At 69.8% G+C, this 226,472-nt stretch carries 203 protein-coding genes, 15 tRNA genes, 1 other RNA gene and 1 riboswitch (1 of these 220 only partly in view); of the genes, 104 read left to right on the forward strand and 115 right to left on the reverse strand.

The genetic code is table 11. The annotated features are described in order from the left end of the window. The 6 genes from gyrB to dnaA all read right to left on the reverse strand — a co-directional run. Positions 1-1,656, reverse strand: the 5' portion of a protein-coding gene (gyrB, locus tag ACIBCK_RS30945) for a DNA topoisomerase (ATP-hydrolyzing) subunit B (RefSeq protein WP_399395604.1). It extends 414 nt beyond the left edge of the window; 1,656 of the gene's 2,070 nt are visible here — the first part of the coding sequence; its start codon is at positions 1,654-1,656; its stop codon lies beyond the left edge, outside the window. A 265-nt stretch (positions 1,657-1,921) separates the two neighbouring features. Next, the gene (locus ACIBCK_RS30950; protein WP_399395606.1) at positions 1,922-2,485 is read right to left on the reverse strand and encodes a DUF721 domain-containing protein; all 564 of its coding nucleotides are present in this window, start codon (positions 2,483-2,485) and stop codon (positions 1,922-1,924) included. Positions 2,486-2,507: 22 nt separating this feature from the next. Beyond that, entirely contained in the window at positions 2,508-3,629 is a 1,122-nt protein-coding gene (gene recF, locus ACIBCK_RS30955; RefSeq protein ID WP_399395607.1) for a DNA replication/repair protein RecF, read from the reverse strand. An 82-nt stretch (positions 3,630-3,711) separates the two neighbouring features. Continuing rightward, on the reverse strand, positions 3,712-4,596 hold the full coding sequence (gene gnd, locus ACIBCK_RS30960; protein WP_399395608.1) for a phosphogluconate dehydrogenase (NAD(+)-dependent, decarboxylating): 885 nt from the start codon (positions 4,594-4,596) through the stop codon (positions 3,712-3,714). Positions 4,597-4,685: 89 nt separating this feature from the next. Next, positions 4,686-5,816, reverse strand: a complete 1,131-nt coding sequence (gene dnaN / locus ACIBCK_RS30965; protein WP_399395609.1) for a DNA polymerase III subunit beta — start codon at positions 5,814-5,816, stop codon at positions 4,686-4,688. A gap of 816 nt (positions 5,817-6,632) precedes the next feature. Then, complete coding sequence (gene dnaA / locus ACIBCK_RS30970) at positions 6,633-8,552, reverse strand: chromosomal replication initiator protein DnaA (protein ID WP_399395611.1); 1,920 nt, start codon at positions 8,550-8,552, stop codon at positions 6,633-6,635. Positions 8,553-8,919: 367 nt separating this feature from the next. Between dnaA and rpmH the strand changes: the two genes are divergently transcribed. The 9 genes from rpmH (at position 8,920) to ACIBCK_RS31015 (ending at position 15,852) form a co-directional block, all read left to right on the forward strand. Then, complete coding sequence (rpmH, locus tag ACIBCK_RS30975) at positions 8,920-9,057, forward strand: 50S ribosomal protein L34 (RefSeq protein WP_006381191.1); 138 nt, start codon at positions 8,920-8,922, stop codon at positions 9,055-9,057. 21 nt (positions 9,058-9,078) lie between these two features. Continuing rightward, entirely contained in the window at positions 9,079-9,450 is a 372-nt protein-coding gene (rnpA, locus tag ACIBCK_RS30980) for a ribonuclease P protein component (RefSeq protein ID WP_361193810.1), read from the forward strand. Further along, on the forward strand, positions 9,447-9,806 hold the full coding sequence (gene yidD, locus ACIBCK_RS30985; protein ID WP_367043712.1) for a membrane protein insertion efficiency factor YidD: 360 nt from the start codon (positions 9,447-9,449) through the stop codon (positions 9,804-9,806). Before rnpA ends, yidD begins: the two co-directional genes overlap by 4 nt. Positions 9,807-9,809: 3 nt before the next feature. Further along, positions 9,810-11,108 carry a membrane protein insertase YidC gene (gene yidC / locus ACIBCK_RS30990; protein WP_399395613.1) on the forward strand — a complete coding sequence of 433 codons (1,299 nt, stop codon included), beginning with the start codon at positions 9,810-9,812 and terminating at the stop codon, positions 11,106-11,108. A 14-nt stretch (positions 11,109-11,122) separates the two neighbouring features. After that, the gene (locus tag ACIBCK_RS30995; protein WP_399395615.1) at positions 11,123-11,653 is read left to right on the forward strand and encodes a protein jag; all 531 of its coding nucleotides are present in this window, start codon (positions 11,123-11,125) and stop codon (positions 11,651-11,653) included. Between the two features lie 99 nt (positions 11,654-11,752). Further along, on the forward strand, positions 11,753-12,469 hold the full coding sequence (rsmG, locus tag ACIBCK_RS31000) for a 16S rRNA (guanine(527)-N(7))-methyltransferase RsmG (RefSeq protein ID WP_367043709.1): 717 nt from the start codon (positions 11,753-11,755) through the stop codon (positions 12,467-12,469). A gap of 262 nt (positions 12,470-12,731) precedes the next feature. Continuing rightward, positions 12,732-13,808, forward strand: coding sequence for a ParA family protein (locus ACIBCK_RS31005; protein WP_399395617.1), 1,077 nt, complete (start codon positions 12,732-12,734; stop codon positions 13,806-13,808). Next, positions 13,805-14,926, forward strand: a complete 1,122-nt coding sequence (locus ACIBCK_RS31010; RefSeq protein WP_399395619.1) for a ParB/RepB/Spo0J family partition protein — start codon at positions 13,805-13,807, stop codon at positions 14,924-14,926. The genes ACIBCK_RS31005 and ACIBCK_RS31010 overlap by 4 nt, the downstream gene beginning before the upstream one ends. 308 nt (positions 14,927-15,234) lie before the next feature. Then, entirely contained in the window at positions 15,235-15,852 is a 618-nt protein-coding gene (locus ACIBCK_RS31015) for a GNAT family N-acetyltransferase (protein WP_399395622.1), read from the forward strand. A gap of 104 nt (positions 15,853-15,956) precedes the next feature. Here the strand turns inward: ACIBCK_RS31015 and trxA are convergent, their stop codons facing one another. From trxA to ACIBCK_RS31050, 7 genes are all read right to left on the reverse strand, one after another. Further along, a complete protein-coding gene (gene trxA, locus ACIBCK_RS31020) occupies positions 15,957-16,289 on the reverse strand; it encodes a thioredoxin (protein ID WP_363210328.1) in 333 nt (110 codons plus the stop codon). 43 nt (positions 16,290-16,332) lie between these two features. Continuing rightward, positions 16,333-17,292, reverse strand: a complete 960-nt coding sequence (gene trxB, locus ACIBCK_RS31025) for a thioredoxin-disulfide reductase (protein WP_399395624.1) — start codon at positions 17,290-17,292, stop codon at positions 16,333-16,335. A gap of 180 nt (positions 17,293-17,472) precedes the next feature. Next, positions 17,473-18,405: an anti-sigma factor family protein gene (locus ACIBCK_RS31030; RefSeq protein ID WP_399395626.1), complete on the reverse strand. Its 933-nt coding sequence runs from the start codon at positions 18,403-18,405 to the stop codon at positions 17,473-17,475. After that, positions 18,402-19,112, reverse strand: coding sequence for an RNA polymerase sigma factor SigM (sigM, locus tag ACIBCK_RS31035; protein ID WP_399395952.1), 711 nt, complete (start codon positions 19,110-19,112; stop codon positions 18,402-18,404). The genes ACIBCK_RS31030 and sigM overlap by 4 nt, the downstream gene beginning before the upstream one ends. 57 nt (positions 19,113-19,169) lie before the next feature. Further along, a complete protein-coding gene (locus tag ACIBCK_RS31040) occupies positions 19,170-20,882 on the reverse strand; it encodes a protein kinase family protein (protein ID WP_399395628.1) in 1,713 nt (570 codons plus the stop codon). A 118-nt stretch (positions 20,883-21,000) separates the two neighbouring features. Continuing rightward, the gene (murJ, locus tag ACIBCK_RS31045) at positions 21,001-23,277 is read right to left on the reverse strand and encodes a murein biosynthesis integral membrane protein MurJ (protein ID WP_399395629.1); all 2,277 of its coding nucleotides are present in this window, start codon (positions 23,275-23,277) and stop codon (positions 21,001-21,003) included. Between the two features lie 47 nt (positions 23,278-23,324). Beyond that, entirely contained in the window at positions 23,325-25,670 is a 2,346-nt protein-coding gene (locus tag ACIBCK_RS31050) for a DUF6049 family protein (protein WP_399395954.1), read from the reverse strand. A 193-nt stretch (positions 25,671-25,863) separates the two neighbouring features. Here ACIBCK_RS31050 and ACIBCK_RS31055 point away from each other — a divergent pair, with 193 nt between their 5' ends. Continuing rightward, positions 25,864-27,330 carry a CCA tRNA nucleotidyltransferase gene (locus ACIBCK_RS31055; protein ID WP_399395631.1) on the forward strand — a complete coding sequence of 489 codons (1,467 nt, stop codon included), beginning with the start codon at positions 25,864-25,866 and terminating at the stop codon, positions 27,328-27,330. Between the two features lie 110 nt (positions 27,331-27,440). On the opposite strand, the gene ACIBCK_RS31060 is transcribed toward ACIBCK_RS31055, so the two are convergent. The 4 genes from ACIBCK_RS31060 to ACIBCK_RS31075 form a co-directional block, all read right to left on the reverse strand. Next, a complete protein-coding gene (locus ACIBCK_RS31060; RefSeq protein WP_399395632.1) occupies positions 27,441-27,914 on the reverse strand; it encodes a hypothetical protein in 474 nt (157 codons plus the stop codon). 113 nt (positions 27,915-28,027) lie between these two features. Next, the gene (locus tag ACIBCK_RS31065; RefSeq protein ID WP_399395634.1) at positions 28,028-29,284 is read right to left on the reverse strand and encodes an MFS transporter; all 1,257 of its coding nucleotides are present in this window, start codon (positions 29,282-29,284) and stop codon (positions 28,028-28,030) included. A 78-nt stretch (positions 29,285-29,362) separates the two neighbouring features. Beyond that, positions 29,363-30,445 (reverse strand): inositol-3-phosphate synthase, encoded by a 1,083-nt coding sequence (locus ACIBCK_RS31070; protein WP_399395636.1) that lies wholly within the window; start codon positions 30,443-30,445, stop codon positions 29,363-29,365. A gap of 59 nt (positions 30,446-30,504) precedes the next feature. Further along, entirely contained in the window at positions 30,505-31,191 is a 687-nt protein-coding gene (locus ACIBCK_RS31075; protein WP_367043696.1) for a PadR family transcriptional regulator, read from the reverse strand. 373 nt (positions 31,192-31,564) lie between these two features. Between ACIBCK_RS31075 and ACIBCK_RS31080 the strand changes: the two genes are divergently transcribed. Together ACIBCK_RS31080 and ACIBCK_RS31085 are read left to right on the forward strand one after the other, a co-directional pair. Next, positions 31,565-34,309, forward strand: a complete 2,745-nt coding sequence (locus tag ACIBCK_RS31080; protein ID WP_399395638.1) for a transglycosylase domain-containing protein — start codon at positions 31,565-31,567, stop codon at positions 34,307-34,309. Positions 34,310-34,443: 134 nt separating this feature from the next. After that, a complete protein-coding gene (locus tag ACIBCK_RS31085; RefSeq protein ID WP_399395640.1) occupies positions 34,444-35,997 on the forward strand; it encodes a glycosyltransferase family 87 protein in 1,554 nt (517 codons plus the stop codon). 94 nt (positions 35,998-36,091) lie between these two features. Here ACIBCK_RS31085 and ACIBCK_RS31090 read toward each other — a convergent pair whose 3' ends face one another. The 3 genes from ACIBCK_RS31090 to ACIBCK_RS31100 all read right to left on the reverse strand — a co-directional run bounded on the left by ACIBCK_RS31090 (position 36,092) and on the right by ACIBCK_RS31100 (position 38,793). Then, entirely contained in the window at positions 36,092-37,123 is a 1,032-nt protein-coding gene (locus ACIBCK_RS31090) for an alanine racemase (protein ID WP_160506093.1), read from the reverse strand. 90 nt (positions 37,124-37,213) lie between these two features. Continuing rightward, complete coding sequence (locus tag ACIBCK_RS31095; RefSeq protein WP_361828908.1) at positions 37,214-38,335, reverse strand: peptidoglycan bridge formation glycyltransferase FemA/FemB family protein; 1,122 nt, start codon at positions 38,333-38,335, stop codon at positions 37,214-37,216. Between the two features lie 146 nt (positions 38,336-38,481). Then, entirely contained in the window at positions 38,482-38,793 is a 312-nt protein-coding gene (locus ACIBCK_RS31100; RefSeq protein WP_399395643.1) for a hypothetical protein, read from the reverse strand. A 276-nt stretch (positions 38,794-39,069) separates the two neighbouring features. Between ACIBCK_RS31100 and rpsF the strand changes: the two genes are divergently transcribed. From rpsF to rplI, 4 genes are all read left to right on the forward strand, one after another. Beyond that, on the forward strand, positions 39,070-39,360 hold the full coding sequence (gene rpsF, locus ACIBCK_RS31105) for a 30S ribosomal protein S6 (protein WP_006604399.1): 291 nt from the start codon (positions 39,070-39,072) through the stop codon (positions 39,358-39,360). Between the two features lie 80 nt (positions 39,361-39,440). Next, complete coding sequence (locus ACIBCK_RS31110; protein ID WP_399395645.1) at positions 39,441-40,049, forward strand: single-stranded DNA-binding protein; 609 nt, start codon at positions 39,441-39,443, stop codon at positions 40,047-40,049. 57 nt (positions 40,050-40,106) lie between these two features. Further along, on the forward strand, positions 40,107-40,343 hold the full coding sequence (gene rpsR, locus ACIBCK_RS31115; protein WP_003949403.1) for a 30S ribosomal protein S18: 237 nt from the start codon (positions 40,107-40,109) through the stop codon (positions 40,341-40,343). Positions 40,344-40,361: 18 nt separating this feature from the next. Next, on the forward strand, positions 40,362-40,808 hold the full coding sequence (rplI, locus tag ACIBCK_RS31120; protein WP_190082966.1) for a 50S ribosomal protein L9: 447 nt from the start codon (positions 40,362-40,364) through the stop codon (positions 40,806-40,808). Positions 40,809-40,943: 135 nt separating this feature from the next. On the opposite strand, the gene ACIBCK_RS31125 is transcribed toward rplI, so the two are convergent. Further along, positions 40,944-42,281, reverse strand: a complete 1,338-nt coding sequence (locus ACIBCK_RS31125) for an MATE family efflux transporter (protein ID WP_399395647.1) — start codon at positions 42,279-42,281, stop codon at positions 40,944-40,946. A gap of 461 nt (positions 42,282-42,742) precedes the next feature. Here ACIBCK_RS31125 and dnaB point away from each other — a divergent pair, with 461 nt between their 5' ends. Then, positions 42,743-44,224, forward strand: a complete 1,482-nt coding sequence (dnaB, locus tag ACIBCK_RS31130) for a replicative DNA helicase (RefSeq protein ID WP_399395649.1) — start codon at positions 42,743-42,745, stop codon at positions 44,222-44,224. A gap of 23 nt (positions 44,225-44,247) precedes the next feature. Here dnaB and ACIBCK_RS31135 read toward each other — a convergent pair whose 3' ends face one another. Next, the gene (locus ACIBCK_RS31135; protein ID WP_399395651.1) at positions 44,248-45,801 is read right to left on the reverse strand and encodes a PLP-dependent aminotransferase family protein; all 1,554 of its coding nucleotides are present in this window, start codon (positions 45,799-45,801) and stop codon (positions 44,248-44,250) included. 28 nt (positions 45,802-45,829) lie between these two features. On the opposite strand from ACIBCK_RS31135, the gene ACIBCK_RS31140 reads away from it, so the two are divergent. Further along, positions 45,830-46,702 (forward strand): methyltransferase domain-containing protein, encoded by an 873-nt coding sequence (locus tag ACIBCK_RS31140; protein WP_399395653.1) that lies wholly within the window; start codon positions 45,830-45,832, stop codon positions 46,700-46,702. A gap of 54 nt (positions 46,703-46,756) precedes the next feature. Next, complete coding sequence (locus ACIBCK_RS31145) at positions 46,757-48,139, forward strand: serine hydrolase domain-containing protein (RefSeq protein ID WP_399395655.1); 1,383 nt, start codon at positions 46,757-46,759, stop codon at positions 48,137-48,139. A gap of 98 nt (positions 48,140-48,237) precedes the next feature. On the opposite strand, the gene ACIBCK_RS31150 is transcribed toward ACIBCK_RS31145, so the two are convergent. Beyond that, complete coding sequence (locus ACIBCK_RS31150; protein ID WP_399395657.1) at positions 48,238-48,690, reverse strand: GNAT family N-acetyltransferase; 453 nt, start codon at positions 48,688-48,690, stop codon at positions 48,238-48,240. 63 nt (positions 48,691-48,753) lie between these two features. Then, entirely contained in the window at positions 48,754-49,212 is a 459-nt protein-coding gene (locus ACIBCK_RS31155; protein ID WP_399395658.1) for a MarR family winged helix-turn-helix transcriptional regulator, read from the reverse strand. Between the two features lie 141 nt (positions 49,213-49,353). Between ACIBCK_RS31155 and ACIBCK_RS31160 the strand changes: the two genes are divergently transcribed. Together ACIBCK_RS31160 and ACIBCK_RS31165 are read left to right on the forward strand one after the other, a co-directional pair. Continuing rightward, positions 49,354-50,562: an MFS transporter gene (locus ACIBCK_RS31160; protein ID WP_399395660.1), complete on the forward strand. Its 1,209-nt coding sequence runs from the start codon at positions 49,354-49,356 to the stop codon at positions 50,560-50,562. A 66-nt stretch (positions 50,563-50,628) separates the two neighbouring features. Then, positions 50,629-51,054: a heme-binding protein gene (locus ACIBCK_RS31165; RefSeq protein ID WP_399395663.1), complete on the forward strand. Its 426-nt coding sequence runs from the start codon at positions 50,629-50,631 to the stop codon at positions 51,052-51,054. A gap of 114 nt (positions 51,055-51,168) precedes the next feature. Here the strand turns inward: ACIBCK_RS31165 and ACIBCK_RS31170 are convergent, their stop codons facing one another. Together ACIBCK_RS31170 and ACIBCK_RS31175 are read right to left on the reverse strand one after the other, a co-directional pair. Next, complete coding sequence (locus ACIBCK_RS31170) at positions 51,169-52,038, reverse strand: GNAT family N-acetyltransferase (RefSeq protein WP_399395665.1); 870 nt, start codon at positions 52,036-52,038, stop codon at positions 51,169-51,171. 5 nt (positions 52,039-52,043) lie between these two features. After that, a complete protein-coding gene (locus ACIBCK_RS31175; RefSeq protein ID WP_399395667.1) occupies positions 52,044-52,595 on the reverse strand; it encodes a DUF2269 domain-containing protein in 552 nt (183 codons plus the stop codon). 76 nt (positions 52,596-52,671) lie between these two features. On the opposite strand from ACIBCK_RS31175, the gene ACIBCK_RS31180 reads away from it, so the two are divergent. Beyond that, positions 52,672-53,304 (forward strand): HAD family hydrolase, encoded by a 633-nt coding sequence (locus tag ACIBCK_RS31180; protein ID WP_399395669.1) that lies wholly within the window; start codon positions 52,672-52,674, stop codon positions 53,302-53,304. A gap of 394 nt (positions 53,305-53,698) precedes the next feature. Next, positions 53,699-55,297: a globin domain-containing protein gene (locus tag ACIBCK_RS31185; RefSeq protein WP_399395671.1), complete on the forward strand. Its 1,599-nt coding sequence runs from the start codon at positions 53,699-53,701 to the stop codon at positions 55,295-55,297. A 65-nt stretch (positions 55,298-55,362) separates the two neighbouring features. On the opposite strand, the gene ACIBCK_RS31190 is transcribed toward ACIBCK_RS31185, so the two are convergent. The 5 genes from ACIBCK_RS31190 to ACIBCK_RS31210 all read right to left on the reverse strand — a co-directional run bounded on the left by ACIBCK_RS31190 (position 55,363) and on the right by ACIBCK_RS31210 (position 59,127). Then, positions 55,363-55,845 (reverse strand): NUDIX hydrolase, encoded by a 483-nt coding sequence (locus ACIBCK_RS31190; protein ID WP_367043678.1) that lies wholly within the window; start codon positions 55,843-55,845, stop codon positions 55,363-55,365. A gap of 59 nt (positions 55,846-55,904) precedes the next feature. Further along, entirely contained in the window at positions 55,905-56,810 is a 906-nt protein-coding gene (locus ACIBCK_RS31195; RefSeq protein WP_399395673.1) for a LysR family transcriptional regulator, read from the reverse strand. Between the two features lie 227 nt (positions 56,811-57,037). Further along, positions 57,038-58,231, reverse strand: a complete 1,194-nt coding sequence (locus ACIBCK_RS31200; RefSeq protein WP_399395675.1) for a cystathionine gamma-lyase — start codon at positions 58,229-58,231, stop codon at positions 57,038-57,040. Next, complete coding sequence (locus ACIBCK_RS31205) at positions 58,228-58,737, reverse strand: low molecular weight protein-tyrosine-phosphatase (protein ID WP_399395677.1); 510 nt, start codon at positions 58,735-58,737, stop codon at positions 58,228-58,230. Before ACIBCK_RS31205 ends, ACIBCK_RS31200 begins: the two co-directional genes overlap by 4 nt. Before the next feature lie 9 nt (positions 58,738-58,746). Next, positions 58,747-59,127 (reverse strand): phage holin family protein, encoded by a 381-nt coding sequence (locus tag ACIBCK_RS31210; protein ID WP_399395678.1) that lies wholly within the window; start codon positions 59,125-59,127, stop codon positions 58,747-58,749. Positions 59,128-59,198: 71 nt separating this feature from the next. Between ACIBCK_RS31210 and ACIBCK_RS31215 the strand changes: the two genes are divergently transcribed. From ACIBCK_RS31215 to ACIBCK_RS31230, 4 genes are all read left to right on the forward strand, one after another. Beyond that, positions 59,199-59,516, forward strand: a complete 318-nt coding sequence (locus ACIBCK_RS31215; protein WP_160506069.1) for a cupin domain-containing protein — start codon at positions 59,199-59,201, stop codon at positions 59,514-59,516. A gap of 208 nt (positions 59,517-59,724) precedes the next feature. Then, the gene (locus tag ACIBCK_RS31220) at positions 59,725-59,946 is read left to right on the forward strand and encodes a DUF5326 family protein (protein WP_367043673.1); all 222 of its coding nucleotides are present in this window, start codon (positions 59,725-59,727) and stop codon (positions 59,944-59,946) included. Between the two features lie 302 nt (positions 59,947-60,248). Then, positions 60,249-60,962: an IclR family transcriptional regulator gene (locus tag ACIBCK_RS31225; protein ID WP_399395956.1), complete on the forward strand. Its 714-nt coding sequence runs from the start codon at positions 60,249-60,251 to the stop codon at positions 60,960-60,962. Positions 60,963-61,066: 104 nt separating this feature from the next. Continuing rightward, positions 61,067-61,504 (forward strand): SsgA family sporulation/cell division regulator, encoded by a 438-nt coding sequence (locus ACIBCK_RS31230; protein WP_399395681.1) that lies wholly within the window; start codon positions 61,067-61,069, stop codon positions 61,502-61,504. A gap of 63 nt (positions 61,505-61,567) precedes the next feature. Here the strand turns inward: ACIBCK_RS31230 and ACIBCK_RS31235 are convergent, their stop codons facing one another. Next, the gene (locus tag ACIBCK_RS31235) at positions 61,568-62,983 is read right to left on the reverse strand and encodes a YibE/F family protein (protein WP_399395683.1); all 1,416 of its coding nucleotides are present in this window, start codon (positions 62,981-62,983) and stop codon (positions 61,568-61,570) included. 71 nt (positions 62,984-63,054) lie between these two features. Continuing rightward, positions 63,055-63,209: riboswitch (TPP riboswitch) on the forward strand. Between ACIBCK_RS31235 and thiC the strand changes: the two genes are divergently transcribed. Continuing rightward, positions 63,202-64,998 carry a phosphomethylpyrimidine synthase ThiC gene (thiC, locus tag ACIBCK_RS31240; RefSeq protein WP_399395684.1) on the forward strand — a complete coding sequence of 599 codons (1,797 nt, stop codon included), beginning with the start codon at positions 63,202-63,204 and terminating at the stop codon, positions 64,996-64,998. (Overlaps the previous riboswitch by 8 nt.) Positions 64,999-65,060: 62 nt before the next feature. On the opposite strand, the gene ACIBCK_RS31245 is transcribed toward thiC, so the two are convergent. The 3 genes from ACIBCK_RS31245 to ACIBCK_RS31255 form a co-directional block, all read right to left on the reverse strand. Next, positions 65,061-65,933 (reverse strand): hypothetical protein, encoded by an 873-nt coding sequence (locus tag ACIBCK_RS31245; RefSeq protein WP_399395686.1) that lies wholly within the window; start codon positions 65,931-65,933, stop codon positions 65,061-65,063. 181 nt (positions 65,934-66,114) lie between these two features. Next, the gene (locus ACIBCK_RS31250; protein ID WP_399395958.1) at positions 66,115-67,215 is read right to left on the reverse strand and encodes a metallophosphoesterase; all 1,101 of its coding nucleotides are present in this window, start codon (positions 67,213-67,215) and stop codon (positions 66,115-66,117) included. A gap of 294 nt (positions 67,216-67,509) precedes the next feature. Then, positions 67,510-68,631 (reverse strand): LacI family DNA-binding transcriptional regulator, encoded by a 1,122-nt coding sequence (locus ACIBCK_RS31255; protein WP_367043667.1) that lies wholly within the window; start codon positions 68,629-68,631, stop codon positions 67,510-67,512. A gap of 385 nt (positions 68,632-69,016) precedes the next feature. Here ACIBCK_RS31255 and hisC point away from each other — a divergent pair, with 385 nt between their 5' ends. The 6 genes from hisC to ACIBCK_RS31285 all read left to right on the forward strand — a co-directional run bounded on the left by hisC (position 69,017) and on the right by ACIBCK_RS31285 (position 79,471). After that, entirely contained in the window at positions 69,017-70,096 is a 1,080-nt protein-coding gene (hisC, locus tag ACIBCK_RS31260; protein ID WP_399395688.1) for a histidinol-phosphate transaminase, read from the forward strand. A gap of 234 nt (positions 70,097-70,330) precedes the next feature. Beyond that, positions 70,331-71,869 carry a cytochrome ubiquinol oxidase subunit I gene (locus tag ACIBCK_RS31265; RefSeq protein ID WP_399395689.1) on the forward strand — a complete coding sequence of 513 codons (1,539 nt, stop codon included), beginning with the start codon at positions 70,331-70,333 and terminating at the stop codon, positions 71,867-71,869. 14 nt (positions 71,870-71,883) lie between these two features. After that, positions 71,884-72,888, forward strand: a complete 1,005-nt coding sequence (gene cydB / locus ACIBCK_RS31270; protein WP_399395692.1) for a cytochrome d ubiquinol oxidase subunit II — start codon at positions 71,884-71,886, stop codon at positions 72,886-72,888. A gap of 55 nt (positions 72,889-72,943) precedes the next feature. Next, complete coding sequence (gene cydD / locus ACIBCK_RS31275; protein ID WP_399395694.1) at positions 72,944-76,480, forward strand: thiol reductant ABC exporter subunit CydD; 3,537 nt, start codon at positions 72,944-72,946, stop codon at positions 76,478-76,480. 76 nt (positions 76,481-76,556) lie between these two features. After that, entirely contained in the window at positions 76,557-78,293 is a 1,737-nt protein-coding gene (locus tag ACIBCK_RS31280; protein ID WP_399395696.1) for a GAF domain-containing sensor histidine kinase, read from the forward strand. Between the two features lie 113 nt (positions 78,294-78,406). Continuing rightward, positions 78,407-79,471 (forward strand): M23 family metallopeptidase, encoded by a 1,065-nt coding sequence (locus tag ACIBCK_RS31285; protein WP_399395698.1) that lies wholly within the window; start codon positions 78,407-78,409, stop codon positions 79,469-79,471. 18 nt (positions 79,472-79,489) lie between these two features. Here the strand turns inward: ACIBCK_RS31285 and ACIBCK_RS31290 are convergent, their stop codons facing one another. From ACIBCK_RS31290 to ACIBCK_RS31320, 7 genes are all read right to left on the reverse strand, one after another. Then, positions 79,490-80,377 carry a Cof-type HAD-IIB family hydrolase gene (locus ACIBCK_RS31290; protein WP_399395700.1) on the reverse strand — a complete coding sequence of 296 codons (888 nt, stop codon included), beginning with the start codon at positions 80,375-80,377 and terminating at the stop codon, positions 79,490-79,492. 61 nt (positions 80,378-80,438) lie between these two features. Beyond that, positions 80,439-81,362 carry an LLM class flavin-dependent oxidoreductase gene (locus ACIBCK_RS31295; RefSeq protein WP_399395701.1) on the reverse strand — a complete coding sequence of 308 codons (924 nt, stop codon included), beginning with the start codon at positions 81,360-81,362 and terminating at the stop codon, positions 80,439-80,441. A 53-nt stretch (positions 81,363-81,415) separates the two neighbouring features. Then, the gene (locus ACIBCK_RS31300) at positions 81,416-81,994 is read right to left on the reverse strand and encodes an RNA 2'-phosphotransferase (protein WP_399395703.1); all 579 of its coding nucleotides are present in this window, start codon (positions 81,992-81,994) and stop codon (positions 81,416-81,418) included. A gap of 150 nt (positions 81,995-82,144) precedes the next feature. Beyond that, positions 82,145-83,098, reverse strand: a complete 954-nt coding sequence (locus ACIBCK_RS31305) for a MerR family transcriptional regulator (protein ID WP_399395960.1) — start codon at positions 83,096-83,098, stop codon at positions 82,145-82,147. A gap of 90 nt (positions 83,099-83,188) precedes the next feature. Further along, a complete protein-coding gene (locus ACIBCK_RS31310) occupies positions 83,189-84,136 on the reverse strand; it encodes a metal-dependent hydrolase (protein ID WP_399395705.1) in 948 nt (315 codons plus the stop codon). Then, entirely contained in the window at positions 84,133-85,914 is a 1,782-nt protein-coding gene (locus tag ACIBCK_RS31315) for an SDR family oxidoreductase (RefSeq protein WP_399395707.1), read from the reverse strand. The genes ACIBCK_RS31310 and ACIBCK_RS31315 overlap by 4 nt, the downstream gene beginning before the upstream one ends. Then, positions 85,911-86,762, reverse strand: coding sequence for a M24 family metallopeptidase (locus ACIBCK_RS31320; RefSeq protein WP_399395709.1), 852 nt, complete (start codon positions 86,760-86,762; stop codon positions 85,911-85,913). The genes ACIBCK_RS31315 and ACIBCK_RS31320 overlap by 4 nt, the downstream gene beginning before the upstream one ends. 274 nt (positions 86,763-87,036) lie before the next feature. Between ACIBCK_RS31320 and ACIBCK_RS31325 the strand changes: the two genes are divergently transcribed. Genes ACIBCK_RS31325 through ACIBCK_RS31340 form a run of 4 tightly spaced genes read left to right on the forward strand, consistent with a single transcriptional unit; the run spans position 87,037 to position 90,581 of the window. Further along, positions 87,037-88,047 (forward strand): ABC transporter ATP-binding protein, encoded by a 1,011-nt coding sequence (locus ACIBCK_RS31325; RefSeq protein ID WP_399395962.1) that lies wholly within the window; start codon positions 87,037-87,039, stop codon positions 88,045-88,047. After that, positions 88,037-88,942: an ABC transporter permease gene (locus ACIBCK_RS31330; protein WP_399395711.1), complete on the forward strand. Its 906-nt coding sequence runs from the start codon at positions 88,037-88,039 to the stop codon at positions 88,940-88,942. The genes ACIBCK_RS31325 and ACIBCK_RS31330 overlap by 11 nt, the downstream gene beginning before the upstream one ends. Beyond that, a complete protein-coding gene (locus ACIBCK_RS31335; RefSeq protein WP_399395713.1) occupies positions 88,939-89,850 on the forward strand; it encodes an ABC transporter ATP-binding protein in 912 nt (303 codons plus the stop codon). Before ACIBCK_RS31330 ends, ACIBCK_RS31335 begins: the two co-directional genes overlap by 4 nt. 11 nt (positions 89,851-89,861) lie before the next feature. Further along, positions 89,862-90,581 carry an ABC transporter permease gene (locus ACIBCK_RS31340; protein ID WP_399395715.1) on the forward strand — a complete coding sequence of 240 codons (720 nt, stop codon included), beginning with the start codon at positions 89,862-89,864 and terminating at the stop codon, positions 90,579-90,581. Between the two features lie 322 nt (positions 90,582-90,903). On the opposite strand, the gene ACIBCK_RS31345 is transcribed toward ACIBCK_RS31340, so the two are convergent. The 9 genes from ACIBCK_RS31345 to ACIBCK_RS31385 all read right to left on the reverse strand — a co-directional run bounded on the left by ACIBCK_RS31345 (position 90,904) and on the right by ACIBCK_RS31385 (position 100,895). Next, positions 90,904-91,728 carry an HAD family hydrolase gene (locus ACIBCK_RS31345; RefSeq protein ID WP_399395717.1) on the reverse strand — a complete coding sequence of 275 codons (825 nt, stop codon included), beginning with the start codon at positions 91,726-91,728 and terminating at the stop codon, positions 90,904-90,906. Further along, entirely contained in the window at positions 91,725-93,014 is a 1,290-nt protein-coding gene (gene serS, locus ACIBCK_RS31350; protein WP_399395719.1) for a serine--tRNA ligase, read from the reverse strand. Before serS ends, ACIBCK_RS31345 begins: the two co-directional genes overlap by 4 nt. A 572-nt stretch (positions 93,015-93,586) precedes the next feature. Further along, positions 93,587-94,522 (reverse strand): prephenate dehydratase, encoded by a 936-nt coding sequence (gene pheA, locus ACIBCK_RS31355; protein WP_399395721.1) that lies wholly within the window; start codon positions 94,520-94,522, stop codon positions 93,587-93,589. A gap of 115 nt (positions 94,523-94,637) precedes the next feature. Further along, on the reverse strand, positions 94,638-95,870 hold the full coding sequence (efeB, locus tag ACIBCK_RS31360) for an iron uptake transporter deferrochelatase/peroxidase subunit (protein ID WP_399395722.1): 1,233 nt from the start codon (positions 95,868-95,870) through the stop codon (positions 94,638-94,640). Positions 95,871-95,881: 11 nt separating this feature from the next. Continuing rightward, positions 95,882-97,897: a copper resistance CopC/CopD family protein gene (locus ACIBCK_RS31365; protein ID WP_399395724.1), complete on the reverse strand. Its 2,016-nt coding sequence runs from the start codon at positions 97,895-97,897 to the stop codon at positions 95,882-95,884. A gap of 14 nt (positions 97,898-97,911) precedes the next feature. Continuing rightward, a complete protein-coding gene (locus tag ACIBCK_RS31370) occupies positions 97,912-98,400 on the reverse strand; it encodes a copper chaperone PCu(A)C (RefSeq protein WP_399395725.1) in 489 nt (162 codons plus the stop codon). After that, positions 98,397-99,047 (reverse strand): SCO family protein, encoded by a 651-nt coding sequence (locus ACIBCK_RS31375; protein WP_399395727.1) that lies wholly within the window; start codon positions 99,045-99,047, stop codon positions 98,397-98,399. Before ACIBCK_RS31375 ends, ACIBCK_RS31370 begins: the two co-directional genes overlap by 4 nt. 79 nt (positions 99,048-99,126) lie before the next feature. Further along, a complete protein-coding gene (locus tag ACIBCK_RS31380; RefSeq protein WP_399395963.1) occupies positions 99,127-99,858 on the reverse strand; it encodes a YcnI family protein in 732 nt (243 codons plus the stop codon). A 206-nt stretch (positions 99,859-100,064) separates the two neighbouring features. Further along, on the reverse strand, positions 100,065-100,895 hold the full coding sequence (locus tag ACIBCK_RS31385; protein ID WP_399395729.1) for a hypothetical protein: 831 nt from the start codon (positions 100,893-100,895) through the stop codon (positions 100,065-100,067). Positions 100,896-101,164: 269 nt separating this feature from the next. On the opposite strand from ACIBCK_RS31385, the gene ACIBCK_RS31390 reads away from it, so the two are divergent. Beyond that, entirely contained in the window at positions 101,165-101,611 is a 447-nt protein-coding gene (locus tag ACIBCK_RS31390) for an ATP-binding protein (RefSeq protein WP_367043644.1), read from the forward strand. 53 nt (positions 101,612-101,664) lie between these two features. Here ACIBCK_RS31390 and ACIBCK_RS31395 read toward each other — a convergent pair whose 3' ends face one another. Next, a complete protein-coding gene (locus tag ACIBCK_RS31395; RefSeq protein WP_399395731.1) occupies positions 101,665-103,101 on the reverse strand; it encodes a PLP-dependent aminotransferase family protein in 1,437 nt (478 codons plus the stop codon). A gap of 47 nt (positions 103,102-103,148) precedes the next feature. Between ACIBCK_RS31395 and ACIBCK_RS31400 the strand changes: the two genes are divergently transcribed. Further along, positions 103,149-103,658 carry a carboxymuconolactone decarboxylase family protein gene (locus tag ACIBCK_RS31400; RefSeq protein ID WP_399395733.1) on the forward strand — a complete coding sequence of 170 codons (510 nt, stop codon included), beginning with the start codon at positions 103,149-103,151 and terminating at the stop codon, positions 103,656-103,658. A 74-nt stretch (positions 103,659-103,732) separates the two neighbouring features. Here ACIBCK_RS31400 and ACIBCK_RS31405 read toward each other — a convergent pair whose 3' ends face one another. Further along, a complete protein-coding gene (locus ACIBCK_RS31405) occupies positions 103,733-105,229 on the reverse strand; it encodes an aminopeptidase P family protein (protein ID WP_399395735.1) in 1,497 nt (498 codons plus the stop codon). 99 nt (positions 105,230-105,328) lie between these two features. Next, a complete protein-coding gene (locus ACIBCK_RS31410) occupies positions 105,329-106,759 on the reverse strand; it encodes a PP2C family protein-serine/threonine phosphatase (RefSeq protein ID WP_399395736.1) in 1,431 nt (476 codons plus the stop codon). A gap of 538 nt (positions 106,760-107,297) precedes the next feature. Between ACIBCK_RS31410 and ACIBCK_RS31415 the strand changes: the two genes are divergently transcribed. Together ACIBCK_RS31415 and ACIBCK_RS31420 are read left to right on the forward strand one after the other, a co-directional pair. After that, complete coding sequence (locus ACIBCK_RS31415) at positions 107,298-107,975, forward strand: bifunctional DNA primase/polymerase (protein ID WP_399395738.1); 678 nt, start codon at positions 107,298-107,300, stop codon at positions 107,973-107,975. A 57-nt stretch (positions 107,976-108,032) separates the two neighbouring features. Continuing rightward, a complete protein-coding gene (locus tag ACIBCK_RS31420) occupies positions 108,033-108,692 on the forward strand; it encodes a hypothetical protein (protein WP_399395740.1) in 660 nt (219 codons plus the stop codon). Between the two features lie 205 nt (positions 108,693-108,897). Here ACIBCK_RS31420 and ACIBCK_RS31425 read toward each other — a convergent pair whose 3' ends face one another. From ACIBCK_RS31425 to ACIBCK_RS31435, 3 genes are all read right to left on the reverse strand, one after another. Continuing rightward, positions 108,898-109,863, reverse strand: coding sequence for a DUF5926 family protein (locus ACIBCK_RS31425; RefSeq protein ID WP_399395742.1), 966 nt, complete (start codon positions 109,861-109,863; stop codon positions 108,898-108,900). A gap of 197 nt (positions 109,864-110,060) precedes the next feature. Next, positions 110,061-110,678 (reverse strand): ATP-binding protein, encoded by a 618-nt coding sequence (locus ACIBCK_RS31430; RefSeq protein WP_399395743.1) that lies wholly within the window; start codon positions 110,676-110,678, stop codon positions 110,061-110,063. Between the two features lie 62 nt (positions 110,679-110,740). After that, the gene (locus tag ACIBCK_RS31435) at positions 110,741-111,553 is read right to left on the reverse strand and encodes a glycerophosphodiester phosphodiesterase (RefSeq protein ID WP_399395745.1); all 813 of its coding nucleotides are present in this window, start codon (positions 111,551-111,553) and stop codon (positions 110,741-110,743) included. A gap of 184 nt (positions 111,554-111,737) precedes the next feature. Between ACIBCK_RS31435 and ACIBCK_RS31440 the strand changes: the two genes are divergently transcribed. Beyond that, positions 111,738-113,213 carry a S1C family serine protease gene (locus tag ACIBCK_RS31440; protein ID WP_399395746.1) on the forward strand — a complete coding sequence of 492 codons (1,476 nt, stop codon included), beginning with the start codon at positions 111,738-111,740 and terminating at the stop codon, positions 113,211-113,213. Between the two features lie 42 nt (positions 113,214-113,255). Beyond that, positions 113,256-113,340, forward strand: a tRNA-Ser gene (locus ACIBCK_RS31445). Positions 113,341-113,645: 305 nt separating this feature from the next. On the opposite strand, the gene ACIBCK_RS31450 is transcribed toward ACIBCK_RS31445, so the two are convergent. Continuing rightward, the gene (locus ACIBCK_RS31450) at positions 113,646-113,792 is read right to left on the reverse strand and encodes a hypothetical protein (RefSeq protein ID WP_399395749.1); all 147 of its coding nucleotides are present in this window, start codon (positions 113,790-113,792) and stop codon (positions 113,646-113,648) included. A gap of 341 nt (positions 113,793-114,133) precedes the next feature. Further along, complete coding sequence (locus ACIBCK_RS31455) at positions 114,134-114,823, reverse strand: hypothetical protein (protein ID WP_399395751.1); 690 nt, start codon at positions 114,821-114,823, stop codon at positions 114,134-114,136. Between the two features lie 302 nt (positions 114,824-115,125). Here ACIBCK_RS31455 and ACIBCK_RS31460 point away from each other — a divergent pair, with 302 nt between their 5' ends. After that, positions 115,126-115,404 (forward strand): hypothetical protein, encoded by a 279-nt coding sequence (locus tag ACIBCK_RS31460; RefSeq protein WP_399395753.1) that lies wholly within the window; start codon positions 115,126-115,128, stop codon positions 115,402-115,404. 191 nt (positions 115,405-115,595) lie between these two features. Continuing rightward, positions 115,596-116,303, forward strand: a complete 708-nt coding sequence (locus tag ACIBCK_RS31465) for a sensor domain-containing protein (RefSeq protein ID WP_399395755.1) — start codon at positions 115,596-115,598, stop codon at positions 116,301-116,303. A gap of 100 nt (positions 116,304-116,403) precedes the next feature. On the opposite strand, the gene ACIBCK_RS31470 is transcribed toward ACIBCK_RS31465, so the two are convergent. After that, positions 116,404-117,276 carry a bifunctional DNA primase/polymerase gene (locus tag ACIBCK_RS31470; RefSeq protein WP_399395757.1) on the reverse strand — a complete coding sequence of 291 codons (873 nt, stop codon included), beginning with the start codon at positions 117,274-117,276 and terminating at the stop codon, positions 116,404-116,406. Positions 117,277-117,647: 371 nt separating this feature from the next. Here ACIBCK_RS31470 and ACIBCK_RS31475 point away from each other — a divergent pair, with 371 nt between their 5' ends. From ACIBCK_RS31475 to ACIBCK_RS31515, 9 genes are all read left to right on the forward strand, one after another. Beyond that, on the forward strand, positions 117,648-117,959 hold the full coding sequence (locus ACIBCK_RS31475; protein WP_160506015.1) for a hypothetical protein: 312 nt from the start codon (positions 117,648-117,650) through the stop codon (positions 117,957-117,959). A gap of 242 nt (positions 117,960-118,201) precedes the next feature. Then, positions 118,202-119,473 (forward strand): acyl-CoA dehydrogenase family protein, encoded by a 1,272-nt coding sequence (locus tag ACIBCK_RS31480; protein WP_399395760.1) that lies wholly within the window; start codon positions 118,202-118,204, stop codon positions 119,471-119,473. After that, the gene (locus tag ACIBCK_RS31485) at positions 119,470-120,378 is read left to right on the forward strand and encodes a bifunctional MaoC family dehydratase N-terminal/OB-fold nucleic acid binding domain-containing protein (protein WP_399395762.1); all 909 of its coding nucleotides are present in this window, start codon (positions 119,470-119,472) and stop codon (positions 120,376-120,378) included. Before ACIBCK_RS31480 ends, ACIBCK_RS31485 begins: the two co-directional genes overlap by 4 nt. 1 nt (position 120,379) lies before the next feature. Continuing rightward, positions 120,380-121,459: an acyl-CoA dehydrogenase family protein gene (locus tag ACIBCK_RS31490; protein ID WP_399395764.1), complete on the forward strand. Its 1,080-nt coding sequence runs from the start codon at positions 120,380-120,382 to the stop codon at positions 121,457-121,459. Positions 121,460-121,527: 68 nt separating this feature from the next. Beyond that, positions 121,528-121,950, forward strand: coding sequence for a MaoC family dehydratase (locus ACIBCK_RS31495; protein ID WP_399395766.1), 423 nt, complete (start codon positions 121,528-121,530; stop codon positions 121,948-121,950). Further along, positions 121,947-123,113 carry a lipid-transfer protein gene (locus tag ACIBCK_RS31500; protein ID WP_399395768.1) on the forward strand — a complete coding sequence of 389 codons (1,167 nt, stop codon included), beginning with the start codon at positions 121,947-121,949 and terminating at the stop codon, positions 123,111-123,113. The genes ACIBCK_RS31495 and ACIBCK_RS31500 overlap by 4 nt, the downstream gene beginning before the upstream one ends. Positions 123,114-123,165: 52 nt before the next feature. Next, positions 123,166-124,041: a DUF1906 domain-containing protein gene (locus ACIBCK_RS31505; RefSeq protein WP_399395770.1), complete on the forward strand. Its 876-nt coding sequence runs from the start codon at positions 123,166-123,168 to the stop codon at positions 124,039-124,041. A 217-nt stretch (positions 124,042-124,258) separates the two neighbouring features. Further along, positions 124,259-124,822 carry a SigE family RNA polymerase sigma factor gene (locus tag ACIBCK_RS31510; protein ID WP_399395772.1) on the forward strand — a complete coding sequence of 188 codons (564 nt, stop codon included), beginning with the start codon at positions 124,259-124,261 and terminating at the stop codon, positions 124,820-124,822. Between the two features lie 176 nt (positions 124,823-124,998). Next, on the forward strand, positions 124,999-126,648 hold the full coding sequence (locus tag ACIBCK_RS31515) for a long-chain fatty acid--CoA ligase (RefSeq protein WP_399395773.1): 1,650 nt from the start codon (positions 124,999-125,001) through the stop codon (positions 126,646-126,648). A gap of 60 nt (positions 126,649-126,708) precedes the next feature. Here the strand turns inward: ACIBCK_RS31515 and ACIBCK_RS31520 are convergent, their stop codons facing one another. Then, a complete protein-coding gene (locus ACIBCK_RS31520) occupies positions 126,709-131,421 on the reverse strand; it encodes a PAS domain-containing protein (protein ID WP_399395775.1) in 4,713 nt (1,570 codons plus the stop codon). Between the two features lie 409 nt (positions 131,422-131,830). Beyond that, positions 131,831-132,274 (reverse strand): SSI family serine proteinase inhibitor, encoded by a 444-nt coding sequence (locus tag ACIBCK_RS31525; RefSeq protein ID WP_399395777.1) that lies wholly within the window; start codon positions 132,272-132,274, stop codon positions 131,831-131,833. 229 nt (positions 132,275-132,503) lie between these two features. Between ACIBCK_RS31525 and ACIBCK_RS31530 the strand changes: the two genes are divergently transcribed. From ACIBCK_RS31530 to ACIBCK_RS31545, 4 genes are all read left to right on the forward strand, one after another. Next, positions 132,504-132,594, forward strand: a tRNA-Ser gene (locus ACIBCK_RS31530). Between the two features lie 192 nt (positions 132,595-132,786). Continuing rightward, positions 132,787-132,859, forward strand: a tRNA-Arg gene (locus tag ACIBCK_RS31535). A gap of 233 nt (positions 132,860-133,092) precedes the next feature. Further along, positions 133,093-133,791, forward strand: a complete 699-nt coding sequence (locus ACIBCK_RS31540; RefSeq protein ID WP_399395779.1) for an ANTAR domain-containing protein — start codon at positions 133,093-133,095, stop codon at positions 133,789-133,791. Positions 133,792-133,846: 55 nt separating this feature from the next. Further along, positions 133,847-134,638 (forward strand): ANTAR domain-containing protein, encoded by a 792-nt coding sequence (locus ACIBCK_RS31545; RefSeq protein ID WP_399395780.1) that lies wholly within the window; start codon positions 133,847-133,849, stop codon positions 134,636-134,638. A 57-nt stretch (positions 134,639-134,695) separates the two neighbouring features. On the opposite strand, the gene ACIBCK_RS31550 is transcribed toward ACIBCK_RS31545, so the two are convergent. Further along, complete coding sequence (locus ACIBCK_RS31550; protein WP_399395782.1) at positions 134,696-135,931, reverse strand: NAD(P)/FAD-dependent oxidoreductase; 1,236 nt, start codon at positions 135,929-135,931, stop codon at positions 134,696-134,698. A gap of 125 nt (positions 135,932-136,056) precedes the next feature. Beyond that, the gene (gene sigJ, locus ACIBCK_RS31555; RefSeq protein ID WP_399395784.1) at positions 136,057-137,001 is read right to left on the reverse strand and encodes an RNA polymerase sigma factor SigJ; all 945 of its coding nucleotides are present in this window, start codon (positions 136,999-137,001) and stop codon (positions 136,057-136,059) included. Positions 137,002-137,478: 477 nt separating this feature from the next. On the opposite strand from sigJ, the gene ACIBCK_RS31560 reads away from it, so the two are divergent. Next, positions 137,479-138,336, forward strand: a complete 858-nt coding sequence (locus ACIBCK_RS31560; protein WP_399395786.1) for a DUF2797 domain-containing protein — start codon at positions 137,479-137,481, stop codon at positions 138,334-138,336. Between the two features lie 242 nt (positions 138,337-138,578). Here the strand turns inward: ACIBCK_RS31560 and ACIBCK_RS31565 are convergent, their stop codons facing one another. The 3 genes from ACIBCK_RS31565 to ACIBCK_RS31575 all read right to left on the reverse strand — a co-directional run bounded on the left by ACIBCK_RS31565 (position 138,579) and on the right by ACIBCK_RS31575 (position 139,559). Then, positions 138,579-138,866 carry a hypothetical protein gene (locus ACIBCK_RS31565; protein WP_399395787.1) on the reverse strand — a complete coding sequence of 96 codons (288 nt, stop codon included), beginning with the start codon at positions 138,864-138,866 and terminating at the stop codon, positions 138,579-138,581. Positions 138,867-138,981: 115 nt separating this feature from the next. Continuing rightward, on the reverse strand, positions 138,982-139,266 hold the full coding sequence (locus ACIBCK_RS31570; protein WP_399395789.1) for a hypothetical protein: 285 nt from the start codon (positions 139,264-139,266) through the stop codon (positions 138,982-138,984). Further along, on the reverse strand, positions 139,266-139,559 hold the full coding sequence (locus ACIBCK_RS31575; protein WP_399395790.1) for a hypothetical protein: 294 nt from the start codon (positions 139,557-139,559) through the stop codon (positions 139,266-139,268). The genes ACIBCK_RS31570 and ACIBCK_RS31575 overlap by 1 nt, the downstream gene beginning before the upstream one ends. Positions 139,560-139,725: 166 nt before the next feature. Here ACIBCK_RS31575 and ACIBCK_RS31580 point away from each other — a divergent pair, with 166 nt between their 5' ends. From ACIBCK_RS31580 to ACIBCK_RS31610, 7 genes are all read left to right on the forward strand, one after another. Beyond that, positions 139,726-140,205, forward strand: coding sequence for a GntR family transcriptional regulator (locus ACIBCK_RS31580; protein ID WP_399395965.1), 480 nt, complete (start codon positions 139,726-139,728; stop codon positions 140,203-140,205). 729 nt (positions 140,206-140,934) lie between these two features. Then, positions 140,935-141,696 (forward strand): response regulator transcription factor, encoded by a 762-nt coding sequence (locus ACIBCK_RS31585; protein ID WP_399395792.1) that lies wholly within the window; start codon positions 140,935-140,937, stop codon positions 141,694-141,696. Positions 141,697-141,716: 20 nt separating this feature from the next. After that, positions 141,717-143,327, forward strand: coding sequence for a sensor histidine kinase (locus tag ACIBCK_RS31590; RefSeq protein WP_399395794.1), 1,611 nt, complete (start codon positions 141,717-141,719; stop codon positions 143,325-143,327). Positions 143,328-143,353: 26 nt separating this feature from the next. Next, positions 143,354-144,685 (forward strand): glycosyltransferase, encoded by a 1,332-nt coding sequence (locus tag ACIBCK_RS31595; protein WP_399395796.1) that lies wholly within the window; start codon positions 143,354-143,356, stop codon positions 144,683-144,685. Beyond that, positions 144,682-146,919: an ArnT family glycosyltransferase gene (locus ACIBCK_RS31600; RefSeq protein WP_399395798.1), complete on the forward strand. Its 2,238-nt coding sequence runs from the start codon at positions 144,682-144,684 to the stop codon at positions 146,917-146,919. The genes ACIBCK_RS31595 and ACIBCK_RS31600 overlap by 4 nt, the downstream gene beginning before the upstream one ends. Before the next feature lie 188 nt (positions 146,920-147,107). Continuing rightward, positions 147,108-148,625, forward strand: a complete 1,518-nt coding sequence (locus ACIBCK_RS31605) for an MFS transporter (protein WP_399395800.1) — start codon at positions 147,108-147,110, stop codon at positions 148,623-148,625. A gap of 111 nt (positions 148,626-148,736) precedes the next feature. Next, positions 148,737-149,519, forward strand: a complete 783-nt coding sequence (locus ACIBCK_RS31610; protein WP_399395802.1) for a TetR/AcrR family transcriptional regulator — start codon at positions 148,737-148,739, stop codon at positions 149,517-149,519. On the opposite strand, the gene ACIBCK_RS31615 is transcribed toward ACIBCK_RS31610, so the two are convergent. From ACIBCK_RS31615 to ACIBCK_RS31630, 4 genes are all read right to left on the reverse strand, one after another. Further along, a complete protein-coding gene (locus ACIBCK_RS31615) occupies positions 149,516-149,977 on the reverse strand; it encodes a PPOX class F420-dependent oxidoreductase (RefSeq protein WP_399395803.1) in 462 nt (153 codons plus the stop codon). The two genes, ACIBCK_RS31610 and ACIBCK_RS31615, sit on opposite strands and share 4 nt — an antisense overlap. A gap of 101 nt (positions 149,978-150,078) precedes the next feature. Continuing rightward, positions 150,079-150,897, reverse strand: coding sequence for a YceI family protein (locus ACIBCK_RS31620; protein WP_399395806.1), 819 nt, complete (start codon positions 150,895-150,897; stop codon positions 150,079-150,081). A 175-nt stretch (positions 150,898-151,072) separates the two neighbouring features. Further along, entirely contained in the window at positions 151,073-153,601 is a 2,529-nt protein-coding gene (locus ACIBCK_RS31625) for an MFS transporter (protein ID WP_399395808.1), read from the reverse strand. Between the two features lie 14 nt (positions 153,602-153,615). Beyond that, complete coding sequence (locus tag ACIBCK_RS31630; RefSeq protein WP_367043595.1) at positions 153,616-154,095, reverse strand: MarR family transcriptional regulator; 480 nt, start codon at positions 154,093-154,095, stop codon at positions 153,616-153,618. Between the two features lie 172 nt (positions 154,096-154,267). Here ACIBCK_RS31630 and ACIBCK_RS31635 point away from each other — a divergent pair, with 172 nt between their 5' ends. Next, positions 154,268-154,474, forward strand: coding sequence for a hypothetical protein (locus ACIBCK_RS31635; protein ID WP_399395811.1), 207 nt, complete (start codon positions 154,268-154,270; stop codon positions 154,472-154,474). A 94-nt stretch (positions 154,475-154,568) separates the two neighbouring features. Here ACIBCK_RS31635 and ACIBCK_RS31640 read toward each other — a convergent pair whose 3' ends face one another. The 9 genes from ACIBCK_RS31640 to ACIBCK_RS31680 all read right to left on the reverse strand — a co-directional run bounded on the left by ACIBCK_RS31640 (position 154,569) and on the right by ACIBCK_RS31680 (position 160,360). Continuing rightward, on the reverse strand, positions 154,569-155,312 hold the full coding sequence (locus tag ACIBCK_RS31640; RefSeq protein WP_399395812.1) for a hypothetical protein: 744 nt from the start codon (positions 155,310-155,312) through the stop codon (positions 154,569-154,571). A gap of 131 nt (positions 155,313-155,443) precedes the next feature. Next, positions 155,444-156,319: an RNA polymerase sigma factor SigF gene (locus tag ACIBCK_RS31645; RefSeq protein ID WP_399395814.1), complete on the reverse strand. Its 876-nt coding sequence runs from the start codon at positions 156,317-156,319 to the stop codon at positions 155,444-155,446. Between the two features lie 244 nt (positions 156,320-156,563). After that, on the reverse strand, positions 156,564-157,487 hold the full coding sequence (locus ACIBCK_RS31650) for an RNA polymerase sigma factor SigF (RefSeq protein ID WP_399395815.1): 924 nt from the start codon (positions 157,485-157,487) through the stop codon (positions 156,564-156,566). 252 nt (positions 157,488-157,739) lie between these two features. Then, positions 157,740-158,033, reverse strand: a complete 294-nt coding sequence (locus ACIBCK_RS31655; protein WP_160505982.1) for a Dabb family protein — start codon at positions 158,031-158,033, stop codon at positions 157,740-157,742. A gap of 53 nt (positions 158,034-158,086) precedes the next feature. Beyond that, positions 158,087-158,266, reverse strand: coding sequence for a hypothetical protein (locus tag ACIBCK_RS31660; RefSeq protein WP_367043590.1), 180 nt, complete (start codon positions 158,264-158,266; stop codon positions 158,087-158,089). A gap of 432 nt (positions 158,267-158,698) precedes the next feature. Further along, positions 158,699-158,783: transfer RNA gene (locus tag ACIBCK_RS31665), tRNA-Ser, on the reverse strand. A gap of 91 nt (positions 158,784-158,874) precedes the next feature. Beyond that, entirely contained in the window at positions 158,875-159,306 is a 432-nt protein-coding gene (tadA, locus tag ACIBCK_RS31670; protein ID WP_399395967.1) for a tRNA adenosine(34) deaminase TadA, read from the reverse strand. Between the two features lie 90 nt (positions 159,307-159,396). After that, positions 159,397-159,969, reverse strand: a complete 573-nt coding sequence (locus tag ACIBCK_RS31675) for a hypothetical protein (RefSeq protein ID WP_399395969.1) — start codon at positions 159,967-159,969, stop codon at positions 159,397-159,399. 205 nt (positions 159,970-160,174) lie between these two features. After that, the gene (locus ACIBCK_RS31680) at positions 160,175-160,360 is read right to left on the reverse strand and encodes a hypothetical protein (RefSeq protein ID WP_367043588.1); all 186 of its coding nucleotides are present in this window, start codon (positions 160,358-160,360) and stop codon (positions 160,175-160,177) included. 188 nt (positions 160,361-160,548) lie between these two features. Between ACIBCK_RS31680 and upp the strand changes: the two genes are divergently transcribed. Beyond that, positions 160,549-161,184 (forward strand): uracil phosphoribosyltransferase, encoded by a 636-nt coding sequence (upp, locus tag ACIBCK_RS31685; protein WP_399395818.1) that lies wholly within the window; start codon positions 160,549-160,551, stop codon positions 161,182-161,184. Positions 161,185-161,213: 29 nt separating this feature from the next. Here the strand turns inward: upp and ACIBCK_RS31690 are convergent, their stop codons facing one another. Then, on the reverse strand, positions 161,214-161,861 hold the full coding sequence (locus tag ACIBCK_RS31690) for a LytR C-terminal domain-containing protein (RefSeq protein WP_399395820.1): 648 nt from the start codon (positions 161,859-161,861) through the stop codon (positions 161,214-161,216). Positions 161,862-162,140: 279 nt separating this feature from the next. Continuing rightward, positions 162,141-162,437, reverse strand: coding sequence for a type II toxin-antitoxin system VapB family antitoxin (locus tag ACIBCK_RS31695; protein WP_003955420.1), 297 nt, complete (start codon positions 162,435-162,437; stop codon positions 162,141-162,143). Between the two features lie 279 nt (positions 162,438-162,716). On the opposite strand from ACIBCK_RS31695, the gene ACIBCK_RS31700 reads away from it, so the two are divergent. Then, positions 162,717-164,261 (forward strand): helicase HerA-like domain-containing protein, encoded by a 1,545-nt coding sequence (locus ACIBCK_RS31700; RefSeq protein WP_399395971.1) that lies wholly within the window; start codon positions 162,717-162,719, stop codon positions 164,259-164,261. A 48-nt stretch (positions 164,262-164,309) separates the two neighbouring features. On the opposite strand, the gene ACIBCK_RS31705 is transcribed toward ACIBCK_RS31700, so the two are convergent. The 3 genes from ACIBCK_RS31705 to ACIBCK_RS31715 form a co-directional block, all read right to left on the reverse strand. Further along, positions 164,310-164,468: a hypothetical protein gene (locus tag ACIBCK_RS31705; RefSeq protein WP_399395822.1), complete on the reverse strand. Its 159-nt coding sequence runs from the start codon at positions 164,466-164,468 to the stop codon at positions 164,310-164,312. Between the two features lie 67 nt (positions 164,469-164,535). After that, complete coding sequence (locus tag ACIBCK_RS31710; RefSeq protein ID WP_399395823.1) at positions 164,536-164,847, reverse strand: hypothetical protein; 312 nt, start codon at positions 164,845-164,847, stop codon at positions 164,536-164,538. Between the two features lie 740 nt (positions 164,848-165,587). Next, positions 165,588-166,172 carry an HhH-GPD-type base excision DNA repair protein gene (locus ACIBCK_RS31715; protein ID WP_399395825.1) on the reverse strand — a complete coding sequence of 195 codons (585 nt, stop codon included), beginning with the start codon at positions 166,170-166,172 and terminating at the stop codon, positions 165,588-165,590. A gap of 180 nt (positions 166,173-166,352) precedes the next feature. Between ACIBCK_RS31715 and ACIBCK_RS31720 the strand changes: the two genes are divergently transcribed. Further along, the gene (locus tag ACIBCK_RS31720) at positions 166,353-167,954 is read left to right on the forward strand and encodes an ABC-F family ATP-binding cassette domain-containing protein (protein WP_399395827.1); all 1,602 of its coding nucleotides are present in this window, start codon (positions 166,353-166,355) and stop codon (positions 167,952-167,954) included. On the opposite strand, the gene ACIBCK_RS31725 is transcribed toward ACIBCK_RS31720, so the two are convergent. Beyond that, a complete protein-coding gene (locus ACIBCK_RS31725; protein WP_399395829.1) occupies positions 167,951-169,150 on the reverse strand; it encodes a cation:proton antiporter in 1,200 nt (399 codons plus the stop codon). The genes ACIBCK_RS31720 and ACIBCK_RS31725 overlap by 4 nt on opposite strands. A gap of 74 nt (positions 169,151-169,224) precedes the next feature. Here ACIBCK_RS31725 and ACIBCK_RS31730 point away from each other — a divergent pair, with 74 nt between their 5' ends. Beyond that, entirely contained in the window at positions 169,225-170,208 is a 984-nt protein-coding gene (locus tag ACIBCK_RS31730; protein WP_399395831.1) for a PrsW family intramembrane metalloprotease, read from the forward strand. A gap of 32 nt (positions 170,209-170,240) precedes the next feature. Here ACIBCK_RS31730 and ACIBCK_RS31735 read toward each other — a convergent pair whose 3' ends face one another. Together ACIBCK_RS31735 and ACIBCK_RS31740 are read right to left on the reverse strand one after the other, a co-directional pair. Beyond that, positions 170,241-171,473 carry an SPFH domain-containing protein gene (locus tag ACIBCK_RS31735; protein WP_399395833.1) on the reverse strand — a complete coding sequence of 411 codons (1,233 nt, stop codon included), beginning with the start codon at positions 171,471-171,473 and terminating at the stop codon, positions 170,241-170,243. Between the two features lie 11 nt (positions 171,474-171,484). Beyond that, on the reverse strand, positions 171,485-171,739 hold the full coding sequence (locus ACIBCK_RS31740; RefSeq protein WP_367043579.1) for a hypothetical protein: 255 nt from the start codon (positions 171,737-171,739) through the stop codon (positions 171,485-171,487). Between the two features lie 105 nt (positions 171,740-171,844). On the opposite strand from ACIBCK_RS31740, the gene ACIBCK_RS31745 reads away from it, so the two are divergent. Next, positions 171,845-172,396: a GNAT family N-acetyltransferase gene (locus ACIBCK_RS31745; RefSeq protein WP_399395835.1), complete on the forward strand. Its 552-nt coding sequence runs from the start codon at positions 171,845-171,847 to the stop codon at positions 172,394-172,396. Here the strand turns inward: ACIBCK_RS31745 and ACIBCK_RS31750 are convergent. Next, entirely contained in the window at positions 172,360-173,283 is a 924-nt protein-coding gene (locus tag ACIBCK_RS31750) for a LysR family transcriptional regulator (protein WP_399395838.1), read from the reverse strand. The two genes, ACIBCK_RS31745 and ACIBCK_RS31750, sit on opposite strands and share 37 nt — an antisense overlap. Positions 173,284-173,514: 231 nt before the next feature. Between ACIBCK_RS31750 and ACIBCK_RS31755 the strand changes: the two genes are divergently transcribed. Then, positions 173,515-173,787: a cupin domain-containing protein gene (locus tag ACIBCK_RS31755; RefSeq protein ID WP_399395840.1), complete on the forward strand. Its 273-nt coding sequence runs from the start codon at positions 173,515-173,517 to the stop codon at positions 173,785-173,787. A gap of 90 nt (positions 173,788-173,877) precedes the next feature. On the opposite strand, the gene ACIBCK_RS31760 is transcribed toward ACIBCK_RS31755, so the two are convergent. Next, a tRNA-Ser gene (locus ACIBCK_RS31760) sits at positions 173,878-173,965 on the reverse strand. A gap of 142 nt (positions 173,966-174,107) precedes the next feature. Between ACIBCK_RS31760 and ffs the strand changes: the two genes are divergently transcribed. The 6 genes from ffs to ACIBCK_RS31790 all read left to right on the forward strand — a co-directional run bounded on the left by ffs (position 174,108) and on the right by ACIBCK_RS31790 (position 183,725). Continuing rightward, an RNA gene (ffs, locus tag ACIBCK_RS31765) (signal recognition particle sRNA small type) lies at positions 174,108-174,206 on the forward strand. A 42-nt stretch (positions 174,207-174,248) separates the two neighbouring features. Then, positions 174,249-176,588, forward strand: a complete 2,340-nt coding sequence (locus ACIBCK_RS31770) for a DNA polymerase III subunit gamma and tau (RefSeq protein ID WP_399395842.1) — start codon at positions 174,249-174,251, stop codon at positions 176,586-176,588. Between the two features lie 419 nt (positions 176,589-177,007). Then, a complete protein-coding gene (purD, locus tag ACIBCK_RS31775; protein WP_399395844.1) occupies positions 177,008-178,261 on the forward strand; it encodes a phosphoribosylamine--glycine ligase in 1,254 nt (417 codons plus the stop codon). 360 nt (positions 178,262-178,621) lie between these two features. After that, positions 178,622-180,910, forward strand: a complete 2,289-nt coding sequence (locus ACIBCK_RS31780) for a hypothetical protein (protein ID WP_399395846.1) — start codon at positions 178,622-178,624, stop codon at positions 180,908-180,910. A 306-nt stretch (positions 180,911-181,216) separates the two neighbouring features. Continuing rightward, positions 181,217-182,710 carry a N,N-dimethylformamidase beta subunit family domain-containing protein gene (locus tag ACIBCK_RS31785; protein ID WP_399395848.1) on the forward strand — a complete coding sequence of 498 codons (1,494 nt, stop codon included), beginning with the start codon at positions 181,217-181,219 and terminating at the stop codon, positions 182,708-182,710. Positions 182,711-182,828: 118 nt separating this feature from the next. Then, the gene (locus tag ACIBCK_RS31790; protein ID WP_399395850.1) at positions 182,829-183,725 is read left to right on the forward strand and encodes a phosphoribosylaminoimidazolesuccinocarboxamide synthase; all 897 of its coding nucleotides are present in this window, start codon (positions 182,829-182,831) and stop codon (positions 183,723-183,725) included. Positions 183,726-183,806: 81 nt separating this feature from the next. Here ACIBCK_RS31790 and ACIBCK_RS31795 read toward each other — a convergent pair. The 8 genes from ACIBCK_RS31795 to ACIBCK_RS31830 form a co-directional block, all read right to left on the reverse strand. Then, positions 183,807-183,882, reverse strand: a tRNA-Gly gene (locus ACIBCK_RS31795). Between the two features lie 23 nt (positions 183,883-183,905). Continuing rightward, a complete protein-coding gene (locus ACIBCK_RS31800; protein ID WP_367043571.1) occupies positions 183,906-184,514 on the reverse strand; it encodes a response regulator transcription factor in 609 nt (202 codons plus the stop codon). Continuing rightward, positions 184,511-185,827 carry a sensor histidine kinase gene (locus ACIBCK_RS31805; protein ID WP_399395853.1) on the reverse strand — a complete coding sequence of 439 codons (1,317 nt, stop codon included), beginning with the start codon at positions 185,825-185,827 and terminating at the stop codon, positions 184,511-184,513. The genes ACIBCK_RS31800 and ACIBCK_RS31805 overlap by 4 nt, the downstream gene beginning before the upstream one ends. Beyond that, complete coding sequence (locus ACIBCK_RS31810; RefSeq protein WP_399395854.1) at positions 185,824-186,618, reverse strand: ABC transporter permease; 795 nt, start codon at positions 186,616-186,618, stop codon at positions 185,824-185,826. The genes ACIBCK_RS31805 and ACIBCK_RS31810 overlap by 4 nt, the downstream gene beginning before the upstream one ends. Continuing rightward, entirely contained in the window at positions 186,615-187,568 is a 954-nt protein-coding gene (locus tag ACIBCK_RS31815; RefSeq protein WP_399395856.1) for an ABC transporter ATP-binding protein, read from the reverse strand. Before ACIBCK_RS31815 ends, ACIBCK_RS31810 begins: the two co-directional genes overlap by 4 nt. A 138-nt stretch (positions 187,569-187,706) precedes the next feature. Beyond that, a tRNA-Gly gene (locus tag ACIBCK_RS31820) sits at positions 187,707-187,782 on the reverse strand. Between the two features lie 79 nt (positions 187,783-187,861). Next, positions 187,862-187,933: transfer RNA gene (locus tag ACIBCK_RS31825), tRNA-Gly, on the reverse strand. Between the two features lie 178 nt (positions 187,934-188,111). After that, the gene (locus tag ACIBCK_RS31830; RefSeq protein ID WP_344522189.1) at positions 188,112-188,429 is read right to left on the reverse strand and encodes an Lsr2 family protein; all 318 of its coding nucleotides are present in this window, start codon (positions 188,427-188,429) and stop codon (positions 188,112-188,114) included. A gap of 345 nt (positions 188,430-188,774) precedes the next feature. On the opposite strand from ACIBCK_RS31830, the gene purS reads away from it, so the two are divergent. From purS to ACIBCK_RS31870, 8 genes are all read left to right on the forward strand, one after another. Further along, complete coding sequence (gene purS / locus ACIBCK_RS31835; protein ID WP_135332092.1) at positions 188,775-189,026, forward strand: phosphoribosylformylglycinamidine synthase subunit PurS; 252 nt, start codon at positions 188,775-188,777, stop codon at positions 189,024-189,026. Next, on the forward strand, positions 189,023-189,703 hold the full coding sequence (purQ, locus tag ACIBCK_RS31840; RefSeq protein WP_367043567.1) for a phosphoribosylformylglycinamidine synthase subunit PurQ: 681 nt from the start codon (positions 189,023-189,025) through the stop codon (positions 189,701-189,703). The genes purS and purQ overlap by 4 nt, the downstream gene beginning before the upstream one ends. Then, positions 189,700-191,949: a phosphoribosylformylglycinamidine synthase subunit PurL gene (gene purL / locus ACIBCK_RS31845; protein ID WP_399395859.1), complete on the forward strand. Its 2,250-nt coding sequence runs from the start codon at positions 189,700-189,702 to the stop codon at positions 191,947-191,949. The genes purQ and purL overlap by 4 nt, the downstream gene beginning before the upstream one ends. 135 nt (positions 191,950-192,084) lie before the next feature. Beyond that, positions 192,085-192,585, forward strand: a complete 501-nt coding sequence (locus ACIBCK_RS31850; RefSeq protein ID WP_399395861.1) for an ArsR/SmtB family transcription factor — start codon at positions 192,085-192,087, stop codon at positions 192,583-192,585. Between the two features lie 52 nt (positions 192,586-192,637). Next, the gene (locus tag ACIBCK_RS31855; protein WP_399395862.1) at positions 192,638-193,477 is read left to right on the forward strand and encodes a M23 family metallopeptidase; all 840 of its coding nucleotides are present in this window, start codon (positions 192,638-192,640) and stop codon (positions 193,475-193,477) included. Positions 193,478-193,482: 5 nt separating this feature from the next. Beyond that, positions 193,483-194,121, forward strand: coding sequence for a TetR/AcrR family transcriptional regulator (locus ACIBCK_RS31860; protein ID WP_399395864.1), 639 nt, complete (start codon positions 193,483-193,485; stop codon positions 194,119-194,121). A gap of 9 nt (positions 194,122-194,130) precedes the next feature. Then, on the forward strand, positions 194,131-194,925 hold the full coding sequence (locus ACIBCK_RS31865; RefSeq protein WP_399395866.1) for a sterol carrier family protein: 795 nt from the start codon (positions 194,131-194,133) through the stop codon (positions 194,923-194,925). Positions 194,926-195,001: 76 nt separating this feature from the next. After that, positions 195,002-195,811, forward strand: a complete 810-nt coding sequence (locus ACIBCK_RS31870) for an META domain-containing protein (RefSeq protein ID WP_399395868.1) — start codon at positions 195,002-195,004, stop codon at positions 195,809-195,811. Here ACIBCK_RS31870 and ACIBCK_RS31875 read toward each other — a convergent pair. The 3 genes from ACIBCK_RS31875 to ACIBCK_RS31885 form a co-directional block, all read right to left on the reverse strand. Beyond that, on the reverse strand, positions 195,771-197,144 hold the full coding sequence (locus tag ACIBCK_RS31875) for a hypothetical protein (protein WP_399395870.1): 1,374 nt from the start codon (positions 197,142-197,144) through the stop codon (positions 195,771-195,773). The genes ACIBCK_RS31870 and ACIBCK_RS31875 overlap by 41 nt on opposite strands. 141 nt (positions 197,145-197,285) lie before the next feature. Next, a complete protein-coding gene (locus ACIBCK_RS31880) occupies positions 197,286-198,695 on the reverse strand; it encodes a sulfatase (RefSeq protein WP_399395872.1) in 1,410 nt (469 codons plus the stop codon). A 78-nt stretch (positions 198,696-198,773) separates the two neighbouring features. Beyond that, positions 198,774-198,875 (reverse strand): putative leader peptide, encoded by a 102-nt coding sequence (locus ACIBCK_RS31885; protein ID WP_399395873.1) that lies wholly within the window; start codon positions 198,873-198,875, stop codon positions 198,774-198,776. A 162-nt stretch (positions 198,876-199,037) separates the two neighbouring features. On the opposite strand from ACIBCK_RS31885, the gene purF reads away from it, so the two are divergent. Next, complete coding sequence (gene purF, locus ACIBCK_RS31890) at positions 199,038-200,564, forward strand: amidophosphoribosyltransferase (protein WP_399395874.1); 1,527 nt, start codon at positions 199,038-199,040, stop codon at positions 200,562-200,564. 35 nt (positions 200,565-200,599) lie between these two features. After that, positions 200,600-201,667, forward strand: coding sequence for a phosphoribosylformylglycinamidine cyclo-ligase (gene purM / locus ACIBCK_RS31895; RefSeq protein ID WP_399395876.1), 1,068 nt, complete (start codon positions 200,600-200,602; stop codon positions 201,665-201,667). A gap of 150 nt (positions 201,668-201,817) precedes the next feature. Here purM and ACIBCK_RS31900 read toward each other — a convergent pair whose 3' ends face one another. Together ACIBCK_RS31900 and ACIBCK_RS31905 are read right to left on the reverse strand one after the other, a co-directional pair. After that, positions 201,818-202,072 carry a DUF3073 domain-containing protein gene (locus ACIBCK_RS31900; protein WP_399395878.1) on the reverse strand — a complete coding sequence of 85 codons (255 nt, stop codon included), beginning with the start codon at positions 202,070-202,072 and terminating at the stop codon, positions 201,818-201,820. A gap of 290 nt (positions 202,073-202,362) precedes the next feature. Further along, on the reverse strand, positions 202,363-203,445 hold the full coding sequence (locus ACIBCK_RS31905; protein ID WP_399395880.1) for a Leu/Phe/Val dehydrogenase: 1,083 nt from the start codon (positions 203,443-203,445) through the stop codon (positions 202,363-202,365). A gap of 209 nt (positions 203,446-203,654) precedes the next feature. Here ACIBCK_RS31905 and ACIBCK_RS31910 point away from each other — a divergent pair, with 209 nt between their 5' ends. Both ACIBCK_RS31910 and bldC read left to right on the forward strand, forming a co-directional pair. Further along, positions 203,655-204,533, forward strand: coding sequence for a hypothetical protein (locus ACIBCK_RS31910; protein WP_399395882.1), 879 nt, complete (start codon positions 203,655-203,657; stop codon positions 204,531-204,533). Positions 204,534-205,021: 488 nt separating this feature from the next. After that, on the forward strand, positions 205,022-205,228 hold the full coding sequence (gene bldC, locus ACIBCK_RS31915; RefSeq protein WP_003949541.1) for a developmental transcriptional regulator BldC: 207 nt from the start codon (positions 205,022-205,024) through the stop codon (positions 205,226-205,228). Between the two features lie 523 nt (positions 205,229-205,751). Here bldC and ACIBCK_RS31920 read toward each other — a convergent pair. The 3 genes from ACIBCK_RS31920 to hrpA form a co-directional block, all read right to left on the reverse strand. Then, positions 205,752-205,961 carry a DUF6274 family protein gene (locus ACIBCK_RS31920; RefSeq protein WP_399395884.1) on the reverse strand — a complete coding sequence of 70 codons (210 nt, stop codon included), beginning with the start codon at positions 205,959-205,961 and terminating at the stop codon, positions 205,752-205,754. 133 nt (positions 205,962-206,094) lie between these two features. Continuing rightward, a tRNA-Asp gene (locus ACIBCK_RS31925) sits at positions 206,095-206,169 on the reverse strand. A 95-nt stretch (positions 206,170-206,264) separates the two neighbouring features. Next, positions 206,265-210,209: an ATP-dependent RNA helicase HrpA gene (hrpA, locus tag ACIBCK_RS31930; protein WP_399395886.1), complete on the reverse strand. Its 3,945-nt coding sequence runs from the start codon at positions 210,207-210,209 to the stop codon at positions 206,265-206,267. 84 nt (positions 210,210-210,293) lie between these two features. On the opposite strand from hrpA, the gene ACIBCK_RS31935 reads away from it, so the two are divergent. From ACIBCK_RS31935 to ACIBCK_RS31950, 4 genes are read left to right on the forward strand one after another with little or no spacing between them, the layout of a single operon-like run. Then, positions 210,294-210,656, forward strand: coding sequence for a hypothetical protein (locus ACIBCK_RS31935; protein ID WP_399395887.1), 363 nt, complete (start codon positions 210,294-210,296; stop codon positions 210,654-210,656). A 55-nt stretch (positions 210,657-210,711) separates the two neighbouring features. Beyond that, positions 210,712-211,470: a DsbA family protein gene (locus ACIBCK_RS31940; RefSeq protein ID WP_399395889.1), complete on the forward strand. Its 759-nt coding sequence runs from the start codon at positions 210,712-210,714 to the stop codon at positions 211,468-211,470. Further along, positions 211,467-212,324, forward strand: a complete 858-nt coding sequence (locus ACIBCK_RS31945) for a cytochrome c biogenesis CcdA family protein (protein WP_399395891.1) — start codon at positions 211,467-211,469, stop codon at positions 212,322-212,324. Before ACIBCK_RS31940 ends, ACIBCK_RS31945 begins: the two co-directional genes overlap by 4 nt. Positions 212,325-212,354: 30 nt before the next feature. Next, complete coding sequence (locus tag ACIBCK_RS31950; RefSeq protein WP_399395893.1) at positions 212,355-213,458, forward strand: ABC transporter permease; 1,104 nt, start codon at positions 212,355-212,357, stop codon at positions 213,456-213,458. Positions 213,459-213,522: 64 nt separating this feature from the next. Here ACIBCK_RS31950 and ACIBCK_RS31955 read toward each other — a convergent pair. Both ACIBCK_RS31955 and ACIBCK_RS31960 read right to left on the reverse strand, forming a co-directional pair. Further along, positions 213,523-213,596, reverse strand: a tRNA-Phe gene (locus ACIBCK_RS31955). 24 nt (positions 213,597-213,620) lie between these two features. Further along, a tRNA-Asp gene (locus ACIBCK_RS31960) sits at positions 213,621-213,695 on the reverse strand. A 168-nt stretch (positions 213,696-213,863) separates the two neighbouring features. On the opposite strand from ACIBCK_RS31960, the gene ACIBCK_RS31965 reads away from it, so the two are divergent. Then, positions 213,864-214,403, forward strand: a complete 540-nt coding sequence (locus tag ACIBCK_RS31965) for a cysteine hydrolase family protein (RefSeq protein ID WP_399395894.1) — start codon at positions 213,864-213,866, stop codon at positions 214,401-214,403. Beyond that, positions 214,400-215,314, forward strand: coding sequence for a GlxA family transcriptional regulator (locus tag ACIBCK_RS31970; protein WP_399395896.1), 915 nt, complete (start codon positions 214,400-214,402; stop codon positions 215,312-215,314). Before ACIBCK_RS31965 ends, ACIBCK_RS31970 begins: the two co-directional genes overlap by 4 nt. A gap of 73 nt (positions 215,315-215,387) precedes the next feature. Here ACIBCK_RS31970 and ACIBCK_RS31975 read toward each other — a convergent pair. From ACIBCK_RS31975 to ACIBCK_RS31990, 4 genes are all read right to left on the reverse strand, one after another. Beyond that, a tRNA-Phe gene (locus ACIBCK_RS31975) sits at positions 215,388-215,461 on the reverse strand. 24 nt (positions 215,462-215,485) lie between these two features. Continuing rightward, positions 215,486-215,560 (reverse strand) — tRNA-Asp (locus tag ACIBCK_RS31980). 44 nt (positions 215,561-215,604) lie between these two features. Beyond that, positions 215,605-215,677: transfer RNA gene (locus ACIBCK_RS31985), tRNA-Glu, on the reverse strand. 79 nt (positions 215,678-215,756) lie between these two features. Continuing rightward, positions 215,757-217,313 (reverse strand): metallophosphoesterase, encoded by a 1,557-nt coding sequence (locus tag ACIBCK_RS31990; RefSeq protein WP_399395898.1) that lies wholly within the window; start codon positions 217,311-217,313, stop codon positions 215,757-215,759. A gap of 66 nt (positions 217,314-217,379) precedes the next feature. Here ACIBCK_RS31990 and ACIBCK_RS31995 point away from each other — a divergent pair, with 66 nt between their 5' ends. From ACIBCK_RS31995 to ACIBCK_RS32015, 5 genes are all read left to right on the forward strand, one after another. Next, on the forward strand, positions 217,380-217,730 hold the full coding sequence (locus ACIBCK_RS31995) for a metallopeptidase family protein (protein ID WP_399395900.1): 351 nt from the start codon (positions 217,380-217,382) through the stop codon (positions 217,728-217,730). A 99-nt stretch (positions 217,731-217,829) separates the two neighbouring features. After that, positions 217,830-218,396 (forward strand): hypothetical protein, encoded by a 567-nt coding sequence (locus ACIBCK_RS32000; protein WP_399395902.1) that lies wholly within the window; start codon positions 217,830-217,832, stop codon positions 218,394-218,396. A gap of 288 nt (positions 218,397-218,684) precedes the next feature. After that, positions 218,685-221,024, forward strand: coding sequence for a DEAD/DEAH box helicase (locus ACIBCK_RS32005; RefSeq protein ID WP_399395903.1), 2,340 nt, complete (start codon positions 218,685-218,687; stop codon positions 221,022-221,024). 124 nt (positions 221,025-221,148) lie between these two features. After that, positions 221,149-222,696 carry an amino acid permease gene (locus tag ACIBCK_RS32010; protein WP_399395906.1) on the forward strand — a complete coding sequence of 516 codons (1,548 nt, stop codon included), beginning with the start codon at positions 221,149-221,151 and terminating at the stop codon, positions 222,694-222,696. 110 nt (positions 222,697-222,806) lie between these two features. Continuing rightward, positions 222,807-222,879, forward strand: a tRNA-Lys gene (locus ACIBCK_RS32015). A gap of 120 nt (positions 222,880-222,999) precedes the next feature. On the opposite strand, the gene ACIBCK_RS32020 is transcribed toward ACIBCK_RS32015, so the two are convergent. The 3 genes from ACIBCK_RS32020 to ACIBCK_RS32030 all read right to left on the reverse strand — a co-directional run bounded on the left by ACIBCK_RS32020 (position 223,000) and on the right by ACIBCK_RS32030 (position 225,255). Further along, complete coding sequence (locus ACIBCK_RS32020) at positions 223,000-223,692, reverse strand: GAF and ANTAR domain-containing protein (RefSeq protein WP_399395907.1); 693 nt, start codon at positions 223,690-223,692, stop codon at positions 223,000-223,002. A 94-nt stretch (positions 223,693-223,786) separates the two neighbouring features. Then, positions 223,787-224,515, reverse strand: coding sequence for an ANTAR domain-containing protein (locus ACIBCK_RS32025; protein WP_399395909.1), 729 nt, complete (start codon positions 224,513-224,515; stop codon positions 223,787-223,789). Further along, entirely contained in the window at positions 224,512-225,255 is a 744-nt protein-coding gene (locus ACIBCK_RS32030; RefSeq protein WP_399395911.1) for an ANTAR domain-containing protein, read from the reverse strand. The genes ACIBCK_RS32025 and ACIBCK_RS32030 overlap by 4 nt, the downstream gene beginning before the upstream one ends. 377 nt (positions 225,256-225,632) lie before the next feature. Between ACIBCK_RS32030 and ACIBCK_RS32035 the strand changes: the two genes are divergently transcribed. Then, the gene (locus ACIBCK_RS32035; protein WP_399395912.1) at positions 225,633-226,373 is read left to right on the forward strand and encodes a GAF and ANTAR domain-containing protein; all 741 of its coding nucleotides are present in this window, start codon (positions 225,633-225,635) and stop codon (positions 226,371-226,373) included. The last annotated feature ends 99 nt before the right edge of the window (positions 226,374-226,472 follow it).

Genomic DNA, 226,472 nt, shown 5'->3' on the forward strand with positions numbered 1-226,472 from the left:
ACCGTCGACGTCGGCGTCCGCCATCAGGATGATCTTGTGATAGCGGAGCTTCTCGATGTCGAAGTCCTCGTGCACGCCCGTGCCGAAGGCCGAGATGAGGGCCTGGACTTCCTGGTTGTGCAGGATCTTGTCGATCCGCGCCTTCTCGACGTTCAGGATCTTGCCTCGGATGGGCAGGATCGCCTGGTACATCGGGTCACGGCCGGACTTCGCCGAACCACCGGCGGAGTCACCCTCGACGATGAAGATCTCGCACTTCGTCGGGTCGTTCGACTGGCAGTCGCTGAGCTTTCCGGGCAGCGAGGCCGATTCGAGCAGGCCCTTGCGGCGGGTCAGGTCGCGCGCCTTGCGGGCGGCGACGCGGGCCGTGGCGGCCTGGATGCTCTTGCGGATGATGTCCGCGGCCTCGTTCGGATTGCGGTCGAACCAGTCCGTGAGGTGCTCGTGCACGACCTTCTGCACGAAGGTCTTCGCCTCGGTGTTGCCCAGCTTGGTCTTGGTCTGGCCCTCGAACTGGGGCTCGCCCAGCTTCACCGAGATGATGGCCGTCAGACCCTCGCGGATGTCCTCGCCCGTGAGGTTGTCGTCCTTCTCGCGCAGCAGCTTCTTCTCGCGCGCGTACCGGTTGACCAGGCCCGTCAGCGCGGCCCTGAAGCCCTCCTCGTGCGTACCGCCCTCGTGCGTGTGGATCGTGTTCGCGAAGGAGTAGACACCTTCGGTGTACTGCGAGTTCCACTGCATCGCGATCTCGGCCGAGAGCATGCGCTCCTTGTCCTCGGCCTCGACGTCGATGACGGTCGGGTGAATCACCTCGCCCTTACGGGAGTTGAGGTACTTCACGAAGTCGACGATGCCGCCTTCGTAGAAGTACGTCACCGTGCGGGCCTCGGCGGCCTCGTCGTCGGTGGCCTCGGTCGAGTCCGCACCCGCCGTCGCCTTCGCCGACTCGCGCTCGTCGGTGAGCGTGATGGTCAGTCCCTTGTTGAGGAACGCCATCTCCTGGAAGCGCCGTGCCAGCGTCTCGAAGGAGTACACGGTCGTCTCGAAGACGTCCGGGTCGGCCCAGAAGGTGACCGTGGTGCCGGTCTCCGAGGTGGCCTCGTGCCGCTCCAGGGGGGCGGTCGGGGCGCCCGTCTTGTAGTCCTGCGTCCAGCGGTAGCCGTCGGTCTTGATGTCGACGGCCAGCTTGGTGGACAGGGCGTTCACGACGGAGACACCGACGCCGTGCAGACCACCGGAGACGGCGTAACCGCCGCCGCCGAACTTGCCGCCCGCGTGCAGCACGGTGAGCACGACCTCGACGGCCGGCTTCTTCTCGACGGGGTGGATGCCCACCGGGATGCCACGGCCGTTGTCGATCACGCGCACGCCGCCGTCGGCGAGGATCGTGACGTCGATCGTGTCCGCGTGGCCGGCCAGGGCCTCGTCCACGGAGTTGTCGACGACTTCCTGCACGAGGTGGTGCAGGCCACGCTCACCGGTCGAACCGATGTACATGCCGGGTCGCTTGCGGACCGCGTCCAGACCCTCGAGGACGGTGATCGCGCTGGCGTCGTACGAGGCTGTGACCTCGCCTTTCTCGCCAGCGACGGTGGACGGGATGTTCTCGTTGGGGTTGCCGGAATCGGCCACGAAGCGCCCTTTCTGGCACAGCACAAGCCAAGCACCCGGCGGTGGCCGGAGCGGCTGCGTCGTTCAGCGATAGTCAGCGTTGCTCGGTGCGACCCACAAGTGGGGCGGGATTAGCTTCCAGTCTACCGGTAGCGCCGACAGTGATGGGGGTTTGCCGGTACCTGAGTCCGCATGTGCCGTCCTGAACCGGCATCATCCGACTCCCCATATGCGGCCCGGGGCTCTAAGAGGCTCACAGCGGCACTCAGCGCTTCGAGGTGTCAACCTTGAGCTACCACCCGGTACCGCCTCAGCCGTAGGTGTCCCCGGGGCCCGTGCTGCCCGGCGCGCGCAAGGGTCCGAAGCGGCGCGCGGGACCGCCGGGACCGAGGACTTTGATGAGGCGCACGGTGCCGTGGCCGAGGTCCTCGTTGAGGCGCGCGACCAACTGGGGGGCGAGGAGGCGCAGGTTCGTCGCCCAGGCCGTGGAGTCGCACTGGACGGTCAGGACGCGCTCGCTCTCGTCGTAGCGCTGCGGGACGCAGTGGTTGGCCAGGTCCTCGCCGACGATCTGCGGCCAGCGGCCCATCACCCCGCCGACCGCGGCAGGCGTCTCCCAGCCGCGCTCGGTGATCAGGCGGTTGATGGCGGAGCCGAGCGGCTGGGGGTCACGCCCGTCGGCGCGCGCGCCGGAGCGGAGGCCGCCCCTGCGGGCCTGCTTCTTCTGCTGCGCGGCGTCGCCACGCGCGCGTGCCTGTTCCTTGGCGGCGCGGAGGGCGACCCTGGCGAGGTCGACGCCGGAGGGCTCGGGCGTCTTCGGCGTCTCCTTGGGGGCGTCCCGAGGCGCGTCCTTGGCGGGCTCTTCGGCGCTCATACGCGCTCCCGGCTCAGGCAGGTCATACGCGCTCCACCGCGCCGTCCGCCACCGCGAACCGGGCCCCGGCGAGCACGCCCGGCACGTCGTCGTCCACCGCGGCCGTGACCAGCACCTGTTCGCCCGGCGCCACCAGCTCCGCGAGCCGCTCCCTGCGCCGCACGTCGAGCTCCGCGAACACGTCGTCCAGGACGAGCACCGGTTCGTTCCCCTCGGCGCGCAGGAGGTCGTACGAGGCCAGGCGCAGCGCCAGGGCGTACGACCAGGACTCGCCATGGCTCGCGTACCCCTTGGCGGGGAGCTGGCCCAGTTTTAGGAGCAGGTCGTCGCGGTGCGGGCCGACCAGCGTGACGCCCCGCTCGATCTCCTGCTTGCGTGCCTCTTCGAGGGCGGCGATCAGCTGCTCGAACAGCGTCTCCCGCGTGTGGCCGTCGCCCGGCGCCGACGGCTTGTACTCAAGGGTGACGGGGCCGCCGCCGGGTGCCAGCTGTTCGTACGCCTTGTCGGCGAGCGGCTGCAGCGCGGCGATCAGGTCGAGCCGCTGCGTGAGCAGTTCGGCGCCCACGCGCGCGAGGTGCTGGTCCCAGACGTCGAGTGTGGACAGGTCCATGGTGCGACCGCCGTGCCGCCGCGCGAGGGCCGCGGACTTCAGGAGGGTGTTGCGCTGCTTGAGCACGCGGTCGTAGTCGGAGCGGACGCCCGCCATGCGCGGGGAGCGCGCCGTGATCAGCTCGTCGAGGAAGCGCCGCCGCTCACCCGGGTCGCCCTTGATCAGCGCCAGGTCCTCGGGCGCGAACAGCACCGTGCGCACGATCCCGAGCACGTCACGCGGTCTGACCTGCGAGGACCTGTTGATCCGGGCACGATTCGCCTTGCCCGGATTGAGTTCGAGCTCGACCAGCTGCTGGCGCTCGCCCTGCTGGACCGCGGCTCGGACGACGGCGCGCTCGGCGCCCATACGCACCAGGGGGGCGTCCGACGAGACACGGTGGCTGCCGAGCGTGGCGAGATAGCCGACGGCCTCCACGAGGTTCGTCTTGCCCTGGCCGTTCGGGCCCACGAACGCGGTGACGCCCGGATCGAGAGGCACCTCGACCCGGGCGTACGAGCGGAAGTCGGCCAGCGACAGATGCGTGACGTGCATGGTGTGCGCCGACCTCCCCCGGCCCTACTTCACTTGCTGAGAGGCCTGTGGGAAACGGCTGGAGTTCCCCACAGGCTGTGGATCAGTGCTCGCTCTTGGACTCGACTGCGTGCCCGCCGAACTGGTTGCGCAGCGCCGCGATCATCTTCATCTGCGGGGAGTCGTCCTGGCGCGAGGCGAAGCGGGCGAACAGCGAGGCCGTGATGGCGGGCAGCGGCACGGCGTTGTCGATCGCGGCTTCCACCGTCCACCGGCCCTCGCCGGAGTCCTGCGCGAAGCCGCGCAGCTTCGCCAGGTGCTCGTCGTCGTCCAGGGCGTTGACCGCCAGGTCGAGCAGCCAGGAACGGATGACCGTGCCCTCCTGCCAGGAGCGGAAGACCTCGCGCACGTCGGTGACGGAGTCGACCTTCTCCAGGAGCTCCCAGCCCTCGGCGTAGGCCTGCATCATGGCGTACTCGATGCCGTTGTGGACCATCTTCGAGAAGTGGCCCGCGCCGACCTTGCCCGCGTGCACGGAGCCGAAGTCACCCTCGGGCTTCAGGGCGTCGAAGATCGGCTGGACCTTCGCGATGTCCTCGGCGGCGCCGCCGTACATCAGGGCGTAGCCGTTCTGGAGGCCCCACACGCCGCCGGAGACGCCGCAGTCGACGAAGCCGATGCCCTTGGCCTTCAGCTCCTCGGCGTGCTTCTCGTCGTCCGTCCAGCGGGAGTTCCCGCCGTCCACGACGACGTCACCGGGCTGGAGCAGCTCGGCGAGCTCGTCGACGGTGGACTGGGTCGCGGCTCCGGCCGGAACCATCACCCATACGACACGCGGACCCTTGAGTTTGCCCACAAGCTCTTCGAGGCTGTGGACATCCGCGACGTCCTGGTTGCGGTCGTATCCGATGACGGTGTGGCCTGCGCGGCGGATGCGCTCGCGCATGTTGCCGCCCATCTTGCCGAGGCCGACGAGACCGAGCTCCATCAGTGGTTCCTTAAGTAGCGATGTGGCGTGGAGGCACCTTCGTACCCGCGTCCGAGCCTACGCCCGGACGCTCGCTCACACCTGTGGGCTCAGCCGCTCAGACGTACCGGCATGATCAGGTACTTGTAGGCCTCGTCGGCCTCCGCGTCCAGCGCCGGCCTGCCGCTGAGGAGCGCGGGCTTCGTCGACGTCGTGAACGACAGCTGGGCGACCGGCGAGTCGATCGCGCTCAGGCCGTCGAGCAGGAACGTCGGGTTGAAGGCGATGGAGACGTCGTCGCCCTCGAGCTGGGCGTCGACCCTCTCCACAGCCTGTGCGTCGTCGCTGGAACCGGCCTCCAGGATCAGCACACCCTGTTCGAAGCTGAGCCGCACCGGAGTGTTCCGCTCGGCCACCAGGGCCACGCGCTTCACGGCCTCGACGAACGGGGCGGTCTCGATGACCGCGATCGAGTTGAACTCCGTGGGGAAGAGCGTCTTGTACTTCGGCAGGTCGCCCTCGAGCAGACGGGTGGTCGTACGCCGTCCTGCGCCCTCGAAGCCGATCAGACCCTCACCGGCACCGGAGCCGGACAGCGCCAGGGTGACCGTGTCGCCGCTCGTGAGCGCCTTGGCGGTGTCCAGGAGCGTCTTGGCGGGCACCAGGGCGACCGCGGACGCCTCGGGGTTCTCCGGCTTCCACAGGAACTCGCGGACCGCGAAGCGGTAGCGGTCGGTGGAGGCCAGCGTGACGGTGTCGCCCTCGATCTCGATGCGTACGCCGGTCAGGACGGGCAGCGTGTCGTCGCGGCCCGCGGCGATGGCCACCTGGGCGGCGGCGGAGGCGAAGACCTCACCGGGGACCGTGCCGGTCGCGGTGGGCATCTGCGGCAGCGCGGGGTACTCCTCCACAGGAAGTGTGTGGAGTGTGAATCGCGAGGAGCCGCAGACCACCGTGGCCCGCACACCGTCTGTGGAGATCTCCACCGGACGGTTGGGAAGGGCGCGGCAGATGTCGGCGAGCAGCCGGCCGGAGACGAGGACCGTGCCCTCGTCGTCGATCTCGGCGTCCACGGAGACGCGTGCCGAGACCTCGTAGTCAAAGCTGGAAAGGCTCAGTGCGCCTTCCTCGGCCTTCAGCAGCAGGCCCGCGAGGACAGGTGCCGGTGGCCGGGCCGGGAGACTGCGCGCCGCCCACGCCACTGCCTCCGCGAGTACGTCGCGTTCCACCCGGATCTTCACTTAGCCGCCCTCCTGCTGTTGCTGGCACTGGGGACCAGTCTGACGCACCGCACTGACAGTGGGTGCCCGTCGGGGTCAAGTCGTGACGAGCGGTGTCGGAGGTCCGGAGCGCGAGTTGTGCACAGGCCCCTCTTCGAAGCCAATTCCCCGGTGACTCTAGGGGGCAGTAGTAGTAGGGGCTGTGGAAACCGTGGATAACCGCGTATGTGCAGGTCAGTGCCGGTTTTTTATCCACCGCGCCTGTGGGCGGAGGCGGTGGACAACCGGTGGTTTCTGTGGACGGGCGAAAGTTCTGCACACCCGATGCACAGGGAAGGGGTACTTCTCCCCAGCGCCGTCCCCAGCTTTACCCACCTTCTGCACAGGCCAACCGACCACCTTGGTGTGACGCCTTTCACTCGGCACGGTGACAGGGCGCGTTGCGTTGCCGAACAGTGGACAGCCGTGTGGAGAAGCTGGGGAAAGCTGGGGACAACCGGCCCGAGCCTGTGGGTTGCCGGTGGACAAGTTCATGCACACCCTGTGGACGAGTTTTTCCTCCACAGCCTGTGGAGGGCCGTCGTCCACCAATCCACAACCACTTGACCTGGCTTGATGATCCTTCAGCAGGGTCCCCTGTGGACAGCGTCTGGACAACTTCTGGGTCCCCAGGGTGTGGAGGGGAAAAAGTGCGCACATCTGTGGAGAACAGGCCTCTCAGCTGGGGAAATCGAACAGCGGAGAGGGACGACGGGCCTCCACGCGCGCGTGCACAACGGCGAAGGGCGCCCCGGAAGTTGTCCCGGGGCGCCCTTCAGAGGTGTGTGCCGGCGTCTGTCAGCCGTTCTTGATGCGGTTGGTGAGCTCGGTGACCTGGTTGTAGATCGAGCGCCGCTCGGCCATCAGCGCGCGGATCTTGCGGTCCGCGTGCATGACCGTCGTGTGGTCGCGGCCGCCGAACTGCGCCCCGATCTTGGGCAGGGAGAGGTCCGTCAGCTCCCGGCAGAGATACATCGCGATCTGGCGGGCCGTCACCAGGACGCGGCTGCGCGAGGATCCGCAGAGGTCGTCCACCGTGAGGCCGAAGTAGTCCGCGGTCGCGGCCATGATGGCCGTCGCCGTGATCTCCGGAGCAGCGTCCTCGCCCCCGGGGATCAGGTCCTTGAGGACGATCTCCGTCAGACCCAGGTCCACCGGCTGCCGATTGAGCGAGGCGAAGGCCGTGACCCGGATCAGCGCGCCCTCGAGCTCACGGATGTTGCGTGAGATGCGGGACGCGATGAACTCCAGGACCTCCGGGGGGGCGTTGAGCTGCTCCTGCACCGCCTTCTTACGAAGGATGGCGATACGCGTCTCCAGCTCCGGCGGCTGGACGTCGGTGATCAGTCCCCACTCGAAGCGGTTGCGCAGCCGGTCCTCCAGGGTCACCAGCTGCTTCGGCGGCCGGTCGCTGGAGAGCACGATCTGCTTGTTCGCGTTGTGGAGCGTATTGAAGGTGTGGAAGAACTCCTCCTGCGTCGACTCCTTGCTCGCGAGGAACTGGATGTCGTCGACGAGCAGGATGTCCATCTCGCGGTACCGCTTGCGGAAGGTGTCGCCCTTGCCGTCGCGGATGGAGTTGATGAACTCGTTCGTGAACTCCTCGGAGCTCACGTAGCGCACGCGCGTGCCCGGGTAGAGGCTGCGGGCGTAGTGACCGATGGCGTGCAGCAGGTGCGTTTTGCCGAGCCCGGACTCTCCGTAGATGAAGAGGGGGTTGTACGCCTTGGCGGGCGCCTCGGCCACGGCGACGGCCGCCGCGTGCGCGAAACGGTTCGAGGCGCCGATCACGAAGGTGTCGAAGAGGTACTTCGGGTTGAGGCGCGCGGTGGGCTCGCCGGGCGCCGACGCGGGGGCCGGCTGCGCGGCCAGTGGGCCGGGGGCGCCGCTGCCGTGGACGCCGTGGCCGTTGCCGCCGCCGCCCCTCGGGTCGTGGCCGCCAGGGCCCGGTGACTGGTCGTGACGCTCGCGCCGGTCATGGCGGTCGTGCCGATCGTGGCGGTCCTGCTGGTCCTGCCGGTCCTGGCGCTCTTGCCGGTCCTGGCGGTCCTGGCGGTGCTGGTCGTAAGGGGAGTGGTTCTGCGGCGGCTGCGACCGGTAGTCGTGCTGGGGCTGCTGAGGGCTCGCGTACGGGTCGCGCTCGGGGAAGCCGAGCCGCTGCTGCTGCCAGCCGTAGTCGTCCTGCTGCTGGGGTTGCTGCTGCGGCCAGGCGCCGGGTGCGGGGCGCTGGTAGTCGGGGTACGCGGGGCGGGCGGTCGGCAGCTGGTCGGGCCCACGGCCCGGGGCGTGCTCGTCCGAGGTGCGACGGCCGTAACTGTCGTACGACTCGTGTCCCTGACCGGGGCCCGGGTGCTGCTCGGGCTCCTCATAGCGCTGCTGCTGTTGCTGGCCGGACTGCTGGTACGGCGGCGCCGACGGGCCGGGCCGGTCCATGGGATCGCCGACCGAGTCGTCCACGGTGATGGCGATACGGATGGGGCGGCCGCACTCGCGGCTCAGCGATTCACTGACGATGGGTGCCAGGCGTCCCTCGAGCACGCCCTTGGCGAACTCGTTCGGTACGGCGAGCAGTGCGGTGTCGGCGACCAGCGCCAGCGGCTGGCAGCGCTTGATCCAGCGCTCGTCCTTCGCGTCGACCCCGTGCCCCCGCCCCTCACCCAGCAGCTGCTCCAGAACTCGTGGCCACACTGCGGCAAGATCGGCAGGTACGTCAGCCACAAGGCACGCTCTCTCACGGGGTCCCACGAAGGTGTGGTTCTTGGGACGGAAATCGGGATGGGGAGGGAGAAGGGAATGAATCGGAGTTTGGCCACGGTAGTCAGGGCAACGGCTGCGGTTCAAGTTGTTGTCCACAGGCTGTGCACAGTGTCTCTCCCTGGCGGTCGGTTTGACCGGATGGCGTAGCCCCGCGTACCGTGACCAGGTCGAGTTGTCGATGGCTGCTGCCGCCTGCCTCCGATGGGCAAAGATCACGATCTGTGATTGTGAAGCGGTGCACTCGGTGCGTATTCGCGAGCTTCTCGTGGGCGCACGGTGACAGCCAGGCGATGTCCCGCCACCACACAATCATTTCTGGAGCCCCCGAGTGAGCAAGCGCACCTTCCAGCCGAACAACCGCCGTCGCGCCAAGACCCACGGCTTCCGCCTGCGGATGCGCACCCGTGCCGGCCGCGCGATCCTCGCGAACCGTCGTGGCAAGGGTCGCGCCAGCCTTTCCGCTTAATCGCATTAAGGTCATGACGTCGTGCTGCCTACCGAGCATCGGCTGAGGCGGCGCGAAGACTTCGCGACCGCGGTACGCCGAGGACGACGGGCCGGACGCCCGCTTCTCGTCGTCCATCTACGTAGCGGTGCAACGGACCCGCACGCGCCTGGGGAGAGCGTTTCCCCGACGCGTGCGGGTTTCGTCGTGAGCAAGGCCATTGGCGGAGCCGTCGTACGCAACAAGGTGAAGCGCAGGCTTCGCCATCTGATGCGTGACCGGGTGGCTCAGCTGCCCCCCGGTAGCCTGGTAGTCGTACGAGCGTTGCCCGGTGCGGGTGACGCCGCCCATGCACAGCTGGCCCAAGACCTGGATGCCGCTCTACAGCGGCTGCTGGGAGGGGGCGCTCGATGAAGTACCCACTGCTGGCTCTGATCAAGCTGTACCAGTGGACGATCAGTCCATTGCTGGGTCCGGTGTGCAAGTACTACCCGTCGTGCTCCCGCTACGGCTACCTGGCCATCGACCGGCACGGTGCGATCAAGGGAACGGCGCTCACTGCCTGGCGCATCCTGCGGTGCAATCCGTGGTCGCTCGGTGGCGTCGACCATGTCCCGCCGCGCAAGCGTCCGCGGTGGCACGAGATGCTGCGCGCCATGTGGCGTGAACGCAAGGGCGGGCCCTCCGCCGCTGGCGTGCCCTCCGGGGATGCCTCCCCGGATACCCCTGGCCCGGCCGCCGAGACCCCGTCCCATGCTCAAGGAGCCTGATTAGTGGACACGATTGCCAGTCTGTTCAGCTTCATCACGACACCCGTTTCCTGGGTCATCGTCCAGTTCCACTCGCTGTACGGGGCCATTTTCGGTCCTGACACGGGCTGGGCCTGGGGCTTGTCCATCGTGTCCCTGGTTGTCCTGATCCGTATCTGCCTGATCCCGCTCTTCGTGAAGCAGATCAAGGCGACCCGGGCGATGCAGACGCTGCAGCCCGAGATGAAGAAGATCCAGGAGCGCCACAAGAGCGACAAGCAGCGCCAGTCCGAAGAGATGATGAAGCTGTACAAGGAGTCGGGTACCAACCCGCTCTCCTCGTGCCTTCCCATCCTGGCGCAGTCGCCGTTCTTCTTCGCCCTGTACCACGTGCTCTCCGGCATCGCGTCGAACGACACCATCGGCGTCATCGACAAGCCGCTCCTGGAGAGCGCGCAGAAGGCGCACATCTTCGGCGCCCCGCTGGCCGCGAAGTTCATGGACAGCGAGGAAAAGGTCGCGGCGCTCCACGCCTCGCTGACCGACGTCCGCGTCGTGACCGCGATCATGATCGTCCTGATGTCGTTCTCGCAGTTCTACACGCAGCGCCAGCTGATGACGAAGAACGTGGACACGACGGTCAAGACGCCGTTCATGCAGCAGCAGAAGATGCTGATGTACGTCTTCCCGATCATGTTCGCCGTGTTCGGCATCAACTTCCCCGTCGGCGTCCTCGTCTACTGGCTGACCACCAACGTGTGGACCATGGGCCAGCAGATGTTCGTGATCCGCCGGAATCCGACCCCCGGCTCCAAGGCTCAGGCCGCGTTCCTGGAGCGCCTGCAGAAGCAGCTCACGCACTCCAAGAAGGTGCGGGGACGTGGCAACACGAACGTCATCAAGGCGATCGTCGCCAAGGGCCGCGACCGCAACGAGTTCGAGCGCAAGTTCATCAACGGTCTGAGCAAGGAAGGCCTGGTGGCCCAGGCCGACGGCACCGTCGCGCAGAGCGACTCCGCTGTCGCCACGGAGACCGAGGGTGGCGCCACTGCCGCGGGCGGCGCTGCCCCGAAGAGGCAGCAGCCCAAGCGTCAGAGCAAGTCGCAGCGCCAGACCGCCGCCGCACACGGCAAGGCGGAGAGCGACGCGGAGACGCCTTCGGATGCGAAGACGTCGCTGGAGAAGACTCCGGACGAGCCTGAGGACGCCGCTCCCAAGGGCAAGGCCGCGGGCGGCAAGACCGGGTCAGGGAACGCACGCAGCCAAGCCAAGTCCGGGCAGCGCAAGGGCCAGCAGCGCCCCAAGCACCCGTCCAAGAAGTAGAAGGAGTCCATCCCGTGACGGAAGGCACCACCGCCCCCGCCGAGGTCGTCGAGGCCGAGGTCGAGGCCGGCGACACTCTCACCCGTCTTGAGCAGGAGGGTGAGATCGCGGCGGACTACCTCGAGGGTCTGCTGGACATCGCCGATCTCGACGGCGACATCGACATGGACGTCGAGGCCGACCGCGCTGCTGTCTCGATCATCAGTGACTCCAACAGTCGCGATCTGCAGAAGCTCGTCGGCCGTGACGGTGAGGTCCTGGAGGCGCTTCAGGAGCTCACGCGTCTCGCGGTGCACCGCGAGACCGGTGACCGCAGCCGCCTGATGCTGGACATCGCGGGCTACCGCGCCAAGAAGCGCGAGGAGCTCTCCGAGCTGGGCGCCAAGGCCGCGGCCGAGGTGAAGAGCTCCGGTGAGCCGGTCAACCTCAAGCCGATGACGCCCTTCGAGCGCAAGGTCGTGCATGATGCGGTCAAGGCCGCCGGTCTGCGCAGCGAGTCCGAGGGCGAGGAGCCGCAGCGCTTCGTCGTCGTGCTTCCCGCCTGATCGCACGTTGTTTCCCCGGCCCCGTCTGTTCGCAGGCGGGGCCGGTCTTTGTCAGCCTGATAGTCAGCCACCCCAGTGCGGTACGGAAGGACGGTCCCCGTGACGGAGGCAGCGGAGCTCCCCTCGGCGCCCGAGCAGGCCCGGGCGGTATTCGGTGAGCGCTTCTCGGACGCGGTCCGGTACGCGGAGTTGCTGGCCGATGCGGGAGTGCAGCGGGGCCTGATCGGCCCTCGCGAAGTGCCTCGGCTGTGGGAGCGGCATCTGCTGAACTGCGCGGTCCTCTCCGAGGTCGTGCCCGAGAACGTGATGGTGTGCGATGTCGGCTCGGGAGCGGGACTGCCGGGGATTCCGCTGGCTCTCGTCCGCCCGGACCTGAAGATCACGCTGCTTGAGCCGCTGCTGCGGCGGACCACCTTCCTCACCGAGGTGGTCGAGCTGCTCGGTCTCGACCATGTGACCGTCGTGCGGGGGCGCGCCGAGGAGGTCCTTGGGAAGCTGCCTCCCGTCCACGTGGTGACTGCGCGAGCGGTGGCGCCGCTGGACCGCCTCGCGGCCTGGGGCGTGCCGCTCCTGCGTCCCTACGGGGAGATGCTGTTGCTCAAGGGCGACACGGCAGAGGAAGAGGTCAAGGCCGCGGGGTCCGCGCTGAGCAAGCTCGGCGCGGTGACCACCTCGGTGCTGCATGTCGGTGAGGGCGTGGTGGACCCGCTGTCCACGGTCGTGCGGGTCGAGGTCGGGGAGAGCCCCGGCGGTGTGCGCTTCGCGGCGAAGCGCGCGAAGGCCGCACGTACGGGACGGACTCGGCGTCGTCGTTGATCCGTCCTGACGACGAGCCGTACTCCACAAAAGCTGCCAAACGTACGCATACCGGGGTGTCGCGCAAGCGGCACCCCGGCTGCCGTGCATCGTGTTTCACGTGAAACGTCGCTCACTGCTGCATGGCATCATCAGTCGCGGCCGCGCTGCGGAACCTCGCGAGCGTCGGCCACTCGGTTCCCTCGATAAGGGAACGGAGTTGTCCACAGAGGTGGATTCGTCCACAGAAGACCGGGCCTCGCTGGTTCACGACCCTCAAAGCATGGGAGGCTCTGTTCATTGCGAGCCTGAAGTCGAGGAGAGTGAATCCTTGCGGTCCGACGCCAACATCGCGGGACCGATGACCGATCCGGTCCCCGGTCCCCGTACCGAGTCGGCGGGGGAGGATGTTTCACGTGAAACACCGCCCCCGATGGACGACACCCCAATCGGTCGTGCTGCCCAACTGGCGGTAGAAGCCCTGGGCCGTGCAGGCGAGGGCCTGCCACGACCCGAGCAGACCCGAGTCATGGTGGTCGCCAACCAGAAGGGCGGAGTGGGCAAGACGACGACAACCGTCAACCTTGCCGCTTCGCTCGCTCTGCACGGCGCGCGCGTCCTGGTCGTCGACCTCGACCCGCAGGGCAACGCCTCCACGGCTCTGGGTATCGACCACCACGCCGAAGTCCCGTCCATCTACGACGTGTTGGTCGAGAGCAAGCCGCTCTCCGAAGTCGTACAGCCGGTCCCCGATGTCGAGGGACTCTTCTGCGCCCCGGCCACCATCGATCTCGCCGGTGCGGAGATCGAGCTGGTGTCGCTGGTGGCACGGGAGAGCCGTCTGCAGCGGGCTATCCAGGCGTACGAGCAGCCGCTGGACTACATCCTCATCGACTGCCCGCCGTCGCTCGGCCTGCTGACGGTCAACGCCCTGGTTGCCGGCGCGGAGGTACTGATCCCCATCCAGTGCGAGTACTACGCACTGGAGGGCCTTGGTCAGCTCCTGCGCAACGTCGACCTGGTGCGGGGGCACCTCAACCCTCATCTGCATGTCTCGACCATCCTGCTCACCATGTACGACGGCCGGACCCGGCTCGCCTCACAGGTGGCGGACGAGGTACGCAGCCACTTCGGCGAAGAGGTCCTGCGGACGAGCATTCCGCGCTCGGTCCGCATTTCGGAGGCGCCGAGTTACGGGCAGACCGTACTGACCTACGATCCGGGGTCGAGTGGTGCCCTCTCGTACTTCGAGGCGGCGCGGGAGATCGCACTCCGCGGCGTCGGCATTCGCTACGACGTACAGCACGCCCACGTGGGCGCCCAGAATGATCAGCACAGCACGACGGAGGGGATGCAGTGAGCGAGCGACGGAGAGGGCTGGGTCGTGGCCTCGGCGCCCTGATCCCTGCGGCCCCGACGGAGAAGTCGGCCGCCCAGGCCATGGGGGGAGCTACGGCTTCACCCAGCGCTGGACCGGTACTCACAGCCGAGCGGGGAGTGGCGGCCGCGAAGGTGGCGGCGCTCCCGCAGAGCCCTGTTTCACATGAAACGGAGCCGCTGAATGGAGCGGTGGAGGGCGAGGAGAACCCGGTCGGTGCGCATTTCGCCGAGCTGCCTCTCGACTTCATCACGCCCAACCCGAGGCAGCCGCGTGAGGTCTTCGACGAGGACGCCCTCGCCGAGCTGGTGACCTCCATCAAGGAGGTCGGGCTTCTCCAGCCTGTCGTCGTACGGCAGGTAGGGGCCTCGCGCTACGAGCTCATCATGGGTGAGCGGCGCTGGCGGGCTTGCCGTGAGGCAGGACTCGAGCGCATTCCGTCGATCGTCCGCGCGACGGACGACGAGAAGCTCCTCCTGGACGCGCTCCTGGAGAACCTGCACCGTGCGCAGCTGAACCCACTGGAAGAGGCGGCCGCCTACGACCAGTTGCTCAAGGACTTCAACTGCACGCACGACCAGCTGGCGGACCGGATCGGCCGGTCCCGCCCGCAGGTCTCGAACACGCTGCGGCTGCTGAAGCTGTCGCCGGCGGTTCAGCGCAGGGTCGCTGCCGGTGTGCTCTCCGCGGGCCATGCTCGCGCACTGCTGTCCGTGGAGGACTCGGAGGAGCAGGATCGCCTCGCGCACAGGATCGTGGCCGAGGGGCTCTCGGTGCGGGCCGTCGAGGAGATCGTGACCCTGATGGGTTCGCGGCCGCAGAGTGCTCCGCGGGCCAAGGGGCCGCGGGCGGGCGCTCGGGTGTCGCCGTCACTGACCAGCCTTGCCACTCGTCTCTCCGACCGGTTCGAGACCCGGGTGCGCGTGGACCTGGGGCAGAAGAAGGGCAAGATCGTCGTCGACTTCGCCTCGCTGGAGGACCTGGAGCGCATCCTCGCGACGCTCGCTCCGGGTGAGGGGCCGGTCCTGAAGAACGGCCTCGCCGAGGACTCCTCGACGGACTCCGCAGAGGACGACAGGTCCGAGGGCGAAGTGGCCTGAGCCTCCACAGCCAGTCCGCCGAGAGCGGGCCGTGTCCGGTGTGTACCGGAACACGGCCCGCTCTTTGCTTTCTTACGGTATCGGTGCAATCGCATCGTGGATACGATGCGATTGGGTATGGCACATCCAGCTGACGGCGCCTCATTGGGGAGGGGAGGGCCCATGCGATCGGTGAGCCGCACTGGACTGATGACTGCGGGCCTTGGGCTGGGAGCCGTCGGCGGATTCGTCGGCAGCTTGCTGAAGGAACGGAGCGCTCTGACTGCCGCCCGTGATGCGGCGGGCGAAGGAAGTGAGGAACAGCCTTCATGGGGCGTCGGCTCGTACCGCTCACGCTGGACAACCTTTCGGACCTTCCCCAGCGCTGCCGGACGTGTGTCTTCTGGGAGCTGGACCCGGTCAGCGGCCAGGCCGCGGTAAAGGCCGGTACGCCCGATCTCGAGAAGGAGGCGTGGATCTCCGCCGTCCTGTTGGAGTGGGGCTCCTGCGGTCGGGTCGTCTACGTCGATGACGTGCCGGTGGGCTTCGTGCTGTACGCCCCGCCGGCCTATGTGCCTCGGGCCACCGCCTTTCCGACGAGCCCGGTGTCCCCCGACGCCGTCCAGTTGATGACTGCCTGGATCATGCCGGGTTATCAGGGTCAAGGGCTTGGCCGTGTCATCGTCCAGACAGTCGCGAAGGATCTGCTGCGCCGCGGGTTCAAGGCGATCGAAGCCTTCGGGGATGCCCGATGGGAGAAGCCCGCCTGTGTACTGCCCGCCGATCATCTGCTGGCGGTGGGCTTCAAGACGGTCCGTCCGCACCCCTCGTATCCACGGCTGAGGCTTGAGCTGCGTACGACGCTCTCCTGGAAGGAGGACGTCGAGTTGGCGCTCGACCGACTGCTCGGAGCGGTCCAGAAGGAACCCGTGCTCCGGCCTCTCTGACCCGCCCTGGCCGACGTTCTAGGCATGCGAATGGGCCGGCCCCGGAGGGCCGGCCCATTCGTGTTTCACGTGAAACAACGCGTCGCCTGTTGCGGCGTCGCTCGTTACTCGGCGATGAAGTCCGCGAGGTCGCGCTCCAGGGCGGCCTTCGGCTTGGCGCCGACGATCGTCTTGGCCACCTCGCCACCCTGGTACACGTTCAGGGTCGGGATGGACATGACGCCGTACCTGGCCGCGATGCCCGGGTTCTCGTCGATGTTGAGCTTGACGATCTCGATCTTGTCGCCGTGCTCGGCCGCGATCGCCTCGAGGGACGGCGCGATCTGGCGGCACGGTCCGCACCAAGCGGCCCAGAAGTCCACCAGGACGGGCTTGTCGTTCTTCAGGACGTCTTCCTCGAAGGAGGCGTCAGTCACGTTCTTCAGAGTGCCGGCCACGGCGGGCTCCTTAACTCGGTGGTGCGGTGGGGAGGATGGAATGTCAGACGGTGGCGGCGGCAGTCGCGTTGTCCACGAGGGCAGCGAGGAACCGCTCGGAGTCGAGGGCGGCGGAGCAGCCGGTGCCGGCCGCCGTGATCGCCTGGCGGTACGTGTGGTCGACGACGTCACCGGCCGCGAACACGCCGGGCACGTTCGTCCGGGTCGACGGCGCGTCCACCTTCAGGTAGCCCTCGTCGTCCAGGGTGAGCTGGCCCTTGAAGAGCTCTGTGCGCGGGTCGTGGCCGATCGCGATGAACAGGCCTGTCACGGGCAGCTCGGAGGTCTCGCCCGTCTTCAGGTTGCGCAGCGTCAGGCCGGAGAGCTTCTGCTCGCCCTTGATCTCGGCGACCTCGCTGTCCCAGACGAAGCTGATCTTCGGGTCGGCGAAGGCACGCTCCTGCATGGCCTTCGACGCACGCAGGCTGTCGCGGCGGTGCACGATCGTCACGGACTTGGCGAAGCGGGAGAGGAAGGTGGCCTCCTCCATCGCGGTGTCACCGCCGCCGATCACGGCGATGTCCTGGTCCTTGAAGAAGAAGCCGTCGCACGTCGCGCACCAGGAGACACCGCGGCCGGAGAGCGCGTCCTCGTTCGGCAGGCCGAGCTTGCGGTGCTGCGAGCCCGTCGTCACGATGACGGTCTTCGCGCGGTGCACGGTGCCCGCCGTGTCCGTCACGGTCTTGATCTCGCCGTTGAGGTCGACGGAGACCACATCGTCCGGCACCAGTTCGGCGCCGAAGCGCTCGGCCTGGGCCCGCATGTTGTCCATGAGCTCGGGGCCCATGACGCCGTCCTGGAAGCCGGGGAAGTTCTCCACCTCGGTGGTGTTCATCAGCGCACCACCTGCGGTGACGGCGCCCTCGAACACCAGGGGCTTCAGCGACGCTCGCGCGGTGTAGAGCGCCGCCGTGTAGCCGGCGGGCCCGGAGCCGATGATGATCACGTTACGGACGTCGGTCACGGCTTGATTCCTCGTCTCTGGAGACTGCTGCGTACTGCTGGCGGGTGCCTGTCTCAGGTCTCTCACCCCACCCAACGGATCCTACGGGGCATGCATTCCCGACGTGTCAGAGCGCACGGAAGCATGCCAGGGACGTCAGGATGCCACGCTGAGCCGAGTATCCTGTCGCAGCGGTGAGGGTCAGGGCCGCGCGTAGGAGTCGGTCAGCAGGACCTTGCCCGCAGCGGTGGCCGACGACGCCTTGTCCACGCACGTCGCGTCGATGACGTACGCGGAGACCTTCGAGGTGTCGGAGTCGTGGGACGCCACGACGAGGTAGGCGTCCTTCCCCTTATACGTGCCCTCTTCGGCGGCGAGCGGTGTCCTGTCGCCGATGCCGAGCTGGATGCACTCCGGGACGGTGACCGCGTCCTCGCGCATCTTCTGGTTCTTCGGTGACTCCGGGCTGGATCGCACGCCGAAGGACGGCTCGTCGCTGCCGGTGGAATCGGGCTTCTTGGTGGGCGCCTTGGCGAGCAGCTCCGTCACCTGGCCCTTGAGCGTGTCTTCGGAGAAGGCGTGCGCGGATTCGGTGTGACCCGAAGCGGTGCCGCTCGTACCGTCCGATTCGCCGCCCACGTTCTGGATCAACAAGGAACCGAGACCGATCGCGGCCGCAGTGAAGACGGCACCCAGCACCACGTTGCGCCGACGGCCACTCCGGAACCGGCTGCCGCGTCCAGGCCCCGTGGAGGCGCGGGCATGCCCTGCGGGCCTGTCGGCGGGCTCAGCCCGTCCCCCCGAGGCGGGCGTTGTTTCACGTGAAACACGTCCGGCGGCCTTCGGGTGAGGTGAGCTCTCTACGGACCCGGGTGCGATGGAGTCCAACAACGCTTCAGCAGCCAGAGCGGCGTCGATACGCCCGGCGACATCGGTCGGCATCCGTGGCGGCCCCGGCAGAGTGCCGAGCATGCCGCGGATCTCCTCCAGGGAGTCGTAGACATCTGCACAGAGCGCGCAGTCATCCAGGTGCCGACGCACATCGACGGTTCGGGTTGGGGTGAGCAGCCCCTCCGTGAGGTCGGAGAGCTCGGTGACTTCCGGGTGCCCGGCCGAATCGGTCGTGGTTGTCACGCTCGCCCACCTCCGCCCTTCACAGCAGCTGAATCGCTTGGTCCCGCATCCCGTGGTCCCGCTGCAGGTGGGACGGATGTCCCCTGCGTCCGGTTCCTTCCCGGGCCCGACTTCTTGCCTTCCGTGTCGTCGTCGCCGTCTCCGCGCTTCGTACGGCGCTCCGGGCGAAGGTGGGTGAGCAGCGGCAGCAGTCTGGCTCTGCCGCGCGCGCAGCGGCTCTTCACGGTGCCGGTGGGTACTTCGAGCACGCGGGCAGCCTCGGCCACCGGATAGCCCTGCATGTCCACCAGGACGAGGGCGGCGCGCTGGTCGTGGGGCAGGGTGCCCAGCGCCTCGACTACCTCGCGCTGCAGATCGCCCCGCTCGACGGGGGCCGCCGCTGACTCATGCGGTTCGAGGAGCTGCTCGAGACGTTCGGTGTCGTCGATGGGCGACGTCTTCCGTGAGGCCGCCTTGCGAGCCCGGTCGAGGCAGGCGTTCACGGTGATCCGGTGCAGCCACGTCGTGACGGCCGACTGCCCGCGGAAGGTGTGTGCGGCGCGATAGGCGGAGACCAGAGCGTCCTGGACGGCGTCTGCGGCTTCCTCACGGTCGCCCAGCGTGCGCAGGGCTACGGCCCACAGTCGATCGCGATGGCGTCGGACGAGCTCGCTGAAGGCGTCCTTGTCCCCCGACACGTGGCGGGCCAGGAGGTCCTGATCGCTCATCTCGCTGTGTGTGGTGTCATCCACCGTCGAACCCCCTCCCCCCGGCGAGCCTCGGCCTCAGCCTGTGAACTTCACATCCGTGATGGCCTGCTTGTACCCGGCACTGCTGTACTCATCACGCGGTGACTGCGGTACATCGGTGAGCCAGACCAGTACGTACCGCGTCGCGACGGGCTTCTTCGCCTTGATCTTCGCGCTCTGACCCGTGGTCGTGACGGTGCCGATCTTCTTCATCGCGCTCGGAGGCGTCGACGAGGACATCGAGTTCGCGGCATACAGCTCGACCGTCGTGTGGTCGCCGGGGTAGCGGAGACCGAGCGACGCGGTCGACACGTCCTGCTCCGTGCCGAGGTCGTAGACGATGCCGACGCCGGGCTTGTACGGGGCCAGCGCAGGGCCCTCTATGTAGCTCTTCGACCGCCAGAACGTCGAGTCGTCGCCGTCGTACGTGTTGGGGACGCCCTGAACGTCCTGGGGGCGGTCGTCGAGGACGTACTCTTCGGCGCCCGCGACCTTGATCGGATGCGTTGGCTTCGGCTTGTTCTTGTCGCCCTCGTCGGAGGTGTCCGCGTTGCCCGGGTCGTCGGAGTTCTTCCGGTCCATCAGCGCGTCAGCGAGCTGCCAGCTGCCGAGGCCCAGGGCGGCGATGAGCAGCGCCGACACGGCCCACTTGAGCGCCTTTCCGGTACGGCTCTGCAGCGGGGGCGGCGGGGACGCGATCGGCTGGGTGGCGCCACCAGGTCGGGGCGCGGTACGGCCGTAGGTGCCCTGCTGGTAGGTCGTGCGCTGGTACTCGGGCGGTGCGGTGAATGCGGGCTCCGGCGGGCGGATGCGCGGCATCTCACCGATCGCCTTCACCAGCTCTTCCGGAGTCGTGCACGGCGGCTCCTGGCGGGAGGCCGTCGCCCCCTCGTTCACGAGCGCGCGCATGGCGAGCTCGGACAGGCCCCTGTGCACGCCTGCGCGCACTTGGTCTGGGGCGATCAGGCCAACGCCCTTGGGCAGTCCGGAGAGGCCGTACGCGTCGTCCTCGTAGGGCCAACGCTGAGTCAGCGAGGCGTACAGAAGCGCGCCGACCGCCTCGGTGTCCGTGCGCTGCGGGGTGTCGGAGCTGATGCCGCGCAGTGCCGCGTTCACGGCGAGGCCGCGGATGCGGTACTGACCGGAGGACGTCCGCAGCACCGCGCTCGGGGTCAGCCGCAGGTGGGCGAGGCCCTCACGGTGGGCGGCCGCCATGGCCTGGGCGACCTGGCTGACGAGTTGGTACGCGTCGTGCGCCTCGAGGGGACCGGCGGCGAGCAGCGCGGTCAGTTCCGTGGCGTCGGGCAACCACTCATGCACCACATAGACGAGGTCGTTCTCCTCGACCGCGTCCAGGACGTGGACGAAGCGGGGGTCGCCGAGCAGCGCCGACGAGCGGGCCGCTGCCAGTACCGATCGTGCCCGCGGGTGATCGGCGGGCAGGAGATGCACGCCGACGGCCCGGCGGAGCTTCTCGTCCACCGCACGCCAGCTGCTGAAACCGTCCAGACGGGTGACGCACTCTTCGAGTCGGTAGCGTCTGGCGAGCTTGTGACCGCTGTGCAGCTCGGGGGGTGATGCCGCCCCCGGGCCGGTGGACTCACCGGTCTCCGCTGTGCCTTCTTCTGCCGTTTCCCGCTCCCGGGTCTGGGCCACCCCGTCGGCCGTGGCCTCGTCCGCCTTCGCGGTCAGCGGCTCGTCGCCGCTGTTGTCTGCCACGTCGACGGCAGCCGTGCTCCGTTCCGCCACCGTCGTTCCTGCCTCCCCATCCATCGCGCTTCGTCAGACGCCAAAGCCAATTGTGCCCACAGTCCGGCGCTATGCACGACACGCGGTGGCCGGTGATGGTTGTGCGAACCCCCGGATCTCACCGTCCGAGACGGCCGCGGACCATCCCGACCATGGAGTTGAGCTCCGCAATCCGCATCTTTCGGGCGGCCACGAAGAAGACGCCCCCGAGGATGATCCCACCGACAACCAACGCGATCAGCGAACCACCGGCACCGTCCCCCAGCGCCTTGAGAATCCCGTATGCGGCGGCTCCGGCGAGGAGGGCCGCCGGAATCGACGCCCCGATGAGCCTCGTGTACGTACGCGCCACCTGAGCACCGTCCAGGTCGCCCCCCAGCCGCTTGCGCAGCCGACGCCAGGCGATGCCGACACCGACGGTGTAGGCGAGGCCGTACGACGCGGCCATGCCGACGACGGCCCAGCGGGCGGGCAGGACGAAGAAGCAGGCCGCAGAGGCGGCTGCGTTGACGGCCGCGACGATGACCGTGTTGTAGAACGGCGTGCGCGTGTCCTCGTAGGCGTAGAAGCCCCTCAGGACGACGTACTGGACCGAGTAGGGGATCAGGCCGAGGCCGAAGGCCATCAGCGTGTAGCCGATGTTCAGCGCGCCCGAGCCGGCGCTGGCGTAGAGGAGCGTGGCCATGGGCACGCCCAGGGCGATGAAGGCGAAGGCACACGGCACGATCGCGACGGCCGAGGTGCGCAGACCGTAGGAGATGTCGTCACGGACCGCTGCGGGGTCGCCGTCGTTGGCGGAGCGAGAGATGCGGGGCAGCACCGCCGTCATCACCGAGACCGTGATGATGGCCTGCGGCATCTGCCACAGCAGCAGCGCGTAATTGTAGGCGGTGATGCCGGTGCCGGGGTGACCCAGATCCTCGGCGGTCGCGCCCGCGCTGGTGGCCAGCTGAGTCACGACGATCATGCCGAGCTGGTTGGCGAGGACGAAGAAGAGGGTCCACTTGGCGAGCCGGGCCGCCTTGCCGAGCCCGTGGCCACGCCAGTCGAAGCGCAGCCGGAGCTTGAATCCCGAATCACGCAGATACGGCAGCATCGAAAGCGCCTGCACGGCGAGACCGAGGAGGGTTCCGATACCCAGCAGCCGGACGCCTTCGGGTGTGATGGTGCTCGCGTCGATCTCGGTGGCGTTGAAGCTGCCGAAGGCCCAGATGAACGCGCCGAAGGTGGCGATGACCACGACGTTGTTGAGGACCGGGGTCCACATCATCGCGCCGAAACGGCCGCGGGCGTTGAGGACCTGGCCGAGGACGACGTGCACACCCATGAAGAACATCGTCGGGATGCAGAAGCGGGCGAAGGTGACCGTCACTTCCATCCGGACAGGGTCGTCGGCGATCGTCGGCGACATCATGCGCACGAGCAGCGGCGCTGCCACGACACAGATGATGGTGACGCTCGCCAGCAGGACCATGACGAGGGTGAGAAGGCGGTTCGCATAGCCCTCGCCTTCGTCCTCGTCGTTCTTCATCGCGCGCACGAGCTGCGGGATGAAGACCGCGTTGAGGGCGCCGCCACCGACGAGGACGTAGATCATCGTCGGCAGGACGTTGGCGACCTGGTAGGAGTCGTTGAGGGTGCCGACACCGATCGCGGCGGCCATGACCAGGGTGCGCGCGAAGCCGGTGAGCCGGGAGACCAGCGTGCCCGCGGCCATCACCGCGCTCGACTTCAGCAGGCTCGCCGCCCGTCCGCCGCCGCCCGACTTCGGGGCCGGCGCGGGGGCCGGGGGAGCCGCAGGCGCCGGGACCATCGGAGGCTCGGGGGGCTGGTAGGCGCCCGGCTGCTGGTAGCCGTTGCCCTGGGGGTACCCGTTGCCTTGGGGGTACCCATTGGTCTGGGGGTAGCCGTCCTGCTGGTACTCGCCGGACTGTTCGCGGTATCCGCTCGGCTGCTGGTCCCGGAAGAGGTGAGCGAAGGCGTCCGGCTCGTGGCGCTCCTCGCCGGAATGCGTGACCAGGTCGTCGACGCCCACGAACTGCGTCGTACGGGCGTCGTCGCCGTACGGGAGGTGCCGGGTCGGGCCTTCGGGCTCGGGGGCCGGGGTCTGTGCCCACACGCGGGGGTCTGGGGCGTGCTGAGGCGAGGGCGGCTGGGCGTAGAGCGGCTGAGGGTCCTGGTAGTAGCCGGGCGGCGGCGGGGGGTGAGCGGCGCGGTCGTACAGCGCCTCCGTCACCGGGTCCTGGGCTGCGAGGTCCTGCGCCCGGTAGGGGTCCTGGTCGTAGGCGTCCTGGAGGTACACATCCGGGGCGGGCTGGGGTGGCACCTGCCCGTCCTCGGGGGGACCGGAACCGCCCGCGCCCTGGCCACGGTCACCGTCGTACGGCGCGTTCATGGATTACCCCACCTCATCGTCCCCGGGCCCACCGGCCACGACATCGCTCAACGGTCCACTCTCTCACCCGTGTCCGACGGGTCGGTGCTTTCCGGAGCGGTGTCCGGTGTCGGGTCACTCGGCTGCTCGGGGTTGTCCTCCCCCGGCTCCGTGCCTGACTCGCCGTCGGGGCCGTCCTCCGGGCCCTCCTCGGCCTGCTGCCGGGCGGCCCGCTTGCGCTGGGTGTACATCCGGAATCCGGCGAGCACGAGGAGCAGCACACCGCCGGCGATGACCAGCATCACCGTGAGGGTGATCTCGGTGACGTTCACGTCGAAGCGGACCGGCTTGCCGTACGGCTGGCCGTCCTCGGTGTAGAGCTGGGCGTAGACCGGGACCGGACCGTTGGCATTGGCGGTGGTGGTGAACTTCACCGACTGAGCGTGCCCGCCCGCGATCTTGACCGGCTGTTCCGAGTAGGCCTTACCGCCGATCTTGAGACGCGTGGGGTTCTCCGATGTCAGGCGCAGAACCATGTGGTCGACGCCCTGGACCAGGTTGTTCTGCACCGTCACCGGGATCGTCGCGCTGCGCCCCGAGAGCTTCGCGTCGGACTTCTTGATCAGCGCCACTTGTTTGGTGAGCGTGGTCAGGTAGTTCTCCACGCCCTGGCGGTATGTCGCCGCCTCGGCGGCCCTGCCCCGCCAGGACGTGGACATCTCGCGGTCTATGGCGCGCCCGAAGGGCGTGATGACGCGGTCGGGCTCGCTGAGGATCGTCTGGAAGCGGTCGAGCTTATTCTGGGTGTTCTGAATGGACTGGAAGGCCGACTTCGGCAGCTCCTGCTTGCGCAGTGCCGCCGGGTAGGACCTGGCCGACGGCACCTGGGTCGTGGCGGACGGGTCCGGCTTCGCCTTCGCCGCCGTCGACAGCGCCTGCGGTTCCGACCAGCGCTCGTCGGACAGGGCGGTCAGCGCCTTCGCCATCGACTGGGCCTGGCTGGCGGACGGCATGCGCTGCGGGGCGACGACGATGCTGCGCTGCTTGTCCGGGTCCTGCAGCGTGACCATCAGGCTCTGGGCCAGGAACTGCTGCACGGCGAGCGTGGAGCTCTCGGCTCCCGTCATGTCGCCCTGGAAGGCTGTGGAGAGGCGTGCGTCGGCCACCACGGCCGTCGTACCGCCGCCGATGGGCCGGGCGGCGTTGGGCGTGTACGGCAGTGCGTCGCCCTCACGCAGGCTGTCGCTGCGGGCGACCACCGAGTGGGCACCCGCCGAGGTGGAGACGTCGACGATCGACGGATCGAGGGCGCCGTCCACGGGCCACGCGAAGTCCGACTGCGGCTTGACGTGGAGGATGACCTCGACGGCCTTCGCCCCCACATCGGTGGCGTCCTTGAGCCGGCCCAGGGAACCGGTGACGGTCCTGCCGTTGTGGGCGATCGAGGCCAGGTCGGGATCGGCGAAGGGCAGCGAGACGACCTTCTTGTCCTTCACGGTCTGCTCGAGCTTGTTCAGCCACTCCTTGGCGACCGCCTGGTTCCTGCCCGCCGTGGTGCCCTTGCCGTCGGCGGTCTGTACGCGGTAGTTCCGCGTCATCGCGTCGACCGAGGCCAGCAGGTCGGGATCGATGACCCATGTGACGTCGAGCTGGCGGCCCAGGGACAGCATCTGCTCCAGGCGACCGCCGGGCGCGAGCTCCTTGGCCAGGTCGTCGTCCGTGAAGACGGGCGTCTGCTGCTCGTCGGACCCGGTCTCCGCCGTGAGGTGCGAGGTGGAGATGAGCGGCCACAGATAGGTCGTCCGCGTCTTCGTGCCTGCGGCGTCAGACTGCCACGGCAGGAAGGTCCGCTCGAAGCCGAGCACCTGGGACCAGGGCTGGGCGGTGGTCCGGCCGGTGAGCGAGACACCGAGCTGATAGACCCCGTCGGCACCGAGGTCCAGGTCCTTGACCGGGACGGAGATGCTGAAGTCCTGGCGGACCCCGGGGGTGAGCTTGGAGAACTTCTTGACGTACTTGCCGCCGACCTCCGTGCCGTCGGCTCCCGGCTGGTAGCCGGTGCGCTTGGCGGCGGAGTCGATCTGGCTCCGGCCGTTCAGTGTCGGCCCGAGGCGCAGCCCGACCTGGGCGCCTGTCACCGCCTGCTTGCCCTCATTGGTGACGGTGCCGGAGACGGTGACCGTGTCTCCGTCCGACGGGGCGGTGGGTGTGAGTTTGTTGAGCGAGACATCGACGGTGTTCGACCCGGCGGCGTCTGCCGGCGCGCTCGGCGTCGCGGCGTGCGCCGTCGGCTCGGCCGACAGCTGCAGCATGCCGGCCAGCAATGGGGCGCCCGCCAGCAACGCTGCCGTACGCCGCAGCCACCGGCGGGCAGGTGAGGGACTGGTCCCCGGGAAGTCTGCCGCCTCGGCCACGCGTTGCCCGTCCTCGTCGTCGTCAGTGGTCGTCGGTTGTGCGTCCACGCATGGTAACGAGGTGCGCTGTGGCGAAGTGCCGCGGACTGCTCCACATGATCGGAAGACCTGGCCGGAGAGGGGCGCGCGGCTTCGAGGGCCCCACCGAAAACGGGGCGGTAGGGGGCGTCCGGGGCACGTACCCTTTTCTGTTGTGCCGAACGCCAATGAAGAAAATCCCAGCGCCCTGAGCCAGGTGCAACGCCGCGCGGTCAGCGAACTACTGCGGGTATCGCCTGTCGCGGACGATCTTGCACGCCGTTTCCAGGAGGCCGGGTTCTCCCTTGCCCTGGTCGGTGGGTCGGTCAGGGACGCGCTCCTTGGCCGGCTCGGCAATGACCTGGACTTCACGACCGAAGCCCGCCCCGAGGACGTACTGAAGATCGTCAGGCCGTGGGCGGACTCTGTGTGGGAGGTCGGGATCGCCTTCGGCACGGTCGGTAGCCAGAAGGCCGCTCGCGTCGGAGACGCTGATCAGAGCTTCCAGATCGAGGTCACGACATACCGGTCCGAGGCGTACGACAGGACCTCGCGCAAGCCCGAGGTGTCGTACGGCGACTCCATCGAGGAAGACCTCGTACGCCGGGACTTCACTGTCAACGCGATGGCCGTCGCTCTGCCGGAGAAGGAGTTCATCGACCCGCACGGAGGGCTCGAGGACCTGGCGGAGCGTGTCCTGCGCACCCCCGGCACCCCGGAGGACTCCTTCTCCGACGACCCGCTGCGGATGATGCGGGCCGCGCGGTTCGCCGCTCAGCTCGACTTCGAGGTGGCTCCGGAGGTTGTCGCCGCCATGAAGGCGATGGCCGAGCGCATCGACATCGTCTCCGCGGAGCGTGTCCGGGACGAACTCAACAAGCTGCTCCTCTCGCCGTACCCGGCGAAGGGACTGGCTCTACTTGTCGACACAGGCATCGCCGAGCGCGTGCTGCCCGAGCTTCCGGCGCTGCGTCTGGAGCGTGACGAGCACCACCGTCACAAGGACGTCTACGACCACACGCTGATCGTTCTCGAACAGGCGATGGCGCTGGAGGAGGACGGCCCGGATCTGACGCTGCGGCTCGCGGCGCTGTTGCACGACATCGGGAAGCCGCGGACGCGGCGCTTCGAGGACGACGGCCGGGTCTCCTTCCACCACCACGAGGTGGTGGGCGCCAAGATGACCAAGAAGCGGATGACGGAGCTCAAGTACTCGAACGAGCTCGTGAAGGACGTCTCCCGCCTGGTGGAGCTGCATCTGCGCTTCCACGGCTACGGAACAGGCGAGTGGACGGACTCGGCCGTACGTCGCTACGTACGCGACGCGGGCCCCCTCCTCGACCGGCTGCACAAGCTGACCCGGTCGGACTGCACGACGCGCAACAAGCGCAAGGCCAATGCGCTGTCACGTGCGTACGACGGCCTGGAGGAGCGCATCGCGCGGCTTCAGGAGCAGGAGGAGCTGGACTCGATCCGGCCTGACCTGGACGGCAACGAGATCATGGAGATTCTGGATGTGCGCCCGGGGCCGGTGATCGGCCAGGCCTACAAGTTCCTGCTGGAGCTGCGGCTGGAGAACGGGCCGATGGAGCGGGACGCGGCCATCGCGGCGCTCAAGGAGTGGTGGGCCGCGCAGGAGTGAGGCGGGGCCCGGCGCCATGTTTCACGTGAAACATCGCACCGGATCCGGATACGCGAAGGGGCACTGTTTCACGTGAAACAGTGCCCCTTCGCGCATGCCGCTACATACCGTTACTTGTTCTTAAGGCAGAGCACCATGTTGTGGCCGCTGCCGGTCTGGTAGTAGGCGACCTCGGTCCCCGTGACCGTGTCGCACTTGCTGACGCTGCTCGTGTCGTCGAACTTCTCGATGACCTCGAAATCGGCGTCACTCGAAGAGCAGTCGGCGTCCTTCATGTCCGGCTGCGACTGCGTGCCCTTGTTGTGCAGGCAGTCACCGACGGCCGTGGTCTCCGCGTCATTCTGTCCCAGGTAGAACTTGCCGACAGCGATGAGGATGGCGACGACGATGAAACCGCCGATGCGCAGCATGAGCTTCTTGCTGCGGCCACCGCTCGGAGCGGCCGGAGGAGGAACCGGCGCCCCCTGGTTGTACGGCGGGTAGGGCTGCTGCGGCATGCCGGGCTGGCCGGGCTGACCCGGCTGGCCGGGCTGCGGCTGCACGGCCTGGCCGTACGGATTCTGGCCCTGGGGCGGAGTAGTCACTTGGGGGTCCCCCTCGAACGGAAGCGCTATGGCGCGGATACGACGTCCGTAAGTTATAGGGAGGCAACGACATCTCTGTAGCCCAGAGGGCCTCTGTGGCATTGATGTGACACTTACTGCGCGTCAAATCTGGCCATAGCGGCAGCAATTGCTGCGTAGATAACGGCCACCGTGACCACCAGCGGAACCGATCGACCGTCAGGCGGCAGTATGAGCGCGGCTACTGCTGCCGCGCCGACGAAGGCGACGTTGAACAGGACGTCGTAGAGCGAGAAGATCCGGCCGCGGAAGCTGTCGTCCACCGCTGACTGCACCACCGTGTCCGTGGCGATCTTGGCTCCCTGTGTCGTCAGGCCCAGCAGGAACGCGGCGATGAGCAGAGGGGCCGGGGTGAAGGGGAGGGCAAGCGCCGGCTCCAGGACCATCGCGGCCCCCGCGCAGGTGACGATCCAGCCCGAGGCGCTCAGTTGGTTCACTGCCCAGGGAGTAACCACGGCCGCCGCGAAGAAGCCCGCCCCCGAGATCCCTACGGCGAGCCCGAGCAGGGCGAGCCCGTCGGACTCCGTGGACGACCAGGCGTACCGGCAGAGCATCAGGACCATGACCGTCAGGGCGCCGTAACAGAACCGCATGAACGTCATCGCGAGGAGCGCTCGGGCGGCCGGGCGGCGCTGCGACAGATGGCGCACCCCGGCGACCAGGTCCCGTGCTGTACCGGAGAGCGCAGCACCGAGCCGTGGTCGCACCAGCTCGGGATCCGGGCCGAGGAGGTCGCGCGCCATCCGCAGTGAGGCGAGCGCCGCGCAGAGGTACAGAGCCGCCCCGAGCAGGACGACCGCCGCGTCCGAGTCGGAGCCCACCAGGCGTACGACGAACGCCAGACCGCCGCCCACCGTGGCGGCCAGTGTCCCCGCGGTCGGTGAGAGGGAGTTGGCCATCACCAGCCGCTCGTCGTCGACCACGCGCGGCAGCGCCGCCGACAGTCCGGCCAGGACGAAACGGTTGACGGCCGTGACGCAGAGAGCGGAGGCGTAGAAGAGCCAGTCCGGCACGCCGCCCAGCATCAGCACCGCCGTCACCGAGGCAAGAGCGGCCCGCAGCAGGTTGCCGTACAGGAAAACCTGTCGGCGTGGCCAGCGGTCGAGGAGGACGCCGGCGAAGGGGCCGATCAGCGAGTACGGAAGGAGCAGCACCGCCATCGCGGAGGCGATCGCGCCCGGCGAGGTCTGTTTCTCCGGCGAGAAGACGACGTACGTGGCGAGGGCCACCTGGTAGACGCCGTCCGCGCCCTGGGACAGGAGCCGCACGGCGAGCAGGCGCCGGAAGTCCCGCAGGCGCAGCAGTACGCGCAGGTCACCGACGACAGCCATGGGGCACAGCCTCACATACGAGGAGGGTCCCCGGGCGGATTGCCCGGGGACCCTCAACAGCTGTTCAAGCGGCGGGCTTTAGCGCTCGACCTCGCCCTTGATGAACTTCTCGACGTTCTCGTAGGCCTCGTCGTCGAAGTACTGCACCGGCGGGGACTTCATGAAGTACGAGGACGCGGAGAGGATCGGGCCGCCGATGCCGCGGTCCTTGGCGATCTTCGCGGCGCGCAGGGCGTCGATGATGACACCGGCCGAGTTCGGGGAGTCCCAGACCTCGAGCTTGTACTCCAGGTTCAGCGGGACGTCACCGAAGGCACGACCCTCGAGGCGGACGTACGCCCACTTGCGGTCGTCGAGCCACGCGACGTAGTCGGACGGACCGATGTGGACGTTGTCGGCGCCCATGTCACGGTCGCGGATCTGCGAGGTGACGGACTGCGTCTTCGAGATCTTCTTCGACTCGAGGCGGTCGCGCTCCAACATGTTCTTGAAGTCCATGTTGCCGCCGACGTTGAGCTGCATGGTGCGCTCGAGACGGACACCGCGGTCCTCGAACAGCTTCGCCATCACGCGGTGCGTGATGGTGGCACCGACCTGCGACTTGATGTCGTCGCCGACGATCGGGACGCCCGCCTCGGTGAACTTGTCGGCCCACTCCTTGGTGCCGGCGATGAAGACCGGGAGGGCGTTGACGAAGGCGACCTTGGCGTCGATGGCGCACTGCGCGTAGAACTTCGCGGCGTCCTCGGAACCCACCGGCAGGTAGCAGACGAGGACGTCGACCTGCTTGTCCTTGAGGATCTGGACGACGTCCACGGGGGCCTCGGCGGACTCCTCGATGGTCTCGCGGTAGTACTTGCCCAGGCCGTCGTGCGTGTGGCCGCGCTGGACGGTGACGCCGTTGTTCGGCACGTCGCAGATCTTGATGGTGTTGTTCTCGCTGGCGCCGATGGCGTCGGAGAGGTCGAGCCCGACCTTCTTGGCGTCGACGTCGAAGGCGGCGACGAACTCGACATCACCGACGTGGTACTCGCCGAACTGGACGTGCATCAGGCCCGGGACCTTGGCGTCCGGGTCTGCGTCCTTGTAGTACTCGACGCCCTGGACCAGCGAGGCGGCGCAGTTGCCCACGCCGACGATGGCTACGCGAACCGAACCCATTCCGGTTGCTCCCTGTGTGATCTGTGTATTCCGGATGAGACCCCGCGGACCGCGGGGTCTCACTTGGCGGTGTCATCGGACGGATCCGGCGGCGGGTTCGTGTCCCGCCGCCGGGGCAGGCCGCCCGACTCCCCAGATGTGCTGTCGTGCTGAGCGGAGCCGTCCGGGGCGGACCGTTGCTGGTCCCGCCCCGCGCGCTCGCTCTCGATGAGCTCGTTCAGCCAGCGCACTTCGCGCTCCACGGACTCCATTCCGTGCCGCTGCAGCTCAAGCGTGTAGTCGTCCAGGCGCTCCCGGGTACGGGCCAGGGAGGCGCTCATCTTCTCCAGACGCTCCTCGAGGCGGCTGCGACGCCCCTCGAGGACCCGCATGCGTACGTCCCGCGATGTCTGCCCGAAGAAGGCGAAGCGGGCGGCGAAGTGTTCGTCCTCGTACGCGTCGGGGCCGGTCTGGGAGAGCAGCTCCTCGAAGTGCTCCTTACCTTCCGCCGTCAGCCGATAGACGATCTTGGCGCGGCGCCCGGAGAGGGGGGCCGCGAGGGCCTCCTCGGGGGTGCCGCCCGATTCCTCGATCAACCAGCCGTTGGCGACCAGCGTCTTGAGGCAGGGGTAGAGCGTCCCGTAGCTGAAGGCGCGGAACACTCCCAGCGAAGTATTGAGCCGTTTACGCAGCTCATAGCCGTGCATCGGGGACTCGCGCAGCAGGCCGAGCACGGCGAACTCGAGGATGCCGGAGCGTCTGCTCATCGTCGCCTCCCGTCTGCCAGCGTCTGTCGACACGGTCTTTATGCCGAGCTGATGTATCGACTCGATACATCGAGACGATAGAACGGCCCGCCTGTTGAGACAAGAGGGGAAACGGTGAACGGCGTCACATCACCGATTCGTAGGAAGTAACTTGCCTGATTTGGGGTGAACTTCTGCCCTAAGAGGGTTTTGACGGTGCGTAGTCTGTGCGCCATGCAGACCGCCGGGAACCAAGTGACGCGTGAGGGCGTCGTTGACCCTGGTGTAGTGCGGGTGAGCGCTGAGAAGGGCGCATCCGTACTTCGGGGGGACCGGAAACCAGCCGCCGTTTCCAGGCGCGGATACCTGCGCCTGCCCGAGGAGTAATCGTTCGATGAGCGAGCACCGTCGCAAACCGCCGCAGCCGCAGGGCGGCGGACGCGCCGCGGCCAGACGCGGCGTCCCAGGCGCGTCGTCGGGTCGCCGCGCGGCACCGCGTGGCGCCACTGGATCGCCCACTTCCTCAACCGGCTCGCACGGAGCAGGAGCCCCTGACGACGGGGACCGCTCCTACGGCGGCCGTGCCGAGGCTCGTCGCGCCGCGCAGCGCAGTGGCGCTGTCGGTGCGGGTGGCGGCCGACGCAGAGCAGCCGACGGATCCGGTGCCGGGCGCGGAGGCGCCGGCGGCGGTCGGCGCGGTGGCGGTGGCCCGAACGGGCCCGGCCGCGGCCGCGGCCGAGGAGGCCACGAGCCCCGCAAGAAGCGGTTCATCGACTACCCGCGTGCGGACAAGGACGGTCTGCGCCGCTGGGTGCCGTCATGGCGTCTGGTCACCGGCCTGTTCGTCGGCTTCCTCGGCGGCCTGATGGCGGTCACGGGAATCGCGTACGCCTTGGTGGAGGTGCCGAAGGTCGACGAAGCGGCCAAGGCGCAGAACAACGTCTACTACTGGGCCAACGGCAAGCCGATGGTCGCGACCGGTGGTGAGACGAACCGCCAGATCATCGACTACGACAAGATCCCCGTGGCGATGCGCACCGCCGTCATCTCGGCCGAGAACAAGACGTTCGAGGACGACAAGGGCGTCGACCCCATGGGCATCGCGCGGGCCGTGGTCAACATGGCCAAGGGCGGCGAGACCCAGGGTGGCTCGACCATCACCCAGCAGTACGTGAAGAACGCGCGCCTGGGTGACCAGTCGCAGACGTTCACGCGTAAGTTCAAAGAGCTCTTCATCTCCATAAAGGTCGGCCGGACGGTCCGCAAGGAAGAAATCATGGCGGGGTATCTCAACACCGCCTATTACGGGCGAGGTGCCTATGGCATCCAGGCAGCTGCCCGCGCCTACTTCAACGAGGACGCCGCCAAACTGAACCCCAGCGAGTGCGCGCTGCTGGCGACGGTCCTGAAGGGCGCCACGTACTACGACCCGGCTGGCTCTCCCGAGGTTGATCCCGCGGCTTCTCGGGACGCCAACACCGCGCGTGCAACGAAGCGGTGGAAGTGGATCCTCGATGAAGAGGTCAAGGACGGCCATCTGACCGCCGAGGTTCGGAAGAAGTACACGGATTTCCCGACGCTGCACAACCCCCGTTCCAACGCTCAGCTGGGCGGTCAGGTCGGGTATCTGGTCGACCTGGCCAAGGCGTATGTGATCAACAACAGCGGTGGAAAGATCACGGCCAACGACCTACAGCAGGGTGGCTACGAGATCCACACGACCTTCGACAAGTCGAAAGTCGACAAGCTCGAGAAGTCCGTGGAGAAGGTCCGCAAGGCGAAGATCAAGCCCAAGGAGCGACCGGACAAGGACACCCACGTCCAGTTCGGTGGCGCGTCCGTTAATCCCGAGGACGGGGCGATCGAGGCCATCTACGGCGGTGAGGACGCGACCAAGCACTTCACCAACAACGCGGACCAGACCGGTGCGCAGGTCGGCTCCACGTTCAAGCCCTTCGTGCTGGCAGCGGCCTTCAAGGACGGAACGCGCGCCAAGAACGGGCCGGAAGTGCAGGAGGCCCAGCGCACGATCGTCAATCCCAAGAGCTTGTACAGCGGCAAGAACGAGCTCAAGATCCAGAATTACGACGGCACCGTCTGGAAGGACCGAGAAGGCAAGGAGTGGCTGCAGACCAACGACGGTGATGCGTCGTACAACGCGCCGACCTACCAGATCGACCTACGTGAGGCGATGCGGGAGTCGGTCAACTCTGCCTACGTGCAGCTGGGCATGGATGTCGGCCTGGACAAGGTGAAGGACGCGGCCATCGCCTCCGGCATCAAGGAGAACAGCCTGGCCAGCGCCAACTACCCGTCCTTCTCGCTCGGCACGTCCTCCCCGAGTGCGATCCGCATGGCTGGTGCCTATTCCACCTTCGCGGCCAGCGGCAAGCAGAACGAGCCGTACTCGGTGAAGGAAGTCGAGTACAAGGGCAGCAACGTCTGGCAGCACAGGTCACAGACCAAGCGGGCCTTCGACAAGGAGGTCGCCGACAACGTCACCGACGTGCTCAGGACGGTCGTCGAGAAGGGCACGGGTACCGCGGCCCAACTGAGCGGCCGCCAGGTGGCGGGCAAGACCGGTACGACCGACGGCAACAAGTCCGCCTGGTTCGTCGGTTACACCCCGCAACTTTCGACCGCGATCAGCATGTATCGCCTCGACGACAACGAGGGGAACAAGAAGCGCGAGTTCCTCGAGATGTTCGGTACGGGTGGCGAGGAGAAGATCCACGGTGCCTCGTTCCCCGCGCAGATCTGGAAGAGCTACATGGAGCAGGCCCTGAAGGGTGAGCCCGTAAAGAACTTCCCGGTCCCGCAGCCGATCGGTTCGGTCGTCGGTGAGACGCCACCGCCCGCCCCCACCCCGACCCCGTCGAAGACGGAGGAGCCGGAGACGTCACCCACGCCGAGCCCTTCGGACAGTGGGCCGTCCCCCAGCCCGTCGGACAGTCCTGATCCCGGTGAGTCCTGTGCCGACTGGGACTGGCAGTGCAACAACAACGGCGGTACGTCGGAAGGCGGGGAGAACGAGGGCAGTACCGGCGGGGAGTCGCCACCGGCCACCGATGAACCGACCGGTGGCGGAGGGAACAACGGAAACGACAACGGAGGCTGGCTCGGGGGCCCGGGAGGCTGAGCTGCTCCCCCGTGAGTGTGTTTCACGTGAAACGCACTGTTTCACGTGAAACATGCGCCGCTGAGCGTTGACGAGGGCCGCCACACCGCACCGGTGTGGCGGCCCTCTCCGTGTTCTCAGGTGCGTACGGCAGGATGTGCGGCATGCCCAGTGCAGAGACGGCGCGCACGAGCGTGCACAAGAACCCCAGTGCGCAACCGCCGGAGCCCGTACAGCCGACCAAGGAGGATGAGGTCGCCGCGGCCGGCAGCGAGCTGATCGGTGGACCCATCGGCCGCAGAGTGCTGTACGCGGCGACACGGTTGACCCCCGTACGCGTCATCGCGCTCGTGGCCATCGGGATGTTCGCACTCGGCATGGTGCAGAAGATGCCCTGCTACGACGGCGCATGGTTCCAGGGTGCGAGCTCGCAGTACACGCATGCCTGCTACTCCGACATCCCGCACCTCTACGAGGGGCGCGGTTTCGCCGACGGGCTCGTGCCCTACTTCGACAAGCTGCCCGGCGACATGGAGTACCTCGAGTATCCGGTGCTGACCGGTGTGTTCATGGAGGTGGCCTCCTGGCTGACCCCGGGCAGCGGCAGCATCCAGCACCAGGAGAAGTTCTACTGGATGGTCAATGCCGGGATGCTGATGGCCTGTACGGCGGTCATCGCCGTCTGCGTCGCCCGCACCCACAGGCGCCGCCCCTGGGACGGCCTGATGGTCGCCCTGGCGCCCGCATTCGCGCTGACGGCCACCATCAACTGGGACCTCTTCGCCGTCGCTCTCACGGCCGCCGCGATGTTGATGTGGGCGCGTGGGGGCACGTTCTCGGCGGGCGTCCTGCTGGGTCTTGCGACCGCCGCGAAGCTCTACCCTGCGCTGCTGCTTGGCCCGCTGCTCATCCTGTGCTGGCGGGCAGGGCGCTGGCGGCCGTTCCTCACGACGGCCGGGGCCGCGGTAGGGGCCTGGCTCGTGGTGAACCTGCCCGTGATGATCACGCACGACGCGACGGGCTTCCACATCCGCGAGGGCTGGGCGAAGTTCTACACCTTCAGCCAGGAGCGAGGCGTCGACTTCGGCTCGTTCTGGCTGATCCTCTCGCAGCGCATGGACGAACCGCTGTCCACGGACACGGTCAACACCCTGGCGACGGCTCTGATGCTGCTTGCCTGCCTCGGGGTCGGCGCGCTGGGTCTGACCGCGCCGCGCAGGCCGCGGTTCGCGCAGCTCGCCTTCCTGGTGGTCGCCGCTTTCATCCTCACCAACAAGGTCTACTCGCCGCAGTACGTACTGTGGCTGATCCCCCTCGCGGCGCTGGCCCGGCCGCGCTGGCGTGACTTCCTGATCTGGCAGGCCTGCGAGGTCGCGTACTTCCTGGGCATCTGGCTGTACCTCGCGTACACGACGAGCGGAGAGGCCCACAAGGGCCTGCCGACCGAGGGCTATCAACTCGCCATCGTGATCCACCTGCTGGGGACGCTGTACCTGTGCGCCGTGGTCGTACGCGACATCCTGATGCCGGAGCGGGACCCGGTGCGGCGGTCCGGTGACGATGACCCCTCTGGAGGCGTCCTGGACGGCGCACAGGACGTCTTCGTCCTCGGCCAGGCAACTCATCCGCCGCGGCAGACGGTGCACTCCACCGAGGGCCCCCAGGTGCGGTGGGGGTCGAGGTCGGCGTCGACCGACGTTTCGCCCTGAGCGAACACACCGCCGGGATGGCCTGGAACGACTGAAGGGCCGGGAGAGACGACGGTCGCTCCCGGCCCTTCAGGCTGTGTTCGGCCAGTCGTGATCAGCGGTCGACGATGCGGTCGAACTGCGTGGTGGTGTGCCGCAGATGGGCCACCAGCTCCTCGCCCACCTTCGGCTCGGGAGCGTCCGAGGGCACGAAGAGGATGGAGACCTGCATGTGCGGCGGCTCCGCGAACCAGCGCTGCTTGCCGCCCCAGACGAACGGCGAGAGGTTGCGATTGACGGTCGCGAGGCCCGCGCGGGCCACGCCCTTCGCCCGCGGGACCATCCCGTGCAGTGCCTTCGGAGCCTCCAGGCCGACGCCGTGCGAGGTGCCGCCCGCGACGACGACCAGCCAGCCGTCGGACGCGACCTTCTGCTGGCGGTAGCCGAAGCGGTCGCCCTTGGTCACCTGCGTGACGTCCAGGACGGCGCCGCGGTACTCGGTGGCCTCGTGATCGCCCAGCCAAAGATGCGTACCGATGCGCGCGCGGAAGCGCGTCTGCGGGAACTGCTGCTGCAGGCGGGCGAGTTCGTTGGCCTTGAGGTGGCTGACGAACATGGTGTGCAGCGGAAGACGGGCGGCACGCAGTCGGTCCATCCAGCCGATGACCTCCTCGACGGCGTCCGAGCCGTCGGTGCGGTCCAGCGGCAGGTGGATCGCGAAGCCCTCGAGCCGTACGTCCTCGATAGCCGCGTGGAGCTGTGAGAGCTCCTGCTCGCTCACGCCGTGCCGCTTCATCGAGGACATGACCTCGATGACGACGCGGGCGCCCACGAGGCCGTGTACGCCGTCCAGGGAGGACACGGAGCGGATGACGCGGTCGGGCAGCGGCACGGGCTCCTCGCCCCGCCGGAACGGGGTCAGGACCAGCAGGTCACCGCTGAACCAGTCCTTGATCCGGGCTGCTTCGTACGTGGTGCCGACGGCGAGGACGTCGGAGCCGAAGCGGGTCGCTTCTTCCGCGAGGCGCTCATGACCGAAGCCGTAGCCGTTGCCCTTGCAGACCGGGACGATTCCCGGGAACTGCTCCAGCACGTGCTTGTGGTGTGCCCGCCAGCGCGCGGTGTCGACATAGAGCGTGAGCGCCATGGCCGGATCCCGGAACCTTTCTCGTGGCTGCGGTGTATCAGAGATATGAAGACTATTTCGGGTGGTGCGAGTTGTGCCGGGGCGGTGCGGTCAGCGGCGCGACATGTAGATGTCGAGCGCCTTGTGGAGCAGCTTGTTGAGGGGGAAGTCCCACTCGCCGATGTACTCGACAGCCTCTCCACCCGTGCCCACCTTGAACTGAATCAGTCCGAAGAGGTGGTCCGTCTCGTCCAGGGAGTCGGAGATGCCCCGCAAGTCATAGACGGTGGCGCCGAGCGCGTAGGCGTCCCGGAGCATCCGCCACTGCATCGCGTTCGAGGGCCTGACCTCGCGGCCGATGTTGTCCGAGGCGCCGTAGGAGTACCAGACGTGGCCGCCGACGACGAGCATCGTCGCAGCGGACAGGTTCACGCCGTTGTGCCGCGCGAAGTACAGCCGCATGCGGTTGGGGTCCTCGGAGTTGAGGGCCCGCCACATCTGCTGGAAGTAACCCAGCGGCCGAGGACGGAACTTGTCGCGGATCGCGGTGATCTCGTACAGGCGCTGCCACTCGGCGAGGTCCTCGTAACCGCCCTGGACGACCTCGACGCCGGCCTTCTCGGCCTTCTTGATGTTGCGTCGCCACAGCTGGTTGAAGCCCTTGAGGACCTCGTCCAAGGAGCGGTTGGCCAGCGGCACTTGGAAGACGTAGCGCGGCTGGACGTCACCGAAGCCGGCGCCGCCGTCCTCGCCCTGCTGCCAGCCCATCTTCCGCAGCCGGTCGGAGACTTCGAAGGCCCGCGGTTCGATGTGCGAGGCCTCGACGTCCCGCAAGCGCTTCACGTCCGGGTTCTGGATCCCGGACTTGATCGCGGGAGCGTCCCAGCGCCGGATGACGACCGGCGGGCCCATCTTCACGGAGAAGGCGCCCTGCCGCTTCAGATGCGCGAGCATCGGCTGCAGCCAGTCGTCCAGGTTCGGTGCGTACCAATTGATGACCGGGCCCTCGGGGAGGTACGCGAGATAGCGCTTCACCTTGGGCAGCTGCCGGTAGAGCACCAGGCCCGCACCGACGAGTTCGCCGGTCCGGTCGTCGAACCAGCCCAGGTTCTCCGAACGCCATTCACTCTTCACATCCGCCCATGCCGGGACCTGGCAATGACTTGCCGACGGCAGGCTCTGGATATACGCCAGATGCTGCTCGCGACTGATGGTCCTCAGGGTCAGACTCATTCGGGGCGCTCCTCGGGCTGGTGTGTCCCCATGGGTACAGGGGCTCCGGCTCTCGCGCCGAAGCCTACTGTGCCCCGAGAGCGCCCCGTCTGGGCGTACGGGACCTACGCCCCCGCCCTAAGCGCGGCGGGGGCGTCGAGGGGCGGCTACCAAAGCCCGCCGAAGAGCCCGCCGTGGGCCATACCCAGGAAGAATCCGACCGCCGATGCGCCGAGGCCGAGGATCAGGCCGAAGCGTTCGCGGGTCGTCTCGGAGATGAACTGTCCCCAAGCACCCGTGGCGATTCCCACCAGGCCGGCCCAGGAGCTGAGCAGGTGGAGGTTGTGGAACATCGCCGTGACGAAGGCGATCGCACCCAGGATCAGGGTCACGCCGAGCAGCGTGTCCTGCATGGGATGGGCCTTGCCGTCCGTGGCGAAGAGAGAGCCGGCGGTGTTCGGTCGCAATGTCTGTGCCATAAGGCACCTCCTGCGGAAGGCGGCGCACTGTAGCGCCATACACACCCGATGTGTACAGATTCTGCCCTTCCGCAGCCGGATTTCAACCGGAAGCCCCGGTGCGGGTACTGTGTACCGTCTGCACCGGTGTCTGCCCAGGCCATGGCAGGGACTCCCGATCGGCCTACTGATCGGGAAGCCCGATTGTCAGTGGCTGCCGATACCGTTGCGTACGCATCACGACCCTCCTGCCACGGAACGACCGTGGCCGCTGAGTCCAAAGGAGGTGGGTTCCACATGCGTCACTACGAAGTGATGGTCATCCTCGACCCCGATCTCGAGGAGCGCGCTGTCTCCCCGTTGATCGAGAACTTCCTCTCCGTCGTCCGTGAGGGCAACGGAAAGGTTGAGAAGGTCGACACCTGGGGCCGTCGTCGTCTCTCGTACGAGATCAAGAAGAAGCCCGAGGGCATCTACTCGGTCATCGACCTGCAGGCCGAGCCTGCGGTCGTCAAGGAGCTCGACCGCCAGATGAACCTGAACGAGTCGGTCCTCCGGACCAAGGTCCTCCGTCCCGAGACCCACTGAGCTTCCTAGCTCAGCGGTACTCGGGATCCGAGTAGCAGCAGCAAAAGCAGCCAGCAGCAAACCCGCCGAGAGGTTCCCCCATGGCAGGCGAGACCGTCATCACGGTAGTCGGCAATCTTGTCGACGACCCCGAGCTGCGCTTCACCCCGTCCGGTGCGGCGGTCGCGAAGTTCCGTGTCGCGTCCACTCCCCGCACCTTCGACCGTCAGACCAATGAGTGGAAGGACGGCGAGAGCCTCTTCCTCACCTGCTCGGTCTGGCGTCAGGCGGCGGAGAACGTCGCGGAGTCGCTTCAGCGAGGCATGCGCGTCGTCGTGCAGGGCCGGTTGAAGCAGCGGTCCTACGAAGACCGTGAGGGCATCAAGCGCACGGTCTACGAGCTGGACGTCGAGGAAGTCGGCGCCAGCTTGAAGAACGCCACGGCCAAGGTCACCAAGACCACCGGTCGCGGTGGCCAGGGCGGCGGATTCGGCGGCGGTGGCGGCGGCCAGCAGGGCGGCGGCAACTGGGGCGGCGGCTCCGGTGGCGGTCAGCAGCAGGGTGGCGGCGGCGGTGCTCCCGCCGACGACCCCTGGGCGACCGGTGCGCCGGCCGGCGGCGGCCAGCAGGGCGGCGGCGGTGGCTGGGGCGGAAGCTCCGGTGGCTCCGGCGGCTCTGGCGGCGGCTACTCGGACGAGCCCCCCTTCTAGGCCTTAGGGCCAAGGGTGGGCCGTTCCCACACTTCTTGATCAAACAGGAGAGAACACATGGCGAAGCCGCCTGTGCGCAAGCCTAAGAAGAAGGTCTGCGCATTCTGCAAGGACAAGGTCACGTACGTGGACTACAAGGACACGAACATGCTGCGGAAGTTCATTTCCGACCGCGGCAAGATCCGTGCCCGCCGCGTGACCGGCAACTGCACGCAGCACCAGCGTGACGTCGCCACGGCCGTGAAGAACAGCCGTGAGATGGCGCTGCTGCCCTACACGTCCACCGCGCGATAAGGGAAGGGTGACCGACTAATGAAGATCATCCTCACCCACGAGGTCTCCGGCCTCGGCGCCGCCGGCGAGGTCGTAGACGTCAAGGACGGTTACGCCCGCAACTACCTGATCCCGCGGAACTTTGCGATCCGCTGGACCAAGGGTGGCGAAAAGGACGTCGAGCAGATCCGTCGTGCTCGCAAGATCCACGAGATCGCGACCATCGAGCAGGCCAACGAGGTCAAGGCCAAGCTCGAGGGCGTCAAGGTCCGTCTGGCCGTCCGCTCCGGCGACGCCGGTCGTCTCTTCGGTTCTGTCACCCCGGCTGACGTCGCTTCGGCGATCGAGGCCGCCGGTGGCCCGAAGATCGACAAGCGTCGTGTCGAGCTGGGCTCGCCGATCAAGACGCTGGGCGCCCACGCGACGTCCGTGCGTCTGCACCCCGAGGTTGCCGCTCAGGTCAACATCGAGGTCGTCTCCGCCTAAGCACTGCGTTTGGCAGGGCTGAAGCAACCGTTGGGCCGCACCCTCAGGGTGCGGCCCAATGTGTTTCTGAGGTGCTGCTTCACGGACGCTGTTTCACGTGAAACAGCGTCCGGTGGTCAGCGGGAAGGCGCAGGCTCAGCGGGTCGCGCCGGTGACGATCCAGTGGCCGGAGCGCGTGCGCAGCCAGAGGGTCGCCATGCGGACCGCCATCATGAGGGTCATCGCTGCCCAGACCGCGGTCAGTCCACCGCCGAAGGTCGGCACGAGGAGGGCCACCGGGGCGAAGGCCGCCAGTGTGGCCAGCATCGCCCAGGCCAGATACCGGCCGTCTCCCGCGCCCATCAGGACGCCGTCGAGGACGTAGACGATGCCGCAGATCGGCTGGGAGATCGCCACCACCACGAGGGCGGGCAGGGCTGCGTCCTGGACGACGGAGTCGCTGGAGAAGAGCGGGATGAACAGCGGTCGGGCCAGGACGACGAGGACGCCGAGCACGACTCCCGACGCGATGCCCCACTGCACCATGCGGCGGCAGACGTCGCGGGCGCCCTGGGCATCGTTCGCGCCCAGGTAGCGGCCGATGATCGCCTGGCCGGCGATGGCGATCGCGTCGAGCGCGAAGGCCAGCAGGCTCCACAGCGACAGGATGATCTGGTGGGCAGCCACATCGGCGTCGCCGAGGCGGGCTGCCACCGCGGTCGCGATCATCAGGATTGCCCGCAGCGAGAGCGTACGGACGAGGAGCGGTGCGCCGGCTTGGGCGCAGGCCCTGATGCCGGCGGCGTCGGGGCGCAGGGAGGCACCGTGGCGCCTGGCTCCGCGGATGACCACGTAGAGGTACACGGCGGCCATCGCGCACTGGGCGATGACGGTGCCCCAGGCGGAGCCGGCGATGCCCAGGCCGGCGCCGTAGACGAGGGCCACGTTGAGGACGCCGTTGGTGACGAAGCCGCCGACCGCCACGTACAGCGGGGTCTTGGTGTCCTGTAGTCCGCGCAGGACACCGGTGGAGGCGAGCACGACGAGCATGGCGGGAATGCCGAGCGAGGAGATCCGGAGATACGTGATCGCATACGGGGCCGCGGTGTCCGATGCGCCGAAGAGCTCCACGAGGGCGGGTGCGGTGGGAAGGACGACGGCGATGACGGCGGCCCCGAGCAGGAGGGCGAGCCAGATGCCGTCCACGCCCTGGCGGATGGCGGCCTGTAGATCTCCGGCGCCCACTCGGCGGGCAACGGCGGCCGTGGTCGCGTAGGCGAGGAAGACGAAGACGCTCACGGCGGTGGTGAGGAGAGCCGAGGCGACGCCGAGTCCGGCAAGTTGTGCAGTGCCGAGGTGGCCCACGATGGCACTGTCGGCCATCACGAAGAGAGGCTCGGCGACGAGTGCGCCGAAGGCGGGAACAGCGAGGGCGATGATCTCTCGGTCATGCTGTCGCCGAGCGACCTTCGTCGCCACGGGAGCCGGTGTCATGGGCACCAATCTAATCTTCCACAGGTAAGAGATGCAATGCCCATAGGACCCTTACCTGGTCTCGAGTCGGGCACACTTTGGGGCGCTGTTCGGCAGGATCTTGAGCCGACTGGGAAAGTTTTTCTTCTGCACAGCCGGTGGATGCGAAAGATGCAGGTCAGAGGCTATTTGTGGAGAAGGCTGAGTGCTTGTTCACAGGCCTGTCCACCGGGCCGTGCACAGGTTTGGCGGGGTTCTCCACAGCAACGCGCCCGTCATCCACACCGCCTGTGGATAACCAGATTGGCTGACGGTGGCCACGGGCCTACCGTGGGGCGGAGCCCCCCCTCGTGATCCTGCCTCGGAAAGCCCGTAAATCCGACGCGTCAGAACCGGAGTTGGGCCGCTTATTTGTCAGTGTCGTGCCGTAAGAAAGAAGGGCACGGCGAGGTCCGCGCGGCGGACGTGAGGGAGGTGGCCCGGTGAGTATTTCCGAGCCCTTGGACGACCCCTGGGCCGACAGCGGTGCCAGTGACCGTCTGCCCGCCTCCCGACAGCGCCGTGACGGAGGAGGCAGAGGCCGCGACGAGCAGCACGAGCGCGGCCGTGAAAGCGGTGGCTGGGACGGCGGCGGAACCGCCTTCGAACGTGTACCGCCGCAGGACCTCGATGCCGAGCAGTCGGTGCTCGGCGGCATGCTGCTGTCCAAGGACGCCATCGCCGATGTCGTCGAGGTGCTCAAGGGCCACGACTTCTACCGGCCCGCGCACGAGACGATCTACACGGCGATCCTCGATCTGTACGCCAAGGGGGAGCCCGCCGACCCGATCACCGCGGCGGCCGAGCTCACCAAGCGCGGCGAGATCACCAAGGTCGGCGGGGCCTCGTATCTGCACACGCTGGTGCAGACGGTGCCGACGGCGGCGAACGCCGAGTACTACGCGGAGATCGTCCACGAGCGGGCGGTCCTGCGCCGCCTCGTCGAGGCCGGCACACGCATCACACAGATGGGATACGCGGCCGACGGCGACGTCGACGAGATCGTCAACAGCGCCCAGGCCGAGATCTACGCGGTCACCGAGCAGCGCACCAGCGAGGACTATCTGCCGCTCGGCGACATCATGGAGGGCGCGCTCGACGAGATCGAGGCGATCGGTTCGCGCAGCGGCGAGATGACCGGTGTACCGACGGGCTTCACCGACTTCGACTCGCTGACGAACGGCCTGCACCCCGGCCAGATGATCGTCATCGCGGCCCGTCCCGCCATGGGTAAGTCCACGCTGGCCCTCGACTTCGCGCGCGCCGCTTCCATCAAGCACAACCTGCCCAGCGTCATCTTCTCCCTGGAAATGGGGCGCAACGAGATCGCGATGCGTCTGCTGTCCGCGGAGGCACGGGTGGCGCTGCACCACATGCGGTCCGGCACGATGACGGACGAGGACTGGACGCGGCTCGCGCGTCGGATGCCCGAGGTCTCGGCGGCGCCGCTCTACATCGACGACTCCCCGAATCTGTCGATGATGGAGATCCGCGCGAAGTGCCGCCGTCTCAAGCAGCGTGCCGACATCAAGATGGTGATCATCGACTATCTGCAGCTGATGCAGTCCGGTGGTTCCAAGCGCGCCGAGAGCCGCCAGCAAGAGGTCTCGGACATGTCGCGAAACCTGAAGCTGCTCGCCAAGGAGCTCGAGGTCCCGGTCATCGCGCTGTCGCAGCTGAACCGTGGTCCCGAGCAGCGCACCGACAAGAAGCCCCAGGTCTCGGACCTGCGTGAATCCGGTTCGATCGAGCAGGACGCGGACATGGTGATCCTGCTGCACCGCGAAGACGCGTACGAGAAGGAGTCGCCGCGCGCGGGCGAGGCGGACATCATCGTGGGCAAGCACCGTAATGGCCCGACGGCGACGATCACGGTCGCCTTCCAGGGTCACTATTCGCGCTTCGTGGACATGGCGCAGACGTAGCGGGCAGGAGTTTTGGCGGTGCGTCAGGACAGGCGCCGCAAGGTTTCTCCGAGGATTTCCATGCCCTCGGCGATGGCCGTGGTGGTGGGAGCGGCGTAACCGAGGACCAGGCCGGGGCGGTGCGGCCGTTGGCTGTGCCAGGACAGGGGCTGGACCTTCACACCGCGGGTCAGGGCGGCCGCCGCGAGGTCGGTGTCGCGAAAGTCCGCGTCGAAGGTGATCGTCAGGTGCAGGCCCGCCGCTGCGCCGTGCACGACGGCCCGCGGCAGATGAGTCCTCACCGCGGCGATCATCGCGTCCCGGTGGCGTCGATGACGGCCGCGCAGGAGGCGCAACTGCCGTTCCAGAGCGCCCGATTCCATCAGCTGAGCCAGGACGAGCTGCGGCAGTACGGCGTTGCCGAGGTCGGCGAAGCGCTTGGCGGCGACCAGCGCGTCCCGGTACCGCGGCGGCGCGAGGACCCAGCCGATGCGCAGCGCCGGAGCCAGCAGCTTGGACACGCTCCCCGCGTAGCAGACGTGTTCGGAGAGCAGGGAGCGCAGGGCGGGGACGGGAGCGCGGTCGTAGCGGTGCTCGGCGTCGTAGTCGTCCTCGATGATCAGCCCATTGCGCTCGGTGGCCCAGTGCATCAGGTCCCGCCGCCGCTCCCCTCCGAGCACCACGCCCATCGGGAACTGGTGGGCAGGGGTCAGCAGCACCGCGGCGGCGTCCGTGGCCCGCAACTCGTCGACGCGGATGCCCTCGGCATCGACCGTGACGGGTGGGGTGGCGAGGCCGCCGTTGCGCAGATGCTGGCGGGCGCCCAGCGACCCGGGGTCCTCGACGGCCACCGTGTGGATTCCGGCGCCGTGCAGGACCTGGCCGAGCAAGGTGAGGGTCTGGGCGGTGCCGGCGACGATGACGACCTCACCCGGGTCGGCGCGGATGCCGCGGTTGCGGGCCAGCCAGTCGGTGACGGCCCTGCGCAGCGCCGGGGCCCCGCGCGGGTCCCCGTAACCGAAGGCAGACGCCGATAGGTCCTTGAGTACGGTGCGTTCGGCGCGCAGCCAGGCGGCGCGGGGGAACGCGGCGAGATCGGGCATGCCGGGCGAGAGATCGATCCGGGCCGGGGCGGCGCGCAGGGCGTCGAAGATATCTATGCCGGGCGGGGCTGCGAACAGGCTGCTCGGGTGCGGCTGGGGCTGTGGGGGCTGCTGGGGTGGGCCCGCGGGTGCTTCGGGCCGGGTTTTCGCCGGAGCGGCGACCACCACGGTCCCGTTCCGTCCGCGCCCGGCGAGGTGCCCGTCCTCGCTCAGGCGCTGGTAGGCCTCGGTGATCAGGCCGCGGGAGACGCGGAGTTCGCCCGCGAGGACGCGGGTGGCCGGGAGCTTGCTGCCCACCGGCAGGCGGCCGTCCGCTATCGCGAGGCGCAGCTGTCGGGCCAGCCAGTCCGCGCGGCCACCCGCGGGGGCTTCGTCGATGTGCAGCTGGAGAAAGTCGGCTCCGACCGCCGACTCGCGTGATGCGGGCCTGTGCGCCGGGGACCCTGGCCCGCAGGTTATGGACCGGTCAGAGGCGCTGTCATTGGACCTGTTCACCGGGCCATAGTGGCAGCAGGGTGAAGTCATGCAGACAGCAGCAACCGCAGCCGCCGAGACCACCGCGACCTCGAATCACGCCCACCGAACGGCAGTTGAGTACGTCCACGGATACTCGCCTCGGGAGGCCCGCAGGCTGGGGGACCAAGCGGACACCCTCGCCGCTCTGCTGCACGAGGGCACGGCGTATCCGGCGGGGAGCCGGGTCCTCGAGGTCGGATGCGGGGTCGGCGCCCAGACCGTCCACCTGATCGACTCCAGCCCCGGGGCGCACTTCGTGGCCGTCGACCGGTCGGCGGACTCACTGGCGAAGGCCGCCGCCCGCGTGGCGGCACACGCGCCCGACGCACACGTGCGGTGGCGCCGCGCCGACCTGTTCGCTCTCCCTTTCCCGGACGCCGAGTTCGACCACATCTTCGTCTGTTTCGTCCTGGAGCATCTGGCGGCGGCCCGGCGTGCGCTCGCCGGACTGCGGCGGTTGCTGCGGCCCGGCGGGACCATCACCGTGATTGAAGGGGACCACGGGTCGGCGTTCTTCCATCCCGACAGCGCCTACGCCCGCGCGGCGGTCGACTGCCTCGTTCAGCTCCAGGCCGACGGTGGGGGAAACGCCCTGGTCGGGCGGCAGCTGCAACCGCTCCTCACACAGGCCGGCTATGACGGTGTCCGGGTGCGGCCCCGCACCGTGTACGCGGACCGGACCCGGCCCGAGCTGGTCGAGGGCTTCACCCGCAGCACGTTCATCTCCATGATCGAATCCGTCAGGGGTGACGCGCTCGCCTCATCCCTGATCACCGAGGCCGACTGGGACCGTGGGATCGCCGACCTGCGCAGAACCGCGGACGACGGCGGGACGTTCCACTACACGTTCTTCAAAGCGACGGGTACGCGCGCCGCGTAGCGCGGTCGGCGGAATTCGCTCGACGGGCGGCTTCTCCGAAGGTGGACTGGGGCCATGACATCACCGCGTGAAGAGTTGCTGCCCAGTACCCGTCGAGCCCTGTTGCACCGCGTCGCCACCGCGCAGTCGGAGGGGAGGGCGCCCTCGCTCGTCGCCTCGGTGCTCAGGGACGGCGAGTTGGTGTGGACCGAGGGGCGCACCTGCGTCGAGGGGCACGCACCGGACGAGAACGTCCAATACCGCATCGGCTCGATCACCAAGACCTTCACCGCCGTACTGGTGATGCGGCTGCGTGACGAGGGCGTCCTCGACCTCTCCGACCCCCTGGAGAAGCATCTCCCGGGGACGGCGGCGGGCGATGTCACCATCGCGGAACTCCTCGCGCACACCAGCGGGTTGGCGGCCGAGACCCCCGGTGAGTGGTGGGAGCGTACGCCCGCGTCGCAGCGCCCCGAGCTCGAGGACGTACTGGGCGAGCAGCCCTTCAAGCACCCCACGGGACGTCGGTTCCATTACTCCAACCCCGGTTACACACTGCTCGGTTCACTGATCGAGGCGCTGCGAGGGGACTCCTGGGAGGCCGTGCTGCGCCGTGAGGTCCTGGAGCCGCTGGGCCTGAACCGTACGAGTGCGCAGCCGCAGGCCCCGCACGCGGGTGGCTGGGCCGTCCATCCGTGGGCGGACGTGATGATGCCCGAACCCGCCGAGGACCTGGGCCTCATGGCTCCGGCCGGGCAGCTGTGGTCCACGACGGCGGACCTGGGGCGCTTCGCCGCCTTCCTCCTGGAGGGCGACGACCGGGTTCTGTCCGCCGGTTCGGTGCGGGAAATGCGTACGCCGGGGTCGCCGCTGCCCTCGGGGGACTGGGACGTGACGTACGGCCTGGGGACGCAGTTGCTCCGCGGGGAGGGGCGCACCTTTGTCGGGCACGGGGGCTCGCTGCCGGGCTTCATGGCCGGGTTGTGGGCGAGTGCGGAGGACGGGTTGGTGGCGGTCACGCTGACCAACTGCACTTCCGGTCCCGCCGTGACGGCGCTGGCTCTCGACCTGCTGAAGATCGTGGCCGAGGCCGAGCCGCGGATTCCCGAGGCGTGGCGCCCCCTGCCCGAGCTGGATGAGGGGCTCTTGAAGCTGGCGGGGCCCTGGTACTGGGGGACGAGCACCTTCGTGCTGCGCCCGCAGGCCGAGGGAGCGCTCGACCTGGCGCCCCTCGCGGGCGGGGGCCGCGGATCGCGATTCCTGCCGAACGGTGACGGTGCATGGACCGGGCTCGACGGCTACTTCGCCGGGGAGCAGCTACGGGCGGTGCGGCGGCCCGACGGGTCGGTGAGCCATCTCGACCTGGGCTCGTTCTTCTTCACCCGGGAGCCGTACGACGCGGGGTCTCCCGTGCCGGGCGGTGTGGATCCGGAGGGGTGGCGCGGGCTTCCCCGGTAAGACCTCGGGTGAGCCAGTGGGGCGTCGTGTTTCACGTGAAACACGACGCCCAGCGGCTGAAACACGACGCCCAGCGGCGTGACGCTTCGGCAGCGGCGTCAGAGCTCAAGTTTGAAACCCACGTGCGAGGCCGTGAATCCGAGCCGCTCGTAGAAGCGGCGGGCATCGGTGCGGGTGGCGTCGGAGGTCAGTTGCACCAACTGGCAGCCCTGGCGCCGGGACTCGTCGACGGCCCACTCGATGAAGCGGGTGCCGAGACCACTGCCGCGCTCGTCGGCGTGGACGCGTACACCTTCGATGATCGACCGAAGCGCTCCCTTCCGGGACAGGCCCGGAACGATCGTGAGCTGCAGTGTGCCGATGACGCGTCCCTCGCGCACAGCGACGACCTGGTGCTGATTCGGGTCCGCGGTGAGGCGTTCGAACGCGGCGAGGTACGGAGTGAGGTCGTCCGGCGACTCGCGTGTGCTGCCCAGGGGGTCGTCGGCGAGCATCTCCACGATGGCGGGGATGTCGTCGGCGACCGCCGGGCGTATCTCAAGATCTCCCATGAGACGCAGCCTATGCAGCCGATCGCCTTTTCGGCAGGGCAGTCCACTCGACCTGCAGAGGGCCTACGCCGGGACCCGTACCGCTTCCACTGCCCTGACCAGCGGTGCCAGTTCCGGGTTCAGCGCCGCCTCGTCGAGCGCCTCGCGCAGGGCGGCGTCATTGGTGGGGCGCGCCTCGGCGAGGAGTGCGGCGCCCGAGTCGCTGACGTCCGTGTAGATGCCGCGGCGGTCGGTCGGGCACAGGTAGCGGGACAGGAGCCCGCGGTCCTCGAGGCGGGTGACCAGGCGCGTGGTGGCGCTCTGGCTGAGTACGACGGCGTCGGCGACCTGCTTCATCTGTAGATGGCCCCCCTCTCCGTCGTGCTGGCGGCTGAGGACGTCCAGCAGGGAGTACTCACGCACGCTCAGGTCGTGCTTGGCCTGCAGGGCGCGCTCGATGTGGGCCTCGATCTTCCCGTGGAGCAGGGAGAGCGCGCACCAGCCCTGCGCAAGGGCGGTCAGTGCGGGGTCTGTCGCTGTCATGGCTCTTGTTCCTCCGTCCCGGAGCTGCTGAGAACCAGGATAGGCCACCAGCGCAATATCCGGCGGTTGCAATTAACCCGCGTGTGCAACTATTGTGGACGCAAGCTAAGCGCACCTGCAACCGTCTTGGAAGGTAGAACCATGCCTCTCGCGCTATTGGCCCTCGCGATCGGGGCCTTCGGAATCGGGACCACAGAGTTCGTGATCATGGGACTGCTCCCTGAGGTCGCGGGTGACTTCGGCGTCTCCATCCCCACGGCCGGTCTGCTCGTGACCGGCTACGCACTTGGCGTCGTGCTCGGCGCTCCCTTGATGACGGTCCTGGGCACCCGCATCTCGCGCAAGCGGATGCTGATGCTGCTCATGGGCCTGTTCATCGCGGGCAATCTGCTCTCCGCCGTGGCCCCGGTCTTCGGCGTCATGCTGGCGGGACGTGTCGTCGCCTCGCTCGCCCACGGTGCCTTCTTCGGCATCGGCTCGGTCGTCGCGGCCGAACTGGTCGCGCCGGAGAAGAAGGCCGGAGCCATCGCCATGATGTTCACGGGCCTGACCGTGGCCAACGTGGTCGGTGTTCCCCTCGGCACGCTCGTCGGGCAGACCCTCGGCTGGCGCATCACCTTCGCCATCGTCGCGGGGCTCGGCGTCATCGGCCTGGCCGGTATCGCCAAGCTCGTTCCCGACCTGCCCAAGCCCGAGGGTGTAAGGCTGCGCCACGAGCTGGCCGCGTTCCGCAACGTCCAGGTGCTGCTGGCCATGGCGATGACGATCCTCGGCTTCGGCGGAGTCTTCGCGGCCGTCACCTACCTCGCCCCGATGATGACGGACGTCGCCGGCTACGCGGACTCCTCGGTGACCTGGCTTCTCGTCCTCTTCGGCCTCGGCATGGTCGCGGGCAACCTGATCGGTGGAAAGTTCGCGGACCGCGCCCTGATGCCGCTGCTCTACATCTCGCTGAGCGCGCTGGCCGTCGTGCTCGCCCTCTTCACCCTCACCGCGCACAACAAGATCGCGGCAGCGGTGACCATCACCCTGATCGGCGCGCTGGGCTTCGCCACCGTGCCGCCCCTGCAGAAGAGGGTGCTCGACCAGGCCTCCGGCGCGCCCACGCTCGCCTCGGCCATGAACATCGGTGCCTTCAACCTCGGCAACGCGCTCTCGGCCTGGCTCGGCGGCCTCGTGATCTCCGCGGGCCTCGGCTACACCGCCCCGAATTGGGTGGGCGCGGCACTCGCGGCCTCCGCGCTTCTCCTGGCCGTCGTCTCGGCCACGCTCGAGCGCCGCACGGCCGCTCCCAGTCGGGTCGTCACAGGCGTGGCCCACGTCGAGCAGGCGACGCCCGTCCACCACTGACCCGCCGGCCTCTCCGACCGACCCCTCCAGCCCCCCCATCAGCACCACCGCACAAGGAGAAACCTCATGAGCACCACCACCCCCGCCGTCGCCCCGCTGACCACGCAGGACGCCGAGGCGCTCGTCACCGCGGCCAACCGTGCGGCCGAGGCGGCCGATGTCACGGTCAGCGTCACCGTCCTCGACGCGGGCGGCCATCTGCTCGCCTTCCGGCGTGACGACCGGGCTGTGCTGATCTCCGGCGAGACCAGCACCCGCAAGGCGTACACGGCGCTTCAGCTCAACGCCCCCACCGCCGACCTCGTCGACCTGGTCAAGCCCGATGGGCCCTTCCACACCCTGCCCACCGCTCTCGACCGGCCGCTGCTCTTCATCGCCGGTGGGGTACCCGTCCACCGGGACGGCCGCCTGATCGGCTCCGTCGGCGTCGGCGGCGGAGCACCCGAGCAGGACCACGGCTTCGCCACGGCGGCCGTGGAGGCCCTCGCGTAGTACGTACGACACCGCGTGGGTACGTAGTACGAGACCGCGCGAGAGGACATGACGAAGGCCCGCCCCCAAGTGCCGGTAACCATCCGGTGTTCGGGGGCGGGCCTCTGTGTGCGGTCAGCCGGCCGCGACCGTCAGCGGCGCGAAGCGCCTGGTCCAGTCGCCGGGCAGCTCGGGGATGCCGTACGTCATCACGGCATTGAAGGCGATCGGCGCGAGGCCGCGCTCCTTCACCCAGGCGAGCAGCTCTTCGTGACGTACATCGATGTCTGTGCGCAGCGGCCGGTCCGACCCGGCGGCGAGCGAGGTGATCAAGGCCTTCGCCGTCTCCGTGTCCCGGGCGATCAGGGGGCCGATGACATGGGTCTCCATGTTCGGCCAGGCCCCCGCGTAGCCGGTGATCGTGCCGTCCGTCTCCGCGACCCGCAGCTGGTCGACGAAGGCGGGGAGCCGGGTGAGGACGTGCGTGCGGTCGAGGCCGAAGACCTCGGTGTCGAGCCGGACGATCGCGGGCAGGTCCTCCGCGATCGCAGGCCGGGTGGCGACATCCGGCAAGGGGCCGCCGGAGACGAACCGGCCGCGGACCATCTCGGCGCGGCCGGTGGTCTTGAATCCGAGCTGCTCGTAGAGGGGGCTGCCGGTCGGTGTCGCGTGGAGGGTGAGCGGGGTGGTGCCCGCACCCTCGACGACGTAGTCCATGAGGCGGCGGCCCAGGCCCTGGCGGGCGTGCCGCTCGGCGACGAGGACCATGCCGATCGCTCCTAGGCCGGGGCCCTCATGCGGTCCGTATTCGGTCACCACGCAGGCGGCGATGAGGCCGTTGCCGTCCGGGTCGTCGATGCCGTAGCCCGTACCGGCCGAGAGCAGCAGCCCCCATTTGTGGTCCTCGCGTGGCCAGCCTCGATCCTGCGACAGGTCGGCGCAGGCGTTGAGATCGCGGAGGGTCAGCCGGCGGATGGGCAGAGCGGAAAGGGTAGGTGTCGACACTCGGCTCAGGCTGTCTGACGCATGACCTTGGCGTCCACCGGTTTGCGGGCAGAAGCACGGTTCTTTTGGTTACGTTGCTTCTGGCCACGTCCGGTCAGGCCCCAGGGCTTGAGCACCGAGATGACCGTCATGAAGAGATAGGCGCTCAGGGAGACGATGGGTCCGGCGATCAGGCCGGTCGGATCTGTCACCGGGTCGCCTGCGGACACAGTGGCGACCGTGTCGTTGATGCCCGGACGCAGGGCGAACGCCGACGCGGCGGTGGTGGCCAGGGTCAGCCAGAACTTCGTGTAGACCCAGCGATGCCTGGCAAGCCCCCAGGGAGTCCCGAGGGACAGCAGCAGGCCGCTCAGCAGGGTGAGCAGCGCGAGCGGCAGCACCAGCCAGTCCGCGAAGAGCTTCATGGAGCGAGCGGCGGCCTCGGTGACCGCGGCCGAATCGGTGGTGATGGCCGCGAACGCAAGCGCGAGCAGGCCGAGCGTGAGCCCGAGCCAGCCTGAGGCGGCGATGACATGGACGACGAGGGTGGCCCGGCGAGCGGGGCGGCTTAGTTTCACGTGAAACACGGTGCCGGGAACCGCGACGGAAGGCGTCTTACAGCGGGAGTAACCGCGGGTACTAGCCTCGGCGTACATGGCACGCCTTCACCTCTTCGACCTGGACGGAACGCTGCTGCACGGCACGGCGGCTCCCGTGGAGATCTCGCGCCAGCTCGGCCTCGACGCGGAGATCGCGGAGCTGGAACGGGACTTCGTGGCGCAGCGGATCGACTCACCGCAGTACGCGGCCCGGGTGCACGCCCTGTGGGCGGACCTCACGGATATGCAGGTCACCGCCGCCTTCGAGGGGGCGCCGTGGCTGATGGGGATCCGGGAGACCTGGGCCGAGATCCGGAAGGGCGGCGACTACTGCGCGGTGATCTCACTGTCGCCGTCGTTCTTCGTGGAACGGTTGCTCGGCTGGGGTGCGCATGCCGCGCACGGGTCGCGTTTCCCCTCAGTGCCGTTCACCGAGCCGGTGAATCCGACCGGCATTCTCGACGCCGCGGCCAAGGTGAAGATCGCGGACCGGCTCTGTGAAGAGTTCGGGGTCGGGCGGTCCGATTGCGTCGCTTATGGTGACTCGCTCTCGGACCTGGAGCTGTTCGGAGCGGTGCCTGTCTCGGTCGCTGTCAATGCGGATCAGCGGCTGGTCGGGCTCGCCACCCACTCTTATGTCGGGCGTGATCTGCGGAAGGCGTATGAATTGGTGCGTGGCGCCCGGTAATTGGGGCAATTGGCTGGCATGGGTCGCTGAATTCCCGGTGAAGGGCGGCGGGACTTGTGCGCCGGACGGCTGCCGGTATGGTCGAGTCCGGTTCGCGCCGGGTGCATCGCAGCGCATCTCTGGGGGGCGCGGACGGAGGTCAACGCAGCCTAACGGGGCATAGAGATCGAAGACCTGAACTTTCCGTTATGCGACCGGCGTGACGGTAAGGGGTGGGACGCTGCGGTGAGATGACTGCGGGCAATGTCACATTTCTTACCTACTTGTCCGTAGGGTCCGGTAATCCGAGGTTCAATGTGGCCACATTGGCTGCCGAGGCAGAGCGGGGAAAGTAAGCGGCTTCCTACAGGGAAGTGCACGGACCGACTGAGAGATGTTCGAGGCGAGGCACAGCATGGACGCTCCGACCACCACGTCGGCGGGTAACGGTACTTCCGGCGACAGCGGCGGTGGAGGCGGCTGGTTCACCCCACGGAAGGCGCCGAAACCGTCGGAGGGCGGCGAGCAGCCGACATCCCCCGAGGGCGGTGAGCCCGAGGTGACCGAGGGACGCCGGGTGTCGGCCATACGTCCGGTCGGCAGGCCCGGCGCGGCCGCGCCCGCACCGGAGGCGGAGGCACGGCACGTGCCTGAGCCCGAACGCGCGGCCGAGGAACGAATACCGGCAGGCCGGACAGCCGCAGTAGCCACAGCGCCGGCGCCGGCGCCGGCGCCGGCACCGGCACCGGCGTCCGCTCAGGCCGCACCGCAGAGCGCACCCCAGGCCCCAACGCACCAGCACGCGTCGCAGGCCGCCCCCCGGAGCGCGCCTCAGGCCGCCCCCGCATCACACCCCGAGCCGCGCACCGAGCGCGTGCCGGAACCGCGGCAGTCGTCCCCCTCGGGCTCCCCCGACGCGATACGCGTCCAGCGCACGATGGCTGAGATAGGTCCCGTCTCCGACAAGGTGACGTCGTACTTCTACGCGCTGCTCTTCACCCGGCACCCCGACCTGCGCCCCCTGTTCCCCGCCGCGATGGACACCCAGCGCGACCGGCTGCTCAAGGCGCTGCTGACCGCGGCCGAGCACATCGACCACGCCGACGTACTCGCCGCGTATCTGAAGAACCTCGGCCGCGGACACCGCAAGTACGGCACCCGGCCCGAGCACTACCCGGCGGTCGGCGAGTGCCTGATCGGCTCGCTCAGCCGTTACGCGAGCGCGATCTGGGACGAGGAGACCGAGGCCGCCTGGGTCCGCACGTACACGACGATCTCCCAGATCATGATCGACGCGGCTGCCGCCGATGAACTGCGTGCCCCGGCCTGGTGGTTCGCCGAGGTCGTCTCGCACGACCTCAGGACGCCCGACATCGCTGTCGTCACCGTCCGCCCCGACCAGCCCTACCCTTTCCTGGCAGGCCAGTACACGAGCCTGGAGACGCCCTGGTGGCCGCGGATCTGGCGGCACTACTCGTTCGCGTCGGCGCCGCGCTCCGACGGACTGTTGTCGTTCCACGTGAAGGCCGTCCCCGCGGGCTGGGTCTCCAACGCCCTGGTGCATCACGCACGCCCCGGTGACGTCCTGCGCCTCGGCGCGCCCGCCGGGTCGATGACCGTCGACCACACCACCGACAGCGGCTTGCTCTGTCTGGGCGGCGGCACCGGCATAGCCCCGATCAAGGCGCTCGTGGAGGACGTGGCCGAGCACGGGGAACGGCGACCGGTCGAGGTCTTCTACGGCGCCCGCACCGACCACGACCTGTACGACATCGACACGATGCTGCGGCTCCAGCAGACCCACCCCTGGCTCTCGGTCCGCCCGGTCGTCGACGGCCACGCCCAATTCCCGGACGCCGTGCGCGAGTACGGCCCCTGGAACGAGTACGACGCCTACCTCTCGGGCCCGCCCGGCATGATCCGCAGCGGGGTGGACGCGCTGCGGGACGTCGGCATCCCGGCGGGACGCATCCGCCACGACTCCGTGGAGGAACTGGTCTCCGCGGGCGACTAGCTCAGCCCAATGGGCGCCAAGCCCGAGGAGTGCCTAGCCCAAGGAGCGCCAAGCCCGAGAAGCACCTAGCCGAGATCGGGGGCGTGCATCGCGCGTACGCCCTCGATGTTTCCGTCCAGATAGTGCCGCAGGGAGAGCGGTACGAGGTGGACCGAGGCGATCCCGACCCGGGTGAAGGGCACGTGGACGATCTCGTACTCGCCGCACGGCTCTTCGATCTCCGGGCCGTGCCGCAGGGAGAGGTCCATGGACTCCAGCCGGCAGACGAAGAAGTGCTGGACTTTGACGCCGGTCGCGCCGCCGTCCTCGCCGATGTGCTCGACGGTGTCCACGAAGCAGGGCACCACGTCGGAGATCTTGGCACCGAGCTCTTCGTGCACCTCACGGTGGAGGGCGTCGACGACGGTCGTGTCCTCCGGCTCCACACCGCCGCCAGGGGTGAGCCAGTACGGATCGACGCCGGGCTTGGTCCGCTTGATCAGGATCAGGTCGTCGCCATCGAGCAGAACGGCGCGTGCGGTGCGCTTGACCACGGGTCGGACGGTCATGGGAGGAATGTGGCCCGGACTGTTCCACGTGAAACATGGTGAATGAGCCGGAGTACCGCTCAAGCCCAGTCAGCGGCAGCATGGAGCAGCCACTCGTGCGCCCGCGCGATGTGCGGCATCGCTAGCGTGCCGGTGCGTACGACGAGGAAATAGGTGCGTAGAGGCGGCACCGCCGGGTCCAGCAGGGCCACGACCTCGCCACTCTTCAAGTCGGGCGCACAGAGATAGCGCGGCAGCACGGCGAGCCCCGCCCCGGTGGCGACACAGGCGAGCACCGCCCGCAGGTCCGGCACAATGACGGCGCCCGATGCGGCCGGACGGGTGTCGAAGACAGCGGCCCAGTACCGGGCGACCAGCGGCAGAGACTCGTGTACCTCCACCACGGGCAGATTCTCCAGGACGGACGCGCCCTTGCGGCGCAGCTTGCCGGGGCCGATATGGGACGCCCAGCGCGGACTGGCAACCAGGACGTGCTCCTCGTCGCAGAGGGGCTTCGCGGTGAGCAACGCGCCCCGCGGCCTGGCGGTGGTGATGGCCAGGTCGTGATGCCCGGCAGAAAGGCCTTCGAGGACCTCCTCCGCGTTGCCGAACGAGGCACGCAGCGCGAAGCTCTGACCGTCCTGCCCGGTCAGCGCGGTGAGAGCGGGTAACGCGCGGGCAGCGGTGAACTCCGGAGGCCCCGCGAGGTGGAGCGTGCGTACCGACGAGTCCTCTTCGAGCCCCGTCTCGGCGATCTCCACCAAGGCGTCGAGATGCGGGGCAGCCTTGTGGGCGAGCTCGTCCCCGATGGTCGTGGGGGTCACGCCGCGCGCCTGGCGCAGGAACAAGGGGCGGCCGAGCTGCCGCTCGAGGGTCCGTATCTGCGAGGTGACGGCGGGCTGGGAGAGGCCGAGAAGGGCTGCCGCACGCGTGAAGGAACCGGCCCGATGCACGGTCACGAACGTGCGCAGCAGGGCCAGATCCACGGCGGCGCCCTCCCCTCCCGGCCCCGAGGCCGAGCCCAACTATAAATATGTCGATAGGTCTCTGTCGCTACTGTGATTGGACACTGACACAGAGTCAACTAGCCTTGTGCGCGCGGTTCTTCGCGCGCAGAACCGGAACGGTCCGAGCCACGAGGGGGGAGGCTCGGACCGTTCGTTGTGCGTAGCGCGGTACTAGCCGGGAGCGATCCGCGCGCACGCGGGGGCCGTCACTCCGCCGATTCGTCCAGCGCGCGCAGCACGTCCGCGACCAGGTCGTCCGGGTCCTCGGATCCGGCGGAGAGGCGGATGAAGCCCTCCGCGACGGCGTCCCCACCCCAGCGGCCACGCCGCTCGGCGGTGGAACGCACGCCGCCGAAGCTCGTCGCGTCGTCCACCAGACGCAGGGCGTCGAGGAAACGGTCGGCGCGTACGCGTGAGGGCAGCGTGAACGAGACGACGCACCCGAAGCGCCGCATCTGCTGCGAGGCGATCTTGTACGACGGGTCGTCGGGCAGCCCTGGATAGCGGAGTCCGGTCACCTCGCCGCGGGCGCGCAACGCTTCGGCCAGGGCCAGGGCGTTGGCGTTCTGGCGCTCGGCGCGCAGCTGGAGCGTGGCGAGCGAGCGATGCGCGAGCCAGGCCTCCATCGGCCCCGGGATGGCACCGACGATCTTGCGCCAGCGCCGCACGGAGTCGGTCAACTCGGCGTCGCGGCAGGCGACGTAACCAAGGAGGATGTCGCCATGGCCGGTGAGCATCTTGGTGCCGCTGGCCACGGAGAAGTCCGCGCCGAGTTCGAGGGGGCGCTGGCCGAGCGGCGTGGCCAGGGTGTTGTCGACCGCCACCAGGGCTCCACGCGCGTGCGCCGCGTAGGCCAGGCGCCGCACGTCGCAGACGTCGAGGCCCGGGTTCGACGGTGTCTCGATCCACAGCAGCTTGGCGCCGTCCAGGACGTCGAGCTGGGCGTCGCCACCGGTCGGGGCGGTACGCACCTCGATGCCGTACGCGGCGAGCTGCTCCCTGACCAGCGGCAGCGCCTGATAACCGTCGTCCGGCAGGACCACCGCGTCACCGGCGCGCAGCTGCGAGAAGAGCACCGCCGAGATGGCGGCCATCCCGGAGGCGAAGACCAGGGTCTCGACGTCCGTAGCGGCGGTCGCGTCACCGGCTGCTTCCGGTGCCTCGAGCTCGCCGATGGCCTGTTCGAGAAGCGTCCAGGTCGGGTTGGAGTCCCGCCCGTAGGTGTACGGGCCCGTGGGATCGCCCGGCAGGTGGAAGTGCGCGGCGAACACCGGGCCCGGAAGGGTCGGCTCGTACTTCACCGGCTCGGGCAGACCGGCCCGCACCGCTCTCGTGCCGTCGCCCATCCCGGTGCCTGCTGTCGCGCCGCTATCTGCGGCTATCGATGCGGAGTCCGTCATGCCGCCCGCCCTTCTCTTGCTTCACGTACGGCGTCGAGCAGACCGTCGCTCGCCGCCTCCACCATTCTCAGGCACGCGTCGAACCCCTCGTCGTCCCCGTAGTACGGGTCGGGGACGTCCAGCTCGCCGAGGCCCGCGGCCACGGGGTCGTACGAGCGCAGCAGCCGCACCTTGTCCGCGTCGGCCGGTGTGGGCGCGAGGCGGCGCAGGGTCCTGTGGTGCCCGGAGTCCAGGGCGATCACCAGGTCGAGCCCGGAGAACCAGGAGACCTGGAAACGACGCGCCACATGATCGCTCTCGTAACCGGCTGCCTCCAGGACGGAGACGGTGCGCGGATCGGCGCCGTCCCCCTCGTGCCAGCCGTCGGTGCCCGCGCTGTCCACGCGGACGAGGCCGCCGAGTCCGGCCTCGTCGACCCGGGCGCGGAGGACGGACGCGGCCATCGGGGACCGGCAGATGTTGCCGGTGCAGACGAAGCACACGGAGAAGACCGTGGGGAGGGCCATGGGGAAGGCTCAGTCCTTGTCGTCGGGCAGGATGACGTTCATCGCCCAGGACACGACCGAGATGATCAGGCCGCCCAGGACGGCGGTCCAGAACCCCTCGACGTGGAAACTCACGTCGAGCTTGTCGGCCAGCCACGACGTGAGCAGCAGCATCAGGGCGTTGACCACCAGCGTGATCAGGCCGAGGGTCAGGATGAACAGCGGGAAGGTGAGCACCTTCACGACCGGCTTGACCAGGAAGTTCACGAGGCCGAAGAGCAGCGCGACGACGATCAGCGTGAGCGTCTTCTTGCCCGTGTTGTCGCCGGTCAGCGTGATCTTGTCGAGGAGCCACACGGCGACGGCCAGAGCCGCCGCGTTGGCGATCGTCTTGACTACGAAATTCTTCATGTGTCTGATCGTTGCAGACGGACGGCCAGAGCGGTCGGACCGCTGCCTGGGGCAAGGGGCGTACGAGGACGATGAAGGCATTCCGGCTGGATGAACTGGAGACGGAGCGCGCCGCGAACGACGGTGCGTATCTGCAGTTTCTGCGCGAGCGGAACATGTCGGTCGGGCTGTACGCGCTCGATGCCGGGGAGTCCGATCCGCAACAGCCACACCAGCAGGACGAGGTGTACATGATCGTCAGCGGCCGGGCGTCGATCACCGTCGGCATGGAAACCACCCAAGTCGCGCGCGGCAGCGTGGTGTACGTGCCGGCCGGGGTGGCCCACAAGTTCCACCACATCAGCGAGGACCTGCGGGTGCTCGTCGTGTTCTCACCGCCGGAGGGCTGAGGCCCGTGCTGCCGGGCCCCGTGAAGAGCTCGGGCCCCTTGAAGAGCTGATCCGCTACGCCCCTGGGCTGACTTCTCGGGGCTGCGACCTCGGGGTTCCCTAGGGGACGGATCAGGGGAGGACAAGGGATGCGAGGCCCCCGTCGGGCCCTCCGCCGCCCTAGCATCGAATGCAAGAAGTAGGACGGTCGCGGAGAGAGGTAAGGACGATGGCAGCGCAGGAGATCTTCTCGGGATTGCCGTGGTGGGTGAAGTGGATCGCGGTGCCGGTCGTCGCCCTGGTCGTGTTCGGCGGTTTGATAGCGAGCGTTGTGGGATTCGTGGTCGGCCTCCTGTTCAAGGCACTGATTTTCGTCGCCTTGGTGGGTGGACTCATCTACGTCGTACGGAAGTTCATATCCGGCTCGACCTCTTCGCGCAGCGATTGGTGACTTCTCGCAACAGTTCGCTCGGGTGGGGGAAGTTTCCTGGTGCGGCGCCTTAGGCCGACGGCCAACGGTTAGAGTCCGAAAACCGACGTGGGGTGAGCCCCGCGCACGGGCGCACTGCGCTCCCACCCGTGTATCCCCGGGGCACGGGCGGAACCCCCACGCGTTTTCGGGAGTGAACCTTGGCCACGGTTGACGCCACACCCGCCGACATCTCGTCCAACGGCCCTCCGTACGTGGCGCCGCCGGCCGTCTCCGCCGTAACTGCCGCCGCGCCGACGCTCATTGGCTCGGTGCAGCGGGCGATGCGCCTGCTGGAGGCCGCCTCCGCGCATCAGGAGGGAGCGCCCGCCAAGCAGTTGGCCCGGGAGGCCGGGCTCGCACTGCCCACGGCGTATCACCTGCTGCGCACGTTGACCCACGAGGGCTATCTGCGCCGGGAGAAGGGCGTGTTCGTGCTCGGCGAGGAGGCCGAGCGGCTTAGCGCCAGCGGGGCGCAGCAGAATCGTCGCGGCATGATCGACGAGGCCCTGGAGCACTGGCGCGACGCCATCGGCACACCGGTGTACTTCGCCGTCTACCGCGAGGGCGAGATCGAGGTCGTGGCCGTCGCGGACACGCCGGGCAATCCGGCGGTGGAGGAGTGGGCGGACTTCCGCGAGACCGGCCACGCCCATGCGATCGGACAATGTCTGCTCGCCCAACTCGACGACGAACAGCGGCAGGATCATCTCTCCCGCTATCCGGTGCAGTCGATCACTCGGTACTCGGTCCGCGACGACCGGAGTTTCATCCGCCGCCTCGATGGGATGGGCCGGATGAAGCCCGTGGTGGAGCGGCAGGAGTACGCGCTGGGAACGGTCTGCGCCGCGATTCCGATCACTGCGGGCAACACGGCGGCCACGATGGCGATTTCCGTTCCCGCCTATCAGTCGGACCGCCTGCTGCCTGCGGCGGAGCAGTTGCAGGACGAGATCGGAAAGCTACTAGGGACACTTGCTTTCTCTATCAGCATCTGAAAACTCACTCCTTGTGATCTGATGTGTACGTTAAGCAAGATGCCATGGGTGTCAGGGAGTTGGTTCCCTGGCCAGTCGAGCTTTAGCGACGGGGTAGGCGGGCGATGCACGAGTCGGTCCAGGCTGAGGTCATGATGAGCTTCCTAGTTTCCGAGGAGTTGTCGTTTCGCATCCCGGTGGAGCTGCGTTATGAAACCGGCGATCCCTACGCCGTCCGGCTGACCTTCCACCTTCCCGGAGATGCCCCTGTGACCTGGGCCTTCGGGCGCGAGCTGCTGGTCGACGGGGTGGGCGGCGCGTGCGGTGACGGGGATGTGCACATCGCCCCCACCGATCCCGAGGTGTTGGACGAGGTGCTCATCCGGCTTCAGGTCGGTCCGGACCACGCGCTGTTCCGGGTGGGGATCCCGCCGCTGCTCGCCTTCCTGGACCGTACGGACAAGCTGGTGCCGCTGGGGCAGGAGCGGGCGCTCGCCGACTTCGAGACGCACTTGGACGAAGCGCTGGACCGGATCCTCGCCGAGGAGCAGAGCGCGGGCTGAAGCCTCCGAGAGCCAAGAGGCTCAGCCGTACGGCAGATTGCTGCATTTCGTGGCATCGGCGGCTCAGGCTTTGCGGCGGCGGCCCTTTCCGCCGCGGCTCTGCTTGGCGGCGGGGGAGGCACCGCTCCCGGGTCCGCCCGCGCTCGCCGGTCGGCCCGCAGTCCCCGTCCGGCCCGCAGTCACCGCCCGGCCCCCGGCAGTCGAGCGGTCGGCCGAGACCACCAGGGCCGCGAGCGCCGTCGTCACCGGCACCGAGGCGACCAGGCCGATCGAGCCGACCAGAGTGCGGACGATCTCCTCGGCGACCAGCTCGCTGTTGGCCACCGTGCCCACGCTGCTCTGGGCGATCGAGAAGAGCAGAAGGAGGGGCAACGCGGCGCCCGCGTAGGCCAGGACGAGGGTGTTGACGACCGAGGCGATGTGGTCGCGGCCGATGCGGATGGCGGCGCCGTACAGACCGCGCCAGCCCATCGTGGGGTTGGCCTGATGCAGTTCCCAGACGGCGGACGTCTGCGTCACCGTCACGTCGTCGAGCACGCCGAGCGAGCCGATGATGACGCCGGCGAGCAGCAGACCGCTCATGTCGATGGACGGGTACAGGCCGTGGATCAGGCCGGTGTTGTCGTCCGTGTTGCCGGTCAGCGAGGCCCAGCCGATGAAGAGCGAGCCGAGGAGGCCGATGAGGAGGAGCGAGATCAGCGTGCCGAGGACCGCGACCGATGTTCGCGCCGTGAGGCCGTGGCACAGGTAGAGCGCGATCAGCATGATGGCGCTGGCCCCGATCACCGCCACGACCAGCGGGTTCGAGCCCTGCAGGATCGCGGGCAGGATGAAGAACGTCAGGACCAGGAAGCTCAACGCCAGCGCGACCAGGGCCATGACGCCGCGCAGCCGCCCTACCGCGACGACGACGAGCGCGAAGATCCCCGCGAGCAGCGCCATCGGGAGCTTGCGGTTCACGTCGGTGACCGAGTACTGGAGCGCCTCGGGGGCCGTGGGCTCATAGGCGACCACCACCTGCTGGCCCTGGCGCAACTGCCGCGGTGAGTCCGGCTGGACGATCTCGGTGAAGGTGCGGCCCTTGTCCTTGCCGCTGGTCACCTCGATCGTGGCCTTCTTGCAGATGCCCTCCGCGCGGGACTGCGCGGACTGGCCCTCGGCCGTGGAAGTGTCGCCGTTGGGCGGGGTCTGAGAGGCGTTCACGTCCTTGCAGGGGAGCTCCTGCACCTTCGTCACGTCGGCCGACTGGGTCTGCCGGTCGAAGCCGACTCCGGTGCGCTCGTGGCCCGGCGCGCCACCGGGCCACAGCACCACGAGGCCCACGACCACCGCCGTCGCGAAGGGGATCAGCACGGCGGCGATGACCTTGCGCAGATGCTGGGAGACGGGCGCGGCCGGACCGTGGCTGTGGGAGTGCCCATGCGGGTCCGGCGGCACGTTCGGGACGGGCGGCTGGGACGGCGGCTGTGTCGAGGTCACTGCCCGATCATCGCAAGAACGGAGGAGGCCCTCTGTTCAGCGCGCCCGACATGACGCTAGCGTGGAGCCACCTTTGCAATCGCGGGAGCTCGGAGCACCGGGCTGAGAGGGCGCTGACCTCCGTACGAATCGGCACAAGAGTGCACGAACAGTACGGAATCCGCTGCGTCGACCGCCGAACCTGTTACCGGGTAATGCCGGCGTAGGGAGTAGGTCTCATGACCACATCGGACGCGCGCACGCCTGCCTCGACGCAGAACACGCTGAACCAGAGCGAGAGCGACGAGGCCGGGAAGTCCATCGGCTGGCACAAGGCGTATGTCGAGGGCTCGCGCCCCGACCTGCGGGTGCCGGTCCGCCAGGTGCACCTCACCAACGGCAAAGCCGTGACCCTGTACGACACTTCGGGTCCGTACACCGACGAGTCCATCGACACCGACGTCCGCAGGGGCCTCGCACCGCTGCGCGAGAACTGGATCATCGCCCGCGGCGACACCGAGGAGTACGTGGGCCGCCCGCCCCGCCCCGAGGACGACGGCATCAAGCACACCTCGCCACGCGGAGGCCTGAAGAACCTCGACGCGGTCTTCCCCGGCCGCCCGCGCCAGCCGCGCCGGGGCCGCGGCGGCCAGGCGGTGACGCAGCTCGCGTACGCCCGCCGCGGCGAGATCACGCCCGAGATGGAGTTCATCGGGATCCGCGAGAACCTCGACCCCGAGGTCGTGCGGGCGGAGGTCGCCGCGGGCCGCGCGGTCATCCCCGCCAACGTCAACCACCCGGAGATCGAGCCGATGATCATCGGCAAGAAGTTCCTGGTGAAGGTGAACGCCAACATCGGCAACTCCGCGGTCACCTCCTCCATCGAGGAGGAGGTGGACAAGATGACCTGGGCGACCAAGTGGGGCGCCGACACGGTCATGGACCTGTCCACAGGCCGCAACATCCACACGACCCGCGAGTGGGTCCTGCGCAACTCCCCCGTGCCCATCGGCACCGTGCCGCTCTACCAGGCCCTGGAGAAGGTCGACGGCCAGGCCGAGGCGCTGACCTGGGAGATCTACAAGGACACGGTCATCGAGCAGGCCGAGCAGGGCGTGGACTACATGACGGTGCACGCGGGCGTGCGCCTTCCGTATGTCCCGCTGACCGCCAACCGCAAGACCGGCATCGTCTCGCGCGGCGGCTCGATCATGGCGGCCTGGTGTCTGGCGCACCACAAGGAGAGCTTCCTCTACGAGAACTTCGAGGAGCTCTGCGAGATCCTCGCGTCGTACGACGTGACGTACTCCCTGGGCGACGGCCTGCGCCCCGGTTCGATCGCGGACGCCAACGACGAGGCGCAGTTCGCCGAATTGCGCACCCTCGGGGAACTCAACACGATCGCCAAGCGTCATCACGTACAGACGATGATCGAGGGCCCCGGGCACGTCCCGATGCACAAGATCAAGGAGAACATCGACCTCCAGCAGGAGATCTGCGAAGAGGCGCCGTTCTACACGCTCGGCCCGCTGACCACCGACATCGCACCCGCGTACGACCACATCACCTCCGGCATCGGCGCCGCGATGATCGGCTGGTGGGGCACGGCGATGCTCTGCTACGTCACGCCCAAGGAGCACCTGGGCCTGCCCAACCGCGACGACGTGAAGACCGGCGTCATCACGTACAAGATCGCGGCCCACGCGGCGGACCTCGCCAAGGGGCACCCGGGCGCACAGGACTGGGACGACGCGCTCTCGGATGCCCGCTTCGAGTTCCGCTGGGAGGACCAGTTCAACCTGGCCCTCGACCCGGTCACGGCGCGGGAGTTCCACGACGAGACGCTGCCGGCGGAGCCCGCGAAGACGGCGCACTTCTGCTCGATGTGCGGGCCGAAGTTCTGCAGCATGAAGATCTCGCACGACATCCGGCGTGAGCACGGCGGCACGCAGGACGAGATCGCCGCGGGCATGGACCAGAAGTCCAAGGAGTTCGCGGCAGCCGGAAACCGCGTGTATCTCCCCATCGCCGACTGACCGGCGTCACGGCACGGCGATGCGGGCGGACGGTCACCACCGTCCGCCCGAAGCCGCGCGTACTACTCCGGCTTGTGGTCGGGACCGCCGAAGTCCGGACTTGAGAAGTCCGGGCTCGAGAAGCTCGGGCGCGGTCCCGCCGCAGGTCCGCCGTCCGGGCTGCTGAATCCCGGCCGGTTGTAGCCGAGTTGGGGCATGCGGCTGCTCGGATCCGCCGACGGCGTACGCGCCGCGTGCGCCGCCGGATCCGCGAGAGCCTCCCGCAGGAACGGCAGGACGCCACGCTCCATGAGGGCCTCGCCCCAGGCTTCCCTGGCGCGAACCACCTCCTCGTTCCGTTCTCCGTACGAACCGGCCTGGAGCGACGTGGCGCCGTTGCGCAGGGCGGTCAGGAGCAGGCCGATCGCGGCGATCAGGATGCCCCCCGCGGTGAGCGCGCCGAACAGCCACCCCGCGGTGAGCATGGTGTCCGCGAAGGCGGGCTCGGGGTTGAGCATCTTCAGGATGTAGCCGACGAGCAGGAAGATCGCGGCGGCGGCCCCGGCCAGAACCGGTGCGAGCACCGCGACGACGGCGATGGCCCCCGCACCCGAAGCCTGGGCGGTGACCTCCCCCATCGTGGTGGCGAGACCGAGGCCACCGGAGCCGGCTTCCGCCGGGCCCTCGGTGCTCCGCTCCCGGATCGATGGTGCGGCAGATCCGCTTTCGCGCAGTTCCTCGCGGACCTTCACATAGTGCGTGTACTCGGTCGTGGCGGCTGCGGTGATCAGCGCAGTGGCGTTCAGGGCCATGGTGCGCAGCTGTTCGGGATTGAGCCGCTCGCCCACCGCGGCGAGATCAGGACGATTCGGTGCCGTGCGCAGCGCCTCATCGAGGATCCGCTCGTACTCGGGGCGGTCCTCATTGAGCAGGTGTGGAGCGCTGTTCATGTGCATCCCCCGATGCTCCGTAGGGCTTGGGGCTCGCATGGGTGCGAGCCGTCGGGCAGAAACGGAGGGGAGCCTGCTACGGATAAGCCGATGGTAGAGCCGTGGAGGCACGCGGTGACAGGGGGTTTCCAGAAATAGGCCCCCTGGCCAGCGTGATCCTGTAGAGGTGCGCCTGCCCGGCGAACGCTCAGTTATCCAGGGGAAGTTGGCAGACCAGCAGTTTTCCGGCCATGGTCACTCCGCCGTCCATGGCGATGGCCAGTCCGCCTGCGTAGATGTGCGGCCCCTCGATGACCGGACCGCCGCCGTCCGAGTCATCCTCGGAGCCGACGTCACCGAGCAGATACGGGATGGGGCTGTGGCCATGCACGATGCGGTGGCCGCCGTACATGTCGAGGAGTTCACGTACGGCCGAGGGGCCCGACTCGTCGCGGAAGGCGAAGCGCTTGGTGAACTTCCTGAACAGGTCCCAGCACTCGTCGGCGTCGTTGCGCGTGAGGGTCTCGCGGACCGTGTCGTTCACGGCTTCGATCGAGTCGCCGTAATCCAGATAGGCGGTCGTGTCGGAGTGCATCAGAAGATGCCCGTCCTCCGCCTCGATCGCGTCGAGGCGGGCCATCCACTGCAGATGGTGGTCCTCGAGGCGCTCCATGTCGGTCTTCTGGCCGCCGTTCAGGAGCCAGGCGGCCTGGAAGGTGGCCGTGCCCGCGCCCGAGTTGACCGGGGTGTCGCCGAACCGCTTCGCGCCGAGCAGGAGCAGCTCGTGGTTGCCCATGAGCGCCTTGCAGTAGCCGCCGGCGGCCGCCGCCTGCGCGGACAGCCGCATCACGAGGTCGATGACGCCGATGCCGTCCGGGCCGCGGTCGGTGAAGTCGCCGAGGAACCACAGGCGCGCGTTGCCGGCGGACCAGTCGCCCTCGGCGTCGATGAGGCCCTGCGCCTGGAGCGCCGCGAGCAGCTCGTCCAGGTAGCCGTGCACGTCGCCCACCACGAACAGCGGGCCGTGTTCGTCGGACGCCGGCGCCTGCGGAGGCTCGGGCATGGCCTGCACCTCCACTTGCACGGTGTCTCCGCGGTTGATGACGGGCAGGTCGCGCTGGGTGGGGGTGTAACCGTCGTCCGGCACCCCTGGGCCCTCCACCGGGGCGCCAGGAACCGCCACGCCCGCCGGGTCCCCCAGGACCGGACCGGTCTCATGGACGTACGCCGGAACGCGGAAGTCGCGCAACGTCGCCGTCCGCACATCGGGTCCCTGACCGGCCCCCTGAGTCATCGACCCCTCCACCACCATTGCGCCGCATCTGCACCGAGATCGGACTGCCTGGTCGCAGCGGCCCGCGGTGTCGTCCGCCCATCATAGGAATGCGGCTCGCGCTGTGTGGTGCACCAGGGGTGGTGAATCAGTGCTGAACCCCAGTTCACCGAGGTTTTCTCCCGAATTGGGTAGGGGTTTCCCCCCACGCCACGGCCGGGATGTGCCAGGCAGTGCCGGTTGACGGCCGCTCGACGACCGGTCGACGGGGGTTCTCCCCGCCGACCGGCCCGCTCAACCCGTTCCTGGCGACCCGGGTGGGTTGATCGCTCAACCCGTTCCGGGTGAGCGCGGTGGGCTGACCGTCGTGCGCGGTGGACGTCGCTCGGACGAGGTGCGCACGATCAGCTCCGTCGGTATCACCTGCTCGACGGGCCGGCCCGAATCCAGGCCTTCGATGGCGTCGATGAGGAGCTGGACCACGGCCGTGCCGATGCGCCGAGGTTTGAGCGAGAGCGTGGTGATGGGCGGTTCGGTGGTGGCGTAGACCGTGGACTCGCTGCAGCACACGAGCAGCAGGTCGTCCGGGACGCGCAGGCCGTACCGGCGGGCGGCCGCGAGGAGATCGGTGCCGTTCGGGTCGAAGAGGCCGTAGACGGCGTCGGGCCGGTCGGGTCTGGCGAGCAGCCGGTCGGCCGCGACCGCGCCGGCACACGGGTCGTGGGCCGGGTAGGACTCGTACACCGGGTCCTGTCCGACGCGCTCGCACCAGCGCAGATAGGCGGTCGTGGACAGATGTGTGTACGTGTCCGTGGTGGTCCCGGTGAGCAGCCCGATCCGGCGGGCTCCGGCCGCCGCGAGGTGATCGAGGATCTCGAGGACCGCCGCCTCGTGGTCGTTGTCGACCCAGGCGGTGACCGGGAGGGACCCGGCGGGACGGCCGTCGGACACGACGGGTAGGCCTTGGCGCACGAGTTCGCTGACGACGGGGTCGTGGTCGGACGGATCGACGACGACGGTGCCGTCGAGCGCGACGTTCGACCACACGTCGACCGGGCTGCGCCGGGAGGTGGCGGGCAGGATGACAAGGGCGTAGCCGCGGGCCAGCGCGGCCGAGGTCGCGGCTCTGGCCATCTCCGCGAAGTACGCGAATTCGGTGAAGGTGAAAGGTTCATCCCCGTAGGTCGTCACGGTCAGGCCGATCAGGCCCGACTTGCCGGTACGGAGCGTTCGGGCCGCCGCGGAGGGGCGATAGCCCAGCCGTTCGGCGACCTCGCGGACATGGCGTCGGGTGGCGTCCGGGAGCCGGCCCTTGCCGTTGAGAGCGTCGGAGACAGTCGTGATGGAGACACCGGCGGCGGCGGCGACGTCTCTGATGCCCGCTCGGCTCTGCCGGTTGCCCCGGCGGGCGGTCTCCGCTCGGCTCACCTGGTGTTTCCCTGCTGCTGTCATGGCGAGCCGATAGTAGGGCTCATGAGGGTGGGTAGGGCGGGCGCATATTCACTCGTTGACAGGCACGTTTCTGCATGGTTCAAACGGGTCAACTGCCTTGGAATGCAAGGGAGTTAAGGGGCTCTGGGGTAGACGGTCCCTCGTCGCCGTGCGCAGGCCTGCCAAATGAGCGATGTCTCGAAGAGGTCTCAACTCACCTTCACGGGTGATGCGCGCCACGGAGTGAGCCACCGGCGCGCGCCAGAGGGGGGAGCGCTCCCCCCTCGTTGTGCGCCCAGGGGAGCGGATACGAGTGGATACCCCTGACCCATTCGCAGCAGAGCTGAATCCTCTTAAGGTGAGGAGTATTGAAGTCAGGGTGCAGGTGTTCCAGAGGAGGACTGCGGTGAGCGAGACGAGCCCGAGGCTGCGTGCCGAGCTGGAGGGTATCCCCACCTATAAGCCGGGGAAGCCCGCCGCGGCAGACGGTCCGGTGGCCTACAAGCTGTCCTCGAACGAGAACCCCTACCCGCCCCTGCCGGGCGTCATGGAGAGCGCCCTCGCCGCCGCGGGAGCGTTCAACCGCTACCCCGACATGGCGTGCACGGGCCTGATGAACGAGATCGCCGACCGCTTCGGGGTGCCGGTGTCGCACGTGGCGACGGGCACCGGTTCCGTCGGCGTCGCGCAGCAGCTCATCCAGGCCACGTCGGGCCCGGGGGACGAGGTCATCTACGCCTGGCGGTCCTTCGAGGCGTACCCGATCATCACGCAGGTGAGCGGCGCCACGTCGGTGAAGGTCCCGCTGACGCCGGGGGACGTCCATGACCTGGACGCGATGGCCGACGCCATCACCGACCGGACGCGGCTGATCTTCGTCTGCAACCCGAACAACCCGACCGGCACCGTTGTGCGCAGGGCCGAGCTGGAACGGTTCCTCGACCGGGTGCCGAGCGATGTCCTGGTCGTGCTCGACGAGGCCTACCGCGAGTTCATCCGTGACCCCGAGGTGCCGGACGGAGTGGAGATCTACCGCGAACGTCCGAATGTCGCCGTGTTGCGTACGTTCTCCAAGGCGTACGGCCTCGCGGGCCTGCGCGTCGGCTTCGCGATCGCCCATGAGCCGGTGGCCGCCGCCCTGCGCAAGACGGCGGTGCCCTTCGGGGTGAGCCAGCTCGCGCAGGACGCGGCGGTGGCCTCGCTGCGGGCCGAGGACGAGCTGATGGGCCGCGTCGGCTCGCTGGTCGCCGAGCGCACACGGGTGGTCGACGCGCTGCGCGGGCAGGGCTGGACGGTGCCCGAGACCCAGGCGAACTTCGTGTGGCTGCGGCTCGGGGAGCACACGACCGACTTCGCGGCGGCGTGCGAGAAGGCCGGCGTGGTCGTACGGCCGTTCGCGGGCGAGGGGATGCGGGCCACGATCGGTGAGACCGAGGCCAACGACATCTTTCTGCAGGCGGCGGAGGCGTTCCGCAAGGAGCTGTAGCCTCCGCGCACTGTCAACGAGAGGCCCCGGGGTGTGTGCTCCCCGGGGCCTTCTCGCGTTCCTCGAGCGAGGGTCCCCGAGTAAGGGGGACCCCCCTTCCCGGTCCGACAGGCTGTACGTCATAATTGCTTGTGAATGTGAACGCGTTCACAAGCGTATCCCGGTTGCTCCCGAGATCAGTGGGATTAAAGGGGCACATCGCCGATGTGAGCACGGCCGTAAGGAGAAGTCGACGTGGACCTGGCTCTGGCGCCCGAGACACTGGCGCGATGGCAGTTCGGCATCACCACCGTCTACCACTTCCTGTTCGTCCCGCTGACGATCTCGCTGGCCGCCCTCACGGCGATCCTGGAGACGGCTTGGGTACGCACGGGCAAGGAGCACTACCTCAGGGCGACCAAGTTCTGGGGCAAGCTGTTCCTGATCAACATCGCGATGGGCGTCGTCACCGGCATCGTCCAGGAGTTCCAGTTCGGCATGAACTGGTCCGACTACTCGCGTTTCGTCGGTGACGTCTTCGGAGCGCCGCTCGCCTTCGAGGCGCTCATCGCCTTCTTCTTCGAGTCGACCTTCATCGGCCTGTGGATCTTCGGCTGGGACAAGCTCCCGAAGAAGCTGCACTGCGCCACGATCTGGATCGTCTCCGCCGGGACCATCGCGTCGGCGTACTTCATCATCGCCGCCAACGCCTTTATGCAGCACCCGGTCGGCTACAAGATCGCGGAGCGGGACGGCACGAAGCGGGCGGAGCTCACCGACTTCTCGAAGGTGCTCTTCCAGGAGACGACGCTGGTCAACTTCTTCCACGTCATCTCGGCGGCCATCCTGGTCGGCGGCGCCTTCATGACCGGCATCGCGATCTTCCACCTCCGTAAGAAGCAGCACATCCGCACCATGCGGATGTCGATGCGGCTCGGCCTGGTCACCGCGTTCGTCGGCACCCTGCTCACCGTGGTCAGCGCCGACACCCTCGGCAAGGTCATGTACGAGCAGCAGCCGATGAAGATGTCGGCAGCCGAGGCGCTGTGGGAGTCGGAGAAGCCGGCGCCGTTCTCGCTCTTCGCGTACGGCGATGTCGCCGAAGGCCACAACAAGGTCGCCATCGAGGTGCCCGGGGTCCTTTCCTTCCTCGCCAAGAACAACTTCAGCGCCGAGATCCCTGGCATCAACGACCTCAACAAGGAGGCACAGGAGAAGTTCGGGCCCGGCGACTACCGGCCCAACATCCCCACCGCCTACTGGTCCTACCGCTGGATGATCGGCTTCGGCGGGGTCTCGATGGCGCTGTGCACCGCCGGGCTCTACCTCACGCGGAAGAAGTTCTGGCTCGCGCCGGAGCACCGCACGGGCGAGGACGACGTCCCGAAGCTCATGGTCACCAAGAACAAGGAGCTGACACCGAAGCTCGGCAACTGGTGGTGGCGGCTCTCGCAGTGGACGCTGATCTTCCCCCTCATCGGCACCGCCTGGGGCTGGATCTTCACCGAGACCGGGCGGCAGCCCTGGGTGGTCTACGGCGTCCTGAAGACCCAGGACGCGGTCTCGCCGGGGGTCTCGCAGGGCGAGGTGATCACGTCGCTGGTCGTCTTCACCGGGATCTACGCGATTCTCGCCGTGATCGAGGTGAAGCTGCTGCTCAAGTACATCAAGGCGGGCCCGCCCGAGCTCACCGAGGCCGACCTCAACCCGCCCACCAAGATCGGCGGTCCCGGCTCGGGATCGGGCTCCGATGATGACGCCGACGCCGACCGGCCCATGGCCTTCTCGTACTGAGGGAGTTGATCGACATGGAACTTCACGACGTCTGGTTCGTGCTGATCGCAGTCCTGTGGATCGGCTACTTCTTCCTGGAGGGCTTCGACTTCGGGATCGGCATCCTCACCAAGCTGCTCGCCCGTGACCGGACCGAGAAGCGGGTGCTCATCAACACCATCGGCCCCGTCTGGGACGGCAACGAGGTATGGCTGCTCACGGCGGGCGGCGCGACCTTCGCCGCCTTCCCGGAGTGGTACGCGACGCTCTTCTCCGGCTTCTATCTGCCGCTCCTGATCATCCTGCTCTGCCTGATCGTGCGCGGTGTCGCCTTCGAGTACCGGGCGAAGCGGCCCGAGGAGAAGTGGCAGCGCAACTGGGAGCAGGCCATCTTCTGGACCTCGCTGATCCCGGCGGTGATGTGGGGCGTGGCCTTCGCCAACATCACGCGCGGCGTGAAGATCGACGCCCACAAGGAGTACGTGGGCGACTTCTGGGACCTGCTGAACCCGTACGGGATCCTGGGCGGCCTGGTCACTCTGGCGCTGTTCACCTTCCACGGCGCGGTCTTCGCCTCGCTCAAGACGGTGGGGGACATCCGGGTGCGGGCACGGAAGCTGGCGCTCGGGCTCGGCCTGGTGACCGCTGTGCTGGCGCTCGGGTTCCTGCTCTGGACGCAGGCGGACAACGGCGACGGCAAGAGCCTGGTCGCGATGGCCGTGGCCGTGGTCGCGCTGGTCGGTGCCATCGGGGCGATCAAGATGGGGCGCGAGGGCTGGTCGTTCGCGCTGTCGGGCATCACGATCGCGGCCGCCGTCGCGATGCTCTTCCTGACGCTCTTCCCGAACGTCATGCCGTCGTCGCTGAACGACGAGTGGAGCCTCACGGTCACCAACGCCTCGTCGAGTCCCTACACCCTGAAGATCATGACGTGGTGCGCGGTCATCGCGACGCCGATCGTGCTGCTCTACCAGTCGTGGACCTACTGGGTGTTCCGCAAGCGGATCGGGACGCAGCACATTGCGGATGCCGCGCACTGAGTTCTTCGCCCGCTGATCTCTTCGGTCGCTGATCTCCTCGGAGGGTGTGTTTCACGTGAAACCAATCGACCCGCGTCTGCTGCGGTACGCCCGTGCCACCCGGCTCTTCCTGGCCGCGGTGGTGGTCCTCGGCGTCGCCGGGGCGGGGCTTGTCGTCGCTCAGGCGATGCTCATCGCGGAGATCGTGGTCGGGGCCTTCCAGCGGGGACTCGCCCTCGGTGACCTGTGGACGCCGCTCGTCCTGCTCGCGGTGGTCGCGGCGGGGCGTGGCCTTGTCGCCTGGCTGACCGAGCTGGCCGCCCACCGGGCGAGCGCGGCGGTGAAGTCGGAGCTGCGGGGGCGGCTGCTCGACCGGGCGGGGCAGCTGGGTCCGGGCTGGCTGAGCAGCCAGCGGACGGGGTCGTTGGTGTCGCTGGCCACGCGGGGCGTGGACGCCCTGGACGACTACTTCTCGCGTTATCTGCCGCAGCTGGGGCTCGCGGTGGTCGTCCCGGTGGCGGTGCTCGCGAGGATCGTCACCGAGGACTGGGTGTCGGCGGCGATCATCGTCGTGACGCTGCCGTTGATCCCGATCTTCATGATCCTGATCGGCATGGCGACGCAGAACCGGATGGACCGTCAGTGGCGGCTCCTCTCCCGCCTGTCGGGGCACTTCCTGGACGTGGTGGCGGGGCTGCCGACGCTGAAGGTGTTCGGCCGCGCGAAGGCGCAGGCCGAGTCGATCCGGCAGATCACGGGCGAGTACCGCCAGGCGACGATGCGTACGCTGCGCATCGCCTTCCTGTCGTCGTTCGCGCTCGAACTCCTCGCGACGCTCTCCGTGGCGCTGGTCGCGGTGACGATCGGCATGCGGCTCGTCCACGGCGACATGGACCTGTACGTGGGCCTGGTGATCCTGATCCTGGCGCCCGAGGCCTATCTCCCGCTGCGCCAGGTCGGCGCGCAGTACCACGCGGCGGCGGAGGGGCTCTCGGCCGCCGAGGAGATCTTCGAGGTCCTGGAGACTCCGGTACGGGCCGCCGGGGAGGCTGCGGCGCCTTCGGGGACGTTGAGCGTGGAGGGCGTGACGGTCCGGTATCCGGGGCGGTCGTCGGACGCGGTCTCCGGGGTGTCGTTCGCGGTGGAGCCCGGCGAGACCGTGGCTCTGGTCGGGCCGAGCGGCGTGGGCAAGTCGACGCTGCTCGACGTGATTCTGGGGTTCGTCGAGCCTGCCGAGGGGCGGGTGTGCGTCGGGGGCGTCGACCTGGCCGAGGTCGCACCGGAGCGGTGGCGGGAGCGCATCGCCTGGGTGCCGCAACGGCCGCACTTGTACGCCGGGTCCATCGCGGAGAACGTACGTCTCGCGCGGCCGGACGCGGACGACGCTTCCGTGCGGGACGCGTTGGAGGCGGCGGGGGCCTGGGAGTTCGTCTCCGCGCTGCCGAGTGGTGTGGAGACGCTGCTCGGGGAGGACGGGGCGGGGCTCTCGGCGGGGCAGCGGCAGCGGCTCGCTCTGGCGCGGGCGTTCCTGGCCGACCGCCCCGTGGTGCTGCTGGACGAGCCGACCGCGGCTCTGGACGGCCGGACCGAGGAGGGCGTCGTCGATGCGGTTCGACGGCTGGCCGTGGGGCGGACCGTGCTCCTCGTGGTGCATCGGCCGGCCCTGTTGGCGGTCGCGGATCGGGTCGTACGGCTGGACGCCGACGAGGTCCGGCTTCGTGGGCGCGCCGTAGAGGTGCCGGAGCCCGCGGGGACGGCAGCGGGGCCTGCTGCCGTAGCCGCTGCCGTTGCCGACGAGTCTCGCGGTGGCCCGATCGTGCCCGGTGACCGCGCGGACGGGCACGAGATGTCCCGCCCGAAGGGCGACGTGCTGGCCCGGGTGCGGGGTGCGGCGCAGGCACGCAAGGGCAAGCTCGCGCTCGCCCTGCTGCTCGGCGCCCTCGCGATCGGCAGCTCCGTAGGGCTGATGGCCACCTCGGGGTGGCTGATCAGCCGGGCGTCCGAGCAGCCGCCGGTGATGTACCTGATGATCGCCGTGACGGCGACCCGCGCCTTCGGCATGGGCCGCGCCGTCTTCCGCTACGCGGAGCGCCTCGTCTCGCACGACGCCGTGCTACGGATGCTGGCCGACACGCGCGTGGCCGTCTACCGCCGCCTTGAGCGCCTCGCCCCCGCCGGGCTCAGGAAGACGCGCCGCGGCGACCTCCTCTCCCGTCTGGTCGCCGACGTGGACGCCATGCAGGACTACTGGCTGCGCTGGCTCCTGCCCGCGTCGGCCGCTGCCGTCGTGGGCGCCGGAGCCGTCGGCTTCACCGCCTGGCTGCTGCCCGAGGCGGGCGCGGTCCTGGCCGTCGGCCTGCTCGTCGCCGGCGTGGGCGTACCGCTGCTCTCCGGAGCCGTCGCCCGCCGGGCGGAGCGCAAGCTCGCCCCCGCCCGCGGGGTGCTGGCCACCCGCGTGGCCGATCTGCTCACCGGCACCGCGGAGTTGACGGTCGCGGGCGCGCTGACCCGGCGTACGGCCAAGGCGAAGGAAGCCGATGCCGAGCTGACCCGGATCGCGTCCAGGACCGCCACGGCCACCGCGCTCGGCGACGGCCTTGGCGCGCTCGCCTCCGGCCTCACCGTGGCCGCCGCCGCTCTCGTCGGCGTACAGGCGCTGCACGACGGCCGGCTCAGCGGCGTGGCGCTCGCCGTCGTCGTCCTCACCCCGCTCGCCGCCTTCGAGGCGGTCCTCGGTCTCCCGCTCGCCGTGCAGTACCGCCAGCGCGTCAGGAAGAGCGCCGAGCGGGTCTACGAGGTCCTCGACGCCCCCGAACCCGTACCCGAGCCCGCCGTGCCCGCACAGCGCCCGCAGACGCCTTTCCCACTCCGTGTCGAGGGGCTGCACGCCCGGCACGAGGGGCAGGGCAGGGACGCGCTCGCGGGCGTGGACCTGACCCTGGAGCGCGGACGGCGGGTCGCGGTGGTCGGGGCCTCGGGCTCCGGCAAGACCACGCTCGCCCAGGTGCTGCTGCGGTTCCTGGGGGCGAGCGAAGGCACGTACAGCCTGGGCGGTACGGACGCGGCCATGCTGGACGGCGACACCGTGCGCGAACTCGTCGGGCTCTGCGCGCAGGACGCGCACATCTTCGACAGCTCCGTGCGCGAGAACCTGCTCATCGCGCGCAAGGGCGCCAGTGACGACGAACTGCGTGGCGCCCTCGCGCGGGCCCGGCTGCGGGAGTGGACCGATTCGCTCCCCCAGGGGCTCGACACCCTGGTCGGTGAGCACGGGGCCCGGCTCTCCGGAGGGCAGCGGCAGCGCATCGCCCTGGCCCGTGCGCTGCTCGCCGACTTCCCCGTCCTCGTCCTGGACGAGCCGGCCGAACATCTCGACCTGCCGACCGCCGACGCCCTCACCGGCGACCTCCTCGCCGCCACCGAGGGCCGTACGACGCTGCTCATCACGCACCGGCTCGCCGGGCTCGACGCGGTGGACGAGGTGATCGTCCTGGACGCGGGCCGGGTGGTGCAGCGCGGCACGTACGCGGACCTTGTCCTGGTGGAGGGGCCGCTGCGGAACATGCGGGAACGGGAGCGGGCGGCGGACCTCTTGGTGACGGCCGCCGGGTAGGAGCACGGGGGCCCTGGGCCAGGCGCCACAGGCCCCCGACTTTCCTCGCCAAATAGGACTAACTACTCTCAAAGGCATGTCAGCCCCCTCGGCCTCCGCCGCCTCTCCCCAGCCCGACGGCACATCGGACTCGGCAGAGGCGGCGAAGCAGGCGACCCGCGGCCTGCACGGGCTCTCCCCCGAGCTGACCGCGCGCGTGCCGCAGCTCCTGGAGGCGATGCGCTCCGTCGGCGCGGGCCTCGAACTGCACACCACGCTCGACCGCATCTGCGAGACGGCGGCCGAGCTCGCGGACGCCCACTACGCGGCGATCGGCGTCGTATCCGAGGACGGCAAGGGCCTCTCCGACTTCGTCTACACCGGCATCGACGAGGAGACCGCCGAGCGGATCGGGCGCCTGCCCGACGGCCACAAGGGGCTGCTCGGCGCCCTCATCCACCAGCCGGAGACCCTGCGCCTCGCGCACCTCTCGGCCGATCCGCGCTCGTGCGGCTTTCCGCCCCACCACCCGCCGATGCGGACCTTCCTCGGCGTTCCCATCCGTGTCCAGGGCGAGATCTTCGGCAACCTCTACCTGACCGAGAAGCGGGGTGGCGCCGACTTCAACGAGTACGACGTCCACATGGTCCGCGTCCTCGCCACGGAGGCGGGCATCGCCATCGGCAACGCCCGCCTCTACGAAGCCGCCATGCAGCGCGAGCGCTGGATCGACGGCTCCGTGGCGGTCACCACGGCGCTGCTCTCGGGAAGCGACGCGGAGGAGGCGCTCGCCGTCGTCGCCGAACAGGCCCGCCATCTCGCCGACTCGGCAGCCGGGATCGTGCTCCTGCCCGACGAGGAGGGCGGCATGGAGATCGTCGCCGTCTCCTCGGACGAACCCTCCGGAATGCTCGGCGTGATCGTCCCCCCGGAGAGCCGGATCATCACTGATCTGCTCGCCGGGGACTCCGTGTTCGTGGACGACGCGGCCACCGACCCCCGCGTGATGACCGACCTCGCCCGCGGCTACGGCCCCGTCATGATGCTGCCGCTGCAGAGCGACGGCCGCGTCATGGGGACGCTCGTCACGCCACGCGCGCGTGGCGCACGGCCCTTCAGCGAGACCGAGCGGACCCTCGCCACCCAGTTCGCCTCGCAGGCCGCCCTCGCGCTGATGATGGCCGAGGCGCAGCGCGACCGTGAACGGCTCGCCGTGTACGAGGACCGCGACCGGATCGCACGGGACCTGCACGACCTCGTGATCCAGCGCCTGTTCGCCACCGGGATGATGCTGGAGAGCGCCCAGCGCCGGTCCGTCGTGCCCGAGGTGCAGACGGGCGTGGGCAAGGCCGTCGACGAACTGGACGTGACCATCCAGGAGATCCGGACCGCGATCTTCGCCTTGCAGCAGGGCCCGGCAGAGGCTCCTTCGGGCTTGCGTACGCGCGTACTTCGCGAGATCAACATGGCCGCGGTGCCGCTCGGCTTCAAGCCCTCGCACCACTTCGTGGGCCCCGTCGACGCCGTGGTCGGCGAGCTCTCCGGCAAGAACCTCATCGCCGCGCTGCGCGAGGCGCTGTCCAACGCGTTCCGGCACGCGCACGCCGACCGGATCGATGTCGTCGTCGACGCGACGGTGACCCTGCCCGACGGGCAGCGGGGCGTACGCCTGACGGTCTCGGACGACGGGGTCGGCATCGCGGAGGGCGGTCGGCGCAGCGGCCTGAAGAACCTCAAGAGGCGTGCGGAGTCGCTCGGCGGGGACAGTTGGTACGGGCCCGGCACCGGGGAGGACGGCGGCGGTACGACGGTGGTGTGGCAGGCGCCGTACTAGGAGGGGCGGGGCCCTGTTCGGCCGTACGGAAGTGGGCTGTTCGGGGCATCGGGTGCCCCGGGTGCACCAGTCGGGCAGGACCCGGTCACGGCCGCGAGGCAACGATCCCCGACATGCGCTTGAGCCACCGCGGTGCCCATCATCCGCTCGTCGCCGTGACGGTGCTGCTGTGCGCACTCCTGTGCCCCACGCCCGCGGGCGCCTCCGGGGAGCCGGGTGAGGGAGCGGGCGACGGGCCGGGCGCGAGCGCCGAAGTGGCACGCCTCTACGAGGAGGCCTCCCTGGCCACCGCGCGCTACGAAGTGGGGCGGTACGCCGCCGAGGCGCAGCGCGCGAAGGTGCGGAAACTCAACCGCCTCCTGAAGAAGAAGCACCGCGCGGCCGACGCGCTGCACGCGGACCTCGGCCGGCTGGCCAATGCCCAGTACCGCAGCGGCGGTGCCATGTCCCAGGCCGCCCAACTCCTGCTCGCCGAGAGCCCCGAAGAGCTGATGCGTGGCCGGCGGCTGCTGCGGCAGGCGGATCTCGCCGCCACCCACACCGTCGGCAAGACCCGGCGGGCCGCCGCCAGGCTCGCGGACGCCAAGCGCACCGCGGACCGCGCCGAACGCACCCTCGACCGCCGCAGCGAGCATCTCGCGGAGCTGAAGCGGGGGATCGAGAGCAAGCTGGAATCCGCGCAGTGGACCTTGCAGGGCGAGGCCGACCGGGCGGTCGCCGCCGGGCAGTGCAGAGGCGCCGTACGCCTGGAGCAGCCGGAAACGGACTCCACGCGCGCGTGGATGGCGCCCGTCGAGAGATACGACCTGTCGGCGGGCTTCGACAGCGCCGGAGGCCGCTGGACGCACCGGCACACCGGGCAGGACTTCGCGGTCGGCATCGGAACACCGGTGCGGGCGGTCGGCGCGGGCCGGGTGGTGTCCGTGTCGTGCGGAGGCGCCTTCGGCATCGCCGTCCTGGTGGAACACGAGGACGGCTACTACACGCAGTACGCGCACCTGGCCGCCGTCACCGTCGACCAGGGGGAACGGGTGGACCCCGGCCAGTGGGTCGGGCAGGCGGGCACCACCGGCAACTCGACGGGGCCGCACCTGCACTTCGAGGTGCGGCTCACGCCGCAGCTGGGGTCGGGCGTGGACCCCGTCGAGTGGCTGGACGAGCGGGGAGTGCGGCTCTGACGCGCTCAGTGGGAGCCGCTACTGATCCTGTTGTTGGCTCAGGATGCGTTCGATGACGACCGCGACGCCGTCCTCGTTGTTGGCGACCGTGTGCCCCGACGCGGCGGCGAGCACGTCCGGGTGCGCGTTGCCCATCGCGTAGGACGTGCCCGCCCAGGTGAGCATCTCGATGTCGTTCGGCATGTCACCGAAGGCGACCACCTCCGCCGGAGTGATGCCGCGCTCGGCGCAGCACAGTTCCAGGGTGCTGGCCTTGGAGACTCCCGGACCGCTGATCTCGAGCAGGGCGCTCGGGCTCGAGCGGGTGATCTCGACCTGGCCGCGCACGGCCGCGCGGGCCACGACGAGGAAGTCGTCGGGGGCGATCTCGGGGTGGAAGGCGAGGACCTTCAGGATGGGCTGGGTCGCGTTCTCGGAGTCCTCGGCGAGGAGCTTCTCCGCGGGGGCGACGCTCTCGCCGGGTTCCAGGTGCAGGGGCGGGTATGTCGGTTCGTGGTGCAGTCCGCCGGTCCGCTCGACCGCGAAGGACGTGCCGGGGGCCGCCGCGCGCAGCAGCCGGACGACGTCGAGGGCGTCCTGGCTGCGCAGCTCCCGCACCTTCACGAAGCGATGGCCGCCGGATCCGTCGTGCAGGTCGACCACGGCGGCGCCGTTGCCGCAGATGGCGAGGCCGTGGCCGTGCACGTGGGCGCTGACGACGTCCATCCAGCGGGCCGGGCGGCCGGTCACGAAGAAGACCTCGATCCCGGCCCGCTCGGCGGCGGCCAGCGCGGCGACGGTGCGGTCGGAGACGGACTTGTCGTCACGCAGGAGGGTGCCGTCCAGGTCCGTGGCGATCAGCCGGGCCTTGGGCCGGTGGGGGGCGGTGGCGGCCGGGGTCTTGGGCCGTGGGGTAGCTGAGGTCACGCCACCGATTGTCCCGCACATGAGCGCACGGGCGTGCGCTGGGGCGCACATCTGAGTGCCTTTATCCCTCCGCCGTGCTGCTTCCCAGCTGGACCAGGGCCTCGGTGGCGATGCGCTCGAAGACCTTCTCGTCGGCCGCGAAATCCGTGCCGGGCAGCGGCCAGTGCAGCACGATCTCGTTGAAGCCCAGCTCAGCGTGGTTGCCGGCGAAGTCGACGAAGGCGTCGAAGGAGTCCAAGGGGTGGTCCGGGGTGAACCCGGTGAGGAGGATCTTGTCGAGCTCGTCGACGTCCCTGCCGACCGCGTCACACGCCGCGGCCAGCTTCTCGGCCTGTCCGCGGATGGCTTGAAGTGACTGCTCCGGGGTGCCGTTCTCGAAGAGTTTCGGGTCGCCCGTGGTCACCCACGCCTGCCCGTGGCGGGCCGCGAGCTTCAGGCCGCGCGGCCCGGTGGCGGCGACCGCGAAGGGCAGCCGGGGGCGCTGGACGCAGCCCGGAATGTTCCGCACCTCGGATGCCGAGTAGTACTCCCCCTCGTACGAGACGACGTCCTCGGTCAGGAGACGGTCGAGCAGCGGCAGGAACTCGCCGAAGTGGTCGGCCCGTGCGCGCGGAGTCCAGGGCTCTTCGCCGGCCTTGAGCAGGGCGGTCGCGTCGAAGCCGTTGCCGCCCGCGCCGATGCCGAGGGTGATCCGGCCGTCGGACACATCGTCCAGCGTGATCAGGTCCTTGGCGAGGGTCACCGGGTGCCGGAAGTTCGGCGAGGTGACCAGGGTGCCCAGGCGCAGCCGGTCGGTGACGGCCGCGGCGGCGGTCAGGGTCGGCACCGCGCCGAACCAGGGCCCGTCCCGGAAGGTCCGCCAGGAGAGGTGGTCATAGGTGTACGCGGTGTGGAAGCCCAGCTCCTCGGCCCGCTGCCAGCGCTCCTTGCCGCCTTCGTGCCAACGGCGGACGGGCAGGATCACGGTGCTCAGACGCAAACTCATGTATCAGAGCGTATGCCGGACAAGCCGCGCTCCTTCAGCTCGCCCCGGCCGGGTCAGTGTCCGGTCGGGAAGCGGAGGTATGCGGGGGGTACGGCGGCGGTGAGCCAGACGCCGTTGGCGCTGACCTGGAAGACATGCCCGTCGCGGTGCATCGCGTCCGTGTCGACGGAGAGAACGACGGGCCGTCCGCGGCGGGCGCCGACGCGGGTGGCGGTCTCGCGGTCGGGCGAGAGGTGCACGGCGTGGCGGTTCATGGGCCGCAGGCCTTCGGCGCGGATCGCGGCGATGTTGTGGATCACCGTGCCGTGGAAGAGATACGCGGGCGGGGTGGCCGGAGGCAGATTGAGGTCGACGTCGACGGAGTGACCCTGACTGGCGCGGATCCGGCCGCCGTCCACGGCGAAGCGCTGTTTGTCGTTCACGGCCACCACGTGCTCCAGCTCGGCACGGGTGAAGCGGAATCCGTGCGCCGTCGCTGCCGCGATGAGGGCGTCGATCTCCACCCAGCCGCTCTCGTCGAGCGCGAGGCCGATTCTCTCCGGCTGGTGGCGCAGGTGCTTGGACAGGTATTTCGACACCCTGACGGTGCGTCGCTCGCCCGCCGCGTCGTCGGAGGGGGCTTCTCTATTCATCCATTCAGCCTCGCGCCGATTCGTTCTCCCCGCACTTGTTTTTCGTCCACCGACTTTTCATCCACCACTTATCGTCCACAGGTTTGATCCACAGCCAAGTCCAGTTATCCACAGGCCAATTGGCGATTCTGTGGACAACACCCGTGTAGTTCACTCAATTTGATCAATAGATCCAGGTTTAGGGCGACTTATCGCCAGAGAGTCCAATGTCCGTTTCTGCACCTCGCGTTCAGCAGCCGCAGTCACGAACGCAGCGGCGTTCTCCCGCCCAACCAGCGCCTCAACGGCCTGCATTGTTGCCGCGGGCAGCCCTACCGCAACCGGCTCATACGCACGTTGAGCGGGTTGCCCGGCGGCAAGGTGCTGCTGGAGGTGCCGTGTGGCGAACAGGCGCATCGCACGGGCCAGTTCGGCGTCGACGGACTGCTGGGCGAGCGGCCGCAGGCGCCGGACGAGCGCGGCCGCCTCCGCCGCGTCCGCCTCACTCGGCGGGTGCTGGCCGAGATAGCGCGCGAAGACGTGTTCGGTCGTGAACTCCAGGAAGCGTGAAGCTATGTGCTCGACCTGTCCCCTCAACTCCCGTAGATGACCCGAGATTGCGGACAGCGGCACACCCGCGGCGTGCAACTCCACGGCCACGGCCAGTTCTTGTGGGCTCGGCACCAGGAACTCATCGTCCTTGCCCGGCATGGGTTCGAGCACGCCGAGCGCGATCGCGTCGGCCACCGCCGCCTCGTCCGGCTCGCCGCCGAACGCCGCGTCCAGCTCCGCCCGGGTCATCCGGTCGGCCTTCTCGTCCGTCCACGGACCGCCGACCTCGGCGGCCAGCCCCAGGACACCGCCGAGCCCCCGACCTGCATCCCAGGCTTCGAGCAGCTCCTTGATGGAGGCCAGGGTGTACCCCCTGTCGAGCAGATCGGCTATCTGTCGCAACCGGGCCAGGTGAGCGTCGCCGTACACATTGGCCCGGCCGCGCCGCTCGGGCCGGGGGAGCAGGCCGCGGTCCTGGTAGGCGCGGATCGTACGGACCGTGGCACCGCTGAGGTGCGCAAGGTCTTCGATGCGGTACTCCGCCGGTCTGTGCCCGACACCGTGGTGATCCACCGGCTCCGGCCCGGCGCCGTGCCGGCCCGCCGGTCCAGGCCCGGTCTCCGACTGCTCGTCCACGCTCCCCGCCTCCGTAAAACCCTCGTGCTAGGCGATGGCCGCTCGGCCGACCGCAGCGGCCGCGGCCCGTGCCGCGGGTGACTCCGCCAGATATTCGACGGCCTTGCGCAACGAGCCTTCCTGCGAGGGATGGTACGACCGCCGCAGATAGCGGGGTATGGCCGCACCGAGCTCCCGCCACGGGGGCAGCAGGCCCTTCCTGACAGCCCTGTTGTGCTCGCCGAGCGAGTAGCGAAGGCGGCCCGCGAGCCGGGGGTCACGACGCAACAGATAGGCGGTGCCCCAGACCCACAGGTACAGCATCACGGGCGCCGTGACCGTCATGCCCGCGATGCGGCGGGCATAGCGGGGCAGGCCGTCGCCGCCGCAGTGCTGATACATGTCGAAGGCGACCGAGCGGTGCTCGACCTCCTCCGCGCCGTGCCAGCGCAGCAGGTCGAGCATGACCTCGTCGGCGTCCGCGTGATCCAGGCCGTCGGCGTGCAGCACCCAGTTGCCCAGGACCGCCGTGAACTGCTCGATCGCCGCGACGACGGCGAGGCGGAAACGCAGCCACTCCTGCGTCGGTATCGGAGCACCCAACGGCGGCTTCTCGCCGAGGAGTTTCTCGAAGAGGAAGTCGACGTACTTGGTGAACGCGGCGGTGTCGAGCCGCTGCGCGGCCAGGTGATCGAGCACATGCGCGTGCTGCACGCTGTGCGTGGCCTCCTGGCCCATGAACCCCTTGACGTCCTTGAGCAGCACCGGGTCGGTGACCAGGGGCAGGCCCTCCTTGAAGACCTTCACGAACCACCGCTCCCCCGCGGGGAGAAGCAGATGCAGCACGTTGATCACGTGGGTGGCGGTGGGCTCGTCCGGTATCCAGTGCAGCGGGGTCCGCTCCCAGTCGAACGAGACCCGGCGCGGAACGATCGTGTAGTGCTCTTCGAGGCCGGGCTCCCCGGTGTTCGTGCCGGTGCTCTTCTCCGTACTCACAGCGGCGGCTCCAGTCGGGCTATCGCGCGCAGGGCCTTGGGCGTGAAGCGCGACATGAGGTGGGCGCCACGGGCCTCCGGGGTGACCGGGACCACGGCCTGGTTCTTCACGACCGCGCGCAGGATCGCGTCGGCGACCTTCTCCGGCGGGTAGTTCCGCAGGCCGTACAGGCGCGAGGACTTCTTCTGGCGGCGCTTCTCCTCCTCGGCGTCGACGCCGGCGAAGCGTGCGGTCGCCGTGATGTTCGTGTTCACGAAACCCGGGCATATCGCGGAGACCCCGATGCCCTGGCCCGCCAGCTCCGCACGCAGGCATTCGCTGAGCATCAGGACCGCCGCCTTGGAGGTGCTGTAGGCGGGCAGGGCCTTGGAGGGCTGATACGCCGCCGCGGACGCGGTGTTGACGATGTGGCCGCCCTGGCCGCGCTCGGCCATCTGCTTGCCGAAGAGCCGGCAGCCGTGGATCACGCCCCACAGATTGACGTCGAGAACCTTCTTCCAGTCCTCGGCGCTCGTGTCGAGGAACGAACCGGAGAGGCCGATCCCCGCGTTGTTCACCAGGACGTCGACGATGCCGTACTCCCTGGCGACCTTCTCGGCGAGCTTCTCCATGGCCTGCTCGTCGGTGACGTCGACCGTCTCGCCCCATGCCTCGGGGGCGCCGATCAGACGGGACATCTCCGCCGTGCGGGCCGCGGTCTCCGCGTCCCGGTCGACAGCCACGACGCGGGCGCCCGCCTCGGCGAACGCGAAGGCGGTGGCCCGGCCGATGCCGCTGCCCGCGCCCGTGACAAGGACCAGCTGGCCCCCGAAGCGGTCGGCGTGCTTTCCCGTGGCCACACTGTCGTTGGCGGGCATGCCGTCCTCGTTCGTGGTGACGAAGTCCGTGATCCAGGCGGCCAGTTGGTCGGGCCGCGTGCGTGGGACCCAATGCTTGGCCGGGATGCTCCGGCGGACCAACTGGGGTGCCCACTGCTCCAGTTCGTCGTAGAGCCGCTCGGAAAGGAAGATGTCCCCGGACGGCGTGATGAGCTGCACAGGGGCGTGCGCGTAGGCGTCGGCGCGGGGCCTGCGCATCCGCGCGCGGACGTTGTCGCGGTAGAGCCATGCTCCGTGTGCGGCGTCCGAGGGCAGCGACGACGTCGGATAGTCGCCCGCCGGCACCTTCTCCATGCGCTCCAGGATCTTCGGCCACCGCTTGCCGAGCGGGCCGCGCCAGGCAAGCTCCGGGAGCATGGGCGTGTGCAGCATGTACACGTACCAGGACTTGGCGCCCTGGCCGAGGAGCTGACCGACCTTGCGGGGGGTGGGCCGGGTCATGCGCTTCTTGATCCAGTGCCCGAAGTGGTCGAGCGAGGGCCCCGACATCGACGTGAAAGACGCGATGCGGCCCTCGGTGCGCTTGACCGTGACGAACTCCCAGGCCTGCACCGAACCCCAGTCATGCCCGACCAGATGCACCGGCCTGTCCGGGCTCACCGCGTCCGCGACGGCCACGAAGTCATCGGTCAGCTTCTCCAGCGTGAAGCCGCCGCGCAGGGGCTGCGGAGCCGTCGACCTGCCGTGACCACGCACGTCGTAGAGCACGACGTGGAAGCGGTCGGCGAGGCGCTCCGCGACCTGGGACCAGACCTCCTTGGAGTCCGGATAGCCGTGCACGAGCAGCACCGTGGGCTGCGTGGGGTCGCCGAGCTCGGCGACGCACAGCTCTACTCCGCCGGTACGCACCCAGCGCTCGCGGGCGTCCTTGATCCCCGTGGTGATTCCTCCCGTGGTCATGCGGCGGCCCTCTCCTCAGCCCAGCGCCGCACATGCGGCAGATCGTCGTCGAGCCAGAACGCGCTCTGTTCGGGGTCCTTGGAGTCGGTGACGACCAGGATCTCCTCGAACTTCGCGCCCGTACCCCTGAACCCGAGGTGCGGTTCGACCGCCCAGAGCCCCTTCCGGGGCGGGTGGTCGGAGAATTTGTACGGCGACCAGAGCGGCGACCAGCCGTCACGGTGGCCATGGATCGCGTCGCTGGCGAGCCCCTTCAAGGACTGAGTGCCGAAGCCGAAGACGTTCGGCGAGAGCCGGCGCTCCTTGACCCGGTCGACCTTGTGCGCGATGACGCCGAAGGGATACGCGCGATGGCGGTTGGCATAGCCCTGGCGGACCATGAGCCGGTCCACGTCCTCATAGATCTCGCGCAACGGGCGGCGCTCACGCACCTCGCGCAGGAGCAGCTCGCGGTGCGCCTCCAGGTCGGCGAGGAGCTTGTCGTGCACGGGATTGAGGCCGAGGCAGCCCGAGTAACCGATGTCCGCCGTATATCCCTTGTAGACCGGGGCCATGTCGAGGATGAAAGGCATCCCCGGCTCGAGGCGGCGGTTGGTGGGGAAGAACTGCAGCGGTATCCGGAAGTTCACGAACGCCGTGCGGTCCCCGAACCAGGCGAAGGGCAGGTGGAACCAGTCCCGCACACCTCGCTCACGCAGCCACTCACGCTGCATCCGAGCCGCCTCGCGTTCGGTCACGCCCGGCCTGAGCTGCGCCGCGACCGCTTCCGCGCATTCATACGCGAGGGTCTGCACTTCCCTGAACCCCCGCAGTTCCGCGGAGAGTTCACCTGCCACTGCTGAGGTCATGCCACCGTCCGTCCGTGTCCGTCATCGCAGTACGCGTGTCCGGTCCATCGCAGTACGCGTCCGTAACTTGACACTGATGAATGTGACAATGCTCAGCGGCTACGTCAATAGCTGTGCACGAGCCGGGCCCGGGTCCGGGGGAACCTCGGGGTTGTCCCCCAGGGGGCGACCTCAGGACGACCCCTACGGGCCCGTAATACCCGAGAGTGAGGCAAGGACAGCACCCTGGTCTGACGCCTGATGTGGTCTGCGCCACTACCTTCGAATCGTGACTGTGATCGCGACCGAAAGCCTGAGCAAGCGGTTCCCGAGGGTGACCGCGCTTGACCGGCTCTCCATGGACATCGGGCCCGGTGTGACCGGACTCGTCGGAGCCAATGGAGCCGGCAAGTCCACCCTGATCAAGATCCTGCTGGGTCTGTCCCCCGCCACGGAGGGCACCGCCGCCGTGCTCGGCCTCGACGTCGCCACCAGTGGCGGCCAGATCCGTGAGCGCGTCGGCTATATGCCCGAGCACGACTGCCTGCCGCCCGACGTCTCGGCCACCGAGTTCGTCGTCCACATGGCGCGCATGTCGGGCCTGCCGCCCACGGCCGCCCGTGAGCGCACCGCGGACACCCTGCGGCACGTCGGTCTTTACGAGGAGCGCTACCGCCCCATCGGGGGCTACTCGACGGGGATGAAGCAGCGCGTGAAGCTCGCGCAGGCCCTCGTCCACGACCCCGACCTGGTCTTCCTGGACGAACCGACCAACGGCCTCGACCCCGTGGGCCGCGACGAGATGCTCGGTCTGATCCGCCGCGTCCACACGGACTTCGGCATCTCCGTCCTGGTCACCTCGCACCTGCTCGGCGAGCTGGAGCGCACCTGCGACCACGTCGTCGTCATCGACGGCGGCAAGCTCCTGCGGTCCAGCTCCACCACCGACTTCACGCAGACCACGACGACGCTGGCGGTCGAGGTGACGGACACCGACGAACACCCCGATGGCACCAAGGTCTTCCGCGAGGCACTCCAGGGCCGTGGGGTCGCCACCCACCAGGGAAGCGGCCTGCCCGGCGCGGGACACACCGTGCTGCTGGAAGCGGTCGGCGAAGAGACGTACGACCTGGTCCGCGATCTCGTCGCGGACCTCGGCCTCGGCCTGGTCCGGATGGAACAGCGCAGGCACCACATCGCCGAGGTCTTCCAGTCCGAACAGTCCGACCGGTCCGAGCAACCTGAACAACCCGAGCAGTCCGGCCGGGACGAAGCGCGGAAGGAGGCGGTCCGCCATGGCGGTTGAGCAGCCCCCGGCACACGCCGGCGAGCAGACGCAGATCCACAACATCGGCTATCGCAACTACGACGGCCCGCGCCTGGGCCGTGCCTATGCCCGCCGCTCGCTCTTCTCACAGAGCCTGCGCGGGGCGTACGGACTCGGCCGCTCGGCCAAGTCCAAGGTGCTCCCCATGATCCTCTTCGCGGTGATGTGCGTCCCCGCCGCGATCATGGTGGCGGTCGCCGTGACCACGAAGGCGAACGACCTCCCCGTCGAATACACCCGATACGCGATCCTGCTGCAGGCCGTCATCAGCCTTTACCTCGCCGCCCAGGCCCCCCAGACCGTCTCGCGCGACCTGCGCTTCAAGACCGTCCCCCTCTACTTCTCCCGCCCCATCGAGCACAGTGACTACGTACGCGCCAAGTTCGCGGCGATGGCCTCGGCCCTCTTCGTCCTCACGGCCGCACCGCTGCTCGTCCTCTACGTAGGGGCGCTGCTCGCCAAGCTCGACTTCGCGGACCAGACCAAGGGCTTCGCCCAGGGCCTCGTCTCCGTGGCGCTGCTCTCGCTCCTCTTCTCCGGCATCGCCCTCGTCGTCTCGGCCGTCACACCCCGTCGCGGCTTCGGTATCGCCGCCGTCATCGCCGTCCTGACCATCAGCTACGGAGCGGTGTCCACGGTCCAGGCCATCGCCTACGAACAGGGCAGCACCGACGCCATCGCCTGGCTCGGCCTCTTCTCGCCGATCACGCTCATCGACGGCGTTCAGTCCGCCTTCCTCGGCGCGACCTCCGCCTTCCCCGGAGGGGAAGGCCCCTCGTCCGGCACGGGCGTGGTCTACGTGATCGTCGTCCTCACCCTCATCGCGGGCTGCTACGGCGCGCTGCTGCGCCGCTACCGAAAGGTCGGGCTGTGAGCACGATCAACATCGACCACACCTCCCGCTGGTTCGGCAACGTGGTGGCGGTCAACGACATCACGATGAACGTAGGGCCCGGCGTCACCGGCCTCCTCGGCCCGAACGGCGCGGGCAAGTCCACCCTCATCAACATGATGGGCGGTTTCCTCGCCCCCTCCACCGGCAGCGTCACCCTCGACGCCAAGCCGATCTGGCGCAACGAACAGATCTACAAGGACATCGGCATCGTCCCCGAGCGCGAGGCGATGTACGACTTCCTCACCGGACGCGAATTCGTCGTCGCCAACGCCGAGTTGCACGGCCTGGACAAGCGGGCGGCGCACAAGGCCCTCGCCACGGTCGAGATGGAGTACGCGCAGGACCGCAAGATCTCGACGTACAGCAAGGGCATGCGCCAGCGCGTGAAGATGGCGTCCGCCCTCGTCCACGACCCGTCCGTGCTCCTGCTCGACGAGCCGTTCAACGGCATGGATCCCCGCCAGCGCATGCAGCTGATGGACCTGCTGCGGCGCATGGGGGACGAGGGCCGCACGGTCCTGTTCTCCTCGCACATCCTCGAAGAGGTCGAGCAACTCGCCTCGCACATCGAGGTGATCGTGGCCGGACGGCACGCGGCCAGCGGCGACTTCCGCAAGATCCGCCGCCTGATGACCGACCGCCCGCACCGCTACCTCGTGCGTTCCAGCGACGACCGCGCCCTGGCCGCCGCCCTGATCGCTGACCCGTCGACGGCAGGAATCGAAGTCGACCTCAAGGAAGGCGCCCTGCGCATCCAAGCCATCGACTTCGGGCGCTTCACCGCCCTGCTGCCACGCATCGCCCGCGATCACGACATCCGACTGCTCACGGTCTCGCCATCGGACGAGTCCCTCGAGTCGGTCTTCTCCTATCTCGTCGCGGCCTGAAGGGAGCCATCGTGTACGACCCCACTGTCGCCCGGCTCACCTACCGGGCCCTGCTCGGCCGCCGCCGGGCACTGATCCTCTTCGCCCTGCCCGTCCTGCTGATCGTCATCGCCGCGGCGGTCCGCGGATTCAGCGGCGCCGACGACCAGGTCGCCTCCGACCTCCTCGGCGGCTTCGCGCTCGCCACGATGGTGCCGATCATCGGCGTCATCGCCGGCACCGGAGCCATCGGCCCGGAGATCGACGACGGCTCCGTCGTCTATCTCCTCTCCAAGCCGGTCAAGCGGCCCACGATCATCATCACCAAGCTCACCGTCGCCATCGCCGTGACCATGGCCTTCTCCGCGATCCCGACCTTCATCGCGGGCATGATCCTGAACGGCAACGGCCAGCAGATCGCCGTGGCGTACACGATCGCCGCCCTGGTCGCCTCCATCGCGTACGCCGCGATCTTCCTGCTGCTCGGCACCATCACCCGGCACGCGGTGGTCTTCGGACTCGTCTACGCCCTCGTGTGGGAGGCCCTCTTCGGGACGCTGGTCTCCGGGGCGCGCACGCTCAGCGTCCAGCAGTGGTCGCTCGCCGTCGCCCAGAAGACCGCGGGCGGAGACCTCGTCACCTCGGATGTCGGACTGCCGGTCGCCACGGTGCTCCTCGTCGCCGTCACGGTCCTCGCCACCTGGTATGCCGGACAGAAGCTGCGGTCGCTGACGCTGGCCGGGGAGGAGTGATTAATTCAGTGGCGGGCAAGTCGTGGCGCGGGCACAGTAGTTGTGTCGACGCGCCACGACCTTGGCGCCCGCTTACTGGGAGAGGAGCCGACGTGTCCAGCAGTAGTCCGTCGAGTTCCCAGCAGGGCAGCCCGCGGCAGGCTTCGGAGTAGTTACTCACTCCGTAGAGCCCCGCCCACGGGGGAGTTGCCCGGGGCGGCCGCTTCGAGCGCGCACTTCGCTGCGCGGGCCGCCCACCCGTTGCACTGGGCCGGGGCCGAATCTTTCGGTGCCCGGCCTCAGTGCGTCGGCCAGGCCCTGTCCTGGGTGCTGGGCACGACGGTCAGCCGAGCAGCCTTTCCAACACCGCCGCGATGCCGTCGTCCTCGTTCGACGTCGTCACCTCGTCGGCGACCGTCTTGAGTTCGTCATGGGCGTTGGCCATCGCCACGCCATGAGCCGCCCAGCCGAACATCGGGATGTCGTTGGGCATGTCACCGAAGGCGATCGTGTCCGCGGCCTTCACGCCCAGGCGGCGGGCCGCGAGAGACAGCCCCGTCGCCTTGGAGAGGCCGAGGGGGAGAAGCTCCACGATGCCCTCACCGGCCATCGTCACGCCGACCAGGCCGCCGGCCACCTCACGCGCCACCGCGGCCAGCGCGTCGTCGCTCAGGCCCGGGTGCTGGACGTACACCTTGTTCAGCGGAGCCGCCCACAGCTCGGCGACATCGGTGAACGGGACGGCGGGCAGCGGACCGTCCTGCACCACATACCCAGGGCCCACGATCACCTCGCCGTCCAGGCCGTCACGGCTCGCGGCAAGCGCCAGCGGTCCGATCTCCGCCTCTATCTTGGCGAGGGCGATGCCGGCCAGCTGCCGGTCGAGCGTGACCGAGGTGAGCAGCCGGTGCCCGCCCGCGTGGTAGACCTGCGCGCCCTGCCCGCACACCGCGAGGCCGTCATAGCCCAGGTCGTCGAGGATGTGCCGGGTCCAGGGCACGGCACGGCCGGTGACGATGATGTGCGCGGCGCCCGCCGCGGTGGCCGCGGTGAGCGCGGCGCGCGTACGCGCCGAGACCGTGTCGTCGGAGCGCAGCAGCGTTCCGTCCAGGTCGGTCGCGACGAGCTTGTACGGGAAGGACGGCGTGACAGGAGCAGGGTGACTCACTTGTTGATGGGCTCCAAGATCTCTCGTCCCCCCAGGAACGGACGCAGGACCTCGGGCACCCATACGGAGCCGTCGGCCTGCTGGTGGTTCTCCAGGAGGGCGACGATCGTGCGCGGGACGGCGCAGAGCGTGCCGTTCAGCGTCGCGAGCGGCTGCGTCACCTTCTTGCCGTCGCTCTCGTCGCGCATCCGGATCGACAGACGGCGCGACTGGAAGGTGTCGCAGTTCGACGCGGAGGTCAGCTCGCGGTACTTGCCCTGCGTCGGGATCCACGCCTCGCAGTCGAACTTCCGAGAGGCCGAGGAGCCCAGGTCACCCGTGGCCACGTCGATCACCTGGAAGGGCAGGCCGAGACCGGTCAGCCACTGCTTCTCCCACTCCAGGAGCCGCTTGTGCTCGTTCTCGGCGTCCGCCGGGTCGACGTACGAGAACATCTCGACCTTGTCGAACTGGTGCACGCGGAAGATGCCGCGGGTGTCCTTGCCGTACGTGCCTGCCTCGCGGCGGAAGCAGGGCGAGAAGCCCGCGTACCGCAGGGGCAGCTTGTCGGCGTCGATGATCTCGTCCATGTGGTAGCCGGCGAGCGCTACCTCGGAGGTGCCGACCAGGTAGTAGTCGTCCTTCTCCAGGTGGTAGACGTTCTCGGCGGCCTGGCCGAGGAAGCCCGTGCCCTCCATGGCGCGCGGGCGGACCAGGGCGGGCGTCAGCATCGGGATGAAGCCGGCCTCCGTGGCCTGCGCGATCGCCGCGTTCACCAGAGCCAGTTCGAGCAGCGCGCCGACACCGGTCAGGTAGTAGAAGCGCGATCCGGAGACCTTCGCGCCGCGCTCGACGTCGATGGCGCCGAGCATCTCGCCGAGCTCCAGGTGGTCCTTGGGTTCGAAGCCCTCGGCCGCGAAGTCGCGCGGGGTGCCGATGGTGTCGAGGACGACGAAGTCCTCCTCGCCGCCGACCGGGACGTCCGGGTGTACGAGGTTGCCCAGCTGGCCAAGGAGGCGCTTGGTCTCCTCGTCGGCCTCGTCCTGCGCGGCGTTGGCCGCCTTGACGGCGGCGGAGAGCTCACCGGCCTTCTTCAGGAGGTCGGCCTTCTCGTCACCCGAGGCCTTGGGGATGAGCTTGCCGAGCGCCTTCTGCTCGGAACGGAGCTCGTCGAAGCGGAGCCCGGACGACCTGCGCCGCTCGTCGGCGGAGAGCAGGGCATCGACGAGCGCGACGTCCTCTCCACGGGCGCGCTGGGAGGCGCGAACACGGTCGGGGTCCTCACGGAGCAGGCGAAGGTCAATCACCCCACCAGGCTACCGTCGAGCGGTTCCGGCTCTCGACTCGATATTCCAGTCTGTAGCGTTATGACCGGTTTGCCGGAATGGGAATTCTGGGAAGCGGACGGCCCGCGCGTTCCCGGTTTCCGGGTCAATGAAAAGGGCGCCATTCCCCGAAATGGGGCAGAGGGGACTTGCCTCCTTGACTCGATCCCCTTGCGGGGGCGGGGACTTGGAGGGGTGGTTGTCCACAGGAATGCTCCCTGCCGAAAAGTTATCCACAGGCTGTGCGAAAGATCTGTGGATGCCGGAAGAGATCGTTCCGAAAGCCGCATGCGCGACGAAGGATTCCCGACCCAAACCACCCTCACACCCACTTTCGAGTGGAAATGGTTCGCTCCAAAGAGTTGATCAATGGAAAAGGGTGGACGAGGGGTGACGTGCGCGACTGTGGACGGACTTGTGGGTTGTAGGCCGATTTGTCGACCATGTCATGCTTCGTTGTCGACTTGTCCCCAGGTCGAGAACGACCCCTGTGGATAACTTTGTGGACAACGTAAATCAGCAGGTAAGACCGCTCGCGCGACGAGGCGGTCGGATCAGAACCGGCCGTCCTGGCACTGGGTCAGCCAGTCCGATGCCGCCAGGAACTCGCCATCGGTCGTCCCGGGCCGCGGCGGCCGGACGTCAGCGGGTGCCACACCCGCCCGCGGGTACGACCCGAGGAAGCGCACCTGAGGGCAGATCCGCTTCAGGCCCATCAGGGCCTCGCCCACGCGGCGGTCGGTGATGTGGCCCTCGGCGTCCACCGAGAAGCAGTAGTTGCCGATGCGCTGGCCGGTGGGGCGCGACTCGATGCGCATCAGGTTGACCCCGCGTACGGCGAATTCCTGGAGCAGTTCGAGCAGGGCGCCGGGGTGGTCGTCGCCGAGCCAGATGACGACCGAGGTCTTGTCCGCGCCGGTCGGCGCCGCCGGGCGGGCGGGGCGGCCGACCAGGACGAAGCGCGTCTCGGCGGTCGCCGCGTCGTGGATCTCGCTGACCAGCGGCTCAAGGCCGTACGTCGCCGCCGCGAACTCACCCGCGAAGGCCGCGTCGAAGCGTCCCTCCTGGACGAGGCGCGCGCCGTCCGCGTTCGAGGCCGCCGACTCCCACAGGGCGTCGGGGAGATTGGCCGCGAGCCAGTTGCGGACCTGGGGCTGGGCCACCGGGTGGCCGGTCACCGTCTTGATGTCCTTGAGCTGCGTGCCGGGGCGCACGAGCAGCGCGAAGGCGATCGGCAGGACGACCTCGCGGTAGATCATCAGCGGCGCGCCCTTGGCGAGCTCGTCGACGGTGGTGGTGACGCCGCCCTCGACGGAGTTCTCGATCGGCACCAGCGCGGCCGCCGCCTCGCCGTTACGGACCGCGTCCAGCGCCGCCGGCACGGACACCATCGGGATGAGCTCCCTGGTGGCCGCTTCCGGGAGCGTGCGGAGGGCGGCCTCGGTGAAGGTGCCCTCGGGGCCGAGATAGGTGTAGCGCATCGCCGACATACCGTCACCCTAATGGCCTGTCCGCACCCCGGCCCACGCGTCTCACGAAGCGGCGCCCGCCCCACGTACGTACGACACGTCCGTACGACAGCACGTACGAGACCGGCGCTCGGACCTACCCCTCCAGCAGCCGCTGCCCCACGTACTCGCCCTTCGCGGCGCCACCCGGCACCGCGAAGAGACCGCTCGCCTCGTGCCGGATGAACTTCGACAGCGCGTCGCCCCGGTCGAGCTTGCGCTGCACCGGTACGAAGCCGCGCAGCGGGTCGGCCTGCCAGCACACGAAGAGCAGCCCGGCGTCCGGCTCCCCGTCCTTGTCGAACCCGTCGTGGTACGAGAACGGGCGGCGCAGCATCGCGGAGCCGCCATTCTGGTCGGGCCGGGTGATGCGGGCATGGGCGTTGAGGGCGATGACGTACTCGCCGTCCGCGCCCGCCTTCTCCAGCTTCGGCTCGGTGGTCTCCGTGCCGCCGGTCAGCGGTGAACCGTCCGCCTTGCGGCGCCCGATGACCGCCTCCTGGTCCTTGACGCCGAGCTTCTCCCAGTCGTCGAGGAGCATCCGGATGCGGCGTACGACGACGTACGAGCCGTCGGCCATCCACGACGGGCCCCCGGTGGCGGGCACATAGATCCGTCGGTCGAAATCGTCGTCCGACGGCTTCGGATTGTTCGAGCCGTCGATCTGGCCCATCAGATTGCGGGTCGTCATGGGCTGCGCGGTCGCGCCGGGCGAGCGGTTGAAGCCGTTCATCTGCCAGCGCACCCGTGCCGCGTCACCCGCCTCCTTCTGGAGCGCGCGCAGCGCGTGGAAGGCGACGAGCGGGTCGTTCGCACCGATCTGCACCCACAGGTCCCCGTCGCTGCTCGCCTTGTCGAGGTGGTCGGACGAGAAGTCCGGCAACGGGTCGAGCGCGGATGGGCGCTGCTTCTCCAGGCCGGTCCGCCCGAAAAAGCTGTGGCCGAACCCGAAGGTGACGGTCAGGGACGAGGGCCCCGCGTCCCGGGCGACATCCGTGTCCTCCCCCGCGGCGGCCTTGCCCGCCATCAGCCGCTCGGCCGTCGCCGACCAGCGGCGCAGCAGGGCGGCCGCTTCCTTGCGTCCGGCGCCCGCCGTCAGGTCGAAGGCGATCAGATGGCCGCGGGACTGGACGGGCGTGGTGATGCCCGGCTGATGTTTCCCGTGAAACATGACCGTGTCCGCGCCAAGGGACGCCAGCGACGCCGCTTTCTCGGGGGTGTCCGAGGGAGCCGCGGCGTACCCGGCCGCACCGCCCGCCGCGCCGAGCGCGAGACCGGTGGCGCCGGCCGTGCCGAGCAGCCGCCGCCTCGAAATCCCGTTGTCCGCCATGGTGGTTCCGTTCAGCCGATCTGCGCGTTCTTGTTCACGGTCACCTGGTCGATGTCCGAGGTCCGTACGGTCACCGCGATCTTCCACTTGCCTGCCATCGGAATCTGCACCCCGCTCGAGCTCCAGTGTCCGGTCGCGATGTGGTCGGGGACGACCGGCAGCGGGCCGACGTCCTTCGACTTGAGGGTGAAGGAGACCTTCACCTCGGGGATGTCGAACGCGCTGCCGTTCGGGCGCTTCACGAAGATGTGCATCTCGTTGCTGCCGGTGCGACCCGGGTCCAGGTCGAGCTGCAGCGTGCCCTTGCCGTCGTCGGAGCCCGTGTCGAAGGGGATCTTGAGGGTGAGCGGCCCTGACCGCTGTGCCGCGGCGGTCGTCTGCGAGGCCGCCGCTTCCTCCTCCGTGCGTCCGGGCTCGGTGGAGGTGAGGACCGTGGTGACGGCGAGCAGGACGACGGCGACGCCCGCCTCGGCCAGCACGGAGCGCCGCAGGCCGGACCGGTTCGGGTCGGCGTCGCGGATCCGCTTCTCGCGGGCGGTGGTCATGGCGGCCTGCTGGCGGGCGAGTTGGGCGGAGCGCTCGGTGTCCTCCCCCGCGCCACCGGCGGGCACCGTCACCGGCTTCTTCTCCACGCGCTTGGCGGAGACGCGCTTCTCCGCGTGCTTCTCCGCGTGCGTGTCCGCCTGCTTGCCCGCACGCTTCTGCGCACGCTGCTCGACGACGGTCGCCGCCGCGGCCTCCGGCGCCATGTCGCCCGCCTGGCCCGTGATCCGTGCCGTCCAGCGCCGGGAGATCCAGGCGATGCCGACGAGCACGGCCACCAGGCCGACCTTGATGAGGAGCAGCTGTCCGTACCACGTACCGGTGAGCGCCGACCACGAGCCGACCTGCCGCCACGACTGGTAGAGCCCGGTCGCGGCCAGGGCGACCACACTGCAGAACGCCACGCGCGAGAAGCGCCGCACCGCCCCGGCCTCCACCGCCGGCGCGAAGTAGAGGGCGACGACGAGCGCGGCGAGCCCGCCGAGCCAGGCGGCGACGGCGAGCAGGTGCACGACGTCCACGGGCATCGCGAGACCGGCCTGGATACCGGTCGAGGCGTGCTCGGCCATGGCCCAGGTCGCGCCGAGCCCGACGGCGACGACACCTCCGCCGATCGCGAGCCCGAAGGTGAGGTCCTTGCGTTCCTTGGGGTCGGTTCGCTTCTCGTACGCCCCGAAGAGCACCGCGATGAAGAGCGCGGCGGCGGCGAGCAGCAGCAGCCGTGAGACCAGCGCCGCCCCCGTCTTCGTCTGGAGCACGTCACCGAGCTTGGCCATGTCGAAGGCGTCGGCGAGCTTCCCGGACCCGGTGTAGGGCGCGCGGAACAGCAGCATCACGAGGGTGGACGCGGTGAGCGTGACCCAGCCGGACACCACGAGGCGCTGCACGGGGCGTACGCCGGCGCCGCGCGGCCAGCAGCCGAGCACGAAGGCGGCCCCGCCGACGACGAGGATGAACCCGGCGTACGAGAGGTAGCGCGCGAAGCCGTAGAGGCCGCCGACGAACCCGCCGCCCACTTCCTGATCCGGCAGCGCGACCTTCGTGTCGGAGGGCGCCCCCACGGAGAAGGTGTAGGCCCCGGAGATGGGGTGGCTGTCGGCGGAGACGACTTGGTAAGCGACGGTGAAGGTGCCGTCGGGCAGCCCCTTGTGGAGCTTCACGCCGTACGTGTTCGACCCGAGGTCACTGGTCTTGCCGGTGTCGACGCGCTTGCCGGCCGGGTCGAGCACCCGTACGGAGCCGTCGGACATGGCGACCTTCTCGGAGAAGGTCAGCGACACGCTGCTGGGCGCCTGGTCGACCACCGCCCCCTGCTTGGGGTCGCTGCCCGTCAGCGCGGCATGGGCGGAGGCGGGGGCCGCCGTGGCCAGCAGGGCGCCGAGGAAGACGGCGACGACGAGCAGGAGCCGTCCGACGCCGGGGGTTATCCCGAAGCGGCCGGGGGCCCCGGAGCGAGCTCCACAGCGGGGAGCGATGGTCTGCATCAGCGATCAGTCCCTCAGTGCGACGCGTGCTTGCCGGGCTTGGGGTTGTACGTGGCGGCCTTCACCGGAACCTCAATGTCGATCGGGTCCGACTTCTCGAAGTGCAGCGTCACCGCGACCTTGTCGCCCTGCTTCGGCTTGTGCTTGAGCTCCTCGAACATGAGGTGGTTGGCGCCGCGCGCGAAGTCGAGCTCGCCCTTCGCGGGCACGTCGAACGACTTCTGCTCCTTCATCGCGTTGCCCTTGGTGCTGTGCAGCGTGACCTTCTTCGCGATCCCACTGGTCACCGAGGTGAGCTTGTCGGCGCCGCCCTTGTTCGTGACGGTGAAGAACCCGGAGGCCATGGTGTCCATGGCGGGCTCGGGCATGAAGGCGCCGGCGACCTTGAGCTCGGGCTTGTCCGAGGCCGCGCCGTCCTTGGCGCCGGACGAGTCCGAGCAGCCCACGAGGGCGAGCCCGGCCGTCAGCGCCATGGCGCCACCGATGAGAGTGCGGTGGTTCACGGGGTCGCTCCCTTGATGATCTTGGGGAGGTCCTTGGTGTAGTCGTCCACCGTGGCGTCCTCGCCGTAGAGGACGTAACCGGCGTCGGTCTTCGGCGAGAACGCGATGACCTGCGTGCCGTGCATCGAGACGACCTTGCCCTTCTCCTTCTTGGAGGGCTCGATGCTGATGCCGAGGGTGCGTGCGCTGCCCTGGATCGTGTCGAAGTCACCGGTCAGACCGATGAAGTCGGTGTCCTGGGCCTTGAGCCACTTGCCGAGGGCTTCGGGGGTGTCACGCTCGGGGTCGGTGGTGACGAAGACGACCTGGAGCTTGTCCTGCTCGGCCTTGGGCAGCTGCTTCTTGGCGACGGCGATGTTGCTCATCGTCAGAGGGCAGACGTCCGGGCAGTTGGTGTAGCCGAAGTAGACGAGCGTCGGCTTGCCCTTGGTCTGCTTGCGCAGGTCGTACTTCTTGCCGTGCGTGTCCGTCAGGACGAGGTCCGGCTTCTCGAAGGGCTTGTCGAGGATGGTCGCGGCCTTGTCGCCGTTGGACTCGACGGAGACGTCCGCGACGGGCTTCTTGCCCTCGTCACCGCCGCCACAGGCGGACAGGGTGAGGGCGGCCGCGGCCAGGATGGCGGCGGCGAGCAGCTTCTTCTTGCGCATACGAAAATGTCCCAGATGTGAGGGGGGCGGGCGCACCGGGGGCGGGTGAAACGCCCACCGGTGCGGCCCGAAGGGTGGCTCAGCTGTTGACGCGCCGACGACCGGCGAGCACGCCGAACGCCACGCCGGCGGCGCCGACGACGATGCCGACGATGCCGAGCACGCGGGCGGTGGAGTCACTGCTGTCGGAGGAGGCGGCGGACTCGCTCTTGTCGCCCGACTTCGCGTCTTCCTTGGCGTCGTCGTGCGAGGCGGCGGCGCCGTGGCCGTCCTCGGACGGGGCGGTCAGCGCCAGCGCGGGAGCCGGGTGCTCCGGCTCCTCCTGGCCCTTCTGCTGCGGCTCGATCCAGCGGACGACTTCCTTGTTGTCGTACGTCTGGACGGCCTTGAAGACGAGCTCGTCGGCGTCCTCGGGCAGCGCGCCGATGGAGAGCGGGAACTTCTGGAAGGAGCCCGGCTGGACACCCTTGCCGTCGGCGGTCCAGGTGACCTTGGAGACGGCCTCGTCGATCTTCTCGCCGTGCATCTCCAGCGGCTTGTCGAGCTTCGTCTTGGTGACCTTCGCGGTCCAGCCGGGGACGGGCTGCGTCATGACCGAGGCGAGCGGGTGGTCCTCGGGGAAGGACACCTCGAGCTTGTTGGTCGCGGCGTCGTCCATCTCGTTCGGGACCTTGAAGTTGACCGTGGCGTAGCCGCCCTTGGCGGCCTCGCCCTCGGCCGAGACGCTGACGTGCGCGAAGGCGGGGACGGAGAGCAGCAGGACCGCGGAGGCGGCCACGCCACCGACGACGGAGACGCGGGAGGCCTTCACGGTGGACAGCGCGGACAGGACGGACGCAGGCAGAACAGACATGGCGGAACACTCCACTTTCAGCGGTGGTGATCAGCAGTGCCGAACGGGTCGGCAGTGGTGATCAGGGGAGAGGGCGCGCGGCGACGAACCGAGCGGGCACGCGCGCGTGGACGCCGCCGGCCGTGAGGCACCTCTCCGTAGTGCTGCGGTAGGAGTGCGTCGCGTCAGGCAGCGAGTGCGAGTGCGGCGTTCGCCGGCGGGCCGCGCCTGATCACCGAGTGCTGGAGCGCGGTCGTGTGCGGCTTCGGTGGTCCGAAGAACGCTGAACGGAGTGCGCGCAGATCCGGGCCGGGCGCCCCGGGCAGTCCGGCGCGAAGGGCGCGTACGAGAGCGAGCGCGCTGCGCAGCGAACGGACGAGCGCCCCCTCGGCGACTCCATACGCCCCGTGTGCCGAGAGCCGCACGAGTCGGAGCAGCGCGATGTCACCGCGGCGCAGCAGCCATCCGGCGGCGACGGCGGCGAGGACGTGCCCCAGGAGCATCGGGAGCGACGGCAGCAGCGACATCGAGTCCATCGCCGTGTCCGCCGCCGTGGCCGGGGCGCTGTGATGCACGGCGTGGCCCGCGGCCCCGCCGCCCGGCTCCACACCCGCCGTGGTCAGGATCCGGTGGGCCTGTGCCGGGCTGAGGTTGGCGGCGCCGGCCCCGCACACCAGGCGCGCGGCCCGCTCCACCAGGGAGGGCTCGGCGGATGCCATCGCCGTGCCGGCCATGCCGCCGTGCTGGCCGACTCCGAAGAGCGCGTGCAGGCCCACCTGCCCGGCAGCGAGCGCGGCGGCGATGCCCGGCAGCGAGCGCTCACGCCCGGCGAGCGGCGCCGCGACGGCGAAAACGGCGAGGAACCCGACGCCGAGCGTCCACAGCGGGACGGCGGCGCAGGAAGCGAGCACATGGCCCCCGGCGGACAGCACGACGCAGAGCACGGCGAACACCGCGGCTCTCAGCAGCCGGAGGTCGACTCCGGTGCGCGCTTCGCGCTGGTGGGGGGCAGTCATGGCCGGAACATCATTGCACTGGGCTTACCCGTCGCATACGGCAGGTCCGCAAGCTCCCATGGATGCCCTTGAGCGCCGTTCGAGGCCCTTCGGCACCGAATGGGTGCCTTTCGGCAAGCTTGAAAGTGGCCTGTGAGCGGCATGTCTACACCGTCCCGAGCCGTCCGCGCGTCCGCCGTATGGGCGGCATCACGTCAACTGCGCGCTTATACACGGGCGCTTGCGGCAATACGTATCGGTATGTCGAGCCGCGGCCAGGAGGCTGGAGCATGAGCATGTGGTGGTCACTCCATTTGCGGCGCGAAGCTGCGAGCGTCCCGCTGGCCCGCCGATTGCTGATGGGCACGATGGAGACCGCGGGGGTGGATCCCGATGTCTCGTACGACCTGTCGGTGGCCCTCAGCGAGGCCTGTGCCAACGCGGTGGAGCACGGCGGCGCGGCGGTGCCACCCGAGGGCGCGGCCGGGGCCTATCGGGTGACGGCGTACCTGGACGGCGAGAAGTGCCGGATCGAAGTGGCCGACTCCGGCCCGGGATTCGTTCCTGTCGCGACGCCCGCATCCGACTCCGCCGAGCATGGACGCGGGCTGTATCTCATCCATGAGCTCGCCGATCATGTGCACTTCGGGCAGCGGCCCGGGGGCAGGGGCGGCGCGGTGATCAGCTTCGACAAGATCCTCAAGTGGCGCGAGGACGCGCCGCTCGTGTCCGCCTGAGAGCCCCTGTGGCGGCCGGGAGCCCCTGAGCCCAAGGCCGGGAGCCTCCGGGCTCACCCGGGCGGCAGCGCCCTGCACAGGGCCTCCAGTGCCGCTCCGTAGGCGTGCTCCGGGGGTGTGGAGTAGCCGACGACCAGGCCGTCGGGCGCGGGCATGGTGGCCTCCGAGTGGCGGAAATCGGCCAGGCCCTCCACCGCCAGGCCCTGCCAGGCGGCGGCCTTGGCGGTGGACTGTTCGGTGCCGGGCGGTAGCCGCAGCACGGCGTGCAGGCCCGCGGCCACTCCGGTCGGGCTGATGTGCGGGGCGTGCGTGGCGAGGGCCTCGACGAGCTGGTCGCGGCGGTGGCGGTAGCGCTGGCGCATCCGGCGGACGTGCCGGTCGTAGTGGCCCGACTCGATCAGCTCGGCCAGCGTGAGCTGGTCGATGACGCTCGCCCAGGCTTCTCGTTCGCCCTTCGCCGCGAGCACCCCGTCGATGAGGTGTTCGGGCAGAACGAGCCACCCCAGACGCACCCCCGGAGAGAGGCTCTTACTGACCGAGCCCATGTAGATGACGCGTTCGGGGTCCAACCCCTGCACGGCACCCACCGGCTCCCGGTCGTAGCGGAACTCGCCATCGTAGTCGTCCTCCAGGACGAGGCCGCCGCGGGTGCGCGCCCAGTCGACCACCGCCGCACGTCGGGTCGGGTGCAGGGGGCCGCCGGTCGGGAACTGGTGTGCGGGCGTGAGCAGGACACCGCGGATCCGCTGACTGTCGGTCAACTCCTTGATCCGGGCGCCCTTTTCGTCGAGGCCGAGCGGGACCGTCCGTACGCCCGCGGTCGCGAGGATCGACCGATGGAAGCCGAGCCCGTACGACTCCACGGCCAGGGGCCCTCGCAGCATCCCGCCTCCCCCGCTGCCGAACAGCAGCCGCAGGGCGTGCGCGAACCCGGAGCACACCACGATCCGCTCCGGATCGGCGCGCACCCCGCGGGCGCGCCCCAGGTATCCGGCGAGCGCCCTGCGCAGCTCGACGCGCCCCCGCGGGTCCCCGGGCCCGAAGGCCTCGTTCGGCGCGGAGTTGAGGGCGCGTCTGGCCGCGGCGAGCCAGGCGGTGCGCGGGAAGGACGCCGCGTCCGGCTGGCCCTGGCGCAGGTCGTACGCGGGCGGGGCTGGCCTCGTGGGCCGGGTGGGTGCTCGCTTGGGGACGCGGGTGCGGGCGGGCGGCGCTGCCCGGTCGGCCACTCGGGTGCCGGAGCCCTGCCGCGCGGTCAGCCAGCCCTCGGCGACCAGCTCGGCGTAGGCGTCGGCGACGGTGTTGCGGGCGATGCCCAGATCGGCGGCGAGGGAGCGGTAGGGCGGAAGCCGCGTCCCCGGAGCGAGCCGCCCCTCGCGCACGGCGTCGCGCAGCGCACGGATGAGGACGGCGCGGCGGCCACCCGCCCCGGAGAGCTCCAGGTGCAGGTCACTCCCGATGCGCTCGGCCAAATTGACCCACGATTCCGCCATGGAAATGCACCCTATCCGAGGTCTATCCCACCCGTAGATTCATGGTCATGACGAACAACGAGAACGCCCCACAGACCGCCACACAGACCGCCACACAGACCCTCGCCCCCACCCCCCGCCTCAACTTCGCCAAGGCCGCCCCCAAGGCCTTCAAGGCCGTGATCGGACTCGACGCCGCCGCCCGCGACGGACTCGACCCGGCCCTGGTCGAGCTGATCCAGATCCGCGCCTCGCTGCTCAACGGCTGCGCGTACTGCCTCCACATGCACACCTCCGACGCGCGCAAGGCCGGCGAGGACGAGGCACGGCTGCACATGGTCGGCGTATGGCGCGAGGCCAGGAACTTCTTCACCGAGAAGGAGCAGGCGGCCCTCGACCTGACCGAGGCCGTCACGCTCGTCCACCGGGGCGGAATCCCCGACGACGTCTACGCCCGCGCGGCGGCGCAGTTCGACGAGACGGAACTGGGCCACGTCCTGGCCCTGATCTTCACCATCAACACCTGGAACCGTATTGCCCTGAGCACCGCCAAGGTGGCGGGCGAGGATGAGCGTTAGACCCTACCGGGGAACGCGAAACCGGGCCCCTTCTTAAAGAAGAGGCCCGGTTCCCAGGCGGACGGAGAAGGCCGTCAGCCCTTGAGCTCGGCCATCCACGCCTCGACGTCGTCCGCCCGCCGCGGCAGCGCGGCCGACAGGTTCTTGTTGCCGTCGGCCGTCACGAGGATGTCGTCCTCGATCCGTACACCGATGCCGCGGTACTCCTCCGGCACCGTCAGGTCGTCCGCCTGGAAGTACAGGCCGGGCTCGACCGTCAGGCACATGCCGGGCTCCAGGACACCGTCGGCGTACGTCTCACGGCGCGCGGCGGCGCAGTCGTGGACGTCCATGCCGAGCATGTGACCGGTGCCGTGCAGGGTCCAGCGCCGCTGGAGACCCAGCTCCAGGACACGCTCGACCGGGCCCTCGACCAGGCCCCACTCGACGAGCTTCTCGGCGAGTACCCGCTGGGCGGCGTCGTGGAAGTCGCGGAACTTGCCGCCCGGCTGCACCGCCGCGATGCCGGCCTCCTGGGCCTCGTACACGGCGTCGTAGATCTTGCGCTGCAGCGCGTCGAAGCGGCCGTTGATCGGCAGCGTGCGCGTCACGTCGGCGGTGTAGTACGTGTGCGTCTCCACACCGGCGTCGAGCAGCAGCAGCTCCCCGGCGCGCACGGCGCCGTCGTTGCGCACCCAGTGCAGCGTCGTGGCGTGCGGGCCCGCGGCGCAGATCGAGCCGTAGCCGATGTCGTTGCCGTCGACGCGGGCGCGCAGGAAGAACGTGCCTTCGATGTAGCGCTCGCTGGTCGCCTCGGCCTTGTCGAGGACGCGCACGACGTCCTCGAAGCCACGGGCCGTCGAGTCGCACGCCTTCTGCAGCTCGCCGACCTCGAACTCGTCCTTGACCAGCCGGGCCTCGGAGAGGAAGACGCGCAGTTCCTCGTCGCGCTCGGCGGTGACCTTGTCGGTCAGCGCGGCCTCGATGCCCGCGTCATGGCCACGGACGACCCGGACGGAACCGGTCGCCTCGCGCAGCTGTTCGGGCAGCTCGCGCACGTCGGACGCCGGGATGCCGTACAGCGTCTCGGCCTCGGTGAGGGAGTGCCTGCGGCCGACCCACAGCTCGCCCTGGCCGTCCAGCCAGAACTCGCCGTTCTCGCGGTTGGAGCGCGGCAGCAGGTAGATGGTGGCCTCGTGGCCGCTCGTGCCGTCCGCGAAGTCCGTCGGCTCCAGGACGAGGACGCCGTCCTCCGTCTGGTTGCCGGTGAGGTAGGCGTACTCGACGGAGGCGCGGAAGGCGTACTCCGTGTCGTTCGAGCGGGTCTTGAGATTGCCCGCGGGGATCACCAGGCGCTCGCCCGGGAAGCGCGCGGAGAGCGCGGCACGGCGGGCGGCGGTGTGCTCGGCCTGGGCGATCGGCTGCAGGTCGTGCAGCTCCGTGTCGGCCCAGCCGGACTTCATGTTCTCGGCGAGCTCGTCGGAGACTCCCGGGTACAGGCCGTTCTTGCGCTGCTTGATCGGCTCTTCCTCGGACTCGATCTCCAGGTCTTCCGGGGTCTCCGGGTTCTCCGGATTGAGCTCCTCCGACACGATCTGCCTCCTATGTACGACACTGGGCCCCCTCCATCGTACGGGCGTACGGAAGGGGGCCCAGAGCCGGAAGGCCCATTACATGCCGTATTGCGGGGGTCACTCGAAACGGGCCGCAAGGAGCACCACGTCCTCGTCGCTGGCGACCGAGTCGAGCCCGTCCGGCAGCACCGCCCGCAGGACGTGATCGACCAGTGCGTCCGGGTCGTCGCGCACCGACTTCGGCACGCTCGCCGCCGCCGAGTGCAGCCGCGCGAAGGCACGGTCCATGGCATCCCCGGTGCGGTGCAGCAGCCCGTCCGTATAGAGAAGCACCGTTTCTCCCGGCTGCGTCTGGAACTCCACGCTCGGCGCTTCCCAGCAGGCGAGCATGCCCAGCGGCGCCGAGAGCGAGGTCTCCACGAACTCCGTGCGCCGCTCCCCGATCACCAGGGGCGGGCTGTGACCCGCTCCCGCAAGGACGATCTTGCGCAGCGCCGGTTCGCAGTACGCGAAGAGAGCAGTGGCCGACCGCGCGGGCTCGGTGAGCCGCAGCAACAGCTCCAGATCGGACAGTACGGCGACGGGGTCCTCGCCCTCCATCACGGCGTACGCCCGCAAGGAGGCCCGGAGGCGCCCCATCGCGGCGACGGCGCTCGGCCCGGACCCGGTGACGGACCCGACCGCGAGGCCGAGCGCGGCGTCCGGCAGCGGCAGCGCGTCGAACCAGTCGCCGCCGCCGAGCGCCGAGGTGCGGTGCCGCGCGGCGAGCCGCACCCCGGCGACCCGCGGCAGGCGTGAGGGCAGCAGCTCTTCGCGCAGGGTGGCCTCCGTCGTACGGGCGCGGTCCAGTTCGATCAGCCGCGCCAGATGCTCAGCGGCCTGACGCGCGTAGAGGCCGACGAGGTGGCGCTGTCGCTCGCCGGGCTCCGCGGGCTCGTCGTACAGCCAGACGGCGGCGCCGATCCGGCCCGCCTCGGTGGACAGGGGAAGGGCGTAGCTCGCGGCGTAGCCGAGCCGGGCGGCCACCTCGCGGTGCCGGGGGTCGAGGGTGCTGTCGGCGAGCAGATCGGCGTTGACGATCTCGGTCTCCGCGCCCGGGGGTGCGGGCGGCGCGTCGAGGAGCCGCCCGAAGGCGGTGGCGGCGCGGGGGACCGTCTCGATGTGGCCGAGGTCGGCGCGGGTCAGGCCGAGGCCGACGGTGGAGTCGGGGCCGAGCCCGTCGGAGGGCTCCAGGACGAGCAGACCGCGGCGCGCGCCGACGAGGGCGGCTCCGGCGCGCAGCAGTTCGTGCAGTGCTTCGTCGAGGGCGGCCGTGCGGGCGAGGCGCTCGGTGAGCTCCTGCAGGGTGGTGAGATCGGAGATCCAGCCCGCGAGCCGGTCCTGGATCATGAGGGTCGGGGCGCCCTGGGCCTGTGGGGCGGGCGCGACAGTGTGGTCTTGTGGCGGAACAGTTGAATCGATTCCGGCCACTTTCGGGAGGTGCGGAGCGTTCATGGCTGACGGCTTTCCGGCCGGTGCGTATTGCTCAATAGCATCGCAAACCCCCATGTCATTCTGCGCCGCTAGCAATGTTCTCCACATCTACACGCACTGGTTAGGGGATGTCCAGCATTGTCCAGCTGGGATTCCTGGTGTCCGTGGGAATTCTGTGGCGTATCGCGATCTTGGTAACTTGGCTCAAAAGTGCCTGAGGCGACGGCCTATTGCGATCGACTGGGATTGTTCAACAAGGGGCACTCCCGGGCCCTCAGGTACGGGAGGCGCGTCACAGCGGCCGTGATGGGTACGTACTCGGTGATGACCAGGGGCAGTTGAGATCCGCCCGGAACCTGGCGACGGACCCGGGCGTCTTAACTCACGACGACCGTGCCCCATCCTCCCGTGGGGGAGGCGGCGAAGAAGTACGCGGGACAGCAAACGCCAGGCACCGCCACCCCACGCCACGCTAACGCTCGGCCCTTAGGGGTTCCCCATGCCGCAGGCTGGGGTGTGATGCGCCAGTTCTACGCACAGCGAAGTGATCCACACATGGTGTGATGTGGCCCGCCGTGTTCCTCGGCGTGTAAACGGAAAGGAACGAGCGCTCATGCGCGAGATCCTCGGAAGGCGAAGCAGGCTCCTGTCCAGGCTCACCGGCAGGAAGTCTGACCAGAGTCCTGGTCTGATCGGCGCGGCCCTGACCTTTGCCACGGCATGGAAGTGGCCCGTGGTCCCGGGCGTCGGACTCGACCGGCGAGACGGCACCCGCTGCGCCTGCCCCGACCCCGACTGCACAGTGCCTGGAGCTCACCCCCTCGACCCCGGTCTGCTGACCGCGACGACCGACGAGCGCATGGTGCGCTGGTGGTGGACGAACCGCCCGGACGCGCCCATCGTGCTCGCCACCGGCGCCGGCGCTCCGTGCGCCGTCAGCCTGCCCGCGATCGCGGGAGCACGCGCCCTGGCCGCACTCGACGAGATGGGCATCAGGCTCGGCCCCGTCGTGGCGACCCCCGCCCGCCTCTTCCTGCTCGTAGCGCCGTACTCCATGGAGCAGTTGGGCGAACTGCTGTACGCCAAGGACTACGTACCGGGCTCGCTGCGCTTCCACGGAGAAGGCGGCTATCTCGCGCTGCCGCCCTCCGGGACGGGGCAGGGGCCGGTGCGCTGGGAGCGGGCTCCGCTGCCCGGCTCGGCGGCGCCGTGGGTGCCCGATGTCGAGGCCGTGGTGGACGCGGTGGTCGACGCGCTCACTCGTACGGGTGTGAGCGCACCCGAGTTGTAGGGGAAATGGGCGCGCGGCGAGCCGGGCGCCCATCAAACCTCGTTAGTGTCAGGCCCCATGAACCCCCGCCTGATCGCGCTCATGGGCGTCGTGGCCATTACGGTTCTCCTGCCGCTCGCCGGCGCGTCCGCGGGGCCTGTGGGCGACGGCGGCGCCGAAGCCGGGCCGCCGGGGCGGCCGGCGGACGCGGCACCGGGGGCAGCGCCGGATTCCGACGCGAAACAGCCCTCCACGGAGAGGCCGACTTCGAAACGGCCCCCTACGGAGGGCGCGTCTTCGGGCGGCCGACCTTCGGGTGACCGACCTTCGGACGGCCGGGCTTCGAGCGGCCGGGCTTCGGATGACTCCTCGCTCCTCACGGGGCTCGGCCTCGACAGCACCGCACAGTGCGGCCCCGAACTCACCTCCCCCAAGGGCATCGAAGCCCAGACGTGTGTCCTGACCCAGGGGCACGACACCTGGGGGCGCACGTACTACCGCAACACGACCGGTGATGAGCTGAGCGCCGTACTGACCGTTATGGGGCCGGACGGACGCACCGTCCAGACGCACTGCGAGGTCGGCGCCGCCGACGAACCGGGGGCCTGCGATACGCCTCGGGAGCGTACGGCCGGAAAGGCCGAGGAGTATGCGGCGGTGGTGGAGTTCGCGGCCGGGAGCGGCGGACCGCTGCTCCTGCGCTCCGGGAGCAATTCCGCGCGGCCGGAGGCCAGTTGAGTCAGCGGTTCGGCCCGGACAGCGGGCCGGACATGAAAGCGCCCGGTTGCTGGCGACGGGGGATGCACCAGCAACCGGGCTACCTGAACGGTAACAAGAGATCTGCTCTGGGCAAATTCGATCTCGGATATCCGGACAGGGATTTACCTGCGGTGACGGGGAGTTGTGACGGGAGTCACCCGTTCCCCACAGACTGACTGGTGGGTCAGCTCAGCGTCACCTGGCGGTTGGTGAGACCGCCGCGCGCCCGGCGCTCCTCCGGCGTGAGCGGGGCATCGCTGCCCAGCGCCTTCGCGAGCCGATCGGCGAACTCCGCGGCGGGCTTCTCGATGTCCTCGGCGCCCATGCCGCTCGGCAGGTCCCACACCGGGACCGTCAGGCCGTGCGCCCGGAAGGAGCCGACCAGACGGGTTCCTTCGCCGAGGCTCGACGTACCGGCCGCGTGCAGCCGGGCGAGCGCGTCAAGGAGCTGCTCCTCGGGGTGCGGCATGACCCAGCGCAGGTGGTTCTTCTCCGGGGTCTCGCACCAGTACGCGGAGTCCACGCCGGAGAGCTTCACGGTGGGGATGGCGGCGGCGTTCGCCCGCTCCAGGGACGCGGAGACCTCCGTCGACGCGTTCTCCGAGTCCGGGACCCAGAACTCGAAGCCCGCGTGCACGATCGGCTCGAATGTGCCCTCGGGGTCGAGGAGATCCTGCAGGCGCGGCCCCTCGGCGGGGGCGCGGCGGGCCTGGACCGGGGAGCCGGGCTCGGCGGTCAGGGCGCGCTGGAGGGTGTCGGCGAGGTCGCGGCTGATGTCGCCGGACGCGGTGTCGTTCTGCAGGCCGAGGAGGACCGAGCCGTCGTCGCGGCGCAGCGCGGGCCAGGCCATCGGCAGGACGGTCGCAAGGGAGACGGAGGGCACGCCGTCGGGCAGCCCGTCCTTGAGGGGCAGTTCGACGGTCGCGGCCGGGACGAGCTCGCGCAGAGCCACCCAGTCGCCCTCGCCGGGCAGGCCTTCGAAGGGGCGCTGCACGAGCTCGGTCACCGCGTGCGCGGCGGCCCGGCCGTGGCAGGCCTTGTAACGGCGGCCCGAACCGCAGGGGCAGGGTTCGCGGGCACCGACGACAGGGACCTGCCCGTCCGTCAGCTGCGGCTGCTTGCCCTTGGTCTGAGGGCGCTTCTTGGCCATCTTGGGTGTCTCCCGGATGCGGCTTTACAGCGTGGCTCTTCGTACGTCTTGGGCGTACGGGCGCGAGCCTAGCCGCTCATCCGGAGGGCGACGGGATCCAGCGTGAGTCCGCGGGACTCGTGAGCCGCCGTGGTCTCGGAACCGTCGTCCCGGTCGCGGTCGGAACCGTCGTCCCAGTCGCGGTCGGAACCGTCGCCTCAGTCGCGGTCGTCGAAGGGGTCCGCGTACGCGAGGTCCGGAATCGCGGAGCCCGCGGGGGCCGCGACGCGCGTAGCGAAGTCCTCGTGGCAGTGCCCGGCATGCACGACGACCCACACCGTGACCTCGCCGTGGGTGTCGTCACGCACGCCCCACGTCTCGGCGAGAGCCGTGATGATGTTGAGCCCGCGTCCGCCGTGCGCGGTGACCGAGGGCGTAGCCGGAACGGGGCGGGTCGGGCCACCGCCGTCCGTCACCTCGACCGTCAGCCTGCCTGTCGCGTCCACGCGCCATGCGGCCCGGACATCACCGTCGCCGACCATTCCCTCGCCCAGCGGCCTGCCATGCCGGCAGGCGTTGCTGAGCAATTCCGAAAGGATCAGTACGGCATCGTCGACGACCGATTCCGGCACCCCGTTCCCGCGCAGTTGATCGCGCATACGGTGCCTTGCTTCTCCCACGCCCGCCGGGCCATGGGGTACGGCCATGCTCGACGACGCGGGCACCTCCCGTGCCACCACCAACGCCACCCCCGAGACCTCCTTCGCCCCACGCCACGGTGTGAATGCCCCAATGGACTGGACCGGAAACCGGCCAATCCTTGTGCGGTGACGCACTCGTAACGATCGAATACGGACCGAACGCGCCGGTGCACACCCCGTAACGGACGGGATCGCGGTTAGCGACGGCCCAACTGGGACAGCACCTGCTTGGGGCGATTGGTGATGATGGCGTCGACGCCGAGCTCGGCGCAGAGCTCCACGTCCTCGGGTTCGTTCACGGTCCACACGTGCACCTGGTGACCCGCGCGTTTGAGTCTGGCCACGTAGGCCGGGTGGTTGCGGACGATCCGCATGCCGGGTCCCGCGATCCGCACGCCTTCGGGCAGGCGGCCGTCACGGTGGCGGGGCGAGACGAACTGCATCAGGTAGACCGTCGGCAGGGTGGGGGACGCGGCCCGCACGCGGTGCAGGGAGCGCGCCGAGAAGCTCATGACGCGTACGGGAGAGGGGCCGTCGGCGGGTGGGGAATCCAAACCGAAGCGCTTCAGTAGAAGGAGCAGCCTTTCCTCGACCTGGCCGGCCCAGCGTGTGGGGTGCTTGGTCTCGATGGCCAGCTGGACGTCGCGTCCCGAAGCGTTGCTGTCGGCGACCAGCTCAAGGAGCCGCTCCAGGGTGAGGACGGAGGTGTCCGCCCAGTCGGGGCCTTCGTCGGCCTCACCGTGGTTGCTCTTCCAGGAGCCGAAGTCGAGCGTCGCGAGATCGGCGAGCTCCAGGGCCGAGACGGCTCCCCGGCCGTTCGACGTCCGGTTCACACGACGGTCGTGGACACAGACGAGGTGCCCGTCCGCCGTGAGGCGCACATCGCACTCGAGAGCGTCGGCACCGTCCTCGACCGCTTTCTTGTACGCGGCCAGCGTGTGCTCGGGGGCGTCTTCGGAGGCTCCGCGGTGGGCGACGACCTGGATCTGTTGCTGTCGTGCGAGGGTCACCGCGTCATGGTGCCATCACGGGGTACTCGAAGGCTTGCCCAAGGTGTCGCACACAAGGCCGGATACACAGGATCGGCTTATGGTGCCCTGACAGCCCATGGGAAAAGCTGACTGCAGACACATGCACAGTTGGGCACAGCCAGGCCGTGACCGAGAACGACAGCGTGGACCGAGGAGAAGAGCTGTGAACACCGAGAACGAGGGCACCGAGGTACCCCCGGCCCCGTCAGCGCCTCCTGTGCCGGTGGAATCGCCCGCTGCTTCCGCCGACCCCGCGACCCCCGCCGCCGCGCCCGCACCCGGGGCGCCGCCTTCCGCCGCGTCCGCCCACGACCCGGCGGCGCACGACGCTCCCGCACACGCCGGTGCCACCGCCGGCGCGCCCCAGCACGCCGCCCCGCACGCCTCCGGTGCCGACGCCGGCGCCTGGCCGCCTCCGCCGCCGCCCGCCGTTCCCTCGTACGCCCAAGGCGGAGGCTCTGGCTCCGGGTGGGGCGCGTCGTATGCGGCGCAGCACCCGGAGGGGCCCAAGCCCGCCGGCCGCTGCGGTGGTCTGATCGCGGCGGTGCTCGTGGCCGCGCTGGTCGCGGGCGGTGTCGGCGGCGGCATCGGCTTCTGGGCTGCCGACCGGAACGACAACAGCACGGGCTCGACCACGGTGTCGGCGTCGGACACCCCGGCCGACCTCAAGCGCGACCCCGGCACGGTCGCCGACATCGCGAACAAGGCGCTGCCCAGCGTCGTCACCGTAGAGGCCCAGGGCGGGAACGGCGAGGGTGGCACGGGCACCGGCTTCGTCTACGACACTCAGGGCCACATCCTCACGAACAACCACGTCGTGGCCTCCGCGGCGGACGGCGGAAAGCTCGCGGTGACGTTCTCGGACGGCAAGAAGTACGACGCCGAGGTGGTCGGCCGTGCCGAGGGTTACGACGTCGCGGTGCTCAAGCTCAAGAACCCGCCCTCGAACCTGAAGCCGCTCCCCCTCGGCAACTCCGACAAGGTGGCCGTCGGGGACTCGACGATCGCCATCGGCGCCCCCTTCGGCCTCTCGAACACGGTCACCACCGGCATCATCAGCGCCAAGGACCGCCCGGTGACCTCCAGCGACGGTGCGAGCAGCAAGAGCTCGTACATGAGCGCACTGCAGACCGACGCCTCCATCAACCCGGGCAACTCCGGCGGCCCGCTGCTCGACGCGGGTGGCGCCGTCATCGGCATCAACTCCGCCATCAAGCCCGCGGAGAGCGGCGGCGGCCTCGGCGGTGGCGGCCAGTCCGGCTCCATCGGCCTGGGCTTCGCCATCCCGGTCAACCAGGCCAAGTACGTCGCTCAGCAGCTCATCAAGAACGGCCAGGCCGTCTACCCCGTGATCGGTGCGTCGGTCGCCCTGCAGGAGAACACGGGCGGCGCCACGATCTCCCAGGAAGGCGCGAGCGGTTCGCAGGCGGTCACTCCGAACGGCCCGGCGGACAAGGCGGGCCTCAAGCCCGGCGACGTCATCACGAAGCTGGACGACACGGTGATCGACAGCGGCCCGACCCTGATCGGCCAGATCTGGACCCACAAGCCGGGCGACACCGTCGAGATCACCTACAAGCGCGACGGCAAGGAGCACACGGTCGACGTGGTCCTGGGCCAGCGCAAGGGCGAGAGCTGACCCGCTACTCTTGTCCCCGCACCGCCCTGAACGGCGGTGCGGGGTGGGTTGCCCGAGCGGCCTAAGGGAACGGTCTTGAAAACCGTCGTGGCGAGAGCCACCGTGGGTTCAAATCCCACACCCACCGCTTGTAGGTCAGCGTATGTGCTGGTCAGAAGGGTGCCTCTCAGTGAGAGGCACCCTTCTTTCGTGGGGGACGTGTCTCACCTTGATACGGGGGTGTCACGCCTTTGACCAGTGTGTGTGGACCAGGCGTGGACCACGATGGAGCCCGAACGGGGCGTTTCACCAGGTGCTTTGGGCCATAGGTGGGCCGACGCCCGAGACGCTGTGGGAACGCGGGCCTGTCTACGGACCTTGGTTCCGCGCCAGGGCAGCGAGCAGCGCCCCAGCGCGTGAGCCACTGGGGCGCTGCTCGCTGCCCTCTGGCTTCTACTGCCCCACGGTGAGGGACCAGCGAACCGCCGAGGGAGCAGTCACGGTGACTGTGCCCTCTGGCCTCGACTTCTTGAGGCCCAGCTCGTTGTACGTGCTGCTGACCTCGCCGTCCACGCAGTCGAGCGGGAAGTTCATTCCCATGGGTTGGACGGTGATCTTGAGTGTTCCCTTGCCTTGGCAGTTGACGAGCACGGATAGCGGCCCCGCAGCGACGCGGCCGAGCGGGACGTTCTGATTTCCCTTGGCCGCTGCGATTTCGGCCAGCGCTTTGCCCTCTGGCAGCTTTGGCGCCTCGCTGACCGACTCCCCAGGGATATGTTCCGGCCTGGCTTTGTCCTTGGAGGGAGTCGCGGAGGGTGTCGGCTTCGACTGCTTCGACGAGTCATCTGCTCCAGAGCAGCCGCCAAGTACGACGCTCAACAACAGCACCCCAGTGGCACAACCTGCTCCGCGGAGAGTTGCCCGCCTGGCACTGTGGGGCATCAGCTCTCCCAGATGTACCAGCCCACCCGGTACGGGGTGTAGCTGGTGATCGTCTTCTTCGTGGTCGTCGAGCAGTTGCTGTAGTAGGAGTAGCTCTTGCCCTTGTGCTTCAGCCGGTAGACCCCGTACTTGGCGTGCGTGGTCTTCTTGGCCGGAGTGTCCACGGTGATGACGTTGCCGAGTTTCGCGGTCAGCTCAAGGGAGAGATTGACGCTGTACTCCTGCTCAATCTCGGCCACCATCGCACTGGCCTTCACCTTGAGTCCTGCGGATACCGATATGCCGACCTTTGCGGTTACCTCAGCTTCGAACCTGGACTTTGCGGTACGGCTCGTGCCGTTGTAGTTGGCGTTCGTCGGGCCGACACCCTTGTGGAACTTCCCGTGCTTGCTGGTGGGCCGGTACACACCGCCCGGCCTGCAGTGCTCGGCCCCCGGAGCAGGCTCGGCCTTTCCAGGCGGCAACTCTCCGCCCTCTACGGGAGCGTCGGGGTCCTGGACCTCAATGAGGTCCGTCTCCTCCGGCTCGGCGGGCGGACCGGGCTGGACGGTGGTGTCCTCCGCGTCTGCGGAGTTGCCGACTATGGGTTCTGGGCTGGGTGCGTCTGCCAGTGCAGGAGTGGTCAGCCCCGCAAATAGCAGAAAGGTCGCTGCCGGAATCAGCAGGCCCTTGTTCGTTCTGATGCCCACAAGGCACCTTCCCCGATGAGCCACCCCTAGTGGGCGGCCGGTCAGCTGAAAGTACTGGAGTGGCTGCTCTGGGTGAAGGTCGCGGATGATCTTCTGAGCAAGAATTGAGGTCCCGGAACTGCAAGAGCGCCGTCCTGCCTCATAGGGCGAAGGACGGCGCCTGCTTGGCGCGCACGTCCGGTGTCTGGCCGGATATTGGCAGGTCAGACGCCTATCCCGTGGGGGCTCTCGCATGTCAGGCCCTTGGATGAACCCGATACTCCACGTGGACGCTGCGCGGCGAGCCTAGGGGGAGGTGGGAGGTGAGTGCGGTGTTGTTCTACAAGATCACTGGATTCGTCTCCAAGGAGAAACTCGTGTTGAAGCGCATCGCATCTGTTCTCGCCGTGGCCACCGTGGCCGGGTTCCTGGCCGCCGGCACCGCCGTCGCCGACGACCCCAGCACCACCCACAGCGAGGGCCGCTACGCGGGCCAGGTCGCCGGCAACTTGGGCGGCCCCTACGGGATCACCTACTACGGCCAGGCCGACGGCGGGCACCGGGACGGAACCGCCCTCCACGGGTTCGGCTTCGACGGCTGAGGTCTGCGGTTTGTAAGGGGTGCCTCTCATTGGGAGGCACCCCTTACTTGTTTGCTGGTGGGGGTGGTGCCAGCAACACCTCGGAGAGGGCGGGTCGCCGTATGTCCCGGGGCGCTCGGATTCGCGAACGTGGAGGACGTCAGCACGGCACGTTCCCGGTACGTCCCCACCGCGAAGATTCGAGGCCCGTCATGAGCATCAGCGCACTGCCGTACGCAGCCGCTCCCACCGCTTCCTCCTCCGGGCGCTCCATGGGATCCCCGGGCTTCTGGCGGGCGCCGTTCGCCGCCTCCACGTACCGGGAGATCGGCTACACGCTGACGTCGCTGCCCATCGCCATCGTGGGCTTCGCCTTCGCCGTGACGATGTTCTCGCTCGGCATGGGCCTGTTCGTCACCGTGCTCGGACTGCCCGTCCTCGCGGCCGCGTTGGCCGGAGCGCGGGGGCTCGGTGCCGCCGAGCGGGGGCGGGCTCGGGCGCTGCTGGGGTTGGAGGTCGCCGGGCCCAGAATCCGGGCCACGCGGCGGGACGCGGGGGCCTGGGAAAGGATGCGGGCTCGGGTTTCGGACAGTGCGGGCTGGAAGGCGCTGCTCTTCCAGTTCGTGATGTTCCCCTCGCGGGTCGCGTCCTTCGTCCTCAGCGTGACGTTCCTGGTCACCGGCTGGGTGGTCGCGCTCCTTCCCGTGTACTCCTGGGTATTCCCGCGCTACGTCGACTGGCCCGGCTACCGGGTGTTCGACTACACCTCGGGCGGCGAGCACCACGCGTTCTACCTGGAGTCGCCGGTGCAGATCGCGGGGGCGTCCCTGATCGGCCTCGCCATCGTCTTCCTCACCCCGAAGCTGGTCCGCGCCCTGACGAACATCGACCGTGCGGCGGTGCGTTCGGTGCTCGGATAGGCGCGAGACTCGGGTAGCCGTCACGGTAGCCGTCACAGCCAGCGGTAAGGGGCGTCCGCCATTGCGGGCGTCCCTTACCGCGCGCTCTTCCGGCCTCCCGTTACGCGTGACCCGTCAGCCGAGCCGCCGACGCGATCGTCGAGCGGGCCTCGCGTTCTGTGAGGCCGACCCGTAGCGCGGCGGCGGCGAGTTCATCGGCCAGGAGCTCGCCGATGCCGTTCTCGTAGGCGCGGCAGGCAGCCCAGAACAGGCGGGTGTTGCGCTGGCCCTCATACGCGGCGAGCACGAACTGGACTAGGCCCTGACCCCGTTGGACCGGGGCTGGCATCTGCGGGAGCGTCGGGTGGTGAGCCCGGGGCGGCGGCGTGAGCAGGCGCAGCAGTGCCGTCGGGCAGCTCGCAGGCGGGAGGTGGGCGGTGCCGGGCACGGCGCTGTAGACGCCGTGCTCGGTGCGCGAGCCGGGGCCGACGAGATAGCCGCCTGCGCCCCTGATGTCGATGCCCGGGGCCAGGCGCCCCGCGGAATTGGGGACGACGGCGTCGGGCGGACCGGCGAGCCAGATGTGACGGCCACCGCTCGGGGTCGCCACGACGACCGTGGCCGGGATCGTGAAGAGATGGCGCAGCGCCAGTTCGCGCAGGGCGGCCGGAGCGTCCGTACCGGATTTGGTGTCCAGGTCGATGCCGATCAGATGGTGCGGGGGCAGCCCGCAGGCGATGCCGTAACCCGTGGCCCAGGGGGCGGCGGCGAAGAGCTCGCGGATGCGCCGCGAGTCGGTCGACGCGTCGTACACGCCGTGTCCCGGGCGGCCGCATTCGCCGTGGCAAAAGGACGGTTCGGGCTGCTCGTGATGGGGGGAGCGGAGCGCCGGAAGTTTGGTGCGGGAGAGCGGGATCACGGCGAGGCCGCGCTCGGCGGCGGACAGAGCGTGGGCGAGTACGAGTGCGGTGGCATGGCGGTCGATGGTGGCCATGGATTCATTTTCGTACAAGCGTTCGAAGAAAGGAAGAGGGGGTGGGTGCGGCGCGCCGATGACACGCGGACGCGGCCGCCGATCTTCACGAGGTGGCGGAACGCTTCAGCGCGTGCGGCGCATGGGTTTGGGGCGGTTCCTGGGGTCTGAACTGGGGCTTTGGTGGGACGAAGCATGTTTATCGACTTGTCCTCACGCTTGCGGGGGAATCGGGGCTTCCGGGGTGGTTCGCCGGGGATTCGGTGGGCAACTCTGGACTCGCGACGTCGAGCAGAACCCACAAGGCGGTCGGCCAACCGCCTTGGAACAAGCGGAACTTCAGGTACGTCCGGCGCCTCGCCGGTGCGTACCCCCGTAACGGAGGAATTGACATGGCAAGCATCCGTACCGCCCGCGTCATCGCTGCAGCCGCGGCCCTGCCCCTGGCTGCCGCACTCTTCTCGGGTGTCGCGACGGCCGACAACGGCGCCTTCGCGAACGACGGATCGAATGCGGGCGTGGCGACCGTCAACGGCAGCGGCGTCGGCGGCAACAACAGCGGCAACTCGTCCACGTCGCAGCAGCAGGCCGTCGGCTCGGGCGCCTCGAACCAGAACAACACCGCCCAGGTGAACGGCTCGGCGTTCACGGCGATCGACCAGTCGAACGAGAACATCGCCGTCAACTTCACCCACCTCTGGTGAGGTGACGGCTCTCCGGGACAGCTCCCGGGGGCTTCTCAGATGGGGTGTGTGACGTTCTGCGCGGCGGTGCAACTGCACCGCCGCGCAGGCGTGTTCGCACGCCATGATCGCGTCCGGCTCCGGCCCGGCTCCCGCATCCAGGGCGATCTCTTGACACCGCAACAGTTCCTGACGGACAGTCAGAAACTCGTCGGGAAACCCCTGTCGGTGCGACGCCCTTACGCGAAGGAGAGGCCGCCGCCGTGCACCTCGCCCCCACCGAACGCCAACAGCAGCTGCGTGCCGAACTGCGCGCCTACTTCCGGGACCTGATGCCGGAAGGGCCGCCCGGAGGGGACGATCCGGAAGGCCAGCGCCGACTGCTGCGGCGCATCGGGGCCGATGGCCTGCTCGGCCTCGGCTGGCCCGTCGAGTACGGCGGGCAGGGGCGCGGACCCGACGAGCAGTTCGTCTTCTTCGACGAGGCCTACCGCGCGGGCGCGCCCGTATCCATGGTCACCTTGAACACCGTCGGGCCGACCCTGATGAAGTACGGCACGCAGGAGCAGAAGACCGCCCTTCTGCCGCGCATTCTCAGCGGTGACCTCGTCTTCGCGATCGGGTACAGCGAGCCGTCCGCGGGGACGGACCTGGCCTCGCTGCGGACGCGGGCGGTGCGCCGGGTCGAGGGGGCGGAGGGACCGGAGGGGTCGGAGAGGCGAGAGGGGCATGAGGGGGGCGAGGACGCCGGGGGGACTGCGAGGTCCGGGAAGTCCGAGGACGTGTGGGTCATCGACGGGCAGAAGATCTTCACGTCGAACGCCCAGAACGCCGACTGGATCTGGTTGGCCTGCCGCACCGACCCCGAAGCCCCCAAGCACCAGGGCATCTCGATCATCCTCGTGCCGACCGACGCGCCCGGTTTCTCGTGGACGCCGATCGAGACGGTGGGTGGCCTGACGACGACGGCGACGTACTACGACGGGATCCGCGTGCCCGCCACGAACCTCGTCGGCGAGGAGAACGGCGGCTGGGGGCTCATCACCAACCAGCTCAACCACGAGCGGGTGGCGCTCGCGGCGATCGGCATGCAGGCCGAGGATTTCTACACCGCGGCCCTCACCTTCGCCCGTACACCCGATCCGGTGACGGGCGAACGCCGGATTGACGCCCCGTGGGTCCGATCCAGGCTGGCCGAAGCGCAGGCCCGGCTGGCGGCAACACGCCTGCTCAACTGGCGTTTGGTGGGGGACGTCGGGGCGGGTGCGCTGGCGCCGGGAGACGCGAGCGGCGTGAAATTCGTGGGAACCGAATCGGCGGTGGAGGTGTACCGAATATGTCAGGAAGTCACGGGCGAGGCGGGTCTGGTCCGGGCCGGTTCACCCGGATCCCTGACGTTCGGCACGGCCGGTGAGGGGGAGTTGGAGCGGATGAACAGGGCGGCGCAGATCAATACGTTCGGGGGCGGGGTGAGCGAGGTGCAGCGGGAGATCGTGGCGACGATGCGCCTCGGGATGCGGAGAGGACGGCGGTGACCGATCTTTCGTACGAGACGTTGAAGGCGTTCGAGGGGCGGGCGGCAGCCACGTCGGGTGCGGGCAGGGACCCGGTCAACGAACCGATGATCCGGCACTGGTGCGAGGCGATGGGCGACACGAACTCCGCCTATGCCGGGGCGGATTCGATCGCCCCGCCGACCATGCTCCAGGCCTGGACGATGGGCGGGCTCTCCGGGCACCAGGGGCGTTCGGCGGCCTACGACGAGTTGTTCGCGCTCCTGGACGGCGCGGGGTACACCTCCGTCGTGGCCACGGACTGCGAGCAGGAGTATCTGCGGGCACTGCGGCCGGGGGACGAGATCACCTTCGACGCGGTCATCGAGTCGGTGTCGGAGCGCAAGACGACGAAGCTGGGCACGGGGCACTTCGTCACGACGCGGATGGACGTCAGAGCGGGCGGTGAGCCGGCGGGGACGCACCGCTTCCGGATCCTCAAGTACGCACCCGGGCAGCGCAAACCCCAGGGCAAGCGGCCACGCCCGGTGATCAACCGGGACAACGCCGGGTTCTGGGAAGGCGTGGCCCGCCACCGGCTCCTGATCCAGCGCTGCGGCGGCTGCCGGGCACTGCGCTTCCCCTGGCTGCCCGGCTGCAACGCCTGCGGATCGCTCGAGTGGGACACGGTCGAGGCGAGCGGCGAGGGCACGGTCTACTCGTACGTCGTCATGCACCACCCGCCCTTCCCCGCCTTCGATCCCCCATACGCCGTCGGGCTCATCGATCTGGCGGAGGGCGTGCGCATGGTCAGCAACGTGGTGGGGGTGCCCAGCGACAAGATGCGGATCGGGCAGCCGGTGCGGCTCGAATTCCAGGAGGTGGAGGCGGAGTTGGTGCTCCCGGTCTTCCGGGCCGTCGAGAGCATGGCGGGGGGCGGGATCTGACATGGACTTCACGCCCACGGAGGAGCAGGCCGCAGCCCAAGGCCTAGCCCGCGAGATCTTCGGGGATCTGGCCACGCCCGAGCGGCTCGCGGCGGCGGGGACAGGGTCGGACGCCGAGCTGTGGAAAGCGCTGTGCGCGGCGGGGCTGCCGGGTGCGGTGGAGGACGTCGGGTTGCTCGGCCTCGTGCTGTTGCTGGAGGAGCAGGGGAGGACGACGGCGCAGGTGCCGTTCGCGGCGAGCTGTGTCTACGGTCTGTTCGCGGTCGCGGCACACGGCACGGAGGAGCAGCGGGGGAGGCTGCTGCCGGGTCTCCGGGACGGTACGGCCATCGCGGCGGGAGCTTTCCCTGCGCGGGGTGGAGTGGCGGCCTCCGTGGACGCGGCGTCGGGCGGTGGGTCCGCCGCGAAGCTGACCGGGGTCGTGCCATGGGTGCCGTGGCTGCGGGACGCCACGGAGGTGCTGGTGGCGGTGCGTGATCCGGCGCCGCGGGGTGGTCACAGCCTTTGGAGAGTGCGGGTGGCCGACGCGGAGACCGAGCCCGTGGAACTGACCGCGCCCTGGGCGGCGGGGCGGTTGGTCCTGGACGGGACTCCCGGGGAGCGGATCGGAGGGGAGGGGGCGTACGAGGATGTCCTGGCCGCCGCGCGGACCGCCTTCGCGGGGTTGCAGGCCGGGGTGTGCGCAGGGTCGTTGGCCCGCGCGGTGGCTTACACGAACGAGCGGGAGCAGTTCGGGCGCCCGCTCGCGGCCAAGCAGGGTGTCCAACTCCGGGCGGCCGACGCCCATATGGACACCGAGGCGATACGGGTCACGGCGTACGAGGCGGCCTGGCGGCGCGACGCCGGTCTGCCGTACGGCACGCATGCGTTGACCGCCGCGTGGTGGGCGTCGGAGGGCGGCAAGCGCGTCGTGCACGCGGGCCAGCATTTGCACGGCGGCATGGGGGCGGACCTCGACCACCCCGTGCACCGGCACTTCCTGTGGGGGCGGCAGCTGGTCGCGTACTTGGGGTGTGGCAGCGAAGTCCTGGAGGAAATGGGCGACTTGATCGCCCGGAGCGCGCAGGAGGGGGAGGCATGACGGGGGGACAGGGCGCTGTGGGAGAAGACGGCGTGACGGGGAGGCGGTATGCCGCAGGGGGAGTCGGCGTGAGGGCGGGTGACGAGCTGCCGGAGCTCACCATCCCGGTTACCCGGACACTGATCGTCTCCGGTGCGATCGCGTCGCGGGACTACCAGGACGTGCATCACGACGCGGTGGCGGCCAAGGAGAAGGGCTCCCCCGACATCTTCATGAACATCCTGACCACGAACGGCTTGGTCGGCCGGTACATCACGGACCACTTCGGTTCCGGGGCGATCCTGCGCAAGGTGGCGATCCGGCTGGGGGCGCCCAACTATCCCGGGGACACGATGGTCCTGACCGGTTCCGTGGAGCAGGTCGAGGGAGATACGGCCACGGTCAAGGTCGTCGGGGCCAACGGCATCGGCAAGCACGTCACCGGCACGGTCACGGTCACGGTCCCGGGCGGGGTGGCCCGGGGCGGGTCCGCGGCAGGGGGCGCGGCATGAGCGTACGCACGCGTGACCGGCTCGGTGGGAAGGCCGCTGTCGTCGGGATCGGGGCCACCGAGTTCTCCAAGGACTCGGGTCGCAGTGAGCTCAGGCTCGCGGTGGAGGCGGTGGGCCTCGCGCTCGACGACGCCGGGCTGAGACCGGCCGATGTCGACGGCATGGTCACGTTCACCATGGACACGAACCCGGAGATCACCGTCGCGCAGGCGGCCGGGATGGGGGAGCTGTCGTTCTTCTCGCGCGTCCACTACGGGGGAGGAGCGGCCTGTGCGACGGTCCAGCAGGCGGCGCTCGCGGTGGCGAGCGGGGTGGCCGAAGTCGTCGTCTGCTATCGCGCGTTCAATGAACGCTCGGGGCGCCGGTTCGGTTCGGGTGTGCAGCATCGGGAGCCGTCGGCGGAGGGCGCGGCGCTCGGCTGGTCCCTGCCGTTCGGGTTGCTGACCCCCGCTTCGTGGGTGGCGATGGCGGCCCAGCGCTATCTGCACACGTACGGCCTCACACCCGATGCCTTCGGCCATGTGGCGGTCACCGACCGGAAGTACGCGGCGACCAACCCCGCGGCCTATTTCCACGGGAAGCCGATCACGCTCGCCGAGCACGCCGCGTCGCGCTGGATCGTCGAGCCGCTGCGGCTCCTGGACTGCTGCCAGGAGACCGACGGCGGGCAGGCGATCGTCGTGACGAGCGTGGAGCGGGCCAGGGATCTGCCCAAGCCGGCGGCAGTGATCACGGCTGCGGCCCAGGGGTCGGGCCGGGCGCAGGAGCAGATGACCAGCTTCTACCGCGACGACCTGAGCGGGCTGCCGGAGATGAGCGTGGTGGCCAAACAGTTGTGGCGCAGCTCCGGTCTCACGCCGGGCGACATCGACGTGGGCATTCTCTACGACCACTTCACGCCGTTCGTGCTGATGCAGTTGGAGGAGTTCGGTTTCTGCGGGCCGGGGGAGGCGGCGGATTTCGTGGCCGGGGAGATGCTGCCGCTGAACACACACGGAGGACAGCTCGGGGAGGCGTATCTGCACGGGATGAACGGCATAGCGGAGGCGGTCCGCCAGGTGCGCGGCACCTCCGTGAACCAGATACCCGGCGCGGCGCGCACGCTGGTCACCGCGGGCACCGGTGTGCCCACATCGGGGTTGATTCTGGCGGCGGACGGCTGAACGCGGCGCGTGTCACGGGGGCAGCGGAGGCTCTGGGCCCTTCACTCGGCATATGCGCTGCCGAAAACTGATGATGGGACTTGTCCTCGCCGTCGCCTTCACCGCCCTGGCCGTGGGCGTGACGCCGACCGGCGCCGTGAGCAGAGCCGAGGCCGACGGCCGTGCGGCCGGTGCCGGTGCGGGGAGCCGGGCGAACGGCTGGCCGGCCGGGGTGTCGACCTTCCGCGGCCGGGCGTTCGACACCTGCCTCGCACCGTCCGCCGACACGATGCGCCGCTGGAAGGCCTCCGCCTACGGGGCGATCGGCATCTACTACGCGGGCCGCGGCCGGGCGTGCAAGCGCCAGCCGCAGCTGACCCGCAGTTGGATGCGCGCGGTGCGGGGGCAGGGGTGGAAGGTGCTGCCGGTGTACGTCGGGTCGCAGTCGCCCTGCGTCATCGCGAAGCACAAGAAGCACGTCCGCATGGGGCGCTACCCCGTGCGGCAGGGAACCCAGGAGGGACGTGACGCGGTAACGAAGGCCAAGGCACTCGGGATGGGGCGGCTCAGCCCGCTCTACCTGGACATGGAGGCGTACAGCTACCGGCAGAAGGAGTGCGCGCACGGCACCCTGGCCTTCGTACGGGCCTGGAACCGTGAGGTGCGCAGGTTCGGTTACATCCCGGGGTTCTACAGCAGTGCGAACTACGGCGTACGGCACATGGAGACGGCGCGGCGGGCGGGGGTGCGGGATCTGCCGTCGGTGATGTGGTTCGCGCGCTGGCACAAGCGGGCGAACCTGTACAACGAGCCGGTGCTGAAGAGCGACGCGTGGCGCCCCGAGCGGCGCATTCACCAGTACGCGGGGAACGTGAAGGAGCGGCACGGCGGGCGTACGCTCAAGATCGACCGGAACCTCGTGCACGCGCCGGTGGCCAAGGTCAGCTAGCCCGGGGGTGGACTCTTCCAGCCACCATCACCACCCTCCCGGCGTCCTCCCCCACCCAGCAACTCGCCGTTCTGTCAGGGATGAACCCTCAGGGGTGTGCTCCACCTCCTCCACCTTCAGGAGGTGGGGCTACCACCCCGCGTACAACCTGAGGCGGACACCGCTTCGGGACCTGCGGCCGATCCGCAGAAGTAGGGGGCGCTTCTAGCGTGGAGCCATGACCGTATCCATGGTGCCCATGTGCACCAGCGCATCGAAGGCCGCGACGCGGACAGCGGGTTCTTCGGCGTATCCGTCGTTCGCGTCGTACGTCCGGGCGCGTCAGCCCGTGTTGCTGCGCACCGCGCGCTCGCTGACCGCCAACCCCTGCGATGCCGAGGATCTGCTGCAGACCGCCCTCACCAAGACCTATGTCGCCTGGGACCGGATTCAGGACCATCGGGCGCTCGACGGCTATGTGCGACGGGCCCTGCTGAACACCCGGACCTCGCAGTGGCGCAAGCGCAAGGTCGACGAGTTCGCGTGCGACGAGCTGCCCGAGCCCGAGGTGACGCCGGTCGCGGACCCGGCCGAGCAGCAGGTGCTCAGGGACGCGATGTGGCGCGCGATCATGAAGCTGCCCGCGCGGCAGCGGGCGATGGTCGTCCTGCGGTACTACGAGGATCTCAGCGAGGCCCAGACGGCCGAGGTGCTCGGGGTCTCCATCGGCACCGTCAAGAGCGCGGTGTCGCGCGCGCTCGGCAAGCTGCGCGAGGACCCGGAGCTCACGCCGGTCCGGTAGCCCCTCTGCCCACCCCGCCCCGCCCCCGGCCGGCGCCGGGGCTCCGCTGGACCTTTCTTCTCCCGACCTAGTGACATACCGTGCGGTATGCGGCAAGAATCTGGCGAGCCCTACTGCCAGGTAGGTCATTCGGGAGCCGCCCCGGATGAATGCCGCGCGCCCACCGGGAGGACGCCGTGCTGAGCACGATGCAGGACGTACCACTGACCGTCACCCGCATCCTCCGGCACGGGACGACCGTGCACGGGTCGTCGCAGGTCACCACATGGACCGGTGAGGCCGCCCCGCAGCGCCGCAGCTTCCGTGAGATCGGCGAACGCTCCGCCCAGCTGGCACACGCCCTGCGCGATGACCTCGGGGTCGACGGCGACGAGCGCGTGGCCACCTTCATGTGGAACAACGCCGAACACGTCGAGGCCTACTTCGCGGTCCCCTGCATGGGCGCCGTGCTGCACACCCTCAACCTCCGGCTGCCCGCCGACCAGTTGACCTGGATCGTGAACCACGCGGCCGACCGCGTCATCGTCGTCAACGGCTCCCTCATCCCCCTGCTCGCGCCCCTGCTTCCGCAGCTGCCGACCGTCGAGCACCTGGTGGTCTCGGGCCCCGGCGACCGTTCGCCGCTGGCCGGGGTCCAGGCCCGGGTGCACGAGTACGAGGACCTGATCGGCGCCAAGCCCACGACGTACGACTGGCCGGATCTCGACGAGCGCACGGCCGCCGCCATGTGCTACACCTCCGGCACCACCGGTGACCCCAAGGGCGTCGTCTACTCTCACCGTTCCATCTACCTGCACTCCATGCAGGTCAACATGAGCGAGTCCATGGGCCTGACGGACGCGGACACCTCGCTCGTGGTCGTCCCGCAGTTCCACGTCAACGCCTGGGGCCTGCCGCACGCCACGTTCATGACGGGCGTGAACATGCTGATGCCGGACCGCTTCCTGCAGCCCGCACCGCTCGCCGAGATGATCGAGACGGAGCGGCCCACGCACGCGGCCGCCGTCCCCACCATCTGGCAGGGACTGCTCGCCGAGCTCTCCGCGAAGCCGCGTGACGTCAGTTCGCTCGGCCAGGTCACCATCGGCGGCTCGGCCTGCCCGCCCTCGCTGATGGAGGCCTTCGACAAGCTGGGCATGCGCGTCTGCCACGCCTGGGGCATGACGGAGACCTCCCCGCTCGGCACGGTCGCCCGTCCGCCGGCCAAGTCCCTCGGCACCGACGACGAGTTCGCCTACCGCCTCACCCAGGGCCGCTTCCCCACCGGCGTCGAGGCCCGCCTGGTCGGCCCCGGCGGCGAGCATCTGCCGTGGGACGGCGAGTCAGCGGGCGAGCTGGAGGTGCGCGGGCCGTGGATCGCGGGGGCGTACTACGGCGGCGCGGGTGGTGAAGAGCTCAAGCCCGAGGACAAGTTCAGCGCGGACGGCTGGCTGAAGACCGGCGACGTCGGCGTGATCAGCTCCGACGGCTTCCTGACGCTCACCGACCGCGCGAAGGACGTCATCAAGTCGGGCGGCGAGTGGATCTCCAGCGTCGAGCTGGAGAACGCGATCATGGCCCACCCGGACGTCGCCGAGGCGGCGGTCGTCGCCGTCCCCGACGAGAAGTGGGGCGAACGCCCGCTCGCCACCGTCGTGTTGAAGGAGGGCGCGAGCCTCGACTACGCCGCCCTGCGCGACTTCCTCACGGGCACCATCGCCAAGTGGCAGCTGCCCGAGCGCTGGGCGATCGTGCCCGCCGTGCCCAAGACGAGCGTCGGCAAGTTCGACAAGAAGGTGCTGCGCAGGCAGTACGCGGACGGGGAGCTGGACGTCACGAAGCTCTGATGGCAAACGAGTTGCGCCACTCCCTCCGGAGGGAGCGGCGCAACTCGCATGTCCGGAGGGCTAGTTCGTGCCGATCTTCGCCAGCAGGTCCACGATGCGGCCCTGCACCTCGGTGCTCGTCGACCGCTCCGCGAGGAACAGCACCGTCTCCCCCGCCGCGAGGCGCGGCAGCTCCGTCTGGTCGACGGCGGCGGTGTAGACGACGAGCGGGGTGCGGTTCAACTGGCCGTTCGCGCGCAGCCAGTCGATGATCCCGGCCCTGCGCCGCCGTACCTGCATCAGGTCCATCACCACCAGGTTCGGCCGCATCTGCGCCGCGAGCGTCACCGCGTCCGCGTCGCTCTCGGCCCGCGCCACCTGCATGCCACGCCGTTCCAGCGTCGCGGTCAGGGCGAGCGCGATCTCCTCGTGCTCCTCGATGAGCAGGACGCGCGGCGGGTGCTGCTCGCTGTCGCGGGGCGCGAGCGCCTTCAGGAGTACGGCGGGGTCGGCGCCGTACGCCGCCTCGCGCGTCGCCTGCCCGAGTCCCGCCGTGACGAGTACGGGGACCTCGGCGGCCACGGCGGCCGTGCGCAGCGACTGCAGCGCCGTACGCGTGATCGGTCCGGTCAGCGGGTCGACGAACAGGGCCGCGGGGAACGCGGCGATCTGGGCGTCGACCTCTTCGCGGGAGTTCACGGTGACGGGACGGTAGCCGCGGTCGCTCAGCGCCTGCTGGGTGGTGACGTCGGGCGCGGGCCAGACGAGCAGGCGGCGCGGATTGTCCAGCGGCTCGGGCGGCAGTTCGTCGTCCATGGGCTGCGGCTGGGGCCGGTTGGCGACCTCGACCGCGCCGCCGGGACCGTCCAGCGGCTCCGGGCCCTCGTCGGCGTCCTCGTCCGGTGCGCCTATCGCGTACGAGCGGCCGGCGCCCTCCGTGGAGGACCCGATGCGGGACTGCGGGTGTCCCTGCGCCTGGGGGTGCGGGCGTGCGGCGGCCTCGGGGCGGTCGTCGCCCGTGGGGGCGGGGGGAGTGGACAGCCTGCGGCGACGTCCCGAGCCTCCGACGGAGCCGCCGAGAGAGCCGCCGGGGGAACCGCCGAGTGTGTGGGACTGCGACTGACCCGGAGCCGCGGGCTGCGCAGGCGCCTGCTCCGGGAGCGGTCCAGCGGTGGGCCGCTGCGGAGCGTCCGGGGTGGGCGCGGAGGGCTGGGGCTTGGCGGGCGGCGTTTGGGCCTGTGACTGCGGGGCCTGCGGCTGTGGGGCCTGGGGGGCCTGCGATGCCGTCGCCGGGTTCTGGCCGTGCTGCTGCCCGAGCCGGCGCTGCTTCTGCTGCTCGGCGATCTGCTGGCCGAACGGCACGCCCTGCCCGAGCGTGCGCACGCTGATCGCGCGCCCCTGCGTCGAGTTGGGGTCACCGGGCGCGGCCTCGGCGGGCAGCGGCTGCGCGGCCCGCCCCTGGGCCCCGCGCTCGGGCGGCAGCGCGACGCCCCTGCCGGGCGTGTGGACGCCGCGCGCCGGAGTGCCTTCGGCGTACGTGGTGGGCTGCGAGGGAACACCGGCGGCAGGGCCCTCCTGCGCCTCCCCCGCCGCACCAGCGGCTGCGGGCGCTCCCGGCGCGGCGGGCGCCCCCGAAGCTGCGGGACCGCCTGGCGCGGCGGGCGCCCCCGGAGCGGTGGCCGCCTGACCCGGAGCCTGCCCCGGCCCAAACGCCTGCCCAGGCCCTGACGCCTGCCCCTGGCCTGCCGCCTGGCTCTGCGCCTGGCCGGGCAGTTGGCTCTGGCCTGCCGCCTGGCTCTGCGCCTGGCCCGGCAGTTGGCTCTGGCCTGCCGCCTGGCTCTGCGCCTGGCCGGGCAGTTGGCTCTGGCCTGCCGCCTGGCTCTGCGCCTGCCCCGGCAGTTGGCCCTGGCCCGCCGCCTGGCCCTGCCCCTGGCCCGGCAGTTGGCCCAAGCCCAACGCCTGGCCCTGCCCCTGACCCGGCACTTGGCCCGGCCCCTGACCCGGCCCCGGCACTTGCCCCTGTCCAGAGACCAGCCCCTGCCCCCCACGCGACCGGCGGCGCCCCGTCGGCGCGTCGGCGGGGTGGGGCTGGGGCGGGGTGTGGTCCTCGGACGGGTGGTGCAGAGCCGCTTCGTGCTGCCCCGTGTCGTCCTGGTCCGCGGACGCGGGCGGCAGTGCGAAGACGCGCCCGCTGGGAGCCTCCTCGGCAGCGGCCCGCTCCTTGGCGGCGGCCAGCGCACGGCGACGCCGTCCCGTCGGACGTGGCGAGGCCTCGCCCGCCTCACCGGCGGCAGCACCCGACCCGGCGACAGCCACAGCCGTCCCGACCCCGGAGCCCCCGGCGGCAGCACCCTCCTGCCCGCCACCGCCCGAAGGCAGAGCGGGCGGCAACGCCAACTGCTCGTCGTTCCGTCGAGCCCGCTGCCCGGCAGCGGCAGGAGCCACCGCCCCCGCGGGAACCGGCACGCCCTGCGGCGGCACCGTCTCCCCCAGCGCCGCCGACCCGGCCGCATGCTCGGCAGCAGTCACCACGGAACCCACGGAGCCCACAGAGCCCACAGGGCCCAAGGAACCTACGGAGCTTGCCAGGCCCTCCGCAGGGCTCGGCCGCCCACGCCGCCGCCCCGTACCACCGGAAGCCCGTGACGGTGAAGAATCCTCGCCCCCCGCAGACGCCCCCGAAGCAGGCTGCGCCCCGGCCCCGGCCCCGGCCGCCGCCTCGGCAGCGGCCCGCGCCTCCGCGGCCCTTGCCTCCGCGGCCTGCGCCGCATCGGCCTCAGCCGCCCGCCGCCCGCGCCGTCGCCCCGTACCGCTGGGTGAGGTGTCGGCGGGAGCGTCCTCATTACCGGCAGCGCCCCCTGAAGTCCCGTCGTCGGGAGCCGAACTCTCCAAGAACGAGTCGACCGAGGGCCCCGCGGCCCGCCGGGCCCGCCGCCGACCGCCGGCCGTGGCGGGCGAAGCCTGCGCGGGCACCACGACCGAAGAGCCGACGGAGCCGACGGAGCCGACTGAGCCGACGGAGGGGACTGAGCCGACAGAGCCGGCCGGCGCTTCGGCGGCCCCGGGAGCCGCCCCGCCCCCCGCACCGATCGGCACTTCAAGAACGTACGCACTGCCGCTCATCCCCGGCACCTCATGCGTCTGCAGCACTCCGCCGTGCGCCCGCACGATGCCCCGGACGATCGGTTCGTGCACCGGGTCTCCCCCGGCGTACGGACCCCGCACCTCGATGCGGACGACTTCGCCGCGCTGGGCCGCGGCCACGACGACGGTCGAATCCACGTACCCACCGGCGGCGGCCATGGCCGAAGGGCCCGTACCGGCACGCGCGTTGCCCGTGGCGTCGATGCCCGCCACGTCGGCGACCAGGTGGGCGAGCGCCGTGGCGAGCCGCCCCGGGTCCACCTCGACCTCGATCGGCGGCGCGTGCACGGCGAACTGCGCGCGTCCGGGCCCGATCAGCTCGACCGCGCCCTCGACACCGCTCGCGACGACGGCGTCCAGCATGACCTTCACGCACGACAGCTGATCCGCACCCGAGTCGAGGAGCTGGAAGCCCAGCACGTTGTCGACGAGCGTGGTGATGCGTGCGTAACCGGCGGAAAGGTGGTGAAGGACCTGATTCGCCTCGGGCCACAACTGCCCGGCGTCATCGGCGGCGAGAGCCGACAGCTCGCGCCGCAGCTCGTCGAGCGGACCCCGCAGCGACGAACCGAGCACGGCGAGCAGCTGCTCGTGCCGCGCGGCCAGCGCGTCGTACCGCTCCTTCTCGCGCTCGGAAAGTTCCTCGAACCGGTCCTTCTCGCGCTCCGCGAGCGCCGCGTACCGCTCCTGCTCGGCGGCGATCTCCTCCGCGCGCTGCTCGGCGGCGGCAGCCAGCTCCGCCGCGTGCCGCTCGGTGGCGGCCCGCAGCTCCTCCGTGCGCCGCTCCGTGGCGGCCTTCATCTCCTCCGCGTGCGCCGCGATCGCGGCCTCGTGCTCCTCGGCCAGCGCGTCGTAGGGCCGCCGGTCGGTGAACGTCATGACCGCGCCGACGAGCTGGTCCCCGTCCCGGACCGGCGCCGTCGTCAGGTCGACCGCGACCCGGTCGCCGCTCTTGGACCACAGGACCTGCCCGCGCACCCGGTGCTTGCGCCCGGAGCGGAGTGTGTCCGCGAGCGGGGACTCCTCGTAGGGGAAGGGCTCGCCGTCGGCGCGCGAGTGGAGCACCAGGTTGTGCAGCTCCTGGCCGCCGAGGTCGCTGGCCCGGAAGCCCAGTATCTGCGCGGCAGCCGGGTTGACGAGGACGACGCGTCCCTCGGTGTCCGTCCCGACGACGCCTTCGGCGGCGGCGCGCAGGATCATCTCGGTCTGCCGCTGGGAGCGCGCGAGTTCGGCCTCGGTGTCCACGGCGCCCGAAAGGTCGCGTACGACGAGCATGAGCAACTCGTCACCGGTGTAGCCGTAATTGTCGTACGCGTCCCGGATGTCCTCGAGGTTCGAGCTCGTGACCTCGACGGGGAACTCGCTGCCGTCCGTGCGGCGCGCGACCATCCGCGTGGGCTTGGTGCGCCCGCGCTCGTCGATGGATTCGGGCCTGCGCATCGATCCGGGAATGAGCCGGGAGTCGAACTCCGGCAACAGATCGAGGAGCCCACGTCCCACGAGGGCGGTGCCCGGCGCCTCGAACGCCTCCAGCGCGATCGCGTTCGCGTTCACGACGGTGCCGTTCGCGTTCACGAGGACCAACGCGTCCGGCAGCGCGTCGAGTATGGCTGCGAGGCGAGCAGCGCCTCGGGATGGCCTGCTGCTCACGACGACGCTTCCTCCCTGGTTACTGCTGCTTGCCGACTCGCCCAGGCCATCTTGCCCCGCGGCCCGCGGCGTGTCACGAGAGGGAGTCTACGGGGCGTGGTTGTGCGCGCGATGCCGGATGAGAGGGAGGTCGCACGCAGAAGATGTGAGGCTTCCGTACCGCCTGGTCACGAGCAGGTGGCGGCCGACCGGATACGACCATGGCCGGAAAACACCCGGAAGTGGCCGAAACGGATCGCCCGGAGCCGAGCACTGGAAAGGTCCGGAGCCAAGCACTGGAGTCGTCCGGCGCCATGCCCCGGAATCATCAGGCGCCAAGCGCCGGAATCGTCCGGAGCCATGCCCCGGAGTCGTCCGGAGCCAAGCACCGGAGGAATCATCCGAAGCCACGCCCCGGCATCGTCCGCAATCAGGAACGGGTCTCGGGCAGCACCGGGACGAGCTTGTTCCAGCGGGAGATCTCGCAGCCGTTGCTCCGGTTGTACGACGCGTCGACGGGCCGGCCGTGCCACGTTCCGGTGATGTGCGCCGTGGCGGGACCGCCGTACTGCATGGTGCAGTTCGCGTCGGCGGGCGTGGGTGCGAACGTGTCCCGGCCCCAAATGCCCTCGTCGAGCCGCGCGCACGCGTCCTGCGCCTGCGGATGCGTGCCGCCCGCCGGGTGACACTCCAGCTCGAACGTCCCGTCCAGGCCGTGCCCGGCGTCGGTGACCTTCACGGTGAGCCGGTCGGGGGTCGACTCGGTCACCGGCGTCGGCAGGGGAAGGGGACCCATGTCGGCGTGGGCGACGACGGGCGCGACGGACAGCGCGGCGACGGACGCGGCGGCGGTGAGGACGAGACGGCGCAGCATGACGGGCTCCACTGGGTGCGGGAACCGGCCGGGGCGTCCGGCCGGGTACGCGAGACACGTACGGCTCTGTCGCGTCTAACGCCGTTGACGCCGTGACGTTGCGGGCGCGGAAAGACGCTTTGCTCTGCGGGCCGCCCGACTAGTACCGTGGAAGCCGCGATTGGTGACACGCCGCCCGGCTGTGTCATCATCTGCACGCACCCCTCGCGTTCGCGCAGGTGTGCAAGCTGGAGGCGTCGCCTAGTCCGGTCTATGGCGCCGCACTGCTAATGCGGTTTGGGACTTAAATCCCATCGAGGGTTCAAATCCCTCCGCCTCCGCTGCATGATCCCGAAGCCCCGGTCCACTGGACCGGGGCTTCGGGCGTTTCGCCGCCTAGAAGCGTGTTTCCGCAGGTCGCAAGCGGTGTGGCAAACGGATTTCACATGGCGGCGGCGGTCATGTAATGTTCTTCCTGTCGCCGCGAGCGGGCCGAAAGGCCGGGGAGCGAAGGCAAACAAAAGAAAAAACAAGCACTCGTAGCTTAACGGATAGAGCATCTGACTACGGATCAGAAGGTTGCAGGTTCGAATCCTGCCGAGTGCACAGCAGACCAGAGGCCCCGTGGAGAGATCCACGGGGCCTCTGGCGTTTGGCCTGGTGTTTGGCCTCGCGGTTTCGTGGCCCGGTGGGGGTTGTTCGGTCGGAAGGCGGGGCGCGTCGCCGGGGGTGGAGAGTAGCCTCTCCGATACGGAACGTGGCCGTCTTTCGAGAGCTGTCCGTCTTCGGGGCGAGAGCTGTCCGTCTTCGGGGGCGGGGGCTCGGCGATGGAGTACCGGGTGTCTGTGAAGGAATTGCTCGTCGGTCTTGCGAGGGCCGTGGAGCCTGGGGAGCACCGTGTGTGGGCGGTGCGGTGTGCGCGAGCCCTCGGGTTGGACGGGGTCGCCGTCTCCCTGCGATGGGGGGCGGAGCTGGTCTGGTTCAGCGACGAGATCAGCGCGCGGCTGGAAGATGTCCAGTTCACCTTGGGGCAGGGTCCCGGGGTGACGGCGGACTTCAGTGAGGTGCCCCGTCAGGTGCCGGACATCGGCGCGTACGCGAGTGAGCGGTGGCCGCAGTTCGCCGCCGAGGCCCAGGCCATGGGCGTGGCCGCGGTGTTCGTCTGGCCGGTCAGGACGGGAGCGGCGCGGTTCGGGTCGCTGACCGGCTATCGCAAGGGGCCGGGGCCGCTGACCTCGGGGCAGGCGGCGGACGGGCTGCGCGTGGCCGACGCGCTGGCAGGACGTCTGCTGGCCTGGCAACCGGGCGAGGAGACCTTCCAGGATGGCCACGATGGGTCCGGTGGCGTCGATGGGTCCGGTGGCGCCGGCGTGGTCGATCTGCACTGGGCCGAAGTGCATCAGGCCACGGGCGTGCTCAGCTTTCAGCTCGGTGTGCCGGCGGAGGAGGCGCTGGTCCGCATGCGGGCCCAGGCCTTCGCATCCGGTCGCCCCCTGACCGAAGCCGCCCGCGAAATCCTCCGGGACCTGCCATCGTGAACCTGCCGTTAGGCGCCGCCCCTTGGAGGGTGCCTTCGCGCCGAGGAGTTGAGGCATGAGCCGAGAACGCAAGATCGCCGAGACCTTTGTAGAACTGGCCGACACCCTGGTCGCGGACTTCGACGTCATCGACTTCCTCCAGCAACTGACCGTCCGCTGCTGCGACATCTTCGCCGTGGCCGACGCGGCGGTCCTGCTCGCCTACCCGGGCCCGCAGCTCTACAGCCCCGCCCCCTGCGACCCCAGCCCCGCCCTGCTCAGGGTGCTCGAGCTGGCGCTGACCGGCGGCCCGGCCCTGGACGCCTACGAAGACTCCGCCGCCGTCAGCCCCGGTGATCTCTCCCAACCGCAGGTCAGCTGGCAGGATTTCAGCAGGCTGGCCCGCGAGGCCGGTTACACCTACGCCAGTGCCGTCCCCATGCGACTGCGCGAGGAGACCATCGGCAGCCTGCTGCTCCTGCGCGGCACGGACAGTCCGCTGCCGGCCGACGACCTCGCCATGGCCCAGGCCTTCGCCGACGCGGCCACCATCGGCCTGCTCCACGCCCGTTCCCTGCGACACACCGAAACCGTCAACGAACAGCTCAGCGCCGCCCTGCACAGCCGCATCATCATCGAGCAGGCCAAAGGCTTCCTCGCCGCCCAGCGCAACATCCCCGTGGGGGATGCCTTCACCGCCATGCGCAGTCACGCCCGCCACCATCGCCTCCTGCTCACCGACGTCGCGCGCCATGTCGTCGCCATCGGCAGCCTCCCCGAGCCACCGCCACCACCGTCACCGTCGCCGCGGCCCGCGTCCCCTCTCCGACGCCCTGCCGCGGGTGCGGCGAAGGCGCGCGACGAGTAGGGCTGCGGACGCGGGCGGGCGGGGCGGAAGGGTAGGCCAGACGGACGGCCGGATGGGTCAGGCCGAGGCCTCGACCGTCGCCTCGTCCGTCGGAGCCGTCCGCGCCCGGGTGACGGTCTCCGGCTCCCGTACGACGGGGCGGGGCCTGGCCGGCATTCCGAGCAGCGGGTGGGTGACGCCCCAGGCCGCGCCCTTGCAGACCAGTTCCTTGTAGACGGCGGCGAAGCGTCCGGTCAGGGCCGCCTTGACCGAGCGGTCGTCGGCGGTGACGTACTGGATCAGGCCGTTCTTGCGGCCGAGCGAGATGCACTGGTTGAAGTAGCGCATCGGCGTCTTCGGGATCTTTCCGCCGGTCAGGCGGGCCGCGATGGCGTCGGCGGCCTGCCAGGCCATGGGGGTGCCGGTGGCGCACGACATCCGCAGCGGCTTGTCGCCGGGGCCCATCGCCATGGCCGCGTCGCCGACCGCGTACACGTCCGGGTGCGAGACCGAGCGCATGGTCCTGTCGACCACGATCTGGCCGGTGTCGGTGACTTCCAGGCCGGTGGCCTCCGCGATCGGGTGGACCGCGAAGCCGGTGGTCCACAGGGTGACCGCGGCCGGGATGGACGTGCCGTCGGCGGTGGTGACGTGGTCGGCCCGTACGCCGGTGACGGCGGTCTGCTCGTGCGCGGTGATGCCGAGCCCGGCGAAGACCTGCCGCACGTGACCGCGGCCCTTGGGCGAGAGCCAGTCGCCGAGTCCGCCGCGGGCGGCCAGGGCGACGTCGAGGTCCGGGCGGGCCTCGGCGATCTCGGTCGCGGCCTCCAGGCCGGTGAGGCCGCCGCCGACGACGACCACGGTCTCCCCGGCGCCCAGGCCGGCCAGGCGCTCGCGCAGCCGGAGCGCTCCGGGGCGGCTCGCGATCTCGTGGGCGTGCTCGGCGGTGCCGGGGACGCCCTGGGCGTTCCAGCCGCTGCCGAGGGCGTACACCAGGGTGTCGTACGCCAATTCCTCGGCGGCCTGCGTGCCGTTGACGGGAGCGACGGAGACGGTCTTGCGGTCGACGTCGACCGCGGTGACCTTGGCGAGCTTCAGTTCGACGCCGGTGTCCGCGAACATCTCGCTGAAGGGCCGGGGCGTGAGGTCCTGGCCGGCCGTCAGCTGGTGCATCCGGATGCGCTCGACGAAGTCGGGCTCGGGGTTGACGAGGGTGATGGCGACGTCCTCGCGGCGCAGCCGCTTGGCGAGGCGCCCGGCGGCGATGGCTCCGGTGTATCCGGCTCCGATGACGACGATGCGGTGCTGCTGCATTTTCCTGCTCCTGTCATCAGCTCTTCAGCGGGTTTCGCCTCTTGAACCGGACAGCCCGGTGATTCCTGACAGGTGCGTGGTGTGAAGCAGCTCACACCCTTGAAGGGTGTGTGGGCGGGGGTGTGTCAGAAGGCCTTGAGCAGGGGGTCCCCGTGGTCCGTCGCTCCCCACTGCTGGGTCGCACGTTCGAGCTTGTCGGGGTTGACCTGGTTGCGGAACGCGACGATGCCTTCGGCGGTGATCTCCAGGCACATGACGCCGACGACCCGGCCCTCGACGGCCACCACCAGGGCGGGGCCGCCGTTCGCGGTCGCGGCCCACACGTCGGGGGAGCCGCCGACGTACGCGCGCTTGGCCTCGCTGGGCCTGAACAGGCCCCGCATGAACTTCGCGACCGCGACAGCGCCCTCGAACGCCTTGGCGCGCGCGGGGACCTTGCCGCCGCCGTCGCCGATGGAGATGGCGTCCTGCGTGAGCAGCCGCACGAGCGGCTCGGTCCTGCCGCTGGTGGCGGCCGCGAGGAACTCCTCGACGATCCGCTGGGCCGTGGCCTCGTCGATCTCTGTGCGGGCCTTGCCGTCCGCGACGTGCTTCTTGGCGCGGTGGAAGATCTGCTGGCCCGAGGCTTCGGTGATGTCGAGCATCTCGGCGATCTCCCGGTGGGAGTAACCGAAGGCCTCCCGCAGCACGTACACCACCCGCTCGTTGGGCGAGAGGCGCTCCATGAGGGTGAGGACGGCGTACGAGACGGATTCGCGCTGCTCGGCGGTGTCGGCGGGGCCGAGCATCGGGTCCCCGGCGAGCAGGGGCTCGGGCAGCCACTGGCCCACGTAGGTCTCGCGGCGGGCGCGGGCCGAAGTGAGCTGGTTGAGGCAGAGGTTGGTGAGGACCTTCGTCAGCCAGGCCTCGGGGACTTCGATGCGGTCGATGTCGGCGGCCTGCCAGCGCAGGAAGGTGTCCTGCACGGCGTCCTCGGAGTCGCTCGCGGAGCCGAGGAGGCGGTAGGCGATGGCCTCCAGGCGCGGCCTGGCAGCTTCGAACCGATCGACGTCGTTCATGGTCAGAGCCATGCTTCGGATCCTAGCTCGGAGGCTGCTTCCGGGGGTGGTCGTTGTCGCGGGGGCGTTGCCGCGGGGCGTCTGGCGGCGGGGGCGCCTGGCGGTGGGGGCGCCTGGCATGAGCAACGGCCAGGCAGGTCCCGCTTGTTGGAGGTACCGCGGCTCTGCGGCGCAGGTCGGGCGGCAGGCAGGCAGAGCCGCGCCGACGCCGATGGCGGTACCCGCGATGCACTCATCGGCATCACGAGCAACCCCGGGCCGCTCACTGCGAGGCGGTACGCGGCGCTCTGGTGGTTGGTGCGCGGTGCGCGGTGCGCGGTGCGTGCTCGGGGCTCGTGGCTCGCGGCGGTCGCTGATCGCTGACGCGACGAGGGTGGCGACGGCGCCGAGCACGGCGCCGAGCACGGCACTGCGACGCCGGTCGGCCGGGGCCGCGGAGTCGTGACGGTGTCGGTCGGTTCGGGGGCCGGGCTGGGTGAGACTGGACCCATGGAGTGGCGTATCGCGGGGTTGAGCTGGGCGGATGCGGAGCGGCCCGCTCTCGTGTGGGAGCGGGGGGACGTCAGCCCGCTGGTCGTGGGGCGGCGGCTCGGGTTCCGGGCCGTCGGGCGGCGGGAGTGCGTGGGGGCGCGGGGCAATCCCTGTCCGGTGGCCGCTGCCGTGCCGGAGCGGGGGACGCAGGCCCGGTGCGCCGAGTGCGCGCGGCTGGACCGTGCGCACTCCGTGGCCGCCGACACCATCGCCGACGATCCCCGGACCTACCGCGTCTACCTCGCGTGGTTCGGGGCGGGCCTGGTGAAGGTGGGCATCACCCGCGAGGAACGGGGGCCCGCCCGCCTCCTCGAACAGGGGGCCGTGGCCTACGTCTGGCTGGGGCGGGGCCCCTTGATGGCCGCGCGGCGGGCCGAGGAACTGCTGCGGGTCGCACTCGGGGTGCCGGACCGGATCTCGTACGCGAGGAAGCGGACCGTCAGGGCGGCGCTGCCGGGGGCGGAGGAGCGACGGCGTGAGCTGGAGCGGACGCATGGCTTCGCCCTCGGGCTCGAAGGCTGGCCCGAGTCGCTGGAGCGGCTGGCCATGGGGGTCGTGGACCACGGGGAGACGTTCGGCCTCGAACGCCTCGCGGGCAACGGCGGCTTCGCGGTCACCGAGCTCGTGGACGGCGGGGTGGTGCGGGGGGATCTGGTGGCGGTGGCCGGGCCCGACATCTGCCTGGCCGACACCGGCCGCCTCATCGTGCTGGACAGCAGGCTGCTGCGGGGGTGGCGGCTGGAGGGGGCGAAGGGGGAGGGGCGTACGACTGTTCCCGTACGGGAGGTTCCTGTGGCCCAGGGGGGTCTTTTCTGAGTGGGGCGCGGGCGGCGGAGGGCGTGGGCGTGGGCGAGGCTACGGGGCGTCGGTGGTGGCCAGGGGGTTGGCTCAGGTGCCCAAGTCGTGGGGGTCTTCCGCCACTGCTCGCCGGTCCTGACCGTCGGCCCGCCCCTCGAACTGCCGCCGTAGACGCCCGAGTTACGGTCCGTACTCGCCCATCGGCAGCTACGGCCCCACGAACTCCCCACTCCACGTCCGAGCTGCGAGTCGAACTCGCCTCAGCCGAGGCCGCGGTGGGCGGACCACAGGGTTCCGGCGCGGCCGGCCGCCTCGGCGATCAGCGCCGCCAGTTCTGGTTTGTCGGGTACCGGGAACGACACGTACCCGCCCCTGCCGCCGGCGACCGGCCGGCCGTACGCCTTCGCGGCGAGGTGGCCGTCCGGGAGAAGTCGGATGGTGACCGTGGTCAGTTGGAACTCCTCGTCACGGCGCGTGTCCGTCCAGCGGAGCGCCTCCGGGATCGAGACGTTGATCGCCAGAGCACTCACTTCCAGGTCGTTGCTCATGGACGGATGCTCTCACGCGGGGCGCTCGGGCGGCCGGTCAAGTCGACTGCAGGAAAATCCCACTCGTCCGCCGCTTTTCGCGTGCGTTCGTGGGACTTTCCTGCATCGGAGCTGCTCAGCGCAGCCTGAGCCCTCTGCTCTCCGCCACCCGCAGCGCGTCCTGCAGCGCTTCGGCCAACCGCTCGGCCAGGTAACGGAGTTCGCCCTCGGGAGCGTCGGCGAGCATGCCGCGTGCGTACGTGAGCAGCTCGCCGCCCATGCCGAGTTGAACGGACTCCATGGTGTCGGCCACCCGGGACACGGGGCCCGTGGCGTCGCCGATCAGGTAGCAGGGCTTGCCCTCGGGGCCGGGCCAGGGAAGTAGGCGAGCAGGGCTGAAGAGGTCGTCGTCCGCAGTCATCAGGCGACCTCCATGCCGTGGATCCAGTACGGGCCCGGGGTGTCCAACCCGAAGGTGGCCAGGACCAGTTCGCGGCGGCGGCTGTGCTGTTCGTGGGCGGTGAGGTAGGGGCGTACGAGGCGGGTCGCCTCACCGGCCAGGGGGAGCAGGGCGTCGAGGCCGTAGCGGCTGCGGGGGGCTGCTGGTTCGGGGTTCGGTTGCGCCGGCGGTGCGGGGGTGGTTGCCGTGGGCGCGGGGTGGGGGTTCAGGAGGAGTCTCACCCAGGCGGTGAGGCGGCGGATAAGGTCGGGCATGTCGTCAGCTCCGATGTAGCTGGTGGCCGTGCCCCCGGGCGGTTGCTGCCGTCGCGGGGGTCTTTGCTTCCGTCACGGTATCGAAGGTTCACCGAGCATGCTAGGGGTAACTGAACAATCCCCTGAGTCGCACTGGAGTGCATGGCATGCCCATCATGGTGCGGTGATGGAATTCGCCCCAGACAAGGCTCGCTGGCGCCAAGTGGCCGAGGTGATCCAAAACCGGATTGCGGACGGCACGTATCCCCCGCGCAGCCGTGTGCCGTCCGTCGTCCAACTCATTGCCGAGTTCGGCATCGCCCATGCGACCGCGCACAAAGCGCTCACGGGCCTACGCGCAAAAGGGCTGACCTACACCGAGCCGGGTCTCGGCTCTTTCGTCTCCCCTGCTTCCCGGTCAGAGGGACTCGCTGAGAGCGAGGACACCCAGCCTGTCTGGCGCCAGGTCGCCGCAGCCATCACCGCGCGTATCACCGACGGCAGCTATCCCGTGGGGGCGCGGGTGCCGTCCACAATGGAACTGTCCGCCGAGTTCGAGATCGCGACATCCACGGCTCAGAAGGTGCTTGCCCACCTCAAGAACGAGGGGCTCGTGCGTGCCGAGGTCGGCCTCGGCTCGTTCGTCGCCGAGCGGCCCGAGCAGTAGCTCAGGGCCCGGCGGCTACGCGAAACCGTGGCGATATCCCAGGCCCCGGCAGCAGCCCAGTCCCGGCGGGTAGCCCAGCTCCGGCGTGAGCCCAGCCCTGGCGGGCAGCCCAGCTCCGGCTGGGGAAGCCCGACTCCGGTAGCAGCCCGACCCTGGCGGGTAGCCCAGCCCCGGCGGGAGCCCGACTCCGGTAGCAACCCAGCCCTGGCGGGTAGTCCAGCTCCGGCGGGAGCCCAACTCCGGTAGTAGTCCAGCTCTGGCGGGCAGTCCAGCCCAGGCGGAGCAGCCCAGCTCCGGCTGGGGAGCCCGACTCCGGTAGCAGCCCGACCCTGGCGGGTAGCCCAGCCCCGGCGGGAGCCCGACTCCGGTAGCAGCCCAGCCCTGGCGGGTAGTCCAGCCCCGGCAGGGAGCCCAGCTCCGGCGTGAGCCCAGCCCTGGCGGGCAGCCCAGCCCCGGCAGGGAGCCCAACTCCGGTAGCAGCCCAGCCCCAGCGGAGAAGCCGAGCCCCAGCGGATCAGCCGAGCGCCAGCGGAGCAGCCGAGCCCCATCGGAGCAGTCCAGCTCCGGCGGGAGCCCAACTCCGGTATCAGCCCAGCCCAGCCCCCAGCGGAGCAGCCCAGCCCAGCGGAACAGCCGAGCCCCCCCCGCACCCCCCGCACCCCCCGTTTCTCAGGGAATTCACAGCTTCCCGCAAGACCCCTCTCAGGGCCGCCCCGCAGGCTCTGTGGCATGACTACGACCTCGCCCCAGGGGCGTACCGAACTGCTCAGGGCGGACGGGAGCCCCGTTCGCGTGCTCGTCGTCGATGACGAGGTGTCGTTGACCGAGTTGCTCTCCATGGCCCTGCGCTACGAGGGCTGGCAGATCCGCAGCGCGGGGGACGGCGCGGGCGCGGTGCGTGCCGCCCGTTCCTTCCGGCCCGATGCCGTCGTGCTCGACATGATGCTGCCCGACATGGACGGCCTCGCCGTGCTGGGGCGGCTGCGGCGTGAGCTGCCGGACGTGCCGGTGCTGTTCCTGACGGCCAAGGACGCCGTCGAGGACCGGATCGCCGGACTCACCGCCGGGGGCGACGACTACGTCACCAAGCCCTTCAGCCTGGAGGAAGTCGTGGCCCGCCTTCGCGGACTCATCCGTCGGGCGGGGGCCGCCGACCGGCGCAGTGAGTCCGTTCTCGCCGTGGGGGACCTGACCCTCGACGAGGACAGCCATGAGGTGACACGGGGCGGGGACTCCATCCACCTCACCGCCACCGAGTTCGAGCTGTTGCGCTTCCTGATGCGCAATCCGCGCCGCGTGCTCAGCAAGGCGCAGATCCTCGACCGCGTGTGGAACTACGACTTCGGGGGCCAGGCCAACGTCGTCGAGCTCTACATCTCGTATCTGCGGAGGAAGATCGACGCCGGGCGTGAGCCGATGATCCACACGCGGCGCGGCGCCGGGTATCTGATCAAGGCCGCCCCCGCGGTCGAGGCGGCCGCCGCCTCATGAAGCGGTGAAGCGGTGAAGCGATGAAGCGGCGGCCGCAGCCGCGGTCACTGCGGGCGCGGCTCGTCGTCTCCGCGGTGGCGCTGATCGCCGTCGTCTGCGCGGTGATCGGCACGGTGACGACCATCGCGCTGCGCTCGCACCTGTACGAGCAGCTGGACGGCTCGCTCGGCGCCGTGGCCATGCGCGCGTCGGGGCCGATGCTCAAGCCCGGTGTGGGTGAGGGTGAGGGTGGGGGCGAGGGTGAGAGTGAGGGCGTTCCCCGGGGCTTGTCCGAGAGCTCGGGTGATCCGCTGCGCTTCGTCTCCAAGGGGCCGCAGGAGATCGGCACCATAGGCGCCGTCGTCGAGGACGACGGTTCCGTGGGCCAGGCGCTGGTCAGCAAGGACAGCGACAGCGGCGACGTGACGCCGCGGACCGAGCAGCTGGACGCGGGGCAGTCCGCCGCGCTCGGCTCGGTCCCGCGTGACGAGCGCGCCCACAACGTCGACCTCCCGGGCCTCGGCGAGTACCGCGTCGAGTACGCGACGGGCCCGCACGGCGACTTCCTCGTCGGCATCCCCACCACCAAGGTGCAGAACACCCTCAACACGCTGATCATCGTCGAGGTCAGCGTCACCGCCGCGGGCCTGGTCGCCGCCTCGCTCGCCGGTGCGGCCATGGTCGGTGTCGCCCTTCGCCCGCTGCGCCGGGTCGCGGCGACCGCGACCCGGGTCTCCGAACTCCCGCTGCACAGCGGCGAAGTGACGCTCTACGAACGCGTTCCGGACGCCGGGTCGAACACCGAGGTCGGGCAGGTGGGCGCCGCGCTCAACCGCATGCTCGACCATGTGCACTCCGCGCTGCACGCGCGCCAGGAGAGCGAGACGCGGGTACGCCAGTTCGTCGCGGACGCCAGCCATGAGCTGCGTACGCCACTGGCGTCGATCCGCGGCTACGCCGAACTCACGCGCAGGGGACGGGAGTCGCCCGGACCCGACACGCGGCACGCGCTCGGCCGGATCGAGTCCGAGGCCCAGCGGATGACCGGGCTCGTGGAAGATCTTCTGCTGCTCGCCAGGCTCGACGAGGGGTGCGGTGGCGGGCCCGCCGACGGGGCGGGGCCCCGACTGCCGCTCTCGTATCAGAGCACTGATCTCTCACCGCTGGTCGTGGACACCGTCAGCGACGCGCGCGCAGCCGGCCCGGAGCACATCTGGTCCCTGGAGCTGCCCGACGAGCCCGCGCTCGTCCTCGCCGATGCCGCACGGCTCCACCAAGTCGTCGTGAACCTTCTCGCCAACGCGCGTACGCACACCCCACCGGGCACGAAGGTCACCACCCGCGTGCGGCGGGCGAGCCCCGCCATCTGCCTGGAGGTCGAGGACGACGGCCCCGGCATCGCCCCCGCCCTCCTCCCCCACGTCTTCGAACGCTTCGCCCGCGGCGACGCCTCGCGCTCCCGCAACGCCGGGTCCACCGGCCTCGGCCTGGCCCTCGTACAGGCCATCGTCGCGGCGCACGGCGGCGGTGTGACGGTGGACAGCGTGCCGGGACGGACGGTCTTCACGGTGACGCTGCCCACGGAATCCGTGCAGGTCAGCGGCGCCGGGTGGCACTCACAGGCGGGCCACAGGCTCACCACACAGCCCTGACAGACCACTTGGCGAATGTCGGTGCCATGCAAACCGACTCTTCTCCGGGCGGCGCTTGCTCGGTCCCTCTGCCCGCTCGGGCCCACCTTCCCGCCGGACGGCGCGATGTGCCCGTCCTGGACATCGTGATCCCCGTCTACAACGAGGAGAAGGACCTGGAGCCGTGCGTGCGGCGCCTGCACGACCACCTCGTCCGCACCTTCCCCTACCCCTTCCGCATCACCATCGCGGACAATGCGTCCACGGACCGCACCCCCGAAGTGGCGGCGCGGCTCGCGGCGTCGAGCGAAGAGGTCCGCTGCACGCGGCTCGAACAGAAGGGGCGCGGGCGCGCCCTGCGCGCCGTGTGGTCCGCCTCGGACGCGCCCGTCCTCGCCTATATGGACGTGGACCTGTCCACCGACCTCAACGCGCTGCTCCCGCTGGTGGCGCCGCTGATCTCCGGGCACTCGGACCTGGCGATCGGCTCCCGGCTCGCGCGCAGCTCCCGCGTGGTGCGCGGCCCCAAGCGCGAGTTCATCTCGCGCTCGTACAACCTCATCCTGCGTGGCTCCCTGCACGCCCGGTTCTCCGACGCCCAGTGCGGGTTCAAGGCGATCAGGGGCGATGTGGCGGGGGTGCTGCTTCCGCTGGTCGAGGACACGGGGTGGTTCTTCGACACGGAGATGCTGGTGCTCGCCGAGCGCGCGGGGCTGCGCATCCACGAGGTGCCGGTCGACTGGGTCGACGACCCGGACTCCACGGTCCACCTGGTCAGGACGGCCACGGACGACCTCAAGGGGGTGTGGCGGGTGGGCAGGGCGCTCGCGGTCGGCGCGCTCCCGCTCGACCGTCTCGCGCGCCCCTTCGGGGACGACCCGCGCGACCGCCAACTGACCGGCGTACCGGGCGGACTCGCCCGCCAGCTGGTCGGCTTCTGCGTCGTCGGCGCGCTCTCCACGCTCTTCTACCTGCTCCTGTACTCCGGCTTCCGTACGTTCTCGGGCTCGCAGGTGGCCAACGCCCTCGCCCTGCTCGTCTCGGCGGTCGCCAACACGGCCGCCAACCGCCGGCTGACCTTCGGGGTGCGCGGCCGGGACCGCGTGATGCGCCACCAGGCACAGGGCCTGGTCGTGTTCGGCATCGGGCTCGCCCTGACCAGCGGTTCGCTCGCCGCGCTCGGCGCCGCGTCGGGCGACCCGGCCCACTCCACGGAACTCGCCGTGCTGATCGCCGCCAACCTCGCGGCGACGGTGCTGCGGTTCCTGCTCCTGCGCGCCTGGGTCTTCCCGGAGCGCCGCTCCGAGGCGGCACCACCGCCCGACGCCTCGTCCTCGTACGAGCTCACCTACGCACACGACCCGAGGAACGCACGATGACGACGACTTCCCACGCGTCCCCACCCGTGCCCGCGCCACCGCACGCCCCGCCGGGCGCGCGAGCCCACCGGAGCGCGCGCACCCTGCCCGCGCGGCTCTGGCGCGGACGCTCCGACGACCCGCGCTGGGCGCGCCCCGCCTTCCTTGGGCTGCTGCTCGCGACCGCGGTCCTCTACTTCTGGAATCTGAGCGCGTCCGGTTACGCCAACTCCTTCTACTCCGCGGCCGTCCAGGCGGGCAGCCAGAGCTGGAAGGCGATGTTCTTCGGCTCGCTCGACGCGGGCAACGCGATCACCGTCGACAAGCCCCCGGCCGCGCTCTGGCCGATGGCCCTTTCCGTACGCGTCTTCGGGCTCAACTCCTGGGCGGTGCTTGCCCCGCAGGTGCTCATGGCGATCGCGACGGTGGGGGTCCTCTATGCCGCCGTACGCCGCCGCTTCAGCCCGGCGGCCGGACTCATCGCCGGCGCGGTGCTCGCGCTGACGCCCGTCGCCGCGCTGATGTTCCGGTTCAACAATCCGGACGCGCTGCTCGCGCTCCTGATGACCGTCACCGTGTACTGCGTCCTGCGCGCTCTGGAGCACGGCCGCACCAAGTGGCTGGTGTGGGCGGGCGTCGCGGTCGGTCTCGCGTTCCTCGCCAAGACGCTGCAGGCGTTCCTGATCCTGCCGCCGCTGGCCGTCCTGTACGCGGTGTGCGCGCCGGTGCGGCTGCGCAAGCGCCTCGGTCAACTCGCCCTCTCCGGGCTCGCGATGGGCGTCGCCGGCGGCTGGTGGGTGGCGATCGTGGAGCTGTGGCCCGCATCCTCACGCCCGTACATCGGCGGCTCGCAGAACAACTCCTTCCTTGAACTGACCTTCGGCTACAACGGCCTCGGCCGCATCAACGGCGAGGAGACCGGCAGCGTCGGCGGGGGCGGTGGCCCCGGCGGTGGCGGAGGCGGCGGGCAGTGGGGCGAGACCGGGCTCGGGCGGATGTTTGACTCGCAGGTCGGCAGCCAGATCTCCTGGCTGATCCCGGCCGCGCTGATCCTCCTCGTCGGCGGCATCGTCCTCACCTGGAAGGCCCGCAGGACCGACACCGCGCGCTCGGCGTTCGTGGCGTGGGGCAGCGCACTCCTGATGACGGCGGCCGTCTTCAGCTTCATGGCGGGGATCTTCCACCAGTACTACACGATCGCCCTCGCCCCCTACGTCGCGGCGCTGATCGGCATGGGCGCCACGGTCCTGTGGGAGGAGCGGGCCAAGTGGTGGGCGGGCGCGCTGCTCGGCGTGAGCGTGGCGGTCACCGCGTGGTGGGGGTACGTCCTGCTCGGCCGTACGCCCGACTACGTGCCGTGGCTGCGCTGGGCGGTGCTCGTAGGCGGCCTCGTGGGCGCGCTCGGGGTGCTGCTCGCGGCCAGGCTGGGGCGTCAACTGGCCCTGGCGGCAGTGGGGCTGAGCTTCGCCGCATCCGCGGCGGGGCCGGTCGCGTACACCCTGTCCACCGTGAACAGCGCGCACACCGGGTCGATCGTGACCGCGGGCCCCGCGTCGGCGGGCGGCAGGGGCGGACCTGGCGGCGGCCCTGGTGGGGGTGGCCGGGGCGGAGGCGGCGGCGGGATGCAGCCGCCGGGCTTGCAGGGGCAGCAGGGGCAGCAAGGTCAGCAGGGCGGCAATGGCATGCGGCCCCCGGGTCAGCAAGGCCAGCAGGGCCAGCAAGGCCAGCAAGGCCAGCAAGGCCAGCAAGGCCAGCAGGGTCAGCAGGGTCAACAGGGTCAGCAGGGTCAACAGGGGCAGAAGCAGGGCAACATGCCCGGCACCGGTGAGCGCGGCGGCCCGGGTGGAGGGGGAGGCGGCGGTATGGGCGGCCTCCTGAACGGCGCCCAGGTCAGCAGCGAGGCCAAGAAGCTCCTGGAGAGCAACGCATCGGACTACACCTGGGCCGCGGCTGCCATCGGCTCGCAGAACGCCGCGAGCTACCAACTCTCCACCGGCGACCCGGTGATGGCCATCGGCGGCTTCAACGGCAGCGACCCGTCCCCGACCCTCGCCCAGTTCAAGCAGTACGTCGAGGACGGAAGGATCCACTACTTCATCGCGGGCGGCGGCACGGGCGGCGGCATGGGAGGCGGAGGCGGCAGGGGCGGTGACAGCGGCACCGCGTCCGAGATCACCTCCTGGGTCGAGGACACCTTCAAGAAGGAGACGGTCGGCAGCGCGACCTTCTACGACCTGACCCAGCCCAAGAGCTGAGCTGAGCTGAGCAGGGCTGAGCTGAGCTGCCGCAGCACCCCGCACGACGAGAGGGGCCGACCGCCACCAGCGGCCGGCCCCTTCGCTCGCACCTCTGCCGAAAACCGCCTTGTACGCCGTACGGGAGATGCTTTACGGTGTACGTCGCTGACCCCACGTACACCGTATAAGCAGAAGGAGAGGGAGGCATGACGGCAACGACGGCCGCCGAGACCCCCACTGCCCCACAAGGGCACCCCCAGCGCTGGCTGATCCTCGGCGTCATCTGCCTCGCCCAGCTCACCGTCCTCCTGGACAACACCGTCCTGAATGTCGCCATCCCCTCCCTCACCGAGGAGCTGGACGCGTCCACGGCCGACATCCAGTGGATGATCAACGCCTACTCGCTCGTCCAGTCCGGCCTCCTGCTCACCGCGGGCAGCGCGTCCGACCGCTACGGCCGCAAGAAGATGCTCACCGCGGGTCTCGCTCTGTTCGGCATCGGCTCGCTGGTCGCGGGTCTCGCCCAGTCCTCGACGCAGCTCATCGCCGCGCGGGCCGGGATGGGCATAGGCGGCGCCCTGCTGATCACCACCACGCTCGCCGTGATCGTGCAGATCTTCGACGACTCCGAGCGGATGAAGGCGATCGGCCTGTGGTCGACCGTCAACTCCCTCGGCTTCGCCGTCGGCCCGCTGATGGGCGGGGTCATGCTCAACCACTTCTGGTGGGGCGCGATCTTCCTGATCAACATCCCCGTGGTGATCGTCGCGCTCGCGGCCGTCGTGAAGCTCGTCCCCGAGTCCAAGAACCCCCAGGGCGACCGTCCCGACCTGCTCGGCGCGCTGCTCTCCACCATCGGCATGGCGTCGGTCGTGTACGCGATCATCTCCGGCCCCGAGCACGGCTGGACGTCGACGCAGGTGCTGGTCGCGGCCGCGGTGGGTGTGGTGGTCCTCGGCGTCTTCGTCGTGTGGGAGCTGCGCATCCCGTACCCGATGCTGGACATGCACTTCTTCCGTAACCAGCGCTTCATCGGCGCCGTCGCGGGCGCGATCCTGGTCGCGTTCGGCATGGGCGGCTCGCTGTTCCTGCTCACCCAGCATCTCCAGTTCGTGCTCGGTTACGAGCCGTTGGAGGCGGGTCTGCGCACCGCGCCGCTCGCGGTCACCGTCGTCGCGCTCAACCTCACCGGCCTCGGCGCGCGGCTCCTGAAGAAGACGAGCACCCCCGCGACGATCGCCATCGGCATGAGTCTGCTCTCCGCGGGCCTCGCGGCGATCGCCGTGCTCGGCGGCGACAACTACGCCGGGATGCTGGCCGGTCTCATCGTGATGGGCGCGGGCATCGCGCTCGCCATGCCCGCCATGGCCAACGCGATCATGAGCGCGATCCCGCCGGAGAAGGCGGGCGTGGGCGCGGGCGTCAACGGCACGCTCGCGGAGTTCGGCAACGGTCTCGGCGTGGCCGTGCTCGGTGCCGTACTGAACTCACGCTTCGCCTCGCTGGTCACCGTCTCCGCGGTCTCGCTGCCCGCCGCGCTCGCCGCTGCCGGGTCGGACGCCGAACGCACGCGGATCGCCGACGCGTTCTCCTCGGGTCTGGAGACCAGTCAGCTGGTGGGCGCGGTGGCCGTGCTCCTCGGCGGCATGCTGGCGGCCGCGTTGCTCAAGCGTGCGGAGAGGGCAGACTCTGCGAAGACGGACCCGGCTGCCGCGTCCGCATAGCATCGACGGGTGGGCGGCGGACCGGCCGATTCCGGTTTGCCGCCCGCCCCGTATGACCAGGTACCGGTACAAGGACTCAGGACTCAGGACTCAGGACCAGGAAGGTGCGCCATGGCGAAGGCAGCCGACCGCGCGAAGCGCCCCGCGCGGACCAGCGTCTGGCTGGAGGGCAAAGCCCCCCGGAACGGCGCGGGCCGCAGGAGTGATCAGCCGTCGGGCCTCGACCGGGACCGCATCACGGAGGCCACGGTGCGCCTCCTGGACGAGGAGGGCCTCGCCAAGTTCTCCATGCGCCGCCTCGCGGCGGACCTGAACGTCACGGCGATGTCCGTCTACTGGTACGTCGACACCAAGGACGACCTCCTCGAACTGGCCCTGGACGCGGCTGCCGGGGAGATGACCCTGCCGGACGCCGAGTCGATCACGCCGGACCGCTGGCGCGAGGTCCTGCGTGAACTGGCCGAGGAGTACCGGGGGTTGCTGGTCCGGCACGCGTGGGTGTCACCGCTGGTCGGCGCCTACCTGAACATCGGACCGAACTGGCTCGAGTTCGCCCTGACCGTGCAGGAAGTGGTGCGCAGGACCGGCCTGCCCGCGCAGAAGCAGGCGGGCGCGATCGCCGCGGTCTTCCAGTTCGTGTACGGGTTCGGCACCGTGCAGGGCCACTACCTCGCGCGGTGCGCGGCGGCGGGGATGACTCCCGGGGAGTACTTCAAGGAAGCGATGGGCGTTGTCCGCGACCACCCGGAGGTGGAGAAGACCCTGCACAGCGCCTCCGACATGATGGAGGCGCGGGGCGGGTCCACGGTCGAGGAGATGTGGGAGCTGGACTTCAAGGTGGCGCTGGATCTGATGGTGGCGGGGATCGAGGCCATGCTTGAACCTGGCCGCTAGGCCTTGGCCGGGGGGAAGCCTCCCGTGGCCACCGGGCCCCATCGCTGCGGGGTGATCCGGATGATGGACTTGCCCTGCTTCACCATGGCTTCGCGGTACTCGTCCCAGTCGGGGTGTTCCCCGGAGATGTTCCGGAAATACTCGACGAGGGGCTCCACCGACTCCGGGGAGTCGATGACCTCCGCCGTGCCGTCGATCTGGACCCAGGGGCCGTTCCACTCGTCGCTCAGGACGAGGATGCTGACCTGCGGATTCCGCTTGGCGTTCCGCGTCTTGGCGCGCTCCGGGTAGGTGGACACCACGATCCTGCCGGAGTCGTCGACGCCGCAGGTCAGGGGGGAGCTCTGCGGGGAGCCGTCCGCGCGGGCGGTGAGGAGGACCGCGCGGTGCCGGGGCCGGACGAAGTCCAGCAACTCATCGATCGTGACGGGGGTGTTGGTCGCGACGTGGGGAGCCATACGTGCAGCCTACGTCCGGGCGGGGTGGCGGGCCTCGGATTGCCCCGCAGCGACGAGCGACCAGCCATCAGTCCGGGGCCGAGACCCGCCCCCGCCGCCCCCTACACCTGCGGCAGCGCATCCCCCTGCACAGCCTGGATGTCCAGTTCCACCCGCAGGGTCGTGCCGATCGCTGAGATGCCCGCCTGTACCACCTGGTTGTAGTTCATGGCGAAGTCCTCCCGGCGCAGTTCCGCCGTGGCCCGGAAGGCCGCGCGGGTTCCGCCCCAGGGGTCCGCGCCCGTGCCGAGGTAGCTGAGGTCCAGGTCGACCGGGCGTACGACACCGTGCATCTGGAGTTCGCCGTGGACCGTCCAGCGGTCAGGGCCCGCGGGCGTGAGGCCCGTGGAGGTGTAGGTCAGCTCCGGGTACTGCTCGACGTCCAGGAAGTCCGGCGACTTCAGGTGGCCGTCGCGCATGCCGTTGCCGGTGTCGATGGACGCCGACCTGATGACCGCCTCGACGCGCGACTTCTCCACATCCTCGGCGATCTCCACGCGCCCCCCGAACTCCGTGAACCGGCCGTGCACACTGGTGATCCCCAGGTGCTGGGCGACCGCGCCCACGGTGGAGTGCGCCGGGTCGATGGTCCACGGGCCGGGCGGCGGCAGCTCCGTACCGCCCTGCCGGGCCAGGACGATGTTGCCCACCTCGGCACGGCCGCTCGCCGTGACGAGCGCCGTCGAGGCCACGGGCGCGTAGCCGACCGCGGTGACGATCACGGTGTACGGGCCGGGCGCGAGGTCCGTCGCGTCGCGCACGGCGCCTTCCTGGTCCGCCGCGGCCCGCAGCACCTGCGTACCGGTCATGTCCGTCAGAGTGACGACCGCGTGCGATACCGCCCACCCGTCACGCGTGCGGATCCGAGCGCTGAGTCCCATCCCGTTTTCTCCTTGCCAAAGCTCAAAAGCGCAAAAGTCTCAAAAAGAGTGCGGCCCCCGGCGGCGGTGACACGGCCGTCCCCTGCCGTGTACGTCACCACCGGCCCGGGGGCCCTTTCCCCAACCGGCCCGTGCGCGCGCATCCGCTCGAAGCGCGCGCACGGGCCGGGGTCAACTACTCGCCCGGGTGGGCGAGTTCGATGTCGTGGTCGCCGACACCCTCACCGGCGACGGTGAGGCCGGTCGCCACCGGCGGGTAACCGGTCGCGATGACCGTGTACTCGCCGCTGTCCAGGTCGGTGAAGGCGTACGCGCCGTCCGACCCGGTGGTCGCGGTGGCGACGACGTTGCCCGCCGCGTCCACCAGCGTCACCCGCGCGTCGTTCAGCGGACCGCCCGCCGCACGCACCGTGCCGAGCACCCGCGAACCGGAGTTCAGCTCGACCTCGACCCGGGTGACACCGACCGCGCCGACCTCGACGGGCAGCGCCATCGGACGGTGCCCGGCGGCGTTCACCGCGATGGTGACCTGTCCGGGGACCAGCTCGGCGAAGGTGAACTCGCCCTGCTCACCGGTGAGCCCGGTGGCCAGGACGTCACCGCGCACGTCGGTCACGATGACCATCGCGCCCGAGACCGGCAGCTTGCCGTCGGAGGCCCGCACCACACCGCTGAGGCCGCTCGTGCCGCTCAGCAGGATGTCGTAGGTGAGCGCCTCGTCGGCGACGACGATCGTGGAGGCCTGCGGCTGGAAACCGTCGGCCGAAGCGATCAGTACGTACGAGCCGGCACCGGGGGCGTCGACCGCGTAGGAACCGTCGCCCTGCGCGACCGCACGGCCCAGCTGCCGTCCCCCGAGGGAGATCAGCGTGACCGCGGCCCGTGGGACCGGCGTGCTCTCCGCGCCGCGGACGAAGCCGCGGACCGGGGTGCCGCCGCCGGTGGTCTGCAGCGGGGCGTCACCGGTGGCCGACGAGGCCACGGCGGCGAGCTTCTGCGTGCCCTCGGGGCCCGTCTCGGTGTGGGCGCCGACGGAGGCCAGAACGGGCTGCTCGTCGGTGGACGCGGCGGCGGCCGGGGTGGCCGCCGGGGCACCGGCGTCCGAGGACTCACTGGCCTGGGCCAGCGCACCCGACGTACGCAACGGAACCTCCTTGATGAAGATCGTGATGAGGAAGGCGAGGAACGCCAGCGGGGCCGCGATCAGGAAGACGTCGGCGATGCCGTGCCCGTAGGCGCTCTCCATGACCGTGCGGAACGGAGCCGGGAGCTTGTCCAGGTCCGGGATGGCGCCGCCGCCCGTGCCGCCGTGACCCGCCTGCGCGGCCTTGGGGCCGAGGTCGGCGAGGCCGTCCTTCACGTAGTCGGTGATGCGGGTCGCCATCACGGCGCCGAGCGCCGAGACGCCGATGGCGCCACCGAGGGAACGGAAGAAGGTGACGACGGAGCTCGCGGAGCCGAGGTCCTCGGGAGCGACCTGGTTCTGCGTGGCGAGCACCAGGTTCTGCATCATCATGCCGATGCCGAGACCCATCAGGGCCATGAAGATCGCGATGTGCCAGTACTCGGTGTCGTACCGCATCGTGCCGAGCAGGCCGAGGCCCGCGGTCAGGAGCGCGCCGCCGGAGACCAGCCAGACCTTCCACTTGCCGGTCTTGGTGATGATCTGCCCCGACACCGTCGAGGAGATGAACAGGCCACCGATCATCGGGATCGTCATGACGCCGGACATCGTCGGCGACTTGTCGCGCGCCAGCTGGAAGTACTGGCTGAAGAACACCGTGCCCGCGAACATGCCGACACCCACGAAGAGCGAGGCGAGCGAGGCGAGGGTGATGGTGCGGTTGCGGAAGAGCCGCAGCGGGATGATCGGCTCGCTCGCCTTGGACTCGACGAGCAGGAAGAGCAGGCCGAGGACGACCGCGCCGCCGACCATGGCGCCGGTCTGCCAGGACATCCAGTCGTACTTGTCGCCCGCGAAGGTCACCCAGACCAGGAGCAGGCAGACGGCCGCCGTGATGAAGAAGGCGCCGCCCCAGTCGACCTTGACGTCCCGCTTCACGACGGGGAGCTTCAGGGTCTTCTGCAGGACGATCAGGGCGATGATCGCGAAGGGCACACCGACGTAGAAGCACCAGCGCCAGCCGAGCCACGACGTGTCGGTGATGACACCGCCGAGCAGCGGGCCGCCGACGGTGGCGACGGCGAAGGTCGCGCCGAGGTAGCCGGAGTAACGGCCCCGCTCGCGCGGGGAGATCATCGCGGCCATCACGATCTGCGCGAGGGCGGAGAGACCGCCGACGCCGATGCCCTGCACGACACGGCAGGCGATCAGCATCTCGGCGCTCTGCGAGAGACCGGCGACGACCGAACCACCGACGTAGATGATCAGGGCTATCTGGACCAGGGCCTTCTTGCTGAAGAGGTCCGACAGCTTGCCCCACAGGGGCGTGGTCGCCGTCATCGCCAGGAGCGAGGCGGTGACGACCCAGGTGTAGGCGGACTGGCCGCCGCCCAGGTCGCCGATGATTTCAGGCAGGGCGTTGGAGACGATCGTCGACGACAGGATCGCGACGAACATGCCGAGCAGCAGGCCGGAAAGGGCCTCCATGATCTGGCGGTGTGTCATCGGAGCGCCGGGGTCGTGCGCCGCTCCGTGCTTGGCGTGGCTGCCCCGCACACCGGATGGTGTGGTTGTTGCCATGGGCTTCCTCTTCGTTACGCGGGTGTACGGGTGGTCTCTTCGAAGGGGAACCGGGCCGAAGCCGCACGGCAGTCCCCGAAGCTGTCGCGCAGTCGCGCGAGCAGCGTGCTGAGCTGGACGACCTCGTCGTCTGACCAGTCATGCAAGTAGTGGGTGAGTGTCCTGATGGACAGGTCGGACAGCTCGTTGACCTTCGCCTTGCCCGTGGGCGTGAGGCGCAGGATCCGGGAGCGCTTGTCGGCGGGGTCGGGATCCCGCAGGATCCACTCCTTCTCGGCGACATGGGCCACGTGGCGACTTGTCACCGACATGTCCACGGCGAGCAGCTCGGCGAGCCTGCTCATCCGCATCTCTCCGTGCCGGTCGAGCAGGATGAGTACGGCGGCGGAACCTGCCGGGCAGTCGTGCGGCAGCCCTCTTCCGAGACCACGTTTCACGGCGCCGATGGCGCTGAGCTGTCGGGCCAGCTCCTCGTAATGACGCTGCGCGGCCACGGCACCTCCTATGTTGTTGCTTAGGGCAACGATAGAGACAGTTGGTTGCCGCAGGCAAACTAAAACCGGACCAACGCCTTAAAGAGTCGGCAAAGGTCTGGGGCTCGGCTCGTAAAGTCCGTGGTCAGCGGGGGTTGGGCCGACCCCGGTTGGTTCGCTAGGGTCCTGCGCTATGGCACACAACCCCCAGGGCCCCCAGAACACCCCCGACCCGGCCGGCAGCACGCAGATGTTCCGCGCCTTCGTCGACGAGTCCCCGCAGGGCGGCCGAGCCCAGCAGCCCGCGGCAGCACCCGCGGGCCCGCGCATCGGCCTGATCATCGGCGTCGTACTCGCGATCGCGGTGATCGCGGGGGTGGCTTGGCTGGCGTTGAAGTAGGAGGAGCGCCCCGTAAGGGGCGCGGGGCTGTGACATCTGCGGCTCCGCCGCGTGGGCGCGACCAGCCACATGCGGCCCGCGGATCAGAACCCAGCTACTTCCACTTCACCGAGACGTCCTGCGTCTCGACATGCATCCCCAGCGGCACCCGCCAGGCTTCGACGCACACAGGCCAGGTCTTCTTCACGGTCTTCCCCGCATCAATGGGTGCGGGGAGCTTCTCCGTGGATTCAAGCGTGGCCCAGTCCACGCCAAGGGCACCGATCACGTGCGTCTCGAAGGTGACCGTGCCCGACCGAACCGGTGATCCCCCGGTGTTGCGGAACGTGACGGTCACCTTTTCGCACCACCGGTCGTCGGCAGGCTTACGTTCCGGCGCGCTGACGCTCAGCTTCGCGGGCCCGCTGGGCGGGGCGCTTGAGCTGCCGCCGGGTGCGGAGGGCGTGACCTCCGGGTTACTGGCTCCCGAACTGCTCTCCGTACGACCGGCCTTGGGGCCGTCAGCCGGGGAGCTGCTGCTGTCCGAGGCGCCCGGAGAGGCAGAACTGGGCTTTCCGGCAGGGGACTTGCCGGAGGAGTCATCGGCGCCGGGCCCGGACGGCTCGGGGGAGTCACCCTTGCCGCCACCCTCGCCGGGTGACGCCGTACCGTCCAACGGGACCAACTCCACGTCCCCGGTGGGGGCGGCACCCTGCCCCGGCGCCCGCTCAGGCCCCGCGGCGGCCGGCCCCGTGGCCACATAGCCCTCGCCGTCACCGCTGCCGCAGGCGGCAAGCAGCCCGCCCAGGCACAGGGCAGCCGTGGACGCACCCAGTACGTTCCGTATGCCACGTCGCATCGCGCAAGTGTGGCTGACGGACCGTCAATTAGGAACCCCGTCAGCAACTCCTGCCCCGCTACGGCCAACTCCTGCCCCGCTACGGCAACTCCTGTCCCCCTGGGGCGCATTGAGCCACAGGGGGAGTGCCGTCAGTCCGCGATGAGACCTTCCCGCAGCTGCGAGAGCGTCCGGGTGAGCAGCCGGGACACGTGCATCTGCGAGATGCCGACCTCCTCGCCGATCTGCGACTGCGTCATGTTCGCGAAGAAGCGCAGCATGATGATGCGGCGCTCGCGCGGCGGCAGCTTGGCGAGCAGCGGCTTGAGTGACTCGCGGTACTCGACGCCTTCGAGGGCACTGTCCTCGTACCCCAGGCGGTCCGCGAGGGAGCCCTCGCCGCCGTCGTCCTCGGGGGCCGGGGAGTCGAGCGAGGACGCGGTGTACGCGTTGCCGACGGCCAGGCCGTCGACCACGTCCTCCTCGGACACCCCGAGGGCCTTGGCGAGTTCGGGCACGGTCGGCGAGCGGTCCAGCTTCTGCGCCAGCTCGTCGCTCGTCTTCGTCAGCGCGAGCCGCAACTCCTGGAGCCGGCGCGGCACGCGCACCGACCAACTCGTGTCGCGGAAGAAGCGCTTGATCTCACCGACGACCGTCGGCATCGCGAACGTCGGGAATTCCACGCCGCGTTCGCAGTCGAAGCGGTCGATCGCCTTGATGAGGCCGATCGTGCCGACCTGGACGATGTCCTCCATCGGTTCGTTACGGCTGCGGAAGCGCGCGGCCGCGTACCGGACGAGGGGGAGGTTGAGCTCGATCAGCGTGTCTCGGACATAGACACGCTCCGGGCTGTCCTGGTCGAGCGCGGCGAGCCGCAGGAACAGGGAGCGGGACAGGGTGCGAGTGTCGATGGCTCCGGAAGCCCCGGAAACAACTGGGCTCACAAGCGCGTCGGGCGCTGATTCGCTCGGCGCTGATTCGCTCTTCGTGAGCGTGAGCACCTTCGAGCTGCCCTGGTCTGCGGACATGCCACCCCCTTGAGGTCGCGGACGGTCACGGCGGACGCTCCCGTCGGAGGAACGCAGCCTCCACCTGAATACCGGACGTGGGGCTGCGGCAAACGCGGTTCCAGCAGAATGTCACATGTCGGCAACACGCTGTAGTTACATGTCGACAAAGAAGGGTGACATCGATGCAGGAAAGAGGGGGTCTGGGGCTTTTCTTCTCGTGGATCCGTCGGGAACTGCCGTCGGGGCAGTCCACTCGATACGGTTACGCCTCGATACGGTTTGCGGATCGAAGTCGCGCGAAGCTTCTGGCCAGCAGTCTTGACACATGCATCTGAGAAACGCCCAATTCGGCGCTGATCTGTGATTGCGTCAGATTGCTGTAGTAGCGCAGAAGCAGGATGCGCTGTTCGCGCTCGGGCAGTTGCACGAGGAGATGGCGGACGAGATCGCGGTGCTCGACGCCGTCGAGCGCGGGGTCCTCATAGCCGAGCCGGTCGAGCAGGCCGGGCAGGCCGTCGCCTTCCTGGGCCGCCTCCAACGACGTTGCGTGGTACGAACGTCCGGCCTCGATGCAGGCCAGGACCTCCTCCTCGGTGATCCGCAGCCGCTCGGCGATCTCCGCGGTCGTGGGCGAGCGCCCGAACGCCGTGGTGAGGTCCTCGGTCGCCCCGGTCACCTGCACCCACAGCTCGTGAAGACGGCGCGGCACATGGACCGTTCGTACGTTGTCGCGGAAGTACCGCTTGATCTCGCCGACCACGGTGGGCATCGCGAAGGTCGGGAACTGCACGCCGCGCTCGGGGTCGAAGCGGTCGATGGCGTTGATCAGGCCGATCGTGCCGACCTGGACGACGTCCTCCATCGGTTCGTTGCGGCTGCGGAAGCGGGCGGCGGCGTACCGCACCAGCGGCAGATTCGCCTCGATGAGCGCACCGCGGACGCGGCCGTGCTCGGGGGTGCCCGGTTCGAGCTCCTTGAGCTGACCGAAGAGCACCTGGGTCAGGGCGCGGGTGTCGGCGCCCCTGCTGCTGGGGGTGCTCGGGGTGCTCGGGGCGCTGGGAGTGGTGGGGGCGCTGAGGGCGCTCGGGGCCGGCTGCGTGTCCTGCGGGCCCGGGGCGCTCGGTGGGCCGGGGCTGCTCGCCTGCGGGGTCACGGGTGGTGCTTCGGGCGCAGTACTGGCCGGCACGGTCAACGCCACCCCTTCTCGGTCAAGCGCAATCAAGTCCTGTCGAGCTCAGTCAAGATCAGCCGACCCTGGTCAACTCATCCGTCAAAAGCGGTCATAGCATCACAAGACATGTGCACTGTGTGCAAGCACCCGATAACTACGTGTTGAGGGGCAAGTTGGGCCATAAGACGCAGCGCAGCCCCTCACCGTTCCGGTGAGGGGCTGCCCAGGTGAGGGGCCGCTTTTCGCGGAGTGGCCGAGCCGGCCGGCTCAGAACTCGTAGTCGGCGATCACCCACGTGGCGAACTCACGCCACAGCGCGACGCCCGCCTGGTGGGCCGGGTGCTCGATGTACCGCTTCAGCGCATCGGTGTCCTCGACCGCCGAGTTGATGGCGAAGTCGTACGCGATGGGCCGGTCGGTGATGTTCCAGTCGCACTCCCAGAACGTGAGCTCCGGGATCTGCTCGCCGAGTGCGCGGAAGGCCTTGACGCCCTCGACGACGCGCGGCTCGTCGCGCTCCACACCGTCGTTGAGCTTGAAGAGGACCAGATGGCGGATCATTGCGCACTCCTGAGAAGCGGGGGGAGGAGAGTCGGGGACGGCGGCCGAGCCGCTCAGTCCTTGCCTCCGTTGGCGACCCACGTCATGAAGTCGCCGATGCTCTGAGCGGCGTCCGAAACCGCCTCGAAGCCTATCTGCACGTAGTCAGCGGCCTTGGCGGGGTCGGTGATGATCACGTAGAGCATGAAGACGACGAGCGCGAAGAGCCCGACTTTCTTCCACTGCACCGCCATGCTTCGGCCTCCCCATACCCGCTGCGTCCTGTGGCCCCTGTGACGGCCGTGAGTCTAACCCGGCACGTGCTCACAAGGTTTTTAAGGACCAACGGCCCGGCAGCAGAGGTCCTTTGCCGTCCCGTTCCGAGTGGCGCGCCACGCAGGATTGGTGATGTGCCCAGCGGATCTGGCAGGAATCCGCGGGCAAGGGACTGGCCCCACTGCGGGGTCACGCGCCGTCGGCTTCCCCCCGAAAGGCGGCGCTGGCTTAGGGGTTCCAGTCCTCATCGGGGGGAGTGGCTTGTCCCCCCGATGCCGCTCCCCCCGTCCTATCGGAAGAGAGCCCCGGCGCCTTCGCGGCGCCGGGGCTCTCTCGCGCGTCCGGCCTTTCGGCAGGTGCCGGAAACGACGAAGGCCCCGTCCTCGCGGACGGGGCCTTCGTATGAAGAGCGGTAGCGGTGGGATTTGAACCCACGGTGAGTTTCCCCACACTCGCTTTCGAGGCGAGCTCCTTCGGCCGCTCGGACACGCTACCGAGAGGAACTCTAGCCCAAAGATGCCCGTGGTCAGAAATCCGTTCTCGCGGAGGCTTCCCACTGGCTTCTCAGAGGCTCCCCGCAGGCCCCTCAGCGCCCCCGGAAGAAGCGGGTGAGCACCCCAGCGGTCTCCTCCGCGAGGACACCCTCGATCACCTCGGGGCGGTGGTTGAGCCTTCTGTCGCGTACGACGTCCCAGACGGAGCCCGCGGCGCCCGCCTTCTCGTCGCGCGCACCGTAGACGACGCGGTCGACGCGGGACTGGACGAGCGCGCCCGCGCACATCGTGCAGGGTTCCAGGGTCACCACCAGCGTGCAGCCCGTGAGCCGCCACTCCCCGAGCGCGGCCGCGGCCCGGCGGAGGGCGAGCACCTCCGCGTGCGCCGTCGGATCACCGGTCGCCTCGCGTTCGTTGTGGCCCGACGCGAGCACCGTCGTGCCGTCCGGGGACAGCACGACGGCGCCGACGGGCACATCGCCGCCCTGAGCGGCCAGTTCGGCCTCGGCCAGGGCGAGCCGCATGGACGCCCGCCAGCGGTCGCGCACAGGATCGGTCGTGTCGGTCGTGTCGTTCGGGTCGGTCGGATGGCCGGTTTCGCTCACACCGGGAACCTAGCGGACGGCCTCTAGCACCTCCGCCGCCCCGAGGATCTCGGCGATGTCGCTGAGCGCGTCACCGGGCTCCAGACCGAGCAGCTCCTTCTCGGGCACGCCGAGGTCGGCCATGAGCCCGGAGTCGCCGAGGGGCCCCGCGGGCACCGCGTCGCCCGATGCGTCCCCCGTGTCGTCGTCATCGGCGGTATCGGGGACGGCGTCGGACGCGGCGGGTTCGCCGTCCTCCGTGCCGTCCAGGTCGAGGGCGTCCAGATCGACACCCGGGTCGTCGGTGCCCGGCTCGCGGCCGAGCATCTCGTCGGTGAGCAGGATCTCGCCGTACGAACTCCGGGCGGCCGCGGCCGCGTCCGAGACGTAGATACGAGGGTCCTCCTCACCGTCCACGCGGACGACGCCGAACCAGGCGCCCTCCTGTTCGATGAAGACGAGGACGGTGTCGTCCTCAGCGCTGCCGGCCGTGGCCTCGCGGGCCAGGTCGGTCAGATCCGACAGGGTCTCCACATCGTCGAGCTCCGTGTCGCTCGCTTCCCACCCGTCTTCGGTGCGCGCGAGCAGTGCGGCGAAGTACACCGTGACTCTCCCACTGGTCATAGACAGTGCCGGTTGACGGTTTGGGTGTCCCCCCGGCGAGTTCGGGGAGCGGGGGAGTTGCTGTTCCAAGCCCCGCCCACTCGGAATCGTGGCAGAAACCACGGCCCGAGGAGAGGTCTTCCGCCCGCTGTGTCCGCGTCGCGTCTCCCGGACGGCTCCCCGATGCCTGCGTGAGAGGTGGCCGCTACCAGCGGAACGTGCGCATACGCATCTGCTGACGCATCCGTGCCGCCCGGGCGCGGCGCGGCTTCACACGGTCGCGAAGCTCAAGGGCCTCGGCCCTTTCGTGCAGGAACTGGGCACGACGGCGCCGGCGCTCGGCTTCGGTCTCGCGGTCCGGCTCTCGGCCGCCGGGCTCTCTGTCCGGCATGGGCAACACCACCCAAGGTCGTACGTCCACTTTCCCCCGTACGGCGGGTTTGATGCGAGGGGTCTTCCCGGGGCGGGGCCGAAGCGGAGGTTCGACGCAGGGGTTCGAAGCAGGGGTTCGAAGCAGGGGTGCGAAGCGGTCGTCACGGGGGAGACCAGGTGGTCCCGCGCGCGGTTACCGTTGACGGCATGCGTATCCACGTCGTCGACCACCCGCTGGTGGCGCACAAACTCACCACGCTGCGCGACAAGCGCACCGACTCACCGACCTTCCGGCGCCTCGCCGACGAGCTGGTCACCCTGCTCGCGTACGAGGCCACCCGGGACGTGCGCACCGAGCAGGTCGACATCGAGACCCCGGTCACCCCGACGACCGGCGTCAAGCTGTCCCACCCGCGCCCCCTGGTCGTGCCGATCCTGCGTGCCGGGCTCGGCATGCTGGACGGCATGGTGCGGCTCCTGCCTACCGCCGAGGTGGGCTTCCTCGGGATGATCCGCGACGAGGAGACCCTCCAGGCGTCCACGTACGCGACGCGTATGCCGGAGGACCTCTCCGGGCGTCAGGTGTACGTCCTGGACCCGATGCTGGCCACCGGCGGCACGCTCGTCGCCGCCATCCAGGAACTGATCAAGCGCGGCGCGGACGACGTCACCGCCGTGGTGCTCCTCGCCGCCCCCGAGGGCGTCGAGGTCATGGAGCGCGAGCTCGCGGGCACGCCGGTGACGGTCGTGACGGCGTCGGTGGACGAACGGCTCAACGAGAGCGGCTACATCGTGCCGGGGCTCGGTGACGCCGGGGACCGGATGTACGGGACGGCGCAGTAGCGCGCGGCCGCTCCTTCGGGGAGCGGCGCTCAGCAGTCCTTCTTGCCGTGGGACGCCGGGGACGTCGGCTTGGGTTTGGCGAGTACCGCCAGAGCCTTGTCGGCGTCCTCTTTCTTTGCCAGATCCTTGAACTTCGAGCCGATGATGAGGTCGACCTCGCCGCCCTTGCGGGCGTCCGTGCGGCTCTCGGTGCCCGCGAGCTGCGTCCCGAGGACCGGCAGCGCGGTGCCCGTGGCGGACTTGGGGCCGAGCAGCATCCCGGTGCCCTTGACCTTCTTGTCGTACTCCTTCGGGGCGTTGTCCACCTTGCCGATGGCGAAGCCGCGCTTCTTGAGCTCGGCCGCGACGTCCTTGGCGAGGCCGGAGCGGGGCGTGGCGTTGAAGACGTTGACCTTGATCTGGCCCGGCTTGGGCAGCGCCGCGGGGGCGGGCTCGGCCGAGGGGCCGGGCTTCTTGGCCGCGCAGTCGCTGCGCGAGCTCGCCGCCGTGGCCTTGCCGCCGCCGGTGAAGACATCGATGAGCTGCAGTGTTCCCCAGCCGATGAGGCCGGCCCCCGCGACGGACGCGATCACCGCGAGCACGAGCCTGCGGCGGCCACGGGGGCGGCGCATACGCGGATATTTGGCCCCCGTGATGCGGTACTTGCCGCCCATGCCGGGGGGAGTGAGCATGCTCATGGGCGCAGCGTAGTGCGACGACGCCGTGATGCCTACTAAATGATCATTGACTTGGGGTCGGTCCAACCCGAAAGGGCCAATGGGCGTGGCTGCGGGCGCGGGTTGTGAACGTGAGGTGGGGACGCGTGCGGCAACCGTGAGGCGCGCGTGCGGCAATCGTGACGCGCGCGCACGCACGCGCGCGTTAAGCGTGAAGGCGTGCGTGCCCGGTGTCACGGCCGGTGTCACGGCCGGTGTCACGGCCGGTGTCACGGCCGGTGTCACGGCCGTGCGGCGTCGTCAGCCCAGTTCGAGTACGCGGGCGTGCAGCACCTGGCGCTGCTGGAGCGCGGCGCGGACCGCGCGGTGCAGCCCGTCTTCCAGGTAGAGGTCGCCCTGCCACTTCACCACGTGCGCGAAGAGGTCGCCGTAGAACGTCGAGTCCTCCGCGAGGAGCGTCTCTAGGTCCAGCTGGCCCTTGGTCGTCACGAGCTGATCGAGGCGGACCGGGCGCGGCGCGACGTCCGCCCACTGCCGGGTGCTTTCCCGGCCGTGGTCGGGGTACGGCCGGCCGTTTCCGATGCGCTTGAAGATCACACGGAAAGCCTACCGGGCGAGGCTCTCCGGGCGCAGCCATGGAGACGGAGTGCGACTCTGGGAAATGACGCCGGAAATCGGGGCAAACCGGGAACACTCAAGCCGGGAACAGGGGCAGAAGTGAGCGAGAGCCAGCCGATGCCGTCCACGACGGGGCGCGCGAACCCCTCTAACGAGTCAACGCCGGTCGCGGGGGTGACGACCGGAGGGGAAGCTTCCGGTGGGGGTGCCGTGGGTGGAGGTACGGAGCGTCGGGGTGCCGCGCTGCCCCAGGAAGCGATGGAGATCGTCTCCGGCTATGCCTTCGCCGGGCCCGCGCTGGACCTCGGCGCGCTCCTGTGGGACGGACAGTGCCTTCCCGACGCCCAGATCCGCATCCCGCTTGCCATGCTCAACCGCCACGGGCTCGTCGCGGGCGCGACCGGCACAGGCAAGACGAAGACTCTCCAGCTCATCGCCGAGCAGCTGGCCGCGCAGGGCGTGCCGGTGTTCCTCGCCGACATCAAGGGGGACGTATCCGGGATCTCGGTGCCGGGGGAGAGCGGCGAGAAGGTCGCCGAGCGGGCGCGGGACGTCGGGCAGACGTGGGAGGCGACGGGCTTCCCCAGCGAGTTCTACGCGCTGGGCGGGATCGGCACCGGGATTCCGGTGCGGTCCACGATCACGAGCTTCGGTCCGGTGCTGCTGTCGAAGGTGCTGCAACTGAACCAGACCCAGGAGCAGTCGCTCGGCCTGATCTTCCATTACGCCGACCAGAAAGGGCTGGAACTGGTCGACCTGAAGGATCTGCGGGCCGTGGTGACGTTCCTGACGTCGGACGAGGGAAAGCCGGAACTCAAGGGAATCGGCGGCCTTTCCACGGTCACCGCGGGCGTCATCCTGCGGGCGCTGACCGCCTTCGAGGCGCAGGGCATGGGGGACTTCTTCGGGGAGCCGGAGTTCGACACAGCTGAGTTCCTGCGGGCGGCGCCGGACGGGCGGGGTCTGGTGTCGGTGCTCGAACTGCCCGCCGTGCAGGACAAACCGCAGCTCTTCTCGACGTTCCTGATGTGGCTGCTCGCGGATCTCTACAACGACCTGCCCGAGGTGGGTGACGTGGAGAAGCCGAAGCTGGTCTTCTTCTTCGACGAGGCGCACCTGCTCTTCAACGGGGCGTCGAAGGCCTTCCTCGAAGCGATCACGCAGACCGTGCGGCTCATCCGCTCGAAGGGGGTCGGCGTCTTCTTCGTGACGCAGACGCCGAAGGACGTGCCCGCCGATGTCCTCGCCCAGCTGGGCAACCGCGTCCAGCACGCGCTGCGGGCCTTCACCCCGGACGACCAGAAGGCGCTGAAGGCTACGGTGCGGACGTTCCCGAACTCCGCGTACGACCTGGAGGAGACCCTCACCGCGATCGGCACCGGCGAGGCGGTGATCACCGTACTGAGCGAGAAGGGCGCACCCACGCCGGTGGCCGTGACGCGGTTGCGGGCGCCGGAGTCGTTGATGGGGCCGGTGGAGGCGGGGGCGCTGGAGGGAGCGGTGAAGGGGTCGCTGCTGTACGGGCGGTACGCGGACGCGGTTGACCGGGAGTCGGCCTACGAGAAGTTGACCGCGCGTCAGGCGGAGGCGGAGGAGGCGGCTGCGGCGGTCGCGGCCGCGGCGGAGGCGGAGAAAGCGGAGAAGGCGGCGGCGAAGGGGGCGGCTTCGAGCAAGGGGTCCGGCTCGGTGGTGGACCAGGTGGTGGGGAGCGGGATCTTCAAGTCGCTGGCGCGGTCGTTGGGGACGCAGATCGGGCGGGAGATCTCGCGGTCGGTGTTCGGAACGGCTCGGCGCAGACGCTGAAACGTGTGCGTGTGCGTCTGCGCCGAGCGGGGGGGCGTGGTGGCTGGCTCAGCGGCCGTTCTGCTCCGCGCCGCCGCCGTTCTTCTCGGGGTCCTCGTCGTCGCTCTGTGAGGCTGCCGTGGTAGGGGCGTCGGGGGTGGGGGGTGCGTTGCGCACGGCTTCGGCGCGCAGGAGTGCGTGCAGGGCTGCGTAGGGGTCGATAGGCATGGGGTGCCGTCCTCTTTCTCTCGCTGCTGGTGGGGTGGGGTGGCCGGCCCTTCGTGGGGCGGGCCTGTCAGCAGCGGAGGACGACGGAGCGTGGGGCGGGGCGGTGGTGGAGGGCGCGGGTGGGGAGGGGGCGGCTGCGGCGGGGGTCGCTGGGGCGTGCGGCCGGGGCTGAGACGGGGGTGGGGCGTCTCGTGGGTACGCGGAGGGCGGTCTCGGCGGTGTCCTGGTGGGCCTCACCGGTGGGCTCGGTGGAGACGGCCGCGGGTGGGGCGGGGGCGGCTTCGGTGGGGGTCGCGGGGGCGAGGACGGCGCCGAGGAGGGCCAGCAGAATCAGGGCAGCGCGAAGCCACGCGGGACGGGGCGCGGCGGCACGGCTCATGAGGGGTCATGTCCCCCGACCACCCCCACTTCCTGTGCCCCACCCCAGAGATCCCCTCTCATGGGCTAGGGCGCGAGGGCGCTCCCGGCTGACGGTTGCGGGGCGGTTCTGGTGCGGTGGTGGTGCGGGGCCGCGCCGGTATGTCCGTCCTCGCTATCGTCCGGTGGCCGTGGGGTTGCTTCGGCTCCGGAGCCTTCGGGAACCGTGCTCCGGGCAGACATACCGGCACGTCCCCTCGCGTCTCGCTGCCGGCTGCGGGCCGTCGGTGTCGCTGCGGGTCCGGTCCGTCTCGGGGTGCGGGGCCGCGCCGGTATGTCCGTCCTCGCTATCGTCCGGTGACCGCGGGGCTGCTTCGGCTCCGGCGCCTTCGGGAACCGTGCTCCGGGCAGACATACCGGCACGTCCCCTCGCGTCTCGCTGCCGGCTGCGGGTGGGTGGGGGGCGGTGTTCTGGCCCCGGGGCGTCGAGGGCATCTCCTGCATCTGATCGCGTTTCCACCCACGCTCGGCTACGCAGGCCGGCCTCTCACCCACCCGCCTCGGCTACCGCACGCACCCCCGCCCACCCGTCGCGGCTGCCGCACGCACCCCCGGCCCTCCCGCCCCGCCCATGCACCGCGGGGCAATCGGGTGGGTGGGTGGGAAAGGTTGTTCGTTCAGGGGTGGATGCGGGGTGATCGGGTGGGTGGGTGGGGAGGGCTTGTTCGGGGAGGAGTGGATGCGGGGGGCCCGGCCCCAGGGTTACTTGGCGGAGGCCTTCGCCGCCGCTTTGAGCTGTTGCTTGTGGGTGCGGACCCTTTGGAGGGACTCCGGGCCCGTGATGTCCGCGACCGAGCGGTACGCGTCCGGCTCCCCGTACGCCCCCGCCGCCTCCCGCCAGCCCTCAGGACGTACGCCCAGCTGCTTGCCGAGCAGGGCCAGGAAGATCTGTGACTTCTGCTTGCCGAAGCCGGGGAGGTCGTTCAGGCGCTTCAGGAGGTCCTTGCCGGACGCGGCGCCCTCCCACAGGGCGGTGGGGTCACCCTCGTAATGCTCCACGAGGTACGCGCAGAGCTGCTGGATTCGTTTCGCCATCGACCCGGGATAGCGATGCACCGCAGGCTTGGCGGAGAGCAGCGCGGCGAACGCCTCGGGGTCGTACGCGGCGATCTCGTGCGCGTCGAGATCGTCCGCGTCCAACCGCCGCGCGATCGTCCGCGGCCCCGCGAACGCCCACTCCATCGGAACCTGCTGGTCGAGCAGCATCCCGACGAGCGCGGCCAGCGGACTGCGGCCGAGGAGCTCATCGGCTTCCGGTTCCTGGGCCAGGTGCAAGGTGACGTCCATGGAGTCGATCATCCCGCTCGGGCCGGCGCTCCGCACGCCCGCACCCGGCGGGGAAATCCGCGTGCGGTCTCGGGGCCGGGATCGATACCCTCGCCCTATGTCGACGCCCCGCATCTCCTAGCCAGGACACCGGTCTCCACGTCACCCGTGTGTCCATTCGCTGTTGCGGAGCGTTACCTCATGATCACCGCCCGACGCATCGACGTCCGCGGCGGCGCCCGGCTTCTGCTCGCCGGCGCCTCCTTCCACATCGCCCCCGGCGACCGCATCGGCCTCGTCGGCCGTAACGGCGCGGGGAAGACCACCTTGCTCAAGACCCTCGCGGGGCAGGTCGCCCCGGCCGCGGGCACCTTCACCCGCACCGGGTCCGTCGGCTACCTCGCCCAGGATCCCGCCGCCGCCGACCCGCACAGCACCGTCACCGCCCGCATCCTCTCCGCCCGCGGACTCGACCGTGCCGCGCAGGCCCTGCGTAACGCCGAGAGCGCCATGGCCGAAGCCGTGGGAGCCGCGGAACAGCGGCGGGCCATGGCCGCGTACGCCCGCGCGGACGACGCGTTCCAGGCGCGGGGCGGGTACGCCGCCGAGGCGGAGGCCGCCCGCGTGGCCGCCGGTCTCGGGCTCCCCGAGCGCATGCTGGACGCGCCGGTCGGCCATCTCTCCGGCGGCCGGCGGCGCCGCGTCGAGCTGGCCCGGATCCTCTTCTCGCGCCACGACACCCTGCTCCTCGACGAGCCGACCAACCATCTGGACGCCGATTCGGTGGGCTGGCTGCGGGGGTATCTCGGGAGCTGTCCCGGTGGGCTCGTCCTCATCAGCCATGACACCGAGCTGCTCGCGGACACCGTCAACCGCGTCTTCGCGCTCGACCCCGGCCGCGCCACCCTCGACGTGCACAACACCGGCTGGCACACCTATCTCGCCCAGCGCGCCGCGGACGAGCGGCGGCGCGGCCGTGAGCGGGCCAACGCCGAGCGGAAGGCCGCTTCGCTGCGCAGCCAGGCGGAGAAGATGCGCTCGCACGTCGCGACCGCCACCGCCGCGAAGAACATGGCCCGCCGCGCCGACCGGATGCTCGCCGCCACCGAGCCCGTCAGGAGGGGCGAGCGTGTCGCGCGGATCCGGCTGCCCGAGCCCGCGCCGTGCGGGCGTACGCCGCTGGGGGCGGTCAGTCTGGTGAAGGCGTACGGGGGCCATCGGGTGCTTGGCGGTGTCGACCTGGCCGTCGACCGGGGGAGCCGGCTCGTCGTCCTCGGGTTCAACGGCGCCGGCAAGACCACCCTCCTGCGCATCCTCGCCGGGGCCGAACTCCCCGACAGTGGGCGGGTGGTGCACGGTCACGGAGCCAGGCTCGGCTACTTCGCGCAGGAGCACGACACCCTCGACGGCCGCATGACGGTACGGCAGAATCTCGCCGCCGCCGCGCCCGGCCTCACGGACGGGGAGGTGCGAGGGGTCCTGGGGTCCTTCCTGTTCCGCGGGGACGACGCCGACAAGCCCGCCGCGGTGCTCTCCGGCGGCGAGAAGACCCGGCTCGCGCTCGCTGGGCTCGTGCACTCGGGGGCGAACGTGCTGCTCCTGGACGAGCCTACCAACAACCTCGACCCGGCGTCGCGCGACGAGGTGCTCGGCGCCGTGGGCACGTATCCGGGCGCGATCGTGATGGTGACGCACGACGAAGGGGCCATCGACGCGCTGCGGCCCGATCGCGTGCTGCTCCTGCCGGACGGCACCGAGGACCTGTGGAGCCCGGACTACCGGGAGCTCGTCGCGCTCGCCTAGCCGGCGCCGCCTGTGGGCTCGAGGCTGCGTGGCGCGCGGGCGCGCAGCCTCAGCGCCAGGAGCGGGAAGACGAGGACCGACACCATCGCCGCCCCGACGAGCGCCGCGGCCTCGCCCGCCGTCAGCGCCTTGTCGTCCAGGCCGATGGCGGTGATCGCGACGACGAGCGGCAGGGCCGTGGAGGAGTAGAGCGTGAGGGCGCGCCGGTCTCGTACGTCCAGGTCGCGCGGGGCGAGGACGTACACGGGCAGGCCCCGTACGACGAGGAAGAGCAGGAGGAAGGCGGGCAGCAGGACGAGTGGACGGCCGCCGTGCAGCAGGGCGGCCAGGTCGAAGTCGATGCCGGTCACGATGAAGAACACCGGCACCAGGAAGCCGAAGCCCATCGCCTCGATCTTCCCGAGGACCAGTTCGCTGCTCTCCGGCGCCGCGCCTTGCAGGACGAGGCGGGTGAGCAGGCCCGCCGCGAACGCGCCCAGGAGCGTGTCGAGGCCGAAGGCGTACGAGAGGCCCAGCATCGCGGCGAGCAGCAGCATCACGAAGCGCACCGCGAACTGGCCGCTGCTGTGCAGGGTCTTGGCGATGACACGGGAGAACCAGGGAGGCCTCGGCCGCAGCGCCCAGAAGACCGCGGCGGCCGTGACGGCGGCGAACGCGGCGAGCAGCACGGCCGACGTGCGGGGGGCCCGGCCGCTCAGGAGCAGTGACATGGCGATGATCGGGCCGAACTCCCCGACCGCGCCGAAGGCCATCATCACCGTCCCGAAGCGGCCCCGCAGGTCCCCTGAGTCGCGCAGGACCGGCAGCACCGTGCCGAGCGCGGTGCTGGTCAGCGCCGTGCCGATGACGAAGCTCTTGGTGACGGCGCCCGCGGTCAGGGCGAACGCGACGCCGAGTCCGAGCGCCAGCGAGATCACCCATGCCCGCACCGAACGGCGCAGGGTGTCCCCGCGGACGGCGCCGAACTGGATCTCGTATCCGGCGAGGAAGATCAGCATCGAGAGGCCGAGGTCCGAGAGCGCGTCGATGGCCGCGTCGTGGCGGGCCCATCCGAGGACGTCGGGGCCGATGAGGATGCCGAGCAGGATCTCGAAGATGACCAGGGGGACGGGGAGCCAGCGGCTGAAGCCGTAGGTGAGGAGGGGCGCGAGCACGGCGATGGCCATGATCAGGATGAGCGTCCCCGGCTGCGACATAGGTCGTATTCAACCTAAAGTCGGGCGAAACGGATAGCGGGCAGTCCGGACGATCCGAAGGGGGAGCCCATCCGATGCATCAGAAGCTGCACACGCCGGCCACGTCACCGAGCCGGCCCCCGAGCCCGGACGACGACCACCGCGCCCCGCAGACACGGCCCGGCCTCTGGAAACGCTGCCTCTGGGGCGGCCTCGCCCTCTGGCTGCTCACGGCCGCCATCACCTACGCGACGAAGAACACCAACCTCCTGCCCACCCTCATCCTCCTGGGCAGCTTCCTCATCCCGGCCGTCTTCGTGCTCTGGGCCTACGAGCGCCACGGACGCGACCTCGGCCTCGGCGTGCTGCTCAACTGCTTCATCGTGGGCGGTGTGCTCGGCGTTCTCGGCGCGTCCGTCATGGAGTACTACCTCCTGCACCCCTCGGTGTGGATCTTCCTCGGCGTCGGTCTGATCGAGGAGGCCGTCAAGCTCCTCGCGCTGATGCTGGTCCTGCGCCGCTTCAAGCCGATCCGCGGCCTGCGCGCCGGGCTCGTGCTCGGCGCCGCGGTCGGGTTCGGCTTCGCGGCCTTCGAGAGTTCCGGGTACGCCTTCAACGCCGCCGTCACGATGCGCGGCGTCGACCTGCGTTCGCTCCTGGAGACGGAGATCCTGCGCGGGCTCCTCGCCCCCTTCGGGCACGGCCTGTGGACCGCGATCGCGGGCGGAGTGCTCCTCAAGTTCCGTGCGCCGGACGGGCGGTTCCGCTTCACCGGCCCGGTGGTGGCCACGTATCTCGGTGTCTCGCTGCTGCACGCGCTGTGGGACTCGATGCACGGCATCGCCATCTGGCTCGTCGCGAAGATCACGAGTGCCGGGCTCGACCCCGCGCTCTTCGCGCAGGGCTACATCCCCGCCCCCACCGACCAGCAGAAGCATCTGTTCACGCTCTTCTCCGACGGCGGACTCGTCCTCGTCTCACTCGCCGGAATCGGCTGGCTGCTCACACTCGCCCGCTCGGGGCGGGCAGGGGACCCACGTACGAGAGCGGCCCGCCACCGGGGTGATGGTGAGGGCTGAGGCGCTCCGGCGGCGGGCCCCCGCGCGCGGGGCTACTGGATTTCCACGGGGCCGTCGCCCTTGCCGCCGTCACGCTTGCCGTTGTCGCCCTTGCCGCCGTCCGCCTGGCCGCGGTCGGCGGGCGCGCCCAAGTACCGCTTGATGTCGAGGGGTTCGCGCTCGCCCTGGCCCATCCCCTGCGGGGCGGGCGAGCCGAGGTTGTTGCGGACCGAGTCCAGGATCGTCAGGCCCTGCCCGACGAGTCCGGCCGCGATCTCGCCGAGCCCGTCCGCGCCGTTCAGCACGTTCACGTTGGCACCGGCGAGACCGGACGCGGCCTCCTTCACGATCAACGGCAACTGATCGATCAGCATCCGGTCGAGCGCGACCCGGTCGTACGACGCCGCCGCCTCCGCCTGGATCTTCATCCGCTCGGCCTCGGCGAGGGCAAGGACCCGAATGCGCTCGGCGTCCGCCTCCGCGGGCTTCACGACCTCCGCGACCAGCTGCTGCTGGCGCAACTGGGCAGCACGCTCGGCGAGTTCGGTCCGCGCGTCGAGCACCTCCCGCTGTGCGTGCGCGTCCGCCAGGGGGCCCGCCTGAGCGGCCTTGGCCTGGGCCTGCTCGACCTCGGCGGAGTACTGGGCCTGCACGATCGCGGTCTGGCGCGCGTACTCGGCCTGGTTCCGCGCGGCCTCCTGCTCGGCCTCGGCCGAGGCCTGGGTCGCCTGCGCCTGGGCGATCTGGGCCTGGCGCTGGATGGCGGCCTTGTGCGGGGCGGACATGGCGTCGATGTAACCGGTGTCGCCGTCGTCGATCGACTGGATCTGCAGCGAGTCCACGTGCAGGCCGATCTTCGCCATCTCGGACTTCGAGGTGTCGAGCACCTCGGTGGCGAGCTTCTGCCGCTCGGTGACGATCTCCTCGACGGTCATCGAGCCGATGATGGACCGCAGATGGCCGGCGAAGATGCGGCCGGTCAGGACGGACATCTGGTCCTGGTCGGAGAGGAAGCGCTGGCCCGCGTTGACGATGCTCTCCGTGTCGTTGCCGACCTTGAAGGCGATGACGGCACGCACCTTCAGGGCGATGCCCTGCCGGGTCACGCAGTGCTCGACGACCTCCGCCTCGCACATGGAAAGGGTGAGGAAGCGGGTCTTGCGGAAGACGGGCAGCACGAACTTGCCGTGGCCCGTCACCACCCGGAACGGGGCGCCGCCGAGGCCTCGCCTGCCGCCAGAGATCAGCATCGCCTCATCCGGGGCGGGAACGCGGTAACCAAACATCGATCGACTCCTCAACCGGCGCCGCCGGCACCGTCGCCGGCCAACGCCTCCAACGGGTCCGCCCACTTGATGACATCGACCTGGCGGCTGCCCCGTGACTCGATCACGAGTACGGCGGCGCCGTGCGGCAGCGGTTCGTCGGACCAGGCGAGAAACGTCTCGGACCCCCCGCGGATCCGCACCAGGACCTCGCCGGGCCCCGCAGATCCGCGCGTACCGACGACGAGTTCGCCGGTACACCCGATCACAGCCTCATCCGGCGCCATCGGCGGCCGCCTCCCCCATGTCATGCAGGCTCTGTCTGGAACCCGACGATAGCGCCAGGGGACCGGGGGCAGGGAGGCGGCGCTCGCCTGTGCTTGCATACCGCGATGAGCCAAACCTCCGCGCCGCGCACCCGCACCTCCATCCGCAGCCGCAGGGACCCGGACCTCCCCACCTGTGTAAAAGCCCTCGCTCAGGTGCACGTGACGGACGGCTACCCCACCAACTGGCCCGAGCAGCCCGCCGATTGGCTGGCCGGTGGTTCGCTCGTCGGGGCCTGGGTCGCCGAACTCGACGACCGTGTCGTGGGGCATGTGGCGCTCTGCCGGAGCGGGGCCGACGACGTGGCGCCCGCGCTGTGGAGCGGGCGCGAAGGCGTGGCCGTCGAAGAGACCGCCGTGGTCAGCAGGCTGTTCGTCGCGCCGGGGGCCCGAGGGCATGGGATCGGGGCGCGGCTGCTGGAGCGGGTCGTGGCCGAGGCCCGGGAGTTGGGGTTGTCGCCCGTCCTGGACGTCGTCGAGTCCGACACCTCCGCGACCGCGCTCTACGAACGTACGGGCTGGCAGTTCCTCGGCACGGGCCGGCAGCACTGGAGCCCTGAGCAGACCGTCACCGTGCGGTGTTACGCGGCGCCGGGAGCCGTGGTTCCGCCGAGCTGAGTCACCGCGTCCCGCAACGCGTCCAGGAGGCCACCCACCGCCGGGCGGTCCGGCGCGGGGCCCCGTACCGCCGCGTAGATCGAACGGACCGGCGTGGGGTTGCGGACCTCGCGGACGACCACCCCGGAGTGGGGCGCGTCCAGGCCGAGTTCCGGTACGAGGCTGACGCCGAGGCCCGCGGCGACGAAACCCTGCGCGGTGGCGTAGTCCCCGCTCTCCACCACGAAGTCCGGGCTGAATCCTGCCGCGCCGCACGCGTCGAGGATGGGGTCGAGGCAGGGGCCGGGCGACTCGCTCGCGACCCACGGCTCGTCGGCCAGGTCCGTCATGTCGAGCAGCCGCTTCTCCGCGAGGGGGTGCCCCGCGGGGAGTACCGCGTGGAACCGGTCGTCCAGGAGGTGCTCGAACCGGACGCCGTCCACGCCGAGTTGACCCGGCGGCCGCACGACGAGTGCCAAGTCCGCCCAGTGGTCCCGTACTTCCGGCATCGCATCGCCGACATCCGACAGCTTCAACTCGACCTGCACACCGGGCTGCGCGCGCCGCAGCGCGGCCAGCGCCGGGGCGACAAGCCGCGCGCCCGCCGTCGTGAAGTACCGCATGGAGACCCGGCCCGTCCGCCCCGCCCGCAGCGCGGCGAGCGCGGTCTCCGCCTCGGCGAGCTGCTTGCCGATCGTGACGGCGTACTCGGTGAGCAGCCGCCCGGCGTCCGTCGCCCGCACCCCGCGCCCGGTGCGCTCCAGGAGGGGGATGCCCGCCTCCTTCTCCAGGGCCGCCATCTGCTGGCTCACCGCGGAGGGCGTGTACCCGAGGTTGCGGGCCGCGGCACTCACGGAGCCGCTGGTGACCACTGCCCGGAGGACTTGCATACGCCGCGTATCAAGCATGCAGCCCAGCTTAACTCTGCCCGGTGAACCCTTACGCACAACTAACAGGGCGAGTGGGCGCCCCGTGACTAAAGCCAGCCTCCCCCCAGTGAGCGCCAACTGGCCACGTCACACGGCCGCATCACACGGCCGCATCACAAGGCGGCATCGCAAGGCGGCATCGCAAGGCCGCGTCATCAACGAAGGAGCAGCGCATGTCCTAAAGGCGAATTCGGCCTCTACAGGGTCGACTTGGCCGCGAAGTCCCCGGGCCCGAGCACCCACTTCCACAAGTGGATCTCGGAGTCCTTCTTCGTCCTGTCCGGCCAGGTCCAGCTCTACGACGGAGACCGCTGGATCACCGGCGGCCCCGGCGACTTCCTCTACGTCCCGGTCGGCGGCCTGTCTCACCGGGCGCCCCGCGCGAGGAGCACTTCGAACAGGTGGGCGGAGACGGCCCAGAAGGGCGGCAAGGAGTTCGGCGAGTTCCTCGTGAAGCACGACAGCTTCTTCGTCGACCGCTGAGGCCCGTAACGTCGACCCCTTGGGCCCCGTAACGTCGAAGGGCCCCACTGCGAACAGTGGGGCCCATCAACCTCGTGCCCGGTGAGGCACTGGCGGAGGATACGAGATTCGAACTCGTGAGGGGTTGCCCCCAACACGCTTTCCAAGCGTGCGCCCTAGGCCACTAGGCGAATCCTCCGCCGCAAACAATACAAGACGTTGAGGAGTGCTCGCGAACCAGATCCGCCTCCGGTCCAAAGATCGCTCCCGAGATCGTTCGGGGGTGCGGTCCGGGCGGGGGCGGGCGTCGCTTCCGGGGCGGGGGATCGGCTAAGGTGGGGCTCAGCCCCTCACGTGGCGCTATCTGACTGAACTCCCCCAGGGCCGGAAGGCAGCAAGGGTAGGTTGGCTCTGGCGGGTGCGTGGGGGGCGCTTTGCGTTCGCGGTACGTGTTGTCAGTGGGCGCCATTAACCTCGTATGTGTGTCGTCTCTCGCGTTGTACCGCCGCTATCGCCCGGAGTCGTTCGCCGAGGTCATCGGGCAGGAGCATGTAACCGACCCGTTGCAGCAGGCGCTGCGCAACAACCGGGTCAATCACGCATACCTGTTCAGTGGTCCGCGCGGCTGCGGCAAGACGACGAGCGCGCGCATCCTGGCCCGCTGTCTCAACTGTGAGCAAGGTCCCACTCCGACGCCCTGCGGCGAGTGCCAGTCCTGCCAGGACCTGGCGAGGAACGGCCCGGGTTCGATCGACGTCATCGAGATCGACGCCGCTTCGCACGGCGGTGTGGACGACGCTCGTGACCTGCGCGAGAAGGCCTTCTTCGGCCCGGCGAGCAGTCGGTACAAGATCTACATCATCGACGAGGCCCACATGGTCACCTCGGCGGGCTTCAACGCCCTCCTGAAGGTGGTCGAGGAGCCGCCGGAGCACCTCAAGTTCATCTTCGCGACGACGGAGCCCGAGAAGGTCATCGGGACGATCCGGTCGCGTACGCACCACTATCCGTTCAGGCTCGTGCCGCCCGGGACGCTTCGCGAGTACTTGGCGGAGGTGTGCGGGCGGGAGCAGATGGCCGTCGAGGAGGGCGTGTTCCCGCTGGTCGTGCGGGCCGGCGCCGGTTCCGTGCGTGACTCGATGTCCGTCATGGACCAGCTGCTCGCGTCCGCGGCGGACGACGGTGTGACGTATGCCATGGCGACGTCCCTTCTCGGTTACACGGACGGGTCGTTGCTCGACTCCGTGGTGGAGGCCTTCGCGTCGGGGGATGGAGCCGCCGCCTTCGAGATCGTCGACCACGTCATCGAGGGCGGCAACGACCCCCGGCGCTTCGTCGCCGATCTCCTGGAGCGGCTGCGGGACCTGGTGATCCTCGCGGCGGTGCCGGACGCGGCGGAGAAGGGGCTCATCGACGCTCCCTCGGACGTCGTGGAGCGGATGCAGGCACAGGCGGGCGTCTTCGGCGGCGCCGAGCTCAGCCGCGCGGCCGACCTCGTGAACGAAGGCCTCACGGAGATGCGGGGGGCGACATCGCCCCGGCTGCAGCTGGAGCTGATCTGCGCGCGCGTGCTGCTTCCGGCCGCGTACGACGACGAGCGCTCGCTCATGGCCCGCCTCGACCGGCTGGAGCGTGGCGGCAACTTCATGGCGGGACCGCAGGTGGGGGGCGGGTCCGGGCCTGGGCCTGGGGCCGGCCCTGGTCCCGCGATGGCGTACGTTCCTGGGCCTGACGCTCATGCGGGGCCCGCTGATCCGCAGGGTTCGCCGGTAGCGCCGGGGGGCGGGGCCGCGGCGGCTCGGGCTGCTGTGCGGGGTGGTGGGGGGACGGGTGCCGGCTCTCCGGGTGCCGGATCTCCCGGTGCCGCTTCTTCGGGGGCTGGTGATTCGGCACCCGCTGCTGCCGCTGCTTCTGTTCCCGCGGCTCCTGAAGCCGAGGCTCCGGCTGTTGCGCCGCCGGTGCAGGCTCCGGCTCCGGAGGCGTCGCCTGCGGTGCCTTCCGGTGAGCGTCGCCCTGGTGGGTGGCCCACGGCTTCGGCGCCCGGTCGCGGACCGAAGCAGGGCGAGCCCGCTGTCTCCGCTCCCGCTCCTTCGGAGGCCCCGCGTCCGGGTGGCTGGCCCACGGCCGCGGCTGCGGGGGGCGGTGCGTCGGCTCCGGCGGCGCCTGCCTCGGCGGGGCCTGCTGCGGCGGCTTCGGCTTCGGCTCCTGGTCCTGCCCCTGCCCATGCTCCGGCTCCCGCCCCGGCGGCGGGCGCGGTGGGCGGGCCCGATCCCCGTTCCCTGTGGCCGAACATCCTTGAGGCGGTGAAGGGCCGCCGCCGCTTCACCTGGATCCTGCTGAGCCAGAACGCCCAGGTGGCGGGCTTCGACGGGACGACACTGCAGATCGGCTTCGTGAACCCGGGGGCGCGGGACAACTTCGCCAGCAGCGGCAGTGAGGATGTGCTGCGGCAGGCGCTGTCCGAGCAGTTCGGGGTGCAGTGGAAGGTCGAGGCCATCGTCGACCCCTCGGGGGGCTCGGCGCCGCCGCCCGCCGCGGGGAACTTCGGGGGCGGCGCGCCGCAGCCGCCCTCGCGACCGGCTCCGCCCCAGCAGTCGCCCGCGTCGCCCGCCGCGAGCCGGGCGCCGGCCGCGCCCGCGCCCGCTCCAGCCCCGGCTCCCGCTCCGGCCCCGGAGCGGCGGGTCCCGGACCATGTCTCCCCAGAGGACGACACCTGGGCGGACGACGATCCCGACCTGGTGGAGTCGGCCCTGTCCGGCCACGACCTGATCGTCAGGGAACTGGGCGCCACGATCGTCGAGGAATTCAACAACGAACCCTGAGGGGCCCTTGGCGGGGCCTGAGCGGGGGCGACTGGACGGCTGCGGGGCGCGCGGCTTGAGTCCTCACCTGTCCCGCCCGCTTCGCGGCGGATGTTTCCCGCCCGCCCGCCCGTTACCCGGCGGTGCATCTGTGACGTGGGGAGTGTTTTGCCTGCCGGGTGTGGTGGCTCCTGGCATGTCCCGCCCGCCCGCCCGTTTCCCGGCGGGTGTTTTCGGTCCTGCGGTCAGGGCAGTGCCGCGGGGTGATCGGGTGGGTGGGCGGGGAACATTCGCCGCGAAGCGGCGGCCTTGTTCGCGCGAACGCGGGCCCCGAGAGGGAGTGAAGCCGCCCCAGGCTGGAGGAACGTACAAGGCGAGGAGCCCCCGCGGCTGGGGTTCCCGTACGAAGGCACGGGCCCGCGGCAGCTAGGCTGGCGTCCGTGAAGGTCCTCGTCATCGGCAGTGGTGCCCGCGAACACGCCCTGTGCCGCTCTCTGTCCCTCGACCCCGAAGTCTCCGCCCTGTACTGCGCCCCCGGCAACGCCGGCATCGCGGACGTGGCCGAGCTGCACGCGGTCGACGCCCTCGACGGCAGCGCGGTGTCCGCCCTCGCCACCACCCTCGGCGCCGAGCTGGTGATCGTGGGCCCGGAGGCGCCCCTGGTCGCCGGAGTCGCCGACGCCGTGCGCGAAGCCGGCATCCCCTGCTTCGGCCCCTCCGAGGAGGCCGCCCAGCTGGAGGGCTCCAAGGCCTTCGCCAAGGACGTGATGGCGGGAGCAGGCGTGCCCACCGCCCGGTCCTACGTCTGCACGACCCCGGAAGAGGTCGACGAAGCCCTCGACGCCTTCGGGGCGCCGTACGTCGTCAAGGACGACGGCCTCGCCGCCGGCAAGGGCGTCGTCGTGACCGACGACATCGAGGCCGCCCGCACGCACGCCCTCGCCTGCGACCGCGTAGTCATCGAGGAGTTCCTCGACGGCCCCGAGGTCTCCCTCTTCGCCATCACGGACGGCATCACCGTCGTCCCGCTCCAGCCCGCGCAGGACTTCAAGCGCGCGCTCGACGGGGACGAAGGGCCGAACACCGGCGGCATGGGCGCGTACTCGCCGCTTCCCTGGGCCGACCCGAAGCTGGTCGACGAGGTCATGCAGAGCGTGCTCCAGCCGACCGTCGACGAGCTGCGGCGGCGCGGCACCCCGTTCTCGGGGCTGCTGTACGCGGGCCTGGCGATCACCAGCCGCGGCGTACGCGTCATCGAGTTCAACGCACGCTTCGGCGACCCCGAGACGCAGGTCGTCCTCGCCCGCCTGAAGACCCCCCTCGCCGGAGTCCTGCTCGCCGCGGCGAACGGCACCCTCGTCGACCTCCCCCCGCTGCGCTGGAGCGACGACGCCGCGGTCACCGTGGTCATCGCCTCGCACAACTATCCGGAGACCCCGCGCACCGGCGACCCCATCGAGGGCCTCGCGGATGTGGCGGCACAGGATGCCCCGGACGCGTACGTCCTGCACGCGGGGACGAAGCGCGACGGCGACGCGGTGGTCAGCGCGGGCGGCCGAGTGCTCTCCGTGACGGCGACCGGCACGGACCTGACCGCGGCGCGCGAGCGGGCCTACGCGGCCCTTTCCCGCATCCGCCTCGACGGCTCCCAGCACCGCACGGACATCGCGGCGAAGGCGGCGTCGGAGGCCTGACCTCGGAAGGCGGGGGCAAAGACGGCTGAGCGCCCGCCCGCGTACGTCCCGCAGGCCCCAGCGGACCCACAGGCCCCGGATCTGACACTCGATCCGGGGCCTGATCGTCATCCACCTTTACCCAAAGCCATTCCATCGAGTGACCGCTGGCCCATCCGGCTGACGATGCCCGGCACCCCAACTAGGGTGCGGCGCAAGCGGTTCAGGTGCCCAGAGCCAAACAGACCACCGGCATTGCGATGTCAGTGGCGGGTGCCACAGTGGGGGAGTGAGCAAATCCATCGGCGGCTGCCGTCCGCCCGTCGTCCCGGCCCCCGGCCGGGCAGCAGGCGGCGCAGGCAGCAGGGGGTGACATCGGTCGTGTCAGGTACGGGTGTGGAGGTGGGCGTGCAGTCCGCACGTTCCCAGGCGCTCGCCGTGCTGCGCATCCGCAGCAGGGCGCTTGCCGTCGCACTGCTGCCCGCGGCCGTCGCCGTCGTGCTGATCGCGGGCGGAGTCACGGGCCATATGACCGGCGGGAGTTGGGACGTCGCGCGCGGCGTCGTGACGGCCGTCGCCGCCCTCGTCCTGCTCGCCGCCGCGGGCATCGCGCTCGTGGTCGCGCGCTCCAGGCCCGCCGTCAGCCCGACCGTCCCGATCGCCGAGGGCTCGGCCCCCGATCTGTATCGCCTGGTGCGGGACCTCGCCGACCGCCTCGACGTGCCCGCGCCGTCGGCGATAGCGCTCACCCCTGACTGCGACAGCTGGCTCGAGGACCGCACGCACCCGGCGCACGGCCCGCCCGCGGAGACGGCGTCCCCGGCCCCGACAGAGACCAATGGCGTACGGGACAGTCGTCCCGCCCCGCGCCGCCAGGCACCCGCGGCTCCGGTGCTCGTCATCGGTTCGCCGTTCCTGTGGTGGATGCGGGTCGGCGAGCTGCGCGCGGTGCTCGCCCCCGTCGTGGCGGGCACGGGACCCTCGGCGCACCCCGACATAGCCGCGGCGCGTCGTTTCATCCGCGGTCTCGATGCCGCGGTCGCCGTCACTTCCGCACCGGGGCGCGGTCCGCTCGTGCGCGCGGTCCTCGGCGGCGCCGGCTGGGTGACGCGGCTCCTCCTGCGCAGCTGCCGGGGACATGCGGGGGAGATGGAGCGCGGCGTCGCGGCAGCCGCCGCCGAGCGCGCCCAGGCCGTGGACTACGGCGTGCGGATCGTCGCCCAGGAGCAGGTGGGCCTGGCGTATGCCGGGTGGGACCGGCTCCTGACCAAGGTCGCGCTGCCCGCCTGGCGGATGGGCCGCTGGCCCTCGCGCCTCGACGCGGGCGTCGTCTCCGCCCTCACCGAGCTCTCCCGCAGGGACCGCCTGGCCGAGGGCTTCACGTCCCGCCTGGGCGAGCGCCCCGCGTGTGACCTCCTGGAGGAGCCGGGTTCGGTGGACGAGGCGGCTTCGCTGCTCGCCGCCCGCCTCTTCCACGGTGGCCCCGCCGAGCAGAGTCCGGACTGGGCGCCGGTGGCGTGGCAGGAGTATCCGGACGAGGTCGTGGACCGCAAGTGGCGCATGGACGCGGCCCGCCTCCACCGCGTCCTGGACTCCCTGGGCATCAGCCACTCCGCCGACGCGACGGCACCCGCCTCCAAGGGCCCGACGCTGGGCCGCGTCCTGGACCACTTGACGGCGGAGGGCTCCGCCCGTGCGGGGGCGCCCGACTCGTCCCGCGCCACGGGCAGCGCTGGGGCCGGCACCTCGGGTAGTGCTGCGGTCGGCACCTCGGGTAGTGCTGTGGCTGGCACCCCGGGTAGTGCTGTGGCCGGCACCTCGGGCAGTGCTCAGACCCGCACCCCCGATAGCGAAGTGCATGGGCGCGGACATGGATCCGCGGACGGCGAAGGGGCAGTGCTGCCAGGCGAGGCACCCGTGCTGGGCGCGGCATCCACGCCCAGCGAGGCACCCGTGCCGGGCGAGGCATCCATGCCCGGCGAGGCACCCGTGCCGGGCGAGGCATCCATGCCCGGCGAGGCACCCGTGCCCGGCGCGGCATCCATGCCCAGCGAGGCACCCGTGCCCGGCGAGGCGCCCGTGCCCGGCAACTCACCCGCGTACGGCGAAGAGCCCACCTACGCCACTGCCGCCACCCACGCCTCCGACAATCCCGTCAGCCCAGCTCCCCCCGGCGACCCCGCCACCGCCGCCCCCAGCGACCCCGCCACCGACCCCTTCGACGCCGACAGCTCCGAGGACTCCGAGGACTCCGAGGACTCCGAGGACTCCGACGGGCCCGGCGGTCGCCTGGCCGCAGGCCTCTCCGCGGAGCTCGCCCGCGAGGAAGCCGCCGCCCCGCCGCGCCCCGCGCCCACGGGACAGGGCCCGGACGACGCGCTCTGGGACGACGGAATGCTGCCCCTCTTCCCGCTCCAACCACCGCGTACAGGACGGGAGTTGCTGGCCGATCACGTCACGGCGCTGGTCTGCTGCGCGGCCGTGGACACGGCGGGCGCCGCTCCCGGTCTCGACTGGCTGGACGGTCCCTCCCTCCTGGTCGACGGCGAGCGCGCGGCGGATCTCACGCCGCACGTCCTGAGCCTCGTGGAGGACGGCGACCCCATCCCGCTGCGCGGCTGGCTGGCCCGCTGGGGCGTCCGCCCGGAGAAGCCGGTCCGGTTGGTCTGAGCTCCGGCTGGTCTGAGCCGGGGCCGCCCTCGCTCCCCCCCCGGGCTCAAGTCCCCTCGCTCACCTCCCCTCGCCCAACTCCCCTCAGCCCCCCAACTCCCCGGAACACTCCCTTCCGTTCTCGTCGATTAGCGACGAACGGTGACGGAGTGCGTGCGTAATGTGATGTGCTGGGATCGACCGCCGGTCCGGACCTGCCAGCAGCACCGCACAGGGGACGCGCCGCACAACAACTCGCACCGCACGACAACTCGCATCGCACAGCGCAGAGCAATCTCGGGGGAGCAGCGAGGGAGGGGTACACACATGGGGTCGGAGCAGATCCGCAGGTGGGAATCGGGCGCCTTGGCGCACGCCGTGACCGACCCCTTCGGCCAGGGGCCCCTGCCCTGGCTCCGAGGCGCCGAGCACTACTTCGACGACACGGGCCAGGTCGTCCCCTGGTACATCGACCACGCCCCGTCCCCCGGCGCGCAGAACATCCCCGCGCCCCGCCACCGCATCCGTACGAACGGCCCGCGTACCGCCGACGACGTGCACGGTCAGATCAAGGGATTCGCCTCCACCGGCGCCGCGGCCCCCGGTGGGGCGATCGACTTCCACGTCACGGTGGACCCGCCCCAGCAGTTCTTCGTCGACATCTACCGCATCGGGCACTACGGCGGAGACGGCGCCTCGAAGATCACCACGAGCCCGCGCCTCTCGGGCATCGTCCAGCCGCCCCCGCTCGCCGCGGACCGCACGGTCTCCTGCCACCACTGGTGGCTCTCCTGGCGTCTGCAGATCCCGAGTTACTGGAGCGTCGGCGCGTACGTGGCGGTCCTCACCACCGTCGACGGATACCGCTCGCACGTGCCGTTCACGGTCCGCGACGACCACCGTGCCGATCTGCTCCTGCTCCTGCCGGACATCACCTGGCAGGCGTACAACCTCTACCCCGAGGACGGCCGTACCGGCGCGAGTCTCTACCACGCGTGGGACGAGAAGGGTCGGCTCCTCGGCGAGAGCGAGGCCGCCCACACGGTCTCCTTCGACCGCCCGTACGCGGGCGCGGGCCTGCCCCTGCACGTCGGCCACGCCTACGACTTCATCCGCTGGGCCGAGCGGTACGGCTACGACCTCGCGTACGCCGACACCCGCGACCTGCACGCGGGCCGCATCGATCCGACCCGCTACCGGGGCCTGGTCTTCCCGGGCCACGACGAGTACTGGTCGGCGAACATGCGCCGCACCACGGAGAAGGCCCGCGAGCACGGCACGTCCCTCGTCTTCCTCTCCGCCAACACCATGTACTGGCAAGTGGAGTTGGGCCCTTCACCGTCCGGCGTCGAAGACCGCCTGCTGACCTGCCGCAAGCGCCACGGCCCCGGCCGACCGGCTCTGTGGCGGGAGCAGGACAAGGCTGAGCAGCAGCTCCTCGGCATCCAGTACGCGGGCCGGGTCCCCGAACCCGCCCCCCTCGTCGTGCGCAACGCCGACCACTGGCTGTGGGAGGCGACCGGGGCGCACGAAGGGGACGAGATCGACGGCCTGGTCGCGGGCGAGGCCGACCGGTACTTCCCGCGCACCGCGCTCCCGGAACACCAGCACCGCATCCTGCTCGCCCACTCCCCGTACGAGGACTCCGACGGCGTCACGCGCCATCAGGAGTCGTCGCTCTACCGCGCCCCCTCCGGCGCCCTGGTCTTCGCGTCGGGCACCTTCGCCTGGTCCCCGGCGCTCGACCGCCCCGGCCATGTGGACACCCGCGTCCAGCGCGCCACGGCCAACCTCCTGGACCGCATCTGCAAACGCGACTGAGCGCGGCCGTCGTACCGCCGGGCGGCCCCCTGACCGCCCACCGGCATCCCCCTGGCCGGGAGCCGCCTCCCCATGCGGGAGAATCAGCAGCACTCAGTCATAACCACGGGGAGGAACCGTGTCCGGATTCGTAGAAAAGCCCGAGCCGCTTCAGGTGCCGGGCCTGGTGCACGTGCACACCGGCAAGGTGCGCGACCTGTACCGCAACGAGGCGGGCGACCTCGTGATGGTCGCGAGCGACCGCATGTCCGCCTACGACTGGGTGCTGCCCACGGAGATTCCCGACAAGGGCAGGGTTCTCACGCAGCTCTCCCTGTGGTGGTTCGACCAGCTCGCCGATCTCGTCCCGAACCACGTCATCTCCACCGACGTCCCGCCCGGCGCCCCCGCCGACTGGGAGGGCCGCACCACGGTCTGCAAGTCCCTGGCGATGGTCCCGGTCGAGTGTGTGGCCCGCGGCTATCTCACGGGCTCGGGCCTGGTCGAGTACAACGACACGCGCACCGTCTGCGGCCTCGCGCTGCCCGAAGGCCTGAGCGACGGCTCGGAGCTGCCCGGCCCGATCTTCACGCCCGCCACGAAGGCGGAGGTCGGCGAGCACGACGAGAACGTGAGTTACGAGGAAGTGGCCCGCCAGGTGGGCGCGGAGACCGCGGCCCAGCTCCGCCAGTCGACCCTCGCGGTCTACGGCCGCGCCCGTGACATCGCCCGCGACCGCGGCGTGATCCTCGCCGACACGAAGTTCGAGTTCGGCTTCGAGGGAGAGACGCTGGTCATCGCCGACGAGGTGCTCACCCCGGACTCGTCCCGCTTCTGGCCCGCGGACAGCTGGCAGCCGGGCCGCGCCCAGCCGTCGTTCGACAAGCAGTTCGTCCGCGACTGGCTGACCTCGCCGGCCTCCGGCTGGGACCGCAAGAGCGAGCAGCCGCCACCCCCGCTCCCGCAGGACGTGGTGGACGCCACGCGCGCCAAGTACATCGAGGCGTACGAGCGTCTGACCGGCATGGCCTGGTAACGGCAGCCCGCGGGCTGCCGCGAGCAGCCCCCAGGAACGCGAAGAACCCCCGGCGCCGAGAGGCACCGGGGGTTCTTCTTGTGGAGCGGACGACCAGGTTCGAACTGGCGACCTCAACCTTGGCAAGGTTGCGCTCTACCAACTGAGCTACGTCCGCGCTGCGCCGAAGCGCGAAGCCAACTATACCCAACCTCGCTCGCGTGCGAGACGTACCGCGGCATGACGGTTCTCCGCACCTATCTTGGTGGCGGCCGAGGAGAGGTAGTTCCGGACGGTTCCCTGGGACAGCGCCGCCCGTTCGGCGATCTCCGCGACGGGCGCCCCGTCGGCGGCGAGTTCGAGCACCTCGGCCTCGCGGACGGTCAGTGGCGAGTCCCCTGCGGAGATCGCGTCGGCTGCCAACTCCGGGTCCACATAACGGTTACCTGCGTGGACGGTACGGATGATCTCGGCGAGGCGCTGCGCGCTCACGGTCTTCGGCACGAAGCCCCGTACGCCCACCGCGAGTGCCCGCTTCAGATGACCCGGTCTGCCATGACTCGTCACGATCATCGTGCGGCAGTGCGGCAGTTCGTCCCGCAGCGATGTGGCCACACTCACACCGTCGGCGCCCGGCATCTCCAGATCGAGCACGGCCACATCGGGCCGGTGCGCCCGCGCCATGGCGAGCGCCTCCGGCCCCGTGGCGGCCTCGGCGACCACGACGAGGTCGTCCTCGAGCGCGAGGAGCGCGGCGAGGGCGCCGCGGATGAGGTGCTCGTCATCGGCGAGCAGCACACGCAGACTCATCGCGTGACCCTTTCGACTTCCTGTTGGTGGGGCGGCCGGATGCTGTCGTCCTGTGGGCGCACGTCCTGTTGCCTGGCCGAGGGCACCTCGGCGGTGAGGCGGAAGTGGCCGTCGCCGGACGTGAAGTCCAGCGTCCCGCCCACCGCGGCGAGCCGCTCGCGCAGCCCTTCGAGGCCGGAGCCCTTCCTGCCCTCCGGCGCGGTCTCGGGCACCCCGTCGTTCTCGACGACCAACGACGTACGGTCGTCGGTGATCGCCAGAGTGATGTCGCACCGCTGCGCGTCCCCGTGCCGCAGCACATTGGTGGTCGCCTCTCGCACGACCCAGCCCAGGGCGGATTGCACCGAGACCGGCAGCCCGGCGGACGACCCGGCCACGCGGCAGTCGATCCCCGCCGCTTCGAGGACGCTCTGCGCACCGGCGAGTTCCACCGCGAGGTCGGCCTCCCGATACCCCCGGACCACTTCCCGCACCTCCCGCTGTGACTCCTGGGCTATCCGCTGCACCTCGACCATCTGGTCCACGGCTTCGGGCCGCCCCCGCTTGGCCAGCTGCACGGCCAGCTCGCTCTTCAGCGCGATGACGGCGAGGTTGCGCCCCATCACGTCATGCAGGTCACGCCCGAACCGCAGCCGCTCCTCGGCGACCGCGAGCCGCGCCTCGACCTCGCGGGCCCGGTCGGCCTCCCACATCACGGAGAGCGTCCAGGCGCCGCAGCGCGACGAGAGCAGGGCGACCAGCGTGCCGAAGGCGATCACCAGGGCCGTGGCCACGAGCTGACCGTCCCGGACGCCGACCGCGGCGGACCCGGCCACTATCGCGGTGTCGATCACGGCGAACCGGATGAAGTACGTACGGATCGGTACGGCGAAGGCCAGCGACTGTCCGTAGGGCATCACCGCGAACATCGTGGCGAGGACGAGCGTCGCCTCCTTGACCCCGTCCAGGGCCTGCAGGGCGAGCACCAGGCCCAGCGCCACGACCAGCAGCCCGAGCGATACGGCGAGGTCACGGTGCGGTGGCTCCGCGCGTCCCAGGAAGTGGTCGATGGAGCGGCGCACCGTGCGGTTGACGTGCACGCACTGCAGGACGGCCACTCCCACCAGCGTGCAGCCGAGGATCACCGGGAGGGTCTCGTGCCGCACGCTCACACCCAGCGGCACCGACATCCAGCTGAAGAAGAAGAGCCAGGGCATGGCGTGCCACATGGCCACGCTCTGGAGTTCGACCTTCTCGATCTTCCCGAGGTCACGCCACTCCCGCTTCCACCCCCGCACCCGGTCGCCGACCACCACGTCCGACCCCTTCCTCAACGACGCGGCTCCCAGCGGAACCACCGTCGTACAGCAAACACCGAGACCACGGTCCAGGCCACAGCGGTGAGGAGCGCGCCCAGGGTGTCGGAGCCGGAGAGCTCCCCGGTCCAGCCGCCGCGCACCAGCGTGATCACCGGCGAGAGCGGCAGCAGCTCGCAGACCGACGCGAGCTTGTCGGGCATGATCTCGAAGGGGATGAAGAGACCGGAGCCGCCCATCGAGACGAACATCAGCGGCATGCTCATGACCTGCGCGGACTCCGCGGACCTGCTGAAGCTGCCGGTGACCGCGGCCAGCGCGGTGCAGATCACGAGCCCCAGCAGCAGTCCCAGTACGGCGAGATGGGGAGCGCTCGGCGCCCCCGCGTCGAGGAGCACCGCACAGCCGACCGCGAGCAGCACACACTGCGTCACGCCGATGGCGACCGAGGGCAGCGCGGCTCCGGCAAGGATCTCCGGGTCCCGCAGCTCTCCGGTGCGCAGCCGCTTCAGGACGAGCTCCTCGCGCCGGGCCACGAACACGGCCGTCAGCGCCGAGTAGACAGCGAAGATCAGCGAGAACCCGATGGCACCGGGCAGCACGATGGTCCCGACCGAGAGCCCCGTCCCCTTGAGATCCATGCCCTCCGCAGCCTGCCGCACGCTGAACGGCAGCACCAGCGGCACGAACAGCGCCGCGAACAACGTCCCCTTGGCGCGCCCGAGCAGCGTCAGCTCGGCCTGCGCGAGCGCCCACATCCGCCCTGCGGGGGTCGTCGTCGCTGCGGGGGTCATCGTCGTCGTACTCATGCCACGGTCTCCTTCTGTGCCACAGCGGCCGTACCTTCGGCCTCCCGCGCGATCCGCAGGAACGCCTCCTCCAGCGAGGCCGCCCGCACGTCGAGCCTGCCGAGCTCGACGTTCGCGTCCCGGGCCCACAGCAGCAGTCCCGTGGCCGCCCGCTGCAACTCGTGCGTGCGCAGCCGGACCCGGCCGCCGACGATCTCGTGCTCGCTCACCCCGAGCTCACCGAGCGGCGGCAGGTCCCCGACGAAGTACCCGGCGGGGAGTTCGAAGGAGACGTGCGAGGGCTGTTCGGCCACCACGTCGGCGACCCGGCCCGCGGCCGCGATCCGTCCCTCGTGGAGGATCGCGAGCCGTTCGGCGAGGTTCTCGGCCTCTTCGAGGTAGTGCGTGGTGAGCAGCACGGTCGTGCCGCCGTCGCGCAGGGCCCGCACCAACTCCCAGGTCTCGCGGCGCCCTTCGGCGTCGAGCCCGGTCGTCGGCTCGTCGAGGAACAGCACCTCGGGCCGCCCGATGAGGGCCGTGGCCAGGTCGAGCCGCCGCTTCTCACCGCCGGAGAGCATCTTCACGCGGACGCCGGCCCGCTTGCCGAGGCCCACCATGTCCAGGGCCTCCGCGGCGGGACGGGCGCCGCTGGTGCACGCCCCCCACATCCGTATGGTCTCCGCGACGGTCAGTTCGGAGGGGAAGCCGCCCTCCTGGAGCATCACACCGATCCGGTGGCGCACGGCGCCGCGCTCGGTGTACGGATCGTGCCCGAGCACCCGCACCCGCCCCCCGGCGGGTGGGGCGAGCCCTTCGAGGAGTTCGACGGTGGAGGTCTTGCCCGCGCCGTTCGTTCCGAGCAGTGCGAAGAGCTCACCCCGTCCGACGGAGAACGAGACTCCTCGGACCGCCTCGAAACCGCCCCCGTACACGCGCCGTAGATCGGTCACGTCGATCACTTGGTCAGTCATGAGTAGAGCGTCCCCCGGCCGCGAGCGCCGGAGCAGTGCGCGCTGTCACCGGCTCGCATGACAAATGTCAGAAGGAAGAAGGGGACCTGGGCGGGGAACGAAGAAGGCCCCGGTCGCGATGACCGGGGCCTTCTTCTCTGGAGCGAACGACGAGGTTCGAACTCGCGACCTCAACCTTGGCAAGGTTGCGCTCTACCAACTGAGCTACGTTCGCATTGCCTCCGACCAGCTCTCACTGATCGGCGCGAGCACCAGCCTACCGCACTCGAAAGAGTGCCTGATCGGCGATGCAGAGCGGGTGACAGGAATTGCACACTGCGCCTTCCCCCTGGAAGGGGGATGTTCTACTACTGAACTACACCCGCAAGACTCCGTGAGGTTCGGGCCTTTCGGCCTTGCCCCTCGGCGTGCTCCAGACTTTAGCCGACCGGCGGGGGTGCAGGTCAAGTCGGTTGCCGAGGGGCGGTCCTGGCCGGCCATCGGCCGAGGTCGGCCGGGGTGGACCGGGTGCGGCCAGGGTGCGGGCCAGGGTGGGCCGGAGCGTCAGTTGGCCGCCTCGAAGGCCTCGTAGACCTTCTTCGGGATGCGGCCGCGCGGCGGCACGTCCATCTGGTGCGAGCGGGCCCAGGCGCGGACGGCCGCGGGGTTCGCCGCCACCGTCGTGTGCTTGAAGGCCTTGCCCGACTTCGACTGCTTGCGGGCCGCGTCCAGGTACGGGGCGAGCGCCTTGCGCAGTTTCTTGGCATTGGTTTGATTGAGGTCGATCTCGTACGACTTGCCGTCAAGACCGAAGGCGATCGTCTCCGCCGCATCCCCGCCGTCGATGTCGTCAGAGAGAGTGACCACGACACGCTGCGCCACGAATATCGGTCCCTTCGTGCGGCTCTACCGCAGTTGACGTGCGGTGATGCCGACTGTCCGGCTGTTATGGGCACTGTTATGTGCAAAGGATCGGCTAATGCCTTTTCCTTTGTACAGTGCCCGGCATTGCATTGTGAAGCCCGACTAAATCCGCCCGCGTGTCCGGACGCAATGGCGGTGCGTGATCTTTTCCTGGATTTTTCGCGAAGGTGCCCTGTTCGATACACGAGTAGGAGCAGGAACGTGACCGTCCTCACGTAGGTTTCTACGAATCTACGCGAGTAGAATTTTTGTACGGGTAGTCTGAAGGGACCGCTCAGCCAGCACCACACACCGGGAGTGCCAGTGGCACGCGTCGTAGTCGACGTCATGCTCAAGCCGGAGATCCTCGACCCCCAGGGCCAGGCGGTGCAGCGTGCACTGCCGCGGCTTGGATTCAAGGGGATCGCCGACGTACGTCAGGGAAAGCGCTTCGAACTCGAGGTGGACGGGCCCGTCGATGACGCAGCCCTCGCCCGTATCCACGAGATGGCGGAAACCTTCCTCGCCAACACCGTGATCGAGGACTTCTTCGTAAAGGTGGAGGAAGAGAAGTGACTGCTCGAATCGGAGTCGTCACTTTCCCCGGAACGCTCGACGACCGCGACACCCAGCGCGCCGTCCGCGTCGCCGGCGCCGAAGCAGTGCCGCTCTGGCACCGGGACAAGGACCTGAAGCAGGTCGACGCCGTGGTGCTTCCCGGCGGATTCTCGTACGGCGACTATCTCCGGGCCGGGGCCATTTCGCGGTTTTCGCCCGTCATGGAGTCGGTCATCGCGCAGGCGAAGGCGGGGATGCCGGTTCTCGGTATCTGCAACGGCTTCCAGGTGCTCACCGAGTCGCACCTGCTGCCGGGCGCGATGCTGAGGAACAACCACCTGCACTTCATCTGCCGCGAGCAGAAGCTGCGCGTGGAGTCGGACCGGACCGCCTGGACCGCCGACTACACGGCCGGGCAGGAGATCCGGATCCCGCTCAAGAACATCGACGGCCAGTACACGGCCGACGAGCGGACCCTGGACATGCTGGAGGCCGAGGGCCGCGTCGCCTTCCGGTACCTGGACGGCAACCCCAACGGCTCGCTCCGTGACATCGCCGGCATCACGAACGAGGCGGGCAATGTCGTCGGCCTCATGCCGCACCCCGAGCACGCCGTGGAGCCGCTGGTCGGGACCGGCCGCACCGACGGCCTCGGATTCTTCACCTCGATCCTGAAGAAGCTGGTCAACGCATGACTCTGGACACCGTCAAGCACGCAGCCGAGACTCCCGACGTCAAGCTGCCCTGGGCCGAACTGGGCCTGAAGGAAGACGAGTACGCGCGCGTACGCGAGATCCTGGGCCGCCGTCCCACCGGCGCCGAGCTCGCCATGTACTCCGTCATGTGGTCCGAGCACTGCTCGTACAAGAGCAGCAAGGTCCACCTCCGCCAGTTCGGCGAGAAGGCCCCTGAGAACGACGCGATGCTCGTCGGGATCGGCGAGAACGCCGGTGTCGTCGACGTCGGCAACGGCTACGCGGTCACCTTCAAGGTCGAGTCGCACAACCACCCCTCGTACGTCGAGCCCTACCAGGGCGCGGCCACCGGTGTCGGCGGCATCGTCCGCGACATCATCGCGATGGGCGCACGCCCGGTCGCGGTCGTGGACCCGCTGCGGATGGGCGCCGCCGACCACCCCGACACGAAGCGTGTCCTCCCGGGTGTCGTCGCGGGCATCGGCGGCTACGGCAACTGCCTGGGCCTGCCGAACATCGGCGGCGAGCTCGTCTTCGACGCCTGCTACCAGGGCAACCCGCTGGTCAACGCCGGTGCCATCGGCGTCATGCGGCACGAGGACATCCACCTGGCGAAGGCCTCCGGCCCCGGCAACAAGGTCATCCTCTACGGGGCCCGCACCGGCGGCGACGGCATCGGCGGCGCCTCGATCCTGGCCTCCGAGACCTTCGACGACACGAAGCCGTCGAAGCGTCCGGCCGTCCAGGTCGGTGACCCCTTCCAGGAGAAGCTCCTCATCGAGTGCACCCTGGAGGCCTTCGCCGAGAAGCTGGTCGTCGGAATCCAGGACCTCGGCGCGGCCGGACTCTCCTGCGCGACCTCGGAGTTGGCGTCCAACGGCTCCGGCGGCATGCGCGTCGAGCTGGACGACGTACCCCTTCGCGACTCCACGCTCACTCCCGAGGAAATCCTCATGAGTGAGTCGCAGGAGCGCATGTGCGCGGTCGTCGAGCCCGAGAAGGTCGAGCGTTTCCTCGCGATCTGCGAGAAGTGGGACGTCATCGCCACCGTCGTCGGTGAAGTGACCGACGGCGACCGCCTGGAGATCTTCTGGCACGGCGAGAAGATCGTCGACCTCGACCCGCGCACCGTCGCCCACGACGGCCCGGTCTACGAGCGCCCCTACGCGCGCCCGCAGTGGCAGGACGCCCTCCAGGCGGACGACGCCAACAAGCTTGCCCGGCCCGCGAGTTCGAAGGAGCTCCGCGACCAGGTGCTCGCGGTCGTCGCGTCGCCGAACCAGGCCTCGAAGGCGTGGGTCACCGACCAGTACGACCGTTTCGTGCAGGGCAACACGGTGCTCGCGCAGCCCGAGGACTCCGGCATGGTCCGCATCGACGAGGAGTCCGGCCTCGGTGTCGCCCTCGCGAACGACGGCAACGGCCGCTACTCGAAGCTCGACCCGTACGCCGGCGCGCAGCTCGCCCTGTCGGAGGCGTACCGCAACGTCGCCGCGACCGGCGCCAAGCCGCTCGCCGTCTCGGACTGCCTGAACTTCGGTTCGCCCGAGGACCCGGACGTCATGTGGCAGTTCGCCGAGACCACCCGTGGCCTCGCCGACGCCTGCCAGATCCTGGGCACCCCGGTCACCGGCGGCAACGTCTCGCTCTACAACCAGACGGGCGAGGCGGCCATCCACCCGACCCCGGTGGTCTCGGTGCTCGGTGTGATCGACGACGTGGCGCGCCGCACGCCGATCGCGTTCACCGAAGAGGGCCAGCTGCTCTACCTGCTCGGTGACACCACCGAGGAGTTCGGCGGTTCCGCCTGGTCGCAGGTCATCCACGACCACCTCGGCGGGCTTCCCCCGAAGGTCGACCTGGAGCGCGAGCGACTGCTCGCCGACATCCTCATCTCGGGCTCGCGCGACGGCATGATCGACGCCGCGCACGACCTCTCCGACGGTGGCCTCGCGCAGGCCGTCGCCGAGTCGTGCCTGCGTGGCGGGAAGGGCGCGCGCCTGGTCGTCCCGGACGGGCTCGACGCGTTCACCCTTCTGTTCAGCGAGTCGGCGGGGCGTGCGGTCGTGTCCGTCCCCCGCTCCGAGGAGCTGCGCTTCACCGACATGTGCGGGGCGCGGGGCCTGCCCGCGACGCGCATCGGTGTGGTCGACGGTGACGCCGTGGAGCTGCAGGGTGAGTTCACGCTGCCGCTGAGCGAGGTCCGCGAGGCGCATGAGGGGACCCTTCCGGGGCTCTTCGCCTGAGGTTCTCCTGCCGTCGCCCCCGTTCGGATCCATTGATCCGGGCGGGGGCTTCGTCGTGTCCGCGTACACGTATTGCAGAGATCGCCTTGCAGAGATCGCCTTGCAGAGATTACGTAATTACGTAATGATGCTTCCATGGATCTGGAAGAGCGCGTTGCCGAGCTGGAGCGCCGCATGGCCGAGCTGGAGAGCGCGGAAACCGCCGCGCCCACCGTCGCAGGAGGTGACTTCTGGGCCCTGGAGGCGCTGAAGGCGCGACTGCCCGAAGCTCAGCTCCCGGACGGCGCCGTCGTGTTCACCGGAGCGGTGCGCGTGCCGACGGGCGAGCGGTACGAGTGGCAGTACGGCCACACCACCGAGCAGCTGCTCGGCGATGACTGGTCCGAGGCCGCCGAGTCCTTCGCCGCGCTCGGTAGCCCCGTGCGGCTCCGGCTGCTGCGGGAGATCCTCGGCGGGCGCCGCACCGCCGCCGAACTGGCCGCGCTCGACGACATCGGCACCACCGGCCAGATCTACCACCACCTGCGCCAACTGACCGGCGCCGGCTGGCTGCACACCACGGGGCGCGGCCGTCACGAAGTGCCCGCGGGACGCGTGGTCCCGCTGCTCGTGGTGCTGTCCGCCTCGCGGCCCTGAACCGGCCACCGGCAAATCAACCACCGGGACATCAACCACTGGGGGAACGATCATGTCTGTACGTCAGCGCAAGTGCGCGGCGCTGCTTCAGCGGTTGCTGATGCTCGTCGTCCTCGTCCACGTGATCACTGGGATCTTCGTGGAGTTGCCCTATCCCTCCTGGTGGGGGGTGATCCCAGCGGCCGGTTTCGTCGCCGCCACCGTCGTGCTCGGTCTGTTCGCCCGCCGCCACCGGGCAGGAGTCGAGGTCCCGGCCCCTGTAGAGGTCGCCCCGCCCGTCACCGGCCGCTGGTCCGCCCTGAACAGCCCCGCGGACAAGGTGCCGAGCCACGGCACGCACGGCCTCGGGCAGACCTACGCCATCGACATCGTGGCCGAGCCGGAGGAGGGGGCCCGCCCCGCCTTCGCCTGGCTCTGGCCCATCGCGCGGGGCAACAAGGCCTTTCCCGCCTTCGGCGCCCCGCTCGTCGCCGTCGGCGACGCGACCGTCGTCCACGCGGAGGACGGCCAGCGTGATCACCTCAGCCGTAACTCCCTCCTCGCGTACCTCTACTTGTTCGTGGTCGAGGGCGTCGGCAGGACGGTGGGCGGCGCCCGCCGCATCGTCGGCAACCACATCACCCTCGACCTCGGCGACGGCACGTACGCCATGTACGCGCACGTCCAGCAGGGATCGCTCGCCGTCCGCGCCGGGGACACGGTCCGGGCCGGACAGGTCATGGCCCGCTGCGGGAACTCCGGGAACTCCACCGAACCCCATGTGCACTTCCAGCTGATGGACGGCCCTGACCTGGACACCGCGCGGGGCGTGCCGTTCCGCTGGCGGGGGCTCGGGGTGCCCGCGAACGGCGAGACGTTCACGGTGCGGGAAGAGGCCGCCCCGGTACCGTGACCTGCATGACTGAGGAGCTGGGGCTGCGCGCGCGCAAGAAGAAGCAGACCGCGTCGCGCATCTGGCAGGCCGCCGTGGACCTCTGCTCCGAGCGGGGCTTCGACCACGTCTCCGTGGCGGAGATCGCCGAGGCCGCCGAAGTGTCGAAGATGACCGTCTTCAACTACTTCGGCACCAAGGAAGGCGCGATCGTTGGCCCGATGGAGGAGCACGTCGGAGATCCGGCCCGCGCGGTGCGCGAACGGCAGCCCGGCGATTCCGCGGTCGCCGCGATGCGCGGCCAGTTCCTGGAGCAGATCGCCGGGCGCGACCCGTCGATCGGCCTCAGCGGCGACCCGCGCGCCCTCAGGCTGCGCCAGCTCATCAGCGAGACGCCGACCCTCACGCTCCGCATGGTCAGCTTCCACATGCGCAGCATCCAGCTGCTCGCGGACGCGCTCGCCGAGGAGACGGACGACGCGCTCCTCGCCCGCGTCGCCGCCGCCCAGCTGATCGGCGCCCGTAACGCGCTCATCGTGGAGAACCACCAGCGCACCCTCGTCGGCGACCCGCTCGACGAGATCGCCGGAGACTGCGCCGCGTCCGCCGAGCGCGTCTTCGGCCAGGTGGAAATGGGTCTCCAGGGGTATCCCGGGAAGAATTAGGCTCGGCCCATGCCACCGGCCAAGAAGCGCACGCGCACCTACGACCCCGCCAAGATCCGCACCGCCGTGCTCGCCCAGTTCGGGAACGTACGACAAGCGGTCGCCGCCCTGGAGCCCGAGCAGCTGGCCCTGCCGACCAGGCTCGGCAGCTGGACCGTCCGCGAGCTGGCCGCGCACCTCACGATGGCGCTCGGCGGCGCCACCCGTTTCCTCGCCATGCCGGAGCCCCCGGCCCGCGAAGTGGCTCTGCTCGACTGGCCGTTCGCCACCGCGTCGGCCGCGGCGCAGGTCGACGAGGCCTCGCGGGCCTTCGCCGCGCAGGAGGACCTGGGCGAGCTGTACGCGCGTACGCTCACCGGCTTCGAGGACGCGCTGCCCGATGTCACGGCGGGGCGGCTCATGCCGACCCGGTTCGGCGCGATGAGCCTCGACGACTTCCTGGTCACCCGTACCGTCGAACTCACTGTCCACACCGATGACTTGAACGACGCGGTACCGGGCCTCGACGTCCCGTACGACCGTCAGGCCCTGGCCGCCTGCACCCGGCTGCTCGCCGACGCTCTCGCGGTCAAGGCCCCCGGCGGCGCCGTCGAGGTCAGGGTCCCGCCGTTCGCCGTGGTCCAGTGCGTGGCAGGGCCCCGGCACACCCGCGGCACCCCGCCGAACGTCGTCGAGACCGACCCGCTCACCTGGATCCGCCTCGCGACCGGGCGCACGGACTGGCAGACGGCCCTCGGCACGGCGAAGGCCGCTGCGAGCGGGGAACGGGCCGACCTCTCGGAGCTGCTGCCGGTCATGAGCTGATCCGCCGTTCGGGTGCCGAGGGGGGCGTTCGGGTGCCGAGGGGAACCAGAACCCCCACTTGTCCCGTCACAGCGGCATGCAGACGCAACGACTGACTCCGACCGTCATGGCCCTGGCCGCCGCGGGCATGCTCACCGCGTGCGGCACCGAGACCGGCTCAGGCAGCGGGTCCGTCGGGTCTCAACCGCGGCTCACCGGCGTCCACTGGAGCGTCCAGAGCGTCACGGTGAACGGCAAGAAGCAGCAGGCCCCGGGCGATGCCTACGTCAAGATCGGCAAGAGCAAGGCCGAGGGCAACTACGGCTGCAACGGCTTCACCGCGGACGTCTCTGCCGACGGTGACCGTGTCGACTTCGCCAACGCCATCTCCACCAAGCGGGCCTGCGAGAAGCAGGACTTCGAGAACGCCTTCAAGCGCGCCCTCGGCAACGGCGAGCTCAAGGCCGCGGTGGACGGCGACAGCATGACGCTCACCACCGACAAGGGAGACCGCGTGGCCCTCACCTCCGAGCCGGACGTCCCGCTCACGGGCACCAAGTGGGACGTGAACGCCATCGGCGACGGCAGGACCACGGCGTCCCTGCCGAAGGAGGTGGCCGGCAAGGCCCATCTGACCTTCGGCAAGGACGGCATGGTCCGCGGCAAGCTCGGCTGCAACAACGTCTCGGCCAAGGCCGACGTGAGCGGCGACAGCATCACCCTGGGTGCTCCGCGGAGCACCCGGATGATGTGCGAAGGGGCCGCGGCGGAGACCGAGAAGAAGCTCCTGAAGCTCTTCGACGGCAAGGTGTCCTACGAGCTCAGCCACCGGGGGCTCTCGCTCACCGCCGACGACGGCACGGTCGTCAGCGCGAATGCCGACCTGAAGCAGACGAAGGAGCGGTAGCCCCGGCGCGGCGGGCGCGGGACTTCAGCAGGAACGCGCCGCCGAAGGCGAGCATCAGGCCGCCGCCGATCGAGTAGGCGAGCGTGGTGTCCGAGTCGCCGCCGGTCTCGGCGAGTTCGGTGGCGTCGCCTTCGGGGCGCGCGTCGTTGGGGGCGGCCGAAGCGGGGGCTTCGGAAGAGGGTGCCTCCGAAGCCGGGGCCTCCGAAGCGGGTGTCTCCGGAGCGTCCTGTGCGGGGGAGGCCTCAGCGGGTGCTGCCTTCGCGGGCGCCGCGACCCCGTCCAGGCTCACCCGGACCGTCGCCGCCTCGGCCCCCGCCTGCACGACCTCGACCTCGACCTTCCTGGCCTCGTCCGTCAGCTTCGCGCCCGCCTTGAGCGCGTCCGCGTCGGCCGGGACGTCGTCGCCGGTGCCCGCGTCGGCGTCCGGGGTCGGGTCGATGAGAGCCGACTTCGTGTAGTCCCCGTCGGGCACCCGGTAGGCGTGCACCCCCTGGATCCCGCCGTCGACGGTGCCCGACTCGTGCCGCAGCTCCACGACCAGGCGGTCGTCGCCCAGCGGAATGTCGAGCGCACGGACCCCGCCGCCGCTCCCGTACAGCGGACGCAGGTCATACGTCGCGGACTTGCCGGGCTTCGCGACATCCCCGCCCGTCAGCCACTTGTTGTGCAGCAGCTCGGGCGAGGTGAGCCCGGCCTCCCAACCGCCGCCGCCCATCGGTGTCTTGTGACTGGTGCCGTCCTCCTCGCAGCCCGCGCCGAGATCACCGTCGGGGCAGCGAAGGCGCATGTGGTGGCTGTAGCCGAAGTTGTGGCCGAACTCGTGCACCAGGGCCGTCATCGACATCTTGCCGTCGGCGCCCACCGGCATCCAGGTGGTGCCGCCGCCGACGGTGCCGAGCGCGAGCCAGTCGCAGCCCGCCTTCTCGGAGGGGAAGACGAGCGACAGGTGGTCGTAGCTGTCCTCGGGGACGCCCTTCGCGGCGAGCGCCTTCCGCGTCAGGTCGTTGATCTTGCCGGTGTCGCATCCGGTGGCCGCCAGATCGATGTCGACGGGCCCGCTGACGCCGTCGCCCTCGGCGGCCTTGAAGGTGGTCGCACCGCCGGTGACCTCGTTGTAGTACGAGGTGAGGGAGGAGTCGGCGCCGAAGTAGTTGTCCTTCAGGGCCGCCTCCAGCTTCCCCGCGTCCGGGATCCGGCTGTCCGTGAAGTTGACCATGGCGACCTGTACGCGCCGCTCCGGCTCGTCGGCGGCGGGCGCGGGCGCGGCGGCGGCAGCGGTCAGGACGGCGGCCACGGCGGCCGGTATCAGGCAGAGGCGCGGCGACGGTTTCATGGGGGACCTTCCGAGTGGGGGCTCGCGCCTTGCCCGAAGATCAACTCGGCGCGCGCCAGGCACGCTAGCGATCACTCGGGCCCGCGCGAACCCCTCGGAGGGCTTCTTAGGGTCCGCTTAAGTCCCCGTTCAGTATCACGGCTACCTGGTCGGGGCAGCGGGGTAGGGCAGCAGCTCCGCGTCGGTCCTCTCCCACGCGGCCTTCAGCTCGGCGAGCAGCTCCGGCTCGTCCCGCGCCCGGTCGGCCTGCTCCCGCCGGTCCGCGTGCAGATCGAAGAGCTGGTCGTCGCCGCCCTTGCCCCGGTAGTACTTCCAGTCCCCGCGCCGCAGGGCCCGCTCCCCGCGCACGCGCCAGAACAGCTCCCGCTCCGGCAGCTCATCGCCCTTCAGGAGATAGGGCGCGAGGCTGGTCCCGTCCAGCGGGTACGCCCGGTCCGGCCTTGCCCCGCCGATCTCCAGGAGCGTCGCCGTCCAGTCCGGCGTGAACACGGGCTCGCGGCTGACCTGCCCGCCGTCGAGCCGCGCGGGCCAGCGCACGATGGTCGGCACGCGGATGCCGCCCTCCTGGAGCGAGGCCTTGTTGCCCGACAAGGGCCAGTTGTACGAGAAACGCTCGCCGCCGTTGTCGGAGGCGAAGAAGACCAGGGTGTCCCGCTCCTGCCCGGACTTCTTCAGGGCTTTCAGGACCTCCCCGACCGACCGGTCCAGGTCCTGCACCATCTGCGTGTACTTCTCGACGGAGCCTCCGTCCTGGTGCCAGAGCGCGCCCCCCTCGCCCGCCTTGATCCTCCGTACGATCTCGGCGCTCTCCTCCTTGTCGCCGTCGGCGATCCACGGCCAGTGCGGGGTGGTGAAGTTCAGATTGAGCAGCCAGGGCTTGTCACCGTGGTCACGCGCCACGTACTCGCTCGCCCGCTCGGTCAGGATGCGCGTGTAGTAGCGCAGGTCCTTGTACTGGGCGTCACCCTCGTAGAGGTCGTACTCACCGCCGAGCCCCAGCTTCGAGTAGTACTCCAGGGCCCCGCCGAAGTTCCCGAAGAACTCGTCCCAGCCCGACCGGGTGGGGGAGTAGTCGGGCAGGTAACCGCAGTGCCACTTGCCGATGAGCGCGGTCGCGTACCCGGCGTCCCGCAGCAGCGAGGCCAGCGTCGGATGTGTCGGCTCCAGGCCCACGGACCTGTCCGCTATCGGCTCGGCGAGCCCGCCCTCCGTACGGCCGGGGTAGCGCCCGGTGTAGAGGCTGAAGCGGGTCGGCGAGCAGGTCGCGGAGCCGGCGTAGGCATCGGTGAAGCGCACGCCCTGGCGCGCGAGGCGGTCCAGGTTCGGGGTCTTGATGTGCGGCGACCCGTAGGAGGAGAGGTCCGCCCAGCCAAGGTCGTCGCCCAGGATGAACAGGATGTTCGGCCGCCGGCCGCTCGGGCGCGGAGCGGCACGGAAGGGCTGCTCCCGGGCCTCGGCGGCGGCGGGCAGCCCCACCGCGGCGGCGGCACCGGCGCCCACCGCGCCCCCGAAGGCGCGTCGGGACAGGGCGGACTGGTCGTACGAAGGCATGGCGGCGCTCCTGAGGAGGGGCACGGCGCGGCAGGGGCACGTACCCGGAGTCGGGAAGAACTGGAACGGAGGGTGAGCTCAGACGGCGCTGCGACAGATCGCGCTCGCGACACGGACCAGGTCGACGTGGCGGCGCTCCACAAGGGTGACCGACGGGTCACCGGGGGACTGCGGGGGCATGGACCAGGAGCTTCACGGGGCTCGCGCGCCCCTGTCAACGCTCCCGCTCACCTGTTCACAAGGCCTTAGTACTTCCCGGCCCTCCGGAGCGACGAACACGCTCCGTACAGGGCCCGTATCCCCAATTCGGACCAGTGGTCGATCTCGCCTACACTCGGTGTCGTGCCACGTGGTGACGGTCGACTCAATCATGATCTGCTCCCCGGCGAGAAAGGCCCCCAGGACGCTTGTGGCGTCTTCGGTGTCTGGGCTCCGGGTGAAGAGGTCGCCAAGCTCACTTACTTCGGGCTGTACGCCCTACAGCATCGAGGCCAGGAGTCCGCGGGAATCGCGGTCAGCAACGGCTCCCAGATCCTTGTCTTCAAGGACATGGGGCTCGTTTCCCAGGTCTTTGACGAAACCTCTCTCAGCTCGCTCCAGGGTCATATCGCGGTCGGTCACGCCCGCTACTCGACCACTGGCGCCTCCGTCTGGGAGAACGCCCAGCCGACGTTCCGTGCCACCGCGCACGGCTCCATCGCGCTCGGGCACAACGGCAACCTCGTCAACACGGCCCAGCTCGCCGAGCTCGTGGCCGCCCTGCCCAAGGAGAACGGCCGCGCGACCCAGGTCGCGGCGACCAACGACACCGACCTGGTGACGGCTCTCCTCGCGGGCCAGGTGGACGACGACGGCAAGCCCCTGACCATCGAGGAAGCGGCCACCAAGGTCCTCCCGGACGTGCAGGGCGCCTTCTCCCTCGTCTTCATGAACGAGCACACGCTGTACGCGGCCCGCGACCCGCAGGGCATCCGCCCGCTGGTCCTCGGCCGCCTGGAGCGCGGCTGGGTCGTCGCGTCGGAGTCCGCGGCGCTCGACATCTGCGGCGCCAGCTTCGTCCGCGAGGTCGAGCCCGGCGAGTTCATCGCGATCGACGAGAACGGCCTGCGAACGTCCCGATTCGCGGAAGCGAAGCCCAAGGGCTGTGTCTTCGAGTACGTCTATCTGGCGCGCCCCGACACCGACATCGCCGGCCGGAACGTCTACCTCTCGCGGGTCGAGATGGGCCGGAAACTCGCCGAGGAAGCTCCGGTCGATGCCGACCTCGTCATAGCGACGCCGGAGTCCGGGACACCCGCCGCGGTCGGTTACGCGGAAGCCTCCGGCATCCCCTTCGGTGTCGGCCTCGTCAAGAACGCCTACGTCGGCCGGACCTTCATCCAGCCCTCGCAGACGATCCGCCAGCTCGGCATCCGTCTCAAGCTGAACCCCCTCAAGGAAGTCATCAAGGGCAAGCGTCTGGTCGTCGTCGACGACTCGATCGTGCGCGGCAACACCCAGCGCGCCCTGGTCAAGATGCTCCGCGAGGCCGGCGCCGCCGAGATCCACATCCGGATCTCCTCGCCGCCCGTGAAGTGGCCCTGCTTCTTCGGCATCGACTTCGCGACCCGCGCCGAGCTCATCGCCAACGGCATGACGATCGACGAGATCGCCAAGTCCATGGGCGCCGACTCGCTCTCGTACATCTCCATCGACGGCATGATCGAGGCCACGACCATCGACAAGCCGAACCTCTGCCGCGCCTGCTTCGACGGCGTGTACCCGATGGACCTCCCCGACCCCGAGCTGCTCGGCAAGCAGCTCCTGGAGACGGAGCTGGCCGCCGGTCCGGCGTCCACGGCAGCGGCCGACGCGATCCGTCGCCCGTAAGCCCCGTAGTAACGACACGAAAGTTCTCACCCCACATGTCTGAGACCACTGGTGCCAGCTACGCCTCCGCAGGCGTCGACATCGAAGCGGGCGACCGCGCCGTCGAGCTGATGAAGGAGTGGGTGAAGAAGACGAAGCGCCCCGAGGTCCTCGGTGGCATCGGCGGCTTCGCCGGACTCTTCGACGCCTCCGCCCTCAAGCGCTTCGAGCGCCCCCTGCTCGCCTCCGCCACCGACGGCGTCGGCACGAAGGTCGACATCGCCCGCCAGCTCGGCGTGTACGACACCATCGGGCACGACCTGGTCGCGATGGTCATGGACGACATCGTGGTGTGCGGCGCCGAGCCGCTCTTCATGACCGACTACATCTGTGTCGGCAAGGTCCACCCCGAGCGTGTCGCGGCCATCGTGAAGGGCATCGCCGAAGGCTGCGTGCTCGCGGGCTGCGCCCTCATCGGCGGCGAGACCGCCGAGCACCCCGGCCTGCTCGGCCCCGACGACTTCGACGTCGCGGGCGCCGGCACCGGAGCGGTCGAGGCCGACCGTGTCCTTGGCCCCGATCGCATCCGTAAGGGTGACGCGGTCATCGCCATGGCGGCCTCCGGCCTTCACTCGAACGGGTACTCGCTCGTCCGGCATGTGGTCTTCGACCGTGCGGGCTGGTCCCTGGACCGCCAGGTCGAGGAGTTCGGCCGCACGCTCGGCGAGGAGCTCCTGGAGCCCACCAAGATCTACTCCCTGGACTGCCTGGCGCTCACCCGCACCACGGACGTCCACGCCTTCAGCCACATCACGGGCGGCGGCCTCGCGGCGAACCTGGGCCGGGTCATCCCGGACGGTCTGCACGCGATCGTCGACCGTGAGACGTGGACGCCCGGCGCGGTCTTCGACGTGGTCGGAAAGGCGGGCCAGGTCGAGCGCCTGGAGCTGGAGAAGACGCTGAACATGGGCGTCGGCATGATGGCGATCGTCCCCGAGGAGTCCGCCGACGCGGCCCTCGCGACCCTCGCGGACCGCGGTGTGGACGCCTGGATCGCCGGTGAGATCACCGAGCGCGGCGACCACGCCGAGGGCGCGGCACTGATCGGTACATATTCAAATTAAATGCGCCGCGAAGTAGGCCGGTGAGGGCGCCCGTGCGGCACTCCTCCGAGCAGCACAAAACCCGGTCCGGCGTGGTGACCACCCCGGACCGGGTGAAGTGCAGTTGCTACGAGAACTGCGAATACTGCAGGTGCTGCGAAAGCAACGAGGTCAAGCGCCGCGGCGCTGCGACGAAGGACCGGACTCGTCGGCAGAGTCGTCGTCCTCGTCGTTATACCGATCCGCGTACTGGGCGTACGGGTCGTCTTCCTCGTCGTCGTCCTCGAACGGCTCGCCATTCGGCGGCTGTTGCGAAGTCGAAGCGCCCAGCTCATTGGCCAGACGCGAGAGGTCAGTCCCGCCGCTGCTGTACTTCAGCTGGCGGGCGACCTTCGTCTGCTTGGCCTTTGCCCGGCCGCGCCCCATGGCTCGACCCCCTCGGATATGGGGCTTGGTGACCCCAGAGTCTTGACACGCGTTCATGATCAGGAACGGGCTCTCCGTGGAGAGGCCGGTCCGTAGGGCTTCCACGGTACCTGCTCCTGCGGCCATACGGTACGTCGCCCGCAGGACGCGCCTCGGCGCAGAACCCGCGAGGAGCCCTGTCCTCGCTGGTCAACTGCGATTTTAACCTCTTCTTGCCGGGCGACCCGCCGACGGGGGTGAGTCTTGTCTCTCGCGCACGTCGGCAGGGCCCTTTCACGGCGCTTCACAGGTCAGCGGAGGCGGGCCTCCGCCATCCGCTGCTCGGCGATCCTGTCGGCCGCCGCGGCCGGCGGAATGCCGTCTTCCTTCGCACGAGCGAATATGGCAAGAGTGGTGTCGAAGATCTTCGACGCCTTCGCCTTGCACCGGTCGAAGTCGAAGCCGTGCAGCTCGTCGGCAACCTGGATCACGCCGCCGGCATTCACCACGTAGTCGGGCGCGTAGAGGATCCCGCGGTCGGCGAGGTCCTTCTCCACGCCCGGGTGCTCCAGCTGGTTGTTGGCGGCGCCGCAGACCACCGTGGCGGTGAGTACCGGGACGGACGTGTCGTTCAGGGCGCCGCCCAGCGCGCAGGGGGCGTACACGTCGAGGCCCTCGACCCGGATCAGCGCCTCGGTGTCGGCGACTGCCGTCACGGAGGGGTGCTTGTGGATGATCCGGTTCACGGACTCCTCGCGCACATCGGTGATCACGACCTCGGCGCCGTCCTCCAGGAGGTGCTCCACGAGGTGGTGGCCGACCTTGCCGACGCCCGCGACACCGACCTTGCGGCCGCGCAGCGTCGAGACGTCCCACAGGTGCATGGCGGAGGCGCGCATGCCCTGGAAGACGCCGTAGGCGGTGAGCACGGAGGAGTCACCGGCGCCGCCGTTCTCGGGGGAGCGTCCGGTCGTCCAGCGGCACTCCCGGGCGACGACGTCCATGTCCGCCACGTACGTACCGACGTCGCACGCGGTCACGTAGCGGCCGCCGAGCGAGGCCACGAAGCGGCCGTAGGCGAGGAGCAGCTCCTCGCTCTTGATCCGCTCCGGGTCGCCGATGATCACGGCCTTGCCGCCGCCGTGGTCGAGACCGGCCATGGCGTTCTTGTACGACATCCCGCGGGCGAGGTTCAGCGCGTCGGCGACGGCCGCTTCCTCGCTCGCGTACGGATAGAAGCGGGTGCCGCCGAGGGCCGGGCCCAGGGCGGTGGAGTGGATGGCGATGACGGCCTTGAGGCCGCTGGCACGGTCCTGGCAGAGCACTACTTGCTCATGGCCTCCCTGCTCCGAGTGGAACAGGGTGTGCAGGACGCCGTTGTCTGCTTCGGTCACTGTGGTGACTCCCGGTCAAGTGGCGGCGGTCGGGCGGGCTCCCGTGCGGGTGGCGGGGGTCCGATGGGCATGAGACTAGAGCCTGTGAGAACCCGGTGGCCGCGCAGTGCCGAGGATCACCCTCTCGCGGCTCACCAGAACGACGGTTGAGTTCGGCCATGGCACGATTTGCAGTGTTTTCCAGCCGGTACGCGGGGGAGGGAGCAGCCGTGCCCAAGGTGTCTTCGTTGGTCGTCCCCTACGCGTCCTACTTGCGCGTCTATGAGCCTCTCGCCGCTTTCCCGGAGCCCGAGCGCGGCCACTGGGCGCGCTACGCGCGTCGCACCGACCGCCCCTCGTACCAGGACGAACTGAGGCGCTCCCTGGCCGACTTGCTGCCGACTCCGCCGGTGCCCGTCCCGGTGCACGAGAGCAGCGACGCGTTCGTGGTGGAGGCCGACGGAGTGGTGTGCGTCTGCCCCTGGCGCACCCGGCTGCGCGGCTGGCAGGCCCTGGGGGAGCTGCCGGGGCAGCTGCCGACGCCGGTCCTCGACGCGGTCCTGCCGCCGGTGCTGCGCCGCCAGACGGCCGCGGACTACGAGCGGTGGCTCGTCAGGAACCCCGACGCGCGCCCCTGGATCCGTACGTCGACGTGGCAGGTGCCGCTGAGCTGGTTCGTGCTCGTCGCGGACGCGGAGCGGCAGTTCGAGAAGGGGTACGAGGAGCGGGGCGAGGGCGCCGAGGAAGCCGATGCGGCGGTCTGCGCGCCCGTCCTGCGCTACCGGACGCCGATGGTGCAGGCGCGGCGCCGCGTGGCCCGCGGGCTCAGGACGCTGCGGGACACCCTGGACGACGGGCCGCTCATCGACGGGCTCACGGACGTGGGCCGGTGGCTGGAGGAGTTCCATCCGCGCTCCCTGGTCGAGCTCGACTACGGCGGGCTCGTGCACGCGCTGTCCGAGGAGCAGCTCGACGAGGACCACTCGGCGGCGGACGTGGCGGAGGGAATCGAGGCGCTGCGCAACGGCGACGGCGAGGGTGCCGGCGAGGCGTATGCGAGGCTCATGGAGCGATGGAGGGCGGTCCGGGACCGTCAGTTCTCGAACTGAGCGTCAACGGGCTGCCGGTGGTTCATCCCTACGCGGCGCCTACACGGGACGTAGGTCCCGATCCGGGCTTTTGTGTCAAGCGTGACGGACCGCACTTACTGGGCCCTTGCGCCCAACACCCCTCCTCGTGCCAAAATAGGACAAGGAGTCCGGGGAGGGCTCCTTCCGTCCATGTAAGGGCGGAATACTCAGCATTGCACGCTATGGGGGGTCTGTTGACTCCTGATCGCTCTGTGACTGATCGTCACTGTGGCGTGACTGTCCGCTATGGCATGGTCCATCGGCTTCCGTCGCTGATAGACACCTGGGAGGGCAATTCCATCGGTTTGGCCGACGTGGCTGGACGGATGGTGTAGTTGTAGTGCCGAGGACAAGCCGTTCGTCCTATAACCGACTCGACCCGCGTCCGCCATTTCGGGCAACGCGGGTCAAGGTGCAGAATTTAGAGGAATGAACCGAGAAGGTTCGGTTCTCCGAGGAGGCCGCTCATGACCGCTCGCACCCCTGATGCCGAGCCGCTGCTGACCCCGGCTGAGGTTGCCACGATGTTCCGCGTCGACCCGAAGACGGTGACGCGCTGGGCCAAGGCTGGCAAGCTCACGTCGATTCGCACGCTCGGCGGGCATCGCCGTTACCGCGAGGCCGAGGTCCGCGCACTGCTCGCGGGTATCCCGCAGCAGCGCAGCGAGGCCTGATCCACCGCAAAACCGCAGTAATCCGCAGTAACCGCAGTACTCGGACGAAGAGCACGACCGCTGCCGGGTCCCCCAACCCGTCCGCAACGTCCGACCTCTAGCTACACACGACGCGGGTCCCGCCCCAACGGGCCCCACGCCTGAGCCTCATGGGTGAGTCGTTTCGATCGCGCTGGACTCCGCCGGGTCCAGCGCGATCTTTTTTGTGCGCTCGGAAGGCGCTGGTGAGCGCAGCTGTGAGCGGGCTTGTTGGTCTCTGGGGAGAGTCTCTCCACTCACTGGGAGGAGCCTCTCCAGTCTCCGAGGGGGAGCCTCTCCCGGTGGTGCAATTGCACATATTAAATTGACCTGTTGTAGGACGGGTGTAAGTTCCGGGGTTTCAAAAAGTCCTTCGGTGACACCCGTCACACGACGACACTCTTGTTGCCACCGATGTACCTGGGCTAGAGAAGCCGCCGGAATCGCGTTCCGCGCCCACGAGTTCAGCCTCCCACCCCGGAGGTGGGTCGCGGGTCGGCTTTGGTCATGCCTTGGGGGGACTTTCGTCCTCGGTCGCCTCGCAGCCGCCCTCGCAGCCACTCTGGGTGGCGGGCGAGGCCTCCAGGGCGAGCCGCTCGAGGCGGTGGCAGATCGGGCAGTGCCGGGTCACGTGGCGATAGCTGGTCGCCGCGGAGAGGTGAGCGCGCAGCAGGGCGCGTATCTCGTGCCGTGCGGACGCCGCCGAAGCCGTCATACGCCACCTCCCGCTGGGGAGCGGTCCCGCCCGTTCCCTGATGTCTGGGTACCGGCGGAATGTGACGCAGTCAAGATGCGGGGAACGACAACGGGCCGCATCCCCAAGGGATGCGGCCCATTGTCATCAACTGCGGTCCTGACGGGATTTGAACCCGCGGCCTCCACCTTGACAGGGTGGCGAGCACTCCAAACTGCTCCACAGGACCTTGCTTTGCGGCGCTCAGTACTGCGTTGCGCTGCGAGACAGGACTCTACAGCAGCGCAGGCCCGGCGGTCGAACTCACCCAGGGTGTATGGGCGATCACGGCGCGGCCGCGTCGATCGCCTTCACGATCCGCTTGTCCGAGACGGGGTACGCCGTGCCGAGCGCGTGCGCGAAGTAACTGACACGGAGCTCCTCCAGCATCCATCGGATGTCCAGGACCTCCTGGGGGGCGGGGCGGCCCTGCGGGAGCTGCTCCAGGAGCCAGGCGTACTCGTCCTGCATCTCGTGGACCTTCTCCATGCGCGAGGTGTCCCGCTGCACGTTCGTCGGCATCTGCTGGAGCCGGCGGTCGGCGGCCACCATGTAGCGCATCAGGTCCGCCAGGCGGCGGATCCCGGTGGCCGTGACGAAGCCGGGGCCGATGAGGGCGTCCAACTGTTCCCGTACGTCCGTGAGGTTGGGCAGCAGCGTCGGGCTCTTCGTCGACTTCAGGCGGCGCTCGCAGGCCTGCCAGGCGGCGAGGACCTGCTGGACCTGGCTCACCGTGCGGACCGTCGTGTCCACGATCTCGGCGCGCACCTTCTCGTACAGCTTGCGGTAGGACTCCTCGTCCCAGGCGGGACCGCCGAAGTCGCCGATCAGTTTGTCGGCCGCCGCCATCGCGCAGTCCGCGAAGAGCGCCTGGATGGACCCGTGCGGATTCGCGGATAGGGCGATCTTCTGGGCGTTGGTCAGCTTGTCCGAGGCGAACTTGGCCGGATTCACCGGGATGTTGCGCAGGATCAGGCGGCGCGTTCCCTTCCACATCGCCTGTTGCTGCTCGGCCTCGGTGTCGAAGAGGCGTACGGAGACGGTGTCGCCGTCGTCCACCAGGGCCGGATACGCCTTCACCGGCTGGCCCGCGCGACGCGTCTCGAAGACGCGGCTGAGGGAGCCGATGGACCAGTCCGTGAGCCCGGAGCGCTCGACCGCCGAGCCACCCGTCTTCTCGGCCGTCGCGGCAGCCGCCTGGGAGAGCGCCTTGCGGGCTTTGGGCCGCAGCTGGAGCTTGAGCGCCTCCAGGTCCTTGTCCTCGGAGAGCTTTTTGCGCCGCTCGTCGGTGATCCGGAAGGTGATCTTCAGGTGGTCCGGTACGCGCGTGAGGTCGAAGTCGTCCGGTGAGACGGGGACGCCGACCATCCGCTGGAGCTCCCGCGCGAGCGTCACGTGCAGCGGCTCCTGGAGGGGGACCGCCCGCTCCAGGAACGCCTTCGCGTAGTTCGGGGCGGGGACGTAATGCCGGCGGATCGGCTTGGGTAGGGAGCGGATCAGCTCGATCACGACCTCCTCGCGCAGGCCGGGGATCTGCCAGTCGAAGCCGTCCGCCGTGACCTGGTTCAGGACCTGGAGCGGCACGTGGACCGTGACGCCGTCCGCGTCCGCGCCCGGCTCGAACTGGTACGTCACCTTGAACTTGAGCGGCCCCTGGCGCCACGTATCGGGGTAGTCGTCCTTCGAGACGTCGCCCGCGCGCTCGTTGATGAGCATCGAACGCTCGAAGTCGAGCAGTTCGGGCTCCTCGCGCTGCTTCTTCTTCCACCACGAGTCGAAGTGCGCCCCGGACACGACGTCCTCGGGCACCCGCTGGTCGTAGAAGTCGAAGAGCGTCTCGTCGTCGACGAGGATGTCGCGGCGCCGCGCGCGGTGTTCGAGCTCCTCCACCTCGGTGAGGAGGCGGCGGTTGGCGGCGAAGAACTTGTGGTGCGTGCGCCAGTCGCCCTCGACGAGCGCGTTGCGGATGAACAGGTCGCGGGAGACCTCGGCGTCGATGCGGCCGTAGTTCACCTTGCGCTGGGCGATGATCGGGACGCCGTACAGCGTCACCTTCTCGTACGCCATCACGGCCGCCGCGTCCTTCTCCCAGTGCGGCTCGCTGTATGTGCGCTTGAGCAGATGCTGGGCGAGCGGCTCGACCCACTCGGGCTCGATCTTCGCGTTGACGCGCGCCCAGAGGCGCGAGGTCTCCACCAGCTCCGCGGACATGATGAAACGCGGGGGCTTCTTGAAGAGGGCCGAGCCGGGGAAGACGGCGAACTTCGCCGAACGGGCGCCCAGATACTCGTTCTTCGCGCCCTCCTTCACGTCCTTCATCCCGATGTGGGAGAGCAGCCCGGCGAGCAGGGAGATGTGCACCTGCTGCTCGGGGGCGTCGTCCTCGTTGAGGTGGATGCCCATCTGCTTGGCGACCGTGCGCAGCTGCGTGTAGATGTCCTGCCACTCGCGGATGCGCAGGAAGTTGAGGTACTCCGACTTGCACATCCGGCGGAACGAGGACGAGCCGCGCTCCTTCTGCTGCTCGCGGACGTACCGCCACATGTTGAGGAAGGCCAGGAAGTCGGAGGTCTCGTCCTTGAAGCGGGCGTGCTGCTGGTCGGCCTGCGTCTGCTTCTCGGCGGGGCGCTCGCGCGGGTCCTGGATGGAGAGCGCGGCGGCGATCACCATGACCTCGCGTACGCAGCCGTTCTTGTCGGCCTCAAGGACCATGCGGGCCAGGCGCGGGTCGACGGGGAGCTGGCTGAGCTTGCGGCCCTGCTCGGTGAGGCGCTTCTTCGGGTCCTTCTGCGAGGGGTCCAGCGCGCCCAGTTCCTGGAGGAGCTGGACGCCGTCGCGGATGTTGCGGTGGTCCGGCGGGTCGATGAAAGGGAACTTCTCGATCTCGCCGAGACCGGCCGCGGTCATCTGCAGGATGACGCTCGCCAGGTTCGTACGGAGGATCTCCGCGTCGGTGAACTCGGGGCGTGCGACGAAGTCGTCCTCCGAGTAGAGGCGGATGCAGATGCCGTCCGACGTACGCCCGCAGCGGCCCTTGCGCTGGTTGGCGCTCGCCTGGCTGATCGCCTCGATGGGAAGGCGCTGCACCTTCGTACGGTGGCTGTAGCGGGAGATGCGGGCCGTGCCCGGGTCGATGACGTACTTGATGCCCGGGACGGTCAGGGAGGTCTCGGCGACGTTCGTCGCGAGAACGATCCTGCGGCCTGTGTGCTGCTGGAACACGCGGTGCTGCTCGGCGTGCGAAAGGCGGGCGTAGAGGGGAAGGACTTCCGTGAAGCGGTAGTTCTTCTTGTTCAGGGCGTCCGCCGTGTCGCGGATCTCGCGCTCTCCGGAGAGGAAGACGAGGATGTCGCCCTTGCCCTCGCCCTGGAGCTCCTCGACGGCGTCCGTGATCGCGGTGATCTGGTCGCGGTCGGAGTCTTCGGAGTCCTCTTCGAGGAGCGGGCGATAACGCACCTCGACGGGGTACGTACGGCCGCTGACCTCGACGATCGGGGCGTCCCCGAAGTGTCTGGAGAACCGCTCGGGGTCGATGGTCGCCGAGGTGATGACGACCTTCAGGTCCGGGCGCTTGGGCAGCAGCTGGGCGAGATAGCCGAGCAGGAAGTCGATGTTCAGGGACCGCTCGTGGGCCTCGTCGATGATGATCGTGTCGTACGCGCGCAGCTCACGGTCCGTCTGGATCTCGGCCAGCAGGATGCCGTCCGTCATCAGCTTCACGTACGTGGCGTCCGGATTGACCTGGTCCGTGAAGCGGACCTTCCAGCCGACGGCCTCGCCGAGCGGGGTCTTCAGCTCGTCGGCCACGCGCTCGGCCACCGTGCGGGCCGCGATACGGCGCGGCTGCGTATGGCCGATCATGCCGCGGACGCCACGGCCGAGCTCCATGCAGATCTTGGGGATCTGGGTCGTCTTGCCGGAGCCCGTCTCGCCCGCGACGATCACGACCTGGTGGTCGCGTATCGCGGCGGCGATGTCGTCCTTCTTCTGGCTGACCGGGAGTTCTTGCGGATACGTGATCTCGGGCAGACGGCTGCCCCGCTCGGCCATCCGCGCCGCGGCCTTGTCGACGTCCGCCGCGATCTCGGCGAGGACGGCGGCACGGGCTTCGGGCTTGCGGATCCGGCGTGCACCCTCGAGGCGGCGGCCGATCCGGTGCTCGTCGCGCAGCGACAGCTCGGACAGGCGCGGGGCGAGGGTGTCGAGGGTGAGGGCAGGCTGCGTAGACATAACGGCGTCCAGGATCTCACCCGCCGCTCGGAGGTGGCGAACCGATTTCTCCGGCGGGGCGTCCGGGCACGTACGATTCCGGGCATGTCGTCCCGTGCGCGTGCGTCGTGGTGCCCCCTCCTCGGGGTGCTGCTCGTCGTGCTCGGGGCGTTCTGCGCGCCCGCGGTGGCCGCGGAACCCGTCGCGAAGCCCACCGTGTCGGTGCAGGCCGACGCGTCCGCAGGGGCGCCCGGCTGCGGCAAGGGCGGTCAGCAGGACGCCGGTCAGGTCCCCGCGGCCCCGCCGCGCTCCAGTTCGGCGTACGAGCTGCTGCCCGCCCTGCATCAGGCCCACGCGGCTTCCGGCGCCTGGGGGCTCGGCCAGACGGTGCCCGCTCTGACACCGGAGCGCGGGCCGCCGCCACTCGCACCGCCCACTCCGATAGATCTCTCGATCCTGCGCGTGTAGAGGCCCCCGCCCGGGGCCCCTTCAACGACGTACAGGAACGAGAGAGAACTCCCTGATGCCCAAGAGCGACAACAGCAAAAAGAAGAAGAACATCGCCATCGGCGCCGCCGTGGCCCTCGCGGCCCTGCTGCTCGGCGCCGCTTCCTACAGCGCCACCAAGCCCGACGAGCCCTCTTCCGTCACCGCGAAGGAGGAGCCGGCCGCGGACGTGTCCGCCGACCCGCAGGCCGGGGTCTACCCCGAGTTGGCCGAGCTCGCCCGGCGCGAGGCCAAGGACCCCCTCGCCCAGGGGCGCAAGGACGCGCCGGTCGTGCTCATCGAGTACGCCGACTTCAAGTGCGGCTACTGCGGGAAGTTCGCCCGCGACACCGAGCCCGGCCTCGTGAAGAAGTACGTCGAGGACGGCACCCTGCGCATCGAGTGGCGCAACTTCCCGATCTTCGGCGCGGACTCCGAGTCGGCGGCGCGGGGCGCGTGGGCCGCCGGCCAGCAGGGGCGCTTCTGGCAGTTCCACGCGGCGGCGTACGCCGACGGCGCCAAGGAGAAGGGCTTCGGCGGCGACCGCCTGAAGGAGCTCGCGAAGCAGGCCGGGGTCAAGCACATCGGCCGCTTCTCGGACGACGCGGGCAGCGCCGCCGCCAAGGCGGCCGTGAAGAAGGACCAGGAGGAGGCGTACGGCCTGGGCGCCACGTCGACTCCGTCCTTCCTGGTCAACGGGCGGCCCATCTCCGGGGCGCAGCCGGACGAGGTCTTCGACCAGGCGATCGAGCAGGCCGCGAAGAGCGCGAAGCCGTCCGGGGCGGGTGACAAGTGACCGCCGACGTCGGCTACTTCGCGGCCTTCCTCGGTGGTCTCCTCGCCCTGATCAGCCCGTGCAGCGCGCTGCTCCTCCCCGCCTTCTTCGCGTACTCGATCGACTCGACCTCACGGCTGCTCGCACGCACCGGCATCTTCTACGCCGGTCTCGCGACGACCCTCGTGCCGCTGGGGGCGGCGGGCTCGGTGGCCGGGCGGTTCTTCTTCGGGCACCGGGACCAGCTGGTGCTCGTCGCCGGGTGGCTGATCATCGCGCTCGGCGTGCTGCAGGTCGTGGGCATGGGCTTCGCCTCGCGGAAGATGGCCGAGCTGTCGGGCCGCATCCGGCCGACGACGGCGGTGTCCGTGTACGCGCTGGGCGCGGTCTACGGGCTCGCAGGCTTCTGCGCGGGGCCGATCCTCGGCAGCGTCCTTACCGTGGCGGCGGTGAGCGGAAGTCCCGTCTACGGGGGGCTGCTGCTCGCCGTCTACGCCCTGGGGATGGCCGTACCGCTGTTCGTCCTCGCGCTGCTCTGGGAGCGGTTCGACCTGGGGCGGCGCAGGTGGCTGCGGGGGCGCGCCTTCCGTCTCGGCCGCTTCGAGCTGCATACGACCTCGCTCCTGTCGGGCCTCTTCTTCGTGGCCCTGGGCGCCCTCTTCCTTGCGTACGACGGGACCACCGCGCTGCCGGGTCTGCTCGACGTGGACGACTCGTTTGCCGTGGAGCGGTGGGCCGGGAACGTGGGCCGGGCCGTGCCGGACTCGGTGCTGCTGGTCGGTGTGGTGGCGCTGGTGGGCGCCGGGTCCGCGGTGCGGGCGTGGCGCAAGAGGTCCGGTGGGGGGAGTGGGCCGGTCGAGGCCGAGCAGGGGTGAGTCCGTTTTCGGTGTTTTAGCCTGGTTCGTATGTCTGATTCGGGTGACCGCGAAGAACACCGGCACGGCTCTCACGGCGCCCATGGGGCCCATGGGAGGGCGCCCAGCGGGCGCGAGCGGTGGGGAGCGTTCAAGGACTCGCCCTTCCTGCCCGCGGTCGTCCTGGTGTTCATCCTGGCGGCGGCCGCGGGGCTCTTCGCGGGCTCGTACACCTTCTCCATGGCGAACCCGACCCCGCACCGCATCCCCACCGCGGTGGTAGGCGCCCAGGAGGCCACGCGGGGCAAGGCGTTCCTCGACGGCATGGAGAAGGCGCTGAACGCGTCGCTGGAGCTGCACGAGTACGACAGTGTGGCCGCGGCGCGCACCGGCGTGGAGGAGCAGAAGGTCTTCGCGATCCTCGCCGCCAGGTCCGGGGACAAGGTGACGTTCGACGTCTCCGGCGCGTCCGGGGCGTCGGTCGCTCAGGTCCTGGCGGAGACGGCGCCGAAGGTGGGCAAGAAGGTGGGGGTGCCGGTGACCGTGCAGGACATCAAGCCCCTCCAGGAGGGCGACCCGCGGGGCCTCGCGATCTTCTACATCTCGCTGGCCGCGGTGATCATCGGCTTCGTCGGGGCGATCCAGCTGAGCGTGCACGCGCGCGGGCTGAACCCGGCGGAACGGATCGCCTTCACCATCCTCTACGCGCTGCTCGGCGGGTTCGTCATCGCGGCGGTGGTGGACTGGTGGCTGGGGGCGGTGGACCTGCCGTTCGTCGAGTCGTGGCTGATCCTGGCGCTGACGATGTTCGCGTCGGGCATGGTCTTCACGATGTTCAACACCCTGTTCGGCCGCTGGGCGATGATCCCGACATGGGGCCTGATGGTCCTGCTCGGCAACCCGTCATCGGGCGGCGCGGTCTCCTGGCCCCTGCTCCCGTCGGCCCTCGGCCACATCGGACGCTGGCTCCCGCCCGGGGCGTCGGTGAACGCGCAGCACACGGCGGTGTACTTCGGCAACCACCAGCACGCGTTCCCGTTCCTGGTCCTGGCGGCATGGGCGGTGGTGGCCTCCGCGATCTTCTGGGTCTGGCGCCACCGCCACCCCGGAGGCCGAGAAAAGCCCGCGGCGCATGCGGCGGCGCCGGCGGGATGAGCCCCCGGAGCCCTGGGGAACGCCGAAGGCCCCGTCCTTTCACCGGACGGGGCCTTCGAAGAGGTGGCTGGGGCCGGGATCGAACCGGCGACCTATCGCTTTTCAGGCGATCGCTCGTACCAACTGAGCTACCCAGCCACGCGATCCGCGTGGAATCGCAAGCGGTCCTGACGGGATTTGAACCCGCGGCCTCCACCTTGACAGGGTGGCGAGCACTCCAAACTGCTCCACAGGACCAAGCGTTGTGCGAGCACCAGTCTCGCACAAGGTGTTGCGTGTCCCCAACGGATTCGAACCCGCAGTCGTCGCCGGAGCGGATGCCGACGGCTTCATGACCAGATCGTTCCGCTTGTGGCCCCGATCGTGCCTGTCGGCCGGGGATGTCGGCTGGTCAGACTGGTGAACATGAATCGCGCGCTGTTGGTCATCGATGTCCAGGAATCCTTCCGAGCCCGACCGCTGTGGGAGCAGATCGCCCATCCCGGCATCAGCGAGCCCGTGAACCGGCTGGTCCGGCTGGCGCGGGCCAACGGAGACCTGGTGGTGTGGGTGCTGCATACGGAGCCCGGCAGCGGGGGCGTGTTCGACCCGGCTCTGGGACACGTCCGGCTCCTTGACGAGCTGGAGCGGCCGGCTGCCGGCGAGCCGGTGCTCCACAAGACCGCGCACAACGCCTTCACGACCACCGACCTCCAGCGCCGGTTGACCGAGGCCGGGGTCGGCGAGCTCTGGGTGTGCGGCATCCGCACCGAGCAGTGCGTGGAGACCACGGCGCGGCTCGCCAGTGATCTGGGCTACGAGGTCGTCTTCGTACCCGAGGCGACCACGACCAATCCGATCGGGGACCTCAGCGCCGAGATGATCATCGAACGCACCCAGGCCGTGCTGCGTGACCGTTTCGCCCGCATCGCCACCGTGGACGAACTGGCAGCATCGCCGGAATGACGCACGTTGTCTTCGTCCTGCTCCCCGAGGTCCACCTGCTCGACCTGGCCGGTCCGGCCCAGGTGTTCAGCACGGCGGACGAACTCGGCCGTCCGTACACGTTCAGCTATGTGTCCGAGCAGGAACAGGTTCCCAGCGCCCAGGGCCTCGTGCTCTCCGCTCAGCGGCACTGGCCTGAGCTGTGTGCGGACGATCTGGTGGTGGTCCCGGGGTGGCGGGCGCCCAACGTGCGGGAGGCCGCCGTCAGTTCGGTGACTCTGGAGCGGCTGCGTGCCCATCACGCTGCGGGCGGCACAGTCGCCAGCGTGTGCGTCGGAGCGCAGATTCTGGGCCAGGCCGGCCTGCTGGACGGCCGGCGCTGCACTACCCACCATCAGCTCCAGGACGAGTTCGCCGCCCGCCATCCGCGGGCGACCGTGATGCGTGACGTGCTGTTCACGGCCGACGAGAGAGTGGTGACCTCGGCGGGTATCGCCAGCGGCATCGACCTGGCCCTGCACCTGCTCGCCACCCGGCACGGCCCGGGTCTCGCCGCCAAGGCGGCCAGGGAGATGGTGGTCTACGCCCGCCGCAACGGCCACGAACCCCAGGACAGCGCCATGCTGCGCCATCGCAACCACCTCGACGATCACGTCCACCGTGTGCAGGACCTGATCGACGTCCACTACGTCGAGGCACTCCCCCTGGGGCGTCTCGCCACCCACGCGGGCGTGAGCCCTCGCACCCTTACCCGCCAGTTCACGGCGGCCACCGGCGGTATGACGCCCCTGCGCTATCAACAGGCGCTGCGCATGGAACGAGCGGAACACCTCATCGGGCATGGCTCGACGATCGAGTCCGCGGCCCGCGAAGTCGGGTTCGATGACGCGCGCATGCTCCGCCGGCTCCGCAACCGCCCCTCCACCCGATAGGCACAAGCCGGTGGGCGCTGGGCCGCACAACGAAACGTCCCGGACAGTGACTGTCCGGGACGTTTCATCGAAGTGGCTGGGGCCGGGATCGAACCGGCGACCTATCGCTTTTCAGGCGATCGCTCGTACCAACTGAGCTACCCAGCCACGCGATCCGCGTGGAATCGCAAGCGGTCCTGACGGGATTTGAACCCGCGGCCTCCACCTTGACAGGGTGGCGAGCACTCCAAACTGCTCCACAGGACCAACTGCACGTACGCGAATGAATCCGCATACGCACTGGTTTTGCGTGCCCCCAACGGGATTCGAACCCGTGCTACCGCCTTGAAAGGGCGGCGTCCTGGGCCACTAGACGATGAGGGCTAAGGGCCCACCTGGGCGCTTTGCAGCGCGTCGGGGACGTGAGAAGCATATGGGATGCGGGGAGCTATCGCCAAAACGGTTATCGGGGGGCCCGGGAACCGCTCCCCGGCGAGCGGTCGGCGGCCGGCGGCGAGGGCGTCGCTCCCGGCTGGTTCTCCTTCGGCAGATGGCGGCTGACCTCCGCCTTCGTCAGGCCGAGACCGCCCAGTTTGATCTCGTCCCAGGCCTGGAGGCGCCGGGTGTCACGGTCCAGGTAGAGGACGGACGTCTCGACCGGATCGGGGTACTTGCCCTCCACCGCCCGCAGCCCGCTGCCGCCCGTCGACCCCTCGATGCGCAGACGGGTCCCGCCGTCCATGACCTCCATCTCCGAACGGTGGACGTGGCCCGCGAGGACGAGCGGCACCTCGCCGTCCGTCTCGCGCGCGGCGTCGGGGTTGTGCGCCACGGCGATGTCCACGGGAGTGCCCGCGCCCTGCTGGTCGCGCAGGGCCGACGCGAGGCGGATGCCCGCCATCTCCTCGACGGGCTTGCCCTCCGCCGCGACCGAGCGGTCCGGGGTGTACTGCGGATCGCCCGTGCCGGCGAACCGCAGGCCCGCCACCGACACGGCTTTGCCCTCGTCCAGGACGTGGACGTCCTTCATGCGCTGGAGGTAGCGCTGGGTCGTGTGGGAGTCGTGGTTGCCCCTGACCCAGACGTAAGGGGCGCCCAGGTCCTCGATCGGGTCCAGGAAGGCGTTCTCGGCGGCGCTTCCGTGGTCCATCGTGTCGCCGGAGTCGACGATGACGTTGATGTCGTACTGCTCGACAAGCGAGGCGATGATCTTCCAGCTCGCCGGGTTGAGGTGGATGTCCGAGACGTGCAGGACGCGGATCGTGGACGGGTCCGGCTGGTACGCGGGGAGCGTCGATGTCGCGTCGTACAGCTTCGTCACGTTGGTGACGAGGCGTGCCAACTCCTGCTGGTACACGTCGAATTCGCTCACGATGCTGCGGGCGTTGCCGACCACCGAGGGTGCGCTGCTGAGGAGGCCGGAGAACTTCGGCTCCAGGACGGACTTCGGGTTCCACGTCGCGTACGCCGCCGCGCCCGACGCCGCGAGCAGGGCCAGGGCGAGGCCGCCTGCCGCGAGGGCCCGGCGCGGGCGCCGGTAGACCGCGAGGCCGAGCGCCGTGGCGCCCGCGACGACGGCGGCGCAGGAGCGTACGGCCAGGTCGAGGGTGCCGTGCCCAACGTCCTTCGCCACCTCGTCCTGGAGGCCGGAGATCCGCTCCGGGTGGTCGACCAGGGCCTGGGCGCGGACCGGGTCCAGGCGGTCCACGTCCACGTCCAGGCGGATGGGCGCGACGTGCGAGCGCAGTTCGAGGGCGCCGAGCGGCGATACGTCGATCTTCGTGCCGCCGGTGAGCGAGGGGCGCAGCGTCATCCGGGTGTCCATCGGCCCCACCGGCGCGTGCACGCTGCCGACGATCAGCAGGCCGAGCCAGGCGCCGAACAGGACGACCGCGACCAGGCCTACGGCGCGGCCGTAGGGATGCGGAGGGTGGATGAGCTCGCCGACGGGGCGGGGGTGGCGGGACCGGTAGTGGCGTAGGAGGGCGGCGGGCGCTCGGAAGTCGCGAAGCCGGACCATTGGGGCCGTATGCCCATGGGGAGGGGCGGCTATGCGGGGCCGTGGCTGACGGCTGACAATGGGGGCGTGCTGGAGATGACGCGGGATGAGTTCGAGGAACTGGTCGCCGAGGCGCTCGACCGGATTCCTCCCGAGTTGACGCGGTTGATGGACAACGTGGCGGTCTTCGTGGAGGACGAACCGCCGGCCGAGGACCCGGAGCTTCTCGGGCTCTACGAGGGAACGCCCCTGACGGACCGGGGCGAGTGGTACGCGGGAGTGCTGCCCGACCGGATCACCATCTACCGCGGGCCGACGCTGCGTATGTGCGAGTCGCGCGAGGACGTGGTCGCGGAGACCGAGATCACGGTGGTGCACGAAGTCGCACATCACTTCGGGATCGACGACGAGCGCCTGCACGCCCTGGGGTACGGCTGACGGCGGGCGGTGGCTCCGTTCACCGGTCCGTGTCCTCTTGCGGGGCAAGGGAGTTGGGTAGGGCGTCCCCGCTTCTCAGCGCCTCGGAGGTGCTCGGCCGTGCGCCAGTTGTACGTTCCTGTCCGGTGGACCGCGGCGGCAGTGGCCGTCCTGGCGACCGCGGGCTGCATGAGCATCGGCGACGACGGGGGCGGTGAGCCGGGACCCGCGCGGTCCGCTGGCGACCGCAGCGCTGCGGCCGCTCCGGACGGGAGTGACGCGCCGGGCGGCGGTTCCGCCGGTGGCGGCGGAGGCGACCGTAACGACGCCAAGGGCGGCAAGGGCGGCAAGAAGGGCAAGGGGAAGAGCAAGGGCAAGGGGGGCGCGGACCAGCAGGGCGAGTCCGGCTCCGGCGCCGCCCGCGCTTCCGCGTCCGCGTCCGGCGGTGGCGGCGACCCCGCCCCGCCGACGAAGGACGGGCGGCCCACCCCCACGCGTACGAAGCCCGCCCCGCCGCGCCCCACGCCGACGCCCGACCCCCCGAAGCCGACGCCCACGCCGACCCCCGAGCCCACTCCGGAGCCCTCGTCGTCGGCGCACGAGCCGCCGAAGCAGGACGCGCAGCTGGGGGAGCGGTCGGAGGGGCTCAGGTCGCGCGAACCGTCACCGGAGGCGGGGCCCGCTTAGGACGGGGTCGGTCGAGTCCGGCCGACTGTCCGAAAACCCGCTTCGTCGCAGGTGAGGCAAGCTGTAAGGGGTGGAATCGAAGGCGCCCCGGAGGGTGCGGTTTGCCTTCTGGGGGGGTGGGTGCGTATGGTGGTAGATCGTTTGATCCCATTTGCCCGGCGCCGAAAAAGAAGAGCGCCGCGTGGCGCGTACTCTCCCTTGCCGTGGCTGACCGCATCGAGGCGGTCCATTGCGAAATCACGGAGTTGACGGGCGCGTGCCGAGACTCCGGAAGGTTTCGCATTTCGCATGTCCATTTCTCATTCTGACCACGCCGTCCTGCCCGAGAACGAGACGACCGACGAGCTGACGGCTGAGGCCGTCGTCGAGGTCGTCGAGACCGTTCAGGCCGCGGACGTCGTGGAAGCCGCCGAGCAGGTCATCGAGACCGAGGCGGCCGACGAGGCCGACGAGGCCGACACAGCCGCCGAAGAAGCTCCGGCCGGCCCCACCTTCGGTGACCTCGGGCTGCCCGAGGGCATCGTCCGCAAGCTCGCCCAGAACGGCGTGACCGCCCCCTTCCCGATCCAGGCCGCGACCATCCCGGACGCCCTGGCCGGCAAGGACATCCTCGGCCGTGGCCGCACCGGCTCCGGCAAGACCCTCTCCTTCGGCCTGCCGATGCTGGCGACGCTGGCCTCCGAGGGCCGCACCGAGAAGAAGAAGCCCCGCGGCGTCATCCTCACGCCGACGCGTGAGCTCGCGATGCAGGTCGCGGACGCGCTCCAGCCGTACGGCGACGTGCTCGGCCTGAAGATGAAGGTCGTCTGCGGCGGTACGTCCATGGGTAACCAGATCTACGCGCTCGAGCGCGGCGTCGACATCCTCGTCGCCACGCCGGGCCGGCTGCGCGACATCATCAGCCGTGGCGCCTGCTCGCTCGAGAACACCCAGATCGCGGTGCTCGACGAGGCCGACCAGATGTCCGACCTGGGCTTCCTGCCCGAGGTCACCGAGCTGCTCGACCAGGTCCCGTCCGGCGGCCAGCGCATGCTGTTCTCGGCCACGATGGAGAACGAGATCTCCACGCTGGTCAAGCGCTACCTGAACAACCCGGTCACGCACGAGGTCGACAGCGCCCAGGGCAACGTCACGACCATGACCCACCACATCCTGATCGTGAAGCCCCGCGACAAGGCGCCCGTCACGGCCGCCATCGCCTCGCGCAAGGGCCGCACGATCATCTTCGTCCGCACCCAGCTGGGCGCGGACCGCATCGCCGAGCAGCTCTGCGAGTCCGGTGTGAAGGCCGACGCGCTGCACGGCGGCATGACGCAGGGTGCTCGTACGCGCGTTCTTGAGGACTTCAAGAAGGGCTACGTCAACGCGCTCGTCGCCACCGACGTCGCCGCGCGCGGCATCCACGTCGACGGCATCGACCTGGTCCTGAACGTGGACCCGGCCGGCGACCACAAGGACTACCTGCACCGCTCCGGCCGTACCGCTCGCGCGGGCCGCTCCGGCACGGTCGTGTCCCTCTCCCTGCCGCACCAGCGCCGTCAGATCTTCCGCCTGATGGAGGACGCGGGCGTCGACGCCTCGCGTCACATCATCAACGGCGGCGGCACCTTCGAGCCGGAGGTCGCCGAGATCACCGGCGCCCGTTCGATGACCGAGGTGCAGGCCGACTCCGCGGGCAACGCGGCGACCCAGGCCGAGCGTGAGGTCAAGGACCTCACCAAGGAGCTTGAGCGCGCGACCCGCCGCGCGACGGAGCTGCGCGAGGAGGCCTCGCGTCTCACCGCGCGTGCCGCCCGCGAGCGTGGCGACGACCCGGAGACCGCGGTCGCCGAGGCCACCGCCGCCGCCGCCGCCGAGGCCGAGGTCGAGGCCGCTGCCTCCGTCCCGGAGCAGTCGGCCGCTCCGGCCGCCCGCGAGGAGCGCCGTCCGCAGCGTGACGAGCGCGGCAACTACGAGCGTGAGCGCCGTGACGACCGCGGTGGCCGTTCCTTCGAGCGCCGTGACGACCGTTCGTCGGGTGACCGTGGCGGCTTCCGCGGCGGCGACCGTCGTGAGGGTGGCGGCTTCAACCGCGACCGCGGCAACGACAACCGTGGCGGCGGCTTCAACCGTGACCGCAACGACCGTCCCTCGGGCGGTTTCCGTGGCGGCGACCGTCGTGAGGGTGGCGACCGTGGTGGTTTCCGCGGTGGCGACCGGCGTGAGGGTGGCGGCGGCTTCAACCGTGACCGCAACGACCGTCCCTCGGGCGGCTTCCGTGGCGGCGACCGTCGTGAGGGTGGCGGCTTCAACCGCGACCGCGGCAACGACAGCCGTGGCGGCGGCTCCGGCTTCCGTCGCGACGACCGTCCCTCGGGCGACCGCGGTGGCTTCAACCGTGACCGCAACGACCGCGGTGGCTCCGGCTTCCGCCGCGACGACCGCCCCTCCGGCGGCCACCGCGGCAGCGACCGCCCGTTCAACCGCGACCGCCGCGACGACCGCCCCGCGGGCGGCTCGGGTGGCTTCCGCTCCGGCGGCCACGACCGCCCGTCGTACAACCGCAACTCGGGCACGTCCGGCACCGGAACCGGCACCGGCTCCTTCGGCCGCCGCGACGACAAGCCGCGCTGGAAGCGCAACGGCTGACACCTGCTGAACAGCTGAACCGACGGGCCCGCCCCTTCCTGGGGCGGGCCCGTCGGCGTACCCACGCGTCCCCTTTAGCGAAACGTGACGCATGTCATGTCCCTGCCGTGGGCAACGCTCGTGCATGAAACCACCACCGGGCTCACCACCCACCCCCGCGGCAAGCTCGGACGAGGAACGTCTCGCCCAGCTCGGTTACACGCAGGTTCTGGCGCGGCGTATGTCCGCGTTCTCCAACTACGCGGTTTCGTTCACGATCATCTCGGTTCTTTCCGGCTGCCTCACCATGTATCTGTTCGGCATGAACACCGGTGGGCCCGCCCTCATTACCTGGGGGTGGGTCGCGGTCGGGCTCATGACGTTGTTCGTGGGGCTCGCCATGGCGGAGATCTGTTCCGCCTATCCGACCTCCGCCGGGCTCTACTTCTGGGCGCACCGGCTTGCTCCCTCGCGCAGTGCGGCCGCTTGGGCGTGGTTCACGGGGTGGTTCAACGTGCTCGGGCAGGTCGCCGTCACCGCGGGGATCGACTTCGGCGCGGCCTCGTTCCTCGGCGCGTATCTGAATCTGCAGTTCGACTTCCAGGTCACCGAGGAGCGGACGATCCTGCTGTTCGCCGCGATCCTCGTCCTGCACGGTGTGCTCAACACCTTCGGCGTGCGCATCGTCGGGCTGCTGAACAGCGTCAGTGTGTGGTGGCACGTCGTCGGGGTCGCCGTGATCGTCGGGGCGCTCGCCTTCTCGCCCGACTCGCACCAGTCGGCTTCCTTCGTCTTCACCGAGTTCGTCAACAACACCGGGTGGGGGAGCGGGGTGTATGTCGTGCTCATCGGGCTGCTCATGGCTCAGTACACCTTCACCGGGTACGACGCCTCCGCCCACATGACCGAGGAGACCCACGACGCGTCCACCGCCGGGCCCAAGGGCATCGTCCGGTCCATCTGGACGTCCTGGATCGCGGGCTTCGTGCTGCTGCTGGGCTTCACGTTCGCCATCCAGTCGTACGACGGGGCCCGCGAGTCGGCGACGGGGGCGCCGCCCGCGCAGATCCTGCTCGACGCGCTCGGGGCGACCGCGGGCAAGCTGCTCCTGCTGGTCGTCATCGGCGCACAGCTCTTCTGCGGCATGGCGTCCGTGACCGCCAACTCCCGCATGATCTACGCCTTCTCGCGGGACGGAGCACTGCCGTTCTCGCACGTGTGGCACTCGGTCAACCCGCGTACGCGGACCCCCGTCGCGGCGGTCTGGCTCGCGGCGCTCGGCGCGCTCGTGCTCGGGCTGCCGTATCTGATCAACGTCACGGCGTACGCGGCGGTGACGTCCATCGCCGTCATCGGGCTCTACATCGCCTACGTCATCCCGACCCTCCTGCGGCTGCGCAAGGGGGAGCAATTCGAGCGCGGGCCCTGGCACTTGGGCCGCTGGTCGCGCCCGATCGGCATCGTCGCGGTGGCCTGGGTCGGCGTGATCACGGTGCTCTTCATGCTGCCGCAGGTCTCGCCGGTCACCTGGAAGACCTTCAACTACGCCCCGATCGCGGTCCTGGTCGTCCTGGGGTTCGCCGCGACCTGGTGGTTCGCCTCGGCCAGACACTGGTTCCTCAACCCGGACCACGAGCGCACGGCGGCCCGTGACGCGGCACGGAAAGGGGCACCGGACCCCGCCGATCCCTGAGCGCGGACCGCGCCTCCCAGGCCCTGCGCCGAACGCGCGACGGGCCTGGGAGGCGATACCCGATCGGACGACCGGACCTCTGCGGCTATGCTCGGGGGGTGCATCCGCACGGACCGTTAGCTCAATTGGCAGAGCAGTGGACTTTTAATCCATTGGTTGTGGGTTCGAGTCCCACACGGTCTACGGAAAGTAGGTGAGGGGAGACTCCCTCTGACCTGCAACGCAGCGCCCGAGTCGGCTTCGGCCGGCTCGGGCGCTTCCTTGTTCTCGGGGGGCTTGCGGTAGTCAGCTGCGCACGCATCCCTAGTCGAGTTGGTGGGTGTTGATGACCTGTTCCGCCGTGCGCAGCAGGGGCTGATTGTGGCTGAAGGCGTGGGCGCGGAGGCGGACCAAGGCGTCTGCGAGGGTGAGCCCGTCCTTGGCTGCGAGGACACCGGCGGCCATGTGGACGGTAGGGGGGTAGCCCTGTGGTCCGCGCTGGGTGGGCCGGGATCGGCCGGCGAGCAGGTGCGGGTGCTCTTCCAGGGCGAGCAGGGCCAGAATGCGGGCGTAGGCACTGGCCCGCTCCTTCTGGGCGGGGCTGAACGGGGTGGGCTCGAGGCGGTAGAGATCCATGGCGCCGATCGCGAGGGCGCCGATCGTCAGGGGCAGCGCCAGAACGCTGCGGACGCCGTGTTCGCCGGCCACGGGGGCATAGGCGGGCCAGCGGCCGGTCGCCTGGAGCATGTCCGCGGTGTCGACGGGGGCGCGGCGGGTGTAGGCGTCGGTGCATGGTCCTTCGCCGGTGATCAGCTGGGCGTCTTCCACGCTGCGGGCACGCTCGTCGGTGGCGGTGGCCAGCAGGCGTAGTTCTCCGGCGACGACGAGGGTGGCTCCGGCGAAGTCGGCTTCCACGTCGTCGGCGCAGGCCCGGCAGGCGACGGTGAGCGTGACGCCACCGGTGTGAGCAGCGGTGCTGATGCGCTGCCAGGCCGCGGCGTGGTGGTCCTGGTTCACGAGGTGTCCCTATGGCGAGGCAGGCGGCGGGAGAGACACGTCCTTCCGCCGGGGGCTGGGGCGGGTACCTGGCCGGGTGCGCGGTCAGGGTCGGTCAGGGGCGTTGCACAGCAGAGGGGCCGATGGAGCCGTCGATGAGTTGCCTGCAGAGCTCGGCCAGGCTCTGCTGGTGGGCGCGAGCGTGTTGGCGCAGGGCATCAAATGCCTCGTCGAGAGTGGCCTGCCAGCGTTCGGCCAGAATGCCCTTGGCCTGCTCGATGATGATGCGGCTGGAGAGAGCGGCCCGTAGTTGGGCGCGCTCGATGTTGGCGTGGACGACGGTGCGGTGTTGCAGGATGGCGATGGTGGCCACGTCCGCCAGTGCTTGCGCCACCCGCGCGTCACCGTCGCTGAGTTTCTGTTCACGGGAGTCGAAGAGGTTCATTGCGCCCACGGCCTTCCGGCGCAGACGCATCGGCAGGGCGTGGCTGGTGGCGAATCCCGCCTGGCGGGCACGCTCGGCGAAAAGTGGGAAGGCGGCAGTCTCCGCACGGGACTTCAAGGAAATGTTGAAGCGGGCGGTACCATCGCGGTGGCACTCCACGCAGGGCCCCTGGTCGGCCTGGAGGGCGAAGAGTTCCAGCAGCCGGGTGTGCTCGTCCGATGCGGCGATCAGTTGCAGGCCGCCGTTGGGGTCGGCGAGCATGACTCCGACGGCGGAGACGTCGAGCAGCTCGTTGCAGCGGTCGCACAGCGTGTGCAAGAAGTCGATCAGGTCGAAGTCGTCGACAAGGGTGTCCACGGCATCGACCATGGCTGCCAGTAGTTGTTCTTCGCGGGTCATGGCCCTTCATTCCCTTCACCGGCAGGTTCGTCCGGCCCGTTTTCATCATTGTGGAAGGCCAGCCGCCTGGCTACTACGTCCTCGGCTACCTCCAGCAACGGCTTCCCGTGCCGGTAGGCGTGGGCGCGCAGCCGCAGGAGAGCTTGGGCGAGCGAGACCCCGGCCTGGACGCTGATCATTCCGCTGGCCTGGTGGACGGCGGCCCGGTAGAAGTCCGAGGAGTCAGCCGCGGTGGCGAGGGCCTCTTGCTGCGGATCGCTGTCCAGCAGGACAGCGATCAAAGCGTTGGCCACGAGCCAGACGTCGGTCGACGTGGCGTCCGGCAGCGGGCCAGGTGCCGAGCGCTGCAGGGTCATCGTGCCCAGACAGGCGGACCCGATGGCCAGCGGAAAGCAGAAGATCGCGCCGACACCCAGCGCCGTGACCTCGGGCAACAGAGCGGGCCACCGGTCCATCGGCAGACGCGCCACGTCTGCCACCAGGACGGGCCTGCACATAACGGCCACTTCAAGTGCCGGTCCCTGGCCCACCGTGAACTGCAGGTCTTCCAGATCGACGCTGGTACCTGGCGTGGACCACAGCAATTCACTCAGGCCGCCGTCGGTCGGCGCGGAGACGGCGATGCCGTCCACGAGCAGGGCCTGGGCACACAGTTTCGGGTCGGCGCCGATCAGGCCCGGCTCTCCGCGGGAGGGGCGCAGGGTCCGCAATACCTGTGGCAGGTCACTTTCGGTGCCCACTGCTCTCACCTCCCGTGGCTGCCTCAGGAGGGAACCTCCGCGGCGCAGAGGAAGCACTGACGACGCCTCCAGTCTAGGGAGCTTTTCGGCTACGAAGGGTCTTCTCGACATATTGGTGCCGAGGTCGGCGAGGCGGCCGAGTGCCTCCACAAGCTTCTGGAGGGAGCGGGCAGGCGACCAAATGTCTGTGGACGCCGGTGAACGCGAGGCGAGGCGTACGGTGGAGACACAGGCTGCCCGCAGGCGACACCGCTCGCCCACTTCACCCTGACATTGGCTTCCGATCCGGGCAGCGTCGGCGGTGAATGCCGGAGTTCGGACGCCACCATGACTACGCGCTACATCGCCTGCCTGCCTGCTCGCGCACCGAGCCTTCGATGACGGCCGCCCGGCGGGAGGCCGTGATCCTCGCCGCCCGCTACACCAGTGATGACGCCGAACCCGGATTGCGCATCGGCGAGGCGTGCCGGAGGGCCCTGCACAGCGCGTACTCCGTGGGGCTCACACTGGCGGTCGATGCCGCCCTGGCGCAGCGGGTGTCGCTCTGCGCGGTCGGGCCGCTGGCCCGCAAGGGCGAGGAGCTGCAGATCAGTCTCGGAGAAGGCCCGTGTGTACAGGCCCTGAGCCAGCGCGCTCAGGTCCTGGTCGACGATCTCGACGACCCGGCCGCAACCCGGCACTGGCCTGTCTTTGCCCAGCAGGCGAAGGCGCACTACATCCGCGCCGCCTACGCCCTGCCGATCCTCAACGGCGCCGACCGGGCACGGCAGGCCGGCCTCGTCCTCACCCTCTACCGCCACCGGCCCGGCCCGATCTCCGACGCCGACCTGCAAGTTGCCCAGGACCACGCCGACGCCGCAGACCTCCTGCTCCTCGCTACACCCGTGCCGACTGAGGACGAGCTCGTCCACGCCTGGCTCCTGCCCGCGGACGCCGTGGTCCACCAGGCCATCGGCATGATCAGCTACCGCCACTCCCTCACGACCGGCCAGGCCCTCGCCCTGCTGCGCGCCCATGCCCACACCCAGGCAACGCCCTTGACCGGCCTGGCCCGTGCCATCGTCGGCGGCCACGTCACACGTTTCGATCCGCCCGCCTCCGGCGCCGGAGAGAGCTGACGTGGTCCATCCACCGGCAGGCGTTGGGCGGGCTGCCTGAAACGGCCCTCTATCGCGGCTGCCCACGGAGCTTTATCCTGATCCCGGACGCAGGATTCA

It is taken from the genome of Streptomyces sp. NPDC051218 (genome assembly GCF_044455475.1).
Classification (GTDB): Bacteria; Actinomycetota; Actinomycetes; order Streptomycetales; family Streptomycetaceae; genus Streptomyces.

What these genes read in the sequence shown, in the direction of transcription:
- ACIBCK_RS31085 (WP_399395640.1), top strand. Translation starts at nt 34,444, where the DNA reads ATGTGCGGCATGCCCAGTGCAGAGACGGCGCGCACGAGCGTGCACAAG.
- ACIBCK_RS31465 (WP_399395755.1), top strand. Translation starts at nt 115,596, where the DNA reads ATGAGCATCAGCGCACTGCCGTACGCAGCCGCTCCCACCGCTTCCTCC.
- ACIBCK_RS31420 (WP_399395740.1), top strand. Translation starts at nt 108,033, where the DNA reads ATGAACCCCCGCCTGATCGCGCTCATGGGCGTCGTGGCCATTACGGTT.
- ACIBCK_RS31525 (WP_399395777.1), bottom strand. Translation starts at nt 132,274, where the DNA reads ATGCTGCGCCGTCTCGTCCTCACCGCCGCCGCGTCCGTCGCCGCGCTG.
- ACIBCK_RS31745 (WP_399395835.1), top strand. Translation starts at nt 171,845, where the DNA reads ATGAGCCAAACCTCCGCGCCGCGCACCCGCACCTCCATCCGCAGCCGC.
- ACIBCK_RS31070 (WP_399395636.1), bottom strand. Translation starts at nt 30,445, where the DNA reads ATGGGTTCGGTTCGCGTAGCCATCGTCGGCGTGGGCAACTGCGCCGCC.
- ACIBCK_RS31155 (WP_399395658.1), bottom strand. Translation starts at nt 49,212, where the DNA reads ATGACAGCGACAGACCCCGCACTGACCGCCCTTGCGCAGGGCTGGTGC.
- ACIBCK_RS31620 (WP_399395806.1), bottom strand. Translation starts at nt 150,897, where the DNA reads ATGGGACTCAGCGCTCGGATCCGCACGCGTGACGGGTGGGCGGTATCG.
- purM (WP_399395876.1), top strand. Translation starts at nt 200,600, where the DNA reads ATGTCTGAGACCACTGGTGCCAGCTACGCCTCCGCAGGCGTCGACATC.
- ACIBCK_RS31605 (WP_399395800.1), top strand. Translation starts at nt 147,108, where the DNA reads ATGACGGCAACGACGGCCGCCGAGACCCCCACTGCCCCACAAGGGCAC.
- efeB (WP_399395722.1), bottom strand. Translation starts at nt 95,870, where the DNA reads ATGGCGGACAACGGGATTTCGAGGCGGCGGCTGCTCGGCACGGCCGGC.
- ACIBCK_RS31625 (WP_399395808.1), bottom strand. Translation starts at nt 153,601, where the DNA reads ATGGCAACAACCACACCATCCGGTGTGCGGGGCAGCCACGCCAAGCAC.
- ACIBCK_RS31230 (WP_399395681.1), top strand. Translation starts at nt 61,067, where the DNA reads ATGCACGAGTCGGTCCAGGCTGAGGTCATGATGAGCTTCCTAGTTTCC.
- ACIBCK_RS31700 (WP_399395971.1), top strand. Translation starts at nt 162,717, where the DNA reads ATGGAGATCGTCTCCGGCTATGCCTTCGCCGGGCCCGCGCTGGACCTC.
- ACIBCK_RS31145 (WP_399395655.1), top strand. Translation starts at nt 46,757, where the DNA reads ATGACATCACCGCGTGAAGAGTTGCTGCCCAGTACCCGTCGAGCCCTG.
- ACIBCK_RS31990 (WP_399395898.1), bottom strand. Translation starts at nt 217,313, where the DNA reads ATGGTCCGGCTTCGCGACTTCCGAGCGCCCGCCGCCCTCCTACGCCAC.
- ACIBCK_RS31180 (WP_399395669.1), top strand. Translation starts at nt 52,672, where the DNA reads ATGGCACGCCTTCACCTCTTCGACCTGGACGGAACGCTGCTGCACGGC.
- ACIBCK_RS31850 (WP_399395861.1), top strand. Translation starts at nt 192,085, where the DNA reads ATGGATCTGGAAGAGCGCGTTGCCGAGCTGGAGCGCCGCATGGCCGAG.
- ACIBCK_RS31935 (WP_399395887.1), top strand. Translation starts at nt 210,294, where the DNA reads ATGTCGTCCCGTGCGCGTGCGTCGTGGTGCCCCCTCCTCGGGGTGCTG.
- ACIBCK_RS31815 (WP_399395856.1), bottom strand. Translation starts at nt 187,568, where the DNA reads ATGACTGACCAAGTGATCGACGTGACCGATCTACGGCGCGTGTACGGG.
- ACIBCK_RS31750 (WP_399395838.1), bottom strand. Translation starts at nt 173,283, where the DNA reads ATGCTTGATACGCGGCGTATGCAAGTCCTCCGGGCAGTGGTCACCAGC.
- ACIBCK_RS31255 (WP_367043667.1), bottom strand. Translation starts at nt 68,631, where the DNA reads ATGACAGCAGCAGGGAAACACCAGGTGAGCCGAGCGGAGACCGCCCGC.
- ACIBCK_RS31920 (WP_399395884.1), bottom strand. Translation starts at nt 205,961, where the DNA reads ATGACGGCTTCGGCGGCGTCCGCACGGCACGAGATACGCGCCCTGCTG.
- ACIBCK_RS31165 (WP_399395663.1), top strand. Translation starts at nt 50,629, where the DNA reads ATGAGCACCACCACCCCCGCCGTCGCCCCGCTGACCACGCAGGACGCC.
- ACIBCK_RS31075 (WP_367043696.1), bottom strand. Translation starts at nt 31,191, where the DNA reads ATGAGCAGACGCTCCGGCATCCTCGAGTTCGCCGTGCTCGGCCTGCTG.
- ACIBCK_RS31615 (WP_399395803.1), bottom strand. Translation starts at nt 149,977, where the DNA reads ATGGCTCCCCACGTCGCGACCAACACCCCCGTCACGATCGATGAGTTG.
- ACIBCK_RS31710 (WP_399395823.1), bottom strand. Translation starts at nt 164,847, where the DNA reads ATGAGCCGTGCCGCCGCGCCCCGTCCCGCGTGGCTTCGCGCTGCCCTG.
- ACIBCK_RS31490 (WP_399395764.1), top strand. Translation starts at nt 120,380, where the DNA reads ATGGACTTCACGCCCACGGAGGAGCAGGCCGCAGCCCAAGGCCTAGCC.
- ACIBCK_RS31560 (WP_399395786.1), top strand. Translation starts at nt 137,479, where the DNA reads ATGGAGTGGCGTATCGCGGGGTTGAGCTGGGCGGATGCGGAGCGGCCC.
- ACIBCK_RS31080 (WP_399395638.1), top strand. Translation starts at nt 31,565, where the DNA reads ATGAGCGAGCACCGTCGCAAACCGCCGCAGCCGCAGGGCGGCGGACGC.
- ACIBCK_RS31450 (WP_399395749.1), bottom strand. Translation starts at nt 113,792, where the DNA reads ATGGGAATGAACTTCCCGCTCGACTGCGTGGACGGCGAGGTCAGCAGC.
- ACIBCK_RS31590 (WP_399395794.1), top strand. Translation starts at nt 141,717, where the DNA reads ATGAAGCGGCGGCCGCAGCCGCGGTCACTGCGGGCGCGGCTCGTCGTC.
- ACIBCK_RS31970 (WP_399395896.1), top strand. Translation starts at nt 214,400, where the DNA reads ATGACGCACGTTGTCTTCGTCCTGCTCCCCGAGGTCCACCTGCTCGAC.
- rpsR (WP_003949403.1), top strand. Translation starts at nt 40,107, where the DNA reads ATGGCGAAGCCGCCTGTGCGCAAGCCTAAGAAGAAGGTCTGCGCATTC.
- upp (WP_399395818.1), top strand. Translation starts at nt 160,549, where the DNA reads ATGCGTATCCACGTCGTCGACCACCCGCTGGTGGCGCACAAACTCACC.
- ACIBCK_RS31415 (WP_399395738.1), top strand. Translation starts at nt 107,298, where the DNA reads ATGCGCGAGATCCTCGGAAGGCGAAGCAGGCTCCTGTCCAGGCTCACC.
- ACIBCK_RS31725 (WP_399395829.1), bottom strand. Translation starts at nt 169,150, where the DNA reads ATGTCGCAGCCGGGGACGCTCATCCTGATCATGGCCATCGCCGTGCTC.
- ACIBCK_RS31390 (WP_367043644.1), top strand. Translation starts at nt 101,165, where the DNA reads ATGAGCATGTGGTGGTCACTCCATTTGCGGCGCGAAGCTGCGAGCGTC.
- ACIBCK_RS31140 (WP_399395653.1), top strand. Translation starts at nt 45,830, where the DNA reads ATGCAGACAGCAGCAACCGCAGCCGCCGAGACCACCGCGACCTCGAAT.
- gnd (WP_399395608.1), bottom strand. Translation starts at nt 4,596, where the DNA reads ATGGAGCTCGGTCTCGTCGGCCTCGGCAAGATGGGCGGCAACATGCGC.
- ACIBCK_RS31065 (WP_399395634.1), bottom strand. Translation starts at nt 29,284, where the DNA reads ATGGCTGTCGTCGGTGACCTGCGCGTACTGCTGCGCCTGCGGGACTTC.
- yidD (WP_367043712.1), top strand. Translation starts at nt 9,447, where the DNA reads ATGAAGTACCCACTGCTGGCTCTGATCAAGCTGTACCAGTGGACGATC.
- ACIBCK_RS31205 (WP_399395677.1), bottom strand. Translation starts at nt 58,737, where the DNA reads ATGGCCCTCCCCACGGTCTTCTCCGTGTGCTTCGTCTGCACCGGCAAC.
- hrpA (WP_399395886.1), bottom strand. Translation starts at nt 210,209, where the DNA reads ATGTCTACGCAGCCTGCCCTCACCCTCGACACCCTCGCCCCGCGCCTG.
- ACIBCK_RS31600 (WP_399395798.1), top strand. Translation starts at nt 144,682, where the DNA reads ATGACGACGACTTCCCACGCGTCCCCACCCGTGCCCGCGCCACCGCAC.
- ACIBCK_RS31505 (WP_399395770.1), top strand. Translation starts at nt 123,166, where the DNA reads ATGCGCTGCCGAAAACTGATGATGGGACTTGTCCTCGCCGTCGCCTTC.
- ACIBCK_RS31300 (WP_399395703.1), bottom strand. Translation starts at nt 81,994, where the DNA reads ATGAATAGAGAAGCCCCCTCCGACGACGCGGCGGGCGAGCGACGCACC.
- ACIBCK_RS31865 (WP_399395866.1), top strand. Translation starts at nt 194,131, where the DNA reads ATGCCACCGGCCAAGAAGCGCACGCGCACCTACGACCCCGCCAAGATC.
- ACIBCK_RS31200 (WP_399395675.1), bottom strand. Translation starts at nt 58,231, where the DNA reads ATGACGGACTCCGCATCGATAGCCGCAGATAGCGGCGCGACAGCAGGC.
- cydB (WP_399395692.1), top strand. Translation starts at nt 71,884, where the DNA reads ATGGAACTTCACGACGTCTGGTTCGTGCTGATCGCAGTCCTGTGGATC.
- ACIBCK_RS31640 (WP_399395812.1), bottom strand. Translation starts at nt 155,312, where the DNA reads ATGCGACGTGGCATACGGAACGTACTGGGTGCGTCCACGGCTGCCCTG.
- ACIBCK_RS31395 (WP_399395731.1), bottom strand. Translation starts at nt 103,101, where the DNA reads ATGGCGGAATCGTGGGTCAATTTGGCCGAGCGCATCGGGAGTGACCTG.
- ACIBCK_RS31585 (WP_399395792.1), top strand. Translation starts at nt 140,935, where the DNA reads ATGACTACGACCTCGCCCCAGGGGCGTACCGAACTGCTCAGGGCGGAC.
- ACIBCK_RS31125 (WP_399395647.1), bottom strand. Translation starts at nt 42,281, where the DNA reads ATGACACCGGCTCCCGTGGCGACGAAGGTCGCTCGGCGACAGCATGAC.
- thiC (WP_399395684.1), top strand. Translation starts at nt 63,202, where the DNA reads ATGACCACATCGGACGCGCGCACGCCTGCCTCGACGCAGAACACGCTG.
- ACIBCK_RS31575 (WP_399395790.1), bottom strand. Translation starts at nt 139,559, where the DNA reads ATGCCCGACCTTATCCGCCGCCTCACCGCCTGGGTGAGACTCCTCCTG.
- ACIBCK_RS31215 (WP_160506069.1), top strand. Translation starts at nt 59,199, where the DNA reads ATGAAGGCATTCCGGCTGGATGAACTGGAGACGGAGCGCGCCGCGAAC.
- sigM (WP_399395952.1), bottom strand. Translation starts at nt 19,112, where the DNA reads ATGAGCGATCAGGACCTCCTGGCCCGCCACGTGTCGGGGGACAAGGAC.
- ACIBCK_RS31635 (WP_399395811.1), top strand. Translation starts at nt 154,268, where the DNA reads ATGGCACACAACCCCCAGGGCCCCCAGAACACCCCCGACCCGGCCGGC.
- bldC (WP_003949541.1), top strand. Translation starts at nt 205,022, where the DNA reads ATGACCGCTCGCACCCCTGATGCCGAGCCGCTGCTGACCCCGGCTGAG.
- rpsF (WP_006604399.1), top strand. Translation starts at nt 39,070, where the DNA reads ATGCGTCACTACGAAGTGATGGTCATCCTCGACCCCGATCTCGAGGAG.
- ACIBCK_RS31610 (WP_399395802.1), top strand. Translation starts at nt 148,737, where the DNA reads ATGGCGAAGGCAGCCGACCGCGCGAAGCGCCCCGCGCGGACCAGCGTC.
- recF (WP_399395607.1), bottom strand. Translation starts at nt 3,629, where the DNA reads ATGCACGTCACGCATCTGTCGCTGGCCGACTTCCGCTCGTACGCCCGG.
- ACIBCK_RS31100 (WP_399395643.1), bottom strand. Translation starts at nt 38,793, where the DNA reads ATGGCACAGACATTGCGACCGAACACCGCCGGCTCTCTCTTCGCCACG.
- ACIBCK_RS31885 (WP_399395873.1), bottom strand. Translation starts at nt 198,875, where the DNA reads ATGCCCCCGCAGTCCCCCGGTGACCCGTCGGTCACCCTTGTGGAGCGC.
- ACIBCK_RS31680 (WP_367043588.1), bottom strand. Translation starts at nt 160,360, where the DNA reads ATGCCGGACAGAGAGCCCGGCGGCCGAGAGCCGGACCGCGAGACCGAA.
- ACIBCK_RS31090 (WP_160506093.1), bottom strand. Translation starts at nt 37,123, where the DNA reads ATGGCGCTCACGCTCTATGTCGACACCGCGCGCTGGCGGGCACACCAC.
- ACIBCK_RS31565 (WP_399395787.1), bottom strand. Translation starts at nt 138,866, where the DNA reads ATGAGCAACGACCTGGAAGTGAGTGCTCTGGCGATCAACGTCTCGATC.
- ACIBCK_RS31545 (WP_399395780.1), top strand. Translation starts at nt 133,847, where the DNA reads ATGAGCCGAGAACGCAAGATCGCCGAGACCTTTGTAGAACTGGCCGAC.
- ACIBCK_RS31855 (WP_399395862.1), top strand. Translation starts at nt 192,638, where the DNA reads ATGTCTGTACGTCAGCGCAAGTGCGCGGCGCTGCTTCAGCGGTTGCTG.
- ACIBCK_RS31285 (WP_399395698.1), top strand. Translation starts at nt 78,407, where the DNA reads ATGCGCTTGAGCCACCGCGGTGCCCATCATCCGCTCGTCGCCGTGACG.
- ACIBCK_RS31220 (WP_367043673.1), top strand. Translation starts at nt 59,725, where the DNA reads ATGGCAGCGCAGGAGATCTTCTCGGGATTGCCGTGGTGGGTGAAGTGG.
- ACIBCK_RS31110 (WP_399395645.1), top strand. Translation starts at nt 39,441, where the DNA reads ATGGCAGGCGAGACCGTCATCACGGTAGTCGGCAATCTTGTCGACGAC.
- ACIBCK_RS31245 (WP_399395686.1), bottom strand. Translation starts at nt 65,933, where the DNA reads ATGCACATGAACAGCGCTCCACACCTGCTCAATGAGGACCGCCCCGAG.
- ACIBCK_RS31735 (WP_399395833.1), bottom strand. Translation starts at nt 171,473, where the DNA reads ATGTTTGGTTACCGCGTTCCCGCCCCGGATGAGGCGATGCTGATCTCT.
- purL (WP_399395859.1), top strand. Translation starts at nt 189,700, where the DNA reads ATGACTCTGGACACCGTCAAGCACGCAGCCGAGACTCCCGACGTCAAG.
- ACIBCK_RS31660 (WP_367043590.1), bottom strand. Translation starts at nt 158,266, where the DNA reads ATGGCGGTGCAGTGGAAGAAAGTCGGGCTCTTCGCGCTCGTCGTCTTC.
- ACIBCK_RS31740 (WP_367043579.1), bottom strand. Translation starts at nt 171,739, where the DNA reads ATGGCGCCGGATGAGGCTGTGATCGGGTGTACCGGCGAACTCGTCGTC.
- ACIBCK_RS31900 (WP_399395878.1), bottom strand. Translation starts at nt 202,072, where the DNA reads ATGGGGCGCGGCCGGGCAAAGGCCAAGCAGACGAAGGTCGCCCGCCAG.
- ACIBCK_RS31570 (WP_399395789.1), bottom strand. Translation starts at nt 139,266, where the DNA reads ATGACTGCGGACGACGACCTCTTCAGCCCTGCTCGCCTACTTCCCTGG.
- rplI (WP_190082966.1), top strand. Translation starts at nt 40,362, where the DNA reads ATGAAGATCATCCTCACCCACGAGGTCTCCGGCCTCGGCGCCGCCGGC.
- ACIBCK_RS31150 (WP_399395657.1), bottom strand. Translation starts at nt 48,690, where the DNA reads ATGGGAGATCTTGAGATACGCCCGGCGGTCGCCGACGACATCCCCGCC.
- ACIBCK_RS31860 (WP_399395864.1), top strand. Translation starts at nt 193,483, where the DNA reads ATGACTGAGGAGCTGGGGCTGCGCGCGCGCAAGAAGAAGCAGACCGCG.
- ACIBCK_RS31470 (WP_399395757.1), bottom strand. Translation starts at nt 117,276, where the DNA reads ATGGCCACCATCGACCGCCATGCCACCGCACTCGTACTCGCCCACGCT.
- ACIBCK_RS31425 (WP_399395742.1), bottom strand. Translation starts at nt 109,863, where the DNA reads ATGGCCAAGAAGCGCCCTCAGACCAAGGGCAAGCAGCCGCAGCTGACG.
- ACIBCK_RS31015 (WP_399395622.1), top strand. Translation starts at nt 15,235, where the DNA reads ATGGGGCGTCGGCTCGTACCGCTCACGCTGGACAACCTTTCGGACCTT.
- ACIBCK_RS31705 (WP_399395822.1), bottom strand. Translation starts at nt 164,468, where the DNA reads ATGCCTATCGACCCCTACGCAGCCCTGCACGCACTCCTGCGCGCCGAA.
- ACIBCK_RS31225 (WP_399395956.1), top strand. Translation starts at nt 60,249, where the DNA reads ATGCGCCTGCTGGAGGCCGCCTCCGCGCATCAGGAGGGAGCGCCCGCC.
- ACIBCK_RS31785 (WP_399395848.1), top strand. Translation starts at nt 181,217, where the DNA reads ATGGGGTCGGAGCAGATCCGCAGGTGGGAATCGGGCGCCTTGGCGCAC.
- ACIBCK_RS31320 (WP_399395709.1), bottom strand. Translation starts at nt 86,762, where the DNA reads ATGACCTCAGCAGTGGCAGGTGAACTCTCCGCGGAACTGCGGGGGTTC.
- ACIBCK_RS31950 (WP_399395893.1), top strand. Translation starts at nt 212,355, where the DNA reads ATGTCTGATTCGGGTGACCGCGAAGAACACCGGCACGGCTCTCACGGC.
- murJ (WP_399395629.1), bottom strand. Translation starts at nt 23,277, where the DNA reads ATGAACGCGCCGTACGACGGTGACCGTGGCCAGGGCGCGGGCGGTTCC.
- ACIBCK_RS31475 (WP_160506015.1), top strand. Translation starts at nt 117,648, where the DNA reads ATGGCAAGCATCCGTACCGCCCGCGTCATCGCTGCAGCCGCGGCCCTG.
- ACIBCK_RS31280 (WP_399395696.1), top strand. Translation starts at nt 76,557, where the DNA reads ATGTCAGCCCCCTCGGCCTCCGCCGCCTCTCCCCAGCCCGACGGCACA.
- ACIBCK_RS31870 (WP_399395868.1), top strand. Translation starts at nt 195,002, where the DNA reads ATGCAGACGCAACGACTGACTCCGACCGTCATGGCCCTGGCCGCCGCG.
- tadA (WP_399395967.1), bottom strand. Translation starts at nt 159,306, where the DNA reads ATGCGGCTCGCCCTGGCCGAGGCCGAACTGGCCGCTCAGGGCGGCGAT.
- ACIBCK_RS31365 (WP_399395724.1), bottom strand. Translation starts at nt 97,897, where the DNA reads ATGCAGACCATCGCTCCCCGCTGTGGAGCTCGCTCCGGGGCCCCCGGC.
- ACIBCK_RS31375 (WP_399395727.1), bottom strand. Translation starts at nt 99,047, where the DNA reads ATGCGCAAGAAGAAGCTGCTCGCCGCCGCCATCCTGGCCGCGGCCGCC.
- ACIBCK_RS31095 (WP_361828908.1), bottom strand. Translation starts at nt 38,335, where the DNA reads ATGAGTCTGACCCTGAGGACCATCAGTCGCGAGCAGCATCTGGCGTAT.
- ACIBCK_RS31160 (WP_399395660.1), top strand. Translation starts at nt 49,354, where the DNA reads ATGCCTCTCGCGCTATTGGCCCTCGCGATCGGGGCCTTCGGAATCGGG.
- ACIBCK_RS31210 (WP_399395678.1), bottom strand. Translation starts at nt 59,127, where the DNA reads ATGAAGAATTTCGTAGTCAAGACGATCGCCAACGCGGCGGCTCTGGCC.
- ACIBCK_RS31385 (WP_399395729.1), bottom strand. Translation starts at nt 100,895, where the DNA reads ATGACTGCCCCCCACCAGCGCGAAGCGCGCACCGGAGTCGACCTCCGG.
- ACIBCK_RS31800 (WP_367043571.1), bottom strand. Translation starts at nt 184,514, where the DNA reads ATGAGTCTGCGTGTGCTGCTCGCCGATGACGAGCACCTCATCCGCGGC.
- ACIBCK_RS31400 (WP_399395733.1), top strand. Translation starts at nt 103,149, where the DNA reads ATGACGAACAACGAGAACGCCCCACAGACCGCCACACAGACCGCCACA.
- pheA (WP_399395721.1), bottom strand. Translation starts at nt 94,522, where the DNA reads ATGTCGGCGATGCGCTACACCTATCTCGGCCCCGAGGGCACCTTCACC.
- ACIBCK_RS31720 (WP_399395827.1), top strand. Translation starts at nt 166,353, where the DNA reads ATGATCACCGCCCGACGCATCGACGTCCGCGGCGGCGCCCGGCTTCTG.
- ACIBCK_RS31880 (WP_399395872.1), bottom strand. Translation starts at nt 198,695, where the DNA reads ATGCCTTCGTACGACCAGTCCGCCCTGTCCCGACGCGCCTTCGGGGGC.
- ACIBCK_RS31550 (WP_399395782.1), bottom strand. Translation starts at nt 135,931, where the DNA reads ATGCAGCAGCACCGCATCGTCGTCATCGGAGCCGGATACACCGGAGCC.
- ACIBCK_RS31580 (WP_399395965.1), top strand. Translation starts at nt 139,726, where the DNA reads ATGGAATTCGCCCCAGACAAGGCTCGCTGGCGCCAAGTGGCCGAGGTG.
- ACIBCK_RS31190 (WP_367043678.1), bottom strand. Translation starts at nt 55,845, where the DNA reads ATGACCGTCCGACCCGTGGTCAAGCGCACCGCACGCGCCGTTCTGCTC.
- ACIBCK_RS31655 (WP_160505982.1), bottom strand. Translation starts at nt 158,033, where the DNA reads ATGATCCGCCATCTGGTCCTCTTCAAGCTCAACGACGGTGTGGAGCGC.
- ACIBCK_RS31500 (WP_399395768.1), top strand. Translation starts at nt 121,947, where the DNA reads ATGAGCGTACGCACGCGTGACCGGCTCGGTGGGAAGGCCGCTGTCGTC.
- ACIBCK_RS31315 (WP_399395707.1), bottom strand. Translation starts at nt 85,914, where the DNA reads ATGACCACGGGAGGAATCACCACGGGGATCAAGGACGCCCGCGAGCGC.
- ACIBCK_RS31185 (WP_399395671.1), top strand. Translation starts at nt 53,699, where the DNA reads ATGGACGCTCCGACCACCACGTCGGCGGGTAACGGTACTTCCGGCGAC.
- ACIBCK_RS31005 (WP_399395617.1), top strand. Translation starts at nt 12,732, where the DNA reads ATGGGAGGCTCTGTTCATTGCGAGCCTGAAGTCGAGGAGAGTGAATCC.
- ACIBCK_RS30950 (WP_399395606.1), bottom strand. Translation starts at nt 2,485, where the DNA reads ATGAGCGCCGAAGAGCCCGCCAAGGACGCGCCTCGGGACGCCCCCAAG.
- ACIBCK_RS32035 (WP_399395912.1), top strand. Translation starts at nt 225,633, where the DNA reads ATGACGGCCGCCCGGCGGGAGGCCGTGATCCTCGCCGCCCGCTACACC.
- ACIBCK_RS31940 (WP_399395889.1), top strand. Translation starts at nt 210,712, where the DNA reads ATGCCCAAGAGCGACAACAGCAAAAAGAAGAAGAACATCGCCATCGGC.
- ACIBCK_RS31730 (WP_399395831.1), top strand. Translation starts at nt 169,225, where the DNA reads ATGCATCAGAAGCTGCACACGCCGGCCACGTCACCGAGCCGGCCCCCG.
- ACIBCK_RS31715 (WP_399395825.1), bottom strand. Translation starts at nt 166,172, where the DNA reads ATGGACGTCACCTTGCACCTGGCCCAGGAACCGGAAGCCGATGAGCTC.
- ACIBCK_RS32010 (WP_399395906.1), top strand. Translation starts at nt 221,149, where the DNA reads ATGAAACCACCACCGGGCTCACCACCCACCCCCGCGGCAAGCTCGGAC.
- sigJ (WP_399395784.1), bottom strand. Translation starts at nt 137,001, where the DNA reads ATGGCTCTGACCATGAACGACGTCGATCGGTTCGAAGCTGCCAGGCCG.
- ACIBCK_RS31410 (WP_399395736.1), bottom strand. Translation starts at nt 106,759, where the DNA reads ATGGGGGTTTGCGATGCTATTGAGCAATACGCACCGGCCGGAAAGCCG.
- ACIBCK_RS31690 (WP_399395820.1), bottom strand. Translation starts at nt 161,861, where the DNA reads ATGAGCATGCTCACTCCCCCCGGCATGGGCGGCAAGTACCGCATCACG.
- ACIBCK_RS31810 (WP_399395854.1), bottom strand. Translation starts at nt 186,618, where the DNA reads ATGAGTACGACGACGATGACCCCCGCAGCGACGACGACCCCCGCAGGG.
- ACIBCK_RS31645 (WP_399395814.1), bottom strand. Translation starts at nt 156,319, where the DNA reads ATGTCCGCAGACCAGGGCAGCTCGAAGGTGCTCACGCTCACGAAGAGC.
- ACIBCK_RS32005 (WP_399395903.1), top strand. Translation starts at nt 218,685, where the DNA reads ATGTCCATTTCTCATTCTGACCACGCCGTCCTGCCCGAGAACGAGACG.
- ACIBCK_RS31510 (WP_399395772.1), top strand. Translation starts at nt 124,259, where the DNA reads ATGACCGTATCCATGGTGCCCATGTGCACCAGCGCATCGAAGGCCGCG.
- ACIBCK_RS31595 (WP_399395796.1), top strand. Translation starts at nt 143,354, where the DNA reads ATGCAAACCGACTCTTCTCCGGGCGGCGCTTGCTCGGTCCCTCTGCCC.
- ACIBCK_RS31965 (WP_399395894.1), top strand. Translation starts at nt 213,864, where the DNA reads ATGAATCGCGCGCTGTTGGTCATCGATGTCCAGGAATCCTTCCGAGCC.
- ACIBCK_RS32025 (WP_399395909.1), bottom strand. Translation starts at nt 224,515, where the DNA reads ATGACCCGCGAAGAACAACTACTGGCAGCCATGGTCGATGCCGTGGAC.
- ACIBCK_RS31330 (WP_399395711.1), top strand. Translation starts at nt 88,037, where the DNA reads ATGGCGGTTGAGCAGCCCCCGGCACACGCCGGCGAGCAGACGCAGATC.
- ACIBCK_RS31875 (WP_399395870.1), bottom strand. Translation starts at nt 197,144, where the DNA reads ATGAAACCGTCGCCGCGCCTCTGCCTGATACCGGCCGCCGTGGCCGCC.
- ACIBCK_RS31295 (WP_399395701.1), bottom strand. Translation starts at nt 81,362, where the DNA reads ATGAGTTTGCGTCTGAGCACCGTGATCCTGCCCGTCCGCCGTTGGCAC.